The organism is Pseudooceanicola endophyticus (assembly GCF_018760365.1).
GTDB classification, from domain to species: Bacteria; Pseudomonadota; Alphaproteobacteria; order Rhodobacterales; family Rhodobacteraceae; genus Pseudooceanicola; species Pseudooceanicola endophyticus.
Genome location: NZ_JAHIAB010000006.1, coordinates 111,577 through 287,372, shown reverse-complemented (window position 1 = coordinate 287,372; position 175,796 = coordinate 111,577). Strand labels below are relative to the sequence as shown.

The window sequence follows — 175,796 nt, the reverse complement described above, 5'->3', positions numbered from 1 at the left end:
GGCGTGGGAGAGTAAGTCACCGCCAGACCTAGAAAAAACCTCATATACGATGACATAATCAAAACGGCCCCGAGCTTACAGCTCGGGGCCGTTGGCGTTTGTAATCCCCTTCAGATCAAATAACGCCGCCGGCACCCGCCTTGACCTGGATCAGGGCGGGGGAGGGGCCACCATGGCTTGCTGACCTTCGGCAAATCCTCGCCCGAAACGAGAAAGAACTTGATTTTATGCATGGCCGACATGCACTCTGATCATAGCTTTATCGGGCATGCGACTCGGGTGGGAGGCCGCTCGCATGTGTTATCGGAGGGAGGACTGATGCTGACCGCCAAGTCTCTGGAAACCGCGATCGCCGAGGCAGGTTCTGCCGTTCGGCTGCTCTGGACGGATGCGCCGCGGGTCTGGACCCGACCGGTGGTGCCACCGGAAATCACCGGCTGGCGGGAGGAGCAGGCCGCCTGGCGCGAGCGCGTCGCGCTGATCGACCTGTCGCACCACATGTCGGACCTGTTCGTGTCGGGCAAGGAAGCCACGCATTTCCTGTCGCAATACAGCGCGACCGATTTCTCGGAATTCGCCATTGGTCAGGCCAAGAGCTATATCCCCGTCAGCGAGGATGGCTACCTGATTGGCGAATGCATCGTGCTGCGCACTGCCGCCAATCGCTACGTTCTGACCGGGGCGCCGCCGATCCATCGCTGGCTGCTCTACAAGTCGGAATGCGGCTACTACGACATCGACATGCATTTCGTCGATGACTCGCGGCGCCGGTCCGGCCCTCCGGAGCTGTTTCGCTTCCGCCTCCAGGGCCCGATGGCCGAGGCCCTGACCCGCAAGGTTCTGGGCACCGCGCTGCCGGAGCTGGAGCTGCTGCATTCCGTCAGCCTGCCCTATGCCGATGGCGAAGTGCGCGTGCTGCGGCAAAGCAAGATGGGCCAGCCGGGCTATGAATTCGTCGGCAAATGGGCCGTGGGAGAGCGCCTGCGCGAGGATCTGGCGCGGCTGGGGCGTCCGATGCGCCTGACCGAGGTCGGTGCACTGGCCCATGCTGCGGGCGCAGTGGAAAGCGGCTGGATGCCGGTGCCGGTGCCGGCGATCTACCAGTCCTGCCTGACGGGCTACCGCGCCACCCTGCCGGCGGAGGCGATCCGCGAGCACAAGCCGATCTACGGCAGTTTCTATTCCGACCGGATCGAGGATTACTACGTCACCCCGTTCGAGATGGGCTTTGGCCGTGTCATGGCGCTTGGGCGCGACTTCAATGGGCGCGAGGCCATGCTGGCGCGGCGTGCCCAGGATACCCGCCGCAAGGTGACGCTGGAGATCGACGCCGCGGACGCCGCGCGCGTCCTGGGCGGACCGGACAGCTACCTGCTGAACCATGGGCGGTTCCGGATCGAAAAGGACGGCGCCCTGGTGGGGCTGACCATGTGCACGGCGCGGATCGATCCGCTGAAGGCGGTGCTGTCGCTGTCGCTGGTGGAGGGCCGTCATGCGGCGCCGGGCACCGAGCTGGACCTGGTCTGGGGCTTCCATCCCGGCCCGGGCACCCCGGCAGAGGCCGATTTCGGCCAGCAGGTGCTGAAGGCGCGGGTGCGCCGCTCTGTCTTCGAGGCCCAGCCGGATATGTCGGAGGAAGCCGCGTCGCTGGCCGAAGCCTGAGGGGATCCCGGATAAAGCGGAAAGGGCGGCCCCTGGCCGCCCTTTTCCGTCTGCCCTGCCTGCGGGGCTCAGCTTGGCTTGATCTCGCCGCTGTGCAGCACCGGAGAGGCATCCATGTCCTCGGCATCCAGCATCGAGGCGACGCGTTCCAGCGCGGCGATGATCTGCGCCTGCTCCCAGTCCTTCAGGGATTCGAACTGGCGCACGTAGCGCTGTTGCAGCGGGTCGGGCGCCTCGGCGACCGTGGCGCGGCCCTTCTCGGTCACGGCGATGTTCATCTGCCGACGGTCCACCTGGCTGCGGGCGCGGGTGATCATGCCCTGCTTTTCCAGCCGGTCCAGCAGGGCCGTGATCGTTGCCTGAGTGACCCCCATCTGCACGGAGATCGCCTTGGGCGTGCTCATGCCCTGCTCGGCCACAAGCTGCAGCACACGGAACTGCACGGGCGAGAGGCCGGCCGCATGGGCCAGCTCTTTGCCGAAAAGTTCCGTTGCGCGCAGGATGCGTCGCAAGGCAATCAAACTGTCGTCCGTGCGGTCCATGCCCCAAAGCCCCGATTCTGAAGAGGATCCATCCTCGCACCGCAGAGCGCCGAAGGCAATTATTCGCTCAACCTTAGCATTTTCCTGTCTCATAGCCCGATAGATCTGGGTATGTTGCTTAGGTATTCAAGGGGAAATTCTCTAAAATCAGGGGCCGACACCAGTTCGGGGAAGAAAATTACTTAGGTGGGTTGAAATAGTTTCCGCTGAGGTTACTTTGCTTGGCGAAGCAAAAAGGAAGCAGACCCCATGCTTGATGGAAGCGGAACAGTTCACCCCTCGACTCTGACGTTGCGGAAGCCCTCCTCGCGGGATGGCGCCGACATCTGGGCGCTCGTGCGGGCGTGCAAGCCGCTGGACGAAAACTCCATGTACTGCAACCTGGTGCAATGCGACCATTTCGCGGACACCTGCGTGGTTGCCGTGGACAGCGACAAGGGTGTTGTCGGCTGGGTGTCGGGCCACATGGTCCCGTCCGAGCCGGGCACGCTGTTCGTCTGGCAGGTCGCCGTTTCCGAAAAGGCCCGCGGCCGTGGCCTGGGGGCCAAGATGCTGTCGCATCTGGTGAACCGCGCCGATCTGGACGTGCGCCGCATCAAGACCACGATCACCAAGGACAACGGCGCTTCCTGGGCGCTGTTCCGCAAGTTCGCCGCGCGGGCGGGGGCCGATCTGACCGATCGGCCGCATTTCACCGAAGCGGACCATTTCGATGGCCAGCACGCCACCGAGCACATGGTGACCATCACCCTGAGGGAGAGCCCGGCCGCCAGCCCCCGCGCTGCTGCCTGAGCCGCTCTGCCCCTCCCACGAAAGGATCACCCCATGTCGACCGAAGCCAACATCACCGTCTTCAAACGCCGCGAATCCGAAGCCCGCAGCTACTGCCGCAGCTTCGATACCGTCTTCACCTCGGCCTCCGGGTCCGAGATGACGGACGTGAACGGCAAGACCTATATCGACTTCCTCGCCGGCTGTTCCTCGCTGAACTACGGCCATAACGACCCGGACATGAAGGCCGCGCTGATCGAGCATATCAGCAACGACGGCATCGCCCATGGCCTGGACATGTACACCGAGACCAAACAGGCCTTCCTCGAGACCTTCGAGCAGAAGATCCTGCAGCCCCGCAACATGTCCCACAAGGTCATGATGGTCGGCCCCACCGGCACCAACGCGGTCGAGGCCGCGATGAAGCTGGCGCGCAAGGTCACGGGGCGCACCAATATCATTGCCTTCACCAACGGCTTCCACGGCATGACCCTGGGCGCGCTGGCGGCGACCGGCAACAAGGGCAAGCGCAACGGGGGCGGCCTGCCGCTGCAGGGCGTGACCCGGATGCCCTACGAGGGCTCGCTGGGCGAAGGCGGCGATACGCTCGCCATCATCGAGCAGATGCTGGAGAACGACAGCTCGGGCATCGATGCGCCCGCGGCCTTCCTGCTGGAGCCGGTCCAGGGCGAGGGCGGGCTGAACGCCGCCTCCCCCGAATGGATGCGCGGGATTGCCCGTCTGGCGAAGAAGTTCGGCGCCCTGCTGATCGCCGATGACATCCAGGCGGGCATCGGGCGCACCGGCACCTTCTTCTCCTTCGAGAAGATGGGGATCGAGCCGGACCTGATCCCGCTTGCCAAGTCGCTGTCGGGGATGGGCCTGCCCTTCGCCGCGCTGCTGGTGAAGCCGGAACACGACCTCTGGAAGCCCGCCGAACACAACGGCACCTTCCGGGGCAACACCCATGCCTTCGTCACGGCCCGCGTCGCGATCGAGAAATTCTGGAGCGATGAGCGCTTCGAGAAGGAGATTGCCACCCGGGCCGGGATCCTCACGGAGGCGATGGAAACCCTTGCGAAATCCATCCCCGGTGCCCGGCTGAAGGGCCGCGGCATGATGCAGGGGGTCGATGTGGGCTCGGGCGAGCTGGCCGGCGCGATCTGCGCCGAGGCCTTCGAGCGCGGTCTCATCATCGAGACCTCGGGCGCCCAAGACGAGGTCGTCAAGGTCCTCGCGCCGCTGACCACCCCGGAAGAGACCTTCCGCAAGGGCCTGAAGATCCTGCTCGAGGCGGCGGCCTCGCAGGTCAACGAAACCAAATTTGCTGCGGAGTAACAAAATGATTGTTCGCGACTTCAACGAGATCGTCAAAAACGAAAAAGACCGTGTGACCTCGGATGCCAAGTGGACCTCGGTCCGGATGCTGCTGGCGAACGACGGCATGGGCTTCTCGTTCCACATCACCTTCCTGGAAGCCGGTTCGGAGCACACGTTCCACTACAAGAACCACTTCGAGAGCGTCTACTGCATGCAGGGCAAGGGCCGGATCACCGACCTTGCCACCGGCGAGACGCACGAGATCAAGCCGGGCGTCATGTACGCGCTGAACGAGCACGACAAGCACACCCTCGTCGCCGACGAGGAGCTGGTGATGGCCTGCTGCTTCAACCCGCCGGTGACCGGCACCGAGGTGCACCGCGAGGACGGCTCCTACGCGCCCGCCGAGGAGCTGGCCTGAGGCCCTCCGGGGCCGGCCTTCGGGCCGGTCCCATCCCGATCTTCGCCCGTACCGATCCCAGAAAGAGGCCCGGGCCCCTGCGGCCCCGGGAAGAAAACCACGTGACTTTCCCCGCACATACCGTCGAGAAAATCGGTGGCACCTCCATGAGCAAGGTGCACGAGCTGCGCGATACGCTGCTGATCCAGGGACGTGAGGGCGCCGATCTCTATGGCCGCATCTTCGTGGTCTCCGCCTTCGGCGGCATCACGAACCTGCTGCTGGAACACAAGAAATCCGGGCAGCCGGGCGTCTATGCCCTGTTTGCCAACGACGACAACGCCCATGGCTGGCTGGACGCGCTGAGCGATGTTGCCGCCGCCATGCGCGAAGCCCATGGGCAGGTGCTGGACCACCCCGCCGACATCCATGCCGCCGACGAATTCGTCCGCGAGCGGATCGAGGGCGCGCGCTCCTGCCTGTTCGACCTTCAGCGGCTGTGCTCCTACGGGCATTTCCGGCTGGCCGATCACATGATGGATATCCGAGAGCTGCTCTCGGGGCTGGGGGAAAGCCATTCCGCCTTCGTCACGGTGCTGATGCTGCAACGGGCGGGGGTGAACGCCCGGGCCGTCGACCTGTCGGGCTGGCGAGACGAGAACGACCTGGATCTTCAGGGCCGCATCGCCGCCGGTTTCGCCCAGGTGGACCTGGCAACCGAGATGCCCATCGTCACGGGCTACGCCCAGTGCACCGAGGGGCTGATGCGTGAATTCGACCGCGGCTATTCCGAGGTCACCTTTGCCCGCATCGCGGCGCAGACCGGCGCGTCCGAGGCGATCATCCACAAGGAATTCCACCTTTCCTCTGCCGATCCGAACCTGGTTGGCGCCGATCAGGTGCGCAAGCTGGGGCACACCAATTACGACGTGGCCGACCAGCTTTCCAACCTCGGGATGGAGGCGATCCACCCCCAGGCGGCGAAGATCCTGCGCAAGGCCGGCATCCCCCTGCGGGTCGCCAATGCCTTCGAACCCCAGGACCCCGGCACCCTGATCGACGACACCCCCGCCACCGAGGCGGCGGTCGAGATCGTCACCGGCCTGCCGGTCGTGGCCTTCGAGGTCTTCGAGCAGGACATGGTGGGCGTGAAGGGCTACGATCAGGGTATTCTTGAGGTGCTGACCCGTCACAAGGTCTACATCGTCTCGAAATGCACCAACGCCAACACCATCACCCACTTCCTGAACGCGCCGCTGGAAACCATCCGCCGGGTCGAGCGCGACGTGCAGCAGGCCTTCCCCAACGCCCGGCTGCGGATCAACCGCCATGGGCTGGTGTCGGTCATCGGGCGCGACCTCGACGGGCTCTGCGTGGCCGAACGCGGGCTGCTGGCGCTGCGCGAGGGCGGGGTGAAGACCCATTCGGTGCAATACGTGCCCGGCAGCGTCGACGTGCAGTTCCTGGTGGCGCCCAGCGATCAGGATGCGGCCATCGCGGGCCTGCATGGCGCTTTCGTGGGGCAGGAGGCCTCGGCGCTGAAGGCGGCCTGAGCGGACGCCCCCCGTGACATGAAGCAACGCCCGCCTCCTGCCGAGGCGGACGTTCTGCAGTCTGGGCCCCGGGCCCCTCCACGGCGCAGCCCGGCATGGGCGACGAAGGGGGATCCCTTCTCGGCGGCGCCTTTCAGCTGGCCACGCGTTTGAGCAGATTCAGCCAGTGTTCGCGGCTCCGGGTCTCGCTTTCCCGGTCGGCGGGGCGACGCACAGCTTGCCGCTCCGAGGGGCCGCGTCGCTGTCGAGGTCGAGGCACAGCCGCCGATCTGCATGTCGTCGCGCAGGTCCAACAGGCTTTGCAGCCCCCTCTGGGCGTCGGGATGATGCTCCGCGATCACGTCCTCCGGCATCGGCACCGTGTCGCGCGGCGACAGCCCGTGCAGCTGCTGGATGTCGCCGGAGCAGGAGAGCTGGCCGGAATGGATGTTGTAGCGCCAGTGCGCCCGTCCGGAGAGGTTCATCCCGGCGTCCGCGTGGGGCGCGAAGGCGAGGCGGCCATCCCGACGATTCGCAGCGCATTGTACGGATTGTGCGTTTAAGTGGCGCTTTCCGCCGTCCGGGCTGCGTCTTTCTGTCCCGTCATCCCCATCGCCCGCTGGTCCGCGTCGTTTCGCCCGTCCGGTGCACCTGGATAGATACAATAAAAAGATATTTTTCCCGAAGGCATTAGAGGCCCAACAGGATCCGCGAGCGAGGGGCCGGGGCCGGACCCGGTCAGACGATCCAGGGTTTGAGCTCTGCTGTTAACAATTGCTTAACCGACCTTGCCTGATTGTTTAGAAGAGGCGGATATATCAACCCAGGCTGAGGGACCGAGCAGTTGAAATCGGAGACCACGAAATTTGCGGCCTACCTGTCCTTGGACGAGGCCCGGTCGGTCTGGCGCGTGCGCTCGATCGACGTCAGCCATGGCGGTGTCCTGCACAAGCTGACCTATCCGGACATGCCCGAGCTGGAGGACGTGTTCATCAAGCCGATGGCGACCACGCTGCTTGATCACCTGGGGCGGATGGATCCGGACGGCGAGATGTACGCGAACTCGGACTTCGAGCTCGATCTGCGAATGGCGCGTTTCTATAAGCTACGGATGCACACCAATTGCAACGCGGTGCGCGGCCACGAGGCGAGCTTCTGGTTTTCAAGCTTTGAGGGGCAGCCGCTGGCGGCACTGACCCAGTATGCCGAGCCGCTGGCCCAGCTGCCACCGATGGATCCGGTCAACAACCTTGCAATCCAGGCGATGGACCGGGTGCTGATCCCGGCGCTGAACGTGGTGGCGGCGGCGCGGACCGGCCTGCCGGGTCAGGACACGCGGGTCTTCGACGATTACGCCAGCCGCCTGATCCAGGAGGCCGACGACCTAATCATGTATGCCGAGCTGGTGAAACGACTGATCCTCAGCCAGGACGGCGATGCCGAGCTGCGGCAGGAACAGCTGCAGGAGGCGCTGGCCCAACCTCCGTCCAAGAGGCTGGGCCGCACCGGCAGCTGATCAGTCGCGGCAGACCGACAGCCTGGTCGCCAGATCCAGCAGCAGATCGCCATACAGTTCCGGACCCGGGGCAAAGCTGCTGCCCAGCGGATCGGCCGTCACGATATGGGCGGGCTGGCCGGACACCGGCAGGGATTCGACCGATTTCTCCTCTCCGGGGACGGAGATGAAGCAGGTGATCTTGTCGGCAACCACGTTGTTGCTGATCTCGGAATAGCGCGCGGCGCTGGCGGGCGTGTCATCGGCATCGGTGATCGCGCCCATGTTCTTCAGGCCGAAGCGATCCTCGAAATACTGGAAGGCATCGTGGGCGACCACGACCTGAAGCGGCGTGTCGCCATCCAGCATCCCGTGCACCGAGGTTTCCAGCTGGGCCAGGTCGGCATCGGCCTCCTGGGCGTTTTGCGCATAGACCTGGGCATGTTCGGGATCCAGCCTGGACAGGGTCTGGGCAATCGCCGGCAGCCAGGCGCGGGCATTCTCGGGGTCCATCCAGACATGGGGATCGGTTTCACCCGCGGCATGATGATGGCCGCCCTCGGCGTGATCGTCATGCCCGTGATCGTCGTCATGCCCGTGGTCGTGATCGTCGGCGTGGTCATGGTCATGATCGTGTCCGCCCTCATCGGCATGGGCGTCGTGATCATGATCGTCGCCGCCCAGGCCTTCGCGGAAGGGCAGGGTGCGGGTGCCCGCGACATCCAGCATCGCCAGCGTCGGCGTGTCCGGCGCCAGGGACCCCAGGGCCTTGGCCAGCCAGGGCTCCAGCGCATCGCCGATCCAGAAGATCGCATCGGCCTGGCTCAGGGCGCGGGCTTCCGAGGGGCGCAGCGCGTATTCATGGGGCTCGGCGCCCGGCGGCAGGATCACCTGCGGGGTGCCGACGCCCTCCATCACCCGGGCGACTAGGGATTGCAGCGGTGCGATATCGACCGCCACCTGCGGGACATCCGCCCGCGCCATGCCGGCCCCAAGGGCCGCCGCCGCCACGCTCAGCGCCAGAAGGGATTTCCGCATCATGCTTGCTCCGGTGTAATAACATAACAGTTCGCTGCGCTTGTTATCTTGTACACTATAACATATCAAGGGTCGACTTCCGTCTTGGAACCAGCGAGGACACCATGGAGCTTCAGGGGTTCGAACGCCACGATCATGCCAGCTGCATCCGCGACGGCGTTGATGCCGCGGCAGAGCATTGCCGCCGCGAGGGTCTGCAACTGACCCCGGTGCGCCGCCGCGTGCTGGAGATCCTGCTGGAGCGCCACCGTGCGCTTGGTGCCTACGACATCCTCGACACGCTGCGCGACGAGGGGCTTGGGTCCCAGCCGCCGGTGGCCTACCGGGCGCTGGATTTCCTGGTGAAAAATGGCTTTGCCCACCGGATCGAGCGGCTGAACGCCTTCGTCGCCTGCAACCATCCCGGGGAAAACCATTCCCCCGCCTTCCTGATCTGCCGCAAGTGCGACCGGGTGGCGGAAGGCCAGGCGGATCCGGCCTCCGACATGCTGGGCCGCTCGGCCGCCGCCATCGGCTTCCGGATCGAGCGGGCCGTGGTCGAGGCCGAGGGGCTGTGCCCCGCCTGCCAGGAGAACGACCGGAAATGAGGGATCATTTCCAGGACGGGCTGGTCACGCTGTCGGGCGTGGCCGTGCGCATGGGCGGGCACGAGGTGCTGCGCGACGTCGATTTCACCATCCGCCGCGGCGAGATCGTGACCTTCGTCGGCCCCAACGGGTCGGGCAAGTCGACGCTGATGCGGGTGATCGTGGGGGCACTGAAGCCCGCCGCCGGCACGGTGCGCCGCGCCCCCGGCCTGCGCATCGGCTACGTGCCCCAGAAGCTGCATATCGACCAGACCCTGCCGCTGACCGCGCGCCGCTTCCTGTCGCTGCCCCATCGCGTCGCCCCTGATCGCATCGCCGCAGCGCTGGAACATGCCGGGGCGGGAGGGCTTCAGGACCGGCAGATGTCGGGCCTTTCGGGCGGGCAGTTTCAGCGCGTGCTGCTGGCCCGCGCCATCCTGTCGAACCCCGACCTGCTGATCCTCGACGAGGCGACCCAGGGCCTTGACCAGCCGGGCTCTGCCGCCTTCTACCGCCAGATCGAGGCCGTCCGTCAGGACCTCGGCTGTGCCGTCCTGATGGTCAGCCACGAGCTGCACGTGGTGATGTCGGCCTCGGACCGGGTGGTCTGCCTGAACGGCCATGTCTGCTGCGAGGGGGCACCGGAACATGTCGCCTCGGCGCCGGAATATCGCGCGCTGTTTGGTACCGGGACGGGCGGCGCGCTGGCGCTCTATCGCCATGACCACGACCACGAACATGGGCATGATCACGACCATGACCATGACCACGGGCATCACCACCACCATCACGACGGGGCCGGGTCATGAGCCTGCTTGACGATTTCTTTCTGCGCGCGATCCTCGCCGGGCTCGGCGTGGCGCTGGCGGCGGCGCCGCTCGGCTGCCTCGTGGTCTGGCGCCGGATGGCCTATTTCGGCGATGCCACGGCCCATGCGGCGATCCTGGGGGTGGCGCTGGCGCTGACGCTGCAGGTCTCGGTCTTCGCGGGGGTGCTGGCGGTGGCGCTGGCGATGGCCACGGCGGTTTCGGGCCTGTCGGGGCGGGGCTTTGCCATGGACACGCTGCTGGGCGTCATGGCGCATTCGGCCATCGCCTTCGGGCTGGTCGCGGTCTCTTTCCTGCACGGGGTGCGCATCGACCTGATGGGCTACCTGTTCGGAGACATCCTGGCCGTCAGCCGCCTGGACCTGCTGGTGATCTGGGGCGGCGCGGCGCTGGTGCTGGCGCTGGTGCGCTGGCGCTGGTCGGCGCTGCTGACCACCACGCTGAACCCCGACCTGGCCTATGCTTCGGGCCTTGATCCCCGGCGCGAACAGATGGTGCTGACCGTGGCGCTGGCGATCGTCGTCGCGGTGGCGATTAAGGTGGTGGGCACGCTGCTGATCGCCGCCATGCTGATCATCCCCGCCGCCGCCGCCCGCCCCTTCGCGAACACCCCCGAACGCATGGCCGGCATCGCCGCGCTGATCGCGGTCTTCGCCACGGTTTCGGGGCTGGAGGGCTCGCTGCATTTCGACACGCCCGCCGGCCCCTCGATCGTGTGCTGCGCGGCGGTGGTCTTCATGCTGACCAGCCTGGCCGCCGCGCTGCGCCGCCGTCGCGGCTGATCAGTCGAAATAGGCCCGGGCCGAGGGCGCGCGGTCGTCATCCAGAAAGAATTCGTCCAGCTGTGGCGGTGCGATCCCGGCCTGGTGCAGCTGCACATGGGCCTGGCCACGGTGGTGCACCTGGTGCTGGAACAGGTGCAGCAGCAGCGCGCCGACGCTTTCCTGCACATCGCGTTCCGGGCGCCGGGTCAGGCGCGGGGCCTCAAGATCGGCGGGCCGCAGCGCGTCGCAGAACCGGATCAGCCGGGCATCCGCTTCGGCCTGGGCCAGCGCCAGCGGGCCGGGCAGGGCGATCTCGGGCGCGTCGTAAACGCTCCGGCCCCGCCCGCCCTCTTCCAGCGCGTCGATATAGTAAAGATCCACCTGGTGGATATGGTTCAGTGTCTCCTTCAGAGAGCCGAAGAAACCCGCCCGGGGCGCGGCGAAGGCAGCGGCATCCATTCCCGACAGCGCCCCGTGCAGCGTGGCATTGGCCCAGGCATTGTTGCGTGCCATCTGGCGGAAGGGGCTCAGCAGGTCCATTACAGGTTCACCTCGACGCCCGGCAGCTCCAGCGCCTTCATCAGATCGCGCAGCTCCTGGCGCGCCGCGATGTTGGAGATCGACAGGCTGGTCACCCCGATGTCCTTCAGGTCCAGCAGCGTCAGCCCGCGCGGAAACAGCTCCCGGAAGATCACCCGCTCGGAAAAGCCCGGCGCCACGCGGAAGCCGATGCGCCGCGACAGCCGGTTGATCGCCTCTTCCATCTTGCGCTTGTTGACCATCGCCTGAGAGCCGACGCGGTTGCGCAGCACCACCCAGTCGATCGGCTTCAGCCCGGCCTGGGCGCGGTGCTGGCGGGCGGCCCAGACCATCTCGGAATAGACCGAGGGACCGAGGATCTTCTCGCCCTCTCCGTCGATCCGCGCCAGCAGGTCGAAATCGACGAAACTGTCGTTCAGCGGCGTCACCAGCGTGTCGGCCAGCGAATGCGCCACCTGGCTCAGCCGGGTATGAGATCCGGGGCAGTCGACCAGGATGAAGTCCGAAACCGGATCAAGCTGGGCAATCGCCTCGGCCATGCGCCGGTCGTAGATGTTCTCGCCCGGAGCCAGGTCTTCGGGCGCCACCTCCGGCAGCTCGCAGAACTGCGGCGAGGGCAGCGCCAGCCCCTCCTTCTTCAGCGTGGCGGCCCGGTTCGAGGCATAGCGCGCGAAGCTGCGCTGCCGCAGGTCCAGGTCCAGCGCCGAAACCCGGTGCCCCATGCGCACCAGCGCCGTCGCGATATGCATCGAGACGGTGGATTTCCCCGCGCCGCCCTTCTCGTTCCCGACGACGATGATATGTGCCAAGGCCTGTCCCCTTCTTCCCCGCCGGGCAGGCTGGGCCCGGCAGGCGCACATTAGGGCGCGGCGGGGGATCGGAAAAGCGTCCCGCTCGCGCCCCGCGGCCCCGGTGTGCCCGGAAGGTGACGGGCGTGCCGCCCGGTCCTTCATCTTTCCTTAAATATGCCCGCCGGAGGCGCCGATCCGCCACCGCCCGGGCTTTCATCTTTCTCCAAATACGGCTGTCGCGACAGAAACCGCTTGCGCAGGCCGGCGTCCCGATGCAGCCGCCTCAGGATCCTTCGACCGATTGTCCGAAGACCGCGATCGCCAGCCCGAAAAGCGCCAGCGCCCCCCAGCCCAGTCGCCGGGCCCCGCCGGCATGGCGCGCGGTGATCGCCGCCTGCACCGCGTAGTAAAGCGCAAAGGCCCGCGAGGCGTAGGAGATGATCTCGAAGACATCGGAGACCCAGGTCAGCGCGATCCCCACGCTGCACAGCAGCGCATAGCCCTGCCTTGCGCTCAGCCGCCGCCCCGAAAGCTCTTCCAGCAGCCCGCCCGAGCCGCCGGTATCGGCGACGGCCGCGCTGAACTGCGCCGCCAGCGCCGCCAGGATCAGCAGCCCCGGCAGGATCGGAGAGACATCGCGCATCATGTCGATCACGGCGGTCTCGCTCAGCGCGCCCTCGGGGACGTGGTGGGCATAGACCAGCAGGGCCACGTAGACCACGTAGATCGTCGCCGAAAGCCCCTGGGCCAGCCGCATGGAGCCGACGCGGGTCTTCGCGTCGTAGCTGTTGCCAAGGTAGCGCGAGGTCTCGAAACCCTGGACGGTGACCAGCAGGCCAAAGCCCATCGCCACCGCCTGCCAGCCCGAGAAGCTGGCTTCGGGCCGGAACAGGGTGCCCCCGTGCGCCGCGCCGCCGAAGAACCAGGCCAGCCCGGCGATCAGCCCGGCGATGATCGCCAGCTTCAGCGAGACGGAGATGTATTCGGCCCGCTCCAGCAGGGTGAAGCCGCGCCCGTAGCCCATGGCCAGCACCGCGAGGAACATTGCGGTGGTGACGATGCGGGCCGGGATCTCTCCCTGCCAGGGCGTCAGCTTGACCGCGAAGGCGCCGAAGAGGTTCAGGTAATAGGCGACCGAGATCACGTAGGCGATGGCCAGCAGCAGCGCCGAGAGGGTCTCGAGCTTCGAGGGCGCCTCGCGGTCGTCGCCGAGCCGGGTGATATTGCGGCGGATCGCGGCGCCAAAGGCCCAGGCGCCCAGGCAGAGCCCGGCCATCACGGCCGGGGCCCAGGCGCCGTAGCCATGGGCCAGCACCGGCCCCAGCACCAGGAAGCCCGAGCCGATGATCGAGGCCAGCGGCGTCACCATGGCGCGCCAGAGATCCCAGCGGCGCAGCTGCGGCAGGGCCAGCAGCAGGGCGGCGATCAGGCAGGTCGCCAGCACCAGGAGGGAGGTGGGAAGGTTCTGTGTCAGGACGGCAGGCATGGGAGGCTCCTTCGGCCGGTCGATGCTTCCTAACGCGCGGGCGCGCGCTTGGGTACCATCGGGCGGTCGCCTCCGCCTCCAGCGGGCATATTTGAGGAAAGATGAAGGGGCGGGCGGGAGCAGGGCGCCTCCGGCGGCCGTATTTGGGGAAAGATGAAAAGGGGCCGTGCGGCGCGGCGGCGATGGGGGCCGGGCAAAGAAAAACGCCGCATCCGAAGATGCGGCGTTTCCCGAACAGTGCAGCAGCCCCGAGGGGCCGGGCTTCAGAAGCCGAGGCCTGCGTATTTGTTCTTGAACTTGGAGACGCGGCCACCGGCGTCCATCAGGCGCGAGGAGCCACCGGTCCAGGCCGGGTGCACGGTCGGGTCGATGTCGAGGGACATCGTGTCGCCTTCCTTGCCCCAGGTGGAGCGCATCTTGACGATGGTGCCGTCGGTCATCTTGACGTCGATGAAGTGGTAGTCGGGATGGATATCCGTTTTCATGACGACGCTCCTCAGGCCTTGGCTTTGTAGTTGGTCTGCTCGGCGATACGGGCGGATTTGCCGCGACGCGAGCGCAGGTAGTACAGCTTGGCGCGACGGACGCGGCCACGGCGGACAACCTCGATGGATTCGATGTTGGTCGAGTAGAGCGGGAACACGCGCTCCACGCCTTCACCGAAGGAAATCTTGCGGACGGTGAACGAACCGGCAATGCCTGCGCCGTTCTTGCGGCTGATGCAGATGCCTTCGTAGGCCTGCACGCGCGAACGGGTGCCTTCGGTCACCTTGTAGCCGACGCGGATGGTGTCGCCGGCCTTGAAGTCGGGGATCTGTTTCCCCAGCGCAGCGATCTGCTCCGCTTCGATCTGTGCGATAAGGTCCATCGCATATCTCCTGACTGCTCGCGGTTCTCCCGCGAAGGTGGTTGTCGCCTCAGAGCTCCGCTGCGTGCGATCAGGGCCGGGCGGGTCATCCCGCGCTCCCTGCCGGAGGTTCAGGTCGTCGTTGCTGGGTCTTCGCGTTCCGGACCGCTGTCGCCGGGCGGCCCTTGTGGAAATGCAAAGACAGTCCGGCGGACCGATTCCGACCGCGGACAGGCGGCTCTTAGTCGATCCGGGGGCGGCAATCAACCCCCTGGCAGCGCGGAAAGCCCTTTCTGGCAAGGGCGGGACGCGGAATTGGGCCCGGGGCGCGGGGATGCTATGCCCGAAGGGAAGCACAACCCGAAAGGAACAGGCCATGAGCAAGATCATCGTGATCACAGGCGCTTCGAGCGGCATCGGCGCGGCCACCGCGCGGCGGGCGGTGGCCGCCGGCCACAAGGTGGTGCTGGGGGCAAGATCGCAGGCGAAGCTGGCGGCGCTGGTTGCGGAACTGGGTGCCGACAAGGCGCAGGCGGTGGCCTGCGACGTGACCGATCTGGCCTCCCAGCAGGGGCTGTTCGACGCGGCTCTGGCGGCCCATGGCCGGATCGACGCGGTCTTTGCCAATGCCGGGATCGGCGCCACCGCCATGGGAACCGAGAACGGCGATCCGGAAAACTTCCGCCAGATGATCGACGTCAACATCTACGGGCTGACGCTGACCGCCAAGCTGGCCCTGCCGGTGCTCAGGCAGAGCCGTGGCGTGCTGCTGCTGACCGGCTCTCTGGCCGGGCAGGAGGTGCTGCCCGGCTCGGTCTACGGTGCGACCAAGTGGTTCGTGCGCGGCTACGGGGAAAACCTGCGTGCCGAGCTGAAGGGGACCGGTGCCCGGGTGACGGTGATCAACCCGGGCATGGTCGACACGCCCTTCTTCGACACGCCCAAACCCGAGGGGCTGCGGCCCGACGACATCGCCCGGGCGGTGCTTTACGTGCTGGATCAGCCCGCAAGCGTGGCGATACCGGTGATGAACGTCTACCCGACGCCGCCCCTGGCCTGAGCCTAGCCCAGGGCGCGCACCAGCTGGGCCACGCCCTGCCAGGGGTTGGCGGGCAGCGACAGGCCCGGCTGGTCCTCCAGCCTGCGGGCCAGCTCCGCCAGCTCAAGCGCGGGGACCTGCACGCCCTCGCGGGCGAGGAAGGCGGCCAGGGTGGCGGCGTCGTGCACGGCGCGCACGTCGTCATCCAGCAGGCTGGCGCGCAGCGCGGACCACAGGTCGGGGCGGCGCGCACGGGTCAGCGCCTCGCCCATCTTGCGGCGCCACTTGGCGATCTCGGCATGGTTGCCCGACATCAGCACGTCGGGGATGGCGCGGCCTTCCCATTCGGCGGGGCGGGTGTATTGCGGATGCTCCAGCAGCCCTTCGGAAAAGCTTTCTTCCTCGGTCGATTCGGCATTGCCCAGCACGCCCGGCAGCAGGCGCACGGTGGCGTCGATCAGCGCCTGGGCGGCGATCTCGCCTCCGGTCATGACGAAATCCCCGAGCGAGACCTCCTGGATGCCGTAATGTTCGATCACCCGTTCATCGAGGCCCTCGAAGCGGCCGCAGATCAGCGTCACGCCATCGGCGCGGGCCAGATCGCGGGCCATCTGCTGATCGAAGCGGCGGCCGCGCGGGCTGAGGTAGATCAGCGGCATGTGCCCCTTGGCCCGGGCGCGGGCATGCTCGATCGCGGCGCCCATCACGTCGGCGCGCAGCACCATGCCGGCGCCGCCGCCGGCGGGGGTGTCATCGACATTGCGGTGCTTGGTCAGGCCGAAGTCGCGCAGGTTGACGGTGTTCAGCTGCCACTTGCCGTCCTTCAGCCCCTTGCCCGTCAGGCTTTCGCCGAGGATGCCCGGGAAGGCCTGCGGCAGCAGGGTGATGATCTGCGCGGTCCAGACACCGGCCAGCTGCTCTTCCTCCATGAGGGAGCGGGGCTTGAAGGTGGCCGAGATGCTCTTGCGGCCATGGGATTTCAGCGGCGTGTCCTGCATGGGGGTCCTCGGATGTTGCGGGGCGCGGTTTAGCCCCGGGAGGGGCGCGGGATCAACGCCTGTTTGCGGGCGCGCAGTTCGTCGCGGGGCAGATCGGCGCGGTTGAGGGCCAGGAACTGCGCCAGCACCTCCGCCGGCGCGGCGGCATTGGCGGGGGGCAGGGCGGGCAGGGCGGCGCGGGCCGCCTCGGGCACCCCGGCCAGCTCCAGCAGCGGGCTCAGCGGGCCGTTGGGCAGGTCGCGGGTGATCTCCAGCGGGAAGGTCCGCAGCGGATGCGGGGCGACGGCGGCGCGAATGGTGCCGGCGATCGCCTCCAGATCCGCGTGATCGCGCTGGCGGGCGATGTAGCGGGGCAGCTCCTGGGTCATCCGCGAGACCCGCAGGTGCTGGGCATGGCAGGAGCGCATCCAGGCCTCGGGGGCGCGGGTGGTGTAGACGAAGGTCAGCTCCGGCGCGCGGCCCCAGGCCTGGGTCAGGGTCTGGGCGAGGGTCTGCATCAGCGCCGGGGCATTCGGATAGCCGCGCCGGTCGCGCCGCCCCGGGATATGCCCCGAGAGGTCCTCGGACGAGAGCAGCGCCGGGCGGGGATCGCCCGGGTCCAGCCCCTCGGCCAGCACCGCGACCTCGTGGGCGAACAGGCGCAGCGTCAGTGCGCAGGGCGCGGCGTCATGGGCGCGGGCGGCGGCGCACAGGGCTTCCATCTCGGGCTTGAGGAAGATTCGCAGATGCGGTTCCAGCACCTTGCGACCGCGCCGCAGGGTCTTCTGGATCGAGGAGGTGCCGGTCTTGTGGAAGCCCGCATGCACGATCAGGCGCGGCGGGCGGTCCATGTTCAGAACAGGCCTTCGGGGGGATCGGCGACGATGCGACCGGCGGCGATGTCGACGGTGGGCACGGCCAGCTTGGTGAAGGGCAGCAGCACCGGCACGTTCAGCCCCGGGCCGGTGATCTCAAGCAGGTCGCCGGCGCCGTGGTCCATCACCGCGCGTACCCGGCCCAGCTCGTTGCCGCCGGTGTCCACCACCAGCAGGCCGATCAGGTCGGCATGGTAGAATTCGTCATCGGGCAGGGCGGGCAGACGATCGCGCGGCGCATAAAGGCTGAGGCCCTTCAGCGCATCGGCCTCTTCCTTGGTCTCGACCCCGCCGATCCGCGCGGCAAAGCCGTTCTTGATCACCCGGGTCAGGATCAGGGAATAGCTCTGGCTGCCATCCTCGTTCGAAAGGGGGGCGTAATCGGCAATCGCCTCGGGTTCGGCGCAGAAGCTTTTCAGGCGGATTTCGCCGCGCACGCCGAAGGCACCGGCAACGGCGCCGACACAGACCAGTTCCTGGGAAGACTTGTTCACCGTTCGACCTCGGCATTGGTGCCCGGGAGCTGGTCCACGGGGGTGTTGAGTTCGCAGACGGCGGCGGTTTCGGCGCTGCCGCCGGGCGTTCCGCATTCTTGGACCGAGTGGCTGCGTTCGTAAAGAACCCCTGCGACGAAGGCCACGGCCAGCAGGATCGGCAGGCGGAAGAGGCGGAAGATCATCGGAGAGGGGGTCCTTCAGGAAGGCAGCGAAAGGTCCGGACGCGCGGGGCGCCCGGACCTTCCCGAAAGCGAACCGATTACTCGGCTGCGGCTTCCTCGGCTGCGGCAGCGGCTTTTTCGGCCTTGGCTGCTGCGCGCTCCTGGGCGGCTTTGCCCGGGGTGCCTTTTTTCGGGTTGCTGCGCTCTTTCTTCGCAACGACGCCGGCGGCTTCCAGGAAGCGTGCGACGCGGTCGGTCGGCTGTGCGCCCTGGGCCAGCCAGTACTGGATGCGCTCGACGTCGAGCTTCACGCGCTCTTCGTTGTCCTTGGCCAGCAGCGGGTTGTAGGTGCCCAGCTTCTCGATGAAGCGGCCGTCGCGCGGCATGCGCGAGTCAGCTGCGACAACACGGTAGAAGGGGCGCTTCTTGGAGCCGCCGCGGGCGAGACGGATTTTCATGGCCATTGTGGTATCTCCTTGTAATGGCGTTGGTTTGGCGGGGTTCTCCGCCGATCAGTCGGGGCGAGGGGCAAGCCCCTCAGGATTGGTGTTGCCGGTGATGCCGGATCACCTCCTGAATGATGAAATTCAGGAATTTCTTCGCGAAGACCGGGTCGAGGTCGGCTTCGGTCGCCAGGGCTTCGAGCCGGGCGATCTGGGTTTCCTCCCGCGCGGGGTCGGAGGGAGGAAGGTCGTGTTCCGCCTTCAGCTTGCCCACGGACTGGGTGTGCTTGAAGCGTTCGCCCAGGGTGTAGACAAGGATCGCGTCCAGCCGGTCGATGCTGGCGCGGTGTTCCTTGAGCAGCGCGGCTGCGCGGGTCGCATCATCGGTCGCGATCTCAGTCAAGGGCGTATCCTTTCGGTTTGAACAGCGGGTGCGGGGCGGCGCCCGGGTGACCCGCGCGTGCCGCGACGGCCCACCCGCCCGCAGCCATCTGAAGGGGGATCCGGCTCATGCGTAGGCCTCCGCGCCGCCTTCGGCCAGGGCATCGGGGCCGGGATGGCGCCAGATGTCGAGCCGCCCGAAGGCATCATGGGTCCACTGGCCGTCCGGTGCGGCGCCGAGGCGCGCGGCCAGCCGCGCGGAGCCGCCATTGCCGGGCGCCACCAGCGAGATTGCCGTGGTCCAGCCCAGAACGTCGTAGGCGAAGGCCCGGGCGGCGCGGGCCGCCTCGGTGGCATAGCCCTGGCCTTCGTGGCCGTTCATCACGTCCCAGCCGATTTCCGCCTCGGGCCAGCCCTCGGGGGCCCAGAGGCCAACCATGGCGACGGTTTCGCCGGTGCTGCGCAGCTCGACCATCCAGCGGCCAAAGCCCTTCAGGGCCCAGTGGCCGATCTCGGTTCCGAGCTGGCGCCAGGTCTGGGCCCGGTCCTTCGGACCGCCGACGAAGGCGGAGCGTTCGCTGGCGTAGAAGGCCGCGAGCACGTCGAGGTCGCGCGCCTCGGGGCCGCGCAGCACCAGGCGCGCGGTTTCGAGGCGGGGGATGTGGATCTGGCCGGGACGGGTCACGTGAGACCCTCCATGAGCCGACGACCGGCGGCGGTGCGCGGCAGGTGGCGCCAGATCCGCAGTTCGCCGGTCAGGTGATGGCTGAAGGTGCCTTCGGCGCGGGCGCCCAGGCGTTCGACCATGGCGACCGAACGGTCGTTGCCGGGATCGACCAGGCTGATGCAGGAGGCCCAGCCCTTGTCCTGGAACAGCCAGTCGAGGACACAGCGCGCGGCCTCGGAGGCATAGCCCTTGCCCTCGGCGCCCTCCAGCAGCTGCCAGGACAGCTCGGGTTCGGGCCAGCCGCGGGGGAACCAGGGGCCGACCAGGCCCAGCTGGGTGCCGGTAGCCTTCTCGGTCACCGCGAAATGGCCGTAGCCGCGCAGATGCCAGTGGCCCAGGATGGTCGCGATGGACCACCAGGCGGCTTCCGGATCGGGGTGCTGGTCGATGAAGCCGGGGCCGTCCTTGCCGAGATAGGCGGCGCTGGCGTCGAAATCCGGGGCCGCCGGGCAGATCAGCCGCAGGCGGTCGGATTCGAGGACGGGGAAGGCGGAAGCGGCTTCGATCATGCGGCGGCCTCCGGGGGGAGCGTGAGGTGCAGGGGCTGCGGGACAGTCGGCCTGCGGCCGAAGCCTCCGGCGGGGATATTTCCGGCCAGGTGAAAGAGCCCGGTCCCGCGCGGGGCGGGCCGGGGAGCGCGCAGGGGCGCGCGGCGCGATATGAGGGGCGCGCGGATCACTTCTTCTTGCCGAAGCCCGAGAGGCCGCCGGGCAGGCCGCCGCCCATGCCGGGAAGGCCCTTGAGACCGCCGAGGCCGCCCTTGCCGCCAAGCGCCTTGGCCGCTTCTTCCATGGCTTTCGGGTCCATCTGCGAGGGGTCCATGCCGGCGGGCAGGCCGCCGCCCTTGCCCATCATCTGGCGCATGGCCTGTTTCATCATGCCGCCTTTGCCCATCTTGCCCATCTTCTTCATCATGTCGGCCATCTGGCGGTGCATCTTGAGAAGCTTGTTCAGGTCGGAGACATCCTGGCCGGCGCCCGCGGCGATGCGCTTCTTGCGCGAGGCCTGCAGCAGGGCGGGGTTGGCGCGTTCCTTCTTGGTCATCGACTGGATCAGGGCGATCTGGCGGGTGATGACCTTGTCGTCAAAGCCCGCCTCCTGCACCTGCTTGGCCATCTTGCCCATGCCGGGCATCATGCCCATGATGCCTTCCATGCCGCCCATCTTCTGCATCTGCTCGAGCTGGGTCTTGAGGTCGTTCATGTTGAACTGACCCTTGGTGAAGCGCTTCATCATGCGTTCGGCCTGTTCGGCCTCCAGCACTTCCTGGGCCTTCTCGACCAGCGCCACGATGTCGCCCATGCCGAGGATCCGCCCGGCGATGCGCTGCGGCTCGAAGGTCTCGATGGCTTCCATCTTCTCGCCGAGGCCGACGAAGCGGATCGGCTTGCCGGTGATGGCGCGCATCGAGAGCGCGGCGCCGCCGCGGCCGTCGCCGTCCATCCGGGTCAGCACCACGCCCGAGACGCCGATCTTGTCGTCGAACTCGGTCGCGACGTTCACCGCGTCCTGGCCCGTGAGGCCGTCGACCACCAGCAGGGTCTCGCGCGGGTTGACCGCGTCGCGCACGTCGGCGGCCTGCTGGATCAGCTCGGCGTCGATGTGCAGGCGCCCGGCGGTGTCGAGCATGTAGATGTCGTAGCCGCCAAGGCTTGCCTGGGTGCGGGCGCGTTTCGCGATCGTCACCGGGTCCTCGCCCTTGACGATGGGCAGGGTGTCGACGCCGATCTGGACGCCGAGGATCTGCAGCTGTTCCATGGCCGCCGGGCGGTTCACGTCGAGCGAGGCCATCAGGACCTTCTTGCCCTCGCGTTCCTTCAGGCGCTTGGCCAGCTTCGCGGTGGTCGTGGTTTTCCCCGAGCCCTGCAGGCCGACCATCAGGATCGGCGCGGGCGGGCTGTCGATCTTCAGCTTGCCGGGATCGGCCTCACCGGTCAGGGTCGCGATCAGTTCGTCATGGACGATCTTGACGACCTGCTGGCCCGGGGTCACCGACTTGGTGACGGCCTGGCCGGTGGCCTTCTTCTCGACCGACTTGATGAAGTTGCGCGCCACGGGCAGCGAGACGTCGGCCTCCAGCAGGGCAACGCGGACCTCGCGCAGGGCGGTGCGCACGTCCTCTTCGGACAGCGCGCCCTGCTTGGTCAGACGGTCGAAGACGCCGGAGAGGCGTTCGGATAGATTTTCAAACATGCCCCGGCCCTCCAATGGCCTCTGACTGACGATGGTGTCCCCGCTACTTGGGCGGCGACGGCGAAAAGCACAACCTCTCGCGGGAACAGCGCATAGCCCGAAGGCACCAGTGGGCGCAACGCGCTGACTGGTGGCGATCCCCGCAATAGCGATGGGACCGGAATCATCGCGGATTCCGGGAATTGCTCAGGGCTTTAGGGGGCAGGGCGGGGAGAGTCAAGAAAAACAGGTGCCGCGGGGCGAAAGCGGCGGGCGGGGCGCGGCCGGGCGGCAAGCCCGGCCAGGCCTCAGAGGCGGCGGCGGCCGGGCAGGCGGCCCGTCACCCGGCCCGTCACCCGGGGGGCCTTTGCGGGCACGCGCAGCGCGATGCGCTTCTGCCGGCGGCTCAGCAGGGTGTGGCGCGCCAGCACGGCGAAGGCCACCAGGCAGGCCAGCGCGACCAGCGCCGGATGCGTCAGGATCGGTGCGGAAAGCATGTGGGTCATCCCTCTCGGTTTGAGTGCGGTGCAAGACCAACGCCCCGGGGAGCGGGCCTGTTCCCCCGGGGGCGCAAGCGGCCCGAAAGCGCGGGGGCAAGGCGCCCGATCTGCGCTTCCTGCTTGCATCCGTGCACGAATGGGGCAATCTCTGGCCCAATTAGTGATACAGCGCACAGGTCTGCCATGGACAATTGGGATGAGATCCGGACGGCTTACCAGGTGGCGCGCCTGGGCACGGTCTCGGGCGCGGCGGACGTTCTGGGCGTCCACCATGCCACGGTGATCCGTCATATCGACGCATTGGAACGGCGCCTCGGCGTGAAGCTGTTCCAGCGCCACACCCGGGGCTATACGCCGACCGAGGCGGGGCAGGATCTGCTGCGCGTGGCGCAGGCCACGGACGACCAGTTCAGCCAGCTCTCGGCGCGCATCAAGGGGCGCGGCAACGAGGTGGCGGGCGAACTGGTGGTGACCACCATCGGCGGGCTCAGCCAGCTGCTGGTGCCGATCCTGTCGGAATTCCAGGCCGCCTATCCCGATGTGCAGCTGCATTACCTGACCTCGGCCCGGCTGTTCCGGCTGGAATACGGCGAGGCCCATGTGGCGATCCGCGCCGGCAACCCGCCCCAGCAGCCCGACAATGTGGTCCAGCCCTTCCTGCGGCTGCGTCAGGCGATCTACGCCAGCCGCTCCTATATCGAGCGCTACGGCATGCCGCAGATGCCGGGCCGGCTGGCCGGGCACCGCTTCGTCGGCTTCGACGACGAGGTCAGCCGCGCCCCCACCGCCCGCTGGATGCGCGAGAACATCCCCTCCCATCAGGTGGTGTTCCGGTCCGGCGACGTGCGCGCGGTGCGCCAGGCGGTGCTGTCGGGCGTCGGTCTGGGCTTCCTTGGCACCTACGAGACCGAGCAGCGCGATGATCTGGTCGAGGTCCACGCCCCGCTGGAGGAATGGGAAAGCCGGCTCTGGCTGGTCACCCACATGGACCTGCACCGCACCACCAAGGTCCAGGCCTTCCTGAAGTTCCTCAAGGATCATACCGAGCACCTGCGCGGCGACAGCATTTGACCACGCCCCCCGCAGAGCGCCGCAAGGGGCATCTGGCGATGCTGGCCTTCTCGGCCATTGTCGCGGGGTCGTTCCCGTTGGGCGCGCGGGTCGCGCCCTACATCGACCCCGGCGCGCTGACCGCGATGCGCTTCTGGCTGGCGGCGGCGGTGGTCGCGGGGGTGGCGCTGGCGGGGCCGGGGATCTCTCCGGCGCTGTTGCGCGCGCCCTGGCGCTTTGCGCTGCTGGGCGCCACCATCTCGGTCTATTTCGTGACCATGTTTGCCGGGCTGCGCACCGCCGCCCCGGTCAGCCAGAGCGCGGTCTTCACCCTGGTCCCGCCGATGGCGGCGGTCTTCGGCTGGCTGCTGCTGCGCCAGCGCACCACGGCGCGCATGGCGCTGGCACTCTCCATCGGCGGCGCCGGGGCGCTCTGGGTGATCTTCGGCGGCTCGCTGCAACAGGCGCTGGCATTCAACCTCGGCCCCGGAGAGCGCATCTACTTCATCGGCTGCCTGTCCCATGCGCTCTATGCGCCGCTGGTGCCGCGGCTGAACCGCGGAGAGCCGCCGCTGAGCTTCAGCCTGGGCGTGACCCTGGCGGGGGCGGTGCTGCTGTCCGTCTGGTTCGCACCGCAGATCCTGGCCACCGACTGGCTGGCGCTGCCGCCGGTGGTCTGGCTCACCCTCGGCTACACGGCGGTCTTTGCCTCGGCCGTCACCTTCATGCTGTTGCAATATGCCAGCCTGCGCCTGCCGGCGGCCAAGGTCATGGCCTATACCTACATGACGCCCTCCTGGGTGATCCTGCTGGGCGCGCTGAGCGGCCACGGCCTGCCCACGGCGCTGATCCTGCCGGGCATCGCGCTGACCGTGCTGGCGCTGGCGATCCTGCTGAAGGACTGAAAAGGGCTATTCCTGCGGCGGCTCGGGCCTCTCCAGCTCCACCGCCAGGAAACGTTCGAAGGCATCCAGGTTCACCGGCTCGAACTGCCCGAACCCCTGCATCCAGACGCTGGCCTCGCGCAGCGCATCCGGTTCCAGCTTGCACCATTTCACCCGACCGCGCTTCTCCTGGGTGATCAGCCCGGCATTGGCCAGGATCCCCAGGTGCTTTGAAATCGCCGCCAGCGACATCTCGAAGGGCTCGGCCACGTCGGTCACCGCCATGTCGTCCTCCAGCAGCATGGACAGGATCACCCGTCGGGTGGGGTCCGAAAGCGCGGCAAAGACTGTATCGAGAGAGGTGGCCATGGCGCCAGTTAGGTCCGCCCCCGGGGCAAGGTCAATGCCCGACCCTCAACCGCCCGGTTGAGGGTTTTGCCCTGCCGTCACCGCCCCTTGGCCCCCGAAATCCCCGAAAACGCCAAGTTCAACCGCATGGTTGAGAATGCCTTTCGCCCCCTTCCGGCGGGGCAGGGGCCCCGGATGGCTGATTTCTCGCCTATTTCATCTTTCCATAAATATGCAAAAACAAAGCGTTAAGCTGCGACTCCGTTGCCGATCACGCGGCGTTGACTCGGGCCGGTTCAGCGCATAGCACCAAGCTTAACAAGAGCGGGGACATCACCGACATGACCACGCCCGAAAACCGGGAAAAGATGGCCGAGCTGGATCGCAGGATCGCGGCCGCCAAGACCCGGGCCGGGATCGACGTGCCGGAAGCTCCGAAGGGACAGGATCACTATTCGGCGGCCCAGGTGGGCTGGCGCATGGTGACCGAACTCGTGGCCGGTCTGGGGATCGGCTTCGGCATCGGGTACGGGCTGGACTGGGTGTTCGGCACATTGCCCATCATGATGCTGCTGTTCACGCTCCTCGGCTTCATTGCCGGGATCAAGACGATGATGCGCTCCGCGAAGGAGCTGCAGGACCAAACGCCCGGGACGCCCGGGAACGAGACGAGGGAAAACGATGGCGACTGAAGCGCACGGTGCAGATGCGGCCCACGAGGGCTCGGGACTGGTTTTCCACCCGATGGATCAGTTCATCGTCAAGCCGCTCTTCGGCGGCACGGACGTGCACTGGTACACGATCACCAACGTGACGCTGTGGATGGCGATTGCCGTGCTCGCGATCGTCGCGCTGATGGTGCTGGGCACCTCGGGTCGCAACCGCGTGCCCTCGCGCGTCCAGTCGATCGCCGAAATGGCCTACGGCTTCGTCTACAAGATGATCGAGGACGTCACCGGCAAGGACGCGATCCGCTTCTTCCCCTATGTCTTCACGCTGTTCATGTTCGTCGTCTTCTCGAACACGCTCGGCCTGATCCCGATGAGCTTCACCACCACCTCGCACTTCGCCGTGACGATCGTGCTGGCGCTGGCGGTCTTCCTGACCGTGACGGTGCTGGGCTTCGCACTGAACGGTGCCAAGTTCCTCGGGCTCTTCTGGGTCACCTCGGCCCCGCTGGCGATCCGCCCGCTGCTGGCCGTGATCGAACTGATTTCCTACTTCGTGCGCCCGGTCAGCCACTCCATTCGTCTTGCCGGCAACATGATGGCAGGCCACGCCGTGATGAAGGTCTTCGCGGGCTTCGCCGCCATCGCCGCCGTCTCGCCGCTCTCGGTCATTGCCATCGTCGGCATGTACGGCCTCGAATTCCTGGTGGCCTTCATCCAGGCCTACGTCTTCACGATCCTGACCTGCGTCTACCTCAAGGACGCGCTGCACCCGAGCCACTGAGGCCCGGGGCCGTCAGGCCCGATCATTCCGGAAGGCGCCTGCCTTCCGGCCGCAACACCCGCCAATTCCAACGTAAGGAGAACACGACATGGAAGGCAATATCGCAGAACTGGGCAAATTCATCGGTGCCGGCCTCGCGGGCATCGGCTCCGGCGCGGCCGCCATCGGTGTGGGCCACGTCGCAGGCAACTTCCTGGCCGGCGCCCTGCGCAACCCCTCGGCCGCTGCGTCCCAGACCGCGACCCTCTTCATCGGCATGGCCTTCGCAGAAGCCCTGGGGATCTTCTCGTTCCTCGTCGCTCTGCTGCTGATGTTCGCCGTCTGAGGCATCCGGAACAGATCCTTACGTGCGGGTGGGTCCCTTATGGGCCCACCCGTGGTAATTCCCTGACAAGATCCAGTTCCCGGAGTTGACTGATGGCGACCGAAACCCAAGAGCTGAGCCAGCACGCTGCAGAAGTGCAACAGGCGGCCGGCATGCCGCAGCTCGATTTCTCGACCTGGGGCAACCAGATTTTCTGGCTGATCGTGACCCTGGTCGTGATCTACCTGATCCTCTCCCGCGTGGCGCTGCCGCGTGTGGGCGCGGTTCTGGCGGATCGCGCGGGAACGATCGCCAATGACATTGCCGCAGCCGAAGAGCTGAAGCAGAAGGCCCAGGAGGCGGAAGCCGCCTACGACAAGGCCCTCGCCGATGCCCGCGTCGAAGCGGCCCGCATCGTCGCCGAGACGAAGGCCGAGATCCAGAAAGAGATCGACGCCGCCACCGCCAAGGCCGACACCGAAATCGCCGCCAAGGTCGCCGAGGGCGAGAAGGCCATCGCCGAGATCCGCGCCGGGGCCGTCGAGGCCGCCGAGACCGTGGCGAAGGACACGACCGCCGCCGTCATCGCCGCGATGGGCTTCACCGCCCCCGAGGCCGAGATCGACAGCGCCGTTTCCACCCGGCTGAAAGGTTGAGACCCATGCGCAAGACCGTCCTGATCCTGCCCGCTGCCGCCCTCGCGGCCCTGGCCGCCGCCCCCGCGCAGGCTGCCACCGGCCCGTTCTTCTCGCTGCACAACACCAACTTCGTGGTGCTGATCGCCTTCATCCTGTTCCTGGCGGTCCTCGGCTACTTCAAGGTGCCCGGCCTGGTCGCCGGTCTCCTCGACAAGCGCGCCGCCGGCATCCGCTCCGAGCTGGAGCAGGCCGCCGCCCTGCGCGAGGAGGCCAAGGCCCTGCTGGCCGCCTACGAGCGCAAGCAGAAAGAGGTCCAGGCCCAGTCCGCCCGCATCGTCGCCGATGCCAAGGCCGATGCCGCCGCCGTGGCCGAACAGGCCATGAAGGACCTGGAAGTCGCGATCGCCCGCCGCATCGCCGCTGCCGAGGAGCAGATCGCCTCGGCCGAGCAGGCCGCCGTCCGCGAAGTCCGCGACCGCGCCATCGCCGTGTCGATCGCCGCGTCCCGCGACGTGATCGCCAAGCAGATGACCGCCGCCCAGGCCGCGGCGCTGCTCGACAGCTCCATCGAGACGGTGAAGTCCCGCCTCAACTGAGATCCCCCGCCGCGTCGCCGTCGCGATGCATATTTGGGGAAAGATGAAAGACAGGGCGCGCCACGGGGAACCGGGCGCGCCCTGTCTCATTTTCTTGTTCCAAATCCCTCGGGGGAGTCTCCGCAGGAGACGGGGGCAGCGCCCCCGCCGTCATTTCCGCTCGCGCGCCCGGTCCAGCTTCTGGCCGGCGATTTCCGCCCGCTGGTCTTCCTGGATCTGCGCCGCATAGGCGTCGCGGACGAAGTCGAGGTGGTCCTCTATGGCACGGCGGGCGCGGGCGCCGTCGCGGGCCTGGACGGCGGCATTGATCTCGGCATGCTGGTCCAGCAGCTGATCACGGGTCGCGGCGCGCACGAACAGCATGTCCCGGTTCGAAAACACCCCCTCGCGCAGCAGGGTGAACATGGCGCGCATCATGTGCAGCAGGACGATGTTGTGGCTGGCTTCCAGCAGCGCCAGGTGGAATTCCGCATCAAGGCGGGCCTCGTCGCCGGGATCGCCGCTCTGATGGGCGGCGCGCATCCGGTTCATCAGCAGGTCGAGCAGGGCAAGATCCGCCTCAAGCCCCTCGGTGGCGGCGCGTTCGGCGGCCTGGCCCTCCAGGTCGCGGCGGAAGGAGAGGTAGTCGAAGACCGCTTCCTCGTGGCGGCGCATCAGCGCGACCAGCGGCGGGGTCAGTGTCGCGCCCAGGATATCGGCCACGTAGACGCCCGATCCCGCCCGGGTCTCCAGCAGGCCGCGACCCTGCAGCTCGGCCAGGGCTTCGCGCAACGAAGGGCGCGACACCGCCATGCGTTCGGCCAGGTCGCGTTCCGCCGGCAGCCGTTCCCCTGGGCGCAGCAGGCCGCGCAGGATCAGCAGCTCGATCTGGCGCACCACGGCGTCTGAGCGTTTCTCTGGCTGGATGGGGTGAAAGGGCATGGGGCCTCCGCTCGGGTGGTCAGAATTTATGACCGGCGGGCGAAGGCCGCAAGGGATCAGAATTCGACGCCGATCTGGGCCTTGATGCCGGCGCGGAACGGATGCTTCAGCAGCTCCATCTCGGTGGCGAGGTCGGCGATCTCGATCAGCGCGTCCTTGGCATTGCGCCCGGTCAGGACCACATGGGTCATCCCGGGCTTTTCCTGCTGCAGGAAGGCGATCACCTCGGCCACATCCAGGTAGTCGTAGCGCAGCGCGATGTTGATCTCGTCCAGCAGGACCATGCGGTTGGCGGGGTCGCGGATCAGCTCCTTGGCCTTTTCCCAGGCGGCGCGGGCCATTTCCATGTCGCGGGTGCGGTCCTGGGTTTCCCAGGTGAAGCCCTCGCCCATGGTGTGGAACTGGCAGATGTCCGAGAAGTGGCGCTCGATCAGGTCGCGCTCGCCGGTGGACATGCCGCCCTTGATGAACTGCACCACGGCGCAGGGCATCTGGTGGGCGATGCAGCGGAAGATCATGCCGAAAGCGGCGGTGGACTTGCCCTTGCCCTTGCCGGTGTGGACGATCACCAGACCCTTCTCGTCGGTCTTGGTTGCCATGATCTTGTCGCGTGCGGCCTTCTTCTTGGCCATCTTCATCGCGTGGCGCTCGGTATCCTCGGTCATCGGGGCTCTCCGGTCATTGCATCAGGTGCAGAACATAGGGGGCAAGCACCGAGGTCAGCAAGGCATTGAGGCCCATGCCGATGCCGGCGAAGGCGCCGGCGCGCTCATGCGCCTGGAAGGCGCGGGCAGTGCCGATGCCATGCGCCGCGACACCCACCGCGAAGCCCCGGGCGCGCCAGTCGCGCACCCCCAGTACGTTCAGCAGCTGCGGCGCGATGATGGCGCCGATGATCCCGGTCATCAGCACCAGCGCCGCGGTCAGGGTGGGCAGGCCCCCCATGCGTTCCGAGATGCCGATCGCCACCGGGGCGGTCGCTGATTTCGGCGCGAGCGAGATCAGCACCTGGCCGTGGATGCCGAGCATTTCCGCCACGAGCAGCGCCGAGGTCACCGCCACGGTCGAGCCCACCAGCAGCGCCACCGCCATCGGCAGCGCGGTCTTGCGGATGTTCTGGGCATTGGCAAAGAGCGGCACGGCCAGGCCCACGGTCGCCGGGCCCAGCATGAAGTGGACGAATTGCGCGCCCTGGAAATAGGTGTCGTAGCTGGTGCCGGTGACGACCAGCAGGATGCCGAGGCCGATGATCGACAGCAGCACCGGATTGCACAGCGGGAAGCGGCCGGACTTCATGAAGACCCAGTCCGACAGGATGTAGATGCCCAGCGTCAGCCCGAGCCACAGCAGCGGCCCCTGGGCCAGATAGCTCCAGATATCGGTGAGGGTGGTCACGGGCGTTCCTCCTGTCCGGTGATCTTCAGCAGGATGTGGAAGGCCAGCGCCCCGGCGGCGATGGCCAGCGCGGTGGAGACCACGAGGACGATCAGCAGCTCGATCCCCTCCTGCTTCATCAGCCCGAGGTACTGCACCACGCCGACGCCGACCGGCACGAACAGCAGCGAGAGATGCGAGAGCAGCCCGGTGACCGTGCCGCGCACCGCGTCATAGAGCTGCGGCGCGGCGAGGAAGGTCAGGAACAGCAGCAACATGCCCAGCACCGGGCCGGGCAGCGGCAGGTTCAGGGCGCGCGCAAGGCTTTCGCCGATGAGCTGGTAGAGCAGCAGCAGGAAGAGATGGCGGATCATGGGCTTTCTCCGGGTCGGACCGAGACCTATCGGCTAGCGCGCGGGGCCGGGAAAGGGAAGGCAGGGGGCGGGAAGGCCGGGTTGCGCCCGATGCAAGTCGCGGGATGTGCACTGTTTCTTAAGCGGCGGGGCGGACAGTCGCCCCATGCGCCTGCTGCTCGTCCTTCTGCTGATCCTTCCGCTTTCCGCCTGCGGGATGCCGGATCCGCATTTCGCCGCAAGCCCGGTTGCGCGGGTACGGGTGGGGGAGGATCTGTTCGAGGTGCGGCGCCGGGGGCTGCTGGCGGAGGCGGTGCGCCGGAATGCCCGCCTTGCCCCGCGGCTGGAGGCCGTGGCCGGCCCGGCGCGCCGGGCGATGGAATCGGTGACGGGCTGCCGGATGGCCGCGGTGATGGGGGATGCGGCGCTTGTCCTGGGCGTGCTCGACTGCCGCTGAGGACCCGGTTTCCAGTTGCCCTGGAGTCCGGTGGCGGTGGCGGGGCGGTGCAGGGGGCTCTGCCCCCGTCTCCTGCGGAGACTCCCCCGAGGTATTTGGAACAAGAAAATGGGACAGGGGCCTGTCATTCATCTTTCCCCAAATATGCATCGTGACCGTGACGTGGCGGGACATGTGGCTGGGGCGCTGGGCGGCGGATCAGATCCGGCGCTCGAAGGTCAGGCTGGTCGGGCGGTCGTAGCCCGGATGGGCGGTGCGGGCGATCTCGGTGAAGCCCAGGCGGGTGAAGGTGGCGTGGTTCTCGGTCAGCTCGATTCGGGTCTGCAGGCGCAGGGCGGGCAGGTCGAGGGCCGCAGCCCGGGTAGCCGCATGGGCGATCATCCAGCGTGCCAGGCCGCGGCCCCGGGCCGAGGCATCGACGGCGAGCTTGCCGAGGTAGAGGTGATCGGGGCGCGGTGTCAGGATCATGCAGGCGAGGGGGCCGGGCAAGATCCAGAGTTCCGCGGTTTCAGCGGCGCGGGCAAGGTCCTCGGACTGCATCCGCGCCAGCGAGGAGGGCGGATCGATCCGGCCTTCCATACCGGCGAAGGCCCTGCGCAGCAGATCCAGGACGCGGGGAATGTCGGGGGATGTGGGGCCGAGGCGCAGCGGGGTCATTCGCGGGGCAGTCCGTCGTCGGCAAGCGTGATCCAGTCAACCCGTTCGTTCCAGAAGAAATGCCGGTCCGGGGGCAGGCCGGCGGCATCCAGCAGGTTGGCGAGGTAGGTGTGGGTCTCATCCGGAAGTTCGGCGGTGCGATAGGCGAGCGGCGTGCCGCAGCGCGGGCAGAAGAGCCGTTCAACCCCCGGGGAGGAGGCAAAGATCGCCGGGGCCGTGCCATGCCAGTGCAGCTGACGGTCGGGCGTGCTGACGAAGGTGGTGAAGGGCGCGGCGGTGGCGCGTCGGCAGCTTTCGCAATGGCAATGGCCGACCCAGTTCACCGGACCGGTCCAGTCATAGCGCACGGCGCCGCAGAGGCAGCGGCCCTGTCGGTGATCCTCCTGTCGATGATCCGGGGCGAAAAGCGGTTGCATGGCGGGGTCCTTTCCGCTCAAGCCTGCGCCCCGGTCGCGTCCTTGTCCAGTGCCAGCAGCGTGGCGATGCGCGCCGCTGCCGAGTTCGACCGCGGTTGCCAGAGGCCGCGGTCGATGGCTTCCTGCAGGCGCTGGGCGATCTCGCGCAGCGCGGGGGCGTTGTGGGTTTCGATGAAGGCGCGGGTCGTGTCGTCTTCCAGGAAGGCCTCGTGGCAGAGGTCGAAATGGTGGGTCTTCACCGCGCGGGTCGTGGCGGCGAAGGCAAAGAGGTAGTCGACGGTCGCCGCGATCTCGAAGGCGCCCTTGTAGCCGTGGCGCTTCACCCCCTCGATCCACTTCGGGTTCACCACGCGGGAGCGCATGACGCGGGAGATTTCCTCGTCCAGGGTGCGGATGACGGGGCGTTCGGGGCGGGAGTGGTCGTTGTGATAAAGCGGCACCTCGGCGCCCTTCAGCGTGGCGACTGCCGCCGCCGCTCCGCCCTCGAACTGGTAGTAGTCGTCGCTGTCGAGGATGTCGTGCTCGCGGTTGTCCTGGTTCTGCACGATGGCCTCGGCCTGGGAGAGGCGGGCCTGAAGGCCTTCGGTGTCGCGGGTGCCCTCGTCTGCGGTGCCGTAGCTGTAGCTGCCCCATTCCAGGTAGGCGCGGGCGAAATCGGCGCGTTCGGACCAGATCCGTTCGTCGATCAGGGCCTGGAGGCCCGCGCCATAGGCGCCGGGCTTGGCGCCGTAGATGCGGGCCTGTGTTTCGCCGGCGCGGGCGCGGGCGGCGGCGGGGTTCATGTCTTCGGGCTCGTCCAGCGCCTGCACGGCGCGGGCGGCGCTGTCGAAGAGGGCGATCAGTTGCGGGAAGGCATCGCGGAAGAAGCCTGAGATGCGCAGGGTGACGTCGACGCGGGGCCGGTCGAGGGTGGAGAGCGGCAGGATCTCGAACCCCGTCACGCGGCGGTTGGCGGCGTCCCATTGCGGCTTCACGCCCATCAGGGCCAGCCCTTGCGCGATGTCATCGCCGCCGGTGCGCATGTTGGCCGTCCCCCAGGCCGAGAGCAGCAGCGTGCGCGGCCAGTCGCCCTGGTCCTGAAGATGGCGTTCGATCAGCAGGTTGGCGGATTTCCATCCCAGGGCCCAGGCGGTGGGGGTGGGCACCGCCCGGCTGTCGACCGAGAAGAAGTTGCGGCCCGTGGGCAGGGTGTCCAGGCGACCCCGGGTGGGCGCGCCGGAGGGCGCCGGGGCGACGAACTGCCCCGACAGGGCGGTGAGGAGCCCCGCCCCCTCGTCCGGTCCGCAGGCCCTCAGGGTGGGGGCGATGGTGTCATGTACTGCCTGCATCACCGCCGCGCTGGCGGGGCCGGGGGGCGGGGCGTCACTGTCCAGCAGGGCGGCGGCCAGCAGTTCCAGCCGCTCGACCGTGTCACCGGTGCTGCGCCAGGTCTCGGATGTGAGGTTCAGGGCTTCGGGGCGGGGTCCGTCCCAGCGGGCGGCCATGTCGCAATCGAGCGGATCGAAATCCAGCTCCAGATCGGCGGCCAGCGCGCGCGGCAGCGAAGCATTGCCGCCCTTGCCCGCGCCGCGCGGAATGCGCACCAGCGCCTGCAGAAGATCGCGGAACAGCCGGCCTTCGGGGCTTTGGCCGAAGATGTGCAGCCCGTCTCGGATCTGCGCTTCCTTCAACTCGCAGAGCCAGGCGTCGAGTTTGGCCAGATCGGTGTCCGCATCGCCGGTAAAGCCCGCATCCCGGTCCACCCCGGTGACCGAGGTCAGCGACAGGATTTCCCGGCGCAGATGTTCGATGCGTCGGGGATCGAGGCCCGCGGCCTCGTAATATTCATCGACCAGCGCTTCGAGGTCGCGCAGCGGCCCGTAGCTTTCGGCGCGGGTCAGCGGCGGGGTCAGGTGGTCGATGATCACGGCCTGGGCACGGCGCTTGGCCTGGGTGCCCTCTCCGGGATCGTTGACGATGAAGGGATAGACATGGGGCAGCGGGCCGAAGACGGCCTCGGGGAAGCAGGCGTCGGAGAGCGCGATGGCCTTGCCGGGCAGCCATTCCAGGTTGCCGTGCTTGCCCATGTGGGTGATCGCATGGGCGCCGAAGGTCTCGCGCAGCCAGATGTAGAAGGCCAGGTAGCCGTGTGGCGGCGCGAGGTCCGGGGCGTGGTAGGTTTCATCGGGGTCGATGTTGTAGCCCCGGGCGGGCTGGATGCCGACCACTGCGTTGCCGTGGCGCAGGATGGAGAGCTTGAAACCGCCTGCGGCGGTGGCCTCCGGCGGGCATATTTGGGGAAAGATGAAGAACGGGTCATCCTCGGGGGGACCCCAGCGGTCGAGGATCTGCTGGCGGGTGGTTTCTGGCAGGGCGTCGAAATGGGCGCGGTAGGTGGCGAGGGGGAGGAATTCGCCGCCCTCCGTCTGCGCGCGGTCGGTGAGCCAGTTGGTCGGGCCGGCGAGGATCGCCTGCATCAGCGCGTCCGAGGTCTCGGGCGGGGTGTCGATGGTGTAGCCTGCCTCTTGCAGCAGCTTCAGCACGTGGACGGTGGCGGCGGGCGTGTCGAGGCCGACGCCGTTCGCCAGCCGCCCGTCCTTGTTGGGGTAGTTCGCCAGCACCAGCGCGACGCGGCGCGCCGCAGCCGGGGTGGCGCGCAGGCGGGCCCAGTTGGCGGCGAGGTCGGCGACGAAATCCACCCGGTCGGCGCGCGGCACCGGGGCCGCGATCGAGCATTGGGTGGCGGTGTCGTAATGGCTTTGGCCCTTGAAGGAGATGGCGCGGGAGAGGATGCGTCCGTCGACTTCCGGAAGCGCCACGTTCATCGCGATGTCGCGGGCGGAAAGGCCCGAGAGGCCATCCGCCCAGGCCTCTTCGGAGGAGGAGGCGAGGACGACCTGGAAGACCGGGGCCCGGTTGGCGGCAGGCCGGGTGAAGGGGTTGGCATCGCCCGCCTCGCCATGGGGGGAGCCGGTGGCGAAGGCGGTGCAGTTCAGGATCACCTGGGGGGCGGTTTCGGCGAAGAGATCGTCGAGCGTCGCGGCAGAGACCGGATCCTTGAGGGAGGCCACGAAGACCGGCAGCGGGTTCAGGCCGCGCTGGTGCAGGGCGCGGGTGAGGGCGTCGATGGGGGCAAGGCCCGCGCCCTGCACCAGCGCGCGGTAGAAGACCAGCGGCACGGTGGGGGCATCGGGATGCCACTGGGCGCGGAGCGTGGCGAGGGAGGGGGTGGCCTCGCCCGGCCAGTGCAGGCCGGCGCGCAGCAGCGGCGCGGCGGGGCCGGGTTTTTCGGTGTCCTCCAGCAGGGCGCGGGCGTGGTCGAGGAAGGCCGTGGTATTGGCCGGGCCGCCTTCGACCAGGTAGGACCAGAGGGCGTCGTAGTCTTCATCGGGCAGGGTCGAGAGGGCGCGCAGCTCCGGATCGGGCTTGTCGTCGCCCGGCAGCGCCACGAAGGGGACCCCGGCGGCGTGGAGCCGGGCCGAGAACTGTTCCATCCCGTAGCGCCAGTATCCCATGCAGCCCAGCACCCGGGCGATGACCAGTCGGGACTTCGTGGCGCATTGATCGAGGTGGAGGTCCACCGACATCGGATGGGTCAGGTCGGTGATGCGGGCGAGGCGCAGGGAGGGGGCATCGGGCTGCGCCGCATGGGCCTGGGAGAGCGCCGCGAGTTCCGTGTCGGCGGCGGAGAGCACCACGAGATCGGCGGGGCTCTGGTTCAGGTCCACGGCCTCGGTGCCGTCGTCGATGCGTCCGGGGGTGGCGGCGAGAAGATGCATGGGATCGTCCGGGATGTCGGGCGGGGGAGGGGGCGCTGCCCCCGTCGGCCTTCGGCCGCCTCCCCCGGGATATTTGGGGCCAGATGAGAGAGCCGCCCTAGGGGGCGAGCGGTTTCTCCATGAAGACGGAAACGCCGTTTTCGGGATAGGCGCCGAAGGCGGGGCGGCGGGTAAAGCCCGCGCGCTCGTAGAGGCGGCAGGCGGCGGCAAGGGCGTCGCCGGTTTCGAGCCGCAGCAGCGGCAGGGATTGGGCGCGGGCGGTGGCCTCGATCGTGGCCAGCAGCGCCGTGCCGATGCCGCGACCGCGGGCCTCGGGGGCGGTGAAGAAGCTTTTGACCTCTCCGTAGCCCTCCTTGATCTGCAGCGCGCCGCAGCCCAGCAGCCTGCCCGCTTCGGTCGCGGTGAAGAAGCGGATGTCGGGCTGGCGCAGGGCGTCGAACCCGAGGAAATGGTTTTCCTCGGGGTTGTAGAGCGACTGCATCAGCGCATGGGAGGCTTCCAGCAGCGGGCGGGCGCTTTCGGGATCTGCCAGGGCGATCTGCACCATCAGGCGGTGACCGGCTCGGCGAGGGCGCGTTCGATGGCGGCGCGGTCGAGGCCCGCAAGGCCGATCACCACAAGGCGGGTCTGGCGCGGGGCGCTGCCGAAGGGCTGGTCGTAGTAATGCTCGATCCGGGGGCCGACGGCCTGGATGGTCAGGCGCATCGGCTTGCCTGCGACCGCCGCGAAGCCCTTGAGGCGCAGGATGTCGTGGCTGCGGATGACCTGCGAGAGGTGATCGCAATAGGCCTTAGGATCGCGGATTTCCGGCAGCGGGACCACGAAGCTTTCGAATTCGTCATGGTCGTGATCGTGGTGGTCGTCGTCGTGATCATCGTCATCGTGGTGGTGATGATGGTGATGGATCTCGTGACGGGCCGCCATGTCGGCCTCGGCGGCGATGTTCATGCCCAGAAGCACCTCTGCGGGCAGGGCGCCCATGGAGGAGGAGACCACCTGGACCGCATCGCGGGCGCCCTCCTTCAGGGTGGTCATGGTGGCGGAGAGTTCTTCTTCGCTCATCAGGTCGGCCTTGTTGACGACGATCATGTCGGCGCAGGCGAGCTGGTCCTCGAAGAGTTCCGAGAGGGGGGTGTCGTGGTCGATGCTGTCATCGGCTTCGCGGGCGGCGGCCACGGCGGCCTCGTCCTGGGCGAAGCGGCCCTCGGTCACGGCCTTGCCGTCGACCACGGTGACGACGCCATCGACGGTGACCTTCGTGGAGATCGCCGGCCAGTTGAAGGCGCGGATCAGCGGCTGGGGCAGGGCCAGGCCCGAGGTCTCGATCACGATGTGGTCGGGGCGGTCGGGACGGGCGAGCAGTTTTTCCATCGTCGGGATGAAGTCTTCGGCGACGGTGCAGCAGATGCAGCCGTTCGAGAGCTCCATGATGTCTTCCTCGCGGCAGGTGGCGTCGCCGCAGCCGCGCAGGATGTCACCGTCGACGCCCAGGTCGCCGAATTCGTTGATGATGAGGGCGATGCGCTTGCCGCCGGCATTCTGGAGCATGTGGCGCACGAGGGTCGTCTTGCCGGCCCCGAGGAAGCCGGTGATGACGGTGGCGGGGATCTTAGCGGGCATGGAAGCCTCCCGAAGGGAACGGATCAGAAGTGGAAACGGCGGGCCCCCGGATGGGGACCCGCCGCGGCAGGGGGAAGGCGCGATCAGGCCGCGTCGTAGAGGCGGGGCGTGGTCAGGCCGGAGCCGCGCAGGCCCTTCAGCGACTTGGCGGCGGCGAGCACGGCGAGGTCTGCGAGCGGTTCCACCAGCACGACCAGCATGTAGGCGCCGCCGAAGCTGAAGACCGAGGCCGCCGTCGTGGCCGAGAAGCCCTGGCCGTAGAAGGCCCAGAACGCCACCCAGAGCACTACGCCGCCCTGGTAGGCCGTCGAGAGCGCCAGCGCGTCGCGGTAACGGATGTCGACATAGGCGGTGGCGCGCGGGATCAGCGTGTCGGCCAGCGCCTTCAGAGCGAAGAGCGGCACCAGCAGGGTCGTCACGTTGGCGCCGTACTGCGGCAGGTCGAAGGGCGCGAAGAACAGCCCCTGCAGCAGCAGGCCGAAGGCCAGGCCGAAGGCGGCAGGCGCCGCGCCCAGCAGCAGGAACAGGGTCGAGCCAAGGATGAAATGCACCTCGGAAATGCCCACCGGATAATGCGGCAGCACCTGGAAGAAGGTGAAGACGGCCGCCGTGGCCATCGCGCCGCGCGCCGCCAGGGAGGCAAGGCCCTTTTCCTTCAGGCCCGCGGCGGCGGTCTTCAGCCAGAAGGCGCCGGCGCCGGCAGCCGTAGCATAGGACAGGATCATTTTGGCCGGGCTGATCAGCCCCGGTTCGATATGCATATCGCACTCCTTGGGCCGTCACACCCGACAGCCGGTTCGGTTTCTCCACACGGCCGGTCTCCTGGCTTCGCGGATCATGGCGCGCCTCTGCCTTCCCGGCCCGGTAGGACCAGTGGCGTCTTCGAGGGCGCTCTCCGCTTCACAGTCGCGGGGGCGGCTGCGGTTTCAGGCCCCTGCTTGGGTCACCCGTTCCGCATTCCCGTTTCATCCCGTGGCGCTTGGCGCCGTATCGGGAACCGTATGGGGATGTTGTGGCGCGCCCCACACGGAATCGTCAAGGCGCTTTGCCGCCATCTGCCCATGGGGAAAGGCGGAAAGCGGCCTGCCAGATCCGGGAAAAAGCGCAATATCTTGGGGAAAAGCCTGTGGGCTATCCCATATCGGGTAAGCTTCGCGTTGACAGCCCCGGCCCCGGATCGCACCTTTGTCGCAACACCCGGATTCAACCTGACGCAGAAAGGCCCTCCGTTTGCGCTTTTCCCGCCTCCGTCTCACCGGCTTCAAGAGTTTCGTGGATCCCACGGAGCTGGTGATCAACGCGGGCCTCACCGGGGTGGTGGGGCCGAACGGCTGCGGCAAGTCGAACCTGCTGGAAGCCCTGCGCTGGGTCATGGGCGAGAACCGCCCGACCGCGATGCGCGGCGGCGGCATGGAAGACGTGATCTTTGCCGGCGCCTCGACCCGGCCGGCCCGCAATTTCGCCGAGGTGGCGCTGACCATCGACAATGGCGACCGGCTGGCGCCTGCGGGCTTCAACGATGCCGACCAGCTGGAGATCGTGCGCCGGATCACCCGGGATGTCGGCTCGGCCTACAAGGCCAACGCCAAGGACGTGCGGGCGCGCGACGTGCAGATGCTGTTCGCCGACGCCTCCACGGGCGCGCATTCGCCCGCGCTGGTGCGGCAGGGCCAGATTTCCGAGCTGATCAACGCCAAGCCGAAGGCGCGGCGCCGGATCCTGGAAGAGGCCGCCGGGATCTCGGGCCTCTACCAGCGCCGCCATGAGGCGGAGCTGAAGCTGAAGGGCGCCGAACAGAACCTGGCGCGGGTCGATGATGTCGTGGAACAGCTCGCGCAGCAACTGTCCTCGCTGGAGCGGCAGGCGCGCCAGGCGGCGCGCTACCGGGCCATCGGCACCGATCTGCGGCAGGCCGAGGGGATGCTGCTCTACCGGCGCTGGCGCGAGGCGGACGAGGCCCGCAACAGCGCGATCGCCGCGCTGCGCGGCGCCGCCACCACCGCCGCCCAGGCCGAACGGCTGGCCCGCGAGGCCGCCGAGCTGCGCCAGAAGCTGGACGAGGCGCTGCCGCCCCTGCGCGAGGAAGAGGCCATCGCGGCGGCTGTCCTGCAACGGCTCTCGGTGCAGCGTGACGCGCTGTCTGACCAGCAGGCCCGCGCCCTGCAAGAGATCACCACCCTGCGCAACCGGATCGAGCAGCTCTCCAGCGACCGCGAGCGCGAGGCCGGGCTGAACCGCGACGCGGGCGAAACCATCGAACGCCTCGACTGGGAAGCGCGCGAGATCGCCAAGGCCCATGACGGCCACCCCGAGGCGCTGTCGGAGGCGCAGGAGCTGGCGCTGGAAGCCGCCGAGGTGCTGGGCGAGCGCGAGGCCGACCTGTCGCAGCTGACCGAGGACGTGGCCCGGCTCGCGGCCCGTCACCAGTCGGCGACCCGCTTCCTTGAGGACAGCCGCAAGATGCTGGCCCGCAGCGAGGCCGAGGCCGCCCGCGCCCGCGAGGCCGTGGCCGAGGCGCGCGGCGCCGCCAACCATGCCATCGAGGAGGCCGAGGCCGCCGCCGAGGCCGAAGAGATCGCCCGGGCTCGCGCCGAGGCCGCCGAGGAGGCCCTGGCCGAGGCCGAGGCCGCCCGCGCCGAGGCCCAGTCCGGCGAGGCCGATGCCCGCGCCGCGCGCTCCTCTGCCGATGGCGAGGTGAAGGCGCTGCAGGCCGAGGTCGCGGCCCTGGCCCGCCTGGTGCAGCGCGATGCGGTCGAAGGCGGCCAGGTGCTGGACAGCCTGCGCGTCGCGCCGGGCTACGAAAAGGCGCTGGGGGCGGCGCTGGCGGATGACCTGCGCGCGCCGGTCGTCTCGGCTGCCGATCCCTCGGGCTGGGTCGAACTGCCGGGCTACGATGCGCCCCAGGGTCTGCCCGCAGGCGTCGTGCCGCTGTCGGATCACGTGACGGTGTCGGGCGTGCTGGTCCGCCGGATCGCCCAGATCGGGCTGGTGAGGGCCGCCGAGGGTGCGGCGCTTCAGGCGCAGCTGCACCCCGGTCAGCGGCTGGTTTCGGTGGAAGGCGACCTGTGGCGCTGGGACGGCTACCGCGCCGGTGCCGAGGATGCGCCCTCGGCCGCGGCGCTGCGGCTGCAGCAGATCAATCGCCTGGAAGAGCTGCGCGGCGAGCTGGAGATGGCCGAGGAGCGCGCCGAGGCCGCCCGCGAGACCCATGAGGGGCTCTCCGAACGGCTCTCGGCGCTGAGCGCAGCCGACAAGGCCGCCCGTCAGGCCCGCGCCGAGGCCGACCGGGCCGTGTCCGAGGCCGCCCGCCGGCTGTCGCGCGCCGAGGCCGAGAAGAACCTCTCGGCCTCCAAGCTGGAAAGCCTTGGTCTGGCGGTGAGCCGGCACGAGGCGGATGCGACCACCGCCCGCGCCCAGCTGAAGGATGCCGAGGCGACGGTGGCGGACCTTGCCGATCTCGACGAGGCCCGCGCCGGGATCGAGCAGATCCGCATGGCGGTCGAGGCCGCGCGCATGGCGATGATGGCGCGCCGCGCCGCCCATGACGAGCTGCGCCGTGAGGGCGAGGCCCGCACCCGCCGGGGCCAGGAAATCACCAAGGAGGTCTCGGGCTGGCGGCTGCGCCTCGAAAGCGCCGACCGCCGGATCGCCGAGCTGGACGCGCGCCGGGCCGAGACCGAGGCGCAGCTGGAGGAGGCGATGGCCGCCCCCGAGGAGCTGGCCGCGAAGCGCGAGGAACTGACCGAGGCCATTGCCGAGGCCGAGGGGCGCCGCAGCATCGCCGCCGACAAGCTGGCCGGGGCCGAGGCCGCTGCCCGCGAGGCCACCGCGACCGAGCGCGACCGCGAACGCACCGCCTCCGAGGCGCGCGAGGCCCGGGCGCGGGCCGAGGCCCGTGCCGATGCCGCGGCCGAAGCGGTGACCCAAGCCGCCGAACGCATCGCCGAGGCGATGGAGATGACGCCGAAGCAGTTGCTCGACAGCCTCGAAACGCCGGTCGAGGCCATGCCGCCCTCGGACCAGATTGAGGCCGAGGTGAACCGCCTGAAACGCCAGCGCGATGCCCTGGGGGCGGTCAACCTGCGCGCCGAGGAAGACGCCCGCGAGGTCCGCGAGGAACACGACACGCTGGTGACCGAGAAATCCGACCTCGAGGAGGCGATCCGCGCGCTCCGGAACGGCATTGCCGGGCTGAACCGCGAGGGGCGCGAACGGCTGCTGACCGCCTTCGAACAGGTCAACGCCAGCTTCACCCAGCTCTTCCGGCACCTCTTCGGTGGCGGCGAGGCCAAGCTCGAGCTGGTGGAAAGCGACGACCCGCTGGATGCAGGCCTCGAGATCATGTGCCAGCCGCCGGGCAAGAAGCTTTCGACCCTGTCGCTGCTGTCGGGCGGCGAACAGACGCTGACGGCGATGGCGCTGATCTTCGCGGTCTTTCTGGCCAACCCGGCCCCGATCTGCGTGCTGGACGAGGTCGATGCGCCGCTCGACGATGCCAACGTGACGCGGTTCTGCGACATGCTGGACGAGATGTGCCGCCGCACCGACACGCGCTTCCTGATCATCACCCACCACGCGGTGACCATGGCCCGGATGGACCGCCTGTTCGGCGTCACCATGCAGGAACAGGGCGTCAGCCAGCTGGTTTCGGTCGACCTGAAAAAGGCGGAGCAGATGGTCGCCTGAGGCGCGCCGGGCCCGGCATCGAGCCGGCCCCGGCGCGGCCATCTCCTGCGGAGCTGGCGGCGCTCTTCATCATCTGGCCATAAATATCCCGGGGGAGTCTCCGCAGGAGACGGGGGCAGAGCCCCCCTCCCGCCCCGGTTTTCACACGCCTCTGCATATTTATTTATGGAAAGATGAAACCTAGAGCCGGTCCAGCAGTGCCGGCGTCGGCCAGGCATCGGCCGGCAGTCCCAGCTTCTGCTGCACGTCGCGCACCGCGTCACGGGTGTTGGCGCCGAGGATGCCGTCGATCTCTCCGACGTGGTAGCCCATCGCCTGGAGCTTTTTCTGCAAGGCGATCATCTGCGCTCCGCTGAGCCCGGCGTCGGGATGGCCCGCATCGAAGACCGGCGCCCCTTCCAGCCGGGTCGCGAAATAGGCCGCCGTCAGCACATAGGTAAAGCTCTGGTTCCATTCGAAGAGCACCGAGAAGTTCGGGTAGGCCAGGAAGGCCGGCCCCTTGCGGCCCTGTGGCAGGATCAGCGAGGCCGGCAGGCTGTCGCTGTCCCAGCTGCCCGAACGCGGCGTGACCCCCATGGCCTGCCATTCTGCCGCGCTCATCCGGGTCTGCAGCCCGGCCTGGGACCAGTCCATCTGGTCGGGCACGCGGACCTCCTGCAGCCAGGGCTGGTTCGGCGCCCAGCCGAGCGCGCTCAGCATCCGGGCGCCCGACATCAGCGCGTCGGGGGCAGAGCTTTTCAGATGCACATGGCCATCGCCGTCGCCATCGACACCGTTCACCAGGATGTCCTGGGGCAGCATCTGTACCATGCCGATCTCTCCGGCCCAGGCGCCGGTGGTCGAGGCGGGATCGAAATCGCCGTGTTCGTAGAGCGAGAGCGCCGCCAGCACCTGCGGGCGGAACAGATCGGGGCGGCGGCAGTCATGGGCCAGCGTCACCAGCGCGTTGGCGGTGTTGAAATCGCCCTGCACGGCGCCGAAATCGGTCTCGAATCCCCAGAAGGCCAGCAGGATGCCGGGCGGCACGCCCTCGGCGCTGCGGATGCGCGCGAAGGTGGCGGCCTCGCTGCGGGCCTTTCGGGCTCCCACCTGCATCCGGTTCTGAGAGATCAGGCGCCGCGCAAAGCTGGTGAAATCCAGCTGGAACACGCCCTGGCGGCGGTCGGCGCGGATCACCTCGGGGTCCTGGCGCACCGTGGCGAAGAACTGTGCCACCGCCTGGGGATCATGGCCCTTCGCGATGGCCTCCTGTTTCAGCCCGTCGAGGAAGCCGGCGAAGTCGCCGCCGCAGGGCGCCTGGGCCAGAAGCGGGGCGGGCAGGGCGAGCCCCAGAAGGGCCGCGCCGAGGCGCAGGAACGTGGCGGGCATGAGTCTCTGTCTCCTATGCTGCGGCGCAAGGCTAGCAGCCGGAGCGTGACGGGCAAATGATCAGAAGACCAGGGCCAGCAGGAAGGCGCCGGCCAGCAACACGCCCCAGACCCGCCAGAGCTGTGTGCAGGCGGCCTCGATCGCCTCGGGGCCGGGCTGGCGGTGCCCTTCGGGGTTCACGAAGGGAAAGTCGCGCATCTTGCCATGGTAGGAGCGCGGCCCCGAGAGCGCGACGCGGAGGGAGCGCGCCATGGCGGCCTCGGGCCAGCCGGCATTGGGAGAGCGGTGGCGGCGCGCCTCGGCCACGATACTGCCCCAGTCGCCCAGATGCCCCGAGAGTGCGGCGAGGATCAGCGCGGTGGCGCGCGCCGGGATCAGATTCAGCAGGTCGTCAAGGCGCGCGGCGGCCCAGCCGAAGGCCTCGTGGCGCGGCGTGCGGTAGCCGATCATGCTGTCGGCGGTGTTCACCAGCTTGTAGATCAGGATCCCCGGCAGCCCGCCCACCAGCAGCCAGAACGCCGGCGCCGTCACCCCGTCCGAGAGGTTCTCGGCGGCGCTTTCGATGGCGCCGCGGCTGACCGCGCCCCGGTCCATCGCCGCGGTGTCGCGCCCGACGATCATCGCCACCGCCCGCCGCCCCTCGGGCAGGGAGATCCGCAGCGCTTCGGCCACGGCACGGACATGCTGGACCAGCGATTTCTGCGCCAGCAGGATCGCCCCCGCCAGCACCTGCGGCAGCCAGCCGAGCGCCGCGATCATCGTGCCAAGGGCCCAGCCCAGAACGACCAGCCCGATGACCAGCGCGATGCCCTTCGCCTTGCGCGCAAGGCCCGCGTTGAACCGCGTATCGGCCCAGCCGATCAGCCGCCCCATCAGCACCGCCGGATGCGGCAGCCGGTTCCAGAGCCATTTCGGCTCTCCCAGCAAGGCATCAAGGAGCAGCGCCAGGACCAGGACGGCGGCGTGGGTCATGCGAGGGCCTTCTCAAGCTGCGCCCAGCGGTCCGGTGCGGGCAGGCCCAGGCGGATCCAGCGGGTGGAATAGGGGAAGATGCGGCTCCAGATCCGGGCGCGGGCGAGGCGCTGCTGAAGCGCCTGCGCATCGGCGCAGTCGTAAAGGCGGAACAGCGGGGTGCCGCCGGCCAGCGTTGCCCCGGTGGCGGTGACCAGCGCATCAAGGCGCGCGGCATCGCGCATCAGCCGGGCGCGGGTCGCCGCCGCCCAGTCCGGATCCGAGAGCGCCGCCCGCCCGGTGCGCAGCGCCGGGCCCGAGACCGCCCAGGGTCCCATCAGCGCCGAAAGCGCCGCGATGCGCGCGGGTGTCCCGATGACAAAGCCCAGCCGCAGCCCCGCGAGGCCCCAGAACTTGCCGAAGCTTTTCAGCACCAGCACGTCGGGCCGCGTCGCGAGGTGGATCAGCGACTGCTCCGGCGCGATGTCGCAGAAGCTTTCGTCCAGGATCGTCAGCGCGGCGGGGCCGGGGGCGGCGTGGAAGGCGCCGGTGGGGTTGTTCGGATGCACCAGGACACGCGCGCTGCCTTCGGTTTCGCAGACCTCCCAGCCCTGGGCGCGGAAGGCGGCGGCATGTTCGTTGTAGGTGGGGCCGGTGATCTGCACCCGGGCGGGGGCCATCAGCCCCGGCATCCGGGCAATGGCGGCCGAGCAGCCCGGCACGGCAAGGATGTCGGCGCCCTCGGGCACGTCCCAGAAGCGGCGCGCGGCGGCCAGCAGGGCCTGTTGCGCCGGGGCGTCGGGCAGAGCGGTCCAGTCGGTCTCGGCAAAGGCGGGCAGCGGGTAGGGCACCGGGTTGATCCCGGTCGAGAGGTCGCACCAGTCCCCGGGCGCGCCCCCGAAGGCGGCCTGCGCCGCCGCCAGGTTGCCGCCGTGGTCGCGCGCCATCACGCGTCCTCGGAGGGCAGCGGCGGGTGGCGGGTCACGAAATGCCCCTTCACCCCCTGCGGCCACTGGCGGAAGGGCACCTGCCCGGTGGCGCTTTCCTGGTGCAGGGCGGCATAGTCGGCGATCGCCTCGGCGGCTTCCGCGGTCGGCTCGAAGCGGCCCAGCGTGTAGTTCAGCTTGTCCGCCCCCTGGATCGCCACGTTGCAGCCCTGCTTGCAGCCCATCAGGCAAGAGACCCGCCGCGTCTTCACCCCGCGCGCCGCCGCCGCCGGTTCGATCAGGGCGGCCAGCGCCTCTCCGTCGGTACGCCCCGAGGCGGCGTCCCAGCTCTCGGTCTTGCAGGTGTCGCAGATGGTGATCCAGGTGCTCATCGGGGCCTCATTCTTGTCGCGCGCCGGGACCGGCCACGCCGGCCCGTTTCACCGCAGCGGCGCCGAAAAGGCAAATCCTTATCGGAGGTGACCGCGCCGTGCCGTGGTTAATGATTTGTTAGGCAATCCGGCGGAGAGTGTTTGCATCAGGTGTCAAGCGTCGGGCAACAGGCCGGTGCGCAGAAGCGGACAGGACAAAGCGGTGCAGGATTTCAGGGATATCATGGCCAGAAGCCATCCCGTCCTGGCGGTCGAGGAGGCCGGGGACGACACGTCCACCACGGAGGGGCCGCGTATGCCCCGTGTCCTGATCGTCGAGAGCGAGCCGAACCTGGGCTGGCTGTGGAAGCGGCATCTGGACCGTCAGGGCATGCAGGCCGAACTGGTCCATGGCCAGGAGGCGGCGGTGGCGCTGCTGGGCGCGCGCACCTTCGACGTTCTGGTGATGGATCTGGTGCTGGACGAGGGGTCGGCGCTGGCCATCGCGGATTACGCCAGCTACCGACAGCCCGAGGCCCGGGTGATCTTCGTCACCGACACCAGCTTCTTCTCGGACGGGTCGATCTTCCGCCACGCGGTGAATGCCTGCGCGCTGATGAACAGCGGGGCCCCCCCGGCGGATCTGGCCGCCATGGTCGAACATTACGGCGCCGTCGCCCGCTAGGGCTCCGGCGCCGAAGGCGTCAAGTGTCAGGCGTCAAGTATCAGGCGGCAGCGCGGCTCAGCGCCTCGCGGCCATGCGGGCTGTCGAGGTCGAGCGCGGGCGTCACCGGCACGATGCGGTGCGGATTGATGGTGTCGTGGCTGTAGTAGTAGTGGTGCGCGATGTGATCGAAATGCACCGTCGCGGCGATCCCGGGCACATGGTACAGCTCTTTCACATAGCCCCAGAGCGCCGGGTACTGCTGGATCAGCTTGCGGTTGCACTTGAAATGCGTGTGGTACACCGTGTCGAAGCGGATCAGCGTGGTGAACAGGCGCCAGTCGGCCTCGGTCAGGGTGTCGCCCAGCAGGTAGCGGTTCTCCGACAGGATCCCCTCCAGCCAGTCGAGGCTGTCGAACAGCGGCCCCACGGCGGCATCATAGGCCTCCTGAGAGGTTGCGAAGCCGGCCTTGTAGACGCCGTTGTTGACGGTGTCGTAGATCCGCGTGTTCAGTGCCTCGATCCGCTCGCGCAGGGCCTCGGGCCAGTAATCGTCATGGTTGCCGGTGATCCCGTCGAAGGCGGAATTCAGCATCCGGATGATCTCGGAGCTTTCGTTCGAGACGATCTCGCCCTGCTGCTTGTCCCAGAGGACCGGCACGGTGACGCGGGTGGTGATTTCCGGATCGGCCTTCAGGTAGACATCGCGCATGTAGCGCAGTCCCATCAGCGTGTCGCCGGTGGCGCCGTCGAAATCGGTGTCGAAGGTCCAGCCCTCGCCCAGCATGTGCGGATGCACGACGGAGACGGTGATGTGATCCTCAAGGCCCTTCAGGGCGCGGAAGATCAGCGTCCGGTGCGCCCAGGGGCAGGCATAGGAAACATAGAGGTGATAGCGCCCGCTTTCCGCCCTGAAACCGCCCTTGCCGGTGGGTCCGGGGGCGCCATCGGCGGTCACCCAGTTGCGGAACTGCGCCACCGTGCGCACGAAGGAGCCCCCCGTCGCCTTGGTGTCGTACCACTTGTCCTGCCACTTGCCGTCTACCAACAGGCCCATCGGAAAAGCCCTCCTTGCATCATATCTGGGTATAATTGATCTGCCCCTCAGCTAGGCCGGGACGGGCCGCCGGCCAAGCCCGACAGGCGCGCAGGCGAAGTGCGTCTGTGCACATCACTCCCCCGGGATCCCTACTTCCTGTGCTTTCGTGCCGCAGGTCTGCAGGCTGAACCGGCCCGGCCTGCGGGGATTGCGCGCGCCGGTGGGGCTTTGATTGCGCCGCCGGGGCGCAACGCCTATAGACGAAGCAGACGAGCCCGGAGCGGGCCGGACAGGAGTGCGCTGCGGGGCCGACCCAGATCGGGGGCCCGGGGGCATCGTCGACAGGACGCGCCCCGCTGCCCGTGGGGTGCGCGTCGTTTCCTTCCTCCCGCTTGACCAATCTCAGGCCTCCGGGCCACCGACAGGAAGGAGCGCCCGATGCCCATTCGTTTTGCCGCCGCAGGTCCGGTCCTGCTGGCCCTGCTGCCGCTGCCCGCCGCCGCCCATCCCGGCCACCTGGCCGAGGCCGCCGGTCATGCGCACTGGCTGGGGGCTGCGGCCCTGGGCGCCGCGCTGGCGATCGCCGCCTGGCAACTGCTGCGCGGCGTGAAGGCAAAATCCGAAGAGGACAAGGCGCAGGCCGAGGGCGAGGAGGCCGAGGAGGCCTCGGACGACGCCGAGGCCGAGGGCGAGCTTCAGAAGGCGTAAGATGATGAAAACCGGTGTTATGATCTGTGGCCATGGCTCGCGCAGCCAGGCCGCCGTGGACGAGTTTGCCGTCCTGGCCCAGAAACTGCCTGCGCTGCTGCCCCGCGACTGGGAGGTGGATTACGGCTACCTCGAATTCGCCAACCCGGTGATCCGCGACGGCCTTGACCGGCTGCGCGACGCGGGCTGCGAGCGGATCCTGGCGGTGCCGGGGATGCTGTTTGCCGCGATGCATGCGAAGAACGACATCCCGACGGTGCTGAACACCTATGCCGCGAAGCACGGGATCGAGATCACCTATGGTCGCGAACTGGGTGTCGATCCCAAGATGATCGCCGCCGCCGGCGCCCGTATCCGCGACGCCATGGAGGCCGCCGATGCCGAACAGGGCCCGGTCCCCTACGAGGAGACCTGCCTGGTGGTGATCGGCCGCGGCGCCTCGGATCCGGATGCCAACGGCAATGTCGCCAAGATCGCCCGGATGCTGCACGAGGGGCTGGGCTTCGGCTGGTGCGAAACCGGCTATTCCGGCGTCACCTTCCCGCTGGTCGAACCCTGCCTGACCCATGTGACGAAGCTTGGCTACAAGCGGGTGCTGGTCTTCCCCTATTTCCTCTTCACCGGCATCCTGATCGACCGGATCTACGGCTTCACCGACAAGGTTGCCGCCAGCCATCCCGGGATCCAGTTCGTCAAGGCGGGCTATCTGAACGATCACCCCAAGGTGCTGGAAACCTTCGCGGAACGCATCACAGAACAGGTCGGCGAGGTGCCCCCGCCGAACTGCGCAACCTGCAAGTACCGCACCCAGATCCTGGGCTTCGAGGCCGAGGTCGGCAGTCCGCAGGAAAGCCACCACCACCATGTGGAAGGCCAGGGCGCCTCGGCGCCGGGCTCCAACGTCGAGGACTGCACCCTGTGCGACACGTTCTGCACCGGGGAATGCCGTCTCGACATGGACCACCACCATCACCACGGCCATGGCCACGGGCATCATCATGGGCACGACCATGATCACGATCACGCCCATGACCACGGGCACCACCACCACGATCATGACCATGGGCACGACCACGATCATCCGCATGATCATGATCACGGGCATCACCACCATGATCACGCCCACCCGGAATATCCCCATGCGAAACACCCGCATGGTCCCGAAAGCGCCCGGCGCAAGCCGTAAGGCTTTCATCTTTCCTTAAATATGCCCGCCGGAGGCCCTGCCTCCGGCGTCCCACATGAGGCCCCCGATGCGTCCCTACCTGAAGGACCCTGCCGCCATCTACGCGGAAAGCTTTGCCACCGTGCGTCGCGAAGCCCGGCTGGAGCGTTTCCCGGCGGGGCTTGATCGGATGGCGATCCGGCTGATCCACGCCTGCGGCATGGTGGAAATCGCCGACCGCCTCGCCTTCTCGGCGCAGGCCTATGCCAGGGGCCATGCCGCCCTGCGGGCCGGCGCGCCGATCCTGTGTGACTGCGAGATGGTCGGCGCGGGCATCATCCGCCGCGCCCTGCCGGCGGAAAACGAGGTCCTCGTGACGCTCAACGACGCTTCCGTCCCCGGGCTGGCGGCGCAGTTGGGGACCACCCGGTCGGCCGCGGCGGTGGAGCTTTGGCGTGACCGTCTCGAGGGCGCTGTCGTGGCCATCGGGAACGCGCCGACCGCCCTGTTTCACCTGCTCGAGGCGCTGGATGCGGGCGCGCCGAAACCCGCGGTGATCCTGGGCTTCCCGGTGGGCTTCGTGGGCGCCGCCGAAAGCAAGGCAGAGCTCGCCGCCAATCCCCGGGGCTGCGATTTCGTGGCGCTCAGGGGCCGCAAGGGCGGCTCGGCCATGGCTTCGGCGGCGGTCAACGCCCTGGCGGCAGGCCTGCCGGGCGAATCTGCATGACCCCCTGGCTGCACATCGTCGGCCTGGGCGCGGCGGGGGAAGAGAGCCTCTCTTCCGCCACCCGCGCCGTGGTGGCGGACGCCGAGGTGATCCTGGGCGGCGCCCGCCACCATGGCCTGTGCGGCAACACCACGGCGGAACGCCTCGCCTGGCCCTCGCCCTTCGATGCGATGATCGACACGCTGCTGGCCCATCGGGGGCGCAGGGTGGTGGTCCTCGCGACGGGTGATCCGCTCTGGTATTCCGTCGGCGCCCGCATCGGGCGCGAGATCCCGGTTTCGGAGATCACCTATCACCCCCAGGTGTCGGCCTTTCAGCTGGCCTCGGCCCGGATGGGCTGGTCGCTGGCGGATGTGGAGACGCTGACGGTGCATGGCCGCCCGGCGGAACAGGTGCTGCGCTTCGTGGAGCCCGGCGCGCGGCTCTTGCTGCTGACCGCCGGGTCCGAGACCCCCGGCCAGATCGCGGCGCTGCTGCGCGATCGCGGCTACGGCGCCGCGCGCATGACCGTTCTCGCCCATATGGGCGGCGCGGAGGAGGCCCGCTTCGACGGTCTGGCCGAAAGCTGGGACGCCGAGGTGCCGGCCTTCCATACCCTTGCGGTCGAGTGCATCGCGGGGCCGGAGGCGCAGGTCCTGCCGCGCATCGGTCTGCCGGATGACGCCTTTGTCCATGACGGCAATTTCACCAAGCAGGAGCTGCGCGCGCTGACGCTGGCAAAACTGATGCCGATGCGCGGCCAGCTTCTGTGGGACATCGGGTCGGGCTGCGGCTCGGTCGGGGTGGAATGGATGCGGGGCGCCCGCGATGCCCGCGCCATCGGGATCGAACCGCGTGCCGACCGCCGGGCGCTGGCGGCGGAAAATGCCCTGCGGCTGGGGGCGCCCCGGCTGCATCTGGTCGAGGGCCGGGCGCCCGAGGCGCTGAGCGGGCTTGCGGAACCGGACGCGGTCTTCATCGGTGGCGGGGTGTCGGAAGCAACGGTCACGCAGGCCTGGGCCGCGCTGAAGCCCTTCGGACGGCTGGTCGCCAATGCCGTGACGCTGGAGAGCGAGGCGTTGCTGGCGCGGATGCAGGCGGACCTGGGCGGAGATCTGGTACGGATCTCGGTTGCGCGGATGGCCCCGGTGGGGCGGCTGCGCGGGTGGAAGCCGCAGATGGGCGTTACCCAATGGTCGGTGCTGAAACGCTGATGTGGGGAGTCCGTATTTTTGGAAAGATGAAAGGGGCGGCGGCATGAGCGGTCGGCTGTATGGTGTCGGGCTGGGGCCGGGCGATCCGGAGCTGGTGACGCTGAAGGCCGCGCGGCTGATCGGCGCGGCGCGGGTCATTGCCTATCCGACGCTGGCCGGCGCCGAGAGTTTCGCGCGCCGCATTGCCGCCGGGCTGATCGCGCCCGATGTGAGGGAAATCGTCATGGATGTGCCCATGGTGGTGGAACGGGGGCCGGCGCAGGCCGCCTATGATGCCGGGGCCGAAGCCATCGCCGAGGCGCTGGCTGCGGGCGAGGACGTGGTGTGCCTGTGTGAAGGCGACCCGTTCTTCTATGGCTCCTTCATGTACCTGTTCGCACGTCTTGAGGGGCGCTTCGCGGTCGAGATCGTGCCGGGGGTGACCTCGGTTTCGGCGTCCTCGGCGCGGGCGCGCTTGCCGCTGGTGGCCAGGAACGAGCGGCTGGAGGTGATCCCCGGCCCGCTGCCCGAGGCCGAGATGGCGGCGCGCATTGCCGCTGCCGACAGCGTGGCGATCATGAAGGTCGGGCGGCATCTGGCGAAGATCCGTGCCGTGCTGGCCGGGCTGGGGCTGGAAGGTCGCGCCGTCTACGTGGAGCGTGCCACCCTGCCCGAAGAGGTGGTGGTGCCGCTGTGCGATGCGCCTGAAACGGCGCCTTATTTTTCGATGATTCTGGTTCGTAAGGGGAATGATCCTTGGCTGTGACTCCGGTGGTGATGTGCGTCTCGGGCGCGGGAGAGGCCGTGGGCCGCAAGGTGGCGGAGGCTCTGGGCGTGCCGCTGCACGGGCGCGCCGGGCGCGTGGCCGGGGCGGATGCCACCTTTGCCAATGCGCTGGATTTCGCGCGCGAGATGTTTGCCGCCGGGCGCCCCGTGGTGGGGATCTGTGCCAGCGGCATCCTGATCCGGGCCGTGGCGCCGCTGCTGGCCGACAAGAAGGCCGAGCCTGCGGTGATCTCCGTCAGCGATGACGGGTCGGTGGTGGTGCCGCTGCTGGGCGGGCATCGCGGCGCGAACCGTCTGGCGCGCGAGATCGCCCAGGCGCTTGAGGCCGTGGCCGCCGTGACCACCGCCGGGGACGTGACGCTGGGCCTGGCGCTGGACGAGCCGCCTGTGGGTTGGACCCTGGGCACGCCCGCGCTGGCGCAAAACGCCATGGCGCGGCTCTTGTCGGGCGCCGGGGCTGCCCTGTCGGGGATCTGGGCGGAGCGGGCCGACTGGCTTTCGGGGCTGCCTAAGGGGGATGTGGCGATCGGCGTCGACGTCGGGCCGCAGCCCGAGGGCGTTCTGGCCTTCCATCCGCAGGTCTTCACCCTGGGGGTGGGCTGTGCGCGCAACTGCGCACCCGAGGAACTGGAGGCGCTGGTTCAGGGCGTGCTGGCCGAGAGCGGCGTGGCGCCGGGGGCGATTGCGGCGCTCTGCACGCTGGATCTGAAGGCCGACGAGCCTGCGGTGAATGCGCTGGCCGCGAAACTGGGCGTGCCGCTCAGGGTCTATACGGCGGCGGAGCTGGAGGCCGAGGCCGGACGGCTGGCAACCCCCTCCGAAGTGGTCTTTGCCGAGGTCGGCTGCCACGGGGTGGCCGAGGGGGCTGCTCTGGCAGGCGCGGGGGCCGAGGCGATGCTGGCGCAGGTCAAGGTGAAGAGCGCCAATGCGACCTGCGCGCTGGCCCGCGCGCCCGAGCCGATCACCACGCTGAGCGGGCGTCCGCGCGGGCGGTTGTCGGTCGTGGGGATCGGCCCCGGTCAGGCGAGCTGGCGCACGCCGGAAGTGTCGCGGCTGGTCTCGGAGGCCGAGGAACTGGTGGGCTATGGTCTGTACATCGATCTGCTGGGACCGCTGGCCCTGGGCAAGGCGCGCAGCGACTTCCCGCTGGGCGGCGAGGAGGCGCGCTGCCGCTATGCGCTGGAACGCGCGGGCGAGGGGCGCAACGTGGCGCTGGTCTGCTCGGGGGATGCCGGGATCTATGCCATGGGCGCGCTGGTCTTCGAACTGCTGGATCGCGGCCCCGAGGAGTTGGGCGTGAGCGATGCGGCGCGGCGCATCGAGGTGATCTGTTCGCCCGGCGTGTCGGCCCTGCAGGGGGCGGCGGCGCGGGCGGGTGCGCCGCTGGGCCATGATTTCTGTGCGATCTCCCTGTCGGACCTGCTGACGCCGCGGGATGATATTTTGCGGCGGCTGAAGGCGGCGGCGGAGGGTGATTTCGTCATCGCCTTCTATAACCCGGTGTCGAAGACCCGGCGTACCCTGCTGGCCGAGGCGCGCGAGATCCTGTTGCAGCATCGCCCCGCCGATACGCCGGTGATGCTGGCCAGCAATCTCGGGCGGCCAGAAGAGGCGGTGCGCTACCGCCGCCTTGATGCGCTGGAGGTCGACGAGGTCGACATGCTGACCGTGGTGCTGGTTGGGTCGAGCAATTCGAAACTGGCAGCCTTGGGCGAGGGGGAGCGTATGTACACGCCCCGCGGCTATGCCCGGCGGATCGATGGTGATCTTTCGGTCAAGGGATAAGAGGGGGCCTGACCCTCGCCGCCAGGGGCGCAATCGGGAGAAGAGGGGGCTCTGCCCCCGTCGCGCCTTGCGCGACTCCCCCGAGGTATTTGGAACAAGAAAATGGGTGGGGCCGGGGCCTTGCCGGGATGGATGTGATGAAGGTCTATTTTATCGGGGCGGGGCCGGGGGATCCGGAACTGCTGACACTGAAGGCGCAGCGGCTGATCGGGGCCTGTCCGGTGTGTTTGTATGCCGGCAGCCTGGTGCCGGCCGAGGTGGTGGCCGGTGCGCCCGAAGGGGCGCGGGTGATGGACACCGCGCCGATGACGCTGGAGGAGACCCATGCGGAGATCCTGGCCGCGCGGGCGCGGGGCGAGGACGTGGCACGGGTGCATTCGGGAGATCCCTCGCTCTATGGGGCGATCGCCGAGCAGATCCGGCGGCTGCGGGCCGACGGGATCGACTACGAGATCGTGCCCGGCGTTCCGGCCTATGCGGCGGCGGCGGCGGCACTGGGCCAGGAGCTGACGGTGCCCGAGATCGGCCAGTCGATCGTGCTGACCCGGATCAGCATGAAGAGCACCTCCATGCCCGAACACGAGACGCTGGAGAATTTCGCCCGTTCGCGCACGACCCTGGCCATTCATCTGGGCATTCGCCACCTGCGCGAGATCGAGCGCCAGCTGGTGCCCTATTACGGCGCTGATTGTCCCGTTGTGGTGGCCTACCGGGTGGGTTGGCCGGATCAGGCCTTCATCCGCGGCACCCTGTCGGACATCCAGGAGAAGGTCCGCGCCGAGAAGATCACCCGCACCGCGCTGGTGCTGGTTGGGCCGGTGCTGGGCGAGGTGGGCGATTTCGCCGACAGTGCGCTCTATGATGCGGCCCGGCCGCATGTGCTGCGCCCCCGGCTGTCGCGCAAGGGGAACAGCGCCTGAGCAAGCCGCCGGGAGGGCGACCTCCCGGCTTGACCGCAGACCGATTCGGCTCACATCCTCGGGAGGCCGGGGCTGTTCCCGGGCCGAGAAGACGGGACTGATGCCATGACCGAGATCCTCCCCGAAGCGATTGCCGCCGAGATTCTGCGGGCCCGCCGCGAGGCGGAACGCAAGGCTTCCCGCCTGCGGGTGGCCGTGGATGGCAAGCGCTACACGGTGCTGCGCCGCTGGGATGGCGGCTTTGCCGTCGAGGCCGGGGTTGTGCCGCCGCTGCGCGGCATGGTCGAGTTGCTGGAGGGCACGCGGCTGATCGCCACCTGCCTGATCATCGCCTCCGAGGAGGAGGACGGCGAGATGCGCTACGAGTTCAAGCGCTCGACCCCGGTGCGCGATGCCGCGCCGCTGGATTTCCAGAAGGACGACGATGCGCCGAGCGCGCTGATCGGGCCAGCCTGAGCTGGCAGCGGCCCGCAGGGGGAGCGCCCGTTGCGCAGGTGACGGGCGATCAGGCCGCGTGCCCGCGCCCCTTCGACCAGCAGCCGCGCCGGAGGGCCGGGATCCAGATCCCTGTCGCCCAGGAGGCGTTGCGCCTCGGGGCCGGCGAAGAGGCTTTCGCTTGCCGCCCCTTCCGAGAGCAGCAGCGCGTGGCGCGCCAGCAGCAGGTGTCGGTAATGGATCGGCGTGACGGGGAACAGCCGCCCGATGCCGGGCAGCGGCGTCAGGTGGCGGGCCGGCACCAGCACCTCGGCCTGGCCGAACATGCGCGCGGCAATGGGCGAGCGCAGCAGCACCCGGTGATGCGGTGACAGGATCAGCGGGCGCTCCGGCTGGCCGGGGCCCAGGGCGCCGGGCGCGATCCGCACGGGGGCCAGCGCCGGGCGGCGGTCGATCTGGGCCGGGGACAGAAGGTAGCCGCCGCACCACAGCAGCGGCTGCGGCCCGTGATCGAGGGTCAGCACCAGATCGCCGGGGGCCAGAAGCTCGACCGGGCGGGGGCCCTGCGGCGTGGCGATCCGGGTGCCGATGTGGAAGCAGACTGGCAGGGAGGCCGTAGGATCGGTGCCGGGGGCCTGGTCGGGATTGGCGGTCTGCAGGTCCGCAGGCGGGAGCGGGGTGAAATTCTGGTCCAGCTGCTGAAGATAGCTGCTGACATCGGCGCCCTCGACAACCGGGGCGGGACTGTAGAGCGTGCCGGTGAAATCGTTCAGCGGCGGCGCGCCGTCGAACAGCAGCACCTCTCCGCCCAGGTTCAGCCCCAGGCCGCCATAGCCGGTGGCATCGCGGAACTCATCGCGCGAGATCAGCCCGTCTCCGTCCTGGTCGATGATCTGCAGCCCGGCACCGTCATCGGGATCGACGGCCTCCTCGGGGCCGTAGAGGGCCAGGGTGATCAGCTCGGACGGGGCATCGGCCAGGCCATCGGTCAGCTCGGTTCGGAACAGCTGGAAGAAATGCGCCATGCCGGCCCCTCTGCTGGATCTCTTTTGTTAATCCTAACAACAGGTAAGGTTAACGGATCGCTAAGAGGGGCAGGGCAAAGGCCGCAGGCCCGGAGCCTGCGGCCAGACCGAAGCGGAACTCCGGCAATGGTGCAATCACACCCTGGGCACCCGACCGTATCGACCGGGGAACGCCCTTGTTCAAATCACTATGACAAGGATCGGTGGGAGGGTCCCGATAAAGAAACTGCTTAAGATAGGTTAACCCTATCAGAGAAGTTCCGTTACGTCATTCTGATCGGAGGGCAGATCGGGCAGCCCGGGCGGAAAAGCCGCGGGGCTGCCCAAAATGACGCCGCAATGCGGCATTTTGCAACCTATGAGAGAATCCTGCGGGCGATGACCTGGGCCTGGATCTCGGCTGCGCCTTCGAAGATCGACAGGATTCGGGCGTCGCAGAGCAGCCGCGAGGCCAGATATTCCAGCGCGAATCCGTTACCGCCGTGGATCTGCAGCGTGTTGTCGGCGCAGGCCCAGGCGATGCGGGCACCCAGCAGCTTGGCCATGCCGGCCTCCAGGTCGCAGCGGCGGTCATGGTCCTTTTCATAGGCGGCAAAGTAGGTCAGCTGGCGGGCGATGGTGATTTCCACGGCCATCATCGCCAGCTTGCCCGAGACGCGCGGGAAGGACATCAGCGGCCCACCGAAGGCCTTGCGGTCCAGCGCATACTGCATCCCGCAATCCAGCGCCGCCTGGGCCACGCCGATGGCGCGGGCGGCGGTCTGGATGCGGGCGCTTTCGAAGGTCTGCATGAGCTGGCGGAAGCCCTGGCCCTCGACCCCGCCCAGAAGGTTACCGCCGGCGACCTTGAAGTCGTCGAAGCCCAGCTCGTATTCCTTCATGCCGCGATAGCCCAGCACCTCGATCTCGCCGCCGGTCATGCCGGGGGTGGGGAAGGGGTCTTCGTCGGTGCCGGGGGTCTTTTCGGCCAGGAACATCGACAGGCCGGTGTGGTCGGTGGTGGCGGGATCGGTGCGCGCCAGCAGCGTCATCACATGGGTGCGCGCCGCATGGGTGATCCAGGTCTTGTTGCCGGTGACGGCATAGCTGCCGTCCTCCTGCTTCACCGCGCGGGTGCGCAGTGCGGCCAGGTCCGAGCCGGTGTTGGGTTCGGTGAAGACGGCGGTGGGCAGGATTTCCCCCGAGGCGATGCGGGGCAGCCAGTGGGATTTCTGCTCATCCGTGCCGCCGCAGAGGATGAGTTCCGCCGCGATTTCCGAGCGGGTGCCGAGGGAGCCGACACCGATATAGCCGCGCGAAAGCTCCTCGGAGACGACGACCATGGCGGCCTTGGGCAGGCCGAAGCCGCCCAGGTTTTCCGGGATGGTCAGGCCGAAGACGCCCATCTCGGCCAGTTCCTCGATCACCTCCATGGGGATCAGTTCATCCTTGAGGTGCCATTCATGGGCCACGGGGGCGATCTTTTCCGCAGCATAGCGGCGGAACTGGTCGCGGATCATCTCCAGCTCTTCATCCAGGCCGGAGGCGCCGTAGATTCCCGAGCCCTGGGCCTCGACCATCAGCTGCGCGAGGCGCGAGCGCGCGGCCTGGGTGTTGGCGCTGCGCAGCAGCGTGCGGATCGCGGGGGTGTCCAGCAGCGCCTCGTCGGCCTCGGTAAGGCCCAGGTCGGGCAGGCGCACCGTCTCGTTCTGCGACATCGGGATGCCGCCGCGGATCTGGCCCAGGTATTCCCCGAAGGCGATCTGGAGGATCAGGGTCTCCATCTCGGAGAGGCGCCCCTCTTCCGAGAGGCGGCTGGCCCAGGCCTGCATCTGCTGGAGCGCGGTGATGTAGGTGGCCAGCCAGGCGAGGCCATGGGTCGCGGTCTGGGCGGCTTCCACCGCGCGTGCGGAAATGCGACCATCGACCTCGACCGACTGGCGGATCACGGCCCGGGCGTGCTCCTGGAGCGCGGCGAGCGGCGGCAGGGCCTCGGCGGTCAGGGCCAGAAGATCCGGCAGCACGAGGGGCGGGGTCGTCATGTCTTGTCCGTCACGGGGCATTACATTTCCTCCTCTGGAGAACCTCTCGGGTCGGGCCGGGTATAGTCATTTTGCAGTCGCAGCGCAATAATTTTGCGTAATGCTGCGACTATATGGCTTTTTATTACCCTTATGAATCTTCTTGCCTTGCCGGGAGAACCGGGTAGCCATCTGGAATGGAACTGTTTTTCGACCCGACCCTGCTGCTGGCCTGCCTGGCCCTTGCGATGTTTGCCGGACTTGTGAAGGGCATGGTGGGATTTGCCATGCCGATGATCCTGATTTCCGGGCTGAGTTCGCTGGTCCCGCCGGACCTGGCGCTGGCCGGGCTGATTCTTCCGACCCTGGTGACGAATGCCTGGCAGGGGTTGCGCGGCGGGCCCGCGGCGGCCTGGGCGGTGGTGCGGCAGTTCCGCCTGTTCCTGCTGGTGGCCTTCGTCGCGCTGATGGTGTCGGCGCAGCTGGTGCGCTGGCTGCCGGCGGGGCTGATGCTGGGGCTGATCGGCGGGCTGATCGTGCTTTATGCCGCCAGCCAGCTGCTGGGCCGGGCGCTGGTGCTGGGCCATCCGCCGGCGAAACGGGTCGAGATCGCGGTGGCGGCGCTGGCCGGGGGCATCGGCGGCGTCTCGGGCGTCTGGGGGCCGCCGACGGTGGCCTACCTGACCGCGCTGGAGACGCCGAAGGGCGCGCAGGTGCGGATCCAGGGGGTGATCTACGGGCTGGGGGCGCTGTCATTGCTGGGGGCGCATCTGGGGTCGGGCGTGCTGAATGCGCAGACGCTGCCGTTCTCATTGGTGCTGGTGCCGGCGGCGCTGGCGGGGATGGGGCTGGGGTTCCGCATCCATGACCGGATCGAGCAGGCGCTGTTTCGCAGGCTGACCCTGGCGGTGCTGCTGATTGCCGGGCTGAACCTGCTGCGGCGCGCGCTGATGGGCTGAGGCCGGAGACGCGACCTGCAGGGGGCGGGGGGCTCTGCCCCCGTACTCCCCCGAGGTATTTGGAACAAGAAAAGGCCGCGGTTCAGGAGGTGAAGGCGCGGCCGAAGCAGATGTCGAGCGCGTCCGGGGCCTGCTGGGCCGGCACGACCTCGAAGCTCTGGCGCATCAGCACCGTGCCGTCGCGCTCCACCTCGAAGGACCAGGGGCCCGGCTGAAGCTCTCGCTCGTGTTCGAAGAGGAAGCTGCGCACGCCGAAGGCGCCGCCGAGATTGGGATCCCAGACTTCGCGGGTGATGCCTTCGGGGCCGATCGGGGGATGATGGACCACCATCCGGTAGGCGCCGGGCGGGGCATCGGGGGCGAGGCGGATGCGCACGCCGAAGGAAATGCCGAGGGCGGCGGGGACGCGGCGGTTCAGCGACACCGCCTGCTGGTCCCGGGCCACCACCAGGATGTAGCCGCTTTCGGTGCCGGGGGCGGGTTCGGTGCCGACCGGATCGGTGCCGCAGTAGATCCCGGCCTCTTCCAGCTCGACCGGCGCGGTGGTGAAATCCGTGGCGGGCGCAGGCGCGGGGCCGGCGAGCAGCGCGGGCGCGGGCAGCGCCAGCCAGAGCCCGAGGGCCAGGGCCCGGACCTGCCGGTGGCGGTGCGTGATGGTGAGCATGTCTCCCGGGCCTCCTGCGGACCGACCCCCTCCGATGGTGCCGCGCCCCCGTGATGCGCCGGGACGGACGCTGCGTCAAGGGGGCCACGCAAAACGCCCCGCCGGAGGGGCGGGGCGTGCTGTCTTCGGGGCGAAAAGGGCCTTAGCCGATGGCGGCGGCCTTCACGTCCTCGTCGATGTAGGGCAGGTACTGTTCGAAGTTCTCGGAGAACATGCCGACCAGCTTGGCGGCCTGGGCGTCATAGGCGGCCTCGTCTTCCCAGGTGCGGCGCGGATCCAGCAGCACGTCGGCGACGCCGGGCACGGAGACCGGGACCTCGAAGCCGAAGTTGGCGTCCTTGCGGAACTCGGCCTCGTTCAGGGAGCCGTCGAGGGCAGCGGTCAGCAGGGCGCGGGTGGCGCGGATCGGCATCCGCGAGCCGGTGCCGAAGGCGCCGCCGGTCCAGCCGGTGTTGACCAGCCAGCAGGTCGCGCCGTGCTTGGCGATCTTGTCCTGCAACAGCTTGCCGTATTCTTCCGGGCGACGGGGCATGAAGGGCGCGCCGAAGCAGGTCGAGAAGGTCGGCAGCGGTTCCAGCACGCCACGTTCGGTGCCCGGGGTCTTCGAGGTGAACCCGGACAGGAAGTGGTACATCGCCTGGGCCGGGGTCAGCCGAGCGATCGGCGGCAGCACGCCGTAAGCGTCGCAGGTCAGCAGGATGATGTTCTTCGGGTGGCCGCCAAGCGCCGAGGGCGAGGCGTTGGAGATGTATTCCAGCGGGTAGGCGCAGCGCATGTTCTGCGTCAGGCTGGAATCCTCGAAGTCGAGCTCCAGGGTCTCTTCATCGTAGACCATGTTCTCGATCACGGTGCCGAACATCGAGCAGGTGGCGTAGATTTCTGGCTCGGCCTCGGCGGAGAGGTTGATCGTCTTGGCGTAGCAGCCGCCTTCGAAGTTGAAGGTGCCGCGGTCCGACCAGCCATGTTCGTCATCGCCGATCAGCACGCGCGAGGGGTCGGCGGACAGGGTGGTCTTGCCGGTGCCCGAGAGGCCGAAGAAGATCGCGGTGTCGACCGGGTTGCCCTTGGCGTGGTTGGCCGAGCAGTGCATCGGCATCACGCCCTTCTCGGGCAGCATGTAGTTCAGCAGGGTGAAGACGGACTTCTTGTTCTCGCCCGCATATTCGGTGCCGCCGATCAGGATGAGCTTCTTGTCGAAGTTCAGCGCGATCACGGTGTCCGAACGGCAGTCGTGCTTCTCGGGATCGGCCTTGAAGCTGGGGCAGTTGATGATGGTGAAGTCGGCGACGTAATCGTTCAGCGCCTCGCGGTCGGGACGACGCAGCAGGTGGCGGATGAACAGGTTGTGCCAGGCCAGTTCAGAGACGACGCGGACGTTGATCGAATAGGCCGGGTCGGCGCCGCCGATCAGGTCCTGCACGAAGTAGTCCTTGCCCTTCATGTGTTCCAGCATGTCGGCATGCAGCGCCTCGAAGCCCTCGGGGGACATCGCGGCGTTGTTTTCCCACCAGATCTTGTCGGCCACGCTGGGCGTCTTGACCACGTGCTTGTCCTTGGGCGAGCGGCCCGTGTACTTGCCGGTCGTCACCAGGAACGTGCCCCCCTGGCCAAGCGTGCCTTCGCCGCGCTTGAGGGCCGCTTCGATCAGCGACGGCTCCAGGTAGTTGTAGTAGACATTGCCCAGCCCTTCGATGCCCTGATCTTCAAGCTTGAAGTGCGGGTTCACCCGTCCAGTTGCCATGCGTCACACTCCTTTGTCCGCGGCAGTCGCGGCAGTCCTCCACCGCCGGCCTGCCGTGAGGGTGACCGGCTTCGAAGCAATTTCGCCCCGATATCCGGCCTCTTAACACGCTTGTTCTCAGCGTGAACAGGGTGGCGACCTTCGGTTAGCGCAACCATTTTCGGTTTAGCGCCATCACCTGCGGAATGCTGCCTGCACAAGCGGACTTAGCGGCATGCGTGACCGCAAACATCCGCAGGCCTTGGAAAAATCCTCGGCGCAATCGGGGCGTGATTCAGGCAATGATAACACACTGCGGACACATTCGCCTTGCGGAACAGGCGATTCGCGTAACGGGATTGCTTGTAATGGCAAGGATGGGGAATAGTCGGGCGACATGACCTGCGGGGAGGGTAGGGGGCTGGATGGCCAGGATCGCGCTGGTGGACGATGACCGCAACATCCTGACCTCGGTGTCGATGACGCTGGAGGCGGAGGGGTTCGAGGTGTGCTGCTACGCCGATGGCGCCGCGGCGCTTGAGGCGTTTGGCCGCAGCCTGCCGGACCTGGCCGTGCTCGATATCAAGATGCCGGTGATGGATGGCATGGACCTGCTGCAGCAGCTGCGCCGCACCAGCCAGCTGCCGGTGATCTTCCTGACCTCCAAGGATGACGAGATCGACGAGATCCTGGGCCTGCGGATGGGGGCGGACGATTACGTGCGCAAGCCGTTCAGCCAGCGGCTTCTGGTGGCGCGCATACGGGCCCTGCTGCGCCGGCAGGACGTGGCCGCGGGCGGGCCGGTGCCGGTGGACACCGAGGAGACCCGCGTGCTGGAGCGCGGCGCGCTGCGGATGGACCCGCTGCGCCATGCGGTCAGCTGGAAGGGGGCGGCGGTGACCCTGACGGTGACAGAGTTCCTGCTGCTGCAATGCCTGGCGCAGAACCCGGGCTTCGTGAAGAACCGCGATCAGCTCATGGATGTGGCCTATGACGACCAGATCTACGTCGATGACCGGACCATCGACAGCCATATCAAGCGGCTGCGGAAGAAGCTGCGCGCCGTGGATGCGGGGTTTTCGGCGATTGAGACGCTTTATGGGATCGGCTACAGGTTTAACGAGACCTGACAGCTGACCCGGATGATGCGCGCCGACCGTTCGACCCCGCAGGAAGGGGGGGCCTCTGCGCCCCAAGGGATCGCCCGCCCCGGGCTGCGCAGCCGGGCGGGGCTGTCTGCCCTGCTGCGCTCGCCGATGACGCGCAAGATCTTCCTGTTCAATTTCCTGGCCCTGCTGCTGGTGACGCTGCTGCTGATGCTGACCGGACCGCACCGTTCGGCGCTGGCCTGGCAACGCGCCGAGGTGCTTTCTGGAGAGACCGCGGTGCTGGCGCGTCTGGTCGAGGGGCGGCTGGAGAGCGGCGTGCCCGAGGCGGTGCTGCGGGATCTGCCGCTGGCGCAGGGGCGCGCGGCGCTGTTCTTTGGGGCCGATGGCCAGCTGCTGGCCAGCACCATGGGGCGGCTGCCCGCGTCCGGGGCCGCGCCCGGGCCGACGCCCCTGGCGGACCTGCTGATCGGCGGTTGGCGCCTGGTGACAGGCTGCGACCGGCCCCGCGACCGGCTGCCGCCTCTGGACGCCGCCCGCCAGATGCTGGCCGAGGCGCCCGCGGCGCCGGTTGCGCTGCGGCTGGCCCGGGATGCGGGCACGCGCTATGCCATCGCCGCCGCCCCGGTCGCGGGCCCGGCGGGCGGGCTGGCGGGGACGCTGGCGCTGACCGCGCCGCTCGACGCGGCCGAAGCGCTTCTGTTCACCGGGACGGAGCATCTGCTGCGCGGCTTCCTGGTCGCCCTGCTGGCCATGGCCGGGCTGTCGCTGCTGCTGGCGGCGGCGCTGGTCGATCCGCTGGACCGGCTGGTGCTGGCGGCCGAGGCCGGAGAGCGCCCCGCCCCGGGGCGCGAGGGCGCGCGGGTGCGCCTGCCGGACCTGACCGCGCGGGGCGACGAGGTGGGGCGGTTGTCGGGGGCGCTGCGCCGGCTGCTTTCGGCGCTATACGACCGGATCGAGACGAACGAGCAGTTCGCGGCCGATGTCGCCCACGAGATCAAGAACCCGCTGGCTTCGCTGCGCTCGGCGGTCAGCACCCTGCGCCGGGTCGAACATCCCGACCAGCGTGCCCGGCTGCTGGAGGTGATCGAACATGACGTGCGCCGCCTCGACCGGCTGGTCAGCGATATCTCCACCGCCTCGCGGCTGGACGCCGAGCTGGTGCGCGAGGACCAGGCCGAATTCGACCTGCTGGCGATGCTGTCGCGGCTGGCCGAGTATTCCCGCGACCAGGCCTCGGCCAGCCAGGTCAGCTTTGTCACCGACCTGCCGCCGGAGCAGATCCGCATCACCGGGATGGAGGCGCGGCTGGCCCAGGTCTTTGTCAACCTGATCGCCAATGCCATCAGTTTCAGCGAACCGGGCGATGCCATCCGGCTTTGGGTGCGCCGCCGCGAAAACCGCGTTCTGGTGGTCGTCGAGGACACCGGCCCCGGCATTCCCGAAAGCGCCCTGGGCAAGATCTTCGACCGTTTCTACTCCGACCGGCCCGGCGATGCCTTCGGAGAGCATTCCGGCCTGGGGCTGGCGATCTCCAAGCAGATCGTCGAGGCCCATGGCGGCGTCATCTGGGCCGAGAACATCCGCCCGACCGAGGCCGATCCGCTGTCGGACCCGCTGGGCGCGCGTTTCGTCGTCGGGTTGCCGATCTGATGGGGCAGGGCAGCATCCATGCCACCTGCGTTTCGCTGGAGGGGCGCGGCCTGCTGATCCGGGGCCCCTCGGGCAGCGGCAAGTCCTCTCTCGCGCTGGAGCTGATGGCGCGCGGGGCCGGGCTGGTCTCGGACGACCGGGTGATCCTGGAGCGGCGCGGCGCGGCGGTGATCGCCTCCGCGCCGGAGACCATTCGCGGTATGATCGAGGCCCGCGGCGTCGGTCTGCTGAACGCCCGGCCCGCCGATCCCGCTCCGCTGGTGCTGGTCGTCGATCTTGCAACCCCGGAATCCGACCGGCTTCCGCCGCATCGCAGCACGATTTTGCTGGGGGTTTCCTTAACCTTGCTCCACAATACTGGGACATCCGCCTTTCCGGCGGCGATTCTGCAATATCTGAGGGAAGGGCGCGCGCGCTAGCATCGCCGCTTCCGGCCCTCCTTCAATGGTACTCTGACCGGCGGCACCCATGCCAAACGGACACTCCATGCCCACGCTTCAGCCGCGCCTTGTCCTCGTGACCGGGCCTTCGGGCGCGGGGCGTTCGACGGCCATCCGCGCGCTTGAGGACCTGGGCTTCGAGGCGATCGACAACCTGCCGCTGTCGCTGCTGCCCCGGCTGCTGGACGGCCCGCCGCCGCGTCCTCTGGCGCTTGGCGTCGATGCCCGCAACCGCGATTTCTCGACCGCCGGCCTGGCCGAGCTGGTCGATACCCTGCGCCGCAAGCAGGGTGTCCCGCTGGAACTGCTGTATCTGGATTGCCGGGCCGAGGTGCTGTCGCGCCGCTTCTCGGAGACCCGCCGCCGCCACCCGCTGGCCCCCGCCGAGACACCCGAGGACGGCATCGCCCGCGAATTCGACCTGCTGGGCCCGATCCGGGGCCGCGCCGACGTGCTGGTCGATACCTCCGACATGACGATCCACGACCTGCGCGCCGAGGTCGGCCGCCACTTTGCCGCCGAAGAGGCGCAGGGGCTGGCGATCTCGCTGCAAAGCTTCAGCTACAAGCGCGGCCTGCCGCGCGGGCTCGACATGGTGTTCGACGTGCGCTTCCTGCGGAACCCCTACTGGGAGCCCGCGCTGCGCGACCTGACCGGCATGGACCTGCCGGTGCAGGATTACGTCGCGGCGGACCCGCGGTTCAAACCCTTCCTTGAAAAGGTCACGGATCTTACGCTGATGCTGCTGCCTGCCTATATCGAAGAGGGCAAGGCCCATCTGGCCATCGGCTTTGGCTGCACCGGTGGAAAGCACCGTTCGGTCACCCTGGCGGAAAGGCTTGGGCAGGCCCTTGCGGAGGCTGGCTGGCAAGTGTCAATTAGGCACCGAGAGCAGGAAGGACGCCAGCTCGGGAACGGCAAGGGATGATCGTGGCCCGGCAAGCGGAAGGAACCCCGGCATTGATCGGAATCGTCATCGTCGCCCATGGCGGGCTGGCCCGAGAATACAAGGCGGCCGTGGAGCACGTCGTGGGCCGCCAGCCCGGCATCGAGGCCATTGCCATCGGCGCCGAGGACAACCGGGCCGGCAAGGAACGCGAGATCTGCGAGGCCGCCGACCAGGTGGACCAGGGCAATGGCGTCGTGGTGGTCACCGACATGTTCGGCGGTTCGCCCTCCAACCTGTCGCTGATGGCCTGCCGTCCCGACGACCGGCGCATTCTCTACGGGGTCAATCTTCCGGCCTTGATCAAGCTGGCCAAGTCGCGGCATAAATCGCTGCCGGAAGCGGTGCGCGATGCCACCGAGGCCGGGCGGAAATATATCGACAGCCGCAATCTGAGCGGAGGTTGAGGGGGGAAGATGACCGAGACTGTTCTGCGCACGTTGACCATCGTCAACGAGAAGGGGCTGCATGCCCGGGCTTCGGCGAAGTTCGTGGAAGTGGTCGAGGGCTTCGATGCCCGTGCGGAGGTCAGCCGCGAGGGGGATTCCACCTCCGGAGACAGCATCATGGGGCTTTTGATGTTGGCAGCCGGCAAGGGAAGCACTATCGAGGTCGAAACGTCCGGACCCGATGCCGCGGCCCTGGCCGAGGCGCTGGAGCGCCTGGTGGCGAACCGCTTCGGCGAGGACATGTAACGACAGGCGGGGCCCTGGCGGGTTCCGGCGCGCAGCGGGAGACGGCCAGTGGTGGACAGTTCCCAAAACCAGGGCAGGCGGTTCGGCATCCCGTGGCGGCCGTTCGGGCCGAGGTCGCGCTATGATCGCCGCTCGCTGACCTATTCCAACACCTTTGATGACCCGGTGAAGCGCAACATCATCCGCACCATGGAGTGGATGACCGGCAAGCTGACGATCCTGCGGCTGATCCGCCGCTTCGAACGCCAGGGCAATCCCCAGGGCCAGGCCTTCTGGAAGGCCTGCCTGGACGTGATGGGCATCCCGGTGACCACGCCGCAGGCGCAGCTGGACCGCATTCCCGCCGAGGGGCCGGTGGTGGTGGTGGCCAACCACCCGCATGGCATGGTCGACGGCATGATCATGGCCGAGCTGATCGGCCGGCGCCGGCTGGACTACAAGATCCTGACCCGCTCGGTGCTGGACGGCATCGATGAGATCGCCTCGTCCTACATGATCCCGGTGCCCTTCCCCCATGCGCCCGACGCCCAGGAGAAGATGGTCGAGATGCGCGCCAAGGCCATGGCCCACCTGAAGCAGGGCGGGCTGGTGGCGGTGTTCCCCTCCGGGGTGGTGGCAACCTCTGAGACGATGTTCGGCCCGGTGGTCGAGGCCGACTGGAACGTCTTCACCGCGCAGCTGATCCGGCGCTCCGGGGCAAAGGTGGTGCCGATCCATTTCACCGGCGGCAATTCGCGCTGGTATCACATGGCGAACCGGGTCTCGGCGACGCTGCGCCAGGGGCTCTTGCTGCACGAGATCGTCCAGGCGCTGAACAAGCCCCAGGCCCCGGTGGTCGGCGCGGTGGTGGAGCCCGAGCGCATGGCGCAGCTGCAGAGCGATCCGCGCGGCTTCATGGCCTGGCTGCGCGCCCATACCCTGGGGCTGTGAGGGCGGCGCGGGGGAGGGGGCGCTGCCCCCGTCTCCTGCGGAGACTCCCCCGAGGTACTTGAAACAAGAAAATGGACGCGGTTACTGGCGGCGCAGCAGGCGGAAGGCCTCGGAGGCGGCCCAGCCGGAGAGCACGGCGATGAAGATCGCCAGCAGGCCGTAGAGCGGGGCATTGTCGCGCGAGAGCGTGTTCAGCCATTGCTCCAGCCCGACCTTGCCGACATGCAGCGTGGTCTCGTGGGTGGAGACGACGCGGCCCTGCCGGGTCAGGAAGACGCGCACGGTATAGTCGCCTTCCTCCAGGTTGGAGGGCAGCGCGACCGAGGTGCGGAACAGGGTCTGCTGATCGAAGCGGACCGACTGTTCGTTCATCAGGTAGAGATGGGACTTTTCGCGCAGGCGGATCAGGGCCTCGACGAAGTTGTCCTCGTCCAGCACGTCGTCGCGCGAGGTGATGTAGCGGATCGCGCTCGGGATGGTGATGCGGTGGCGCAGGTCCTCGGTTGCGGTGAGGGCGGTGTCGAGCGGGGCCGAGGTGGCGACGGCGTAGAAGCTGGGGGCCGAGCGGATCGTCACCTGGTCGGTATTGACCCAGATGCCGGCGCGGCGCTCCTTGCGGTGGATGACCAGGCGCTCCGAGGGGCCGGCCACCGTGACGATGACGTCGAGCGGCGGGGCCTTGGCGGGCTGGTCGCGTTTCACGGCGCCGAAGATCAGCAGCTCCGAGCCGTCGAAATTCGCCGTGATGGCGACGCGGTTCTGGCTGAGGCCGAGGACGATCTGTTCGTCCGGAGCCGGTTGCTGTGCGGCAGCGGCGAGCGGGGCGAGGAGAAGCGCGAGGGAGAGCAGGAGCCGGGTCATTGCAGGGCCGAGATCGAGTAGACGTCCGAGGGCGGAAGGAAGAGGCCGAAGGCCAGCTTCAGGCAGACCCCCAGCACCAGCATGGCCAGCAGGATGCGCAGCTGTTCGGCCTTGAGCTTGGCGCCGATCCGGGTGCCGATCTGGGCGCCGATGACGCCGCCGATCAGCAGGAAGAGCGCCAGCACCACGTCGACCGTGTGGAAGGTGACGGCATGCAGGAAGGTGGTGAAGGCCGCGACCAGGATGATCTGGAACAGCGAGGTGCCGATCACCACCTTGGTGGGCATGTGCAGCAGGTAGATCATTGCCGGGACCATGATGAAACCGCCGCCGACCCCCATGATCGCCGAGAGCACGCCGACCAGGAAGCCCACCAGCACCGGCGGAATGACCGAGATGTAGAGGCCCGAGGTGCGGAAGCGCATCTTCAGCGGCATGGTATGGACCCAGCCGCGCTGCTTGCGTTTCGGCACCGGCCCGCCACGGCCCGAGCGCCGGATCGCCCGCAGGCTTTCGACGAACATCAGCCCGCCGATGGTGCCCAGGAAGACCACGTAGCAGAGGTTGACCAGCAGATCGACCTGGCCGAGCTGCTTCAGCAGGTTGAAGATCATCACGCCCAGGGCCGCGCCGGCGACGCCGCCGCCCTGCATCAGCAGGCCCATCTTCAGGTCCACGGTCTTGCGCTTCAGATGCGCGAAGAGCCCCGAGACCGAGGAGGCGACGATCTGGTTGGCGGAGGTCGCCACCGCAACCGCCGGGGGAATGCCGACGAAGAACAGCAGCGGGGTGATCAGGAAGCCGCCGCCGACGCCGAACATGCCCGAGAGCACCCCCACAAGGCCGCCCAGGCCCAGCAGCAGGTAGATGTTCACCGCGACCTCGGCAATGGGGAGGTAGATCTGCATGACTATTCCTAGCGACAAGCCGGGGGCGCGCGCAACTGTGGCGCGCGTCCGCCCACCCGATATCTGCCGGACGGATAAGGTGATGCATCGTAAAAAATGCCCCGGAAAACAAGTCTCCGGGGCATTCAAATTTCTTGAAGGGGAGGTTGGCCTCAGCGTTCCTTGGTGTAGGGCTCTCCGCTGGCGCGCGGCGGGATGGCGGCGCCGACGAAACCGGCCAGGATGATGATCGTCAGGATGTAGGGCAGAACGTTCATGAACTGCACCGGAATGATGATCCCGTCCCCGAGGTTGATGTTCTGGTAGCGCAGCGCCACGGCCTGCAGCAGGCCGAACAGCATCGTCGCCGACAGCGCGTACCAGGGCCGCCACTTGGCGAAGATCAGCGCGGCCAGAGCGATGTAGCCGCGGCCCGCGACCATCTCCTTGACGAAGCCGGCCTGGAGCCCGGTGGACAGATAGCTGCCCGCCAGCCCGCAGAGCAGGCCCGCGATCAGCACCGAGGTGAAGCGCAGACGTGCCACCGAGACGCCGGCGGTGTCGACGGCGCCCGGGTTCTCGCCCACGGCGCGCAGGCGCAGGCCGAAGCGGGTGCGATAGAGGACCCACCAGGTCACCGGCACCAGCAGGAAGGCCACGTAGACCAGGATCGAATGCCCCGAGATCAGGTCATGGTAGACCGGGCCCAGCACCGGCACGGGTTCCAGCGTGTCGGCGAAGGGCAGGGTGATCGGCTTGTAGCGCACATCGCCAAGCGCGGGCGTCTGGCCGCCCTGGCCGAACCAGGTCTGGGCGATCAGCACCGTCATGCCGGAGGCCAGGAAGTTCAGCGCCACCCCGGAGATCAGCTGGTTGCCCCGGAAGGTGATCGAGGCCAGCCCGTGGATCAGAGAGAACACCAGCGAGGCGGCGATCGCGGCCAGCAGGCCGAGGATCACGGAGCCGGTGACATAGGCGATGGCGGCCGAGAAGAAGGCGGCGACCAGCGCCTTGCCCTCGAGGCCGATGTCGACCACGCCGGCGCGTTCGGAATAAAGCCCGGCAAGGCACATCAGCAGCAGCGGCGTGCCCAGCCGGACGGTCGAGCCGAGAAGTTCGATGATCGTGCTCAGGTCCATGTCAGCTTTCCTTCTTGCGCAGCGCCACGAACAGGCTTTCCAGCGGCCAGCGGACCAGGTTGTCCAGCGCGCCGGTGAAAAGGATCACGAGCGCCTGGATCACCACGATCAGCTCGCGCGGGATCGAGGTCCACATCGCCAGCTCGGCGCCGCCCTGGTAGAGGAAGCCGAACAGGATCGAGGCCAGGAAGACGCCCAGCGGGTGGTTGCGCCCCATCAGCGCCACGGCGATGCCGATGAAGCCCGCGCCCTCGGCCGAGTTCAGGATCAGGCGCTCGGCCTCGCCCTGGGTGGCGTTGACGCCCATCAGGCCCGACAGCCCGCCCGAGATCAGCAGCGCGATGATCATGATCTTCACCGGAGAGATCCCGGCGTATTTCGCCCCCGATTCCGAGAAGCCGAGCGAGCGGATCGCGTAGCCGAGCTTGGTGTGCCAGATCAGCAGCCAGACCCCGATCGAGGCGATCACCGCCAGGAAGAAGCTGACGTTGGCGGGCGAGCCGCGGAACATCTTCGGCCCCAGGAACGAGAACATGTCGTGGAAGCTGGGCAGGTGGGTCGCGGCGGGGAAGACCGCCGAGGCCGGCTCCATGGAGCCCATCGGGCGCAGGTGGTTGACCAGCAGGTAGTTGATCAGCGCTGCGGCGATGAAGTTGAACATGATCGTGGTGATCACGATGTGGCTGCCGCGCTTGGCCTGAAGATAGGCCGGGATCAGGATCCAGAGCGCGCCGAAGGCCGCCGCCGCCACCGAGGAGCCGATGATCGCCAGCGTCCAGTGCGGCCAGGGGATGAACAGGCAGGCCAGTGTCACGCCGAGGCTGCCCAGCACCGCCTGGCCCTCGCCGCCGATGTTGAACAGGCGGGCGTGGAAGGCCACCGACACCGCAAGGCCGGTGAAGATGAAGTTGGTGGCGTAATACAGCGTGTAGCCCCAGCCCGAAGAGCGCATCAGCGCGCCTTCGACCATGATCTTGAAGGCTTCCCAGGGGTTTTCGCCGATCAGCACGATGGCAATGGCCGAAATGGCCGCCGCCAGCAGCACCGAGATCAGCGGGACCAGGACCACGTCGGCCCAGGCAGGCATCCTATCCATTTTGCGAAGCCTCTTCTTGTTCCACGGCCGCGAGGCTTTCCTCGACCGCCTTCCAGTCTTCTTTTCCGGGTTCGCCCGAGATCCCGGCCATCAGCAGGCCCAGCTCGCGCTCGTTGGTCTGGGCGGGCAGGCGCTCGCCCATGATCTTGCCGTCGAACATCACCGCGATGCGGTCCGACAGCGACATGATCTCGTCCAGCTCGACCGAGACCAGCAGGATCGCCTTGCCGGCATCGCGCAGGCGGACGATTTCCTGGTGGATGAACTCGATCGCGCCGATGTCGACGCCGCGGGTGGGCTGGCCCACCAGCAGCAGGTCGGGGTTGCGCTCGATCTCGCGGGCCAGGACCACCTTCTGCTGGTTCCCGCCCGAGAAGTTCTTGGCCTTCAGGTCGGGATCGGGGGGACGCACGTCGAAACGGTCCATCTTGGCGGCGGCCTCGGCGCGGATCGCCTTGTTGTCCATCAGCGGGCCCTTCTGCCACTGCGGATCCAGGTGATAGCCGAAGACGGTGTTCTCCCAGGCGGTGAACTCCATGATCAGGCCTTCGCGCTGGCGGTCCTCGGGGACGTGGCCGATATTGGCCTGGCGGCGCGCGAACCCGTCAGAGCCCTTGCCCGACAGCGGCAGGGGCGCGCCCATCATGGTGATCTGCCCGGAGGCCTCCATGATGCCGCCCAGCACGTTCATCAGTTCCGACTGGCCGTTGCCGGCCACCCCCGCGATGCCAAGGATCTCTCCGGCGCGGATGTCGAAGGAGATGCCCTTGACCCGTTCGACGCCCTTGTCGTCGGTGACATGCAGGTCCTTCACCGACAGGATCACCTCGCCGGGGGTGGGGGGCTGCTTGTCGACGCGCAGCAGGACCTTGCGGCCCACCATCAGCTCTGCCAGCTCCTCCGGAGAGGTCTCGGCGGTCTTGACGGTGGCGGTCATCTGGCCGCGCCGCATCACCGAAACCGTGTCGGTGATCTCCATGATCTCGCGCAGCTTGTGGGTGATCAGGATGATCGTCTTGCCCTCCTTGCGGAGGTTGTCGAGGATGCGGAACAGGTGGTCGGCCTCGGCGGGCGTCAGAACGCCGGTGGGCTCGTCCAGGATCAGGATGTTGGCCTCTCGGTAGAGGGCCTTCAGGATCTCGACCCGTTGCTGGTGGCCGACGGAAAGGTGCTCGATCAGCGCGTCGGGATCGACGTGCATCTCGTATTCCTCGGCAAGCTGCTTCAGCGTCTTGCGGGCCTTGGAAACGGAGGGGCGCAGGAAGGCGCCATCCTCGGCGCCCAGGATCACGTTCTCGACGACCGAGAAGTTCTCGACCAGCTTGAAGTGCTGGAAGACCATGCCGATCCCGGCGGCGATGGCGGCCTGGCTGTCGGTGATGTCGGCCTTGCGGCCGTCGACCCAGATCTCGCCGGCATCGGCCTTGTAGAAGCCGTAGAGGATCGACATCAGCGTGGACTTGCCCGCGCCGTTTTCGCCGATGATGCCGTGGATGGTGCCGGGCATCACCCGGATGGAGATGTCCTTGTTGGCCTGCACCGGGCCGAAAGCCTTCGAGATCCCCTTGAGCTCGATGGCGGGGGCGATGTCTGTCATGTGAGGCGTCCCGTGCGTGCTTGTGTCAGTGGCGGAATGCGCAACAGGGGCCGCTGGTTTCGCGGCCCCTGTGCAATCAAGCCTTCCGGGCGGGACAGGGGTCCGGCCCGGCAGCTCCGATCAGAAATCGAGAGCCGGGCAGGTGTTGTCGGCGCTGTAGTCGTGCACCTTGATCTCGCCCGAGATGATCTTGGCCTTGGCGTCGGCGACCGAGGTCTTCATCGCGTCGGTGATCAGGTCGGCGTTGTTGTCGTCCATCGCGTAGCCCACGCCATCTTCGGCCAGGCCCTCGATCTTGACGCCGGTCTTCAGGTCCTCGCCCTCGGTCATGGCCTCTTTCACGGCCAGGTCGACGCGCTTGAGCATCGAGGTCAGCACGTGGCCGGGGTGCAGGTAGTTCTGGTTGCTGTCGACGCCGATGCCGTAGACGTTCTCGTCGGCGGCGGTCTGCAGCACGCCCAGGCCCGAGGCACCGGCGGCGGCGAAGATCACGTCGGAGCCCTGGGCGATCTGCGCCTTGGTCAGCTCGGAGGCCTTCAGCTGGTCGTTCCAGGCCGAGGGGTCGGTGCCGATCATGTTGGCGACGACCTTGATGTCGGGCTTGGCGGCCTTGGCGCCCTGGGCATAGCCGCAGGCGAACTTGCGGATCAGCGGGATGTCCATGCCGCCCACGAAGGACACGGTGCCGGTGGTCGACTTCTCGGCGGCCAGCATACCGACCAGGTAGGAGCCTTCCTCTTCCTTGAAGAGCACCGACAGGACGTTCGGGTGGCCATCGGGATCGACGTAGCCGTCAATGGTGACGAATTTCACGTCCGGGTAGTCGGCCGCGATGTTGGCGATCGGGGTCGAGAAGGAGAAGCCGGTGGTGATGATCGGGCTGAAGCCCTCTTCGGCGAAGCGACGCAGGACCTGCTCGCGCTGCGCTTCCGAGCTGATCTCGATGTCCTTGTACTTGCCGCCGGTTTCCTTGGCCCACTCTTCGGCGCCATGGTAGGCGGCTTCGTTGAAGGACTTGTCGAACTTGCCGCCCAGGTCATAGATCAGGGCGGGTTCGGCCACGGCCGCGGTTGCCGCCATCACGAGGGCAGTGGCGGCGGCGCCGAGGAAAGTGGTCTTGAGGGTCATGCGTGTCTCCCAGTTGCTTGGCCGTCTTCTCGTCGCGGTCGGCTGCGGCCCTTGCCTTGAGGATCGGAAACGATCTGTCCGATTTAGGACAGAGCCCCCTCATCCGGTCAATAGGATTTCCTGACCGTTTGGTTGAACGGGAACGCTGCGTCGCACGCTTTACCCGAGGGGCTTGCCCATGATTTCGGCGTCCTTGGACGATCCATCGGGCGCGCGGTAATAGCGCGGACGCCGTCCGGTCAACCGGAACCCAGCGGCAAGATAGAGGTTGATCGCAGCGTCATTGTCGGCGGCAACCTCCAGAAAGGCGTTTGCGGCCTTGCGCAAAAGGGCCTCGGCCTCGAACCGGGCCATCAGGACCCGCCCGGTGCCCTGGCGTCGGGCATCGGGATCAACGGCCAGGGTCAGCACTTCGGCCTCGTCCAGGATCACCCGGCCCAGCAGGAAACCGGAGGGTTCACGAAGCAGGAAGTTGGCCGGATCGCCCAGCAATTGGGCGAATTCATGGGCGGCCCAGGGGCGCGGCGTGCTGAAGCAGAGCGCGTGCAGCCGGGCCAGGCCGGCGGTGTCGGGGCTCATGGCAGGATCCGGGGCGGCGCGTCGCGCGGCGGGGCGGCATCGGCGGGGCGCATGTAGAAGGGGGCCGGGGCGGTCCGGGGGCCGGCCAGCCGGGGGCGGGCGGCGCGGGCGATGGCCGGGGCGGGATTTGCGGGCCCGGGCCGGGCGCCGGGGGCGGCGCCCAGCAGCTGCACGCCTGCCGGGATCAGGTCGGCGGGGATTGCATCCTCGGGAAACAGCTGCGCCTCTGACGTGCCTGTGTCGCTGAAGAGCTGGCCGTAAAGTTGCGCGCGGGGCGCGGGCAGGGTGGCCAGGGCCGGGCGCGGGGCGTCCAGCGCCAGCGCCTCGAAGCCGGTGACCCCAATGACGGGGATCTTCAGCGCCAGTGCCAGGCCCCGGGCCAGCGCCACGGCAATGCGGATGCCGGTGAAGTTGCCGGGCCCGACGCCCACTGCCAGCCCGTCCAGATCGGCCCAGGTGCAGCCCGCCTCGGCCAGAACCTCGTCCAGCAGCGGCACCAGCCGCTCGGCCTGGCCGCGCGCCATCTCCTCGCGGCGTTCGGCCAGCAGGCTGTCGCCGCGCAGCAGGGCGGCGGCGCAATGCGGCGCGGAGGTGTCGAAGGCAAGGATCAGCGGGGCAGGGGAAGCGGCGGTCACGGGACGTCTTTCGTGAAACGGCCTGCCGAAGCGAACTTCGGCAGGCCGGGTAAGGCGGTGCGGGCGATCGGCGCCGTCAGACGGCGACCGGGCGGACCTCGGTCACTTCGGGGATGTAGTGACGCAGCAGGTTCTCGATCCCCATCTTCAGCGTCAGCGTGGACGAGGGGCAGCCGGCGCAGGCGCCCTGCATGTGCAGGTAGACGATGCCGCGATCGAAGCCGTGGAAGGTGATGTCGCCGCCGTCCTGGGCCACTGCGGGACGCACGCGGGTGTCCAGCAGCTCCTTGATCTGGCCGACGATCTCTTCGTCGGGGCCGTCATGGTCGGCATGACCCGAGGCCGCGGGTTCGGAGCCGGCCATCACCGGTTCACCGGACTGGAAATGCTCCATGATGGCGCCCAGCAGGGCGGGCTTCAGGTGATCCCACTCCAGCCAGTCGGCCTTGGTCACGGTGATGAAGTCGGTACCGAAGAAGATGCCCGTCACGCCGTCGACGGCAAACAGGCGCTGTGCCAGCGGCGAGTTGAAGGAGGCGGTCGCCGAGGGGAAATCCGCGGTACCCGCTTCAAGGACGGTCTGTCCCGGCAGGAACTTCAGCGTTGCGGGGTTCGGCGTGGATTCGGTCTGGATGAACATCGGCAGGCCCTTTCTGTCAGCCCCCGATATGCGCTCTCGGGGGGCGGCTGTCAATCTTTGGAACCATTCTAAGGTGGCGCGCCCGGGGTGCCAAGCCCTGCAGGGAACGGCTCCGGTGCGCGGGCGCGCAGCCGGCTGCGCTCAGGTGATCGCTTCGAGCCGGTCCTTGGAGAGATCTTCGGGAACGATGGTGATCGGCACCGGCAGGGAGCCCGCGTTGCGGCTCATGGCGGCGACCAGCGGGCCGGGGCCGGACTTGTGCTTGGCCGCGCCCAGCACCAGCACGCCGATCTCCTCGTCCTCGCGGATCTGCGAGAGGATCTGTTCGTAGGGCTCGCCTTCGCGGATCACCAGCTCGGGCTCGATCTTCTGGCGGTCGCGCATCCACTTGGCGAAGACCTCGAAATGGGCCTCGATGCGTTCGCGGGCCTCGGCGCGCATGATGTCACCGACGCCGATCCAGTGGTTGAATTCATCCGGGGAAATCACCGACAGGATGGTGACGCCACCGCCGGTATGGGCGGCCCGCATCGCGGCAAAGCGCATGGCGTTCAGACATTCGCGGCTGTCGTCCAGGACGACGAGAAATTTGCGCATGATAATTCCTTTCGGGTCGCGCGGATCATGACGCAAGCCCGACGGGCGGGCAACGGCTTTGGCGGGACCTGCCGGCGGGAGAGTTTGCCCCGGGAGAGATTGACCGGCGCGCCCCGGCCCGCTAAGGGGCGCGGGCGCGGAGGGCCGGATGGTCGCGTCGGGGGCAACCCCGTCGAGGAAAGTCCGGACTCCACAGGGCAACGGTGCCGGGTAACGCCCGGCGGGGGCAACCCCAGGGACAGCGCCACAGAGAACAGACCGCCCCGGTCGGCCCGCATGGGCTGCTTCTTCGGAAGGGCCGGGGTAAGGGTGAAACGGTGCGGTAAGAGCGCACCGCGGGACGGGCAACCGGACCGGCATGGCAAGCCCCACCGGGAGCAATGCCGAATAGGGACTTCACGCGGGATGCCTTGGTATCACCGCAGGGCCGTCCTGGCCCGGAAGTCCGGGTTGGCAGCTAGAGGCCACGGGCAACCGTGGTCCGAGATGAATGATCATCGAACCGGGGCAACCCGGGGAACAAAATCCGGCTTACAGGCCCTCCGCGCATTTCCATCTGTCCGGTTTCGCCCCCTTCGGGGGGCTGCCGTGGCGTGGGCGGAGGGAACCCGCCGATCCGCTGCGCTGCGGCGGGCGGAGGATCGCTCGGCTCGTCCGGAGGGCGGGGAACGCGGGGCGGGAGGAGCGGGTTGGGTCCCCAGACAGCGGCTGAAGCGCCTTTCGGGGCATCGCCGCAGAAATGTGAGGAGTGAGACCATGACCAAGCTGTTCCGCACCACCAGCACCGCCGCCCTGATCGCCCTTGTGGCTGCCGCCCCGGTGGCGAGCTTCGCCCAGAGCACCGCGACGCAGACCACCCCCAAGGCCGAGACCTCGGCAACCGCGGATACCGGCTCTGCCTCGACTACGACCACGGCCGAAGGCGACACGATGGCCCCGGCGGGCGATGATTCCACCGGCCTTGCCCAGGACAGCGTCGCCGCCGACGGGACCGACGTGCAGACCGCCGATGCCGACCAGGCCAAGCCGGTCGAGGGCCAGATCACCATGCAGGATGACAACACCATCCTGGCCGACGACCTGATCGGCTCGACCGTCTACACGCCGGATGAGAAGACCGTGGGCAATATCGACGACCTGATCATCTCCATGGATGGCGGCGTGAAGGGCGTGGTGATCGGTGTCGGCGGCTTCCTCGGGATGGGCGAGAAGCATGTCGCCATCGAGATGGCCAGCCTCGACGTGCAGAATGACGAGGCCGGCAGCCCGCGCCTGGTGACCACGGCGACCAAGGCCGACCTTGAAGCCGCGCCCGCCTTCATGACCAAGGCGGATCAGAAGAAGGCCGGCGATGCGGCGGGCATGTCCTCGGGGGGGACGGGGGCCGACATGACCGGCACGGGTTCGGCGGACACCACCACGACCGAGACCAAGTGACCCCGATTCCCGGTGATCTTTGCAAAGGGCGGCCCCGTGCCGCCCTTTTCAGTGAAAAAGCACCGAAGGGGGCAAGATTCGCAGTTGACTCGGGGCTTGGTTCAAGTAGAAGCCGGGCTTCAAGAGTTTTCGAGGACGAGGTGCCCGCCGTGGGCGTCCTGCGTCTGATGCAGGAGAGAAACAATGGCGAAGCCGACGACTATCAAGATCCGTCTGAACTCGACCGCGGGCACGGGCCATTTCTACGTGACCAAGAAGAACGCGCGTACCATGACCGAGAAGATGACCGTACGAAAGTACGACCCGGTGGTGCGGAAGCATGTCGAGTACAAAGAAGGCAAGATCAAGTAAGATCCCCTTCGACGACCATGCAGAAAGCCGCGCCGCAGAGCGCGGCTTTTTCATTTGGGGCCGCGCCCTGTCTCCCTTCCAGACCCGAGACAGCCCCCGCGATTGGAGCCCCCGATGCCCTTGCCCCCCTGCGATTTGCCGCCCGATGACGCGCGGCCGCTTTCCCTGCCCTTGCCGCAGGCCCTGCAGTCCGATGACCGGCTGCTGATTCGTCCTGCCCTGCCTGCCGATACCGAGGCGGTGGGCCGGATGATTCAGCGCTCATACCGGGCGCTGCTGGCCGAGGATTACCCTGCCGAGCTGCTGCGCGAGGCGCTGCCGCTGATCGGTCGGCCCCGGCCCGGGGTGCTGACCTGCGGAACCTACTTCATCGCCGAGATCGACGAACGGGTGCTGGCGGGGGGCGGGTGGACCGATGCCTCTCCTCTGGGGGCGCCGGGACGGACCGGAGAGGCCCATATCCGCCACGTTGCCACCGATCCGGATGCGATCCGGCGCGGGCTGGGGCGGCGGGTGATCGGGCGGGTCATGCGCTCGGCCCGGGCGGCGGGGGTTCGGGTGTTGCATGTCCAGGCAACGCTGACCTCGGCGCCGTTCTATGCCGCGCTGGGATTCGAGCCGAGGGCGGGGATCGAGCTGCGGCTGCCCAACGGGTTGCTGTTCCCGGCGATCCAGATGCGCTGGGAGGCCCGCGGCGAGTGAAGGGGGCTCTGCTCCATCAGCCTGCGGCTGAGTCCCCCGAGGTATTTGGGACAAGAAAATGCGCTGGAAAAGGAAAAGGGCCGGTCGTTGCGACCGGCCCTTTCGTATGTGGCTTTCGGTGTGCCGTCAGTCGCGGTTGCCGAAGAGCTGCAGCAGGAACATGAACATGTTGATGAAGTCCAGGTAGAGCTGCAGGGCGCCCATGATGGCGGCCTTGCCCAGCCATTCCTGGTCGGCGACCCGGGCGTGCTGGATGTAGGTGGTCTTGATGTTCTGCGTGTCGTAGGCGGTCAGGCCGGCAAAGAGCAGCACGCCGAGGATGGTGATGGCGAATTGCAGGGCCGAGCTGGCCAGGAAGATGTTGACCACCGAGGCGATCAGGATGCCGATCACGCCCATCATCAGGAAGGTGCCCATCGCGGAGAGGTCACGCTTGGTCGTGTAACCCCAGAGCGAGAGGCCGGCGAAGGAGATCGCGGTGACCAGGAAGACCTGGGCGATCGAGACGCCGGTGAAGGCCACGAAGATCCAGCTGAGCGACAGGCCCATCACCGCCGCGAAGGCGTAGAAGAAGGTCTGGGCGCCGGCCACCGACAGGCGGTTGAGGGCCGCGCCGAAGACGAAGGCCATGATCAGCGGGGCGAACATCACCGCCCAGCCCAGCATGTTGGGGCGCAGCGTCATGGGATCGCGGAAGATGCTGAGCAGTTCAGGGGAGCTGCCAACGGCCCAGGCCACGAGGAAGGTCAGCACCATCCCCACGGACATGGTGCCGTACACCTTGTTCATGTGAGCGCGCAGACCCGCGTCGATGGCCGCGGAGCGGGAGCCCGCAGCCGTGCGCATCGTTCTGAATTCAGCCATTGAAGCCTCCGAATTGAAACCAGTTTCGCCCCTGGATGGAGCAATTGGCCTCAATATCGGGAACCGCTTCGGGTATTTCAAGATTGTTGACCCCCACAAATATGCGCGAATCCGTGTGAGGGCAAAAAAAGACCCGCGAAGGGGCGGCCCGAAGGCGCCTTCGCGGGTGCAGTGGGTGCCGGGGTCGGGGAGACCGGGGCACGGGGAGCCGGCCCGGACAGGCCGGGCGGAAGGGTCAGAGCGAGAAGCGGCGCGGGGCGTCCCAGGCGCGGCGGGCGGCTTCGGCCCGGGCGGCTTCGCGGCTGTAGCCGATGTCGGAGAGCAGGGCGTCGCTCAGCTTGCTGAGGGCGCGGCGTTCGCGGCGCACGCGCAGCAGGGTCGCAAGATACGCGAACGGCGAGCGCTTTGCCGGGGCCGTCCGCGACAGGTCGGTGGTCAGAATGCGCGTGGTCATGTCCTATCCCTTTTCGTCGCTGATCTGTCGGTCTGTCTTCATGATTTCCGTTGATGGATATGCGCCGGTATGTTCAATATTGGAAATGAATGTTTCTGAGACACACCATCACGGGAATTGATGATATGCGGAATCTCGACATGACCTCGCTGCGCAGCTTCGTGGCGGTGGCCGATCACGGCGGCGTGACGAAGGCGGCCGGGATCCTGAATTTTACCCAGTCTGCTGTCTCCATGCAGTTGAAAAGGCTTGAAGAAACTTTGGGGATCGAGCTTCTGGACCGGTCTTCCCGGCGCATCGCTCTGACCTCGGCCGGAGAGCAGCTGCTGGGCTATGCGCGTCGTATCATCGAAATGAATGATGAAGCGCTGACCCGGCTGACCAGCAAGAATTACGAGGGCGAGATCGTCCTCGGGGTGCCGCATGACATCGTCTACCCGGTGGTGCCGGGGGTGCTGAAGCGATTCTCCACCGAGTTTCCGCGCATGAAGGTGCAGCTGGTCTCGGGCTATACCCGCAGCCTGAAGGAGCAGTTCGAGCGCGGCGAGGTCGACATCATCCTGACCACCGAGATCGAGGCCGGGCCGCGCGCCACCGTGCTGGACGAACGCCCGCTGGCCTGGATCGGCGGCCATGGCGGCACTGCGTGGCGGCAGCGTCCGCTGCGCTTCGCCTCGGGGCGCAACTGCGTGTTCCGGCCCCATGCGATCCGGATGATGGACCAGGCCGGGCTGGATTGGGAGAACGCGGTCGATACCGGATCGGACCGCACGGTCGAGGCCACGGTGTCGGCGGATCTGGCGATCAGCGTGATGATCGAGGGGAGCGAGCCGCCGATGCTGAGCGTGATCGAGCATGGCGGCGATCTGCCCGAGCTCGGCACCCAGCTGATATGCATGTATGTCCAGGAGCGCGGCGCCGGGGAGGTGGGCCGGCGCATGGCCGAGCTGCTGCGGCTGGGCTATGCCGTGGCCGAGACCACGCCGGCCCCCGGGGCGCGGCGCGAGGCGGCGATGAGCAGCGCCGAGGCGCCCTCGGCCAGCCTGCGCCGGCATTCCTGGCAGCAGGAACTGGCCCGGGCGCGGCGCAGCGGCCAGGCCCGGGGCTGAGCGGTCAGGGCGTCACGATGATCTTGCCGCGGGCCTGGCGCTGGCGCAGCATCTCGAGCCCCTCCATGGCCTGTTCCAGCGGGAAGGTGTTGCTGATGTGCGGCTTCAGGCGCCCCTCGGCCAGCCAGCCCAGCAGCCGGGCGATCGAGGCGGTGACGATCTCGGGGGCGAAAAGGTAATAGGCGCCCCAGTAGACCCCCAGCAGGTCGATGTTCTTGACCAGCATGTGGTTCGGGCGGACCTCGGGCAGGGAGCCGGAGGCGAAGCCGATGATCAGGATCCGGGCCTCGGGGTTGCAGGCGCGGAAGGCGGCGGTGAACAGATCCCCGCCCACCGGATCGTAGACCACATCGGCGCCGCCGAGGTCTTTCAGGGCCAGGCGGACGTCCCGGGTCTCGCTGTCGATGAAATGATGGGCACCGGCGGCGCGGGCGATGGTTTCCTTCTGCGCGCCCGCCGCAACGGCGATGACGGTGGCCCCCATGATCCGGCCCAGCTCGCAGGCGGTCAGGCCGACGCCGCCGGTGGCGCCCAGCACGACCAGGGTTTCGCCGGGTTTCAGCCGGGCGCGATGCGCCAGCGCCAGGTGGCTGGTGCCATAGGCGATCTGCAGCGCGGCGGCGTCCTGATAGCTGACGGCATCGGGCAGGGCGACCATCCGGGCGGCGGGAAAGGCGCCGTAATCGGCCAGCGCGCCCTGACCGCTGTAAACGGCGACTCGCGTTCCGGTTGTGAATCCGGATGCCGCTCCGGCGGCTTCTACGCGGCCCGCGCATTCCAGCCCGAGCGTGAACGGATGAGTCGGCGTGTCCTGATAGCTTCCCTTGATCATCAAAGTGTCGGCAAAGTTCAGCCCGGCGGCAAAAATCTTCACAAGCACGTCATTGTCGCCAAAGGCGGGCCGGTCGATCCGTTCCAGCCGGGGCGCCTCTCCCGGAGCGTTGCAACGAAGGGCACGCATCCCGTTCCTCCCATTTCACAATGTTTTCCGCGAGATACATGAATGTGCTGAGCGCACGCTTTTCCGCACTGCGGCATGGGGAAGGATGCTGCATTGCGGCAGTCGGCACAACAGGGACGATAGACGCAGGCTTGATGTGCCTTCGAAAATTGAATTACCAACAATTCCGGGTGTGTTGCTGCCGGGGGGCAACTTGCGTCTTGGTTGAAAACTGTTAACATCCGGACACGCTGTAGGGATGCGCGGCGTCTATTTTGCAACCTTTGCCCCGCGTGGCGATCTCCTGTTTCCCCAAACGGGTTTCGGCGCGCCGGGCCTATTCAGGAGCCAGGAATGACTCATCCGGTGGATGTACATGTTGGTAAACGCATTCGTCATCGCAGGTGGCTGGTCGGCATGACCCAGCAGCAGCTCGCGGAACGTGTCGGTATCAAGTTTCAGCAGATCCAGAAATACGAAACGGGCGCCAACCGCGTCAGCGCCTCGCGCCTTTGGGACATCGCCGATGCCCTCGAAGTGCCGGTCAGCTTCTTCTTCGAAGGCCTCGAGGCCGAGAATGGCGCGCTGCATGGCGATGCCGTGCCCGCCGACGTGATGGGCGACAAGGAAGCTCTGGAGCTGATCCGCTCCTATTACGCGATTCCGGAAAACCAGCGCCGCCGCCTGTTCGAGCTGGCCCGCGTGCTGAGCGACGTCGCCTGAGGCGATGCCCGGCGGGCGGTTCTCTCTCCTCCGCCCGCCCGAAGACCTTCCCGCTGCGGCGCGCTTGTCAGGCGCGCCGTGTCGCGTTAGCCCTGACGCCGATCTGATTTCCGGAAAGAGAGGCCGCATGGTGTCCGAACGCAGCACGGCGGAGGCGGCAGAGCTGCTGGCCTGCGCCCATGAGATGGCGGATGCCGCGGCGGCGGTGATCCTGCCCTATTTCCGCACCGCGGATCTTGGCGAAGACAACAAGCTGGCCGAAGGCTACGACCCGGTGACCGAGGCCGACCGCGCCGCCGAACAGGCGATGCGCGCGGTTCTGGCCCGCCTGCGTCCCCAGGATGCCATCCTGGGAGAGGAATACGGCACCCAGGCCGGCGACAGCGGCCTGACCTGGGTCCTGGACCCGATCGACGGCACCCGCGGCTTTGTCAGCGGCACCCCCACCTGGGGCGTGCTGATCGGGCTGATGGACGGGGCGCGCGTGCTGCTGGGCATGGTCGATCAGCCCTATACCCGCGAACGTTTCTGGGGCGGCTTCGGCGAGGCCCGGATGCGCGGCCCCCACGGCGACCGGCCGCTGGCCACGTCGAGCACGCAACGCCTTGATCAGGCCGTTCTTTTCACCACCTTCCCCGAGGTCGGAACGGCCACCGAAGGCGCCGCCTTCGCGCAGGTCTCGCAACAGGTGAAGCTGACCCGCTTCGGCATGGACTGCTATGCCTATGCACTGCTGGCGATCGGCACCGTCGATCTGGTGATCGAGGCCGGGCTGAACTCCTACGACATCCAGGGCCCCCTGGGCGTGGTTGAAGCCGCCGGCGGAATCGTCACCGACTGGAAGGGCGGTCCCGCGCTGATGGGGGGGCGGGTGATCGCCGCCGCCAACCCGGCGCTGCATGCCGCTGCCCTCGCCATCCTCTCGACCATCCCGGAGGGCTGATGTCCGCGATCCTGATCCGCAACGCCGATCACATCCTGACCATGGACGACACCCGCTCCGAGCTGACCGGGGCCGATATCCTGGTCTCGGACGGGGTCGTGCAGGCCATCGGGCCCGGTCTTCAGGCGCCCCCGGGCGCGCAGGTGATCGACGCCGCGGGCTGCCTGGTCACGCCCGGTCTGGTGAACACCCATCACCACCTGTTCCAGACCCTGACCCGGGCCGTGCCCGGCGGCCAGGACGCGCTGCTGTTCGGCTGGCTGCAATCGCTCTACCCGATCTGGGCGCAATTCGGCCCCGAGGAATTCCACGTCTCGGCGCTGACCGGGCTTGCCGAACTGGCGCTTTCGGGCTGCACGCTCAGCTCGGACCACTGCTATGTCTTCCCGAACGGCGCGCGGCTTGAGGACAGCATCGCCGCCGCACAGGAGGTCGGGCTGCGCTTCCACGCGACCCGGGGCGCCATGTCGATCGGCGAAAGCCGGGGCGGGCTGCCCCCGGACAGCCTGGTCGAGGACGAAGCCGCCATCCTGGAGGATTGCATCCGCGTCATCGACCGCTTCCACGACGCCTCCGAAGGCGCCATGCTGCGCGTCGCCGTCGCCCCCTGTTCGCCCTTCTCCGTCTCGCGCGAGCTGATGCGCGACGCCGCGCTCCTGGCGCGCGACAAGGGCGTGATGCTGCACACCCACCTGGCCGAGAACGACGAGGATATCGCCTATTCCGAGGCCCATTTCGGCTGCCGTCCCGGCCAGTATGCCGAGGACCTTGGCTGGACCGGAGAGGACGTCTGGCACGCCCATTGCGTGAAGCTCGACACGGCCGAGATCGACCTGTTTGCCCGCAGCGGCACCGGGATCGCCCATTGCCCCTGTTCGAACTGCCGCCTGGGCTCGGGTATTGCGCCGGTGCGCCCGATGCGCGACGCGGGCGTCAAGGTGGGTCTTGGCGTCGACGGTTCGGCCAGCAACGACAGCGGCAACCTCGCCGCCGAGGCCCGCATGGCGCTGCTGCTGCAACGGGTTCGCTTCGGCGCCGATGCGATGAGCGCCCGCGAAGCCCTCGAAATCGCGACGCGCGGTGGCGCCGACGTGCTGGGCCGGCCCGACTGCGGGCGCCTTTCGCCCGGCAAACGCGCCGACATCGCGCTCTGGGACATGACCGGGATCGAGGCCGCCGGCAACTGGGACCGCGCCGCCTTCCTTCTGGCGGGGCCGGTGAAGGTGCGCGACCTGCTGGTCGAGGGGCGCCACATCGTGCAGGATGGCACCCTGCCGCATCTCGACCTGCCGGCGCTGATCGCCCGCCAGACGGCGCTCGCCGCGCGCCTCGCCGCGTGAGCGGGGACGACGAATCCCGCCTCTTCGCCGCGATCAACGCGGCCCGCGCCGCGCAGGGCCTGCCCGCACTCTCCCATGACCCCCGGGCCGAGGCGGCGGCCCGCGCCCAGGCCCGGGACATGGCGCAGAACCGCTTCATGGGCCATGGCGGCAGCGATGGCTCCGGCCCGGCGCAGCGGCTGGAACACCAGGGCTACCGCTGGTCCTTCGTGGCCGAGAACCTCTCCTTCAACTATCCCTCGCCCGAGGCGACGGTGGAGGGCTGGATGACCAGCCCCGGCCACCGTGCCAATATCCTGGCGCCCGAGGCCCGCGACCTGGGCGTTGCCCGTGCCGATGGCGCGCTCGGCCCCTACCGCGCGGCGGTCTTTGCCGCCCCGCTGTGACGGGCTCTCTCATCTGGCCGGAAATATCCCGGGGGGATCAGCCGCAGGCTGAGGGGGGCAGCGCCCCCCTGCGCCCTCTCAGCCCTTCACGGGCCGCCCGTTGATCCAGACCGCCTGCACCGCCCGGTCATCCCCCATCATGAGGGTGGGGAAGACGGCCTCCCAAAGATCTTCCGCCCGCACCGCCCGCTGGGCGATGGCCGGCGTCGATTCGAGGTCCAGCACGACGATGTCGGCCTCGGACCCCGGCGCCAGCGTGCCGATCAGGTCTCCCATGCCGATCGCGCCCGCCGACCCGGCGGTCGCCAGCCACAGAAGCTGCGCCGGATGCAGGGGCGTGCCCTTCAGCTGGCCGATCTCGTAGGCCGCGCCCATGGTCCGCAGCATCGAAAAATCCGATCCGCCCCCGGTGTCGGTTGCCAGCCCGACGCGGATCCCGGCGCCCTTCATGCCCACCATGTCGAACAGGCCCGAGCCGATGAAGGTGTTCGAGGTCGGGCAATGCACCACCGCGGCGCCGACCTCGGCCAGCCGGTCGATCTCGCGCGGTTCCATGTGGATGGCGTGGCCATAAAGACCGTTCCCGCCCAGCAGCCCGTAGGCCTCGTAGGTGTCCAGGTAGTCGCGCGCGCCCGGAAACAGCGACTTCACCCAGGCGATCTCGTCGGTCTGCTCGCTCAGGTGGGTCTGCATCAGGCAGTCGGGATGCTCGGCCCAGAGCGCGCCCATCGCCTCCAGCTGCCCGGGCGTCGAGGTGGGCGAGAATCGCGGCGTGATCGCGTAGGAGATCCGGTCGACCCCGTGCCAGGCTTCCAGCAGCGCCTTGCTGTCGTCATAGGCGCTTTGCGCCGTGTCGCGCAGCCCCTCTGGGGCGTTGCGGTCCATGCAGGTCTTGCCCGCGACCACCCGCTGCCCGCGCTTCTGCGCTTCGCCGAAGAAGGCCTCCACCGAAGCCGGGTGGATGGTGCAGAAACTGACCATGGAGGTGGTGCCATGGGCCGCCGTCAGATCAAGATAGCGCGAGGCGATCTCGGCCGCATAGGCGGGATCGGCAAAGCGCATTTCCTCGGGGAAGGTATAGCTGTTCAGCCAGTCGATCAGCCGCTTGCCCCAGCTTGCGATCATCGCGGTCTGGGGGAAATGCACATGGGCATCGACGAGGCCCGGCAGGATCAGCCCCTTGCCATACGGGACTTCGCGGGCCCCGGGATGGGCGGCGCGCAGCGCCTCGGCGCTTCCCCGCGCCAGGATCCTGCCCTCCGCGATCAGCACGCCGCCGTGCTCTTCGATCAGGCAGGCCTCCTCGAAGGGCACGACGAAGGGATCGGCGATGAAATCCAGTATCCGTCCCGTCAGCAGAACCTCGTCGCGCATCCTCAAGTCCTTCTCTCTTGCACTCGTGCCGCCGGTCAGGATACCGGCGCCGAAAGGGCACGTAAATCGTACCCGCAGCATTGTTTATGCGTCCCGGCGTCCTCTATGGTCCCGGAGACGGAAAGAGGGCCGCCCATGAACGATCTTGCCGATCCCACAGAGGAAGAAACCGGCCCGGACGAGGCCGCCTACACGCTGGACCGCAAGGCCATGACGGCGATTCTCTATGCCGTGGACGTGGGTGACCGCGATCAGCTTGTCGCGCTGCTGGAGCCGCTGCACGCGGCCGACATCGCCGACATGCTGGAGCAGATGAACGCCTATGACCGGCGTCGCCTGGTCGAGCTTTACGACAAGGAATTCGACGGCGAGATCCTCTCGGAGCTGAACGAGGGCGTGCGCGACGAGATCATCCAGTACCTCAATCCCGAGGTGCTGAAGGAGGCCGTGCGGGAACTTGATTCCGACGATGTGGTCGATCTTGTCGAATACCTCGAAGAGCCGCAGCAGGAAGCCATCCTTGAGGCGCTGGAGATCGCCGACCGGGTCGCGGTCGAGCAGGCGCTGACCTATCCGGAGGAATCGGCGGGCCGCCTGATGCAGCGCGAGGTCGTCGCGGTGCCGGAATTCTGGACCGTCGGCCAGACCATCGACATGATGCGCGAGCGCGAGGACCTGCCAGAGCAGTTCTACCACGTCATCCTGGTCGATCCGAAGATGCGTCCGGTGGCCCATGTCACCCTGGGCAAGCTGATGGCAAGCCCGCGCAAGACCGCGCTTTCCGAGATCACCGAGCCGGGTTTCCGCACCATTCCCGCGCTGCAGGATGAGGGCGACGTGGCCTATGCCTTCAACCAGTACCACATCATCTCGGCGCCGGTGGTGGACGAGGACGACCGGCTGGTCGGCGTCATCACCATCGACGACGCGATGATCGTTCTGGATCTGGAACACGAAGAGGACATCCTGCGCCTGGCCGGTGTCGGCGAGGGGTCGCTGAACGACCGTTTCACCGAGACGGTGAAGCAGCGCCTGCCCTGGCTGGCGGTGAACCTGTGCACCGCGATCCTGTCGGCCAGCGTGATCTCTCTCTTCGAGGATGCCATTGCCAAGGTGGTGGCGCTGGCGGTGCTGATGCCCATCGTTGCCTCGATGGGGGGCAATGCGGGGACCCAGGGGCTGACCGTGGCGGTGCGCGCCATCGCCACCAAGGACCTGACCGGCGCCAACGTCTGGCGGGTGATCCGCCGCGAGGCCGCCGTGGGCGTCGTCAACGGGCTGAGCTTTGCGCTGATCATGGGGATCATCGCCTTCGTCTGGTTCGGCAGCCCGGTGCTGGGCGCCGTGATCGGCGCGGCGATGATCGTCAACCTCTTCGTGGCCGCCATCGCCGGGACGGTGGTGCCGGTGGTGCTGAACTGGCTGAAGGTCGACCCGGCGCTGGCCTCGGGGACCTTCGTGACCACGGTGACCGACGTTGTGGGCTTCTTCTCCTTCCTCGGTTTCGCCGTGCTGGTGCTCCTGTGAGCGATCTGGTTGCCCTGAAGGGCGCCGCCCGCAAGGCCGCCTTCGCGCGCCGCGCCGCCGCCCATGCCGCCGCCGGGCCGGGGCGGGCGGGAATGCTGTCATCGGTGCTGGCGGGCTATCGCGGCGTGCCGCTGGCCGGCTACTGGCCGATCCGCACCGAGATCCCGCCGACCGCCGCGCTGGAAGAGGCCGCCGCCCATGGCCCGGTGGGCCTGCCGGTGATCCTGGGCCCCGGCCAGCCGCTGCGCTTTGCCCTGTGGGAGCCGGGCTGCGAGATGGTGGCGGGCGAATACGGCGCCCATGTGCCGGCGCGGCTGGAGTGGATGGTGCCGGAGATCGTCATCGTGCCGCTGGTGGCCTTTGATCGCCGTGGCGGGCGGCTGGGCTATGGCGGCGGCTTCTACGACCGCACGCTGGAGGCGCTGCGGGCGCAGCGCGCGACCCTGGCGGTGGGCTATGCCTATGGCGCGCAGGAGGCGGAAGAGCTGCCGCTGGAGGCGACGGACCAGCCGCTCGACCTGATCGTGACCGAGCGCGAGGTGATCGTGCCGGGGGCCTTGCCGGGCTGAGCGCTGCGGGTTTGCGGGAACCCGCAGGGCGGTTCGGGCGATGAACCGGGGTGGGGGCTCTGCCCCCGTCGCTGCGCGACTCCCCCGCCATATTTGGGGAAAGATGAAAGCCCGGAGGCCCGACCCCTATGCGCCTGTTCGACTGTTGCTGCGGCAATACGCTTTATTTCGACAATACGCTGTGTACCGCCTGCGGGCGCAAGGTCGGCTGGTGCGCGGCCTGCCACGGTGTGCAGGCGCTGGAGCCGGAGGGGGATCACTGGCGCTGCACCGCCTGCGCGGCAGAGCTGCTGCTGTGTGCGAACTATGCCAGCGAGGAGGTCTGCAACCGGACGGTGCTGCCGGGCGGCGCGGCGCTCTGCGATTGCTGCGAGCTGAATGCCACGGTGCCGGACATGAACGTCGCGGGGAACCGGGAGAAATGGGCGCGGCTGGAGGCCGCGAAGCGCCGGCTGATCTTTGCACTGGACCGGCTGGGGCTGCCCCATGCGCGGGACGGGGTGGTGCCGCTGTCCTTCGCCTTCATGGGCGATCCGGAGGGGGAGGGGCTGTGGCGCGCCGCGGGCGAGGCCGAGCGGGTCTATACCGGCCATGCCGAAGGGTTGATCACCATCAATATCCGCGAGGCCGATCCGGCGGAACGCGAGCAGATCCGGGTGGACATGGGCGAGGCGCACCGCACCCTGATCGGTCATTTCCGCCATGAGATCGGCCATTACTACTGGGACCTGCTGGTGCGCGACGATCCGGCGCTTCTGGAAGGCTTCGTGGCGCTGTTCGGCGATCCGCAGGATCCGCCCTACGGCGTGGCGCTGGAACGCCATTACGCCGAGGGGCCGCCCGCCGACTGGGCGGAGCGCCATGTCAGCGCCTATGCCTCGATGCATCCCTGGGAGGACTGGGCCGAGACCTGGGCGCTGTATCTCGACATCGCCAGCGTGCTGGACACGGCGGTGAGTCTCGGGTTGATGTCCGGGGCAGTGCTGGGGGATCTGCCCGACATGCTGGCGCGCTATCGCCGCATGGGGCGCGCGCTGAACGAGCTGAACCGCGAGATGGGCCTGCTGGATTTCGCGCCTGCCGTGATCTCGGGCCCGGTGGAGGAGAAGCTGGCCTTCGTGCATCGCGTGGTTTCTGGGGCCGGTCGGGGCGGATTTCTGGACAATGGCGCCGCCCTGTGACATTGGCAGGCCAACAGGAGTCCTGCCATGATCGTTACCCGTTTCGCCCCGTCGCCGACCGGCTATATCCACGTCGGCAACCTGCGCACCGCGCTGCTCAACTATCTGATCGCCCGCAAGGCCGGCGGCCAGTTCATCCTGCGGATCGATGATACCGACCAGGAACGCTCCAAGCAGGAATATATCGACGGGCTGATGCAGGACCTGGAGTGGCTGGGCCTGGAATGGGACCGGCTGGAATACCAGTCCAAGCGCCTGGACCGCTACCATGACGCCGCCGAGAAGCTGCGCGGCATGGGCCGTTTCTACGAGGCCTTCGAGACCCCGGTCGAGCTGGACCTGAAGCGCAAGAAGCAGCTGAACATGGGCAAGCCGCCGGTCTATGACCGCGCCGCCCTGGCGCTGTCCGAGGACGAGAAGGCGCGCCTGCGCGAAGAGCGCGGCCCGGGGGTGTGGCGTTTCAAGCTGGACCAGCAGCGCATCGACTGGAAGGACGGCATCCTGGGTGACATCTCGATCGATGCGGCCTCGGTGTCGGACCCGGTGCTGATCCGCGCCGATGGCCAGATCCTCTACACGCTGGCCTCGGTCGTCGATGACACCGAGATGGGCGTGACCAATATCGTGCGCGGCTCGGACCACGTGACCAACACTGCGACGCAGATCCAGATCATCGAGGCGCTTGGCGGCACGGTGCCGACCTTCGCGCACCACTCGCTGCTGACCGGCCCGCAGGGCGAGGCGCTCTCGAAGCGGCTGGGCGCGCTGTCGATCCGCGACCTGCGCGCGGGCGGCGTGGAGCCGATGGCGCTGCTGAGCCTGATGGCGCGGCTGGGCTCTTCGCAGCCGGTGGAGCTGAAGGGCTCGATCGAGGAGCTGGCGGAAGGGTTCGACCTGTCGCAGTTCGGCGCCGCACCGACCAAGTTCGACGAGAACGACCTTTATCCGCTGACCGCGCATATCCTGCAGGCCAAGCCGCTGGAGGCCGTGAAGGAGCGGGTGCTGGAAGCCGGTGTGCCCGAGGCGCTGGCCGAGGAATTCTGGATGGTCGTGCGCGACAACATCCATGTGCTGAACGAGATCGACGGCTGGTGGGCGCTGTTCCGCGATGGTGCGGAGCCGGATGTGGCCGAGGAGGACCGCGCCTTCATCGCCGAGGCGATGACGCTGCTGCCCGAGGGCCCGCTGGATGGCGAGAGCTGGGGCAAGTGGACCGCCGAGGTGAAGGCTGCGACCGGGCGCAAGGGCAAGGGCCTGTTCATGCCGCTGAGGAAGGCGCTGACCGGGCAGGCGCATGGGCCGGACATGTCGAAGGTGCTGCCGCTGCTGCAGGTGATCAAGGCGCGCGAGGGCGTCTGAGCCTGTCGCGGTGGGCGGCGCGCTGCGCCGTGCCTCGGGCAGAGGTATTTTCGACAAGAAAATGATCGGGGAAGGGCGCTGCCGCAGGGCGGCGCCCTTTCTCATGCCGGGTGGGCGCCGAGGCGGGTGAGGTGGTGGTCCACCAGGGCGGTTTCCGCGGCCGTGAGGCTTTGGGCGCGCGGATAGAGCGGGGCGGCGCGGTCGTTCAGGATGGGGGCGTCCCAGCCGTCGGTGGTGTCGAAGAAGCGGGCGACGCCCGCCTCGCCGAATTCGTCGCGATAGCCCTGCACCACCACGTCGAGATAGCTGAGCAGGATGGCCGCCGGAGCCGGGGCGGCGGGGTGTTTCGTGGCCGGGATGGAATAGATCGCGACCTGGGGCCCCGGCGCCAGGTCGTGCCGGACGGCGTCGGTTGCGGGCAGGCGGTCGTAGAAGGCCTCGCGCAGGTCGAGGGCGGCCCAGTCGGCGCCGGGGACGGCGGCGATCAGCCCCTCGATCTGGGTGCCGGGGGCGGGGATGGCGGTGAGAATCGCGGTGTCGCGTCCGGCGATGTGGCGCCACAGGCGGCGCCAGCCCTGCGCCCGTGCCGGGCGGGCCCGGGCATAGTCGTGGGTGCGCCGGTTCACCAGGCTCCCGTATCCGAAGAAATATGGATCTTGCGTCACCGTCTTGCGCTCCTTTGATACAGGTCAAATACATGTTGCCGGAAGGAATGCATAGTTCGGGGGGTGCGCGCTGCCGGGACCGGCAGGGTGGCGCAGGCGGGAAGCATGTGGAAGGGCAGGCAGATGCGGCTGACGAAACGGACGAACATTTCGATGCGGGTGCTGATGTACTGTGCCGTCAACCCGGGCCGGCTTGTGACCAAGAGCGAGATCGCCGAGACCTGCAATATCTCGGAGAATCACCTGGCGCAGGTGATCAACAAGCTGGGGCAGATGGGCTTTCTGCAGACGCAGCGGGGCCGCAACGGCGGCATGATGCTGGGCCGGCCGGCGGGCGCGATCTCGGTCGGGGAGGTGTTCCGGGCCACCGAGGCTTCGGTGCCGATCGCCGAGTGCTTTGCCGGGGTCGACGAGAACACCTGCCCGCTGCGCGGCGTCTGCCGGTTGCGCGACGTCATCGGCTGTGCGACCGAGGCCTTCTACCGCGCGCTCGACAAGGTGACGCTGGAAGAACTGGTGGCGGAAAACAGCGGACTTGCCGAAATCATGGTCCCGATGGCGCAAAGCGCCTGATTGCGATCCGAAAGCGACATATCTCTCTTGCCAAATCGGCGGGTGCTTGGATAAGGAGGCGCCATCGGAACGGGAGAACCGGCCCTGCGCCGGTGCCGAAGGAGCAACCGCCCCGGAAACTCTCAGGCATCAGGACCTTCCGATTTTGACACTCTGGAGAGAGACCCGGACGGGTCCGCCGAAGGGATAGCGATCTCAGGCGAAGGAACAGAGGGGGCATCGGTGTGCGGAGGGAATCCCCTTCGTGCGGAAGATGCCCGGGCGTATGCCGCGCCAGGGCCAGACCCTGGAGATACGGATGAGCGACGCCCCCCAAGACGCCCCTCTCACCCGCCTGAAACTGCATGATCTGCATGCGGAGCTGGGCGCCAAGATGGTGCCCTTTGCCGGCCACGAGATGCCGGTGCAATATGCCACCGGCGTGATGAAGGAACACCTGCATACCCGGGCCGCCGCCGGGCTGTTCGATGTCAGCCACATGGGGCAGGTGATCCTGAAGGGTGCCGACCCCGAGACCCTGGCCCTGGGGCTGGAAAGCCTGATCCCGGCCGCCGTGCTGGGTCTGGGGCAGGGGCGGCAGCGCTATGGCCTGCTGACCAACGAGGCGGGCGGCATCCGCGACGACCTGATGTTCGCAAACCGCGGCGATCACCTGTTCGTCGTCGTCAACGCGGCCTGCAAGGCGGCGGATATTTCCCATATGCGGGAAGCGCTTGGCGGGATCGAGGTGGTCGAGATCACCGACCGTTGCCTGCTGGCGCTGCAAGGTCCGGGCGCCGAAGCCGCGCTGGCGGCGCTGGCGCCCGAGGTTGCACAGATGCGCTTCATGGACGTGGCGAGCGTGACGCTTGCGGGCGCGGAGGCCTGGGTGTCGCGCTCGGGCTATACCGGCGAGGACGGTTTCGAGATCTCGGTGCCTGCCGAGGCTGCCGAGGCCCTGGCGCGGGCGCTGCTGGCGCAGGAGGGCGTGCTGCCCATCGGCCTCGGGGCCCGCGACAGCCTGCGGCTGGAAGCCGGTCTTTGCCTTTACGGTCATGATATCAATGAGGAAACCACGCCTCTGGAAGCCGGCCTTGGCTGGTCGATCCAGAAGGCCCGCCGCAAGGGCGGCGCTCGCGCCGGGGGCTTCCCCGGGGCCGAGCGCATCCTGGCGGAGGTCGAGAGCGGACCGGCGCGGCTGCGCGTCGGCCTGCGCCCCGAGGGACGGGCGCCGATGCGCGAGGGCGTGGCCCTCTTCGACGGCGAGACCCCGGTCGGGGCCATCACTTCGGGCGCCTTCGGGCCGTCGCTCCAGGCGCCCGTGTCCATGGGATATGTCCCGACGGCGCTTTGTGCTGTCGGAACGAAGCTCGCGGGTGAGCTTCGTGGCCGCATGGCTGCCGTGACGGTTGACAGCCTCCCCTTCCTGCCCGCCCAATTCAAACGCTGACAGCCAGGGAATTCCCGAGATGAAGTTTACCGAAGAACATGAATGGCTCCGCCCCGAGGACGACCTGATCGTCGTGGGCATTACCGAACATGCCGCCGAGCAGCTTGGCGACATCGTTTTCGTCGAACTGCCCGAAGAAGGCACGACGGTGAGCAAGGATGAGGAGGTCGTGGTGATCGAGAGCGTCAAGGCGGCCTCGGACATCCTGGCGCCGATCGACGGCGAGATCGTCGAGGTCAACGATGTGCTGGCCAATGATCCCGGCAAGGTCAACGAGGACCCGATGGGGGATGGCTGGTTCTTCAAGATCCGCCCCTCGGAGCCCTCGCAGATGGACGATTACATGTCCGAGGCCGAGTACAAGGACATGATCTCCTGATCTGTTCCAAGGGGGCCGGGGGCGGCAGGATCGACCTGCCGCCCCCGGCGCGGGCCTCTGAGGAGGCCCGCCGCGCCCCGCCCCGGCCGATCTGCCTTCGGCCCCGTCCCGCTTTCCTGTCGCGCTGGTCCGCCCTTTGAAGAGGAGCTGTCATGCCCTTCGTTCCCACCGATTACCGCCCCTATGATTTCGCCAACCGCCGTCACATCGGGCCCTCGCCCGCCGAGATGGAGAAGATGCTGGAGGTCGTGGGGGCCCCGAGCCTCGATGCGCTGATCGAGGAAACCGTGCCGGCGCAGATCCGTGCCGACGATCCGCTGGAGTTCGGCGCGCCCTTGTCCGAGGCCGACCTGCTGAAATTCATGCGCGGCGTCGCGAAGAAAAACAAGGTGATGACCAGCCTGATCGGGCAGGGCTATCACGACACGATCACGCCGCCGGCGATCAAGCGCAACATCCTGGAAAACCCCGCCTGGTACACGGCCTACACGCCCTACCAGCCCGAGATCTCGCAGGGCCGCCTGGAGGCGCTGCTGAACTACCAGACCATGGTCAGCGACCTGACGGGTCTTGAGATCGCCAATGCCTCCTTGCTGGACGAGGCCACCGCCGCCGCCGAGGCGATGACCATGGCGCAGCGGGTCGCCAAGTCGAAAGCGAAGGCCTTCTTCGTCGATGAAGGCTGCCATCCGCAGAACATCGACGTGATCCGCACCCGGGCCGAGCCGCTGGGGATCGAGGTGATCGTCGGCGCGCCCGAGGATCTGGATTCGGGCGCCGTCTTCGGCGCGATCTTCCAGTACCCCGGCACCCATGGCCATCTGCGCGATTTCACCGCCCAGATGGCGGCGCTGCATGCGGCCAAGGCCGTCGGCATCGTGGTCGCGGACATCATGGCGCTGACCCTGCTGAAGGAGCCGGGCGCGATGGGCGCCGACATCGCCGTGGGCTCGACCCAGCGGTTTGGCGTGCCGCTGGGCTATGGCGGCCCGCACGCGGCCTACATGGCCTGCCGGGACGAGATGAAGCGCAACATGCCCGGCCGGATTGTCGGCGTGTCGATCGATGCGCGCGGCAATCGCGCCTACCGGCTGGCCCTGCAGACCCGCGAGCAGCACATCCGCCGCGAGAAGGCCACGTCCAACGTCTGCACCGCGCAGGCGCTGCTGGCGGTCATGGCCTCGATGTACGCGGTGTTCCATGGGCCCGACGGGCTGAAGGGCATCGCGCAGCGCATCCACCGCAAGACCGTGCGTCTGGCCAAGGGGCTGGAGGAGGCGGGCTTTGCCGTCGGCCCCGAGACCTATTTCGACACGATCCATGTCGAGGTCGGCGCGCTGCAATCGGCGGTGATGAAATCGGCGCTGGACGAGGGGCTGAACCTGCGTCGCGTCGGCACCACCAAGATCGGCATCAGCGTCGATGAATGCACCCGCCCCGCCACGATCGAGGCGGTCTGGCGTGCCTTCGGGCTGGAGCGCACCGATGTGGTGGAGCCCTACGAATACCGCCTGCCCGAGGGTCTGATCCGCGAAAGCGGCTACCTGACCCACGAGATCTTCCACATGAATCGGGCCGAGACCGAGATGATGCGCTATATGCGTCGTCTGGCGGATCGCGACCTGGCGTTGGACCGGGCGATGATCCCGCTGGGCTCCTGCACGATGAAGCTGAATGCCGCCGTCGAGATGGAGCCGATCACCTGGCCCGAATTCAGCGCGCTGCATCCCTTCGCGCCGGTCGACCAGGCGGCGGGCTATGGCCAGCTGATCGGGGATCTGAGCGCGAAACTCTGCGACATCACCGGTTATGCGGCGCTTTCCATGCAGCCGAACTCGGGTGCGCAGGGGGAATATGCCGGGCTGATGACGATCCGGCGCTACCACAGGGCGCAGGGGCAGGGGCATCGCAACATCTGCCTGATCCCGACCTCGGCGCACGGGACCAACCCGGCGACCGCGCAGATGGCGGGCTGGAAGGTCGTGCCGGTGAAGGCGCGCGAGAACGGCGATATCGACCTGGGCGATTTCCTGGAGAAGGCGCAGAAATACGCCGGTGAGCTGGCGGCCTGCATGATCACCTATCCCTCGACCCACGGGGTGTTCGAGGAAACCGTGCGCGAGGTCTGCAAGATCACCCATGACCATGGTGGCCAGGTCTATATCGACGGGGCCAACATGAACGCCATGGTGGGGATCGCGCGTCCCGGGGATCTGGGCGGCGACGTGAGCCACCTGAACCTGCACAAGACCTTCTGCATTCCCCATGGCGGCGGCGGTCCGGGCATGGGTCCGATCGGTGTGAAGGCACATCTGGCCGAGCACCTGCCGGGGCACAGCCACACCGGCGGCACCGGGGCCGTGGCGGCGGCGCCTTTCGGGTCTCCGTCCATCCTGCCGATCTCCTGGGCCTATTGCCTGCTGATGGGCGGGGCCGGGCTGACCCAGGCGACCAAGGTGGCGATCCTGAACGCCAACTACATCGCGGCGCGGCTGAAGGGGGCCTATGATGTCCTCTACAAGGGGCCGACGGGGCGGGTGGCGCATGAATGCATCCTCGATACCCGGCCCTTCGAGAAGCTGGCCGGCGTCACGGTGGATGATGTCGCCAAGCGTCTGATCGACTGTGGTTTCCATGCGCCGACGATGAGCTTCCCGATTGCCGGGACGCTGATGGTCGAACCGACCGAGAGCGAGACCAAGGCCGAGCTGGACCGGTTCTGCGAGGCCATGCTGGCGATCCGCGCCGAGATCGGCGACATCGAGGAAGGCCGGATCGGAGCGGAGGCGAGCCCGCTGAAGTTCGCACCGCATACGGTCGAGGATCTGGTGGCGGCGGACTGGGACCGGGCCTATGCGCGCGAGCAGGGCTGCTTCCCGCCGGGGGCCTTCCGGGTCGACAAGTACTGGCCGCCGGTGAACCGGGTCGACAACGTCTGGGGCGACCGGAACCTGACCTGCACCTGCCCGCCGATGTCGGAGTATGCCGAAGCGGCGGAGTGAGGTTGCCGGGTGGCGCTGTTGCCCGTGCCGGACAAGGCGCCCCACCCGCCATCCCGCAGGCCATCCCACGGGGCCCAGTGAAGGGGCGCGCCGCCGTGGCGCGCCCCTTTTGGCGGATCTCAGGCCACGGCGGCGCTTTCGGCCTGCGCCAGGTCGAGCTTCACCATGGTCTGGTTCAGCAACATGTAGGCGATCTCTCCGAAGGTGGCGGGGCCGGTGAAGCTGCCGGTCTTCTGCCCCTCAAGCGCGCCGTAGAGGTAATTAAGGATGCAGTTGCAGGACAGCTGGCCTGTGCCGTCACCCGAGGCCCGGGCCAGGAATTCCCGCGTGTAATCGCCGATGGGCCGGGCCAGGCAATAGTCCACGCCGGCCACCACGGGGGCGTAGAAATGGACCTCTCCGCTGGCCTCGTCGATGGTGCGGACCGAGACGTTGATCATCGCGCCGGCGTAATCGGCGACCAGCGGCAGACGGGTGTCGAGGCCCTGGGTGATGATGTAGTCCGCCAGGGCGACCTCCCGGCCCTCGACCGTGGCGGTGCGGGCCGAGAAGCCGGTTTCGGAGAAGCGGAAGCTGCGCGCGGGATCGCTGTCCTGGCTGAAAAGGTTGACGATGTCGATCTCGGGACGACGGTCGGCGGGCAGGGCGACATGCATCAGCACGGCGCCATCCTCGAAGGCCTCTCCGGTCGTGCCGTCGAAGACCTTCGGGGTGATCTTGCCGATATCCTCCAGCGGGACGCCGGAGATCCAGCCCATCAGCGGCTGATCGAAGAGGCCCGGGTAGCCCGGGCCGCCGAGCGCGAATTCGGTATGGGCCGGAGAGAAGGCCGGGATCAGGATCACCGAGAGGCCGCCGGGGAAGCGGCCAACGGCCAGGTCCGGAAGCTCTGCCGTGGGCAGGAAGCGCAGCCGCGTCTCCTCGGCCATGTCGAAGAGCGTGCAGAGCACATTCCGATCATCGCGTCGGCCGCCCTCCTCGGTCAGGAAGTAGTGCGAGGTGCCGCCGATCCAGTTGCCGGGGGGCAGCTGGCGCAGCGCGGCCTCCGACCCGGCGGCGATCAGGGGAATGCCCGCGCGGATATGCTCGGCGGCCTGGGCGGGGCTGAGAAGTTCGGTTTTCATGGCTCTCTCCGGGAAAGGGGCTTACAGCGCGGCGATTTCGCCCACCGCGTTCCGGTTGCCGACGAAGTAATCGTGCAGCTCCCGGGCGGCGTCGGCCAGCTGGCCGGGATCGTTGGAGACGCGCACGCGCAGGCGGGCCACCACCATCCGGGTGGCCAGGGAGGCGCCGGCTAGCGCCGAGGAACTTTTCAGGGCGTCCCGCCAGAGCGGGTTGGTCAGGTCGGGTATCATCGTCTGTCCTCCGGAACTTGGCTGGGGGGATACGATGCGGAGTCCTAATCCGTCCTTTAACCTGCCACGGAAACCGGGGCGGCGGGGCGACAATCTGGGGTGGATTTTAGCGACCCCTCAGTCGCGGCTGCGCAGCACCCGGGCGGGGCGGGCGGAAAGCGGGCGCCAGGCCAGTGCCAGCCCGGCCAGCAGGTTCACCGCCAGCCCGCCGCCGACCACCAGAAGGGCGTTGGGCCAGATCACCTCATAGCCGGTGTCGAAGACGAAATGGCAGACCGCCCAGCCGCCGGCGATCCCGGCCAGCAGCGCCACCGCCCCCGCCGCCGCGCCCAGAAGGGCCGCGCGCAGGGCCAGGCTGCGCAGGATCATCGCCCGGCTGGCGCCCAGGGTCTTGAGGACCGCGGCCTCGTGCATCCGGGCGGCTTCACCGGACAGGGCGGCGCCGATCAGCACCAGGAAGCCGGTCAGCAGCGTCGCCGCCGCACCGTAGGAAGTGGCAGCGGCGATGGTGCGCAGCAGCGCCGACACCCGGTCGATGGCATCGCGCACGCTGATCGCGGTGATGTTGGGAAAGTCGCGGCCCAGATCGCGCAGCAGCGGCGCCTCGGCCTCGGGCGTGGCATAGACCGAGGCGATCCAGCTGTGCGGCGCCCCCGACAGGGCATGGGCATCCATCAGAAGGATGAACCCCATGCCGGCATTGCGGAAATCCACGTCCCGGAAGGAGGTGAGCGTGCCGGTGATGTCGCGCCCAAGGATGTTCACCGTCATCGTGTCGCCCAGCTTCAGCCCCATCTCGGCGCCTTCCTTTGCCGAGAAGCTGATCTGCGGAGGGCCGTCGTAGCCCTTGGGCCACCAGGTCCCCCCGGTGACCCGGGTGCCGGTGGGCGGCGTGTCGGCATAGCTGACGCCCCGGTCGCCGCGCAGCACCCAGCTGTCGGGGGCGACCTCTTGCGCGGGGCGGCCGTTGATTCTTGTGATCACACCCCTCAGCATCGGTGCGCTGTCCACGCGCGAGACGCCGGGATCGCCCTGCGCCCGGGCCAGGAAACCGTCGATCTGGTCCTTCTGGATGTCGACCACGTAGTCCGAGGGCGCGCGTTCGGGCAGGTCGCGGCTGATCGCGGCGCGCATGTTGCCGTCGATCTGACCGACCGAGGCCAGCACCGTCAGGCCAAGGCCCAGCGACAGCACCACCGGCAGGGCCTCGTTCCGGGGGGCCGAGATCGCGGCCACGGCCCAGCGTAGCGGCGGGCGGCCGCGCACCAGGGGGCGCAGACGCCGCGCCAGCGCCCGGATGCCAAGCGCGGCGAGCGCCAGCACCACCAGCGCCGCGAGGTTCGCGGCTGCCGTCCAGAGCGTCAGTTCCGCCGCGCCCGAGAAGAGCGCCGCGCTGCCCACCAGCAGCGCCAGCAGGGCGAGGGTGATCAGCAGCATCGGCCAGGGGGGCAGGGTGCGGGCGCTGGTCCCGGCATCGCGGAACAGCGCCGCCGCGCGGATCTCGGCGGCGCGCGACAGCGGCCAGAGGGTGAACAGCAGCGCCGTCAGCGCGCCGTAAAGCGCGGCCTGGGCCAGGGCCCCGGGGTAGATCGTGAAATCCGCCGGGATCGGCAGAAGCGCCGTCAGCACGGGGGCGGCCAGCAGCGGCAGCGCGGCGCCCAGGCAGAGCCCCAGCAGGATGCCGAAGGCCGAGAGCACGCCGATCTGGATCAGATAGCTGAGGAAGATCACCGCGCGGCTGGCGCCCAGCGTGCGCAGGGTGGCGATGACCGGAATCTTGACGGCAAGGTAGCCCCTGACGGCGGAGGAAACCCCGACGCCGCCCACCGCAAGCCCCGACAGCCCCACGAGGATCAGGAAGGCCGAGAGGCGCTCCACGAAGTTGGAGATCCCGGGGGCGCCATCGCGGGCATCGCGCCAGCGCAAACCGCTGTCGGGAAAGGCTTTCTGTGCAGCCTGCTTCAGCGCTTCCAGATCGCTTCCCGGCGGCAGGGCCATGCGGTAGCGGCTGTCGAACAGGGTGCCGGGGGCCAGCAGCGCCGTGCCCTCCAGTGCGCTGCGCGCGACCAGCGTGCGCGGGCCCAGCGAAAAGCCCGAGGCATTGGCGTCGGGTTCGTATGTCAGTGCGGCCATCAGGCGGAAGGGCACGCCGCCAAGGGTGACGGCATCCCCCGGTTTCAGCGCCAGCCGGTCGATCAGCGCCGGGGCCATGATCGCGCCGGGCAGGCCATCGGCGCCCTTCAGCGCCTGCGCCAGCGGCATGGCGGGTGACAGCGTGACCTTTCCGACCAGCGGATAGGCCCCGTCCACCGCCTTCACCTGGGTCAGGGCGCGGTCCGTGCCGCCCTGCGGCTGCACCATGGAGCGGAACTCGGCCACCTCGGAGGTCGTGGTGGCGTGATCGGCCATCCAGCCGCGTTCCTGCAGCGTGGCAAAGCGGTAGGTCAGCGAGATTTCGGCATCGCCCCCGAGCATCGCGGCGCCTTCGCGCGCCAGCCCGGCCTCGATCGCGCTGCGCACCGATCCGACGGCGGCAATGGCGGCGACGCCAAGCGCCAGGCAGGCGATCAGGATGCGGAACCCCGAGACGCCGCCGCGCAGCTCTCGCCGGGCGATGCGCAGCGCCAGGGCGAAGGCAGTTGGGGTCATGCGGCGGGGCTTTCGATCCGGCCATCGCGCAGGCGGATCCTGCGGTCGCAGCGCGCCGCCAGTTCCGGCGCATGGGTGACCATGATCAGCGTCGCGCCGTGGCGATCACGCAATCCGAAGAGCAGCTCCATGATGGCGGCGCCATTGGCCTCATCTAGGTTGCCGGTGGGCTCATCCGCCAGAAGGATCGCCGGGCGGGGTGCGAAGGCGCGGGCCAGTGCGACGCGCTGCTGTTCGCCCCCCGAAAGCTGCGAGGGGTAGTGGCCGCCGCGATGGGCCAGCCCGACCTGTTCCAGCGCCTCTGCGGCGCGCCCGAAGGCGTCGCGGGTCCCGGCAAGCTCCAGCGGGGTCGCGACATTTTCCAGCGCGGTCATGGTCGGGATAAGGTGGAAGCTCTGGAACACCACCCCCATATGATCCCTGCGGAACCGCGCCAGCGCATCCTCGGAGAGATCCGTCAGGTCCTGGTCCAGCGCGCGGATCCGGCCCCCCGTGGCGCGCTCCAGCCCGCCCATCAGCATGAGGAGAGAGGATTTGCCAGATCCCGAAGGCCCCACCAGCCCGAGCGTTTCGCCCCGGGTCACCGTCAGGTCGATCCCGTGCAGGATCTCGACCGGGCCGGCATTTCCGGTCAGCGACAGCCTGAGGTCGCGCAGCTCCATCACGGCATCGGTCATGCGGGCCCTTTCCTGCATCTGGCATCCCTTCCGATATGGAGAGGCCCGGGCGCGGGGCAAGGTGATGGCGACAATCTTCGTGACTCTGGCCGGTTTCTGGCCCGGCATGGCGGCGGCGCAGACGCTTCTGGCCTTCGGTGACAGCCTGACCCAGGGCTATGGCCTGGCGCAGGACAAGGGGCTGGTGCCACAGCTTCAGGCCTGGCTGAAGGATCACGGCCGGGACGTGACCGTGGTGAACGGCGGCGTTTCGGGGGACACCACGCAGGGCGGTCTGGCGCGGATCGACTGGAGCCTGACGCCGGAGGTGAACGCGGTGATGGTGATCCTGGGCGGCAACGACCTGCTGCGGGGCACCGATCCGGCGGTGACGCAGGTCAATCTGGATGGCATCCTGAAGGCGATCACCGACCGCCACCTGCCGGTGCTGCTGGTGGGGATGCAGGCCTCGGAAAACTACGGGGCCGCCTACAAGCGGCAGTTCGACGCCATCTATCCGGCTCTGGCGCATAAATACGGCACGGAATTCCTGCCCAGCTACTATGCCGGGATCACGCCGGACGGGACGACCAGCCCGGCGGCGATGCAGTCCTACCTTCAGGCGGACGGGCTGCATCCGAATGCGGCGGGCGTCACGAACGAATTGACCCAGCTTGGCCCGAAGGTGTTGGCGCTGCTGGACAGGGCCGAGCCTTAACCGAGCCGCAGGTTGATGGCCGAGACCCGGCCATCACGGCCCTCTTTCAGCTCGAAGCTGACGCGCTGGTTGTCGGTCAGCCCGCTCAGGCCCGATTGTTCGAGGGCGTTGATGTGGACGAAGATGTCCTTCGCGCCGCCCTCCGGCGCGATGAAGCCGTAACCCTTTGAAGTATTGAACCACTTCACGACACCATTCACCATCGCTTCACGTTCCTGTCCCGGATGGATCTGCCCGCAACATGCGGCAGGTCGGCCTCCGCCGGTCGCGTCGGAACGGGCGCCTTGCGGCAGACGGGTCCCCGGACGGTGCCGCCCAAGTTTTGCGTCAAATTGACGCCGAGGCAAGCGTTAACGATATGGGCGTCTCAGGGCCGGAGCGCGCGCAGCAGGAAACCGGGCAGGCGCTTCAGCGTGGCGGTGGCGACGGTGGCATATTCGATCTCGCCGGCCATCAGGCGCATGTAGAGGTGCCGGATCGTCCCCGAGCGCCGGAAGGCGGCATGGAAGCCCCGCCGCAGCGGACCCGAGAAGATGATCTGCCGGATCATGTTGGCCTGACGCAGGGCGGAATGGATCGGTTTCAGCGCCCGGGTGTAGCGGGTCAGCGCGCTGTCGGGACGGCCCGCCTTGATCGCCGCGACGGCGGCCTGGGCGGCCAGCTGGCCGCTTTTCATCGCATAGGCGATGCCCTCGCCGGTGATCGGATCGACCAGCCCCGCCGCATCCCCCGCCAGCAGCACGGGGCCGCGGCCCGGACGCTTGCGGAAGTCGCCAAAGGGCAGGAAATGGCCCTTCACCGGCATTTCCGGATCATGCCCCAGCAGCGCCAGGTAATCCGCCATCTCGGCCTTCATGTCGGTGTTCTTCGACAGCACGCCGCCCACCCCGATGGTCGAACTGCCGCTTTTCGGGAACAGCCAGCCATAGCCCCATTGCGCCGCCTCGAAATCGATCCGCAGGGGGGCGGTGGGATTGTCGGCGGCGGCGGGGGCCTCGACCTCAAGGCCGAAGCCGATGCGGTCGCGGTCGAAGCTTTGTCCGAACAGCGCCTTGGCCACCTGAGAGTTCACCCCGTCGGCACCGATCAGCACCTTGCCGGTCAGCCGCTCTCCGTTGGCCAGCTCGATCCGCACGGCGCCGGGATCGACGCGGGTGATCCGCTGGCCGGTGTAATCGGCCGCGCCCGCCGCCAGCGCGCGGGCGCACATCTCGGCATCGAAGCCGCGGCGCATGGTCAGGTGGATGGGCGGGATGTCCTCCAGCACGGAAAGCAGCTCTCCGTTGGCGTAGAAGCTGGCGGAATGGTGGGTTTCGATCAGCCGGGCGGGGATCGGCGCGCCGTAGATTTCCTCGAAGTAGCGGTAGCTGCGCCCGGTGAAGCCGCCGCCGCAGAGCTTTTCACGGGGAAAGGCCGCCTTGTCGATCAGCGCCACGGAAAGGCCTGCCCTGGCGGCCGTATAGGCCGCAGACGCCCCGGCGGGCCCGGCGCCGAGGACGAGGATGTCGAATGTCATTGCGCTCTAGCGTCCGAAAAAATCACGTATGTCGTCGAAAAGGCTGCCCGACGTAACGTAGAGCAGATGTCCCTGACCCTCATAGACCCGGATGCCATCCGCGTGAAGGCGGGACGCGAACTTCCGGGCCTCGGGCAGCGGGAAGACCGGATCGTCGGAGCCATGGAACAGCCGGATGCGGGCGCCGTGCAGGTCCGGGTCCGGCTCCAGCCGCCAGCGCAGCAGGGAGGCGGTCTGGGCCATCGTCTCTTTCAGGGAGGGACGGATCATGGTGGCGCGCTGCTTGTCGGCCAGGGCTTCGCTTTCCTCGGCGCGGGTCGGGTCGCTGTAGTGGTCCTCGCCGTAGAGAAGGGTGCGGTAATTCTCGGTCAGGGTGGCGTTCTGGCCGGCGAAATGGCTGCGCAGGCTGGCGCGCCAGAAATCCAGCGTGCCGCGCAGCGTCGAGAGCAGCGGCCCCGGAAAGCTGGTGGCGGAAGAGACCAGCGCGACGCGGATGTCGGGGGCGTTCAGCCGCTCGACGGTCTCGATCGCGATGGGGCCGCCGGTGGAATAGCCGATGATGTCGACATGTTGCACGTTCAGGGCGTTGACGTAATCGGCGATCAGCCGGGCCGAGCCGCGGATCTCGACCTGGTGATCGAGGGGCAGCTGGTCCATGCCGGGAAAGCGGTAGGCGACGACCTCGGTCCGGGGCAGGTGCCATTCCACGGCGGGGCGGAAGATGTCGACCGAGGCGAAGGCGCCCGGGATCAGCACCAGTGCGCGGTCGACCTTGTCGGGCACCTCGCGGGAGCGGGCGATGGGAAACTGGCCGGCCTGATCGGGGCCGGGCAGGGAAGAGCAGGCCTGCAGCAGGACCAGCAGCAGCAGGGGCAGGAGGCGGGGCAGCGTCACGTCGGGACCTTCTGGCGGGGGCGGATCTACCGGGCGGGGCGCCGGCGGCCTATATATGGCGCAAAAGCACAGGAGGGCACGAAATGGCCGGTCTGAAACTGACATGTCTGGACTGCGGACAGGTGAACCGCGTCCCCGAGGAACGTCTGGCGGCGGGGCCGAAATGCGGCACCTGCGGGGCGAAGCTGATGGAGGCCAAGGTCGGCCAGATCGACCCGGCCACGCTGGAGAAGGCCGCGCGCAACGACGAGGTGCCGCTGGTCGTCGATTTCTGGGCGCCCTGGTGCGGCCCCTGCCGGATGATGGCGCCGGAATTCTCCCGTGCGGCGAGCGAGCTGCAGGGCCGGGCGCGCTTCGTGAAGCTGAACACCGAGGAACACCAGCAGGCCAGCCCGAAATACAACATCCGGGGCATTCCCACGATGATCGCCTTCGCGGGCGGGCGGGAGCGCAAGCGCCAGGCCGGTGCGATGCGGGCACCGCAGATCATCGACTGGGTACGCGGGGTCTGACCCCGCGCGGCCCGGTTACAGCACCGTGACCTTGGTGCCGATCGGCACCTTGTCGTAAAGCGCGATGACGTCCTGGTTCTTCATGCGGAAGCAGCCCGAGGACGCGTTGCGCCCGATGGAGCTGGGCTGGGTGGTGCCGTGGATGCGGATGTAGGTGTCCTTGCCGCCCTGGTAGAGATACATCGCCCGCGCCCCCAGCGGATTGCCGGGCCCGCCCTTCATGCGCTCGTCATTGCCCTTGAAGCGGCCGTATTCACCGGGATTGCGCTCGATCATCTCGGGGGTGGGGCGCCAGGTGGGCCATTCGACCTTGCGCCGGATATTGGCCGCGCCGGTGAAGCCCAGGCCGGGCTTGGCGACCGCGATGCCGTAGCGCATCGCCTCTCCGGGGGCGGTGATGTGGTAGAGCATGTAGGCCCGTGGCAGGATCACGATCTCTCCGGGGGCGTAGCCGGCGGCGAAGGCGACCCGGGTGGGGGCCAGGATATCGGGGGTTTCCGCGGCCCGCAGCAGCCCCGGGGCGGCAAGCGTTGCCCCGGCGGACAGGCCGGCAATCAGGAAAGTGCGGCGGTCGGTCATGCGATCCTCCTTCGGGCTGGCGGGCAGCGTAGTCCTGCACCCTTGTGAGATCATGAATCTAGCCCGATGCCTGCCAAAGTCGCGCCCCGGTCCGCCAATCGGATCCGGCTGTCGCAGCTTTGCAACGATTCCCGGGGCACCGTGACGGTGCCCTGAGGGGAAATTTACCGCGTGCTTCGACCCTCGCCCTCCAGATGACCTGATCCGGGAGTGCCCCCATGACGGAATCCTCCGCCAACCTGTCGATGCCATATCTGCAGCCCTCTCAGGCGCAGAAACACGTGACCCACAACGAGGCGCTGGGAATCCTCGATGCGCTGGTGCAGCTCGCGGTGCTGGACCGCGATCTGGCCACGCCCCCCGCAAGCCCCGCCGAGGGCGACCGTTACATCGTCGCCGCCACTGCTACCGGCGCCTGGGCGGGGATGGAGGACCGGGTCGCCGTCTGGGATGGCGGCGGCTGGCTGTTCCTGGCCCCCCAGCCCGGCTGGCGCAGCTACGTGCTGGATGAAAGCAGCATGGTCAGCTGGCTGGGGTCGGGCTGGGTGATCGACGCGGGCCTGCCCGGATCGGTCTCTCTTCTGGGGATCAACGCCACGGCGGATGCCAGCAACCGGCTGGTTGTCTCGGCGGCCTCGACGCTGCTCAGCCATGAGGGGGCGGGGCACCAGCTGAAGATCAACAAGGCGGCGGCGGGCGATACCGGCAGCCTGCTTTACCAGACCGGCTGGAGCGGTCGGGCCGAGATGGGGCTGGCGGGATCCGATGCCTTCTCGGTCAAGGTGTCGGCCGATGGAAGCGCCTGGACCGTGGCGCTGAGCTTTGACGGCGCAACCGGGCTGGCCAGCGGTGCGGCGGTGCAGGCCTCGGCCTCGGATGCCACGGCGGGGCGGCTGATGACGGTCGGGGCCTTCGGGCTGGGCGACAGCGGCAGTGCCGTGGCCGCGCCTTCGGACGATGCCGATTCCTGCACGACCAGCGGCTTCTACAGCTTCACTGCCTCGGGCGCGAACTGCCCGGTGGGGGATCCCTCCGGGGGCAGCCTGATGGTGCTGCGGGGCGGCGCGTCCTCTCCGCGTCAGGTCTTCCTGTCGGAGGACGGCCAGCAGATGTGGTGCCGGGGATATGCCGCCAGCAGCTGGAGCCCCTGGCGCGCGGTCTTCACCCAGGCCTCTGTCGTCGGCACCGTCAGCCAAAGCGCCGGCGTGCCCACGGGGGCGGTGCTGGAAAGTGGCTCGAACGCCAATGGCGAATACACGCGCTGGGCCGATGGCACGCAGATCTGCACCAATGGCGGGGCCGCGATCACCACCGACCCGGCCAGCTTTGCCGGCACCCCGGTCAGCATCGACGGCGCCAAGCTGAAGATCGGCCGCTGGTACTGAGCGGGCCTGCCGGTCCGGGAACAACAAAGGGGCGCCCCGTCATGGGGCGCCCCTTTGTCGTCTGAGGCCTTCCATCCGGGCGAAATACCCCGGCGGGAGCGGCTTGTCTTGCGGGACTGGCGACCCCGGAAGGACTCGAACCCTCAACCTGCCGATTAGAAGTCGGCTGCTCTATCCAGTTGAGCTACGGGGCCAGCGCCCCGCCTTGTCGGATAATCCGGCTTGCATGGCAAGCGGGAAGCATCGCCTCACAGCATGATCGCGATCAGGATGAGCAGGAACACGATCACCGCTGCGCCGCGCCAGAGGTTCGGCATCTGGTAGGTTTCCTTGCGTGCGTAGCACTTTCCGCAAAATTGTCCGGAAAAGCGCATTTTGTGGCCGCATTCGCGGCATGTGAACAATCTTGGCATGATGTCCGGTTGTCCCCAAAGGTCTTCGAGTGAAAATACACGTGTTGCGCCGCCGGCCTGTCCCGGGGACCGACGGACGTTCACGTAACGTGCTTAACCAAATGTACCGGATACACGCCTACGGGATACGCCAAAGGGCACTGCCGGTTCAATGTGTGGATGGTCACATTTCAGTTCCGGGAGGCGGTTGGAGCTGCTTTTGAAAGGCTTCTCCATGCCCCTGTGCATAAAATGTCACACTTGGTTGTTAATCTTGGACCCGTCCGGGAGGCCGGCGCCACGGCACGGCGGGGGCGGTCGGGCCTGCGGCCCCTCGCCGGGGGCGCTGAAGGCGGCTATATCGGCGGGATGAGCCAGACCCTTGCCCATTTCGAAGCCGTGGCGCGCCGCACCGTTGCGAGCCTTCCGCCGGCGTTCCGCCCGGCGGCCGAGGCCGTGCTGCTGTATGTGGCCGACTGGCCCGAACCGGATATGCTGGCCGAGCTTGGGATCGACGATCCCCTTGATCTGACAGGGCTCTACGACGGCATTCCGATGACCGAGAAGACGCCCTGGGACATTGCGCCCCCCGATGTGGTCTGGATCTTCCGCGAACCGATCCTCGCGGAATGGCGGGACCGGGGCAATGTCGCGCTGGAGGCGCTGATCACCCATGTGGTGATCCACGAATTCGCCCATCACTTCGGCTGGAGCGACGACGACATCGCCGCCATCGACGAATGGTGGACCTGAGCCTCCGGTTCCGTCCGGAGACGCACCGTCGTGACAACGTCGCTTGCCCCGCCTAGGGTCCGCCCGATACCGATCGCAGGAGGGTGCCCATGTTTGCCTGGTTCGAGCGCCGCATCGACCCCTATCCCTCGGAAATGCCGGGGATGCCGCCGCGCGCGCTGTGGCGTTTCGTGCTGCACTACAGCCGCGGCGCGCTGCCCTGGCTGGGGCTGCTGGCCCTGGGCTCGGGGCTGATCGCCATTGTCGAGGTGATGCTGTTCGGCTGGCTGGGCGATCTGGTAGACCGCCTCTCGGACACCCCGAGAGAGCTGTTCTGGGCCCAGAACGGCTGGCGCATTGCCGGCATGGCGCTGGTGCTGCTGGTGCTGCTGCCGGGGATCAACGCGCTGTCCTCCATGGTGATGCACCAGGCGCTGCTGGGCAACTTCCCGCAGCGCATCCGCTGGCAGGCGCACCGCTACCTGCTGCGCCAGTCCATCGGCTATTTCCAGGACGAGTTCTCGGGGCGGATCTCTCAGCGGCTGATGCAGACCGCGCTGGCGGTGCGCGAAGTGGCGATGAAGCTGATGGATGTCGGCAGCTACGTGGTGATCTACTTCCTGGGCGCGCTGGTGCTGGCGGCGCATCAGGACTGGCGGCTGGCGCTGCCCTTCGTGGTCTGGGCGGCTGCCTACTGCGTCATGCTGGGGATCATCGTGCCGCGCCTGGGCCGGGTCGCGCAGGCGCAGGCCGATGCCCGCAGCGCCATGACCGGGCGCATCGTCGACAGCTACACCAACATCGCGACGGTCAAGCTGTTCTCGCATTCCGACCGGGAAGAGCGCTGGATGCGCGACGGCATGGACCGCTTCCTGGACACGGTGCACCGCCAGATGCGGCTTTCCAGCGCGCAGGACATCACGCTGAGCCTGATCAACGTCTGGCTGGTCGCCTCGGTCGCGGGGCTGGGGCTGTGGCTGTGGTCCAGCGACCGGGTCGCCGTGGGCGCCGTCGCCGTGGCGGTGCCGCTGGCCTTCCGCCTCAACAACATGGCGCACTGGATCATGTGGGAATTCGCCGCCCTGTTCGAGAACATCGGCACGGTGCGCGACGGCATCTCGAGCCTGGCGATGCCGCGCACGGTGCAGGACCGCCCCGGCGCGCAGCCGCTTCTGGTGAACCGGGGAGAGATCTGCTTTGATCAGGTGACCTTCCGCTACCAGGGCCGGGAAGAGGCGCATCCGCTGCCCGTCCTCGACGATCTGAACCTGACGCTGCGCCCCGGGGAACGGGTCGGGCTGGTGGGCCGCTCCGGCGCGGGGAAATCGACGCTGGTGAACCTGCTGCTGCGCTTCCATGACGTGGAAAGCGGGCAGATCACCATCGACGGGCAGGATGTGTCGCAGGTCACGCAGGACAGCCTGCGCGCCGCCATCGGCGTGGTGACGCAGGACAGCGCGCTGCTGCACCGCTCGGTGCGCGACAACATCGCCTACGGGCGTCCCGACGCGACCGAGGATCAGATCCGGGCCGCGCTACGGCTGGCCGAGGCCGAGGACTTCGTGCCGCGCCTGTCGGATGGCGCGGGGCGACGGGGTCTGGACGCCCATGTCGGCGAACGCGGCGTGAAGCTGTCGGGCGGGCAGCGGCAGCGGATCTCGATCGCGCGGGTGGCGCTGAAGGATGCGCCGATCCTGATCCTGGACGAGGCGACCAGCGCCCTCGACAGCGAGGTCGAGGCGGCGATCCAGTCGCGGCTGGAGGCGCTGATGGAGGGCAAGACGGTGATCGCCATCGCCCACCGCCTGTCCACCATCGCGGCCATGGACCGGCTGGTGGTGATGGACGGGGGCCGGATCCTGGAACAGGGCACCCATGCGGAGCTGCTGGCGAAGGGCGGCCTTTACGCGCGGCTCTGGCAGCGCCAGTCGGGCGGTTTCCTGGCCGCCGAGGACGCCTAGGTCAGGCGCGCGGCCCAGTCCGCGATGGCTCCGGCGGCGCTGGCCAGATGCGCCGCCTGGGTCAGCCCGGTGACGGATTTGCGCGGCGCGAGGTCGTGGTTGCCGTCCTCAAGCCAGTGCAGGGTGATCGCCGGCGAAAGCGCATAGGTCGCGACCTCGGCCCTTGTGCCGAAGGGATCGCGGCTGCCCTGGCAGATCAGCGTCGGACAGGTCAGCCCGGCCAGATGCGCGGTGCGCAGGTTCTCGGGCTTGCCAGTGGGGTGGAACGGGTAGCCCAGGCAGACCAGCCCGGCGATGCGACCTTCGGCGTGAAGATCCTGCGCGATCAGGCTGGCGACCCGGCCGCCCATCGACTTGCCACCGATCAGCAGCGGCCCGTCGCAGGGCAGGGCGTCGATTGCCGCGCGGTATTCCTGTTCCAGCAGCGCGACCTTCGGCGGCGGGCGTTTCGCGCCGCCGCTGCGCCGCCCGGCCATGTAGGCGAACTCGAACCGTGCGACCCGCAGGCCGCGGGCGGCCAGCCCCTCGGCCATCTGGCTCATGAAGGGCGTGTCCATGGCGGCGCCGGCCCCATGGGCCAGCAGCAGGGTGGGGCGGCCGGGCAGGTCGCCGGTCAGCAGGACGTCGGTCATCGCGGTCTCCGGACATGAAAAGGGCGCCGAACCGGCGCCCTGAAGGATCGGATCTGGGGCGCGCTCAGTGCGTCCAGGCGCCGCGACGCGAGCTGGCGAAGTTCTCGCCATAGCCGAAGGCGCGGACGTTGGGCTTGCGGCTGTGCGGCTCGCTCACCTCGGCCTCGATGCCGTTGTCGCGGGCGTAGTCCAGCGCGGCTTCCTTGCTGTCGAAACGCAGCTTCACCTGCGCCTGGGTGTCCGTGGCCGAGGTCCAGCCCATCAGCGGATCGATTTCCCGATTCGTCTCGGGGAAATACTCAAGCACCCAGTGGCGGGTCTTGGCGGTGCCGGATTGCATGGCGGTCTTGGCCGGACAATAGATGCGTGCACGCATGGGGGGCTCCTCAGATGACGCTCTCTTATCAGGAATTTCGGCGGGTGACGCAAGGTGTCGCGTCTGCTGACGCCTCCTGACAGCAGGGCCGCCGCGTCCCCCTTGCACCGGGCGCCAAAGACCCCAACTCTAGCACGGTCCCGTCCCCGGAGGTTCTGCCATGCCCTATGCCCACAGCGACAAGTCGATGCCGATCGGTGCCGAAGACGTCCGCACGCGCGAAAAGCTGGAAGGCGGCAAGGCGCTGGTGATGCACACGGAATTCAAGGCCGCCGGGGATCAGCCCACTGCCATCGCAGAGCTGTCGGCGGGGGTGCGGGCCGGCGAGCGCGACCAGGTGCTGCTGGGCGCGACCGGCACCGGCAAGACCTTCACCATGGCCAAGATCATCGAGCAGACCCAGCGTCCGGCGATCATCCTGGCCCCGAACAAGACGCTGGCCGCGCAATTGTACGGCGAATTCAAGGGATTCTTCCCCGACAACGCGGTCGAGTACTTCGTCAGCTTCTACGATTACTACCAGCCCGAGGCCTACGTGCCGCGCTCGGACACCTATATCGAGAAGGAATCGCAGATCAACGACCAGATCGACCGGATGCGCCACTCGGCCACCCGGGCGCTGCTGGAGCGTGACGACGTGATCATCGTCGCCTCGGTGTCCTGCATCTACGGCATCGGCAGCGTCGAGACCTACGGCGCGATGACCCAGGACCTGCATGTCGGCAGCGAATACGACCAGCGCAAGGTGATCGCCGATCTGGTGGCCCAGCAGTACAAGCGCAACGATCAGGCCTTCCAGCGCGGCAGCTTCCGGGTGCGGGGCGATTCGCTGGAACTCTGGCCCGCCCACCTTGAGGACCGCGCCTGGCGGCTGTCCTTCTTCGGCGAGGAGCTGGAGGGGATCACCGAATTCGACCCCCTGACCGGAGAGCGCACCGGCACGATGGAACGTGTCCGGGTCTATGCCAACAGCCACTACGTGACGCCGAAGCCGACGATGACCCAGGCGATCATCGGCATCAAGAAAGAGCTGCGCCAGCGCCTCGACCAGCTGGTCGGCGAGGGCAAGCTGCTGGAAGCGCAGCGGCTGGAGCAGCGCACCAATTTCGACATCGAGATGCTGGAGGCCACCGGCGTCTGCAACGGGATCGAGAACTATTCGCGCTACCTCACGGGGCGCAATCCCGGAGAGCCGCCGCCGACGCTGTTCGAATTCATCCCCGACAATGCCATCGTCTTTGCCGATGAAAGCCACGTCTCCGTGCCGCAGATCGGCGGCATGTACCGGGGCGACTACCGGCGCAAGTTCACCCTGGCCGAACACGGTTTCCGCCTGCCGTCCTGCATGGACAACCGCCCCCTCAAGTTTGAGGAATGGGACGCCATGCGCCCGCAGTCGGTTTACGTCTCCGCAACGCCCGGCGCCTGGGAGCTGGAGCAGACCGGCGGTGTCTTCACCGAGCAGGTGATCCGCCCCACCGGCCTGCTGGACCCCCCGGTCGAGATCCGCCCCGTCGACATGCAGGTGGACGATCTGCTGGACGAGGTGCGCAAGGTCTCGGCCAAGGGGTTCCGGACGCTGTGCACCGTGCTGACCAAGCGCATGGCCGAGGACCTGACCGAGTACATGCACGAGCAGGGCATCAAGGTGCGCTACATGCATTCCGACATCGATACGCTGGAGCGGATCGAGATCCTGCGGGACCTGCGCCTTGGCGCCTTCGACGTGCTGATCGGGATCAACCTGCTGCGCGAGGGGCTGGATATTCCCGAATGCGGGCTGGTGGCGATCCTGGATGCCGACAAGGAGGGCTTCCTGCGTTCCGAAACCTCGCTGATCCAGACCATCGGGCGGGCGGCGCGCAACGCCGAGGGCCGCGTGATCATGTATGCCGACCGCAAGACCGGCTCCATGGAGCGCGCCCTGGCCGAGACCGAGCGCCGCCGCGAGAAGCAGCAGGCCTACAACGAGGAACACGGGATCACCCCGGCGACGGTGAAGAAGAACGTCGACGACATCCTGGCCGGGCTCTACCAGGGCGACACCGACATGGCGCGCGTCACCGCCCAGGTCGATAAGCCGATGGTGGGGGCCAACCTTCAGGCGCATCTGGACGGGCTGCGCGCCGAGATGCGCAAGGCCGCCGAGAACCTGGAATTCGAGGACGCTGCCCGCCTGCGCGACGAGGTCAAGCGGCTGGAAGCGGTGGAGCTTGCCGTCAGCGACGATCCGATGGCGCGGCAAAGCGCGGTGGACGCCGCCGCCGAGGCCGCGATGAAAAGCCGGGGCCGCTCGACCGCAGGGCGGCCGGGGCAGCGCGGCGGCAACGTGCGGCGGCGCAAGCACTGAGGCGCGGCGCCCCAGTTCGCGCCGCTCAGTCGCCCACGCTCAGGCCCATGGGCTGGATCTTCGGCAGTTTCGGGGGCGTCTTGATCCCGAGGTCCAGCACGTAGACCGCCAGGGCCAGAAGGCTCAGGGCGGCAAGGACAAGGGTCACGGTCGATCCGGTGCGCATGGTCGGCTCCTCCGGGGGCGGGGGTGTCGGCGGTTGGGGTGTCGGCGGTTCTGGGCCAACGCCGGGGCGGGCAGGGGGTTCCGGCCTGTCGCGGGGGAACCGCGGGGTGCCCCGAAGGCGTTGTATCCATGACACACGCCGAAAGGAGCTTCGCCATGGAATTCGGTATCCTCGGGCTGATCATCCTGATCGCCGACATCTACGCCATCTACAACGTTGCCGTCTCGGGCACCTCTGCCGGGGCCAAGATCCTGTGGGTCCTGCTGATCCTGATCCTGCCGGTCATCGGCTTCATCCTGTGGCTGGTCGCCGGCCCGCGCGGGGGCTCGGCCCGGATCTGACCCCGATCTGATTGCGGGCCCGGGCTGCGCGGTGCTTGCCGCGCGGCCCGCTTCGGGGCATCCTGTTCCCACGGACGGAGCAGCCCCATGATCCTTCTGCACGCCAGCCATACCCACCTTTATCCCGGCGCCCGCGGGCGCATCGACGGGACGGGGGACGGCGCGGCGATGGTGCATTTCGCGGACGGGGCGCAGGCCCCCGCGCAGCTGGGACCGGACACGCTGCACGTCGCGGCGCATCGCACCCTGGCGGGCACGGTCATCGCTGCGCAGCGCTGGCGCATCCGCCGCGAGGGCGCCGGCTTCCGGGTGCTGGGACACCAGCTTCCGGTCTGAGGCCAGAAACCCGGCTTTTCGCGTTCCGGGGTGATTGACTCCCTGCCTTTCCTCTATATAAGCGCGGCTTCACTGGTGTTGGTGGCCCCCGCAAGGGGATGCCTGTCAACCCGGGCAGCCTGTCCCGGAAGGGAGAGGTCCGGGGAGAGGACAACGCCCTTCACTGTGCCTTCCGGGGCATGACCATTCTGAAGGAGATCAGCCGTGACCAAACGCACGTCTGCCAAGTACAAAATTGACCGCCGCATGGGCGAAAACATCTGGGGCCGCGCCAAGTCCCCGGTGAACCGTCGTGAATACGGCCCGGGCCAGCACGGCCAGCGCCGCAAGGGCAAACTGTCGGACTTCGGTCTGCAGCTGCGCGCCAAGCAGAAGCTGAAAGGCTACTACGGCGACCTGACCGAGAAGCAGTTCCGTCGCATCTTCGGTGAAGCCGAGCGTCGCAAGGGCGACACCGGCGAGCTGCTGATCGGCCTGCTGGAGCGCCGCCTGGACGCCGTCGTCTACCGCGCCAAGTTCGTGCCGACCGTCTTCGCAGCCCGTCAGTTCGTGAACCACGGTCACGTCCTGGTGAACGGCAAGCGCGTGAACATCCCCTCCTACCGCGTGAAGGAAGGTGACGTCATCGAGGTCCGCGAAAAGTCCAAGCAGATGGTTGTCCTCCTGGAAGCTGTCCAGCTGACCGAGCGCGACGTTCCCGATTACCTGGAAGTCGACCACTCGAAGATGACCGCGACCTTCGTGCGCACCCCGGGCCTGTCGGACGTTCCCTACGCCGTCCAGATGGAACCCCACCTGGTGATCGAATTCTACGCGCAGAACTGATCTCTGCGCCGATCCGGATCGAAAGGGCCGCCCCTCGGGGTGGCCCTTTTTGCTTTTGGCGCCCTGGCCGGCCATGACGTTCCGTTTCAGGCTGTTGCAGCGCGTGATCCTGTCTTTGCAGGGCAGGGCGGGGCGAAAGTGTGGCCTGTGGACCCCGCCGGGCGGGATAGCCGGGAAACTTGCGCAACTACGCCTTTCCATGCCCTGCCCCGGGGGCTAGAAGGTCGCGTGTTGCAGAGGTGAGATCATGTCACAATCCATTACCCCGCAGCCCGGAATCATGGAAATCGCGCTCTACCAGGGTGGGGCTTCCAAGGTCGAAGGCGTGTCCGACGTCGTCAAGCTGTCGTCGAACGAGAACCCCTATGGCGCCGGCGATGCCGCCAAGGAAGCGTTCCGCCGGGCGTCCCATGATCTCCATCGCTACCCGAACACCGACCACGCCGAGCTGCGCGCGGCCATCGGCGCGCGCCACGGGCTGGACCCGAACCGCATCATCTGCGGCGTCGGCTCGGACGAGGTGCTGCAGATGCTGGCCCAGGCCTATGCCGGCCCCGGCGACGAGGTCGTCTTCACCGAGCATGGCTTTGCCATGTACAAGATCCTGGCCCATGCGGTCGGCGCCACGCCGGTCGAGGTCAAGGAACGCGAGCGCGTCACCGATGTCGAGGCGATCCTGGCGGCCTGCACGCCGAGGACCCGGCTGGTCTTCATCGCCAATCCGAACAACCCGACCGGCACGATGATCGGCGGCAACGAGGTCGCGCGCCTCGCCGCCGGCCTGCCCGAGGGCGCCCTGCTGGTGCTCGACGGGGCCTATGCCGAATATGTCGAGGGCTTCGATGGCGGCGCGGCCCATGTCGAGGCCCGCGACAATGTCTTCATGACCCGGACCTTCTCGAAGATCTACGGCCTTGGCGGGCTGCGGATCGGCTGGGGCTATGGCACCCAGGAGGTCATCGACGTGCTGAACCGGATCCGCCAGCCCTTCAACCTGTCGACCGCGCAGATCGCGGCGGCGGTGGCGGCGGTCAACGATACGGCCCACGTGGAACGCTCGCGCTCCGAGAACAGCCGCCTGCGCGCCTGGCTGGCCGAGGCGCTGGCCGAACATGGCGTGCCCTCGGACACCTCCTGCGCCAATTTCATCCTGGCCCGCTTCGCCGATGCCGATGAGGCCGCGGCCTGCGATGCCTTCCTGAAGGCCCGCGGGCTGATCGTGCGGCAGGTGGCGGGCTACAACCTGCCCCATTGCCTGCGCATCACCATCGGGGACGAGCCCTCCTGCCGCCGCGTGGCCCATGCCATCGGCCAGTTCAAGGCCGGGGTGCCGGCGTGAGCCTACGCCCGGTCGGCACGGTGGCCCTGATCGGTCTCGGGCTGATCGCCTCCTCGATCGCCTGGTCCGCAAAGCGGGCCGGGCAGACGCGGATTACGGGCTACGACATCTCTCCCGAGGTGCGCGAGACCGCGCGCCGCATCGGCCTGTGCGATCAGGTCTGCGACACCCCCGCCGATGCGGTGGCCGAAGCCGATCTGGTGATCCTCTGCGTGCCGGTGGGCGCCATGGGCCGCGTGGCCGAGGCGGTTTGCCCGTATCTGAAGCCCGGTGCGATCCTGTCGGATGTCGGTTCGGTCAAGGGCTCGGTCATCGAGGCGGTGACGCCCTTCGTGCCCGCAGGCGTCGATTTCATCCCCGCCCACCCGCTGGCGGGGACCGAGCATTCCGGCCCCGAGGCGGGGTTCGCGGGGCTTTTCGACAACCGCTGGTGCCTGATCGTGCCAACGCAGGGCACCCGCCCCGAAAGCACCGCCGCCCTGCGCGCCTTCTGGGAAAGCCTGGGCGCCAATGTCGACGAGATGGATGCCCAGCACCACGATCTGGTGCTGGCCGTCACCTCGCATACGCCGCACCTCATTGCCTATACGATGGTGGGGGTCGCCGATGATCTGCGCCGGGTCACCGACAGCGAGGTGATCAAGTATTCCGCCGCCGGTTTCCGGGACTTCACCCGGATCGCGGCTTCGGATCCGACGATGTGGCGCGATGTCTTCCTGTCGAACAAGGAGGCCACGCTGGAGATCCTCGGGCGCTTCACCGAAGAGCTTTTCGCGCTGCAGCGGGCGATCAGGCAGGGCGACGGCGAGCACCTGCATGCCTATTTCACCCGCACCCGTGCCATCCGCCGCGGAATCATCGAAGCCGGGCAGGACACAGATGCGCCCGACTTCGGGCGTGGGGGCGCGGCCCGGAAGTAAGGTGCCGTGGTCCGGTTTCCCGCTGGAAAACCGGAGGCCTCCGGCGGGGATATTTCCGGCCAGATGAAAGAGCCGGGGCGCGCCCTGCGGTTTCATCTTTCCCCAAATATGCCCTAGCGCAGCCGCAGGGGCGGGACGGGACCGAGGGGCAGGATGCCCAGCCAGGCCACGCCCTGGCGGAAGGTGATCTTCGCCTCCAGCCTGTCCCGATCACCGCCGAGCCCGGCCATGAAGCCCAGAACGCCCTCGATCTGCTTCGCGGCCTTCGGGTCGAGCGCATGGGCCTTGGTGGCGAGCGTGAGCATCTGGCGCCAGTTTTCCGCCTTCAGATCCAGCTCTCCGTCCGGGCGGCCCTGGGCGTCGACATCGAGCGTGCCGCTGGCCTGCAGCAGCAGGGCGCCCCAGTGGATCCGCGCCGCAGCGAGGTCGATGTGACGGGGTTGCGGGCGGGTGGCGTTCAGCGCCTGGCGGTCCCAGGGCCGGGTGAAGGTGACCTCGGCATCGAGCTTCACTTCGTCCAGGGTTTCGGGCAGGGCGGTGGCGGCGCCCAGCCGGTTGAGGATGCGGGCCGGGGGGGTGACGCCCGTGGCCTCCAGCCCCAGGCGGTAGCGCGCCGGTGTCGCGGCATCCTGCGCCATCGCGAGGCTGAGATCCGCGACCGACATCGCCACCTGGCCGCCGAGGAACAGGTTCTTGCCGGCCATCTGCACCCGCTCCAGCTCCAGCGCGCGACCGGGATGCAGGCGGAGCGAGGCGCGCAGATCGTCGTCCTCCAGCGGGAAGCTGACCCAGGGGGTGGCGATCTGGATTTCGGACGGGGCGACCGCGATCAGGTGATGGGGCGTGTAGGACAGGGTGTAGAGTCCGAACTCGGGCAGCTGCACCGCCAGGCGGGACCTGGGATCGGCCAGCGAGAGGTCCTTCCAGTCCGCATCGAAGCGGTTCGGGAAGCCCTGCACGGAAAAGGCGCTGTATTCGGCCTGCCAGCCGGCGGCGCGGCGCTCGGCGAACCAGCCTTCCAGGCCCTGGCGCAGGGCATGGGCCCCCCAGAACCAGAACCCGGCCCAGCCGATGGCCAGCACCAGGACAAGGGCGAAGATCCCGTAGGCGAAACGTTTCATGGGCTCCCCTTTTCGACGGCCGTCAGAGAGTGTTTATAGGGGGTCAGACAGAAAGGACCAGAGATGGACATGTGGGTCTTCGGCTACGGATCGCTGCTTTGGAAACCCGGGTTCGACCCGGCGGAACGGGTCGTGGCACGGCTGTCGGGCTATGCGCGCTCCTTCTGCATGACCTCGATCCACCACCGCGGCTCGGAGGAGGAACCGGGGCTGGTGCTGGCGCTGGACCCGGCCGAGGGGGCGGGCTGCACGGGGCTGGCGCTGCGCGTCGCGCCTGGAGAGGAGGACCACGTCCTTGCCTACCTGCGTGAACGCGAGCTGGTCTCCTCGGCCTATCTGGAAAAGTCTCTGCCGGTCGATCTGACCGATGGCCGCCAGGTCGAGGCGCTGACCTATGTGATCAACCCCGGCCACCGGCAATATTGCGGCGGCCTGCCGCTGGAGGAACAGGCCCAGGTGATCGCCCATGCCCATGGCGGCATGGGGCCGAATTCCGAATATCTGTGGAACACCGCACGACATCTTGAAGAGATCGGTCTGGCCGATGCGGATTTGACATGGTTGGCGGAAAGGGTGCGCCAGCTTCAAGGATAAGCCTTTTCTCGGGGCGGGGCGGCTTCTAGGGTCGGGGCGGATCTTCATCTTAACCAATCTCGGGACCCTTCCGCATGGACCAGACGGGGCAGACCGCCGCGCCGCAATTCTCTCAGCCGATCCGGCAGATCATGCTGATGCTGATCGTGCTGGCCCTCTCGGGGCTGGGGGCGGTGATGGCCGCGCCGGTGGTGATGCCGGTGTTCCTGGCGAACCCCTATCTGAACGGCTTCATCGGCTGCGTCTTCGTGGTGGGGGTGCTGTCGTGCTTCTGGCAGGTCGGTCAGCTGATCGCCTCGGTGCGCTGGATCGAGGGTTTCGTGGGCGGCCTGCGCGACGATTCCAACCGCGCCCCGCGCCTGCTGATGCCGCTGGCAACGCTGCTGGGCGGCAAGGCGCGGCGGCGGCAGATCTCTTCCGGCTCGGCGACCTCGATCCTGGAATCCGTCGCGACCCGGATCGACGAGGCGCGCGAGATCACGCGCTACATCACCTCTCTGCTGATCTTCCTGGGGCTGCTGGGCACCTTCTATGGCCTCGCGACCACGGTGCCCGCGCTGGTCGATACGATCCGTTCGCTGGCGCCGCAGGACGGCGAGACCGGGACCCAGATTTTCGCCCGGCTGATGAGCGGCCTTCAGGGCCAGCTGTCGGGCATGGGCGTGGCCTTCGCCTCTTCGCTGCTGGGGCTGGCGGGGTCGCTGGTGGTGGGCCTGCTGGAGCTGTTCGCCGGGCACGGCCAGAACCGTTTCTACCGCGAGCTTGAGGAATGGCTTTCGACCATCACGCGGCTGGGCTTTGCCGAGGGGGATGGTGCCTCGGAAAGCTCGGCGCTGGTGGCGGTGCTGGATACGCTGGGCGACCGGATGGAAGAGATGCAGATGCTCTTTGCCCGCGCCGAGGAGGGGCGTTCCGAGGTCGATGCCAAGCTCTCGAGCCTCGTGGACATGATCGAGCGGCTGACCGACCGGATGGCGGCGCAGAACGCCGTGACCAGCCCGATTGCCGATGCGCTGAACCGGATCGCTTCGGGGCAGGAGGCGTTGCTGGCGCGGATGGGGGCGGAAGAAACGGATGGTTTCGATGCCGAGAGCCGGATGCGCCTGCGCTCCATGGACGTGCAGCTGGTGCGCATCCTCGAGGAGATTTCCGCCGGTCGTCACGAGACCATGGCCGAACTGCGCGGAGAGATCGCCGCGATGACCCGCGCGATCTCCCATGCCTCGGCACTGCCGCCGCTGCGCGCCCCCGAGCGCAAGGGCTGAGCCATGGGCCTTTCCCGCAGATCCGGCGCCCGGTTGCAGGCCAATATCTGGCCGGGATTCGTCGATGCGATGACGGGCCTGCTGATGGTGCTGATGTTCGTGCTGACCATCTTCATGGTGGTGCAGTTCGTGCTGCAGGACACGATCAACGGCCAGGAAAAGACCATCTCCGGACAGGAGAGCGAGCTGGATTCGCTGTCTTCACAGGTCTCGCAGCTGAGTTCCGCCCTGGGTCTGGCGCAGGATCAGAACGCGAAGCTGAAGGGAGAGCTGGGGACGCTGAACGCCACCCTGTCGGACCGGCAGGGGCAGCTTGACCAGCAATCGGCGCTGATCGCCACGCTGACGCAGCAGCGCGATGCGACCCAGGCGGCGCTGAAGACCGCTCAGGGCAAGATCACCGATTTCGAGGCCCAGGTGGCGGCGCTGATCGGCGCCCGCGATGCGGCGCGGGGGCAGGTCGCGGACCTGAAGGCCGCGCAGGCGAAACAGGCCGATGCCCAGGCGGCGCTGGAGGCCTCGCTTGCCCAGGCGCGCAGCGAGGTCGATGCCCAGGCCGAAGCCGCGCGGCTGGCGGCGGCCCGGCGCGAGGCGCTGCAGGCGCTGATCGACGACCTGAAGGCGAAGAATGCCGACGCCGGCAGCCAGTCGGCGGCGCTGCAGGGGCAGGTCGGGGATCTGACGCAGCAGCTCTCGGAGGCGCAGAAGGCCCAGCTGGCCGAGGCTGCCGCCGCCAAGGCACTGCGCGACAAGCTGCAATCCTCTCAGGATGCGCTGACGGCGATGACCCTGACGCTGGAGCAGGAGCGCCAGAAGGCCGAAGAGACGCTGACGCTTCTGGCCGCTGCCCAGACCGCCAAGCAGGATCTGGATGCAAAGCTGGCCGCCGCGGTGCTGGCGCAGCAGAAGGCCGAGGCGCAGGTGGCGGATCAGGCCGATGCCCAGACCCGGGTGGCGGATCTTCAGGCCCAGATCGCCGGCTTGCAGACGCAGCTTCAGGCCGCCAAGGGCGCAAGCGCGGATCAGGATGACATCCGGGCGCAACTGGCGGCAGCGCTGGCCGCCAGGCTGAAGGCCGAGGCTGCGGCCCGGGACCAGATGAGCGCGGCCGAGCAACGCCAGGTGCTGCTGAGCGCGGCGAACAAGGCACTGGCCGAGCAGAAGGCGCAATCTGCGGATCAGGCGCGCCGCACGGCCCTGCTGAACAGCCAGGTGGCGGCGCTGCGGACCCAGCTCGGCAGCCTTCAGGCGCTTCTGGATGATTACAAGCAGCGCGATGCGGCCAGCCAGGTGCAGCTTCAGTCGCTGGGCTCGGACCTGAATGCGGCTCTGGCCCGCGCCGCCGCCGTCGAGAAACGCGAACGCGAAAAGGCCGAGGCCGAGGCCCGGCGCATGGCCGAGGCCGCCCAGAAATACGAGAAGCAGGCGGAAGAGCTGGCCCGCTACCGCTCTGACTTCTTTGGCCGCATGCGCGAGGTTCTGGCCGGGCAGGATGGCGTGCGCATCGTGGGCGACCGGTTCGTCTTCTCCTCCGAAGTGCTGTTCCCGGCAGGTTCGGCGGTCCTTTCGGCGGAGGGGGATGAGCAGATCCGCAAGATTTCCGGCCTTTTGATGGAGATCAGTCAGGAGATGCCCTCGGACGTGGACTGGATCATCCGTGTGGATGGTCATACCGATGACGTGCCGCTGTCGGGCAACGGGCAATATGCCGACAACTGGGAGCTGTCCCAGGCCCGCGCCCTCTCGGTCGTGCGCCGGATGATCCAGTACGGGGTGCCGCCGGACCGGCTTTCGGCAAACGGGTTCGGTCAGTACCAGCCGATTGCCAAGGGCGAGACGCCCGAGGCCCGGGCGCAGAACCGGCGGATCGAACTGAAGCTGACGGAACGCTGAGGCAGAGGGGATGGCATGCAGTCCCCTGGCGGGGGCGTCTGCGTGGCTTTTGTCTCAGCCGCTTGCGCGCGCCGAAGTGTCGTCTGGAGGGCGCGCCACGTTGTCCTCAAGGTCCTCGAACACCGTCTGGTCAAGGGCGCGGGGCGCGCGCGCGTCCACCATTTTGACTGCGGCTTTCAAAACGGATCCAGCTGCTCGCAACATCCTGATTTCGAAGGTGCTGATGGACGTCACAGCGCCCGACACGGCACAAATTGTCCGCGCCAGACCGGCGGCCCGTCTGGCAGCGGGGGCATCCATGCCGGGTCTGGCAGCAGGTCGCGGCGAGGCTGTCCGGCGAGGAAGCTGCCATCGCCGCAGGTGTCGCCCCGCCCGTCGGATCGCGGTGGTATCGCAGGTCTGGCGGAATACCCTCCATTTATCTCGCGTCTTCGGTCCCCTGCTGAAGAGCCGCAGCCTTTCGTTCCCGCGCGAGGCAATCGCCATCGAATGCCCCCGGGGCACAGGCCCATGGGCGATCGCACGCAAGGCGGGGCCGATCCCCCGGCATCATCCCGCGTGAGACAAGGCAATACGCAGCAGAGAGTTCAGCCGCACATGAAGAGCGTGCGGTCGAACCTCCAAAGGTCAGCAGGCGCGCGGTCCCCTCCCCCGTCCTGCGCGACGACGTGCAGGATCGGCTGTCCGGTCTCACTGCCACAGCAGATCTCACAACGTGAGCGGTGGACGCCCCGAGGCTTAGGCCATGTGCATCAGCCATGAAGCCATCTGTCAGACCATGGTTCGAAGGGTGTGGGGCGCTGAGGCGAGCACGTTCAGCCCGTCTCCGCTCCGGCCGCGCGCTCCGGATGCCCCGCGAACGAGCCCGAAACCGCGGCAAGGTCCCCGCGTTGGCGCTTTGATGGTCTGCAAACGCCCGGCGGAGATCAATGATCTGGCGGTTCCTGGCCTCGGGGACGGCGAGCCCATATTCGGCCATGGCAGTCAGGGGATCGGCACGGCTGGCCGCGCGCACGAACCGCTTCACCATGCGCCTGCACATGGCGCGCATGGAGGGATGTGGAGCAGGCAGGGAGTGGGCCGGGTCTTGCTGGCCAAGGTGCCGAGGCCCCACAGGATGTCACCGCCGGGATGTGCGGCAGCTTTCCTGCCCCCTTGCGCCGTTCGTTAACGTGGGACCTGGGAACCAAGAGGGACAACATGCGCAGTCGCGGGCCGAAACCGGTCTGGCCCTCTGCTTCTGCGACCCCCAGAGCCCTTCTCGCCAATGCATGGCAGCGCGGCAGCAAGGAGGACACCAATGCTCTGCTCCACCAATACGCCCCAAAGGCCACGGATCCCAGCAAACACGGTACTGAAGCGATAAGCGCCGCCGCTCATGCACTGAACACGCGCCTTCCGACAATCGCTTGGGGGCCACAGCCGCAGAGGCTCCCGAGCTGCTTCTCGAACGGGATATGATCGAAGGCGTTGCGACGGCCGGCTTAAGCCACCGAATATCTGTCCATTCGCTACACCGGGCGGTCGGGAGAAGCCGGCGGCAGCGGTGACAATGTGCTGACCGAAACGATCAACGGTCTCGTCAAGGCCGAGGTCATCCAGCGCCGCAGCTCCAGGCGCAGTTTCGAGGCTGTCGAAAATGCTACGCTTGAAAAGGGTCTATTGGTTCAACAGCTGCCGGCTGCTCCAGCCGATCAGGAATAACCCTCCGCCAGAAGCAAAGACAACTTCTGTGCAGTTCCGGAAACGGCAGACTTGGCCGCGTAACCACAGGGACACAGTCTTCGGCGCCTGGCGTGGATCGGGGCTCTGCCCCTCTGGCGCCCGTGCCGGGCGCCATTCACCCCGGGATATTTCCGGCCAGATGATGGAGAGCCTGGATCCCTGTCATCTGGCCGGAAATATCCCGGGGGGCCGCCGGAGGCGGTGGGGGCAGCGCCCCCTCTCGTTCGGAAGCAGGGCGTAACAAAAGGGCGGGGAAAGCCCCGCCCTTTGTCTTTCGTGTCTTCGGAACGATCAGTCCGCCGTAAGAAGGGGCGGCTTGTTGCCGGAGAGCTGCAGCTTGTCCGGCCCCTTGATCTGCAGGTCGATCTCGCCGTTCTTGACTGCGACCTTGACCACACCGCCTTTCGAGAGCTTGCCGAAAAGCAGCTCCTCGGCCAGCGGTTTCTTGATGTGCTCCTGGATCACGCGGCCCAGCGGACGGGCGCCCATCTTGTCGTCATAGCCCTTGTCGGCCAGCCATTCGGCGGCGGGACGGGTCAGCTCGATCGCCACGCCGCGGTCCATCAGCTGGGCCTCGAGTTGCAGGACGAACTTCTCGACCACCTGAAGGATGACCTCTTTCGGCAGCGGGCCGAAGGAGATAACGGCGTCCAGACGGTTGCGGAACTCCGGCGTGAAGGTGCGCTCGATGGCGGCGGTATCCTCGCCCTCGCGACGGTCACGCCCAAAGCCGATGGCCGATTTCGCCTGTTCGGCGGCGCCGGCATTCGAGGTCATGATCAGGATCACGTTGCGGAAGTTCACCGTGCGACCGTTGTGGTCGGTGAGTTTCCCGTGATCCATCACCTGCAGCAGGATGTTGTAGACATCCGGATGCGCCTTCTCGATCTCGTCCAGCAGCAGCACGCAGTGCGGATGCTGGTCGACGCCGTCGGTCAGCAGCCCGCCCTGATCGAAGCCGACATAGCCCGGAGGGGCGCCGATCAGCCGCGAAACCGCGTGTTTCTCCATGTATTCCGACATGTCGAAGCGCAGCAGCTCCACGCCCAGCGTATCCGCCAGCTGTTTCGCCACCTCGGTCTTGCCGACGCCGGTGGGGCCGGCGAAGAGGTAGTTGCCGATCGGCTTCTCGGGTTCGCGCAGGCCGGCGCGGGCCAGCTTGATCGCCGAGGACAGCGCCTCGATCGCGGCGTTCTGGCCGAAGACCACGCGTTTCAGCGAGCCTTCGAGATCCTTCAGCACCTCGGCATCGTCCTTGGTGACGTTCTTCGGCGGGATGCGGGCGATCTTGGCGACGACGGCCTCGATCTCCTTCACGCCAATGGTCTTGCGGCGCTTGCTTTCCGCGACCAGGTGCTGGGCGGCGCCGGCCTCGTCAATGACGTCGATGGCCTTGTCGGGCAGCTTGCGGTCGTTGATGTAGCGCGCCGAGAGCTCGACCGCTGTCTTCACCGCATCATTGGTGTAACGGATGCCGTGGTGTTCCTCGAAATAGGGCTTGAGGCCCTGGAGGATCTTCACCGCGTCCTCGACCGAGGGCTCGTTCACGTCGATCTTCTGGAACCGGCGGGACAGCGCGCGGTCCTTCTCGAAATGCTGGCGGAACTCCTTGTAGGTGGTGGAGCCCATGCAGCGCAGCTTGCCGCCCTGAAGCGCGGGCTTCAGCAGGTTGGAAGCATCCATTGCCCCGCCCGAGGTCGCCCCGGCGCCGATCACGGTGTGGATCTCGTCGATGAAGAGCACCGCGTCGGGGTGGTTCTCCAGTTCGGTAACTACGGATTTCAGCCGTTCCTCGAAATCGCCGCGGTAGCGGGTGCCGGCCAGCAGCGCGCCCATGTCGAGCGAGAAGATGACCGTGTTCGCCAGAACCTCGGGGGTTTCGCCCGAGACGATCTTGCGTGCGAGGCCTTCGGCGATGGCGGTCTTGCCGACACCGGGATCGCCCACCAGCAGCGGGTTGTTCTTGCGCCGGCGGCACAGGACCTGGATGCAGCGCTCGACCTCATGGGCACGGCCGATCAGCGGATCGACCTCGCCCTCGCGGGCCTTCGCGTTGAGATTCACGCAGTACTTGTCGAGCGCGGATTCCTTGCCGTCGCCCTCGGAACTCGAGGCGGCGGCCTTCGGGGCCGCGCTCTGGCGGTCCTCGTTCTCGGAGCCGGTGACGGGGCGGGTCTCGCCGTAGGCGGGATCCTTGGCGACACCATGGGCGATGAAGTTCACCGCGTCATAGCGCGTCATGTCCTGCTCCTGCAGGAAGTAGGCCGCGTTGGATTCCCGTTCCGCGAAGATGGCGACCAGCACGTTGGCGCCCGTGACCTCTGTGCGGCCGGAGCTTTGAACATGGATGGCGGCGCGCTGGATCACGCGTTGGAAGGCCGCGGTCGGGACCGCTTCGGACCCGTCGATGTCGGTGACAAGGTTCTGCAACTCCTCGTCCACGAATTCGACAAGAGTCTGTCGCAATTCTTCTGTATCGACCGAACAGGCCTTCATGACGCGCGCGGCGTCGGGTTCGTCGATCAGGGCCAGCAGCAAATGCTCCAGAGTGGCGAATTCGTGGTGACGCGCATTCGCCAGGGCCAGGGCTGCGTGGATGGCCTGTTCCAGAGTGGTCGAGAATGAAGGCACTTGTGGGCTCCTTTTCGATCTATGTCGGAGCGGGGTGCGGGGACCCCGGGTCCAACCTTGGCCTCTCAATATTAAAGTTTGGTCGATCTCCTGCGCGCTTCAAGGGTTTTCTGCGCGCGCAGGATCACATTTGCCGACAGGAATACGGGTTCGCGTGTGAATCCGGCGTTTCTCAGAAGGAATCCTTCCGGCGGCGGATCTCGGCGAAGACCTCGGCGGGAGAGGCGCCGGCAAGGCCGAGAGAGAGCGCAACTTCGGGCAGATGCGCGCGCAGGAAGGGGTTTGTGGCAAGTTCCAGGGATAGAAGGGACGGGACCGTCGGGCGTCCTTCGGCTCGGGCGGCGTCAATCTCCGCTGTTCTGGATATAAGGGCGGCGTTGCCGGGTTCAATGGTCAGCGCGAAGCGGGCGTTCGACTGGGTGTATTCATGGCCCGAGCAGACCAGGGTTTCGGGGGGCAGGGCGGCCAGTTTCGACAGGCTCTCGTGCATCATCGGGAAGGTCCCCTCGAAGACCCGTCCGCAGCCCATGGCCATCAGGCTGTCGGCGGTGAAGACCATCTGCGCCTGCGGCAGGTGGAAGGCGATGTGGCCCAGGGTGTGGCCGGGCACCGCGATCACTTCGCACAGCTCTTCCGCGTCTCCCAGCGAATCGCCCTCAGCCAGAAGGCGATCCATGGCGGGCATCTTGTCGGCCTCGGCGGCAGGTCCCATGACCACCAGGTCCGGGAAGGCGGCGCGCAGCCCGGCCACGCCATCGTTATGGTCGTGATGGTGGTGGGTGATCAGCAGCTGCGTCGGCGTCAGCCCCGCGGCCTTCAGCGCGGCCAGGATCGGCCCGGCCTCGGGGGCGTCGATGATGCGCGTTTCCTTCGGTCCCCGGACGATATAGGCGTAGTTGTCCCGCAGACAGGGCACGGTGAGGAGGTCGAGGGCCATTTTCAAATCTTCCTTGCTTGCTATTGTCTTCAAGTGAAGCGCAACCGGAGAAGGCTTGCAATGCACCAGGACGTGCAGGACCTGCGCAATTTCTACTATCGTTCGACCCTGGGTCGCGCGGCGCAGACGGCCGTGCGCAACGAGGTGCTGACCCTGTGGCCCGAGGCCAAGGGCCAGACCGTGCTGGGCTTCGGCTTTGCCGTGCCGCTGCTGCGTCCCTACCTGGCCGAAAGCCGGCGGGTCATCGGCCTGATGCCGGCACCGCAGGGGGTGATGCCCTGGCCCGCCGGGATGGCCAATGTCGCCGTCCTCTCGGAGGAGACGGTCTGGCCGGTCGATACCGGCATGGTCGACAAGCTGATCGTGATGCACGGGCTCGAGGTGTCGGAGCGCGCCTCGGACCTGCTGGACGAATGTTTCCGGGTGCTGGGGCCGGGCGGCAAGGCGCTGTTCATCGTGCCGCACCGCTCCGGGCTCTGGGCGCGCTCCGATGCCACGCCCTTCGGCTTCGGTCGGCCCTACAGCCAGAGCCAGCTGGAGGCGCAGCTGCGGCGGCATTCCTTCCTGCCCGAACGCCATGTCCACACGCTTTACCAGCCGCCCTCGCACCGGCGCTTCTGGCGCAAGACGGCGCCGTTCTGGGAACGCATGGGCCGCTCCATGTCGATGATCGTCTCGGGGGGCGTGCTGATGGTCGAGGTTTCCAAGCGGGTGCAGGCGCCGAACGATCCCGGGGAACGGGTGCGGCGGGGCCCGGGCCTCAAGGTTCTGGAGGGACTCGCGGTTCCGAAACCGGAAACGGCCTACCGGAACGGCCACTGAGGCCGCCCCGCACCGGGGGGTGCGTCAGGCTGTCGCAGGGGGTGTTTTCAAACTGCCTGCTGAGGGGGCGCTTTGGTGAGCCTCTGGGCAGAAGTCGTCACGTTTTCCCGTAACTCGCGAAAAAGCCGTGTCGCTACGGCCGCATAGGTACTGGGGTCTCAACTTTCCAGTGTGTCGGAAGAACTTGTGCACGCAACGGACTTGTGCGGATTCGATGCAACGGTTTTTGCGGCCCGGTCAGGACGTCGCGGCAGGAGAAATTTTCTGTCCTGCGGCGGCTCGTCCCGGTTTCCTTGATAATGCATTGGATGCGCGGGGTCGGGTATACCGAAAAAGCTGGTCAATTATATTAACTTACCCGAAACGCGCCTGCCGGGCGGGCGCACGAAGCCGTGAGACGCGCCGGAAATTCCAGTAAAACGAAGGGGATGAAGGGGGGGCAGGGGACCTTCAAGCGGGTTGATGGGTGAGGGGCGCTCTGCTACACCCCCAGCGATTTTGATGCTTTGGTGCGCCAGAGCCGGAAACCCCCTGCGGTGGTGCGGAATCCGGGATTTTTCCCGTCACGTCGCGGGGCCAGATAGTCGGAAGGGTGGACGTGTCCGAACCAGCTTCGATTTCCTACGGCATTGCCTCGCGCTATGCCCAGGCCGTCTTCGAAATTTCCCGCGACAGCGGCAAGCTCGGCGATCTCGACGCCAGCGTCGCGACGCTGGCGGAAGCCATCCAGGTTTCCGAAGATCTCCGCGACATGATCGCCTCGCCGGTCTACTCGCGCGAGGCACAGACCAAGGCGATTGCCGCCGTGGCCGAAAAGCTGGGCCTCGTGCCCGAGCTGGCCAGCACCCTGGGCCTGATGGCCCAGAAGCGCCGTCTTTTCACGGTGCCGCAACTGGTCCAGCGCCTCGGCGAACTGCTGGCAGAGGCCCGTGGTGAAGTCACCGCGGATGTCACCTCGGCCACGCCGCTCACTGCCGAACAGGCAGACAAGCTTGCCGCCGCCCTTGCCGAAAGCATCGGCAAGACGGTGAAACTGAACACGACCGTCGATGAAAGCCTCATCGCCGGTCTCGTCGTTAAAGTGGGTTCGCGCATGGTCGACACGTCGATCCGCTCGAAACTGAACGCACTCCAGAATGTCATGAAAGAGGTCGGATAATGGGAGTCCAAGCTGCCGAAATCTCTGCGATCCTGAAGGAGCAGATCCAGAACTTTGGCCAAGAGGCCAAAGTGGCCGAGGTCGGTCGCGTGCTCTCCGTCGGTGACGGTATTGCCCGTGTCCATGGCCTCGACAACGTCCAGGCAGGCGAAATGGTCGAGTTCCCCGGCGGGATCCGCGGCATGGCGCTGAACCTGGAAAAGGACAACGTCGGCGTCGTGATCTTCGGCACGGACCGCGACATCAAGGAAGGCGATACCGTCACGCGCACGAACTCCATCGTGGACGTGCCCTGCGGTAACGCGCTTCTCGGCCGTGTTGTCGACGCACTCGGCAACCCGCTCGACGGCAAGGGTCCGATCGAGTTCTCCGAGCGTCGCATCGCCGACGTGAAGGCCCCGGGCATCATCCCGCGCAAATCGGTTCACGAACCGATGGCGACCGGCCTGAAGGCCATCGACGCGATGATCCCGATCGGCCGTGGCCAGCGCGAGCTGATCATCGGCGACCGTCAGACCGGCAAGACCGCCGTCGCTCTCGATGCGATCCTGAACCAGGCGTCCTACAACAAGGCCGCCGGCGACGACGAATCGAAGAAGCTGTACTGCATCTACGTTGCCATCGGTCAGAAGCGTTCGACCGTTGCGCAGCTGGTGAAGAAGCTGGAAGAGACCGGCGCCATCGAATACTCGATGGTCGTGGCCGCAACCGCTTCGGACCCCGCGCCGATGCAGTACCTGGCGCCCTACACCGCGACCGCGATGGCGGAATTCTTCCGCGACAACGGCCGCCACGCGCTGATCATCTACGATGACCTGTCCAAGCAGGCCGTCTCCTACCGCCAGATGTCGCTGCTGCTGCGTCGTCCGCCGGGCCGCGAAGCCTATCCGGGTGACGTCTTCTACCTCCACTCCCGCCTGCTGGAACGTTCGGCCAAGCTGAACGAAGATTTCGGTGCTGGCTCGCTGACCGCGCTGCCGATCATCGAAACCCAGGGTGGCGACGTCGGTGCCTTCATCCCGACCAACGTGATCTCGATCACCGACGGCCAGATCTTCCTGGAAACCGAGCTGTTCTACCAAGGCATCCGCCCGGCCGTGAACACCGGTCTGTCGGTGTCGCGCGTTGGCTCCTCGGCCCAGACCAAGGCGATGTCCTCGGTTGCTGGCCCGGTGAAGCTGTCGCTGGCACAGTACCGCGAAATGGCGGCCTTCTCGCAGTTCGGCTCGGATCTCGATGCCGCCACGCAGAAGCTGCTGAACCGCGGCGCCCGCCTGACCGAGCTGATGAAGCAGCCGCAGTACGCCCCGCTGACCAACGCGGAAATCGTCTGCGTGATCTTCGCCGGCACCAACGGCTACCTGGACAAGGTTCCGGTCTCCGAGGTCGGTCGCTACGAAGCCGAGCTGCTGAAGTTCCTGCGCAACAAGAAGTCCGACGTTCTGGCCTGGATCACCAACTCCGATCCCAAGATCAAGGGCGAGCCCGCGGACAAGCTGAAGGCAGTGCTGGACGAATTCGCAGCCGACTTCGCCTGAACCCGAGGGAGGTAAGACATGCCTTCTCTGAAGGACCTTAAGAACAGGATCTCGTCGGTCAAATCGACCCGCAAGATCACCAAGGCCATGCAGATGGTTGCCGCGGCGAAACTTCGCCGCGCGCAGGAGGCTGCCGAGGCCGCCCGGCCCTACGCCGAGCGGTTCGAGGCGGTCCTCGGTCAGCTGGCTGCCGGTGTGGGCGGGTCGGACACGGCGCCGCTCCTGCTGAAGGGCACGGGCAAGGAAGACGTGCATCTGCTGGTCGTCATGACCTCGGAGCGCGGCCTCTGCGGCGGCTTCAACACGAATATCGTGAAGCTGGCGCGCACCCATGCCGAGAAACTCAAGGCCCAAGGCAAGACGGTGAAAATTCTCACCGTCGGCAAGAAGGGCCGCGAGCAGCTCAAGCGCAACTACGGCGATCTCTTCGTGGGTCACGTGGACCTCTCCGAGGTCAAGAAGCTCGGCTATGACAACGCGCTCGGCATCGCGCGCGATCTGCTTGGCCGCTTCGACAAGGGCGAGTTTGACGTCGCGACGCTCTTCTACGGGCAATTCCTCAGCGTGATCAGCCAGAAGCCGACCGCGCAGCAGGTGATCCCGGCGAAGTTCGAACTGGCGGAAGACGCGCCCTCCACGGTCTATGAATACGAGCCGGGCGAAACCGAGATCCTGGATGACCTGCTGCCCCGCGGCGTGGCCACCCAGATCTTCACCGCCCTGCTCGAGAACGCCGCCTCGGAGCAGGGGGCCCGGATGTCCGCAATGGATAACGCGACCCGCAACGCTGGCGAGATGATCGACAATCTGACTGTCGAGTACAACCGTACCCGTCAGGCGGTCATCACCAACGAGCTGATCGAAATCATTTCGGGCGCCGAGGCGCTCTAACGGAACCGGAGACGAAACACATGGCAATGAATGGCAAAGTGACCCAGGTCATCGGTGCCGTCGTGGACGTGCAGTTCGAAGACGGCCTGCCGGCCATCCTCAACGCACTGAACACGGATAACAACGGCAACACGCTGGTTCTGGAAGTTGCGCAGCACCTCGGCGAGAACACCGTCCGCACGATCGCAATGGACTCGACCGAAGGCCTCGTGCGCGGTCAGGCCGTCAGCGACACCGGCAGCGCGATCTCCGTGCCCGTCGGCAAGGCCGTCCTTGGCCGCATCCTGAACGTGATCGGCCAGCCGGTCGACGAAAAGGGCCCGGTGAACGCGGATGAATACCGCGAGATCCACCGCCCCGCCCCGGACTTCTCCGAGCAGGCGACCTCGTCCGAGATCCTGGTGACAGGCATCAAGGTCATCGACCTTCTGGCGCCCTACGCCAAGGGTGGTAAGGTCGGCCTCTTCGGCGGCGCCGGCGTCGGCAAGACCGTTCTGATCATGGAACTGATCAACAACATCGCGAAGGTGCACTCGGGTTACTCCGTGTTCGCCGGCGTGGGCGAGCGGACCCGTGAAGGGAACGACCTCTACCACGAGATGATCGAATCCAACGTGATCAAGCCGGACAACCTGGAAGACTCCCAGGTGGCTCTGGTCTACGGTCAGATGAACGAGCCTCCGGGGGCCCGTGCCCGCGTCGCACTGACCGGCCTGACCCTGGCCGAGCAGTTCCGCGACAGCTCCGGCTCGGACGTTCTGTTCTTCGTCGACAACATCTTCCGCTTCACCCAGGCGGGTTCGGAAGTGTCGGCACTGCTGGGCCGTATCCCCTCCGCCGTGGGCTACCAGCCGACGCTGGCCACCGACATGGGCGCGATGCAGGAACGCATCACTTCGACGAAATCCGGTTCGATCACCTCGATCCAGGCCGTCTACGTTCCCGCGGACGACCTGACCGACCCGGCTCCGGCCACGACCTTCGCGCACCTCGACGCGACCACCACGCTGAACCGCGCGATCTCGGAACTGGGCATCTACCCGGCCGTCGACCCGCTCGATTCGACCTCGCGCCTGATGGATCCGCAGATCCTGGGCGAAGAGCACTACAAGGTGGCCCGTGACGTTCAGGGCATCCTGCAACGCTACAAGTCGCTGCAGGACATCATCGCCATCCTCGGGATGGACGAACTGTCGGAAGAGGACAAGCTGACCGTGGCCCGCGCCCGGAAGATCCAGCGCTTCCTCTCCCAGCCCTTCGACGTGGCAAAGGTCTTCACCGGCGCCGACGGCGTGCAGGTCCCGCTCGAAGACACGATCTCGTCCTTCAAGGCCGTGGTCGCGGGCGAATACGACCACCTTCCCGAGGCAGCCTTCTACATGGTTGGCGGCATCGACGAAGTGATCGCCAAGGCCGAGAAGCTGGCCGCCGACGCAGCCTGAGGTAGGACACGATGGCAGACACCATGGACTTCGCCCTCGTCTCCCCGGAACGGAGCCTCGTCTCCGCGCCGATGAGCGAGGTGCAGATTCCGGGCGCTGAAGGCGATCTGACGGCCATGCCCGGGCATGCGCCGATGATCACCACGCTGCGTCCGGGTCTGCTGCACATCAAGGGCCCGCAGGGCGAGGACGATTACGTCGTCACCGGCGGCTTCGCGGAAATCTCTCCCGAGGGCGTCACCGTCCTCGCGGAGCGTGCCCTGCACCAGACCGAGATGACCCAGGAGATCCTGAACGACTGGGTCGCCGAGGCGCGCAAGGTCTGGGAAGACGCCAGCGACGACAACGCGGTGGCCCATGCGGCCAAGCTCCTGGCCGACATGGTCGCCATGGGCACGCATATCGGCCTGGATCCGGATCACTCGAACTACGTCGGCTGATCCGCCGCCGCTCCCTTTCGAAAGGCCCCGGGATATCTTCCCGGGGCCTTTTGCGTTCCGGGCAACGGTTTTCTAACGCGTCAGCGGATAGAACCTCCGGGCGCAGCTTCCACCGGATCCGACCTCCCCCGCATGAAACGCATCGACAGCAGACTGATCGGCATCGACCAGGGAGAGCACCTGCTTTTTTCCGATTTCCGCGACGGCGGCGCGATGTGGACCGGCACGGGGCCCCGCGAACGCCGCCAGCATCTGCCCTTCTCCGAACCCTTCGGGGCGCCGCCGGCGGTGCATTGCGCGCTGTCGATGTGGGACATGGACACCGGCAGCAACCTGCGCGCCGATCTCGGGGCCGATGCGGTTACGCCCGAGGGGTTCGATCTGGTGTTCCGCACCTGGGGCGATACCCGCATCGCCCGCGCCCGGATCCGCTGGCTGGCCATCGGCGCCCTGCGCCACGCGGATGACTGGGATGTTTGAAAAGGGGCAGGGCCCGTCGGACCCCGCCCCGTTCATTTTCTTGTCCGAAATACCTTCGGGGGTGAATTGCACGCGCAGCGCGCAAGAGGGGGCAGACAGCCCCCTCCCGCCGCCCTCAGCACGCGATCACGCTCAGAATTCGAGCGCCGTCAGCACCTCGGGCTCGATCACATCGACGCCCGGCAGCTCGGCAACCAGCACCTCGGCGGATTGCTCCAGCCCGGGGAAGGTCTTGTAATGCATCGGGATCACGGTCTTGAACTCGAAGAAGGTCTTCGCCGCATAGGCCGCGCGCTTCATGTCCATCGTGTAATGGCCGCCGGCGCAGAGGATGCCGATGTCGGGCTTGTGCAGATCATGGAAGATCTTCATGTCCGCCATCACGTCGGTATCGCCCGAGAAGTAGATCGAATGGCCCTCGCCCTCCAGGATGAAGCCCGATTCGGTGCCGACATAGACCGGCCCGTTCTCGGTCGGGAGGGAGGAGGAATGCGTCGCCATCACCATGGTCACCGCCACGCCGTCCAGCCGGATCGTGCCGCCCTTGTTGAAGCCCACGCAGTCGATCTCTCCGGCCTTGCCCCAGTAGCCGGCCAGGTCGGCGATGCAGTACAGCTTCACGCCCTTGGCCTTGGCGATCTGGTAGGCATCCGAGGTATGGTCGCCATGGCCATGGGTCACGAAGATCGCCGTGACGCCCTCGATGGCTTCCTCGTAGCGTTCAGCGGGGAACACCGGGTTGCCGGTCAGGAACGGGTCGACCAGCAGAACTTCCTTGCCGATTTCGAAACGGAAGCCACCATGGCCGAGGAAAATGATTTTCATGCTAAGCTCCAGATTTGTCCGCTCAGACATTAGCGGACCGGAGCGTCTTGGAAAGGGCAGGTACGCAGACGTGAATGGCTATTGCGAGAGAGCTTCCGATCCCGGCCTCTGGGCCGAGCCGCTGAATGCGGCGACCAACGTCGCCTTCCTGATCGCGGCGGCGGCGATGTGGGCGCCCGCGCGCGACCTGCCGCCGGCGCGGCTGCTCTGCGCGATCCTCGCGCTGATCGGCCTCGGCTCGGGCCTCTACCACACCCTCGCCACCCCCTGGGCGGCGCTGGCCGACACGCTGCCGATCCTGGCCTTCATCCTGGCCTATCTCTACATCGCCACCCGCGACTTCCTGGACCAGAGCCGTGCCGTCGCCACCACGCTCACGCTCCTGATGGTCCCGGCGATGATCCTGACCGCGCCGCTCTTTGCGCTGCTGCCGCTCTACGGCGCCTCGGCGGCCTACATGCCGGTGCCGGTTCTGATCGCGGTCTATGCGGTGCTGATGATCCGCCGCGACCGGGGCACGGCGCTGAACCTCGCCCTGGGCGCGGGGCTGCTGCTGCTGTCGCTGACCTTCCGGTCCCTCGACGGGCCGCTCTGCGCCGCGACCCATGGGATCGGCACCCATCTGCTGTGGCATCTCACCAATGCGGTGCTGCTGGCATGGATGATCGGGACATACCTGCGCCACATGCTTGCGAGCGTCCCCCCGGGGCGCTAAACCCGGTCGCGATCCAAGCGAGAGAGGCTTCCGATGTCGATCGACAAGGCAACCGCGGCCAAGGTGGCCAAACTGGCCCGCATCAAGGTGGAAGAGGACGCGCTTCCCGCCCTGGCCGAAGAGTTCAGCACCATCCTGGGCTTCATCGAGCAGCTGAACGAGGTCGACGTCGAAGGCGTGGAGCCGATGACCTCCGTCACCCCGCAGCGGCTGAAACGGCGCGAGGACATCGTGACCGAGGGCGACCAGCAGGACAAGATCCTGAAGAACGCGCCCGACGCCCGCGAAGGCTTCTTCGCCGTGCCCAAGGTCGTCGAGTAATCCTCCGACCTTTCCCGAAGACTTTGCCCCCGAGAGGCGAGACCATGACCGATCTGAACACGCTCACCATTGCCGAGGCCCGCGACGCGCTGCGCAAGGGCGAGGCGACCTCTGTCGAGCTGACCGAGGCCTGCCTGAAGGCCATCGAGGGCGCCGGTGCCCTGAACGCCTTCGTCCACAAGACCCCCGAGATCGCCATGGAGCAGGCGAAGGCCGCCGACGCCCGCCAGAGCGCCGAGGCTCCTTCGCTGAACGGCATCCCGCTGGGCATCAAGGACCTGTTCTGCGTCAAGGGCGTGCCCAGCCAGGCCGCCAGCGCCATTCTGGACGGTTTCAAGCCCGAGTATGAGTCCACCGTCACCGCGAACCTCTTCGGGGCCGGTGCGGTGATGCTCGGCAAGCTGAACATGGACGAATTCGCCATGGGGTCCTCGAACGAGACCTCGTGCTACGGCAATGCCGTGAACCCCTGGAAGGTCGATGACCGCCAGTTGACCCCGGGCGGGTCCTCGGGCGGGTCCGCGGCCGCCGTCGCGGCGGACCTCTGCCTGGGCGCCACCGGCACCGATACCGGCGGCTCGATCCGTCAACCCGCCGCCTTCACCGGCACCGTGGGCATCAAGCCGACCTATGGCCGCTGCTCCCGCTGGGGCGTCATCGCCTATGCTTCGTCGCTCGACCAGGCGGGCCCGATGACCAAGACCGTGCGCGACAGCGCGATCATGCTGCAGGCCATGGCCTCCCATGACGTGAAGGATTCGACCTCCGTGGATCTGCCGGTCCCGGATTTCGAAGCCATGCTGACCGGCGACATCCGCGGCAAGACCATCGGCATTCCGAAGGAATACCGCCTGGAGGGCCTCTCGGAGGAAATCGACGCGGTCTGGACCAGGGGCAAGGAGATGCTGGCCGAGGCCGGCGCCAAGATCGTCGACATCTCGCTGCCCCACACCAAGTACGCGCTGCCTGCCTATTACGTGATCGCACCGGCCGAGGCGTCCTCCAACCTCGCGCGCTACGATGGTGTGCGCTACGGCCACCGCGCCAAGCTCTCGGCCGGGGACGGCATCGTCGAGATGTACGAGAAGACCCGCGCCGAAGGCTTCGGCCATGAGGTCCAGCGCCGCATCATGGTCGGCACCTACGTTCTGTCGGCGGGCTTCTACGACGCCTACTACAACCGCGCCCGCAAGGTCCGCACGCTGATCAAGCGCGACTTCGAACAGGCCTTTGCCGCCGGTGTCGATGCCATCCTGACCCCCGCCACGCCCTCTTCGGCCTTCGAGCTGGGCGCGATGAAGGATGCCGATCCGGTGCAGATGTACCTTCAGGACGTCTTCACCGTGACGCTGAACATGGCCGGCCTGCCGGGCGTGTCGGTGCCCGCGGGGCTGGATGCGCAGGGCCTGCCGCTGGGTCTGCAGCTTATCGGGCGGCCCTTCCAGGAGGGCGATCTGCTGAACACGGCCTACGCACTTGAACGTGCAGCAGGTTTCGTTTCCAAGCCCTCCAAATGGTGGTAACCCGGTAAGTGTCGCCGCGCAGACTTGCCTCTGCGCGGGTACGACGCATATGGGTTTGAATGTTTCGAGAGGCGAGAGAGAAACCGATGCGCGCATTGACCATGGCGGTGGCCCTGCTGGGCGTGGCAAGCTGCACCACGATGCCGGACAGTGGCTACAACACCTTCGGCCAGTATGAGCGTGAGCGGGAGATGATCCTCAACGCCCCCGGCAACAACGGCAACGCGACGCTGCAGAACCCCTCTGCAGTGTCGGGCCAGCCGCTTTCGGCGATGTCCTCCACCCCGGGGGGCGCGCAAACCACCGCCGCCGGCGGGGCGGATGGGGATGCCGAGGATATCGCCTCACAGACGTCGCAGGCGCTGGCGGGAACCGGCGGCACCACCCCCGTCGGAGAGGCCAATACGGCGGGCGGCGCGGCTGCGACCGGCCCGCTGGGCGAGGCCGTCAACAGCTACGGGATCTCGGAAGAGAACAACTTCAAGGCCGTGGGCGAGCAGCGCTCGATCCAGCAGGACAAGGAGTTCATCGCCAAGAACCGCGCGGCCTACCAGCAGATCGAGCCGACGGCCCTGCCGCAGCGCGCCTCGGGTGATGGTCCGAACATCGTGACCTACGCGCTGCAGACGACGCAGGCCGTGGGCACGCCGCTTTACAAGCGCAGTGGCTTCAATGCCGAGGGCCGCTACACCAAGAACTGCGCGAAATACGCGTCTCCGGACCAGGCGCAGATGGCCTTCCTGTCGAACGGCGGTCCGAAGAAGGACCCGCAGGGCCTGGACCCGGATGGCGACGGCTTCGCCTGCACCTGGGATCCGACTCCGTTCCGCAAGGCCGCCGGGAACTGAAGCCGGTGCCGGTGACGGTGACGGGGGCGCCCGGCGCGCTCTGGCATCCTTCCGAAAATCACGGGGCGCGTCGCGATGCGGCGCGCCCCGACCTCATTGTGCTGCACCATACCGCGATGGACAGCGCCGAGGCGGCGCTGGAACGGCTCTGCGACCCGGCACCGCCGCAGGGGCTGTCCCCGGTCTCGGCCCATTACCTGATCGCCGAGGATGGCCGGCTGTGGCAGCTTGTCGACGAGGCGGCGCGGGCCTGGCACGCGGGCGTCGGGCAGTGGGGCGATGTGGTGGACGTCAATTCACGCTCGATCGGGATCGAGCTGGCCAACCCCGCGCCGAATCCCTTCGCCGAGCCGCAGATGGCGCGGCTGGAGGCGCTGCTGCCCGGGATCATGGCCCGCTGGGACATCCCGCCCGCGCGGGTCATCGGGCATTCCGACATGGCGCCGGGGCGCAAGTCCGATCCGGGACCGAAGTTCGATTGGCGGCGGCTGGCCCGGCAGGGTCTGGCGGTCTGGCCCGAGGGGGCGGGCGCAGGGGCGCCGGGGGATTTTCTGCACGATCTTGCCGCCATCGGCTACCGGATGCCCGAGGGCGGCGTGCCGGAGATCCTTCTGGAGGCCTTCCGGATGCGGTTCCGGCCCTGGGGGCGGGGCCCGCTGGGGACGGCCGACCGGGCGCTGGCGGCGCAGCTGGCGCGGCAGGTCCCGGTGCGGCGGGGCTAAGCGCCGGCGGCACCGGCGCGGTGCATATTTAAGGAAAGATGAAACTCAGGGGGCGGTCTTGCGGGGCGGCAGTCCCGAGCTGCCCAGCGGCCGGTCCAGGCGCGACTGCACCGGCAGGGTCAGGGTGACGGCGCCGGCCTTCTGGAAGGTCAGCGTCAGCGTCAGGGTGCTGCCCGGAGAGAGCGGTGCGCGCAGGTCCGACAGCATGATGTGCAGCCCGCCGGGGGCGAGGCTGCGGCTTTGCCCCGCCGGCAGGGCGAGGCCGTCGGGCAGCGGTCGCATTGTCATCACGCCGCCGCCGGCATCGCGGCTTTCATGCAGCGCGACCCGGCCGGCCGCCGGGCTGGAGAGATCCGTCAGGCGATCGTCGCCGGGGCCGGTATTGGTCAGCGTCAGGTAGGCGGCGGCGGTTCGCGCCAGGGGATTCGCGGCCAGGACCCGGGGCGTGTCGATCACGATGTCGGCGCGGGCCGGGGCGCCCGCCGGGCTCAGGGCCAGGCCGAGGGCGAGCGTGGTCAGCAGCCGGCAGGGGCGGGAAAGGGGGCGGGGGGCGAACATGGCGCCAGCGTGGCACGACCCTTGCGGCGGCGCCAGAGCGAATCCCGAAACGAAAAACGCCCCCTTCCGAGGAAGGAGGCGCCTGACGAAAGCATCGTCGGAAGGGGATCAGGCGGTTGCCTGTGCCTTCGCGATTTCTTTCTTGATTTTCAGAGCGTTGTCCGACAGCTCCGTGTCCTTGGCCTTGGCCAGGAACTTGTCGAGACCGCCGCGGTGGTCCACCGAACGCAGGGCCGACGCGGAGATGCGCAGCTTGACGTTGCGGCCAAGCGTTTCCGAACGCAGCGAAACCTCGTTCAGGTTCGGCAGGAAACGGCGGCGGGTTTTGTTGTTTGCGTGGCTGACATTGTTGCCAGTCATCGGGCCTTTACCGGTCAGTTCGCAACGGCGCGACATGGTTTCATCCTCGTCTTGTCTGAAGGGCGGGTCGCGCCCCGTTCAAATAGCAGGGACACCGCAAAGGCGGTGACCGAAAACGTGTTGCGCGTCCTTACGCGTGAGGGCGCGAAACGTCAAGCCTCGGGAGTCCCTTCGGGGCGGATTCAGGTGCCGCGGGGCTTGGCCCGCAGCGTCGGGTCGGCTTCGCGGGGATCTTCGGGCCAGGGATGGCGCGGGTAGCGGGCGCGCATGTCCTTGCGCACGTCGCCGTAGGAAGAGGTCCAGAAGCCCGGGATGTCGCGGGTGATCTGCAAGGGCTTTCCGGCGGGCGAGAGCAGGGTGACGACCAGCGGCTTGCCGGCGACGCTGGGGTGGCGGGTCTGGCCGAACATCTCCTGCAGACGCAGGGCGATGGCGGGATCCTCGCCGGAATAGTCGATGGGTATGGCCCGGCCCAGCGGCGTGGTGAATTTCGCCGGCGCCTCGCGGTCAAGGCGCTGCTGGGCATCCCAGTCGAGGCGGGCACGCAGGGCCGGCTGCAGGTCGAATCGCTTCCAGTCCTCGGCGCTGCGCACACCGCGCAGGTAGGGCAGCAGCCAGTCTTCGAGGCTGTCCATCAACCCCTGGTCCGAGAAATCGGGGAAATCCCCCTGCCCGGAAAGCAGGCGGGCGCGGGCCAGGAACAGCCGCGCCCCTTCCGAGGGCAGCAGCCCCAGTTCGCGCACGCCGCTCAGCATGGCGCGGGCGATGTCCTCCTCGGGGGCATCCTTCCAGGCGCGGTCCGACAGCGAGAGGGCGCCCAGACGCTCCTGCACGCGGGCCTGCACGCGGCGCTCGCGCTTCGACCAGTCGCAGAAGGTGACCTCGGTGATCTCGTCGGCGAAAAGGGTGCGCAGGGTGCTTTCGGCAATCCCGGTGGCCTGGCGGATGCGGGCCTCGCGCGGGTCGCCGTCAAGGTCGGTGGCGACGATCAGCCGGGCATTGGCCAGCGGATCCTCGGGTGGCAGGACCGCCCCCTTGCCCCCCGAAAGCAGATAGCGCGGCGCATCGCCGGGGCGGCGCAGGCCGATGCGGTCGGGATAGGCCAGGGCGGCCATCTCGGCGGGCTCCAGCGCCTGGCGGGCGGGGCCGGCGTTGCGCGCAAGGCGGGCGGCCTCGGTGCGGATGCGGGCCAGGGCGGCGCGGTCGGCGCGGGGCTCATGCCCGCCCGCCAGCGCCTTCAGCCGCAGGCTCAGGTCGACCGGCGCGCCCCGGCTCATCGGATCGCGGTCGGCCAGCAGGGCGGCGAGCGGCGCGGCCTCGGGGCCGGCGACGGCCAGCATATGGGCCAGGCGCGGGTGCAGCGGCAGGGCGGCCAGCCTGCGGCCGTGTTCGGTGATCAGGCCGCGGCCATCCAGCGCGCCCAGCAGCCTCAGGAGGGCCTGGGCCTCGGTAAAGGCGCTTTCGGGGGGCGGTGTCAGGAAGGACAGGGCGTCGGGCCCCGCCCCCCAGAGCGCCAGTTCCAGCGCCAGCCCCGCAAGGTCGGCGGCCTCGATCTCGGCGGGGGGGAAGGCGGGCAGGGCGCCCTCCTCTCCCTTCGTCCAGGCGCGGTAGCAGCGCCCCTCGGCCACCCGACCGGCGCGGCCTGCACGCTGCGCGGCCTCGGCCCGGCTGACCCGCTCGGTCACCAGGCGCGACATGCCCGACCCGGGATCGAAACGGGCGCGGCGGGCCTGTCCGGCATCGACCACGGCCCGCACTTCGGGAATGGTCAGCGATGTCTCGGCGATCGAGGTCGCCAGCACCACGTTGCGGCCCTGCCTGGGCGCCTCCAGCGCGGCCCGCTGATCGGCGAACTTCATCGCGCCGTAAAGCGGCCTGACATGGCAATCTCCGGGCAGGCGCCCCTCCAGCGCGCGCTCCAGCCGGGAAATCTCTCCGGCGCCGGGCAGGAAGACCAGGACTCCGCCCCGGGTCTCCTTCGCGGCGCGCCCCACCAGGGCGGCCAGCGCCGGCCAGAGGTCGCGTCCCTTCGGCAGGGCGGCCTCGGCATGGATCACCTCGACCGGGAAGGCGCGCCCTTGCGAGGTCACGACCGGCACATCCCCCATCAGCGCAGCCACCGGCGCGGCATCAAGCGTCGCCGACATCGCCAGCAACAGCAGGTCGTCGCGCAGGGCGCCGGCAATCTCAAGGCACAGGGCCAGGCCAAGGTCGGCATTGAGCGAGCGTTCGTGGAATTCGTCGAAGATCACGGCACCGATGCCCGAAAGCTCGGGGTCGGACTGGATCATCCGGGTCAGGATGCCTTCGGTCACCACCTCGATCCGGGTGGTCTTCGACACCTTGCTCTCGCCGCGCACCCGGTAGCCGACGGTCTGGCCCGGGGCCTCGCCCAAGGTCTGGGCCATACGCTCGGCGGCGGCACGGGCGGCCAGCCGGCGCGGCTCCAGCATCAGGATGCGACCCTCGCAAAGGCCGGCCTCCAGCATGGCGAGCGGCACGCGGGTGGTCTTGCCGGCCCCGGGGGGGGCCTGCAGCACGGCCCGGCCCCCGGCCCGCAGGGCAGAGATCAGCGCGGGCAGGGCATCTTCGATGGGCAATCTGAACATGCCCCCTTATGCCGGGGCGGCGAATCCCCGTCCAGCCCGCCCGGCTCCCTGTCATCTGGCCGAAAATATCCCGGGGGAGTCGCCGCAGGCGACGGGGGCAGCGCCCCCCAACCGCCGCCAATCCGTCCCCCCAACCGGCCCCGCCCGCGACCCCGTTCCATCTGGACGCCCCGGTCCCCCAGCCGCTACACCCGGTCCGCAGGAGGGACCGCCCATGGATATCGAAGAGCTTGCCGGCAAGCTGGCCGCCGGGGACCGCCGGGCCCTGGCCCGGGCCATCACCCTGGTGGAAAGCCGCCGCCCTGATCACCGCGAAACCGCCACGGCGCTGCTGCAACGCCTGGCACAGCAAGGGCGGCAGGCGCTGCGGCTGGGCCTCTCGGGCACGCCGGGCGTCGGCAAGTCCACCTTCATCGAAAGCTTCGGCATGATGCTGACCGGACAGGGCCTGCGGGTGGCGGTGCTGGCGGTCGATCCCAGCTCGGCACGCTCGGGGGGCTCGATCCTGGGGGACAAGACGCGGATGGAGCGGCTCTCGCGCGATCCCGGGGCCTTCATCCGCCCCTCGCCCAGCCAGTCGCAGCTGGGCGGCGTGGCGCGGCGCACCCGCGAGGCGGTGGCGCTCTGCGAGGCGGCGGGCTTTGATGTGGTGCTGATCGAGACGGTGGGCGTCGGGCAGTCGGAGACCATGGTGGCGCAGCTTTCCGACCTCTTCCTGCTGCTGCTGGCACCGGCGGGCGGAGACGAGCTTCAGGGTGTCAAGCGCGGCATCATGGAAATGGCCGACTTGATCCTTGTGAACAAGGCGGATGGCGATCTGAAACCGGCGGCGATGCGCACCTGTGCCGATTACGCGGGCGCGCTGCGGCTGCTCAGGCGCCGGCCCCAGGATCCGGAGGGCTTTCCGAAGGCGATGTGCGTCTCGGCGCTGGAGGAGGCGGGGCTTGAGGCCGCCTGGAACGAGATGCGGGCGCTGGCGGACTGGCGCCGGGAGGCCGGTGTCTTTGCGGCGGTGCGGGCGCAGCAGGCACGGTTCTGGTTCGCCGAAGAGGTCCGCCAGGGGCTGCTGGCGGCGCTGGAGACGGGCGCGGCGAAGCTTCGGATGGAGGCGCTGGCGGGGCAGGTGGCCGAGGGGCGGATGACCCCGGCCCTGGCGGCGCGGGAGATGCTGGCGTTGCTTGGCGCCGAGGCCGGGCAGGGGGCGCTGCCCCCGTCGGGCTGAGGCCCGACTCCCCCGGGATATTTTCGGCCAGATGAGGGGAGCCGGTTGCGCGGTGCAGCGCCGGTCCTGCCCCAGATCGGGCTTTGCGTCAGCGGGGCATGGGGCGTATGAGAGCGCATGACCTATGCGCTGCAGATGATTCGCCGACGCCGACGCGCGTGAACCGCCCCCTCCCGGGGCGGCCGGTTCTGCCTGCCGTCAGGTCCTGCGCCGAAAATGTCGCGGCGCTTCCCCTACAGCCCCCCGAAAACTTGACTTGGCCCTGAGCCGCGTGCTCAGTCAGGGCCTTCCCGATCCAGAGGACACGATATGATCCCTGCCGTTCTCCCGACTTATGCGCGTGCGCCCCTCCACTTCGTGAAGGGCGAAGGCTCCTGGCTGATCGAGGCGGACGGCCGCCGATTCCTGGACATGGGCGCGGGGATCGCCGTGAACGCCCTGGGTCATGCCCATCCCGACCTGGTGGCGGCGCTGACCGAGCAGGCCAACAAGGTCTGGCACCTGTCGAACCTCTATGAAATTCCCCAGCAGGAAGAGCTGGCGGCGCGGCTGGTCGAGGCGACCTTCGCCGACACCGTCTTCTTCACCAATTCGGGCACCGAGGCCTGCGAGCTGGCCGTGAAGATGGCCCGCAAGTACTGGTACGAGAAGGGCCAGCCCCAGAAGATCGAGATCATCACTTTTGACGGCGCCTTCCACGGGCGTTCCTCTGCGGCGATCGCCGCAGCGCCGACCGAGAAGATGGTGAAGGGTTTCGGGCCGCTGCTGCCGGGCTTCAAGCCGATGAAATGGGGCGACTGGGACGCCGTCGAGGCCGCCGTGGGCGAGGCCACCTGCGCCATCATGATCGAGCCGGTGCAGGGCGAGGGCGGCATCCGCCCGATCGCCGATGCTGATCTGAAGCGGCTGCGGCAGATCTGCGACGACAAGGGCTGCCTGCTGATCCTTGACGAGGTGCAATGCGGCATGGCCCGGACCGGGCGGCTGTTCGCCCATGAGTTCGCCGGCATCATCCCGGACATCATGATGTCCGCCAAGGGCATCGGCGGGGGCTTCCCGCTGGGCGCGGTTCTGGCCACCGAAGAGGCGGCCTCGGGCATGACCGCAGGCACCCATGGTTCCACTTACGGCGGCAACCCGCTGGGCTGCGCCGTGGGCATTGCCGTGATGAAGCACCTGGCCGATCCGGCCTTCCTGTCGGAGGTCGCGCGCAAGGGCGGCCTGCTGCGTCAGAAGCTGGAAGGCCTGGTGGCCGCCCATCCCGACGTCTTCGAAGGCGTCCGGGGCCTGGGGCTGATGATCGGCCTGAAGTGCAAGGTGGCGAATGTCGACCTGGTGAAGGCGGGCTACGCGGCCGAGATCATCACCGTGCCGGGCGGCGACAACGTTGTGCGCCTGCTGCCGCCTCTGAACATCACCGATGAAGACATCGCCGAGGCGGTCGAGCGGCTGGATGCCGCCGCGACGGCCCTGAGCGCCAAGTAACTGGATTAGCATCCGGGCCGGGGGGCAGGCGCCCCCCGTGCACCCCGGGCGGAGACGACACCGATGAAGCACTTCCTGGACCTCCACACCACCGATGCCGACGAACTGCGTCAGATCATCGAGCACGCGCGCTCGATCAAGGTCTCGCGCGATGGCCGCCCGAAGGGCATGCCCGACGATGAACAGGCCCTTGCGGGCCGCATCGTCGCGCTGATCTTCGAGAAGCCCTCGACCCGGACCCGTGTCTCCTTCGACGTGGGCGTGCGCCAGATGGGCGGGCAGACGCTGGTCCTGTCGGGCCAGGAGATGCAGCTGGGCCATGGCGAGACCATCGCCGACACCGCCCGGGTGCTGTCGCGCTTCGTCGACATGATCATGATCCGGACTTTCGACGAATCGATCCTGCACGAGCTGGCCGAACATGCCACCGTGCCGGTGATCAACGGGCTGACCGACAACTCCCATCCCTGCCAGATCATGGCCGACATCCTGACCTACGAGGAGCATCGCGGTTCCATCAAGGGCCGGAAGGTGGTCTGGGCGGGCGATGGCAACAACGTCTGCGCCTCCTTCCTGCATGCCGCCGGCCAGTTCGGTTTCGACCTGACCTTCACCGGGCCGATGCAGCTGGACCCCGATCCCAAGGCGGTGGGCTTTGCCCGCGACCACGGCGCCACCGTGATCATCGAGCGCGACCCGATGCGCGCGGTGGAGGATGCCGACCTGATCGTCACCGACACCTGGGTGTCGATGCATGATGCGCAATCCGCGCGCGAGCGGCGCCACAACATGCTGCGGCCCTACCAGGTCAACGATGCGCTGATGGCGGCGGCGAAGCCCGATGCGCTGTTCATGCACTGCCTGCCGGCGCACCGCGGCGAAGAGGTGACCTCTTCGGTGATGGACGGCCCGCAGTCGGTCATCTTCGACGAGGCCGAGAACCGCCTGCACGCCCAGAAGGCCGTGATGCGCTGGTGCCTGGGCCTTTAAGCGGCGTCCGGACGCCAAGGCGACCTTGAACATATGGCCCCCATGACTAGTATAGGGGCCTGAATTTCGGATGGGCGGTGCAACGGCACCGTCCGCCCCCATGGACCGCGGGGAGACGCGGCCGACGGGAATGTTAGGAGGGCGTCATGTCCTGGACCGATGAACGCGTCGAGCTTCTGAAGAAGATGTGGTCGGAGGGCCAGTCGGCCAGCCAGATCGCGAAAGAGCTGGGCGGGGTGACCCGCAACGCCGTGATCGGCAAGGTCCATCGCCTGGGCCTGTCGAACCGCACCGGCGGGGCCGCACCGGCTGCTGCCGCACAGCCCGCGCCCAAGCCGGTCGAGGCCAAGCCCGCCGCCAAGCCCGCGACCGCCGCGCCGAAACCCGCCGCCGAGCCCGAGCCCGCGCCCGAGCCGCGTACCACCTCGGCTGCGCCCTCGACCCCCGCCGTGCGCAAGATCATTCCGGCCGGCCAGCCGCTGCCGCCGCAGCCTTCCGCCAACGAGATCAGCCCCGAAGCGCTGGCCAAGGTGAACGAGGTCGAGAAGAAATCGAAGAAGCTCACCCTCATGGAGCTGACCGAGAAGACCTGCAAATGGCCGGTGGGCGATCCCGCGACCGACGATTTCTGGTTCTGCGGCCTGCCCGCGCAGCAGGGCAAACCCTATTGCGACGCCCATGTCGGCGTTGCCTTCCAGCCGATGTCCTCGCGCCGCGACCGCAAGCGCTGAGCAGGCCGGATACGGATGAAAGGGGGCCCTCGCGGCCCCCTTTTTCATGGCTATTCGACAGTCTGGCCGCGTCCGCCCTCGCTTTCGGGCACCGCCTCTTCCGGCACGCCGGATCCGACGGGGCGCCGGCTGCGCCAGTCCTGACGGGGCCGGGGCGTCGCGCCTTCCACCATTTCGCCGCGCAGCCGGGGCAGGGCCGAGGGGTGTTCGCGCTGCAGCCATTCCACCATCCCCTCGCGCAGCTCGCAGCGCAGATCCCAGGCCTGGGGTGAATTGCGTGCGCTGACCAGCCCGCGGATGTGGATCACCTTCTCGTCGGTCTCGATCACCTGCAGCACGTTGACATTGCCATCCCAGAGCTTTGAGCGCTTCAGGATCTTCGTCATCTGCTCGCGCATCTCGTGCACCGGGGCGGTCCAGTCGAGGTACCAGACCACCTGACCGATGATCGAGGTGGTGTCGCGGGTCCAGTTCTGGAACGGTTTCTCGATGAAGTAGCTCAGCGGCACGACGAGGCGCCTGAGGTCCCAGATCCGCACCACCACGTAGGTCGCGGCGATCTCCTCGATCCAGCCCCATTCACCCTCGACGATGACCACGTCCTCCAGCTTGATGGGCTGGGTCAGGGCGATCTGGATGCCGGCGATCAGATTGGCCAGCAGGGGCCGCGCCGCCAGGCCCAGCACCAGGCCCGCCGCCCCCGCCGAGGCCAGCATCGAGACGCCGAAGTTGCGCACCGCCTCGAAGGTGGCCAGCACCGCGCCGGTGGTCAGCAGGATGATCACCAGCCGCGACATTCGCTGCAGCAGCCGTACCTGCGTGACCTGCTTGCGCCCGGCCGCGTCTTCATCGCTCAGAGCCTGCAGCTTGCGGGTGAAGCGTTCCGCCCAGACATCCATGGCGATGATCAGCATCCATCCCAGCAGCACCACCAGCATCACCAGGGCCGCGTGCTGCAATCCGTCCCGCCAGGCCGAGGGCAGGGCGGCGGCCTCCAGCAGCAGCGAGGCGGCCCCGAAGAGCACGATCAGCCGGGTCGGTTTGCGCAGCCGCCGCACGATCCGCACCGCCAGCCCCGAATACCCGCGCGAGATCCGCTCGACCGCCCGCCACAGCATGGTGTGCAGCCCGAGCGCCAGCAATGTGCCCAGGATCACGATGAACCAGGGCCAGATCGACGGCGGGACTTCCTGCTGCACTTCGGTTAGAACGTTCTCCAGGTCCATGGGCCCTCCTGCCCGGCTGTTTCGGGGATGGCGATGTGCCTTCAGCTAGTGCCGCAGTGCGGCATGGCCAGAACGGCGGGGCAGAGGCGGTGGACTTGTGCCGAAAAGCCCTTTGCTCTATGGGCTGACGCTTGGCTCCGCCGCCCTTCCGCCCGCCAGAGGTTCTTCATGTCCCAAAGCCCGCTCAACCCGCCGAACCTGCGCCCCGACCTGGCGCCCGCCCCCGCTTTCGGCACCGCGCCGCGTCGCGACGGCCAGCCCTCTCTGGGCATGGTGTCGCTGGGCTGCCCGAAGGCGCTGGTGGACAGCGAACGCATCCTGACCCGGCTGCGCGCGGAAGGCTACGCGATCAGCCCCGACTATACCGGCGCCGATGCGGTGATCGTGAACACCTGCGGTTTCCTCGATTCGGCCAAGGCCGAAAGCCTCGAGGCGATCGGCGAGGCGCTGAAGGAAAACGGCCGCGTCATCGTCACCGGCTGCCTGGGCGCGGAACCCGACTACATCACCGGCGTGCATCCCAAGGTGCTGGCGGTGACCGGCCCGCACCAGTACGAACAGGTGCTGGATGCCGTGCACAAGGCCGTGCCGCCCAGCCCCGATCCCTTCGTCGACCTGCTGCCGGCGACCGGCGTGTCGCTGACGCCGCGCCACTACAGCTACCTCAAGATCTCCGAGGGCTGTAACCACAAGTGCAAGTTCTGCATCATCCCCGACATGCGCGGCCGCCTTGTCAGCCGTCCCGCCCATGCCGTGCTGCGCGAGGCCGAGAAGCTGGTCGAGGCCGGCGTGAAGGAACTTCTGGTGATCTCCCAGGATACCTCGGCCTATGGTGTCGACCGCAAGCACGACCTGCACCCCTGGAAGGGCGAGGAGGTCCGCAGCCACATCCTCGATCTTTCGCGCGAGATGGGCAAGCTCGGTGCCTGGGTGCGGCTGCACTACGTCTACCCGTACCCCCATGTGCGCAACCTGATCCCGCTGATGGCAGATCCGGAAAACGGCCTGCTGCCCTACCTGGACATCCCCTTCCAGCACGCCCACCCGGATGTTCTGAAACGGATGGCCCGTCCCGCAGCCTCTGCAAAGACGCTGGACGAGATCGCCGCCTGGCGCGCCGATTGCCCCGACATCACCCTGCGCTCGACCTTCATCGTCGGCTATCCCGGTGAAACCGAAGAGGAATTCCAGTACCTCCTCGACTGGATGGACGAGGCGCAGCTGGATCGCGTCGGCTGCTTCCAATACGAGAACGTCGAGGGCGCGCGCTCCAACGACCTGCCCGGTCATGTCCCCGCCGAGGTCAAGCAGGACCGCTGGGAGCGTTTCATGGAGAAGGCCCAGGCGATCTCCGAAGCGCGCCTTCAGGCCAAGGTCGGTCGCACCCTGCAGGTCATCGTGGACGAGGTGGACGAGGATGCCGCCACCTGCCGCACCATGGCGGATGCGCCGGAAATCGACGGCAACCTCTTCATCGACGAGGGCCACGAGACCCTGAAGCCCGGCGACATGGTCACGGTCGAGGTGGATGAAGCCGGCGAATACGATCTCTGGGGCCGCCTCGTCTGAGGCGCCTCACGGCTTTCATCTTTCCGAAAAATACGGCCGCCGGAGGCACGGGCCGCAGGCCCGTCCCATCTTGCGAACAAAAAACGCCGGTGAGCAGACCGAAATCCACTCACCGGCGCAAGCGTCCCGCGCCCATCACGTCATTGCTGCCTGACATCTCCCGCTCTCTCTCCACGAGATGCCCAATGACGGAGGGTCCGGCGTGACGACCCCTTGGACCGGCCCCGCAGGGCCGCTCCGATCACTCTTCGGTCAGGGTTTTCAGCCAGTCGCGGTTGCGGCAGAAGCGCGGTGCTTCGCTGGCAACCTGATGATCCTGAACCCATTTCTCGCAGCGCTCTCCCTGGCCGCAGGACATGCAGTTCAGCACGGCCTGGCGGTAGATCTTGGCGCTGAGCTCGTCATGCACCATGCGCCCCTGCACATCCTCTCCCAGCGTGTCGGCCATGCGCCCCATCAGGTCGGCATGGCGGTCGAGCTTCGTGAAGAATCCCATCTGTTCCCTTCCCTGTGACCGGGGCCCGACCCGCGGGTGCGTGTTTCCTCAAAGCTCCGGAAAGATCCGGGCATTCGCGCAGCCGGGCATGGCGGCCTCGCGGGGGGTATCCTCGCGTTCGGCGGCCTCCAGCCAGCTCTTGCAGTCGCAGGCGGCCTCGCAGCCCCGGCAGCGGGTGATCATCTCGGACCAGGCGCCCTCGTCCAGGCGGCCCTCGTCCATCGCACGAGCCAGATCGGTTCCCACCGCCCTGGCCATGCGCTGCACCAGCCAGAAATGATCCTTGAGGTCTCCCAGGGGCTTGTTCATCCGGCACGGCTCCCGTCGCTGCATTTGCGAGGTCCGTTCTAGACCCGGGCGCCGGGCCGGACCTTGATCAGGATCAAATCGCTGCGGAAATCTGAACGCGGGGCTTTCAGAGCGGCCAGAACAGCAGGATCAGCGGGATCGAGACGGCGATCACCAGCAGCTCCAGCGGCAGGCCCATGCGCCAGTAATCCCCGAATCGATAGCCCCCGGGGCCCAGGATCAGAGTGTTGTTCTTGTGCCCGATGGGGGTCAGGAAGGCCGAGGAGGAGGCCACCGCCACCGCCATCAGGAACGGGTCGGGCGAGACATGCAGCGTCTCGGCCATGCGGATGCCGATGGGGGCGGCGACAATCGCCGTGGCGGTGTTGTTGAGGACATCCGACAGGCTCATGGTGACCACCATCAGCGCGGTCAGGATCGCCCAGGCCGGCCAGCCCGAGGTCAGGTTCACCAGCCCCTCGGCGATCAGCTGGGTGCCGCCGGTCTTCTCCAGCGCGGTGCCCAGCGGGATCATCGAGCCCAGCAGCACCACGACGGGCCATTCGATATGGTCGTACAGCTCCTGCACGGGCACGATCTTCAGCAGCAGGTAGGCAATCACCACGAAGCCAAGCGCGATGGGCAGATGCACCAGCCCGAAACTGGCTGCCGCCACCGCCGCCGCGAACAGTCCGATTGCCGCCCAGACCTTGGAATTCTGGGTCACCGCAAGCCCGCGGTCGGCCAGCGGCAGGGCGCCCAGCCAGTCGGCGGTCTCGGCTCCGCTGTCCTTGGGGACCAGCAGCAGCAGCAGGTCGCCCGGGCGCACCTGGGTCTGGCGCACCCGCTTGGTGATCTGCCGCCCCTGTCTTGAGATCCCCAGCAGCAGCGCCCGGTGGCGCCAGGACAGGCCCACCGCTTCGGCCGTCTTGCCGGTGATGCGCGCATCCGAGGGCACCACCACCTCGATCACGTCCAGCCCCTCGCCGGCGGCGGTCAGCTTTTCCTCGCGTGCCTTTTCGGAAAACGCCAGGTTCAGCGCCGAGCGGAACTCGTCCAGCGCCTCGGGCACGGCCTCCAGCACCAGCGTGTCCCCCTCCTGCAGGGCCACGTTGCGGGCGCGTCCGTAAAGCCGCTTGTCGGCGCGGATCAGCCCCAGGATCGCGACATCGGCCTTGTCGGCCTCTTCCGAAAGTTCGTGCAGCCGGCGCCCCACCTGCCTGGAGCCCTCGGGCACGGTCAGCTCTGCCACGTATTGCGCGATATCGGTGCCGACGTTGGTCTCTCCCTCGCTGCGCGGGATCAGCCGCCAGCCCAGCAGCGCCACGAAGGCGATGCCCGCCAGCGCGGTCAGTGCCCCCACCGGCGCGAAATCGAACATCGAAAAGCCCTCGTGCAGGTACTGCGCCCGGATGGTCGAGACGATGATGTTGGGGGGCGTGCCGATCAGCGTCGCCATGCCGCCCAGGATCGTGGCGAACGAGAGCGGCATCAGCGACAGCCCCGCCGCGCGCCCCGCCTTGCGGGCGGTCTGGATGTCCACCGGCATCAGCAGCGCCAGGGCGGCGACGTTGTTCATGAAGGCCGAAAGCAGCCCGCCGATGCCGCCCATGATGGCGATATGGGCTCCCAGGCCCCGGCTGCTGTCGACCAGCGTGCGGGTGATCAGGAACACCGCCCCCGAGCGCACCAGCCCGGCCGAGATCACCAGCACCAGCGCGACGATGATCGTCGCCTCGTGGCCGAAGCCGGAGAAGGCATCCTCGTAGGGGATGACGCCGGTTGCCACCCCGCACATCAGCGCGGCGAAGGCCACCAGGTCATAGCGCCAGCGCCCCCAGAGCAGAAGGGCGAAGACGGCGCCGAACAGCGCGAACAGGATGAGCTGATCCAGGGTCATGCCGGAAAGCTAGCGCGGCGGCGCGAAAGCAACAGGGTGGGGCAGGGCGCGCGCCCCTCCCCGGGGCGGAAAGGCGCGCACGCGGCATCTGCTTGCAGGAAAGGGGTCTGCTGCCTTATAGGAACCCGACACTGAAATTGAGGATCAGGAGGCACCGATGGCCGGCCACTCGAAATGGGCGAACATCCAGCACCGCAAGGGGCGGCAGGACGCCGCCCGGTCGAAACTGTTTTCCAAGCTCTCGAAAGAGATCACCGTCGCCGCGAAGATGGGCGATCCGGACCCCGAGAAGAACCCGCGCCTGCGCCTTGCGGTGAAGGAAGCGAAGGCCAGCTCTGTGCCGAAGGACGTGATCGAGCGCGCCATCAAGAAGTCCCAGGCGGGCGAGGGCGACGATTACGAAGAGATCCGCTACGAGGGCTACGGCCCGAACGGCGTGGCGATCATCGTCGAGGCGATGACCGACAACCGCAACCGCACGGCTTCCAACGTCCGCTCGACCTTCTCGAAGAACGGCGGCAACCTGGGCGAGACCGGCTCGGTCGGCTTCATGTTCGACCGCAAGGGCGAGGTCGTCTACCCGGCCAGCGTCGGTGATGCCGACACCGTCATGATGGCGGCGATCGAGGCCGGTGCGGAAGACGTGGAAAGCTCGGAGGACGGCCATGTGATCTACTGCGCCGACACCGATCTGAACGATGTGGCCACCGCGCTCGAGGCCGAGCTGGGCGAATCCGATTCGACCAAGCTGGTCTGGAAGCCCACCACCACCACCGAGATGGACCTCGAGAACATGCAGAAGCTGATGAAGCTTCTGGATGCGCTGGAAGACGACGATGACGTGCAGCGCGTCACCGCGAACTTCGAAGCCTCCGACGAGGTCATGGAGCAGCTCTGAGCCGCTTTCCTGCACATCTGACATGATTTGCTCAGGGCCGGGGATCTTTCCCGGCCCTTTTGCTTGCCGGTTCCCCACGGCGGGTCTGTGCTGATCCGGGCGGCAGGGGAGGCACCATGGGCCATGCACTCTGGGAGGAATACACGGCGCTCTATGCCGTCTACGAGGGCTACAATGACCAGTTCCTGACCCTGAAGGGCTGGTCGGTGACGGTGGGCCTCGCGGCCCTGATGGGGGCCTATGCGCTGCCGCCGGAACGCCATGGCCGGCTGGCGGTTCTCCTCGCGGCCTTCTCGGCCCTGCCGTTCTGGCTGACGGAAATGTTCTGGCGCGGCTACCAGGCGGCCACCATGGCCCGCCTTGAAGAGATCGAACGGTGCATGAGCGGCGCGCTCTTCGATCGAAGGCTCTGCAGCCCCTACCGGATCCTCGGCGCCTGGCAGAGCGCCTACCGCGATCATGCGGTGAGCTTCTGGCTTCACAACGCCTGGCATCCGGGCGTCCTGCTGCCCCATGCGGTGCTGCTGCTCGCCGGCCTCTGCCTGGCACTCTGGGCACCGCCAGGCCCGCCGCGCCGCTAAGTCCCTCCGCCCCCATTTTCTTGTTCCAAATACCTCGGGGGGAGGCGCGCAGCGCCGGGGGGCAGAGCCCCCCTGATCGCCGATCATCAGCGCCGATCATCAGGCCGCCCACAAAGCGGAAGGGGCCGCGTCTGCGCAGCCCCTTCTTGCGTTTCTCTCATCTCCCGCCGCTGCGCAGATGCCTGTCTGCAAAGATGCCGGTATCGCGACTTCAGTCGCCGTTGATATTGTCCGGATCATCGCCATCGGGCGCGGTCTCCTGGGGCGCATCGGCCCCCTGATCCGCTCCCTGATCCGATGCGGCACCGGACTCGCCGCCGGTGTCGCCGGCGCCCTCGCTGCCGGTTGCGTCGCCGCCGGTGCTGGTGCCCTCGGTGGTGCTCAGCGCGCCGTTCTCCCAGGTGCCCGAAAGGACCTCGCCGGTGGCATAGGTCAGCGTGCCTTCGCCCTGGCGCAGCCCCTCGACGAAATTGCCGGTGTAGATATCGCCATTGGCATAGGTGGCCTTGCCCTGGCCGGTCATCTCGCCCTTGGACCAGTCGCCCTCGTAGCTGAAGCCGTCGGGCATGGTGATCTTGCCGGTGCCATCGCGCAGCCCGGCCTTGAAGTCGCCCTCGTAGACCATGCCGTCGGCGTAGCTGGCCTTGCCCTTGCCGTCGCGCTGGCCGCCGGACCAGTGGCCCTCGTAGCGGTAGCCGTCGGAATGGGTCATCACGCCCTCGCCGTCGTTCTTGCCGTCCTTGAAGCCGCCCGTGTAGGTCACGCCCGAGGGGAAGGTCGCGGTGCCCTGGCCCTCGATCTGGCCGGCCTTCCAGGTGCCGTCGTAGGTGGCGCCATCGGGATAGGTGATCTTGCCGGAGCCATCTGGCAGGTCGCCCGCGAAGCTGCCCTCGTAGACCGAGCCATCCGGGTAGGTGACCTTGCCGGTGCCGGCGATCTTGCCGGCCTTCCACTGGCCCACGTACTTGTAGCCGTCCGCCCCGGTGAAGGTGCCCTGGCCCTCGCGCAGGTCATCGACGAAACCGCCCTCGTAGACATCGCCATTGGCGTAGGAGACCTTGCCCTCGCCCTGGCGCTTGCCGCTCACCATCGGGCCTTCGTAGACATCGCCGTTGGCCTGGGTCAGCGTGCCCGTGCCGGTGATCTGGCCATCCTGCCAGTCGCCGACATATTTCAGCCCGTCCGGCATGGTCAGCGTGCCCTTGCCCTGACGCTCACCGGCGACCACATTTCCCTGATAGACCGAGCCGTCGGCATAGGTGATCGTCGCCTCGCCCTGCTTGACGCCGTTCACCCAGGCGCCGTCGTAGACATAGCCCTTGCCGTCGCTCATCTTGCCGGTGCCGTCGTGGCGTCCGTTGGCAAAGCCGCCGGTATAGGTGGTGCCATTGGCATAGGTCGAGCTGCCCTGGCCGGTCATCTTGCCGTCCGTCCAGTCGCCGTCATAGGTGCCGCCATCGGGGAAGGTGATCTTGCCCTTGCCCTCGGGCTTGCCCTTCTCGAAATGGCCGACATAGACCGATCCGTTGGGGAAGCGCGCCGTGCCTTCGCCCTTGATCTGCCCCTCGACCCACTGGCCGTCGTATTCGTAGCCGTTCGGCAGCTTGTAGCTGCCGCGACCGTCCTGCAGGCCGTTCTTGAACGTGCCTTCGTAGATGCCACCGTCATCGTACTGCTTGGTCTGGACGGTGTTGTCCTGGGCCATCAGCGGCAAGGCCAGCAACACGATCCCGCCGGCCAGCGCGGCCTTCAGACGGAGGTGGTGGCGCTTGCGACGAAAGCCTGTCGGGCGAAATGCCATGTACTGTCCCCTGACCCGTAAGTGTTGGCTGGGTCCTGCTGTCTCGCAGGCTCTGCCTTGCCGGTCCGCGGGAAAGGTAAGCGAGGCAGGCTTCCGAGACAACGCCTTTCGGCAAATCGGCTTTTCCTTGCAGCGGAGGGCCGCTAAGCAGGGGCAACCCCTCAGGGGACCTCCCCCCGCCTGACCCGAGGATGACCCATGGCTGACCGGTTCCGCATCTCGCTCGCGCAGTACAACCCGACCGTCGGGGATATCGAGGGCAATGCCTTCAAGGCCTTCGAGGCCTGGACCATCGCGCGTGAGGCCGAGGCCGATCTGGTGATCCTGCCGGAGATGTTCATCACCGGCTACCAGACCCAGGACCTGATCGAGAAGCCGGTGTTCCACCAGGCCGCCATGGCCGCGATCGAGGCGCTGGCGGCACGCTGCGCCGAGGGCCCGGCGCTGGCGCTTGGCGGTCCCTGGGTCGAGGGGGCGGCGCTTTATAACGCCTACCACATCTGCAAGGGCGGCAAGGTGGTGCAGCGGGTGCTCAAGCATGACCTGCCCAACGATCACGTCTTCGACGAGGTGCGCCTGTACGCCAGCGGCCCGCTGGGCGGCCCCGTGGCCATCGGCAACACCCGCGTCGGCTTCCCGGTCTGCGAGGACAGCTGGCATCCGGAAGTGGCCGAAACCCTGGCCGAAACCGGGGCAGAGTTCCTGGTGGTGCCGAACGGATCGCCCTACCACCGGGGCAAGATGGACGTGCGCTTCAACCACATGGTCGCCCGCACGGTCGAGACCGGCCTGCCGGTGATCTACCTCAACATGGTGGGTGGCCAGGACGACCAGGTCTTCGACGGCGGCAGCTTCGGGCTGAACCCGGGCGGCAAGCTGGCCTTCCAGATGCCGATGTTCGATGCCTGCATGGCCCATGTCGATCTGGTGCACGGCCCCGAGGGCTGGCGCATCGAGGAGGGCGAGAAGGCGAGCCTTGGCGATGAATGGGAGCAGGACTACCGCGCCATGGTGCAGAGCCTGCGCGACTACTGCGGCAAGACCGGGTTCAAGAAAGTGCTGCTGGGCATGTCGGGGGGCATCGATTCCGCTCTGGTCGCCACCATTGCCGCCGATGCCCTGGGCCCCGACAACGTGCGCTGCGTGATGCTGCCCTCGGAATACACGTCCGAACATTCTCTGGAGGATGCCGAGGCCTGCGCCAAGGCCCTTGGCGTGCATTACGACTACCTGCCGATCACCGGCCCCCGCGATGCGGTGAGCGCGGCGCTGGCGCCGCTTTTCGCCGGGCGGGCCGCCGATCTGACCGAGGAAAACGTCCAGTCCCGCCTGCGCGGCCTGCTGCTGATGGCGCTGTCGAACAAGTTCGGGGAAATGCTGCTGACCACCGGCAACAAGTCCGAGGTCGCGGTCGGCTACTGCACGATCTACGGCGACATGAACGGCGGCTACAACCCGATCAAGGATCTCTACAAGACCCGGGTCTTCGAGACCTGCCGCTGGCGCAATGCCAATCACCGCCCCTGGATGAAGGCCCCCGCCGGAGAGGTCATCCCCGAACGCATCATCACCAAGCCCCCCTCGGCCGAACTGCGCCCCGATCAGAAGGACAGCGACTCGCTGCCCGACTACCCGGTGCTGGATGCCCTGCTGGAGCTGCTGGTGGACCGCGAGGCTTCGGTCGCCGATTGCGTCGCCGCCGGCTACGCCGAGGCCGATGCCCGGCGGGTCCAGCACCTGATCTACATTTCCGAGTACAAGCGATTCCAGTCCGCCCCCGGCACCCGCCTGACCGAGCGCGCCTTCTGGCTGGACCGCCGCTATCCGATCGCCAACAGGTGGCGCGACCAGGGCTGACACACGCGCCGGAAGAGTCGTGCATCTTCCGGCGTCTCGCTCTTGCAGAAAATATCCAAGTCTTGGAATTTCTTTATAAATTGAGCGTTTCCAGAAGGTTAATCCTGCTGTCGCGCTGCAATGCGGCGGCGTACCGGAAAAGCTGAGTTTTGCGTTAACCATTCATTAACTGCGGCGGGCGCCTAAAGGTATCATGCGTGATCTTGGCCCTCCCTCTGACCCGTTGATCCCGGCGTTCGATGCCCTCTCGAAGGAGGACGTTGAGCAGGCATTGCGCCTGGTCGACCGGAACGGGGTGGCCTGGCCCAGGGCGCGGACCGGCTGTGACGGACCTGTCCCCAGGGTCCTGCACGTGCAGGGGCGCGACTACCCGCTGAAGGCTGCCGGATATCTCGCGGCGCAGCTTTCGGCGGGGATCACGCAGACCACCGGGCAACCGGTGACGGTGGACCGCGTGATCCGCGCGCTCTGCCGCTGCGGCTTCGACGTGACCTGAACGGTCGCCTCGTCGCCGGGGTAGACAGGCGCGGGGGAGGCGACAAAAGACCTCCCCCCGCTTCTGCCACTGGACGCAGCCCGGGAAGCGCAGTAGCTGGATCGCTTCAGTGTAGTCTTCCAGCAGAGCAGACGATGATCGCTTTCCACGTCGTTCCCGACGCCTTTACCCCCGCCGAATGCCAGGCCCTCATCACCGCCGCGGACCAGTCGGGCCTGGCCCGCGATGCCGGCCTCGTGCGCCGTGAGCGCGACCATGACCTGCGCCGCGCCGACCTGGTCTGGGTCGATGACCTGCCCGAAACCGACTGGGTGATGAACCGCCTGATCGACCTGGTGCGCGTCGCCAACCGCGAGGTCTTCGATTTCGCTCTGGACGATTTCTCGGAAAGTCCCCAGATCGCCCGCTACGGGGCCGAGCGCCAGGGCCATTTCGGCTGGCATTCCGACATCGGAGAGGGCACGCTGGCGTCGCGTCGCAAGCTGACGCTGGTGGCGCAGCTCTCGGATCCCGCCGCCTACGAGGGCGGTGCGCTCGAAGTCTGGTACGATTCGAACATCCGCACCGCGCCGCTGCCGCAGGGCTCCGTGGTGCTGTTTCCCTCCTTCGCGCTGCACAGGGTGCAACCTGTGACGGCCGGAGAGCGGCACTCTCTCACTGTTTGGGCACATGGAATGCCATTTAGGTGATAGTTCGTGCATTTTTGCACATTCGCCATGCGAGAACAGGAAATTTGCAGGGCGTCTAAGCGGGGCTACCTTCAGGTCAAGCCAACCCTCACCGGAGCACTCCCATGACCACCCCCAAGATCGCCGTTGTCTTCTATTCCACCTATGGCACCAACCATGCCGTCGCCCTGGACGCCGCTGCCGCCGCCAAGGCGGCCGGCGCCGAGGTGCGCCTGCTGCAGGTCGCTGAGACCGCCCCCGCCGCCGTGGTCGCCGGGCAGGAACCCTGGGCCGCGCAGCAGGAAAAGATGAAGGACATTCCCGTCGCCACCCCGGATGACATGCTCTGGGCCGACGGCTACTTCTTTGCCTTCCCGACCCGCTTCGGCTCGGCCCCCTCGCAGATGCGGGCCTTCATCGACACCCTGGGCGGGGTCTGGTCCCAGGGCGGGCTGGCCAACAAGGCCGTCACGGCCTCGACCAGCGCGGGTAATGCCCATGGCGGTCAGGAATCGACCCTGCTCAGCTTCTACCAGTCGACGATGCACTGGGGCTCGATCATCGTGGCGCCCGGCTACACCGATGCCAAGCTCTACGAATCCGGTGGCAATCCCTACGGCACCTCGGTCACCCAGGGCGACTATTCGGAGGCCAAGAAGGCCGCCGTGGCCATCCAGGCCAAGCGCCTGGTCGATGTGACCGCCAAGCTGATCGGCTGATCCGCGCCGCTGATCCGGTCCCTTGACCGGATCCGCCTGGCCAACCCGGGGCCTGTCCGCCGCTTTGGCAGCGCCCCGATCCGGCTCCGACCGGCAGGGATCGATCCGGCGGATCCCGCCTGACCCGGCCGGGCCCCGGATGCCGTCCCGCGCTCTCTCCCGGGATGAAGGCATCCCCGAAACCGCCGCCCCTTCGGGGTGGCGGTTTTCTCTGTCATCAGATGGCAATCCTCTCGCCGATCCGGTCCTGCAGCATCCCTGCCAGCACCGAGAGTTCGGCCCGCAGCGGACGCTGGCTGGAGCGTGCGCTTTCCAGCCGCAGCGCGGCTTCCAGAAGCGGCGTATCCCCGGCACAGCGGGCGACGCCGCAGAGGAACTGCCCCAGATAGGCCAGTACCGTATCCTCGGCGCCTTCCTGCAGCATTTCGGCGGCATGGGCCATGTCGTCGACATAGGCGACGGGATCGGGCTCCACCACCTCCACGGGCAGCGGTCGAGGCCCCTTGCGGCGATACTCGGCTGGCATCCGCGACAGAAGGGTTTCCTGGAAGGTGGCAAGGCTGGTCAACGGTTTCGACAGGAAGACGTCCGCGCCGGCCGCCTCGGCCTCGTGACGCGCGCCGGGATCGCCCGAGATCGCGGCCACCACGCTGACCCGGGGCACCGCGCGTACCATTTCCGAGACCAGCTCGGCGCCGGAGCCGTCCGGCAGGCCCAGGTCGACGATGGCCACCGAGGGGCGGTACACCTCCAGGTGGCGGCGGGCCGAGCGCAGGCAGTCTGCGCGGCGGATTCGCGCCCCGGACCGCAGGCACAGCAGGCGCAATGCCTCGGAGGCGTAAAGGCTGTCCTCCACGGCCAGAATCGTCAGCCCGAGCATCGGGCGGCTCGCGGTCGGGGCGGTCACGGCGTGCAGCGGGTCCATGGGAAACCTTTCCTGGCAGGGGGGCGGGGATTCGACCCCTTCCTCCGACGCTAGGGGTACGTGGCTAATGGCGCGTTAATGGCGCTGCCCTGCGACGCGCCGGCAGTTGCGCGGACCGGGCCGGAGGGAGTTAAATGGGGGGGCAGGACAGGAGGAAACCATGATCGGACGTCTCAATCACGTGGCCATCGCCGTGCCGGATCTGGAGGCGGCGGCGGCCCAGTACGCCGGGACGCTTGGCGCATCGGTGCGCGCGCCGCAGGACGAGCCGGACCATGGTGTGACCGTGGTCTTCATCGACCTGCCGAACACCAAGATCGAGCTGCTCTCCCCGCTGGGCGAGGACAGTCCCATTGCCGGTTTTCTGGCCAAGAACCCCTCGGGAGGCATCCACCATATCTGCTACGAGGTGGAGGATATCCTGTCGGCCCGCGACCGACTGAAGGCGGAGGGCGCCCGGGTGCTTGGCAGCGGAGAACCGAAGATCGGTGCCCATGGCAAGCCGGTGCTCTTCCTGCATCCGAAGGACTTCAACGGGTGCCTGATCGAGCTGGAGCAGGTCTGATGGGCCCGACCTCCGCCATCGTGCTCTACGCGGTGATCTGGTGGATGACGCTGTTCTGTGTCGCGCCGCTGCGGCTGAAGACCCAGCAGGACCTGGGCCAGGTGACGCGTGGAACGCCGTCGGGCGCGCCGGAGGTGCATCACCTGAAGGAAAAGCTGCTGATCACGACCGGGGTGGCCACAGTGATTTTCCTGATCGCCGCAGGGGTGATCCTGTCGGGGGTGATCTCGGTCCGCGATCTCGACTGGTTCGGACGGATGCCGCCAGACTGAACCTTCAGTCCGGGAAACGGCGCTGCGCGCCGTGCCTCCGCCGGAGGCTTCGGTCAGCGTGCTGACCGAAACAGGCGCTCAGAGCTTGCGGAAGGTCAGGTAATGTGGCGTGCGTGCTTCGCGCAGGGCCTTCTGCTCGTAGCGGGTCGAGATCCAATCCTGCCAGGGAGAGCGCCAGTCCGCCGGACGCTCGGCCAGCCATTCGAAACCCTGGCGAGGCACCTGCTGCAGGGTCTGGCGCACGTAGTCGGGAATGTCGGTCGCAACCCGGAAGATGGCGCCGGGCTTGAGCTTGCGGGACAGCGGTTCCAGATGGTCCGGGGTCACGAAGCGGCGGCGATGGTGGCGCTTCTTGGGCCAGGGATCGGGGTAGAGCAGGAAGGCCCGGGACAGGCAGCCGTCGGGCAGCACGTCGAAGAGGTCACGGGCATCGCCGGGGTGGACCGCCAGGTTCGAAACCCCTGCCTCGCGGATCTTGCCCAGCAGCATGGCGACGCCGTTGATATAGGGCTCCGCCCCAATGATGCCGACATCGGGGTTGCCGGCGGCCTGGTGGACCAGGTGCTCGCCGCCGCCGAAGCCGATCTCAAGCCAGATGTCGCGCTTGCCGAACAGGGCCTCCAGATCGAGGGGCGTGCGGTCGGGGTTCTCCTCCCAGCCGACGGCACCGGGAGAGAGTGCGGCCAGGTCTTCCTCCAGGTAGGCCTCCTGCGACTTGCGCAGGTGCTTGCCCTTGAAGCGGCCGTAGAAGTTGCGCCAGGGGGCGCCGGAGGAATGTGTGTCCTGGGTCATGACTGCCCTTTAGCTCTCGCTGCGCAGGGGATCAACCACGACAAGTTGATCTCTGCAAATACGCACGATGAGGATGGAAAAATTGCGAATTTTTCCAAATGTGCAGAGCCAGTAGACAGGCTTCAACGCCGCTGGACCGGCGATCACATTCCTCCGAAAGGAACTACCGATGAAAATTCTCGACCTGTACCGCGCCGCCGCCCTGCCCGGTGGCCGTATCCTCGCTTCCATCATCTTCATCGTCGCCGGCTACGGCAAGATCGTCGCCTATTCCGGCTCGGCCGGCTACATGCAGGCGATGGGCGTGCCCGGCGCGCTGCTGCCGCTGGTCATCCTGACCGAGCTGGGCGGCGGCCTGGCGCTGCTGCTGGGCTGGCAGACCCGCACCGTGGCCTTCCTGCTGGCCGGCTTCTCGGTCATCTCGGCGCTGATCTTCCACCTGCCGGGCTGGATGGCCGGTGGTGACGGTGCCAGCGCCCAGCAGATCAACTTCCTGAAGAACATGACGATGGCCGGCGGCCTGGGCTACATCAGCGTCTTCGGCGCCGGCCCGTTCTCTATCGACGGCCTGCTGGGCCGCGACAGCACCAAGGCCTGAGCCCCGCGTCCGATCCCGGACCCCGAAACCGAAAAGGCCCCGCGCAAGCGGGGCCTTTTGCATGTCCGGCCCCGGAAAGGGCCTTGGGGCAGCGGTCAGACCGCCTTTTTGAGCGCCTCGACCAGGTCGGTCTTCTCCCAGGAGAAGCCGCCATCGGCATCGGGCGTGCGACCGAAATGGCCGTAGGCGGCGGTGCGCTGGTAGATCGGGCGGTTCAGCTGCAGATGGTTGCGGATGCCGCGCGGCGTCAGGTCCATGACCTGGGCGACGGCGGCCTCGATCTGCGCCTCGTCCACCTCGCCGGTGCCATGGGTGTCGCAGTAGATCGACAGCGGCTTGGAGATGCCGATCGCGTAGGACAGCTGGATCGTGCATTTCTTCGCCAGGCCCGCGGCCACGACGTTCTTGGCGAGGTAGCGCGAGGCATAGGCCGCCGAGCGGTCCACCTTGGTCGGATCCTTGCCCGAGAAGGCACCGCCGCCGTGGGGCGCGGCGCCGCCGTAGGTGTCGACGATGATCTTGCGGCCCGTGAGGCCCGCGTCACCGTCCGGCCCGCCGATCACGAAGGTGCCGGTCGGGTTCACCCACCATTCGGTGCGATCGGTCAGCCAGCCTTCGGGCAGGACGTCGCGGATGTAGGGTTCCACGATGGCGCGGATGTCGGCGCTGCTCTGGGTCTCGAAGGCGTGCTGGGTCGAGAGAACCAGCGAGGTGACCTCGACCGGGCGGCCGTTCTCGTAGCGCAGCGACAGCTGGCTTTTGGCATCGGGCCGCAGGGTGGGCTCGGTGCCGTCCTTGCGGACCTCGGCCAGGCGCTTGAGGATCTGGTGCGCGTAGTGGATCGGCGCCGGCATCAGTTCCGGCGTCTCATCCGTGGCGAAGCCGAACATGATGCCCTGGTCGCCCGCCCCCTCGTCCTTGTCGGAGGAGGAGTTGACGCCCTGCGCGATATGCGCGGACTGTTCGTGCAGCAGGTTGGTCACTTCCACCGTTTCGTGGTGGAACTTGTCCTGCTCGTAGCCGATGTCCTTGATGCAGTCGCGCGCGATGGAGTCGATCTTCTCCATGTAGTGCTTGAGCTTCTGCTTGTCGGCGAGGCCGATTTCGCCGCCGATCACCACGCGGTTGGTCGTGGCGAAGGTTTCACAGGCGACCCGGGCTTCGGGTTCCTCGGCAATGAGTGCGTCCAGAACTGCATCAGAAATGCGGTCGCAGACCTTGTCGGGGTGACCCTCGGAGACGGATTCCGAGGTAAAGATATAGTTCTGGCGTGTCATGAGAATGTGCTCCGATAAACGTCTTGACCCGCCCCGTCAGGAAGCCGTTGGGGCGGCACGTGATTCTGGGTACGCCCGCACCCGGGCCTGGTCAATCGCTTTATGACCTTCGTATGAAGGCCCGGTGAACGGACCAGAGCGCCGAAACCCCCAATGCGAGAAATGCGAGCAGCAAAATCGGCAGGTCTCCGGTTCGCGCATAGAGTGTCGGCGGCAGGGCCGGGGGCAGGCGCACATCGAGATATCCGTCGGTATTGAGCGGCAGCGTGTCCAGCACCTGCCCACGCGCATCGATCAGCGCCGAGACCCCGGTATTGGCGACCCGGACGAAGGGAAGGCCTTGTTCCGCTGCCCGCATCCGGGCCTGGGCAAGGTGCTGGTAGGGCCCCTGGAGATTGCCGAACCAGCCGTCATTGGTGACCTGAAGCAGGAAATCGGGCCGCGCCGGCGCATTGCGGATGTCGCGGGGGAAGATCGCCTCGTAGCAGATCAGCGGCAGCGCGGTGCCGACGCCGGGGATCGGCATCAGGCGCGGGCCGGGCCCGGCAGAGAAGCCGTTGCCGCTCTGGGCTGCAAAAGCGGAGATGCCGATTTTCGCCATCAGGTCCCCGAAGGGGATGTATTCGCCGAAGGGCACCAGATGGTGCTTGTCGTAGGTCTCGATCAGCTTGCCCTGGCCGTCGAGCAGCGCGAGGGAGTTGTAGTAGCGCGCGCCCTCGGTGCGCTGGACCCCGAAGGCGATCGGCGCGCCATGGGTGTGATCGGCCAGGATGCTGGTCAGGGCGCGGCCCTCGTTCAGCAGGTAGGGGACCGAGGTCTCGGGCCAGAGAATCAGGTCCGGGCGGGGGGCTTCGGCGGAATAGTTCAGCAGCCGCTCGAAGAAGACCGGGACCATGTCGGGGTCCCATTTCTCGCGCTGCTGGGCATTGGGCTGGACCAGGCGGATCAGCGGGGCGGTGTCGGTGGCGACGGGGGCGGGGGGCAGGGCGCGCGGCGCCAGGAAGACGAAGCCCGCGGTGCCCAGCACCCCCAGCAGCGCCATGCCGCGTGCGGCGGCGCCCAGAAGGCCGGCCAGCAGCAGCAGCACCAGCGTCATGCCATGGGGCCCGATCAGCGAGGCCAGCGGCAGCGCCGGAGAGGGAATCAGGTTCTGGCCGATTTCGGCCCAGGGGAAGCCGGTGAAGATCCAGCCGCGCAGCGCCTCGATCAGGGTCAGGCTGCCGGCGAAGGCCAGCAGCTGGCGCAGCCGGTTGGCCGGCGCGAGGCGCTGTGCCAGCGCCAGGGCTGCGCCCCAGAACAGCGCCAGCCCGCCGGCCATGAAGACCAGTGCGAAGGGCGCCATCCAGCCGTCCCGGGCGGGATCGACCATGAAGGGATCGACGATCCAGAACAGCGCGAACAGGAAATAGCCGAAGCCGAAGCGCCAGCCGGCGCCAAAGCCCTGACGGGCCGAGGCGCTGCGCCGCTGCGCGTGGAACAGCAGGGCAAAGCCCGCGATCGACAGCGGCCAGAGGTTGAGGGGGGCCTCGCCGCAGGCGGCAAGGAGGCCCGCCGCGGCGGGCCACCAGGATTTCAGACGGATGGGCAGGGCCATACTGGCAGATCAGCTCTCTTCGGCAGGGGCGGGTGCGGCCAGCCGCACGCGCAGGCGCTTGATGCGCCGGGGATCCGCCTCGATCACCTCGAACTCGTGCCCGTCGGGGTGCAGCACGACCTCGCCCCGGGCAGGGACGCGACCGGCCAGCATGAAGACGAGCCCGCCCAGCGTGTCGATCTCCTCCTCGTCGACGCTGTCGTCGTCGGTGAGCGACCGTCCGATGGCCTGTTCGAAATCCTCGAGCGGGGTTTTCGACTGCACCAGATAGCTGCCCGAGGGTTCGCGCGTCCAGAGGGCGTCCTCTTCCTCGTCGTGTTCGTCCTCGATTTCGCCGATGACCTGCTCGATCAGGTCCTCGATGGTCACGAGGCCGTCAACGCCGCCATATTCGTCGATCACCAGCGCCATGTGGCGCCGTTCGGTCTGCATCTTCTGCAAGAGCACGCCGATCGGCATGGAAGGCGGCACGAACAGCAGCGGCCGCAGCAGCGCCTTGAGCGAGAATTTCGCCGCCGAGTTCCAGCCATGCTTCAGCGCGAAGTCCTTCAGGTGCACGAGCCCCACGGGGGTATCGAGCGTGCCCTGGTAGACCGGCAGCCGGGTCATGCCGCTTTCGCGGAACACGCCGACCAGATCCGCCTGGCTGGCGGTGATCGGGACCGAGACGATTTCCGCCTTGGGAATCGCCACGTCCTCGACCCGCATGCGACGCAGGTTCTGCAGCGAGTGCCGGCGCTGCGGCACTTCGGACTGGGCGGTTGCATCAGGCTGGCCCTGGGGGGCATCGGCTGGCGCCCCGAAGGAGAACAGCCGCCGCAGGAAACCGGTGGGCCGGTCATCGGCCACGGCATCCGGGGCCGCTGGCTGCGGGTCGGTGGAGGTCACGGGGCCGGAGGGGGTGCTCATGGTCGTGCCTGCGAGGGCAGGGACACCAGTGCTGACAGCGCCGTTCGCGCGGGTGCGCGGTGCGGAACTGCCTCGGCCGGGGAATTCGACCACGCCTGCCCGAAGGGGCACGGGGTCGGGGTCTTTCGGAAGCGCGCGCTGCGCTGCGTTAGAAGACCCGTCGGTGCTATCGCCCATCTGTCCTTTCCAAGTTTACCCGGCGTCTGTGCCGGTCTCCCGATTATATGGGTCAGGAATTCCCAAATTGCCAAGAATTTCGATCTCCGTCCCCTCCATGAGTGCCGCATCGCCGTCGCGGATGTGGTCATAGCCCAGAAGATGAAGGATTCCGTGCACCACCAGATGGGTGACGTGATCGGCGAAGGGAAGGGCTGATTCTTCCGCCTCGCGCAGGCAGGTGTCGTAGGAGATCGCGATATCGCCCAGTTCGCCGCCCATGGGACCGTCGTCGGGGGGCTCGGGCAGGGTGCCCTCCTCCTCCGGAGCGAGGTCTTCGGCGGGCCAGGACAGCACGTTGGTGGGCCTGGGCTTGTCGCGGAATTCGGCGTTCAGCTCGGCGATGCGGGGATCGTCGCAGCCCATCACGCAGATCTCGAAATCCTCGGGGTCGAGGCCGAGATGGGCGAGGGTCGCCCGGGCGGCGCGTTCGGAAAGCGAGGCGAGGTCCGCGGCTTGCCAGCGGTCGTCCTCGATCACGGTGTCGGTCAGCGTGGTCATGTTGCAGCGGGGGCTGTCTGCCCCCGCACCCCCGAGGATATTTCCGGCCAGATGAAAGAGCCATCGGGCCGGAAGGGTTTAGGTTGTCTCGTCGGCCTCATAGGCTTCGATGATCTTCGCCACAAGGGGGTGACGCACGACATCCTTCGCGGTGAAGTAGTTGAAGGAGATGTCGGGGATGTGGCTGAGCAGGCGTTCGGCGTCGCGCAGGCCCGATTGCACGCCGCGCGGCAGGTCGACCTGGGACCGGTCGCCGGTGATCACCATGCGCGAGCCCTCGCCCAGGCGGGTGAGGAACATCTTCATCTGCATGGTGGTGGCGTTCTGCGCCTCGTCCAGCACCACGAAGGCGTTCGAGAGGGTGCGGCCCCGCATGAAGGCGAGGGGCGCGATCTCGATCCGCTTTTCCTCCATCAGCTTGGCGGCCTGCTTGCCCGGCAGGAAGTCGTCCAGCGCGTCGTAGAGCGGCTGCATGTAGGGATCGACCTTGTCCTTCATGTCGCCGGGCAGGTAGCCGAGCTTTTCGCCGGCCTCGACGGCGGGGCGGGACAGGATGATCTTGTCGACCTTGCCCTCGATGAACATCGACACGCCGACGGCGACGGCAAGATAGGTCTTGCCGGTGCCCGCCGGGCCGATGCCGAAGCCCAGTTCGTGCTTGAAGAGGTTCTGGACATAGGCCTTCTGCGCCTCGGTCCGGGGTTCCACCATCTTCTTGCGGGTCTTGATCTCGACCGCGCCGCCGCGGAACATTTCAAGCTGGTCGCCGGAGGGGGTGGGCGAGGCGGGCACCGAGGGGGTGTTCATCCGCATCTCGCGGTCGATGTCGGCGCTGCTGACTTCGCGTCCCGCTTCCAGCCGCGTGTAGAGGGCGCGCAGCACCTCGATGGTTTCCTTGGCAGCTTCGGGCGATCCCATCGCGACCAGGTGGTTGCCGCGTCGGAGGATCTGGGTGCCGAGGGTCTTCTCTATCTGGGCGAGATTCTTGTCATATTCGCCGCAGAGTTCGATGAGCAGGAAGTTGTCGGGAAAATCGACCGAGACTTCGGCAAGGGCGGATTCGTCGGTATCCGGGGTCAGCAGGCTTGTGGCCAAGTAGCGCTCCTTCTCGATGCGGCCGCCGGCAACGTCCGGCCGGAGCGGCCCATATGGAAAGGGTGGCAGGCTGCGGGCCTGCGGGCAAGTGCAGAATGCCGGGCTGACCCGGCGACGTGATCAATTCTTCCCTCTGCCTGCAATTGCAGGATATTTCCTGATCTCTCTCCGGCGGAGACCGGCGCATCGGGGCTAGTAGAGGATCACCGGCATCGGGGCGGCGGCATTGGCGCGGCTGCGGGCGGGATCGGGGAGGGGCGATCCGTCCTTGAAGCCGCCGGTGGCGATGTTGCGTTCCGAGCTTTGCGAGCAGACCGGACGCCCGTCGGGGCCCATGCGTTCGGACATGTATCCCTCCAGCCCGTCGTCGATGATCCAGTGATCGCAGCCCTCCGGATCGACCCAGATGCCGGGCACCATGTCCGACAGCGGATGGGCGTTGAACCCGTAGTCGCGGCTCTTGTCGCCGGGCACGTCGAGCGGATGGGTGGCGCAGGCGGCCAGAAGCAGCGGCAGCAAGAGCAGGGCAGGGCGCATGGCGGCTCCTTCGGGCTAGTGCAGGCAGATGATCTCCACCCGCCGGTTGGCGGCCATGTTGGCGGCAGAGGTGTTGGGTTTCGCGGGGCGGCTTTCGCCGAAGCCGCGCACGGCGGTGATCCGGGCGCCGACCGATTCGGCAATGTCGGCAACGGCGCGGGCGCGTGCCTCGCTCAGGCGCTGGTTATGGGCGTCCGAGGCGCGGCTGTCGGTATGCCCCTCGATCAGGAAGGTGTTGGTGCCGCGGGCGCGGAAGAAGGCCTCCAGCCGCTGCCGGCTGGCGGGCGCGATGTCGAAACGGTCGGTGGCGAAGGCCTGGTCGGTCGGCACGATGCCGCAGATCTGCGGTTGGTGGCAGACCGGGCGGCCATCGGGGGTGACATGGGGCGACATGTAGCCCTCGGCCCCGTCATCCATCACCCAGTGTTCGCAGCCGTCCGGATCAATCCAGACGCCGGGCACATAGGGTTCGTTCCAGCCCGACCCCTGAATTTGCCCCTCCTGCGCCTGGGATGCGGCCCAGGCCGGCGCGGCACAGAGCCACAGGAACAGGGCCAGGGCCGCCCCGGCGCGGCGCAGGATGCTTGCGGCTGGCATCAGGGACCCTCCCGTCAATCGCTACGGGACGGGTCTAGCGGCAAAGGCGTAAAGACCGGGTTGAACGGAGAAGTTTAACGATTTCCGCCGGTCAGACCAGCTCTCCGGCGAGGGAGTTCGGCCCGGCCGAGGTGATGCGCACCCGGCGCAGGTCACCTTCCTTCAGCGCCGGGCCATGGACATGGACCGCGTGCAGGTAGTCGGACTTGCCGACCATCTGGCCGGGATGGCGACCGGCCTTCTCGAACAGCACGCCGACCTCACGGCCGACCATGCCCTGCATGAAGGCCTGCTGCTGCTCGGCCAGCAGGGCCTGCAGCGCGCCCAGCCGTTCGGCGGCGACCTCGGGGGGGACCTGCCCGCTGCGCTCGGCGGCGGGGGTGCCGGGGCGGGTCGAGTACTTGAAGGTGAAGGCGGTGGCGTAGTTCACCTCGCGCACCAGATCCAGCGTGGCCTGGAAATCCGCATCGGTCTCTTCCGGGAAACCGACGATGAAGTCGCCGGACATGGCGATGTCGGGCCGGGCGGCGCGGATGCGCTCGATCAGGCGCAGGTAGCTGTCGCGGTCATGGCTGCGGTTCATCCGCTTGAGGATGCGGTTGCTGCCCGATTGCACCGGAAGATGCAGATAGGGCATCAGCTTGTCGCAATCGCCATGGGCGGCGATCAGGTCGTCCTCCATGTCGTTGGGATGCGAGGTGGTGAAGCGGATGCGCTTCAGGTCGTCGATCTCGGCGAGGGAGCGCACCAGCCGTGCCAGCCCCCAGTCGCGCCCGTCGGGGCCGCTGCCGTGGTAGGCGTTGACGTTCTGGCCCAGAAGGGTGATCTCGCGCACGCCGCGGCTGACCAGATCGCGGGCCTCGGCCAGGATGCGATCGGCGGGACGAGAGACCTCGGCGCCCCGGGTATAGGGCACGACGCAGAAGGCGCAGAACTTGTCGCAACCCTCCTGTACGGTCAGGAAGGCGGCGGGCGCGCGCCGTGCCTTGGGACCGCGGGTCTTCAGGGTCTCGAACTTGTCGTCCTCGGGGAACTCGGTCTCAAGGACCTTCTCGCCCCTGCGGGTGCGGGCCTCCATGTCGGGCAGGCGGTGGTAGCTTTGCGGGCCGACCACCAGATCGACCAGCGGCTGACGGGCCATGATCTCGGCGCCCTCGGCCTGGGCGACGCAGCCGGCCACGCCGATCTTCAGCTCCGGCTTCTCGTTCTTCAGGCTCCGCAGCCGGCCCAGCTCCGAATAGACCTTCTCGGCGGCCTTCTCGCGGATGTGGCAGGTGTTGAGCAGGATCATGTCGGCCTCTTCGGGCGAAGAGACCTCCGTATAGCCGGAGCCGCCCAGGGCCTCGGCCATGCGCTCGCTGTCGTAGACGTTCATCTGACAGCCATAGGTTCGGATGTAGAGCTTCTTCGTCTCGGACATGAGCGCGCACCTTGTTCAGGGGTGGAACAGGGCGCCGGTCTACACCGAAAGGATGCGGGCTTGCAATGTGCGCGGGCCTTGGCTTTGCTGGGGCGGGGAGGGGCGCCATGCAGTTCGACAGCACGGGGGAATTCCTGCGCCGCGCCGGCGCGACGGCCCTGGCACGGGGGCCGGTGGCGATGATCTTTGCCGAGGACGGGGTGGAACTGCTCCAGACCCTGCGGCACCACCGCAGGCTGGGATTTCGCAAGATCCTGCTGTTCGCCCCGCCCGGCCTGCCGGTTCCCGCCGCGCCGGACCTGGTGAGGGTCGGCTGGTCGCCGGATCCGGAGACGGCGCTGACCGACGCGGTGAACGCGGTGAGCGCGGCGGCACCGCCGGGCACCTGGCTCTACTACGGTTTCAATGCCGAGTTCCTGTTCTTTCCCTTCTGCGAGACCCGCAGCGTCGGAGAGCTGCTGGCCTTTCACGCCGAGGAGCGCCGCGACGCGATGCTCAGCTACGTGGTGGATCTCTATGCCGGGGATCTTGCGGCCCATCCCGATGCGGTGTCGCTGCGCGATGCCCACCTCGACCGCTCCGGCTACTACGCCCAGGCCCGTCCGGATGCGCAGGGGCGACCATTGGACCGGCAGTACGACTTCTACGGCGGTCTGCGCTGGCGGTTTGAGGAACACGTGCCAGAGGGTCGGCGGCGGATCGACCGGATCGCGCTGTTCCGCGCCCGGCCCGGGCTGCACCTGCGCACCGACTTCACCTTCGACGCACCCGAATACAACACCTATGCCTGTCCTTGGCACAACAACCTGACGGCCTGCATTTGCTCGTTCCGCGCGGCCAAGGCGCTGAAGCGCAACCCTGGTTCGCGCGATCTGGTGGACAGCTTTCTTTGGTACAATTCCGCGCCTTTCGAATGGCAGTCCCGGCAGCTTCTGGATCTTGGCCTGATGGAGCCGGGCCAGTGGTTCTGAGCGCGGCGCCTGAAGCGGGTCGGGGAGGGGGCTCTGCCCCCGCAGGCCTGCGGCCTGCGCCCCCGACATATTTTTAACAGGAAAATGAGGAGAGCCTGTCGTGCCCGAAGCGGGACCGGCTCTTTCATCTGGCCGAAAATATCCCGGGGGAGGGGCGCCGCAGGCGGACCGGGGGCAGAGCCCCCTGCGCCGGTTTGATCCTTGTCAATGTCGGTTCTGAAATGCCGGCCTAGGGTGAGGGCACAGGACAGAACAGGAGGTTGAGATGGCACACCGGCCGCATGCACTTGTCGATGACTTTCCCGCCCATGGCGAAGCGATTGCCGCTCTGAAGGCGCAGGACCCGCATTTCCTCCGCATGGCCGAGGAATACGATGCTCTGAATGATCGCATCCACCGCTGGGAATGCAATATCGAGCCGATGGAAGACCTGGCGATGATCGAGGCCCGCAAGCAGCGCGCTTCGCTCAAGGATCGGATCTGGGCCGGGATCAGCGCGCTTCAGCTGACCTCGTAGGGCAGCGTTCCTCGGGCATTCACATCGATGCTGAGACGCCGCTCAAGCGGTGGAACCGAGCGCTGGTGACAGCGCTCGCGTTCGCAGATCCGGCAGGAGATCCCGATCGGTTCGAAGGCGCGGGGATTGGTGATGTCGAGCCCGTCCGCGAAGACCAGTTTGCCAGCATGGGCGACCTCGCAGCCAAGCGCGATGGCGTAGCGGCGTACCGGCGCGCCCCAGCGACCGCCCGGTTTCGAGACATCCCGCGCCAGGTTGATGTAGCGCACCCCGTCCGGGGTCTCGCAGAGCTGGCGCAGGAAGCGGCCCGGCATCTCGAAGGCCTGGTGGACATTCCAAAGCGGGCAGGCGCCGCCGTAGCGGGCAAATTGCAGCCGTGTTGCGGAATGGCGCTTGGTGATCGTGCCAGCCTGATCGACGCGCACGAAGTAGAAGGGCACCCCCTTGGCGCCCGGACGTTGCAGGGTCGAAAGCCGATGGGCCACCTGCTCGACCGAGGCGCCAAAGCGCATCGCCAGTATTTCCAGATCGTGACGCTCCGCCTCAGCGGCCTCCAGGAAGCGGGTGTAGGGCATCATCGCGGCCCCGGCGAAGTAGTTCGCCAGGCCGATCTTGGCGATGGAGCGCGCCGCCTCGGACTGGAAGCGCGCCAGGTCCAGCGTCGCCTCCAGCAGCTTGTCCTGATCCAGCAGCGCGACCTGCAGCAGCAGCTGGAAGGTCTGGGTTTCCGGCGCCGCGCGCAGTGACAGCGCCAGTTCGCGTTGCGCCGGATCGTAGAGGCGCAGCGCCTCCATGTCGCGGAACTGTACCGTCACGCCCCGGTTGCCAAGCGCCGAGACCGCGCGCACGCGCATGTTCTCCTCATGGCGCACGGGGGCGGCAAAGCGTTCCGCCGCGCGGTCCACCGCGTCGATGTAGTTGTCGCAGTAGTGGAAGAAGTCGCGCACCTCGTCCCAGGGCGAGGGGGTGGCGCGGGCATCGTCGCGCCCGAGCGCCTCGTCGAGGGAGGCCAGCCGTTCATGGGTCTGGCGATAGGCGCGGTGCAGTTGCAGGAAGGCACGGGCCAGCGCCGGGGCGTTCGAGGCGGTCAGCCGCAGATCCGCCAGCGGCGGCATGGCATCGGCCAGCACCGGATCCGCCATTGCCTCGCGCATGTCCGAGACAAGCCGTTCGCTGTCGCCGGTCGCCAGCTCGGTCACGTCGAAGCCGAATTCCTGCGCCAGGTTCAGCACCACCGCGGTCGAGACCGGGCGGTTGTTGTTCTCCATCTGGTTCAGGTAGGGCAGGGAAATCCCCAGCTTGGCCGAGAATTCCTTCTGCGTCAGCCCGAGCTTCTGGCGCGTCTCGCGCAGCTTCGCCCCGGCATAGAGTTTGCGTGCGCCCATTCCCCCACCTGTCCGCCTCGCCCGTCCGATCAGGCGAGGCTAACTTTGCAAATCCTGGTTAACAAGGTGCAAAGGGACGCAGGGTCAAACCCCGGCGAGGCCGAGTTTGCGTTCCCGCCGCATGACCATCAGGATCAGCAGGACGCCGATGGCCAGCAGCAGCAGGAAGAACAGCATCAGCGGTGCCTCGGTGCTGCCCGGGCCCAGGATGGCGCCGGCCACCGCCGAGAAGACCGCGCCGCCGCCGATCATCAGCGCGCCGCCAAGGCCCGCCGCGGTGCCCGCCAGCTTGGGGCGCACCGAGAGCATCCCGGTGGTGGTGGTCGGGATCACCATGCCGTTGCCCATGCCGATGAAGATCATCAGTCCGAAGAAGCTGTAGGCCGAGGAGAGGCCGGCCACCGCCAGCCCGTAGGCCAGCGCGATCACGACCAGCATCATCAGCAGCCCGGCCAGGATCATCCGGTTCAGCCCGATGCGCTGGCTGACGGTGCCGGTCAGCCAGTTGCCCAGGAAATAGCCCACGGCGGGGGTTGCGGTGAACAGGCCGAAGGTTGCCGGGGTCAGCCCGAAGACCACGGTGCCGACGAAGGGCGCGCCGCCCAGGTAGCCGAACCAGGTCCCCGCCGAGCACATGCAGGTCAGGCAATAGCCGAGGAAGCGCGGCGAGGTCAGCAGCTCCGGGAACTCGGCGAATTGCGACAGGATCGACTTGTCCGAGGGTTCGGCGGTTTCGCCGAGGTCGCGCCAGCACAGCAGCAGTACCAGCACGCCGGTCACCAGCAGCACCCAGAAGGAAGCGCGCCAGCCGAAGAACTGGTCCAGGAAACCGCCGATCGCCGGAGAGATCATCGGCACCACCGAGACCCCCATCATGACATAGGCCATGGCCGAGGTGGCGCGGTCTCCGGTGTAGATGTCGCGCACGGCGGCGCGCCCGATGGCCATGCCGATGGCGGCGCTCGCCTGCAGGATGCGGCAGGCGAGAAGGGTCTCGAAGCTGTTGGCCAGGAGGCAGCCCACCGAGGCCAGCACGAAGACCACCAGGCCGAACAGGATCACCGGGCGGCGGCCGTAGCGGTCGGCGAAGGGGCCGGCCAGCAGCTGCACGACGCCGCTGGCTGCAAGGTAGCCCGCGACCAGCAACTGCGCCTGCG

At 67.7% G+C, this 175,796-nt stretch carries 181 protein-coding genes, 1 tRNA gene, 1 other RNA gene, 2 pseudogenes and 3 riboswitches (1 of these 188 running past the window's edge); of the genes and pseudogenes, 96 read left to right on the top strand and 89 right to left on the bottom strand.

Annotated features, from left to right (window positions below; translation table 11 throughout):
- The first annotated feature begins 318 nt into the window (after positions 1-318).
- The gene (locus tag KM176_RS13005) at positions 319-1,662 is read left to right on the top strand and encodes an aminomethyl transferase family protein (protein WP_160894608.1); all 1,344 of its coding nucleotides are present in this window, start codon (positions 319-321) and stop codon (positions 1,660-1,662) included.
- 68 nt (positions 1,663-1,730) lie between these two features.
- Here KM176_RS13005 and KM176_RS13000 read toward each other — a convergent pair whose 3' ends face one another.
- Positions 1,731-2,204, bottom strand: coding sequence for a MarR family winged helix-turn-helix transcriptional regulator (locus KM176_RS13000; RefSeq protein WP_160894607.1), 474 nt, complete (start codon positions 2,202-2,204; stop codon positions 1,731-1,733).
- A 249-nt stretch (positions 2,205-2,453) separates the two neighbouring features.
- Between KM176_RS13000 and ectA the strand changes: the two genes are divergently transcribed.
- From ectA to KM176_RS12975, 5 genes are all read left to right on the top strand, one after another.
- Positions 2,454-2,996: a diaminobutyrate acetyltransferase gene (gene ectA, locus KM176_RS12995; protein WP_160894606.1), complete on the top strand. Its 543-nt coding sequence runs from the start codon at positions 2,454-2,456 to the stop codon at positions 2,994-2,996.
- Between the two features lie 33 nt (positions 2,997-3,029).
- A complete protein-coding gene (gene ectB, locus KM176_RS12990) occupies positions 3,030-4,313 on the top strand; it encodes a diaminobutyrate--2-oxoglutarate transaminase (protein WP_160894605.1) in 1,284 nt (427 codons plus the stop codon).
- A gap of 4 nt (positions 4,314-4,317) precedes the next feature.
- Entirely contained in the window at positions 4,318-4,716 is a 399-nt protein-coding gene (locus KM176_RS12985) for an ectoine synthase (RefSeq protein WP_160894604.1), read from the top strand.
- Positions 4,717-4,817: 101 nt separating this feature from the next.
- Positions 4,818-6,248, top strand: coding sequence for an aspartate kinase (locus tag KM176_RS12980; RefSeq protein ID WP_160894603.1), 1,431 nt, complete (start codon positions 4,818-4,820; stop codon positions 6,246-6,248).
- Between the two features lie 823 nt (positions 6,249-7,071).
- Positions 7,072-7,743, top strand: coding sequence for a hypothetical protein (locus KM176_RS12975; RefSeq protein ID WP_160894602.1), 672 nt, complete (start codon positions 7,072-7,074; stop codon positions 7,741-7,743).
- Here KM176_RS12975 and KM176_RS12970 read toward each other — a convergent pair whose 3' ends face one another.
- The gene (locus KM176_RS12970) at positions 7,744-8,763 is read right to left on the bottom strand and encodes a zinc ABC transporter substrate-binding protein (RefSeq protein WP_160894601.1); all 1,020 of its coding nucleotides are present in this window, start codon (positions 8,761-8,763) and stop codon (positions 7,744-7,746) included.
- 101 nt (positions 8,764-8,864) lie between these two features.
- On the opposite strand from KM176_RS12970, the gene KM176_RS12965 reads away from it, so the two are divergent.
- The 3 genes from KM176_RS12965 to KM176_RS12955 are packed head-to-tail and all read left to right on the top strand — an operon-like array spanning position 8,865 to position 10,935.
- Positions 8,865-9,347, top strand: a complete 483-nt coding sequence (locus tag KM176_RS12965; protein ID WP_160894600.1) for a transcriptional repressor — start codon at positions 8,865-8,867, stop codon at positions 9,345-9,347.
- Positions 9,344-10,135, top strand: coding sequence for an ATP-binding cassette domain-containing protein (locus tag KM176_RS12960; protein WP_160894599.1), 792 nt, complete (start codon positions 9,344-9,346; stop codon positions 10,133-10,135). Before KM176_RS12965 ends, KM176_RS12960 begins: the two co-directional genes overlap by 4 nt.
- On the top strand, positions 10,132-10,935 hold the full coding sequence (locus KM176_RS12955; protein ID WP_160894598.1) for a metal ABC transporter permease: 804 nt from the start codon (positions 10,132-10,134) through the stop codon (positions 10,933-10,935). Before KM176_RS12960 ends, KM176_RS12955 begins: the two co-directional genes overlap by 4 nt.
- On the opposite strand, the gene KM176_RS12950 is transcribed toward KM176_RS12955, so the two are convergent.
- The 5 genes from KM176_RS12950 to rplS all read right to left on the bottom strand — a co-directional run bounded on the left by KM176_RS12950 (position 10,936) and on the right by rplS (position 14,602).
- The gene (locus KM176_RS12950; protein ID WP_160894597.1) at positions 10,936-11,457 is read right to left on the bottom strand and encodes a DinB family protein; all 522 of its coding nucleotides are present in this window, start codon (positions 11,455-11,457) and stop codon (positions 10,936-10,938) included. It lies immediately after the preceding gene.
- Positions 11,457-12,266 carry a division plane positioning ATPase MipZ gene (locus tag KM176_RS12945; RefSeq protein ID WP_160894596.1) on the bottom strand — a complete coding sequence of 270 codons (810 nt, stop codon included), beginning with the start codon at positions 12,264-12,266 and terminating at the stop codon, positions 11,457-11,459. Before KM176_RS12945 ends, KM176_RS12950 begins: the two co-directional genes overlap by 1 nt.
- A 265-nt stretch (positions 12,267-12,531) precedes the next feature.
- Positions 12,532-13,734: an APC family permease gene (locus tag KM176_RS12940; RefSeq protein ID WP_160894595.1), complete on the bottom strand. Its 1,203-nt coding sequence runs from the start codon at positions 13,732-13,734 to the stop codon at positions 12,532-12,534.
- Positions 13,735-13,997: 263 nt separating this feature from the next.
- Positions 13,998-14,219, bottom strand: a complete 222-nt coding sequence (gene rpmE, locus KM176_RS12935) for a 50S ribosomal protein L31 (protein ID WP_160894594.1) — start codon at positions 14,217-14,219, stop codon at positions 13,998-14,000.
- An 11-nt stretch (positions 14,220-14,230) separates the two neighbouring features.
- Positions 14,231-14,602, bottom strand: a complete 372-nt coding sequence (gene rplS, locus KM176_RS12930; protein WP_160894593.1) for a 50S ribosomal protein L19 — start codon at positions 14,600-14,602, stop codon at positions 14,231-14,233.
- A 355-nt stretch (positions 14,603-14,957) separates the two neighbouring features.
- Between rplS and KM176_RS12925 the strand changes: the two genes are divergently transcribed.
- Complete coding sequence (locus tag KM176_RS12925; protein WP_160894592.1) at positions 14,958-15,641, top strand: SDR family oxidoreductase; 684 nt, start codon at positions 14,958-14,960, stop codon at positions 15,639-15,641.
- 194 nt (positions 15,642-15,835) lie between these two features.
- On the opposite strand, the pseudogene trmD reads toward KM176_RS12925, so the two are convergent.
- The 10 genes and pseudogenes from trmD to KM176_RS12880 all read right to left on the bottom strand — a co-directional run.
- A pseudogene (trmD, locus tag KM176_RS12920) lies at positions 15,836-16,618 on the bottom strand (tRNA (guanosine(37)-N1)-methyltransferase TrmD); the annotation flags it as partial.
- A gap of 29 nt (positions 16,619-16,647) precedes the next feature.
- A complete protein-coding gene (locus tag KM176_RS12915; RefSeq protein WP_160894590.1) occupies positions 16,648-17,448 on the bottom strand; it encodes a hypothetical protein in 801 nt (266 codons plus the stop codon).
- A gap of 2 nt (positions 17,449-17,450) precedes the next feature.
- Complete coding sequence (rimM, locus tag KM176_RS12910; protein WP_311136162.1) at positions 17,451-17,966, bottom strand: ribosome maturation factor RimM; 516 nt, start codon at positions 17,964-17,966, stop codon at positions 17,451-17,453.
- Positions 17,963-18,151: a hypothetical protein gene (locus KM176_RS24910; protein ID WP_236045298.1), complete on the bottom strand. Its 189-nt coding sequence runs from the start codon at positions 18,149-18,151 to the stop codon at positions 17,963-17,965. Before KM176_RS24910 ends, rimM begins: the two co-directional genes overlap by 4 nt.
- 77 nt (positions 18,152-18,228) lie before the next feature.
- Positions 18,229-18,594 (bottom strand): 30S ribosomal protein S16, encoded by a 366-nt coding sequence (gene rpsP, locus KM176_RS12905; RefSeq protein ID WP_160894588.1) that lies wholly within the window; start codon positions 18,592-18,594, stop codon positions 18,229-18,231.
- A gap of 73 nt (positions 18,595-18,667) precedes the next feature.
- On the bottom strand, positions 18,668-18,976 hold the full coding sequence (locus KM176_RS12900) for a chorismate mutase (protein WP_202397815.1): 309 nt from the start codon (positions 18,974-18,976) through the stop codon (positions 18,668-18,670).
- A gap of 105 nt (positions 18,977-19,081) precedes the next feature.
- Positions 19,082-19,639 carry a GNAT family N-acetyltransferase gene (locus tag KM176_RS12895; RefSeq protein ID WP_311136161.1) on the bottom strand — a complete coding sequence of 186 codons (558 nt, stop codon included), beginning with the start codon at positions 19,637-19,639 and terminating at the stop codon, positions 19,082-19,084.
- A complete protein-coding gene (locus tag KM176_RS12890) occupies positions 19,636-20,190 on the bottom strand; it encodes a GNAT family N-acetyltransferase (protein ID WP_160894587.1) in 555 nt (184 codons plus the stop codon). Before KM176_RS12890 ends, KM176_RS12895 begins: the two co-directional genes overlap by 4 nt.
- A 166-nt stretch (positions 20,191-20,356) precedes the next feature.
- Positions 20,357-21,874, bottom strand: coding sequence for a signal recognition particle protein (gene ffh / locus KM176_RS12885; protein WP_160894586.1), 1,518 nt, complete (start codon positions 21,872-21,874; stop codon positions 20,357-20,359).
- Positions 21,875-22,161: 287 nt separating this feature from the next.
- Positions 22,162-22,350 carry a hypothetical protein gene (locus KM176_RS12880; protein ID WP_160894585.1) on the bottom strand — a complete coding sequence of 63 codons (189 nt, stop codon included), beginning with the start codon at positions 22,348-22,350 and terminating at the stop codon, positions 22,162-22,164.
- Positions 22,351-22,536: 186 nt separating this feature from the next.
- Between KM176_RS12880 and KM176_RS12875 the strand changes: the two genes are divergently transcribed.
- Both KM176_RS12875 and KM176_RS12870 read left to right on the top strand, forming a co-directional pair.
- The gene (locus tag KM176_RS12875) at positions 22,537-23,424 is read left to right on the top strand and encodes a LysR family transcriptional regulator (RefSeq protein WP_160894584.1); all 888 of its coding nucleotides are present in this window, start codon (positions 22,537-22,539) and stop codon (positions 23,422-23,424) included.
- The gene (locus KM176_RS12870; protein ID WP_268946150.1) at positions 23,421-24,308 is read left to right on the top strand and encodes a DMT family transporter; all 888 of its coding nucleotides are present in this window, start codon (positions 23,421-23,423) and stop codon (positions 24,306-24,308) included. The genes KM176_RS12875 and KM176_RS12870 overlap by 4 nt, the downstream gene beginning before the upstream one ends.
- A 6-nt stretch (positions 24,309-24,314) precedes the next feature.
- Here the strand turns inward: KM176_RS12870 and KM176_RS12865 are convergent, their stop codons facing one another.
- Positions 24,315-24,656 carry an ArsR/SmtB family transcription factor gene (locus tag KM176_RS12865; RefSeq protein ID WP_160894583.1) on the bottom strand — a complete coding sequence of 114 codons (342 nt, stop codon included), beginning with the start codon at positions 24,654-24,656 and terminating at the stop codon, positions 24,315-24,317.
- Between the two features lie 320 nt (positions 24,657-24,976).
- Here KM176_RS12865 and KM176_RS12860 point away from each other — a divergent pair, with 320 nt between their 5' ends.
- From KM176_RS12860 to KM176_RS12840, 5 genes are all read left to right on the top strand, one after another.
- Complete coding sequence (locus tag KM176_RS12860) at positions 24,977-25,327, top strand: AtpZ/AtpI family protein (protein WP_160894582.1); 351 nt, start codon at positions 24,977-24,979, stop codon at positions 25,325-25,327.
- Positions 25,317-26,087, top strand: a complete 771-nt coding sequence (locus KM176_RS12855) for a F0F1 ATP synthase subunit A (RefSeq protein ID WP_160894581.1) — start codon at positions 25,317-25,319, stop codon at positions 26,085-26,087. Before KM176_RS12860 ends, KM176_RS12855 begins: the two co-directional genes overlap by 11 nt.
- Positions 26,088-26,175: 88 nt before the next feature.
- Positions 26,176-26,412 (top strand): F0F1 ATP synthase subunit C, encoded by a 237-nt coding sequence (locus KM176_RS12850; RefSeq protein WP_160894580.1) that lies wholly within the window; start codon positions 26,176-26,178, stop codon positions 26,410-26,412.
- Positions 26,413-26,504: 92 nt separating this feature from the next.
- Entirely contained in the window at positions 26,505-27,047 is a 543-nt protein-coding gene (locus tag KM176_RS12845; protein ID WP_160894579.1) for a F0F1 ATP synthase subunit B', read from the top strand.
- Positions 27,048-27,052: 5 nt separating this feature from the next.
- Positions 27,053-27,625 (top strand): F0F1 ATP synthase subunit B family protein, encoded by a 573-nt coding sequence (locus KM176_RS12840; protein ID WP_160894578.1) that lies wholly within the window; start codon positions 27,053-27,055, stop codon positions 27,623-27,625.
- 150 nt (positions 27,626-27,775) lie between these two features.
- On the opposite strand, the gene KM176_RS12835 is transcribed toward KM176_RS12840, so the two are convergent.
- From KM176_RS12835 to KM176_RS12820, 4 genes are read right to left on the bottom strand one after another with little or no spacing between them, the layout of a single operon-like run.
- Positions 27,776-28,546 (bottom strand): FCD domain-containing protein, encoded by a 771-nt coding sequence (locus tag KM176_RS12835; RefSeq protein ID WP_160894577.1) that lies wholly within the window; start codon positions 28,544-28,546, stop codon positions 27,776-27,778.
- A gap of 56 nt (positions 28,547-28,602) precedes the next feature.
- Positions 28,603-29,211, bottom strand: coding sequence for a cob(I)yrinic acid a,c-diamide adenosyltransferase (cobO, locus tag KM176_RS12830; RefSeq protein ID WP_160894576.1), 609 nt, complete (start codon positions 29,209-29,211; stop codon positions 28,603-28,605).
- A gap of 13 nt (positions 29,212-29,224) precedes the next feature.
- Positions 29,225-29,941: an LrgB family protein gene (locus tag KM176_RS12825; RefSeq protein ID WP_160894575.1), complete on the bottom strand. Its 717-nt coding sequence runs from the start codon at positions 29,939-29,941 to the stop codon at positions 29,225-29,227.
- The gene (locus KM176_RS12820; protein WP_160894574.1) at positions 29,938-30,294 is read right to left on the bottom strand and encodes a CidA/LrgA family protein; all 357 of its coding nucleotides are present in this window, start codon (positions 30,292-30,294) and stop codon (positions 29,938-29,940) included. The genes KM176_RS12825 and KM176_RS12820 overlap by 4 nt, the downstream gene beginning before the upstream one ends.
- Before the next feature lie 145 nt (positions 30,295-30,439).
- Here KM176_RS12820 and KM176_RS12815 point away from each other — a divergent pair, with 145 nt between their 5' ends.
- The gene (locus tag KM176_RS12815) at positions 30,440-30,730 is read left to right on the top strand and encodes a hypothetical protein (protein ID WP_160894573.1); all 291 of its coding nucleotides are present in this window, start codon (positions 30,440-30,442) and stop codon (positions 30,728-30,730) included.
- A gap of 198 nt (positions 30,731-30,928) precedes the next feature.
- Here the strand turns inward: KM176_RS12815 and KM176_RS12810 are convergent, their stop codons facing one another.
- From KM176_RS12810 to KM176_RS12785, 6 genes are all read right to left on the bottom strand, one after another.
- A complete protein-coding gene (locus KM176_RS12810; protein WP_160894572.1) occupies positions 30,929-31,387 on the bottom strand; it encodes a GNAT family N-acetyltransferase in 459 nt (152 codons plus the stop codon).
- On the bottom strand, positions 31,384-31,803 hold the full coding sequence (locus KM176_RS12805) for a GFA family protein (protein ID WP_160894571.1): 420 nt from the start codon (positions 31,801-31,803) through the stop codon (positions 31,384-31,386). The genes KM176_RS12810 and KM176_RS12805 overlap by 4 nt, the downstream gene beginning before the upstream one ends.
- A 17-nt stretch (positions 31,804-31,820) precedes the next feature.
- The gene (gene cobN, locus KM176_RS12800) at positions 31,821-35,561 is read right to left on the bottom strand and encodes a cobaltochelatase subunit CobN (RefSeq protein WP_160894570.1); all 3,741 of its coding nucleotides are present in this window, start codon (positions 35,559-35,561) and stop codon (positions 31,821-31,823) included.
- A 97-nt stretch (positions 35,562-35,658) separates the two neighbouring features.
- Positions 35,659-36,108, bottom strand: coding sequence for a GNAT family N-acetyltransferase (locus tag KM176_RS12795; protein WP_160894569.1), 450 nt, complete (start codon positions 36,106-36,108; stop codon positions 35,659-35,661).
- A complete protein-coding gene (gene cobW / locus KM176_RS12790) occupies positions 36,108-37,181 on the bottom strand; it encodes a cobalamin biosynthesis protein CobW (protein ID WP_160894568.1) in 1,074 nt (357 codons plus the stop codon). Before cobW ends, KM176_RS12795 begins: the two co-directional genes overlap by 1 nt.
- 83 nt (positions 37,182-37,264) lie before the next feature.
- The gene (locus tag KM176_RS12785) at positions 37,265-37,942 is read right to left on the bottom strand and encodes an energy-coupling factor ABC transporter permease (protein ID WP_160894567.1); all 678 of its coding nucleotides are present in this window, start codon (positions 37,940-37,942) and stop codon (positions 37,265-37,267) included.
- Between the two features lie 34 nt (positions 37,943-37,976).
- Positions 37,977-38,198, bottom strand: a riboswitch (cobalamin riboswitch).
- Between the two features lie 213 nt (positions 38,199-38,411).
- Here KM176_RS12785 and KM176_RS12780 point away from each other — a divergent pair.
- Positions 38,412-41,867, top strand: a complete 3,456-nt coding sequence (locus KM176_RS12780) for a chromosome segregation SMC family protein (protein WP_160894566.1) — start codon at positions 38,412-38,414, stop codon at positions 41,865-41,867.
- 180 nt (positions 41,868-42,047) lie between these two features.
- Here KM176_RS12780 and KM176_RS12775 read toward each other — a convergent pair whose 3' ends face one another.
- Genes KM176_RS12775 through KM176_RS12760 form a run of 4 tightly spaced genes read right to left on the bottom strand, consistent with a single transcriptional unit; the run spans position 42,048 to position 45,504 of the window.
- Positions 42,048-43,235, bottom strand: a complete 1,188-nt coding sequence (locus KM176_RS12775; protein ID WP_160894565.1) for a lytic murein transglycosylase — start codon at positions 43,233-43,235, stop codon at positions 42,048-42,050.
- A gap of 60 nt (positions 43,236-43,295) precedes the next feature.
- Positions 43,296-44,207 (bottom strand): adenosylcobinamide-phosphate synthase CbiB, encoded by a 912-nt coding sequence (cbiB, locus tag KM176_RS12770; RefSeq protein WP_160894564.1) that lies wholly within the window; start codon positions 44,205-44,207, stop codon positions 43,296-43,298.
- A complete protein-coding gene (locus KM176_RS12765; RefSeq protein WP_160894563.1) occupies positions 44,204-45,133 on the bottom strand; it encodes a threonine-phosphate decarboxylase in 930 nt (309 codons plus the stop codon). The genes cbiB and KM176_RS12765 overlap by 4 nt, the downstream gene beginning before the upstream one ends.
- Complete coding sequence (locus tag KM176_RS12760) at positions 45,133-45,504, bottom strand: DUF1636 family protein (protein ID WP_160894562.1); 372 nt, start codon at positions 45,502-45,504, stop codon at positions 45,133-45,135. Before KM176_RS12760 ends, KM176_RS12765 begins: the two co-directional genes overlap by 1 nt.
- A 295-nt stretch (positions 45,505-45,799) precedes the next feature.
- Between KM176_RS12760 and KM176_RS12755 the strand changes: the two genes are divergently transcribed.
- The gene (locus KM176_RS12755) at positions 45,800-46,168 is read left to right on the top strand and encodes a response regulator (protein WP_160894613.1); all 369 of its coding nucleotides are present in this window, start codon (positions 45,800-45,802) and stop codon (positions 46,166-46,168) included.
- Positions 46,169-46,208: 40 nt separating this feature from the next.
- On the opposite strand, the gene KM176_RS12750 is transcribed toward KM176_RS12755, so the two are convergent.
- Positions 46,209-47,204 (bottom strand): glutathione S-transferase family protein, encoded by a 996-nt coding sequence (locus tag KM176_RS12750; protein WP_160894561.1) that lies wholly within the window; start codon positions 47,202-47,204, stop codon positions 46,209-46,211.
- Positions 47,205-47,624: 420 nt separating this feature from the next.
- Here KM176_RS12750 and KM176_RS12745 point away from each other — a divergent pair, with 420 nt between their 5' ends.
- The 8 genes from KM176_RS12745 (at position 47,625) to KM176_RS12710 (ending at position 54,905) form a co-directional block, all read left to right on the top strand.
- Entirely contained in the window at positions 47,625-47,894 is a 270-nt protein-coding gene (locus KM176_RS12745) for a DUF6732 family protein (RefSeq protein WP_160894560.1), read from the top strand.
- Between the two features lies 1 nt (position 47,895).
- Positions 47,896-49,080 carry a sirohydrochlorin chelatase gene (locus tag KM176_RS12740; protein ID WP_160894559.1) on the top strand — a complete coding sequence of 395 codons (1,185 nt, stop codon included), beginning with the start codon at positions 47,896-47,898 and terminating at the stop codon, positions 49,078-49,080.
- Between the two features lie 67 nt (positions 49,081-49,147).
- A complete protein-coding gene (locus KM176_RS12735) occupies positions 49,148-49,786 on the top strand; it encodes a precorrin-8X methylmutase (RefSeq protein WP_160894558.1) in 639 nt (212 codons plus the stop codon).
- Positions 49,783-50,979: a precorrin-6y C5,15-methyltransferase (decarboxylating) subunit CbiE gene (gene cbiE / locus KM176_RS12730; protein ID WP_160894557.1), complete on the top strand. Its 1,197-nt coding sequence runs from the start codon at positions 49,783-49,785 to the stop codon at positions 50,977-50,979. The genes KM176_RS12735 and cbiE overlap by 4 nt, the downstream gene beginning before the upstream one ends.
- A gap of 43 nt (positions 50,980-51,022) precedes the next feature.
- The gene (gene cobI, locus KM176_RS12725; protein WP_160894556.1) at positions 51,023-51,724 is read left to right on the top strand and encodes a precorrin-2 C(20)-methyltransferase; all 702 of its coding nucleotides are present in this window, start codon (positions 51,023-51,025) and stop codon (positions 51,722-51,724) included.
- On the top strand, positions 51,715-53,529 hold the full coding sequence (gene cobJ / locus KM176_RS12720; protein WP_160894555.1) for a precorrin-3B C(17)-methyltransferase: 1,815 nt from the start codon (positions 51,715-51,717) through the stop codon (positions 53,527-53,529). The genes cobI and cobJ overlap by 10 nt, the downstream gene beginning before the upstream one ends.
- Positions 53,530-53,666: 137 nt before the next feature.
- A complete protein-coding gene (gene cobM / locus KM176_RS12715; RefSeq protein ID WP_160894554.1) occupies positions 53,667-54,449 on the top strand; it encodes a precorrin-4 C(11)-methyltransferase in 783 nt (260 codons plus the stop codon).
- 105 nt (positions 54,450-54,554) lie between these two features.
- Positions 54,555-54,905: a hypothetical protein gene (locus tag KM176_RS12710; protein WP_160894553.1), complete on the top strand. Its 351-nt coding sequence runs from the start codon at positions 54,555-54,557 to the stop codon at positions 54,903-54,905.
- Here KM176_RS12710 and KM176_RS12705 read toward each other — a convergent pair.
- Both KM176_RS12705 and KM176_RS12700 read right to left on the bottom strand, forming a co-directional pair.
- Positions 54,809-55,909 carry a Hint domain-containing protein gene (locus KM176_RS12705; protein WP_160894552.1) on the bottom strand — a complete coding sequence of 367 codons (1,101 nt, stop codon included), beginning with the start codon at positions 55,907-55,909 and terminating at the stop codon, positions 54,809-54,811. The genes KM176_RS12710 and KM176_RS12705 overlap by 97 nt on opposite strands.
- 356 nt (positions 55,910-56,265) lie before the next feature.
- Complete coding sequence (locus tag KM176_RS12700; RefSeq protein ID WP_160894551.1) at positions 56,266-57,951, bottom strand: acyl-CoA dehydrogenase family protein; 1,686 nt, start codon at positions 57,949-57,951, stop codon at positions 56,266-56,268.
- A gap of 155 nt (positions 57,952-58,106) precedes the next feature.
- Here KM176_RS12700 and KM176_RS12695 point away from each other — a divergent pair, with 155 nt between their 5' ends.
- Complete coding sequence (locus tag KM176_RS12695) at positions 58,107-58,868, top strand: sulfite exporter TauE/SafE family protein (RefSeq protein ID WP_160894550.1); 762 nt, start codon at positions 58,107-58,109, stop codon at positions 58,866-58,868.
- 82 nt (positions 58,869-58,950) lie between these two features.
- On the opposite strand, the gene KM176_RS12690 is transcribed toward KM176_RS12695, so the two are convergent.
- Entirely contained in the window at positions 58,951-59,532 is a 582-nt protein-coding gene (locus tag KM176_RS12690) for a DUF3859 domain-containing protein (RefSeq protein WP_160894549.1), read from the bottom strand.
- 142 nt (positions 59,533-59,674) lie between these two features.
- Positions 59,675-61,273, bottom strand: coding sequence for a phosphoenolpyruvate carboxykinase (locus tag KM176_RS12685; protein WP_160894548.1), 1,599 nt, complete (start codon positions 61,271-61,273; stop codon positions 59,675-59,677).
- Positions 61,274-61,677: 404 nt separating this feature from the next.
- On the opposite strand from KM176_RS12685, the gene KM176_RS12680 reads away from it, so the two are divergent.
- From KM176_RS12680 to KM176_RS12650, 7 genes are all read left to right on the top strand, one after another.
- Entirely contained in the window at positions 61,678-62,382 is a 705-nt protein-coding gene (locus tag KM176_RS12680; RefSeq protein ID WP_160894547.1) for a response regulator transcription factor, read from the top strand.
- Positions 62,383-62,394: 12 nt separating this feature from the next.
- The gene (locus KM176_RS25180) at positions 62,395-64,011 is read left to right on the top strand and encodes a sensor histidine kinase (RefSeq protein ID WP_160894546.1); all 1,617 of its coding nucleotides are present in this window, start codon (positions 62,395-62,397) and stop codon (positions 64,009-64,011) included.
- Complete coding sequence (locus KM176_RS12670; protein WP_160894545.1) at positions 64,011-64,430, top strand: HPr kinase/phosphorylase; 420 nt, start codon at positions 64,011-64,013, stop codon at positions 64,428-64,430. Before KM176_RS25180 ends, KM176_RS12670 begins: the two co-directional genes overlap by 1 nt.
- 67 nt (positions 64,431-64,497) lie before the next feature.
- Positions 64,498-65,379 carry an RNase adapter RapZ gene (gene rapZ, locus KM176_RS12665; protein WP_160894544.1) on the top strand — a complete coding sequence of 294 codons (882 nt, stop codon included), beginning with the start codon at positions 64,498-64,500 and terminating at the stop codon, positions 65,377-65,379.
- 32 nt (positions 65,380-65,411) lie between these two features.
- On the top strand, positions 65,412-65,804 hold the full coding sequence (locus tag KM176_RS12660) for a PTS sugar transporter subunit IIA (protein WP_160894543.1): 393 nt from the start codon (positions 65,412-65,414) through the stop codon (positions 65,802-65,804).
- Positions 65,805-65,813: 9 nt separating this feature from the next.
- Complete coding sequence (locus KM176_RS12655) at positions 65,814-66,092, top strand: HPr family phosphocarrier protein (protein ID WP_160894542.1); 279 nt, start codon at positions 65,814-65,816, stop codon at positions 66,090-66,092.
- Positions 66,093-66,179: 87 nt separating this feature from the next.
- Positions 66,180-67,022, top strand: coding sequence for a lysophospholipid acyltransferase family protein (locus tag KM176_RS12650; RefSeq protein WP_311136163.1), 843 nt, complete (start codon positions 66,180-66,182; stop codon positions 67,020-67,022).
- A gap of 81 nt (positions 67,023-67,103) precedes the next feature.
- Here the strand turns inward: KM176_RS12650 and KM176_RS12645 are convergent, their stop codons facing one another.
- The 10 genes from KM176_RS12645 to KM176_RS12600 form a co-directional block, all read right to left on the bottom strand.
- Entirely contained in the window at positions 67,104-67,883 is a 780-nt protein-coding gene (locus tag KM176_RS12645; protein WP_160894540.1) for a TIGR02186 family protein, read from the bottom strand.
- Positions 67,880-68,791, bottom strand: a complete 912-nt coding sequence (locus KM176_RS12640; protein WP_160894539.1) for a sulfite exporter TauE/SafE family protein — start codon at positions 68,789-68,791, stop codon at positions 67,880-67,882. The genes KM176_RS12645 and KM176_RS12640 overlap by 4 nt, the downstream gene beginning before the upstream one ends.
- A gap of 152 nt (positions 68,792-68,943) precedes the next feature.
- On the bottom strand, positions 68,944-69,909 hold the full coding sequence (locus KM176_RS12635) for an ABC transporter permease (protein ID WP_160894538.1): 966 nt from the start codon (positions 69,907-69,909) through the stop codon (positions 68,944-68,946).
- A 1-nt stretch (position 69,910) separates the two neighbouring features.
- Positions 69,911-71,005, bottom strand: coding sequence for an ABC transporter permease (locus KM176_RS12630; protein ID WP_160894537.1), 1,095 nt, complete (start codon positions 71,003-71,005; stop codon positions 69,911-69,913).
- A complete protein-coding gene (locus tag KM176_RS12625) occupies positions 70,998-72,602 on the bottom strand; it encodes an ABC transporter ATP-binding protein (protein WP_160894536.1) in 1,605 nt (534 codons plus the stop codon). Before KM176_RS12625 ends, KM176_RS12630 begins: the two co-directional genes overlap by 8 nt.
- Before the next feature lie 120 nt (positions 72,603-72,722).
- Positions 72,723-73,730 (bottom strand): BMP family lipoprotein, encoded by a 1,008-nt coding sequence (locus KM176_RS12620; RefSeq protein WP_160894535.1) that lies wholly within the window; start codon positions 73,728-73,730, stop codon positions 72,723-72,725.
- A 159-nt stretch (positions 73,731-73,889) separates the two neighbouring features.
- Positions 73,890-74,309 (bottom strand): GNAT family N-acetyltransferase, encoded by a 420-nt coding sequence (locus KM176_RS12615; protein WP_160894534.1) that lies wholly within the window; start codon positions 74,307-74,309, stop codon positions 73,890-73,892.
- Positions 74,306-74,944, bottom strand: a complete 639-nt coding sequence (gene tsaB, locus KM176_RS12610) for a tRNA (adenosine(37)-N6)-threonylcarbamoyltransferase complex dimerization subunit type 1 TsaB (protein WP_311136160.1) — start codon at positions 74,942-74,944, stop codon at positions 74,306-74,308. The genes KM176_RS12615 and tsaB overlap by 4 nt, the downstream gene beginning before the upstream one ends.
- A 76-nt stretch (positions 74,945-75,020) precedes the next feature.
- Positions 75,021-75,584, bottom strand: a complete 564-nt coding sequence (locus KM176_RS12605) for a NifU family protein (protein WP_160894533.1) — start codon at positions 75,582-75,584, stop codon at positions 75,021-75,023.
- 141 nt (positions 75,585-75,725) lie between these two features.
- Complete coding sequence (locus KM176_RS12600; RefSeq protein WP_160894532.1) at positions 75,726-76,181, bottom strand: universal stress protein; 456 nt, start codon at positions 76,179-76,181, stop codon at positions 75,726-75,728.
- 136 nt (positions 76,182-76,317) lie between these two features.
- On the opposite strand from KM176_RS12600, the gene rnpB reads away from it, so the two are divergent.
- From rnpB to KM176_RS12580, 4 genes are all read left to right on the top strand, one after another.
- Positions 76,318-76,731, top strand: an RNA gene (rnpB, locus tag KM176_RS12595) — RNase P RNA component class A.
- 206 nt (positions 76,732-76,937) lie between these two features.
- Entirely contained in the window at positions 76,938-77,618 is a 681-nt protein-coding gene (locus KM176_RS12590; RefSeq protein WP_160894531.1) for a PRC-barrel domain-containing protein, read from the top strand.
- Between the two features lie 183 nt (positions 77,619-77,801).
- The gene (gene rpmG, locus KM176_RS12585) at positions 77,802-77,969 is read left to right on the top strand and encodes a 50S ribosomal protein L33 (RefSeq protein WP_007799108.1); all 168 of its coding nucleotides are present in this window, start codon (positions 77,802-77,804) and stop codon (positions 77,967-77,969) included.
- 114 nt (positions 77,970-78,083) lie between these two features.
- On the top strand, positions 78,084-78,671 hold the full coding sequence (locus KM176_RS12580) for a GNAT family N-acetyltransferase (protein WP_160894530.1): 588 nt from the start codon (positions 78,084-78,086) through the stop codon (positions 78,669-78,671).
- Positions 78,672-78,797: 126 nt separating this feature from the next.
- On the opposite strand, the gene KM176_RS12575 is transcribed toward KM176_RS12580, so the two are convergent.
- Complete coding sequence (locus tag KM176_RS12575; protein ID WP_160894529.1) at positions 78,798-79,535, bottom strand: Bax inhibitor-1/YccA family protein; 738 nt, start codon at positions 79,533-79,535, stop codon at positions 78,798-78,800.
- 235 nt (positions 79,536-79,770) lie between these two features.
- Positions 79,771-79,989 carry a DUF1127 domain-containing protein gene (locus tag KM176_RS12570; RefSeq protein ID WP_160894528.1) on the bottom strand — a complete coding sequence of 73 codons (219 nt, stop codon included), beginning with the start codon at positions 79,987-79,989 and terminating at the stop codon, positions 79,771-79,773.
- A 125-nt stretch (positions 79,990-80,114) separates the two neighbouring features.
- On the opposite strand from KM176_RS12570, the gene KM176_RS12565 reads away from it, so the two are divergent.
- Entirely contained in the window at positions 80,115-81,098 is a 984-nt protein-coding gene (locus KM176_RS12565) for a LysR family transcriptional regulator (protein WP_160894527.1), read from the top strand.
- A 4-nt stretch (positions 81,099-81,102) separates the two neighbouring features.
- On the opposite strand, the gene KM176_RS12560 is transcribed toward KM176_RS12565, so the two are convergent.
- Positions 81,103-82,059 carry an NADPH:quinone oxidoreductase family protein gene (locus KM176_RS12560; protein WP_160894526.1) on the bottom strand — a complete coding sequence of 319 codons (957 nt, stop codon included), beginning with the start codon at positions 82,057-82,059 and terminating at the stop codon, positions 81,103-81,105.
- A 333-nt stretch (positions 82,060-82,392) separates the two neighbouring features.
- Here KM176_RS12560 and KM176_RS12555 point away from each other — a divergent pair, with 333 nt between their 5' ends.
- The 4 genes from KM176_RS12555 to KM176_RS12540 all read left to right on the top strand — a co-directional run bounded on the left by KM176_RS12555 (position 82,393) and on the right by KM176_RS12540 (position 85,430).
- Complete coding sequence (locus KM176_RS12555) at positions 82,393-82,761, top strand: helix-turn-helix domain-containing protein (RefSeq protein WP_160894525.1); 369 nt, start codon at positions 82,393-82,395, stop codon at positions 82,759-82,761.
- 127 nt (positions 82,762-82,888) lie between these two features.
- On the top strand, positions 82,889-83,704 hold the full coding sequence (hisN, locus tag KM176_RS12550) for a histidinol-phosphatase (RefSeq protein ID WP_160894524.1): 816 nt from the start codon (positions 82,889-82,891) through the stop codon (positions 83,702-83,704).
- A complete protein-coding gene (locus tag KM176_RS12545; RefSeq protein WP_160894523.1) occupies positions 83,704-85,044 on the top strand; it encodes an 8-oxoguanine deaminase in 1,341 nt (446 codons plus the stop codon). Before hisN ends, KM176_RS12545 begins: the two co-directional genes overlap by 1 nt.
- Entirely contained in the window at positions 85,041-85,430 is a 390-nt protein-coding gene (locus KM176_RS12540; RefSeq protein WP_160894522.1) for a CAP domain-containing protein, read from the top strand. The genes KM176_RS12545 and KM176_RS12540 overlap by 4 nt, the downstream gene beginning before the upstream one ends.
- A 78-nt stretch (positions 85,431-85,508) precedes the next feature.
- On the opposite strand, the gene guaD is transcribed toward KM176_RS12540, so the two are convergent.
- Entirely contained in the window at positions 85,509-86,804 is a 1,296-nt protein-coding gene (guaD, locus tag KM176_RS12535) for a guanine deaminase (RefSeq protein WP_160894521.1), read from the bottom strand.
- A 135-nt stretch (positions 86,805-86,939) separates the two neighbouring features.
- Between guaD and mgtE the strand changes: the two genes are divergently transcribed.
- The 4 genes from mgtE (at position 86,940) to gltX (ending at position 91,440) form a co-directional block, all read left to right on the top strand.
- Positions 86,940-88,331, top strand: coding sequence for a magnesium transporter (gene mgtE, locus KM176_RS12530; RefSeq protein ID WP_160894520.1), 1,392 nt, complete (start codon positions 86,940-86,942; stop codon positions 88,329-88,331).
- Entirely contained in the window at positions 88,328-88,900 is a 573-nt protein-coding gene (locus KM176_RS12525; RefSeq protein WP_160894519.1) for a 5-formyltetrahydrofolate cyclo-ligase, read from the top strand. Before mgtE ends, KM176_RS12525 begins: the two co-directional genes overlap by 4 nt.
- A 128-nt stretch (positions 88,901-89,028) precedes the next feature.
- Positions 89,029-90,081: a zinc-binding metallopeptidase family protein gene (locus KM176_RS12520; RefSeq protein ID WP_160894518.1), complete on the top strand. Its 1,053-nt coding sequence runs from the start codon at positions 89,029-89,031 to the stop codon at positions 90,079-90,081.
- 27 nt (positions 90,082-90,108) lie between these two features.
- Positions 90,109-91,440 carry a glutamate--tRNA ligase gene (gene gltX, locus KM176_RS12515; RefSeq protein WP_160894517.1) on the top strand — a complete coding sequence of 444 codons (1,332 nt, stop codon included), beginning with the start codon at positions 90,109-90,111 and terminating at the stop codon, positions 91,438-91,440.
- A 101-nt stretch (positions 91,441-91,541) separates the two neighbouring features.
- Here the strand turns inward: gltX and KM176_RS12510 are convergent, their stop codons facing one another.
- Positions 91,542-92,105, bottom strand: a complete 564-nt coding sequence (locus tag KM176_RS12510) for a gamma-glutamylcyclotransferase family protein (protein WP_160894516.1) — start codon at positions 92,103-92,105, stop codon at positions 91,542-91,544.
- Between the two features lie 123 nt (positions 92,106-92,228).
- Between KM176_RS12510 and KM176_RS12505 the strand changes: the two genes are divergently transcribed.
- From KM176_RS12505 to gcvP, 4 genes are all read left to right on the top strand, one after another.
- Positions 92,229-92,678: an RrF2 family transcriptional regulator gene (locus KM176_RS12505; RefSeq protein WP_160894611.1), complete on the top strand. Its 450-nt coding sequence runs from the start codon at positions 92,229-92,231 to the stop codon at positions 92,676-92,678.
- 59 nt (positions 92,679-92,737) lie between these two features.
- Positions 92,738-92,826: riboswitch (glycine riboswitch) on the top strand.
- Between the two features lie 150 nt (positions 92,827-92,976).
- A complete protein-coding gene (gcvT, locus tag KM176_RS12500; protein ID WP_160894515.1) occupies positions 92,977-94,107 on the top strand; it encodes a glycine cleavage system aminomethyltransferase GcvT in 1,131 nt (376 codons plus the stop codon).
- 19 nt (positions 94,108-94,126) lie between these two features.
- Positions 94,127-94,486, top strand: a complete 360-nt coding sequence (gene gcvH / locus KM176_RS12495; protein ID WP_160894514.1) for a glycine cleavage system protein GcvH — start codon at positions 94,127-94,129, stop codon at positions 94,484-94,486.
- A 152-nt stretch (positions 94,487-94,638) separates the two neighbouring features.
- Positions 94,639-97,488 carry an aminomethyl-transferring glycine dehydrogenase gene (gene gcvP, locus KM176_RS12490; protein WP_160894513.1) on the top strand — a complete coding sequence of 950 codons (2,850 nt, stop codon included), beginning with the start codon at positions 94,639-94,641 and terminating at the stop codon, positions 97,486-97,488.
- Positions 97,489-97,607: 119 nt separating this feature from the next.
- Here gcvP and KM176_RS12485 read toward each other — a convergent pair whose 3' ends face one another.
- The 4 genes from KM176_RS12485 to KM176_RS12470 all read right to left on the bottom strand — a co-directional run bounded on the left by KM176_RS12485 (position 97,608) and on the right by KM176_RS12470 (position 102,169).
- Entirely contained in the window at positions 97,608-98,612 is a 1,005-nt protein-coding gene (locus KM176_RS12485; protein WP_160894512.1) for a DUF6976 family protein, read from the bottom strand.
- 21 nt (positions 98,613-98,633) lie between these two features.
- A complete protein-coding gene (locus KM176_RS12480; protein WP_160894511.1) occupies positions 98,634-98,843 on the bottom strand; it encodes a hypothetical protein in 210 nt (69 codons plus the stop codon).
- A 117-nt stretch (positions 98,844-98,960) separates the two neighbouring features.
- Positions 98,961-101,492: an ABC transporter permease gene (locus tag KM176_RS12475; protein WP_160894510.1), complete on the bottom strand. Its 2,532-nt coding sequence runs from the start codon at positions 101,490-101,492 to the stop codon at positions 98,961-98,963.
- The gene (locus KM176_RS12470; protein WP_160894509.1) at positions 101,489-102,169 is read right to left on the bottom strand and encodes an ABC transporter ATP-binding protein; all 681 of its coding nucleotides are present in this window, start codon (positions 102,167-102,169) and stop codon (positions 101,489-101,491) included. Before KM176_RS12470 ends, KM176_RS12475 begins: the two co-directional genes overlap by 4 nt.
- Positions 102,170-102,233: 64 nt before the next feature.
- Between KM176_RS12470 and KM176_RS12465 the strand changes: the two genes are divergently transcribed.
- Positions 102,234-102,866, top strand: coding sequence for an arylesterase (locus KM176_RS12465; protein WP_236045297.1), 633 nt, complete (start codon positions 102,234-102,236; stop codon positions 102,864-102,866).
- Here the strand turns inward: KM176_RS12465 and KM176_RS12460 are convergent.
- The 3 genes from KM176_RS12460 to KM176_RS12450 form a co-directional block, all read right to left on the bottom strand.
- On the bottom strand, positions 102,863-103,069 hold the full coding sequence (locus KM176_RS12460; protein WP_160894507.1) for a cold-shock protein: 207 nt from the start codon (positions 103,067-103,069) through the stop codon (positions 102,863-102,865). The genes KM176_RS12465 and KM176_RS12460 overlap by 4 nt on opposite strands.
- Before the next feature lie 164 nt (positions 103,070-103,233).
- The gene (locus KM176_RS12455) at positions 103,234-104,382 is read right to left on the bottom strand and encodes a geranylgeranyl reductase family protein (protein WP_160894506.1); all 1,149 of its coding nucleotides are present in this window, start codon (positions 104,380-104,382) and stop codon (positions 103,234-103,236) included.
- 6 nt (positions 104,383-104,388) lie between these two features.
- On the bottom strand, positions 104,389-105,276 hold the full coding sequence (locus tag KM176_RS12450; protein ID WP_311136159.1) for an alpha/beta fold hydrolase: 888 nt from the start codon (positions 105,274-105,276) through the stop codon (positions 104,389-104,391).
- A gap of 83 nt (positions 105,277-105,359) precedes the next feature.
- Between KM176_RS12450 and trxC the strand changes: the two genes are divergently transcribed.
- Positions 105,360-105,788, top strand: a complete 429-nt coding sequence (trxC, locus tag KM176_RS12445; protein WP_160894505.1) for a thioredoxin TrxC — start codon at positions 105,360-105,362, stop codon at positions 105,786-105,788.
- 15 nt (positions 105,789-105,803) lie between these two features.
- Here trxC and KM176_RS12440 read toward each other — a convergent pair whose 3' ends face one another.
- Positions 105,804-106,367: a L,D-transpeptidase gene (locus tag KM176_RS12440; protein ID WP_160894504.1), complete on the bottom strand. Its 564-nt coding sequence runs from the start codon at positions 106,365-106,367 to the stop codon at positions 105,804-105,806.
- Positions 106,368-106,585: 218 nt separating this feature from the next.
- Between KM176_RS12440 and KM176_RS24895 the strand changes: the two genes are divergently transcribed.
- The gene (locus KM176_RS24895) at positions 106,586-107,752 is read left to right on the top strand and encodes a DUF2793 domain-containing protein (protein WP_236045296.1); all 1,167 of its coding nucleotides are present in this window, start codon (positions 106,586-106,588) and stop codon (positions 107,750-107,752) included.
- A 117-nt stretch (positions 107,753-107,869) separates the two neighbouring features.
- On the opposite strand, the gene KM176_RS12425 is transcribed toward KM176_RS24895, so the two are convergent.
- Both KM176_RS12425 and KM176_RS12420 read right to left on the bottom strand, forming a co-directional pair.
- A tRNA-Arg gene (locus tag KM176_RS12425) sits at positions 107,870-107,946 on the bottom strand.
- A 54-nt stretch (positions 107,947-108,000) separates the two neighbouring features.
- Positions 108,001-108,165: a hypothetical protein gene (locus KM176_RS12420; protein WP_160894503.1), complete on the bottom strand. Its 165-nt coding sequence runs from the start codon at positions 108,163-108,165 to the stop codon at positions 108,001-108,003.
- 348 nt (positions 108,166-108,513) lie between these two features.
- On the opposite strand from KM176_RS12420, the gene KM176_RS12415 reads away from it, so the two are divergent.
- Together KM176_RS12415 and KM176_RS12410 are read left to right on the top strand one after the other, a co-directional pair.
- Positions 108,514-108,897 (top strand): metallopeptidase family protein, encoded by a 384-nt coding sequence (locus KM176_RS12415; protein ID WP_160894502.1) that lies wholly within the window; start codon positions 108,514-108,516, stop codon positions 108,895-108,897.
- A gap of 89 nt (positions 108,898-108,986) precedes the next feature.
- Positions 108,987-110,837 carry an ABC transporter ATP-binding protein gene (locus tag KM176_RS12410; protein ID WP_160894501.1) on the top strand — a complete coding sequence of 617 codons (1,851 nt, stop codon included), beginning with the start codon at positions 108,987-108,989 and terminating at the stop codon, positions 110,835-110,837.
- Here KM176_RS12410 and KM176_RS12405 read toward each other — a convergent pair.
- Together KM176_RS12405 and KM176_RS12400 are read right to left on the bottom strand one after the other, a co-directional pair.
- Entirely contained in the window at positions 110,834-111,469 is a 636-nt protein-coding gene (locus KM176_RS12405; protein ID WP_160894500.1) for an alpha/beta family hydrolase, read from the bottom strand. The genes KM176_RS12410 and KM176_RS12405 overlap by 4 nt on opposite strands.
- 64 nt (positions 111,470-111,533) lie before the next feature.
- A complete protein-coding gene (locus tag KM176_RS12400) occupies positions 111,534-111,845 on the bottom strand; it encodes an ETC complex I subunit (protein ID WP_160894499.1) in 312 nt (103 codons plus the stop codon).
- A 160-nt stretch (positions 111,846-112,005) separates the two neighbouring features.
- Between KM176_RS12400 and uvrB the strand changes: the two genes are divergently transcribed.
- Positions 112,006-114,195 (top strand): excinuclease ABC subunit UvrB, encoded by a 2,190-nt coding sequence (gene uvrB / locus KM176_RS12395; RefSeq protein ID WP_160894498.1) that lies wholly within the window; start codon positions 112,006-112,008, stop codon positions 114,193-114,195.
- A gap of 25 nt (positions 114,196-114,220) precedes the next feature.
- Here uvrB and KM176_RS12390 read toward each other — a convergent pair whose 3' ends face one another.
- Positions 114,221-114,361 (bottom strand): hypothetical protein, encoded by a 141-nt coding sequence (locus KM176_RS12390; protein WP_160894497.1) that lies wholly within the window; start codon positions 114,359-114,361, stop codon positions 114,221-114,223.
- Positions 114,362-114,516: 155 nt separating this feature from the next.
- Between KM176_RS12390 and KM176_RS12385 the strand changes: the two genes are divergently transcribed.
- From KM176_RS12385 to KM176_RS12365, 5 genes are all read left to right on the top strand, one after another.
- The gene (locus tag KM176_RS12385; RefSeq protein WP_160894496.1) at positions 114,517-114,702 is read left to right on the top strand and encodes a PLDc N-terminal domain-containing protein; all 186 of its coding nucleotides are present in this window, start codon (positions 114,517-114,519) and stop codon (positions 114,700-114,702) included.
- Between the two features lie 87 nt (positions 114,703-114,789).
- Complete coding sequence (locus KM176_RS12380; RefSeq protein WP_160894495.1) at positions 114,790-115,038, top strand: hypothetical protein; 249 nt, start codon at positions 114,790-114,792, stop codon at positions 115,036-115,038.
- A 204-nt stretch (positions 115,039-115,242) separates the two neighbouring features.
- Complete coding sequence (gene rpsD, locus KM176_RS12375; RefSeq protein WP_160894494.1) at positions 115,243-115,863, top strand: 30S ribosomal protein S4; 621 nt, start codon at positions 115,243-115,245, stop codon at positions 115,861-115,863.
- A gap of 247 nt (positions 115,864-116,110) precedes the next feature.
- Complete coding sequence (hisC, locus tag KM176_RS12370) at positions 116,111-117,202, top strand: histidinol-phosphate transaminase (protein WP_160894493.1); 1,092 nt, start codon at positions 116,111-116,113, stop codon at positions 117,200-117,202.
- On the top strand, positions 117,199-118,122 hold the full coding sequence (locus KM176_RS12365) for a prephenate/arogenate dehydrogenase family protein (protein ID WP_160894492.1): 924 nt from the start codon (positions 117,199-117,201) through the stop codon (positions 118,120-118,122). Before hisC ends, KM176_RS12365 begins: the two co-directional genes overlap by 4 nt.
- A gap of 113 nt (positions 118,123-118,235) precedes the next feature.
- On the opposite strand, the gene KM176_RS12360 is transcribed toward KM176_RS12365, so the two are convergent.
- Positions 118,236-119,243 carry a DUF2125 domain-containing protein gene (locus tag KM176_RS12360; RefSeq protein WP_160894491.1) on the bottom strand — a complete coding sequence of 336 codons (1,008 nt, stop codon included), beginning with the start codon at positions 119,241-119,243 and terminating at the stop codon, positions 118,236-118,238.
- Positions 119,244-119,306: 63 nt separating this feature from the next.
- Here KM176_RS12360 and KM176_RS12355 point away from each other — a divergent pair, with 63 nt between their 5' ends.
- The 4 genes and pseudogenes from KM176_RS12355 to KM176_RS24890 all read left to right on the top strand — a co-directional run.
- Positions 119,307-119,837, top strand: coding sequence for a gamma-glutamylcyclotransferase (locus tag KM176_RS12355; RefSeq protein WP_160894490.1), 531 nt, complete (start codon positions 119,307-119,309; stop codon positions 119,835-119,837).
- 74 nt (positions 119,838-119,911) lie between these two features.
- Complete coding sequence (locus tag KM176_RS12350; protein WP_160894489.1) at positions 119,912-121,102, top strand: biopolymer transporter ExbB; 1,191 nt, start codon at positions 119,912-119,914, stop codon at positions 121,100-121,102.
- Between the two features lie 3 nt (positions 121,103-121,105).
- The gene (locus KM176_RS12345) at positions 121,106-122,995 is read left to right on the top strand and encodes a peptidoglycan -binding protein (protein WP_160894488.1); all 1,890 of its coding nucleotides are present in this window, start codon (positions 121,106-121,108) and stop codon (positions 122,993-122,995) included.
- Between the two features lie 1,494 nt (positions 122,996-124,489).
- A pseudogene (locus KM176_RS24890) lies at positions 124,490-124,718 on the top strand (IS3 family transposase); the annotation flags it as partial.
- A 293-nt stretch (positions 124,719-125,011) separates the two neighbouring features.
- Here the strand turns inward: KM176_RS24890 and clpA are convergent.
- Positions 125,012-127,351 (bottom strand): ATP-dependent Clp protease ATP-binding subunit ClpA, encoded by a 2,340-nt coding sequence (gene clpA, locus KM176_RS12340; protein ID WP_160894487.1) that lies wholly within the window; start codon positions 127,349-127,351, stop codon positions 125,012-125,014.
- 172 nt (positions 127,352-127,523) lie between these two features.
- Positions 127,524-128,288, bottom strand: a complete 765-nt coding sequence (gene gloB, locus KM176_RS12335; RefSeq protein WP_160894486.1) for a hydroxyacylglutathione hydrolase — start codon at positions 128,286-128,288, stop codon at positions 127,524-127,526.
- 60 nt (positions 128,289-128,348) lie between these two features.
- Between gloB and KM176_RS12330 the strand changes: the two genes are divergently transcribed.
- The 7 genes from KM176_RS12330 (at position 128,349) to KM176_RS12300 (ending at position 135,060) form a co-directional block, all read left to right on the top strand.
- Entirely contained in the window at positions 128,349-129,110 is a 762-nt protein-coding gene (locus tag KM176_RS12330; protein WP_160894485.1) for a class I SAM-dependent methyltransferase, read from the top strand.
- 592 nt (positions 129,111-129,702) lie between these two features.
- Positions 129,703-130,269 (top strand): F0F1 ATP synthase subunit delta, encoded by a 567-nt coding sequence (locus KM176_RS12325; RefSeq protein ID WP_160894484.1) that lies wholly within the window; start codon positions 129,703-129,705, stop codon positions 130,267-130,269.
- Positions 130,269-131,807, top strand: coding sequence for a F0F1 ATP synthase subunit alpha (gene atpA, locus KM176_RS12320; RefSeq protein ID WP_160894483.1), 1,539 nt, complete (start codon positions 130,269-130,271; stop codon positions 131,805-131,807). The genes KM176_RS12325 and atpA overlap by 1 nt, the downstream gene beginning before the upstream one ends.
- Positions 131,808-131,825: 18 nt before the next feature.
- Positions 131,826-132,698 (top strand): F0F1 ATP synthase subunit gamma, encoded by an 873-nt coding sequence (locus tag KM176_RS12315; protein ID WP_160894482.1) that lies wholly within the window; start codon positions 131,826-131,828, stop codon positions 132,696-132,698.
- A gap of 20 nt (positions 132,699-132,718) precedes the next feature.
- Positions 132,719-134,140, top strand: a complete 1,422-nt coding sequence (gene atpD, locus KM176_RS12310; protein ID WP_160894481.1) for a F0F1 ATP synthase subunit beta — start codon at positions 132,719-132,721, stop codon at positions 134,138-134,140.
- A gap of 11 nt (positions 134,141-134,151) precedes the next feature.
- Complete coding sequence (locus KM176_RS12305; protein ID WP_160894480.1) at positions 134,152-134,580, top strand: F0F1 ATP synthase subunit epsilon; 429 nt, start codon at positions 134,152-134,154, stop codon at positions 134,578-134,580.
- Between the two features lie 132 nt (positions 134,581-134,712).
- Entirely contained in the window at positions 134,713-135,060 is a 348-nt protein-coding gene (locus tag KM176_RS12300; RefSeq protein ID WP_160894479.1) for an H-type lectin domain-containing protein, read from the top strand.
- Between the two features lie 132 nt (positions 135,061-135,192).
- On the opposite strand, the gene KM176_RS12295 is transcribed toward KM176_RS12300, so the two are convergent.
- Complete coding sequence (locus KM176_RS12295; protein WP_160894478.1) at positions 135,193-135,885, bottom strand: metal-dependent hydrolase; 693 nt, start codon at positions 135,883-135,885, stop codon at positions 135,193-135,195.
- 70 nt (positions 135,886-135,955) lie between these two features.
- Here KM176_RS12295 and KM176_RS12290 point away from each other — a divergent pair, with 70 nt between their 5' ends.
- The 5 genes from KM176_RS12290 (at position 135,956) to KM176_RS12270 (ending at position 140,014) form a co-directional block, all read left to right on the top strand.
- Positions 135,956-136,600, top strand: coding sequence for a ceramidase domain-containing protein (locus tag KM176_RS12290; protein ID WP_311136158.1), 645 nt, complete (start codon positions 135,956-135,958; stop codon positions 136,598-136,600).
- Between the two features lie 33 nt (positions 136,601-136,633).
- Positions 136,634-136,921 (top strand): Asp-tRNA(Asn)/Glu-tRNA(Gln) amidotransferase subunit GatC, encoded by a 288-nt coding sequence (gene gatC, locus KM176_RS12285; protein ID WP_160894476.1) that lies wholly within the window; start codon positions 136,634-136,636, stop codon positions 136,919-136,921.
- Between the two features lie 44 nt (positions 136,922-136,965).
- Positions 136,966-138,444 (top strand): Asp-tRNA(Asn)/Glu-tRNA(Gln) amidotransferase subunit GatA, encoded by a 1,479-nt coding sequence (gene gatA, locus KM176_RS12280; protein ID WP_160894475.1) that lies wholly within the window; start codon positions 136,966-136,968, stop codon positions 138,442-138,444.
- Positions 138,445-138,530: 86 nt separating this feature from the next.
- On the top strand, positions 138,531-139,292 hold the full coding sequence (locus tag KM176_RS12275; protein ID WP_160894474.1) for a hypothetical protein: 762 nt from the start codon (positions 138,531-138,533) through the stop codon (positions 139,290-139,292).
- A 5-nt stretch (positions 139,293-139,297) separates the two neighbouring features.
- Positions 139,298-140,014: an N-acetylmuramoyl-L-alanine amidase gene (locus KM176_RS12270; protein ID WP_311136157.1), complete on the top strand. Its 717-nt coding sequence runs from the start codon at positions 139,298-139,300 to the stop codon at positions 140,012-140,014.
- 45 nt (positions 140,015-140,059) lie between these two features.
- On the opposite strand, the gene KM176_RS12265 is transcribed toward KM176_RS12270, so the two are convergent.
- The 3 genes from KM176_RS12265 to hrpB form a co-directional block, all read right to left on the bottom strand.
- Entirely contained in the window at positions 140,060-140,572 is a 513-nt protein-coding gene (locus tag KM176_RS12265) for a copper chaperone PCu(A)C (RefSeq protein WP_160894473.1), read from the bottom strand.
- A gap of 108 nt (positions 140,573-140,680) precedes the next feature.
- Complete coding sequence (gene rpmB / locus KM176_RS12260; protein ID WP_160894472.1) at positions 140,681-140,968, bottom strand: 50S ribosomal protein L28; 288 nt, start codon at positions 140,966-140,968, stop codon at positions 140,681-140,683.
- A gap of 146 nt (positions 140,969-141,114) precedes the next feature.
- Entirely contained in the window at positions 141,115-143,541 is a 2,427-nt protein-coding gene (gene hrpB / locus KM176_RS12255) for an ATP-dependent helicase HrpB (protein ID WP_160894471.1), read from the bottom strand.
- A 214-nt stretch (positions 143,542-143,755) separates the two neighbouring features.
- Here hrpB and meaB point away from each other — a divergent pair, with 214 nt between their 5' ends.
- From meaB to KM176_RS12235, 4 genes are all read left to right on the top strand, one after another.
- Complete coding sequence (meaB, locus tag KM176_RS12250; protein WP_160894470.1) at positions 143,756-144,763, top strand: methylmalonyl Co-A mutase-associated GTPase MeaB; 1,008 nt, start codon at positions 143,756-143,758, stop codon at positions 144,761-144,763.
- A gap of 309 nt (positions 144,764-145,072) precedes the next feature.
- Complete coding sequence (locus KM176_RS12245; RefSeq protein WP_160894469.1) at positions 145,073-146,248, top strand: aspartate aminotransferase family protein; 1,176 nt, start codon at positions 145,073-145,075, stop codon at positions 146,246-146,248.
- Between the two features lie 63 nt (positions 146,249-146,311).
- The gene (gene argF, locus KM176_RS12240) at positions 146,312-147,238 is read left to right on the top strand and encodes an ornithine carbamoyltransferase (RefSeq protein WP_160894468.1); all 927 of its coding nucleotides are present in this window, start codon (positions 146,312-146,314) and stop codon (positions 147,236-147,238) included.
- A 146-nt stretch (positions 147,239-147,384) separates the two neighbouring features.
- Positions 147,385-147,969 (top strand): GcrA family cell cycle regulator, encoded by a 585-nt coding sequence (locus KM176_RS12235; protein WP_160894467.1) that lies wholly within the window; start codon positions 147,385-147,387, stop codon positions 147,967-147,969.
- A gap of 50 nt (positions 147,970-148,019) precedes the next feature.
- Here KM176_RS12235 and KM176_RS12230 read toward each other — a convergent pair whose 3' ends face one another.
- Positions 148,020-149,195 (bottom strand): mechanosensitive ion channel family protein, encoded by a 1,176-nt coding sequence (locus tag KM176_RS12230; protein WP_160894466.1) that lies wholly within the window; start codon positions 149,193-149,195, stop codon positions 148,020-148,022.
- Positions 149,196-149,363: 168 nt separating this feature from the next.
- Between KM176_RS12230 and rimO the strand changes: the two genes are divergently transcribed.
- Positions 149,364-150,764: a 30S ribosomal protein S12 methylthiotransferase RimO gene (gene rimO / locus KM176_RS12225; protein WP_160894465.1), complete on the top strand. Its 1,401-nt coding sequence runs from the start codon at positions 149,364-149,366 to the stop codon at positions 150,762-150,764.
- A 241-nt stretch (positions 150,765-151,005) separates the two neighbouring features.
- On the opposite strand, the gene KM176_RS12220 is transcribed toward rimO, so the two are convergent.
- The 3 genes from KM176_RS12220 to KM176_RS12210 form a co-directional block, all read right to left on the bottom strand.
- Positions 151,006-151,260 (bottom strand): DUF6455 family protein, encoded by a 255-nt coding sequence (locus KM176_RS12220; protein WP_160894464.1) that lies wholly within the window; start codon positions 151,258-151,260, stop codon positions 151,006-151,008.
- 48 nt (positions 151,261-151,308) lie between these two features.
- On the bottom strand, positions 151,309-151,569 hold the full coding sequence (locus tag KM176_RS12215) for a DUF6455 family protein (protein WP_236045295.1): 261 nt from the start codon (positions 151,567-151,569) through the stop codon (positions 151,309-151,311).
- A 106-nt stretch (positions 151,570-151,675) separates the two neighbouring features.
- A complete protein-coding gene (locus KM176_RS12210; RefSeq protein ID WP_160894462.1) occupies positions 151,676-153,448 on the bottom strand; it encodes an SLC13 family permease in 1,773 nt (590 codons plus the stop codon).
- A 157-nt stretch (positions 153,449-153,605) separates the two neighbouring features.
- Between KM176_RS12210 and KM176_RS12205 the strand changes: the two genes are divergently transcribed.
- Both KM176_RS12205 and KM176_RS12200 read left to right on the top strand, forming a co-directional pair.
- Positions 153,606-154,346 (top strand): YebC/PmpR family DNA-binding transcriptional regulator, encoded by a 741-nt coding sequence (locus tag KM176_RS12205; protein WP_160894461.1) that lies wholly within the window; start codon positions 153,606-153,608, stop codon positions 154,344-154,346.
- Positions 154,347-154,462: 116 nt separating this feature from the next.
- Positions 154,463-154,927, top strand: coding sequence for a hypothetical protein (locus tag KM176_RS12200; protein ID WP_160894460.1), 465 nt, complete (start codon positions 154,463-154,465; stop codon positions 154,925-154,927).
- Between the two features lie 211 nt (positions 154,928-155,138).
- Here KM176_RS12200 and KM176_RS12195 read toward each other — a convergent pair whose 3' ends face one another.
- A complete protein-coding gene (locus KM176_RS12195; RefSeq protein ID WP_236045301.1) occupies positions 155,139-156,632 on the bottom strand; it encodes an MORN repeat-containing protein in 1,494 nt (497 codons plus the stop codon).
- Positions 156,633-156,926: 294 nt separating this feature from the next.
- Between KM176_RS12195 and KM176_RS12190 the strand changes: the two genes are divergently transcribed.
- The 4 genes from KM176_RS12190 to KM176_RS12175 all read left to right on the top strand — a co-directional run bounded on the left by KM176_RS12190 (position 156,927) and on the right by KM176_RS12175 (position 160,468).
- A complete protein-coding gene (locus tag KM176_RS12190) occupies positions 156,927-158,585 on the top strand; it encodes an NAD+ synthase (RefSeq protein ID WP_160894458.1) in 1,659 nt (552 codons plus the stop codon).
- Between the two features lie 352 nt (positions 158,586-158,937).
- Positions 158,938-159,081, top strand: coding sequence for a hypothetical protein (locus KM176_RS12185; protein WP_160894457.1), 144 nt, complete (start codon positions 158,938-158,940; stop codon positions 159,079-159,081).
- 134 nt (positions 159,082-159,215) lie between these two features.
- On the top strand, positions 159,216-159,770 hold the full coding sequence (locus KM176_RS12180) for a 2OG-Fe(II) oxygenase (RefSeq protein ID WP_160894456.1): 555 nt from the start codon (positions 159,216-159,218) through the stop codon (positions 159,768-159,770).
- Between the two features lie 104 nt (positions 159,771-159,874).
- Entirely contained in the window at positions 159,875-160,468 is a 594-nt protein-coding gene (locus KM176_RS12175; RefSeq protein WP_160894455.1) for an NAD(P)H-dependent oxidoreductase, read from the top strand.
- A 217-nt stretch (positions 160,469-160,685) separates the two neighbouring features.
- Here the strand turns inward: KM176_RS12175 and KM176_RS12170 are convergent, their stop codons facing one another.
- Complete coding sequence (locus KM176_RS12170) at positions 160,686-161,393, bottom strand: response regulator (RefSeq protein ID WP_160894454.1); 708 nt, start codon at positions 161,391-161,393, stop codon at positions 160,686-160,688.
- A gap of 160 nt (positions 161,394-161,553) precedes the next feature.
- Here KM176_RS12170 and mce point away from each other — a divergent pair, with 160 nt between their 5' ends.
- A complete protein-coding gene (gene mce / locus KM176_RS12165; protein ID WP_160894453.1) occupies positions 161,554-161,958 on the top strand; it encodes a methylmalonyl-CoA epimerase in 405 nt (134 codons plus the stop codon).
- Positions 161,958-162,230, top strand: a complete 273-nt coding sequence (locus KM176_RS12160) for a DUF1467 family protein (RefSeq protein WP_160894452.1) — start codon at positions 161,958-161,960, stop codon at positions 162,228-162,230. The genes mce and KM176_RS12160 overlap by 1 nt, the downstream gene beginning before the upstream one ends.
- A 78-nt stretch (positions 162,231-162,308) precedes the next feature.
- On the opposite strand, the gene trmB is transcribed toward KM176_RS12160, so the two are convergent.
- Positions 162,309-163,022, bottom strand: a complete 714-nt coding sequence (gene trmB, locus KM176_RS12155; RefSeq protein WP_160894451.1) for a tRNA (guanine(46)-N(7))-methyltransferase TrmB — start codon at positions 163,020-163,022, stop codon at positions 162,309-162,311.
- A 169-nt stretch (positions 163,023-163,191) separates the two neighbouring features.
- Between trmB and KM176_RS12150 the strand changes: the two genes are divergently transcribed.
- Entirely contained in the window at positions 163,192-163,620 is a 429-nt protein-coding gene (locus tag KM176_RS12150; RefSeq protein ID WP_160894450.1) for a DoxX family protein, read from the top strand.
- A gap of 95 nt (positions 163,621-163,715) precedes the next feature.
- Here the strand turns inward: KM176_RS12150 and metK are convergent, their stop codons facing one another.
- From metK to miaB, 8 genes are all read right to left on the bottom strand, one after another.
- Positions 163,716-164,897 (bottom strand): methionine adenosyltransferase, encoded by a 1,182-nt coding sequence (gene metK / locus KM176_RS12145; RefSeq protein WP_160894449.1) that lies wholly within the window; start codon positions 164,895-164,897, stop codon positions 163,716-163,718.
- A 7-nt stretch (positions 164,898-164,904) separates the two neighbouring features.
- Positions 164,905-164,956: riboswitch (SAM-SAH riboswitch) on the bottom strand.
- 41 nt (positions 164,957-164,997) lie between these two features.
- Positions 164,998-166,491: an apolipoprotein N-acyltransferase gene (lnt, locus tag KM176_RS12140; protein ID WP_160894448.1), complete on the bottom strand. Its 1,494-nt coding sequence runs from the start codon at positions 166,489-166,491 to the stop codon at positions 164,998-165,000.
- A gap of 9 nt (positions 166,492-166,500) precedes the next feature.
- Positions 166,501-167,400: a transporter associated domain-containing protein gene (locus KM176_RS12135; RefSeq protein WP_160894447.1), complete on the bottom strand. Its 900-nt coding sequence runs from the start codon at positions 167,398-167,400 to the stop codon at positions 166,501-166,503.
- 192 nt (positions 167,401-167,592) lie between these two features.
- Positions 167,593-168,117 carry an rRNA maturation RNase YbeY gene (gene ybeY, locus KM176_RS12130; RefSeq protein ID WP_160894446.1) on the bottom strand — a complete coding sequence of 175 codons (525 nt, stop codon included), beginning with the start codon at positions 168,115-168,117 and terminating at the stop codon, positions 167,593-167,595.
- 78 nt (positions 168,118-168,195) lie between these two features.
- A complete protein-coding gene (locus KM176_RS12125; protein ID WP_160894445.1) occupies positions 168,196-169,212 on the bottom strand; it encodes a PhoH family protein in 1,017 nt (338 codons plus the stop codon).
- 192 nt (positions 169,213-169,404) lie between these two features.
- Positions 169,405-169,749 (bottom strand): hypothetical protein, encoded by a 345-nt coding sequence (locus tag KM176_RS12120; RefSeq protein WP_160894444.1) that lies wholly within the window; start codon positions 169,747-169,749, stop codon positions 169,405-169,407.
- Positions 169,750-169,764: 15 nt separating this feature from the next.
- Positions 169,765-170,346 carry an OmpA family protein gene (locus KM176_RS12115; protein WP_160894443.1) on the bottom strand — a complete coding sequence of 194 codons (582 nt, stop codon included), beginning with the start codon at positions 170,344-170,346 and terminating at the stop codon, positions 169,765-169,767.
- A gap of 91 nt (positions 170,347-170,437) precedes the next feature.
- On the bottom strand, positions 170,438-171,766 hold the full coding sequence (gene miaB, locus KM176_RS12110) for a tRNA (N6-isopentenyl adenosine(37)-C2)-methylthiotransferase MiaB (protein WP_160894442.1): 1,329 nt from the start codon (positions 171,764-171,766) through the stop codon (positions 170,438-170,440).
- Positions 171,767-171,873: 107 nt separating this feature from the next.
- On the opposite strand from miaB, the gene KM176_RS12105 reads away from it, so the two are divergent.
- Complete coding sequence (locus tag KM176_RS12105; protein ID WP_160894441.1) at positions 171,874-172,737, top strand: glycosyltransferase family protein; 864 nt, start codon at positions 171,874-171,876, stop codon at positions 172,735-172,737.
- A 265-nt stretch (positions 172,738-173,002) separates the two neighbouring features.
- Positions 173,003-173,254, top strand: a complete 252-nt coding sequence (locus KM176_RS12100; RefSeq protein WP_160894440.1) for a YdcH family protein — start codon at positions 173,003-173,005, stop codon at positions 173,252-173,254.
- On the opposite strand, the gene KM176_RS12095 is transcribed toward KM176_RS12100, so the two are convergent.
- Positions 173,239-174,639, bottom strand: a complete 1,401-nt coding sequence (locus KM176_RS12095; RefSeq protein ID WP_160894439.1) for a helix-turn-helix domain-containing protein — start codon at positions 174,637-174,639, stop codon at positions 173,239-173,241. The genes KM176_RS12100 and KM176_RS12095 overlap by 16 nt on opposite strands.
- An 84-nt stretch (positions 174,640-174,723) precedes the next feature.
- A protein-coding gene (locus tag KM176_RS12090; protein ID WP_160894438.1) for a multidrug effflux MFS transporter crosses the window boundary here: on the bottom strand, positions 174,724-175,796 show its 3' portion. The gene runs 148 nt beyond the window's last position; only the last 1,073 of its 1,221 coding nucleotides appear in the window; its start codon lies off the right edge, out of view; the stop codon is at positions 174,724-174,726.

What these genes read in the sequence shown, in the direction of transcription:
- KM176_RS13005 (WP_160894608.1), top strand. Translation starts at nt 319, where the DNA reads ATGCTGACCGCCAAGTCTCTGGAAACCGCGATCGCCGAGGCAGGTTCT.
- KM176_RS13000 (WP_160894607.1), bottom strand. Translation starts at nt 2,204, where the DNA reads ATGGACCGCACGGACGACAGTTTGATTGCCTTGCGACGCATCCTGCGC.
- ectA (WP_160894606.1), top strand. Translation starts at nt 2,454, where the DNA reads ATGCTTGATGGAAGCGGAACAGTTCACCCCTCGACTCTGACGTTGCGG.
- ectB (WP_160894605.1), top strand. Translation starts at nt 3,030, where the DNA reads ATGTCGACCGAAGCCAACATCACCGTCTTCAAACGCCGCGAATCCGAA.
- KM176_RS12985 (WP_160894604.1), top strand. Translation starts at nt 4,318, where the DNA reads ATGATTGTTCGCGACTTCAACGAGATCGTCAAAAACGAAAAAGACCGT.
- KM176_RS12970 (WP_160894601.1), bottom strand. Translation starts at nt 8,763, where the DNA reads ATGATGCGGAAATCCCTTCTGGCGCTGAGCGTGGCGGCGGCGGCCCTT.
- KM176_RS12965 (WP_160894600.1), top strand. Translation starts at nt 8,865, where the DNA reads ATGGAGCTTCAGGGGTTCGAACGCCACGATCATGCCAGCTGCATCCGC.
- KM176_RS12960 (WP_160894599.1), top strand. Translation starts at nt 9,344, where the DNA reads ATGAGGGATCATTTCCAGGACGGGCTGGTCACGCTGTCGGGCGTGGCC.
- KM176_RS12955 (WP_160894598.1), top strand. Translation starts at nt 10,132, where the DNA reads ATGAGCCTGCTTGACGATTTCTTTCTGCGCGCGATCCTCGCCGGGCTC.
- KM176_RS12950 (WP_160894597.1), bottom strand. Translation starts at nt 11,457, where the DNA reads ATGGACCTGCTGAGCCCCTTCCGCCAGATGGCACGCAACAATGCCTGG.
- KM176_RS12940 (WP_160894595.1), bottom strand. Translation starts at nt 13,734, where the DNA reads ATGCCTGCCGTCCTGACACAGAACCTTCCCACCTCCCTCCTGGTGCTG.
- rpmE (WP_160894594.1), bottom strand. Translation starts at nt 14,219, where the DNA reads ATGAAAACGGATATCCATCCCGACTACCACTTCATCGACGTCAAGATG.
- rplS (WP_160894593.1), bottom strand. Translation starts at nt 14,602, where the DNA reads ATGGACCTTATCGCACAGATCGAAGCGGAGCAGATCGCTGCGCTGGGG.
- KM176_RS12925 (WP_160894592.1), top strand. Translation starts at nt 14,958, where the DNA reads ATGAGCAAGATCATCGTGATCACAGGCGCTTCGAGCGGCATCGGCGCG.
- KM176_RS12915 (WP_160894590.1), bottom strand. Translation starts at nt 17,448, where the DNA reads ATGGACCGCCCGCCGCGCCTGATCGTGCATGCGGGCTTCCACAAGACC.
- KM176_RS24910 (WP_236045298.1), bottom strand. Translation starts at nt 18,151, where the DNA reads ATGATCTTCCGCCTCTTCCGCCTGCCGATCCTGCTGGCCGTGGCCTTC.
- rpsP (WP_160894588.1), bottom strand. Translation starts at nt 18,594, where the DNA reads ATGGCCATGAAAATCCGTCTCGCCCGCGGCGGCTCCAAGAAGCGCCCC.
- KM176_RS12890 (WP_160894587.1), bottom strand. Translation starts at nt 20,190, where the DNA reads ATGATCGAAGCCGCTTCCGCCTTCCCCGTCCTCGAATCCGACCGCCTG.
- ffh (WP_160894586.1), bottom strand. Translation starts at nt 21,874, where the DNA reads ATGTTTGAAAATCTATCCGAACGCCTCTCCGGCGTCTTCGACCGTCTG.
- KM176_RS12880 (WP_160894585.1), bottom strand. Translation starts at nt 22,350, where the DNA reads ATGCTTTCCGCACCGATCCTGACGCATCCGGCGCTGGTCGCGCTGGCC.
- KM176_RS12875 (WP_160894584.1), top strand. Translation starts at nt 22,537, where the DNA reads ATGGACAATTGGGATGAGATCCGGACGGCTTACCAGGTGGCGCGCCTG.
- KM176_RS12865 (WP_160894583.1), bottom strand. Translation starts at nt 24,656, where the DNA reads ATGGCCACCTCTCTCGATACAGTCTTTGCCGCGCTTTCGGACCCCACC.
- KM176_RS12860 (WP_160894582.1), top strand. Translation starts at nt 24,977, where the DNA reads ATGACCACGCCCGAAAACCGGGAAAAGATGGCCGAGCTGGATCGCAGG.
- KM176_RS12855 (WP_160894581.1), top strand. Translation starts at nt 25,317, where the DNA reads ATGGCGACTGAAGCGCACGGTGCAGATGCGGCCCACGAGGGCTCGGGA.
- KM176_RS12850 (WP_160894580.1), top strand. Translation starts at nt 26,176, where the DNA reads ATGGAAGGCAATATCGCAGAACTGGGCAAATTCATCGGTGCCGGCCTC.
- KM176_RS12845 (WP_160894579.1), top strand. Translation starts at nt 26,505, where the DNA reads ATGGCGACCGAAACCCAAGAGCTGAGCCAGCACGCTGCAGAAGTGCAA.
- KM176_RS12840 (WP_160894578.1), top strand. Translation starts at nt 27,053, where the DNA reads ATGCGCAAGACCGTCCTGATCCTGCCCGCTGCCGCCCTCGCGGCCCTG.
- KM176_RS12835 (WP_160894577.1), bottom strand. Translation starts at nt 28,546, where the DNA reads ATGCCCTTTCACCCCATCCAGCCAGAGAAACGCTCAGACGCCGTGGTG.
- cobO (WP_160894576.1), bottom strand. Translation starts at nt 29,211, where the DNA reads ATGACCGAGGATACCGAGCGCCACGCGATGAAGATGGCCAAGAAGAAG.
- KM176_RS12820 (WP_160894574.1), bottom strand. Translation starts at nt 30,294, where the DNA reads ATGATCCGCCATCTCTTCCTGCTGCTGCTCTACCAGCTCATCGGCGAA.
- KM176_RS12815 (WP_160894573.1), top strand. Translation starts at nt 30,440, where the DNA reads ATGCGCCTGCTGCTCGTCCTTCTGCTGATCCTTCCGCTTTCCGCCTGC.
- KM176_RS12810 (WP_160894572.1), bottom strand. Translation starts at nt 31,387, where the DNA reads ATGACCCCGCTGCGCCTCGGCCCCACATCCCCCGACATTCCCCGCGTC.
- KM176_RS12805 (WP_160894571.1), bottom strand. Translation starts at nt 31,803, where the DNA reads ATGCAACCGCTTTTCGCCCCGGATCATCGACAGGAGGATCACCGACAG.
- cobN (WP_160894570.1), bottom strand. Translation starts at nt 35,561, where the DNA reads ATGCATCTTCTCGCCGCCACCCCCGGACGCATCGACGACGGCACCGAG.
- KM176_RS12795 (WP_160894569.1), bottom strand. Translation starts at nt 36,108, where the DNA reads ATGGTGCAGATCGCCCTGGCAGATCCCGAAAGCGCCCGCCCGCTGCTG.
- cobW (WP_160894568.1), bottom strand. Translation starts at nt 37,181, where the DNA reads ATGCCCGCTAAGATCCCCGCCACCGTCATCACCGGCTTCCTCGGGGCC.
- KM176_RS12785 (WP_160894567.1), bottom strand. Translation starts at nt 37,942, where the DNA reads ATGCATATCGAACCGGGGCTGATCAGCCCGGCCAAAATGATCCTGTCC.
- KM176_RS12775 (WP_160894565.1), bottom strand. Translation starts at nt 43,235, where the DNA reads ATGCCCGCCACGTTCCTGCGCCTCGGCGCGGCCCTTCTGGGGCTCGCC.
- cbiB (WP_160894564.1), bottom strand. Translation starts at nt 44,207, where the DNA reads ATGACCCACGCCGCCGTCCTGGTCCTGGCGCTGCTCCTTGATGCCTTG.
- KM176_RS12765 (WP_160894563.1), bottom strand. Translation starts at nt 45,133, where the DNA reads ATGGCGCGCGACCACGGCGGCAACCTGGCGGCGGCGCAGGCCGCCTTC.
- KM176_RS12760 (WP_160894562.1), bottom strand. Translation starts at nt 45,504, where the DNA reads ATGAGCACCTGGATCACCATCTGCGACACCTGCAAGACCGAGAGCTGG.
- KM176_RS12755 (WP_160894613.1), top strand. Translation starts at nt 45,800, where the DNA reads ATGCCCCGTGTCCTGATCGTCGAGAGCGAGCCGAACCTGGGCTGGCTG.
- KM176_RS12750 (WP_160894561.1), bottom strand. Translation starts at nt 47,204, where the DNA reads ATGGGCCTGTTGGTAGACGGCAAGTGGCAGGACAAGTGGTACGACACC.
- KM176_RS12745 (WP_160894560.1), top strand. Translation starts at nt 47,625, where the DNA reads ATGCCCATTCGTTTTGCCGCCGCAGGTCCGGTCCTGCTGGCCCTGCTG.
- KM176_RS12740 (WP_160894559.1), top strand. Translation starts at nt 47,896, where the DNA reads ATGATGAAAACCGGTGTTATGATCTGTGGCCATGGCTCGCGCAGCCAG.
- KM176_RS12735 (WP_160894558.1), top strand. Translation starts at nt 49,148, where the DNA reads ATGCGTCCCTACCTGAAGGACCCTGCCGCCATCTACGCGGAAAGCTTT.
- cbiE (WP_160894557.1), top strand. Translation starts at nt 49,783, where the DNA reads ATGACCCCCTGGCTGCACATCGTCGGCCTGGGCGCGGCGGGGGAAGAG.
- cobI (WP_160894556.1), top strand. Translation starts at nt 51,023, where the DNA reads ATGAGCGGTCGGCTGTATGGTGTCGGGCTGGGGCCGGGCGATCCGGAG.
- cobM (WP_160894554.1), top strand. Translation starts at nt 53,667, where the DNA reads ATGAAGGTCTATTTTATCGGGGCGGGGCCGGGGGATCCGGAACTGCTG.
- KM176_RS12710 (WP_160894553.1), top strand. Translation starts at nt 54,555, where the DNA reads ATGACCGAGATCCTCCCCGAAGCGATTGCCGCCGAGATTCTGCGGGCC.
- KM176_RS12705 (WP_160894552.1), bottom strand. Translation starts at nt 55,909, where the DNA reads ATGGCGCATTTCTTCCAGCTGTTCCGAACCGAGCTGACCGATGGCCTG.
- KM176_RS12700 (WP_160894551.1), bottom strand. Translation starts at nt 57,951, where the DNA reads ATGCCCCGTGACGGACAAGACATGACGACCCCGCCCCTCGTGCTGCCG.
- KM176_RS12695 (WP_160894550.1), top strand. Translation starts at nt 58,107, where the DNA reads ATGGAACTGTTTTTCGACCCGACCCTGCTGCTGGCCTGCCTGGCCCTT.
- KM176_RS12690 (WP_160894549.1), bottom strand. Translation starts at nt 59,532, where the DNA reads ATGCTCACCATCACGCACCGCCACCGGCAGGTCCGGGCCCTGGCCCTC.
- KM176_RS12685 (WP_160894548.1), bottom strand. Translation starts at nt 61,273, where the DNA reads ATGGCAACTGGACGGGTGAACCCGCACTTCAAGCTTGAAGATCAGGGC.
- KM176_RS12680 (WP_160894547.1), top strand. Translation starts at nt 61,678, where the DNA reads ATGGCCAGGATCGCGCTGGTGGACGATGACCGCAACATCCTGACCTCG.
- KM176_RS25180 (WP_160894546.1), top strand. Translation starts at nt 62,395, where the DNA reads ATGATGCGCGCCGACCGTTCGACCCCGCAGGAAGGGGGGGCCTCTGCG.
- KM176_RS12670 (WP_160894545.1), top strand. Translation starts at nt 64,011, where the DNA reads ATGGGGCAGGGCAGCATCCATGCCACCTGCGTTTCGCTGGAGGGGCGC.
- rapZ (WP_160894544.1), top strand. Translation starts at nt 64,498, where the DNA reads ATGCCCACGCTTCAGCCGCGCCTTGTCCTCGTGACCGGGCCTTCGGGC.
- KM176_RS12655 (WP_160894542.1), top strand. Translation starts at nt 65,814, where the DNA reads ATGACCGAGACTGTTCTGCGCACGTTGACCATCGTCAACGAGAAGGGG.
- KM176_RS12645 (WP_160894540.1), bottom strand. Translation starts at nt 67,883, where the DNA reads ATGACCCGGCTCCTGCTCTCCCTCGCGCTTCTCCTCGCCCCGCTCGCC.
- KM176_RS12640 (WP_160894539.1), bottom strand. Translation starts at nt 68,791, where the DNA reads ATGCAGATCTACCTCCCCATTGCCGAGGTCGCGGTGAACATCTACCTG.
- KM176_RS12635 (WP_160894538.1), bottom strand. Translation starts at nt 69,909, where the DNA reads ATGGACCTGAGCACGATCATCGAACTTCTCGGCTCGACCGTCCGGCTG.
- KM176_RS12630 (WP_160894537.1), bottom strand. Translation starts at nt 71,005, where the DNA reads ATGGATAGGATGCCTGCCTGGGCCGACGTGGTCCTGGTCCCGCTGATC.
- KM176_RS12625 (WP_160894536.1), bottom strand. Translation starts at nt 72,602, where the DNA reads ATGACAGACATCGCCCCCGCCATCGAGCTCAAGGGGATCTCGAAGGCT.
- KM176_RS12620 (WP_160894535.1), bottom strand. Translation starts at nt 73,730, where the DNA reads ATGACCCTCAAGACCACTTTCCTCGGCGCCGCCGCCACTGCCCTCGTG.
- KM176_RS12615 (WP_160894534.1), bottom strand. Translation starts at nt 74,309, where the DNA reads ATGAGCCCCGACACCGCCGGCCTGGCCCGGCTGCACGCGCTCTGCTTC.
- KM176_RS12605 (WP_160894533.1), bottom strand. Translation starts at nt 75,584, where the DNA reads ATGTTCATCCAGACCGAATCCACGCCGAACCCCGCAACGCTGAAGTTC.
- KM176_RS12600 (WP_160894532.1), bottom strand. Translation starts at nt 76,181, where the DNA reads ATGCGCAAATTTCTCGTCGTCCTGGACGACAGCCGCGAATGTCTGAAC.
- KM176_RS12590 (WP_160894531.1), top strand. Translation starts at nt 76,938, where the DNA reads ATGACCAAGCTGTTCCGCACCACCAGCACCGCCGCCCTGATCGCCCTT.
- rpmG (WP_007799108.1), top strand. Translation starts at nt 77,802, where the DNA reads ATGGCGAAGCCGACGACTATCAAGATCCGTCTGAACTCGACCGCGGGC.
- KM176_RS12580 (WP_160894530.1), top strand. Translation starts at nt 78,084, where the DNA reads ATGCCCTTGCCCCCCTGCGATTTGCCGCCCGATGACGCGCGGCCGCTT.
- KM176_RS12575 (WP_160894529.1), bottom strand. Translation starts at nt 79,535, where the DNA reads ATGGCTGAATTCAGAACGATGCGCACGGCTGCGGGCTCCCGCTCCGCG.
- KM176_RS12570 (WP_160894528.1), bottom strand. Translation starts at nt 79,989, where the DNA reads ATGACCACGCGCATTCTGACCACCGACCTGTCGCGGACGGCCCCGGCA.
- KM176_RS12565 (WP_160894527.1), top strand. Translation starts at nt 80,115, where the DNA reads ATGCGGAATCTCGACATGACCTCGCTGCGCAGCTTCGTGGCGGTGGCC.
- KM176_RS12560 (WP_160894526.1), bottom strand. Translation starts at nt 82,059, where the DNA reads ATGCGTGCCCTTCGTTGCAACGCTCCGGGAGAGGCGCCCCGGCTGGAA.
- KM176_RS12555 (WP_160894525.1), top strand. Translation starts at nt 82,393, where the DNA reads ATGACTCATCCGGTGGATGTACATGTTGGTAAACGCATTCGTCATCGC.
- hisN (WP_160894524.1), top strand. Translation starts at nt 82,889, where the DNA reads ATGGTGTCCGAACGCAGCACGGCGGAGGCGGCAGAGCTGCTGGCCTGC.
- KM176_RS12545 (WP_160894523.1), top strand. Translation starts at nt 83,704, where the DNA reads ATGTCCGCGATCCTGATCCGCAACGCCGATCACATCCTGACCATGGAC.
- guaD (WP_160894521.1), bottom strand. Translation starts at nt 86,804, where the DNA reads ATGCGCGACGAGGTTCTGCTGACGGGACGGATACTGGATTTCATCGCC.
- mgtE (WP_160894520.1), top strand. Translation starts at nt 86,940, where the DNA reads ATGAACGATCTTGCCGATCCCACAGAGGAAGAAACCGGCCCGGACGAG.
- KM176_RS12520 (WP_160894518.1), top strand. Translation starts at nt 89,029, where the DNA reads ATGCGCCTGTTCGACTGTTGCTGCGGCAATACGCTTTATTTCGACAAT.
- gltX (WP_160894517.1), top strand. Translation starts at nt 90,109, where the DNA reads ATGATCGTTACCCGTTTCGCCCCGTCGCCGACCGGCTATATCCACGTC.
- KM176_RS12505 (WP_160894611.1), top strand. Translation starts at nt 92,229, where the DNA reads ATGCGGCTGACGAAACGGACGAACATTTCGATGCGGGTGCTGATGTAC.
- gcvT (WP_160894515.1), top strand. Translation starts at nt 92,977, where the DNA reads ATGAGCGACGCCCCCCAAGACGCCCCTCTCACCCGCCTGAAACTGCAT.
- gcvH (WP_160894514.1), top strand. Translation starts at nt 94,127, where the DNA reads ATGAAGTTTACCGAAGAACATGAATGGCTCCGCCCCGAGGACGACCTG.
- gcvP (WP_160894513.1), top strand. Translation starts at nt 94,639, where the DNA reads ATGCCCTTCGTTCCCACCGATTACCGCCCCTATGATTTCGCCAACCGC.
- KM176_RS12485 (WP_160894512.1), bottom strand. Translation starts at nt 98,612, where the DNA reads ATGAAAACCGAACTTCTCAGCCCCGCCCAGGCCGCCGAGCATATCCGC.
- KM176_RS12480 (WP_160894511.1), bottom strand. Translation starts at nt 98,843, where the DNA reads ATGATACCCGACCTGACCAACCCGCTCTGGCGGGACGCCCTGAAAAGT.
- KM176_RS12475 (WP_160894510.1), bottom strand. Translation starts at nt 101,492, where the DNA reads ATGACCCCAACTGCCTTCGCCCTGGCGCTGCGCATCGCCCGGCGAGAG.
- KM176_RS12470 (WP_160894509.1), bottom strand. Translation starts at nt 102,169, where the DNA reads ATGACCGATGCCGTGATGGAGCTGCGCGACCTCAGGCTGTCGCTGACC.
- KM176_RS12465 (WP_236045297.1), top strand. Translation starts at nt 102,234, where the DNA reads ATGGCGACAATCTTCGTGACTCTGGCCGGTTTCTGGCCCGGCATGGCG.
- KM176_RS12460 (WP_160894507.1), bottom strand. Translation starts at nt 103,069, where the DNA reads ATGGTGAATGGTGTCGTGAAGTGGTTCAATACTTCAAAGGGTTACGGC.
- KM176_RS12455 (WP_160894506.1), bottom strand. Translation starts at nt 104,382, where the DNA reads ATGACATTCGACATCCTCGTCCTCGGCGCCGGGCCCGCCGGGGCGTCT.
- trxC (WP_160894505.1), top strand. Translation starts at nt 105,360, where the DNA reads ATGGCCGGTCTGAAACTGACATGTCTGGACTGCGGACAGGTGAACCGC.
- KM176_RS12440 (WP_160894504.1), bottom strand. Translation starts at nt 106,367, where the DNA reads ATGACCGACCGCCGCACTTTCCTGATTGCCGGCCTGTCCGCCGGGGCA.
- KM176_RS24895 (WP_236045296.1), top strand. Translation starts at nt 106,586, where the DNA reads ATGACGGAATCCTCCGCCAACCTGTCGATGCCATATCTGCAGCCCTCT.
- KM176_RS12420 (WP_160894503.1), bottom strand. Translation starts at nt 108,165, where the DNA reads ATGCCAAGATTGTTCACATGCCGCGAATGCGGCCACAAAATGCGCTTT.
- KM176_RS12415 (WP_160894502.1), top strand. Translation starts at nt 108,514, where the DNA reads ATGAGCCAGACCCTTGCCCATTTCGAAGCCGTGGCGCGCCGCACCGTT.
- KM176_RS12410 (WP_160894501.1), top strand. Translation starts at nt 108,987, where the DNA reads ATGTTTGCCTGGTTCGAGCGCCGCATCGACCCCTATCCCTCGGAAATG.
- KM176_RS12405 (WP_160894500.1), bottom strand. Translation starts at nt 111,469, where the DNA reads ATGACCGACGTCCTGCTGACCGGCGACCTGCCCGGCCGCCCCACCCTG.
- KM176_RS12400 (WP_160894499.1), bottom strand. Translation starts at nt 111,845, where the DNA reads ATGCGTGCACGCATCTATTGTCCGGCCAAGACCGCCATGCAATCCGGC.
- uvrB (WP_160894498.1), top strand. Translation starts at nt 112,006, where the DNA reads ATGCCCTATGCCCACAGCGACAAGTCGATGCCGATCGGTGCCGAAGAC.
- KM176_RS12390 (WP_160894497.1), bottom strand. Translation starts at nt 114,361, where the DNA reads ATGCGCACCGGATCGACCGTGACCCTTGTCCTTGCCGCCCTGAGCCTT.
- KM176_RS12385 (WP_160894496.1), top strand. Translation starts at nt 114,517, where the DNA reads ATGGAATTCGGTATCCTCGGGCTGATCATCCTGATCGCCGACATCTAC.
- KM176_RS12380 (WP_160894495.1), top strand. Translation starts at nt 114,790, where the DNA reads ATGATCCTTCTGCACGCCAGCCATACCCACCTTTATCCCGGCGCCCGC.
- hisC (WP_160894493.1), top strand. Translation starts at nt 116,111, where the DNA reads ATGTCACAATCCATTACCCCGCAGCCCGGAATCATGGAAATCGCGCTC.
- KM176_RS12360 (WP_160894491.1), bottom strand. Translation starts at nt 119,243, where the DNA reads ATGAAACGTTTCGCCTACGGGATCTTCGCCCTTGTCCTGGTGCTGGCC.
- KM176_RS12355 (WP_160894490.1), top strand. Translation starts at nt 119,307, where the DNA reads ATGGACATGTGGGTCTTCGGCTACGGATCGCTGCTTTGGAAACCCGGG.
- KM176_RS12350 (WP_160894489.1), top strand. Translation starts at nt 119,912, where the DNA reads ATGGACCAGACGGGGCAGACCGCCGCGCCGCAATTCTCTCAGCCGATC.
- KM176_RS12345 (WP_160894488.1), top strand. Translation starts at nt 121,106, where the DNA reads ATGGGCCTTTCCCGCAGATCCGGCGCCCGGTTGCAGGCCAATATCTGG.
- gloB (WP_160894486.1), bottom strand. Translation starts at nt 128,288, where the DNA reads ATGGCCCTCGACCTCCTCACCGTGCCCTGTCTGCGGGACAACTACGCC.
- KM176_RS12330 (WP_160894485.1), top strand. Translation starts at nt 128,349, where the DNA reads ATGCACCAGGACGTGCAGGACCTGCGCAATTTCTACTATCGTTCGACC.
- atpA (WP_160894483.1), top strand. Translation starts at nt 130,269, where the DNA reads ATGGGAGTCCAAGCTGCCGAAATCTCTGCGATCCTGAAGGAGCAGATC.
- KM176_RS12315 (WP_160894482.1), top strand. Translation starts at nt 131,826, where the DNA reads ATGCCTTCTCTGAAGGACCTTAAGAACAGGATCTCGTCGGTCAAATCG.
- atpD (WP_160894481.1), top strand. Translation starts at nt 132,719, where the DNA reads ATGGCAATGAATGGCAAAGTGACCCAGGTCATCGGTGCCGTCGTGGAC.
- KM176_RS12305 (WP_160894480.1), top strand. Translation starts at nt 134,152, where the DNA reads ATGGCAGACACCATGGACTTCGCCCTCGTCTCCCCGGAACGGAGCCTC.
- KM176_RS12300 (WP_160894479.1), top strand. Translation starts at nt 134,713, where the DNA reads ATGAAACGCATCGACAGCAGACTGATCGGCATCGACCAGGGAGAGCAC.
- KM176_RS12295 (WP_160894478.1), bottom strand. Translation starts at nt 135,885, where the DNA reads ATGAAAATCATTTTCCTCGGCCATGGTGGCTTCCGTTTCGAAATCGGC.
- gatC (WP_160894476.1), top strand. Translation starts at nt 136,634, where the DNA reads ATGTCGATCGACAAGGCAACCGCGGCCAAGGTGGCCAAACTGGCCCGC.
- gatA (WP_160894475.1), top strand. Translation starts at nt 136,966, where the DNA reads ATGACCGATCTGAACACGCTCACCATTGCCGAGGCCCGCGACGCGCTG.
- KM176_RS12275 (WP_160894474.1), top strand. Translation starts at nt 138,531, where the DNA reads ATGCGCGCATTGACCATGGCGGTGGCCCTGCTGGGCGTGGCAAGCTGC.
- KM176_RS12265 (WP_160894473.1), bottom strand. Translation starts at nt 140,572, where the DNA reads ATGTTCGCCCCCCGCCCCCTTTCCCGCCCCTGCCGGCTGCTGACCACG.
- rpmB (WP_160894472.1), bottom strand. Translation starts at nt 140,968, where the DNA reads ATGTCGCGCCGTTGCGAACTGACCGGTAAAGGCCCGATGACTGGCAAC.
- hrpB (WP_160894471.1), bottom strand. Translation starts at nt 143,541, where the DNA reads ATGTTCAGATTGCCCATCGAAGATGCCCTGCCCGCGCTGATCTCTGCC.
- meaB (WP_160894470.1), top strand. Translation starts at nt 143,756, where the DNA reads ATGGATATCGAAGAGCTTGCCGGCAAGCTGGCCGCCGGGGACCGCCGG.
- KM176_RS12245 (WP_160894469.1), top strand. Translation starts at nt 145,073, where the DNA reads ATGATCCCTGCCGTTCTCCCGACTTATGCGCGTGCGCCCCTCCACTTC.
- argF (WP_160894468.1), top strand. Translation starts at nt 146,312, where the DNA reads ATGAAGCACTTCCTGGACCTCCACACCACCGATGCCGACGAACTGCGT.
- KM176_RS12235 (WP_160894467.1), top strand. Translation starts at nt 147,385, where the DNA reads ATGTCCTGGACCGATGAACGCGTCGAGCTTCTGAAGAAGATGTGGTCG.
- KM176_RS12230 (WP_160894466.1), bottom strand. Translation starts at nt 149,195, where the DNA reads ATGGACCTGGAGAACGTTCTAACCGAAGTGCAGCAGGAAGTCCCGCCG.
- rimO (WP_160894465.1), top strand. Translation starts at nt 149,364, where the DNA reads ATGTCCCAAAGCCCGCTCAACCCGCCGAACCTGCGCCCCGACCTGGCG.
- KM176_RS12220 (WP_160894464.1), bottom strand. Translation starts at nt 151,260, where the DNA reads ATGGGATTCTTCACGAAGCTCGACCGCCATGCCGACCTGATGGGGCGC.
- KM176_RS12215 (WP_236045295.1), bottom strand. Translation starts at nt 151,569, where the DNA reads ATGAACAAGCCCCTGGGAGACCTCAAGGATCATTTCTGGCTGGTGCAG.
- KM176_RS12210 (WP_160894462.1), bottom strand. Translation starts at nt 153,448, where the DNA reads ATGACCCTGGATCAGCTCATCCTGTTCGCGCTGTTCGGCGCCGTCTTC.
- KM176_RS12205 (WP_160894461.1), top strand. Translation starts at nt 153,606, where the DNA reads ATGGCCGGCCACTCGAAATGGGCGAACATCCAGCACCGCAAGGGGCGG.
- KM176_RS12200 (WP_160894460.1), top strand. Translation starts at nt 154,463, where the DNA reads ATGGGCCATGCACTCTGGGAGGAATACACGGCGCTCTATGCCGTCTAC.
- KM176_RS12195 (WP_236045301.1), bottom strand. Translation starts at nt 156,632, where the DNA reads ATGGCCCAGGACAACACCGTCCAGACCAAGCAGTACGATGACGGTGGC.
- KM176_RS12190 (WP_160894458.1), top strand. Translation starts at nt 156,927, where the DNA reads ATGGCTGACCGGTTCCGCATCTCGCTCGCGCAGTACAACCCGACCGTC.
- KM176_RS12180 (WP_160894456.1), top strand. Translation starts at nt 159,216, where the DNA reads ATGATCGCTTTCCACGTCGTTCCCGACGCCTTTACCCCCGCCGAATGC.
- KM176_RS12175 (WP_160894455.1), top strand. Translation starts at nt 159,875, where the DNA reads ATGACCACCCCCAAGATCGCCGTTGTCTTCTATTCCACCTATGGCACC.
- KM176_RS12170 (WP_160894454.1), bottom strand. Translation starts at nt 161,393, where the DNA reads ATGGACCCGCTGCACGCCGTGACCGCCCCGACCGCGAGCCGCCCGATG.
- mce (WP_160894453.1), top strand. Translation starts at nt 161,554, where the DNA reads ATGATCGGACGTCTCAATCACGTGGCCATCGCCGTGCCGGATCTGGAG.
- KM176_RS12160 (WP_160894452.1), top strand. Translation starts at nt 161,958, where the DNA reads ATGGGCCCGACCTCCGCCATCGTGCTCTACGCGGTGATCTGGTGGATG.
- trmB (WP_160894451.1), bottom strand. Translation starts at nt 163,022, where the DNA reads ATGACCCAGGACACACATTCCTCCGGCGCCCCCTGGCGCAACTTCTAC.
- KM176_RS12150 (WP_160894450.1), top strand. Translation starts at nt 163,192, where the DNA reads ATGAAAATTCTCGACCTGTACCGCGCCGCCGCCCTGCCCGGTGGCCGT.
- metK (WP_160894449.1), bottom strand. Translation starts at nt 164,897, where the DNA reads ATGACACGCCAGAACTATATCTTTACCTCGGAATCCGTCTCCGAGGGT.
- lnt (WP_160894448.1), bottom strand. Translation starts at nt 166,491, where the DNA reads ATGGCCCTGCCCATCCGTCTGAAATCCTGGTGGCCCGCCGCGGCGGGC.
- KM176_RS12135 (WP_160894447.1), bottom strand. Translation starts at nt 167,400, where the DNA reads ATGAGCACCCCCTCCGGCCCCGTGACCTCCACCGACCCGCAGCCAGCG.
- ybeY (WP_160894446.1), bottom strand. Translation starts at nt 168,117, where the DNA reads ATGACCACGCTGACCGACACCGTGATCGAGGACGACCGCTGGCAAGCC.
- KM176_RS12120 (WP_160894444.1), bottom strand. Translation starts at nt 169,749, where the DNA reads ATGCGCCCTGCCCTGCTCTTGCTGCCGCTGCTTCTGGCCGCCTGCGCC.
- KM176_RS12115 (WP_160894443.1), bottom strand. Translation starts at nt 170,346, where the DNA reads ATGCCAGCCGCAAGCATCCTGCGCCGCGCCGGGGCGGCCCTGGCCCTG.
- miaB (WP_160894442.1), bottom strand. Translation starts at nt 171,766, where the DNA reads ATGTCCGAGACGAAGAAGCTCTACATCCGAACCTATGGCTGTCAGATG.
- KM176_RS12105 (WP_160894441.1), top strand. Translation starts at nt 171,874, where the DNA reads ATGCAGTTCGACAGCACGGGGGAATTCCTGCGCCGCGCCGGCGCGACG.
- KM176_RS12100 (WP_160894440.1), top strand. Translation starts at nt 173,003, where the DNA reads ATGGCACACCGGCCGCATGCACTTGTCGATGACTTTCCCGCCCATGGC.
- KM176_RS12095 (WP_160894439.1), bottom strand. Translation starts at nt 174,639, where the DNA reads ATGGGCGCACGCAAACTCTATGCCGGGGCGAAGCTGCGCGAGACGCGC.